General features: G+C 61.9%; 205 protein-coding genes, 1 tRNA gene, 4 pseudogenes and 1 riboswitch (1 of these 211 running past the window's edge). Of the genes and pseudogenes, 95 read left to right on the top strand and 115 right to left on the bottom strand.

Features of this window, described 5'->3' with window-relative positions; genetic code table 11:
- The 6 genes from ggt to ACIPOO_RS17560 all read right to left on the bottom strand — a co-directional run.
- A protein-coding gene (gene ggt / locus ACIPOO_RS17585) for a gamma-glutamyltransferase (protein ID WP_400608718.1) crosses the window boundary here: on the bottom strand, positions 1–436 show its start. It extends 1,307 nt beyond the left edge of the window; only the first 436 of its 1,743 coding nucleotides appear in the window; the start codon lies at positions 434–436; its stop codon lies off the left edge, out of view.
- Positions 437–515: 79 nt separating this feature from the next.
- On the bottom strand, positions 516–767 hold the full coding sequence (locus ACIPOO_RS17580; RefSeq protein WP_081565136.1) for a YfhL family 4Fe-4S dicluster ferredoxin: 252 nt from the start codon (positions 765–767) through the stop codon (positions 516–518).
- A gap of 99 nt (positions 768–866) precedes the next feature.
- The gene (coaD, locus tag ACIPOO_RS17575; RefSeq protein WP_274135204.1) at positions 867–1,346 is read right to left on the bottom strand and encodes a pantetheine-phosphate adenylyltransferase; all 480 of its coding nucleotides are present in this window, start codon (positions 1,344–1,346) and stop codon (positions 867–869) included.
- A gap of 182 nt (positions 1,347–1,528) precedes the next feature.
- Entirely contained in the window at positions 1,529–3,127 is a 1,599-nt protein-coding gene (locus ACIPOO_RS17570; RefSeq protein ID WP_400608717.1) for a GMC family oxidoreductase N-terminal domain-containing protein, read from the bottom strand.
- Between the two features lie 27 nt (positions 3,128–3,154).
- Positions 3,155–3,694, bottom strand: coding sequence for a twin-arginine translocation pathway signal protein (locus ACIPOO_RS17565; RefSeq protein ID WP_400608716.1), 540 nt, complete (start codon positions 3,692–3,694; stop codon positions 3,155–3,157).
- Positions 3,691–5,130 carry a coniferyl aldehyde dehydrogenase gene (locus tag ACIPOO_RS17560; RefSeq protein ID WP_400608715.1) on the bottom strand — a complete coding sequence of 480 codons (1,440 nt, stop codon included), beginning with the start codon at positions 5,128–5,130 and terminating at the stop codon, positions 3,691–3,693. The genes ACIPOO_RS17565 and ACIPOO_RS17560 overlap by 4 nt, the downstream gene beginning before the upstream one ends.
- A 166-nt stretch (positions 5,131–5,296) precedes the next feature.
- Between ACIPOO_RS17560 and ACIPOO_RS17555 the strand changes: the two genes are divergently transcribed.
- The 3 genes from ACIPOO_RS17555 (at position 5,297) to ACIPOO_RS17545 (ending at position 8,169) form a co-directional block, all read left to right on the top strand.
- On the top strand, positions 5,297–6,493 hold the full coding sequence (locus ACIPOO_RS17555; RefSeq protein ID WP_400608714.1) for an MFS transporter: 1,197 nt from the start codon (positions 5,297–5,299) through the stop codon (positions 6,491–6,493).
- A 73-nt stretch (positions 6,494–6,566) separates the two neighbouring features.
- Positions 6,567–7,253 (top strand): TetR/AcrR family transcriptional regulator, encoded by a 687-nt coding sequence (locus ACIPOO_RS17550; RefSeq protein WP_400608713.1) that lies wholly within the window; start codon positions 6,567–6,569, stop codon positions 7,251–7,253.
- A 61-nt stretch (positions 7,254–7,314) separates the two neighbouring features.
- Complete coding sequence (locus ACIPOO_RS17545) at positions 7,315–8,169, top strand: sulfurtransferase (protein WP_400608712.1); 855 nt, start codon at positions 7,315–7,317, stop codon at positions 8,167–8,169.
- 104 nt (positions 8,170–8,273) lie between these two features.
- On the opposite strand, the gene ACIPOO_RS17540 is transcribed toward ACIPOO_RS17545, so the two are convergent.
- The 6 genes and pseudogenes from ACIPOO_RS17540 to ACIPOO_RS17515 all read right to left on the bottom strand — a co-directional run bounded on the left by ACIPOO_RS17540 (position 8,274) and on the right by ACIPOO_RS17515 (position 13,973).
- The gene (locus tag ACIPOO_RS17540; RefSeq protein WP_400608711.1) at positions 8,274–8,597 is read right to left on the bottom strand and encodes an AzlD domain-containing protein; all 324 of its coding nucleotides are present in this window, start codon (positions 8,595–8,597) and stop codon (positions 8,274–8,276) included.
- Positions 8,594–9,316: an AzlC family ABC transporter permease gene (locus ACIPOO_RS17535; protein WP_274135219.1), complete on the bottom strand. Its 723-nt coding sequence runs from the start codon at positions 9,314–9,316 to the stop codon at positions 8,594–8,596. Before ACIPOO_RS17535 ends, ACIPOO_RS17540 begins: the two co-directional genes overlap by 4 nt.
- 176 nt (positions 9,317–9,492) lie before the next feature.
- Complete coding sequence (locus ACIPOO_RS17530) at positions 9,493–10,512, bottom strand: hydrolase (protein WP_400608710.1); 1,020 nt, start codon at positions 10,510–10,512, stop codon at positions 9,493–9,495.
- The gene (gene rsmD, locus ACIPOO_RS17525; RefSeq protein WP_274135223.1) at positions 10,496–11,116 is read right to left on the bottom strand and encodes a 16S rRNA (guanine(966)-N(2))-methyltransferase RsmD; all 621 of its coding nucleotides are present in this window, start codon (positions 11,114–11,116) and stop codon (positions 10,496–10,498) included. Before rsmD ends, ACIPOO_RS17530 begins: the two co-directional genes overlap by 17 nt.
- Positions 11,116–12,489, bottom strand: a pseudogene (locus ACIPOO_RS17520) (M16 family metallopeptidase); the annotation flags it as partial. The gene rsmD and the pseudogene ACIPOO_RS17520, both read right to left, overlap by 1 nt.
- Before the next feature lie 131 nt (positions 12,490–12,620).
- Positions 12,621–13,973: a pitrilysin family protein gene (locus ACIPOO_RS17515; RefSeq protein WP_274135226.1), complete on the bottom strand. Its 1,353-nt coding sequence runs from the start codon at positions 13,971–13,973 to the stop codon at positions 12,621–12,623.
- A 256-nt stretch (positions 13,974–14,229) separates the two neighbouring features.
- Between ACIPOO_RS17515 and ftsY the strand changes: the two genes are divergently transcribed.
- The 4 genes from ftsY (at position 14,230) to rpoH (ending at position 18,454) form a co-directional block, all read left to right on the top strand.
- Positions 14,230–15,771 (top strand): signal recognition particle-docking protein FtsY, encoded by a 1,542-nt coding sequence (gene ftsY / locus ACIPOO_RS17510; protein ID WP_400608709.1) that lies wholly within the window; start codon positions 14,230–14,232, stop codon positions 15,769–15,771.
- Positions 15,768–16,439 (top strand): cell division ATP-binding protein FtsE, encoded by a 672-nt coding sequence (gene ftsE, locus ACIPOO_RS17505; protein ID WP_274135230.1) that lies wholly within the window; start codon positions 15,768–15,770, stop codon positions 16,437–16,439. The genes ftsY and ftsE overlap by 4 nt, the downstream gene beginning before the upstream one ends.
- On the top strand, positions 16,436–17,461 hold the full coding sequence (gene ftsX / locus ACIPOO_RS17500) for a permease-like cell division protein FtsX (protein ID WP_400608708.1): 1,026 nt from the start codon (positions 16,436–16,438) through the stop codon (positions 17,459–17,461). Before ftsE ends, ftsX begins: the two co-directional genes overlap by 4 nt.
- A 138-nt stretch (positions 17,462–17,599) precedes the next feature.
- On the top strand, positions 17,600–18,454 hold the full coding sequence (gene rpoH, locus ACIPOO_RS17495; protein ID WP_274135233.1) for an RNA polymerase sigma factor RpoH: 855 nt from the start codon (positions 17,600–17,602) through the stop codon (positions 18,452–18,454).
- Between the two features lie 170 nt (positions 18,455–18,624).
- Here the strand turns inward: rpoH and mtgA are convergent, their stop codons facing one another.
- Positions 18,625–19,335, bottom strand: a complete 711-nt coding sequence (mtgA, locus tag ACIPOO_RS17490) for a monofunctional biosynthetic peptidoglycan transglycosylase (RefSeq protein WP_274135234.1) — start codon at positions 19,333–19,335, stop codon at positions 18,625–18,627.
- A 79-nt stretch (positions 19,336–19,414) separates the two neighbouring features.
- Here mtgA and ACIPOO_RS17485 point away from each other — a divergent pair, with 79 nt between their 5' ends.
- From ACIPOO_RS17485 to trmB, 4 genes are all read left to right on the top strand, one after another.
- The gene (locus ACIPOO_RS17485) at positions 19,415–19,798 is read left to right on the top strand and encodes a DUF423 domain-containing protein (protein ID WP_400608707.1); all 384 of its coding nucleotides are present in this window, start codon (positions 19,415–19,417) and stop codon (positions 19,796–19,798) included.
- Between the two features lie 185 nt (positions 19,799–19,983).
- The gene (thiS, locus tag ACIPOO_RS17480; protein WP_400608706.1) at positions 19,984–20,184 is read left to right on the top strand and encodes a sulfur carrier protein ThiS; all 201 of its coding nucleotides are present in this window, start codon (positions 19,984–19,986) and stop codon (positions 20,182–20,184) included.
- A 67-nt stretch (positions 20,185–20,251) separates the two neighbouring features.
- The gene (locus ACIPOO_RS17475) at positions 20,252–21,046 is read left to right on the top strand and encodes a thiazole synthase (RefSeq protein WP_274135237.1); all 795 of its coding nucleotides are present in this window, start codon (positions 20,252–20,254) and stop codon (positions 21,044–21,046) included.
- A 55-nt stretch (positions 21,047–21,101) separates the two neighbouring features.
- On the top strand, positions 21,102–21,815 hold the full coding sequence (gene trmB / locus ACIPOO_RS17470; protein WP_400608733.1) for a tRNA (guanosine(46)-N7)-methyltransferase TrmB: 714 nt from the start codon (positions 21,102–21,104) through the stop codon (positions 21,813–21,815).
- Positions 21,816–21,929: 114 nt separating this feature from the next.
- Here trmB and ACIPOO_RS17465 read toward each other — a convergent pair whose 3' ends face one another.
- The 9 genes from ACIPOO_RS17465 to ACIPOO_RS17425 form a co-directional block, all read right to left on the bottom strand.
- A complete protein-coding gene (locus tag ACIPOO_RS17465; RefSeq protein WP_062385487.1) occupies positions 21,930–22,253 on the bottom strand; it encodes a DUF3392 domain-containing protein in 324 nt (107 codons plus the stop codon).
- 20 nt (positions 22,254–22,273) lie between these two features.
- Positions 22,274–23,488, bottom strand: a complete 1,215-nt coding sequence (gene hemW / locus ACIPOO_RS17460) for a radical SAM family heme chaperone HemW (protein ID WP_400608705.1) — start codon at positions 23,486–23,488, stop codon at positions 22,274–22,276.
- Positions 23,485–24,093: an RdgB/HAM1 family non-canonical purine NTP pyrophosphatase gene (gene rdgB / locus ACIPOO_RS17455; RefSeq protein ID WP_274131664.1), complete on the bottom strand. Its 609-nt coding sequence runs from the start codon at positions 24,091–24,093 to the stop codon at positions 23,485–23,487. Before rdgB ends, hemW begins: the two co-directional genes overlap by 4 nt.
- Positions 24,090–24,536 carry a DUF4426 domain-containing protein gene (locus ACIPOO_RS17450; RefSeq protein ID WP_400608704.1) on the bottom strand — a complete coding sequence of 149 codons (447 nt, stop codon included), beginning with the start codon at positions 24,534–24,536 and terminating at the stop codon, positions 24,090–24,092. The genes rdgB and ACIPOO_RS17450 overlap by 4 nt, the downstream gene beginning before the upstream one ends.
- 23 nt (positions 24,537–24,559) lie before the next feature.
- Positions 24,560–25,180 carry a methionine biosynthesis protein MetW gene (gene metW / locus ACIPOO_RS17445; protein WP_400608703.1) on the bottom strand — a complete coding sequence of 207 codons (621 nt, stop codon included), beginning with the start codon at positions 25,178–25,180 and terminating at the stop codon, positions 24,560–24,562.
- A gap of 7 nt (positions 25,181–25,187) precedes the next feature.
- A complete protein-coding gene (locus tag ACIPOO_RS17440) occupies positions 25,188–26,327 on the bottom strand; it encodes a homoserine O-acetyltransferase (RefSeq protein WP_274131661.1) in 1,140 nt (379 codons plus the stop codon).
- A gap of 208 nt (positions 26,328–26,535) precedes the next feature.
- Positions 26,536–27,126 carry a YggT family protein gene (locus tag ACIPOO_RS17435; protein WP_274131659.1) on the bottom strand — a complete coding sequence of 197 codons (591 nt, stop codon included), beginning with the start codon at positions 27,124–27,126 and terminating at the stop codon, positions 26,536–26,538.
- A 10-nt stretch (positions 27,127–27,136) separates the two neighbouring features.
- Positions 27,137–27,955 (bottom strand): pyrroline-5-carboxylate reductase, encoded by an 819-nt coding sequence (gene proC, locus ACIPOO_RS17430; protein WP_400608702.1) that lies wholly within the window; start codon positions 27,953–27,955, stop codon positions 27,137–27,139.
- A gap of 24 nt (positions 27,956–27,979) precedes the next feature.
- Positions 27,980–28,666 carry a YggS family pyridoxal phosphate-dependent enzyme gene (locus tag ACIPOO_RS17425; RefSeq protein WP_400608701.1) on the bottom strand — a complete coding sequence of 229 codons (687 nt, stop codon included), beginning with the start codon at positions 28,664–28,666 and terminating at the stop codon, positions 27,980–27,982.
- Between the two features lie 54 nt (positions 28,667–28,720).
- Here ACIPOO_RS17425 and ACIPOO_RS17420 point away from each other — a divergent pair, with 54 nt between their 5' ends.
- Positions 28,721–29,755 (top strand): type IV pilus twitching motility protein PilT, encoded by a 1,035-nt coding sequence (locus tag ACIPOO_RS17420; protein ID WP_274131653.1) that lies wholly within the window; start codon positions 28,721–28,723, stop codon positions 29,753–29,755.
- 122 nt (positions 29,756–29,877) lie between these two features.
- On the opposite strand, the gene ACIPOO_RS17415 is transcribed toward ACIPOO_RS17420, so the two are convergent.
- On the bottom strand, positions 29,878–30,609 hold the full coding sequence (locus ACIPOO_RS17415; RefSeq protein ID WP_274131652.1) for a C40 family peptidase: 732 nt from the start codon (positions 30,607–30,609) through the stop codon (positions 29,878–29,880).
- 250 nt (positions 30,610–30,859) lie between these two features.
- Here ACIPOO_RS17415 and ACIPOO_RS17410 point away from each other — a divergent pair, with 250 nt between their 5' ends.
- Positions 30,860–31,279: an NINE protein gene (locus tag ACIPOO_RS17410; RefSeq protein ID WP_400608700.1), complete on the top strand. Its 420-nt coding sequence runs from the start codon at positions 30,860–30,862 to the stop codon at positions 31,277–31,279.
- A 171-nt stretch (positions 31,280–31,450) separates the two neighbouring features.
- On the opposite strand, the gene ACIPOO_RS17405 is transcribed toward ACIPOO_RS17410, so the two are convergent.
- The 7 genes from ACIPOO_RS17405 to gshB form a co-directional block, all read right to left on the bottom strand.
- Positions 31,451–32,722, bottom strand: a complete 1,272-nt coding sequence (locus ACIPOO_RS17405) for a dihydroorotase (RefSeq protein ID WP_400608699.1) — start codon at positions 32,720–32,722, stop codon at positions 31,451–31,453.
- Positions 32,719–33,723 carry an aspartate carbamoyltransferase catalytic subunit gene (locus ACIPOO_RS17400; protein WP_274131649.1) on the bottom strand — a complete coding sequence of 335 codons (1,005 nt, stop codon included), beginning with the start codon at positions 33,721–33,723 and terminating at the stop codon, positions 32,719–32,721. The genes ACIPOO_RS17405 and ACIPOO_RS17400 overlap by 4 nt, the downstream gene beginning before the upstream one ends.
- A gap of 12 nt (positions 33,724–33,735) precedes the next feature.
- Positions 33,736–34,257, bottom strand: coding sequence for a bifunctional pyr operon transcriptional regulator/uracil phosphoribosyltransferase PyrR (gene pyrR, locus ACIPOO_RS17395; protein ID WP_274131647.1), 522 nt, complete (start codon positions 34,255–34,257; stop codon positions 33,736–33,738).
- Between the two features lie 78 nt (positions 34,258–34,335).
- Entirely contained in the window at positions 34,336–34,776 is a 441-nt protein-coding gene (ruvX, locus tag ACIPOO_RS17390) for a Holliday junction resolvase RuvX (RefSeq protein ID WP_274131646.1), read from the bottom strand.
- The gene (locus tag ACIPOO_RS17385) at positions 34,776–35,345 is read right to left on the bottom strand and encodes a YqgE/AlgH family protein (RefSeq protein WP_274131644.1); all 570 of its coding nucleotides are present in this window, start codon (positions 35,343–35,345) and stop codon (positions 34,776–34,778) included. Before ACIPOO_RS17385 ends, ruvX begins: the two co-directional genes overlap by 1 nt.
- Positions 35,346–35,564: 219 nt before the next feature.
- Positions 35,565–36,467, bottom strand: coding sequence for an energy transducer TonB (locus tag ACIPOO_RS17380; protein WP_274131642.1), 903 nt, complete (start codon positions 36,465–36,467; stop codon positions 35,565–35,567).
- A 241-nt stretch (positions 36,468–36,708) separates the two neighbouring features.
- The gene (gene gshB, locus ACIPOO_RS17375) at positions 36,709–37,662 is read right to left on the bottom strand and encodes a glutathione synthase (RefSeq protein ID WP_274131640.1); all 954 of its coding nucleotides are present in this window, start codon (positions 37,660–37,662) and stop codon (positions 36,709–36,711) included.
- A gap of 243 nt (positions 37,663–37,905) precedes the next feature.
- Between gshB and pilG the strand changes: the two genes are divergently transcribed.
- From pilG to ACIPOO_RS17325, 10 genes and pseudogenes are all read left to right on the top strand, one after another.
- Entirely contained in the window at positions 37,906–38,316 is a 411-nt protein-coding gene (gene pilG, locus ACIPOO_RS17370; protein ID WP_274131639.1) for a twitching motility response regulator PilG, read from the top strand.
- Positions 38,317–38,358: 42 nt separating this feature from the next.
- Entirely contained in the window at positions 38,359–38,724 is a 366-nt protein-coding gene (pilH, locus tag ACIPOO_RS17365; RefSeq protein WP_002551739.1) for a twitching motility response regulator PilH, read from the top strand.
- A 15-nt stretch (positions 38,725–38,739) separates the two neighbouring features.
- Positions 38,740–39,279 (top strand): chemotaxis protein CheW, encoded by a 540-nt coding sequence (locus ACIPOO_RS17360; protein WP_400608698.1) that lies wholly within the window; start codon positions 38,740–38,742, stop codon positions 39,277–39,279.
- A 60-nt stretch (positions 39,280–39,339) separates the two neighbouring features.
- A complete protein-coding gene (locus tag ACIPOO_RS17355) occupies positions 39,340–41,382 on the top strand; it encodes a methyl-accepting chemotaxis protein (RefSeq protein WP_274131636.1) in 2,043 nt (680 codons plus the stop codon).
- Between the two features lie 36 nt (positions 41,383–41,418).
- A pseudogene (locus ACIPOO_RS17350) lies at positions 41,419–43,938 on the top strand (Hpt domain-containing protein); the annotation flags it as partial.
- A gap of 228 nt (positions 43,939–44,166) precedes the next feature.
- Positions 44,167–47,403, top strand: a pseudogene (locus tag ACIPOO_RS17345) (Hpt domain-containing protein); the annotation flags it as partial.
- Positions 47,396–47,887, top strand: a complete 492-nt coding sequence (locus ACIPOO_RS17340; protein WP_274131634.1) for a chemotaxis protein CheW — start codon at positions 47,396–47,398, stop codon at positions 47,885–47,887. The pseudogene ACIPOO_RS17345 and the gene ACIPOO_RS17340, both read left to right, overlap by 8 nt.
- A gap of 40 nt (positions 47,888–47,927) precedes the next feature.
- Complete coding sequence (locus ACIPOO_RS17335; RefSeq protein WP_400608697.1) at positions 47,928–48,704, top strand: AraC family transcriptional regulator; 777 nt, start codon at positions 47,928–47,930, stop codon at positions 48,702–48,704.
- A gap of 305 nt (positions 48,705–49,009) precedes the next feature.
- Positions 49,010–49,183, top strand: a complete 174-nt coding sequence (locus tag ACIPOO_RS17330) for a DUF1427 family protein (RefSeq protein WP_081564875.1) — start codon at positions 49,010–49,012, stop codon at positions 49,181–49,183.
- A 40-nt stretch (positions 49,184–49,223) separates the two neighbouring features.
- Positions 49,224–50,183: a zinc-binding alcohol dehydrogenase family protein gene (locus ACIPOO_RS17325; RefSeq protein WP_400608696.1), complete on the top strand. Its 960-nt coding sequence runs from the start codon at positions 49,224–49,226 to the stop codon at positions 50,181–50,183.
- A 146-nt stretch (positions 50,184–50,329) separates the two neighbouring features.
- Here the strand turns inward: ACIPOO_RS17325 and ACIPOO_RS17320 are convergent, their stop codons facing one another.
- On the bottom strand, positions 50,330–51,079 hold the full coding sequence (locus ACIPOO_RS17320) for a substrate-binding periplasmic protein (RefSeq protein ID WP_400608695.1): 750 nt from the start codon (positions 51,077–51,079) through the stop codon (positions 50,330–50,332).
- Between the two features lie 20 nt (positions 51,080–51,099).
- Complete coding sequence (locus ACIPOO_RS17315) at positions 51,100–51,420, bottom strand: hypothetical protein (RefSeq protein ID WP_274131630.1); 321 nt, start codon at positions 51,418–51,420, stop codon at positions 51,100–51,102.
- 264 nt (positions 51,421–51,684) lie between these two features.
- Here ACIPOO_RS17315 and ACIPOO_RS17310 point away from each other — a divergent pair, with 264 nt between their 5' ends.
- The 4 genes from ACIPOO_RS17310 (at position 51,685) to ACIPOO_RS17295 (ending at position 56,370) form a co-directional block, all read left to right on the top strand.
- On the top strand, positions 51,685–52,596 hold the full coding sequence (locus ACIPOO_RS17310; RefSeq protein ID WP_400608694.1) for a LysR family transcriptional regulator: 912 nt from the start codon (positions 51,685–51,687) through the stop codon (positions 52,594–52,596).
- Between the two features lie 104 nt (positions 52,597–52,700).
- Positions 52,701–53,894 (top strand): CaiB/BaiF CoA transferase family protein, encoded by a 1,194-nt coding sequence (locus ACIPOO_RS17305; RefSeq protein WP_400608693.1) that lies wholly within the window; start codon positions 52,701–52,703, stop codon positions 53,892–53,894.
- Positions 53,891–54,829, top strand: coding sequence for a hydroxymethylglutaryl-CoA lyase (locus ACIPOO_RS17300; protein ID WP_400608692.1), 939 nt, complete (start codon positions 53,891–53,893; stop codon positions 54,827–54,829). The genes ACIPOO_RS17305 and ACIPOO_RS17300 overlap by 4 nt, the downstream gene beginning before the upstream one ends.
- Positions 54,830–55,035: 206 nt before the next feature.
- Entirely contained in the window at positions 55,036–56,370 is a 1,335-nt protein-coding gene (locus ACIPOO_RS17295) for an MFS transporter (RefSeq protein WP_400608691.1), read from the top strand.
- Positions 56,371–56,434: 64 nt separating this feature from the next.
- On the opposite strand, the gene ACIPOO_RS17290 is transcribed toward ACIPOO_RS17295, so the two are convergent.
- Positions 56,435–57,355, bottom strand: coding sequence for a LysR substrate-binding domain-containing protein (locus tag ACIPOO_RS17290; protein WP_400608690.1), 921 nt, complete (start codon positions 57,353–57,355; stop codon positions 56,435–56,437).
- A gap of 165 nt (positions 57,356–57,520) precedes the next feature.
- Between ACIPOO_RS17290 and ACIPOO_RS17285 the strand changes: the two genes are divergently transcribed.
- Entirely contained in the window at positions 57,521–58,138 is a 618-nt protein-coding gene (locus ACIPOO_RS17285) for a hemolysin III family protein (protein WP_400608689.1), read from the top strand.
- Between the two features lie 131 nt (positions 58,139–58,269).
- On the opposite strand, the gene ACIPOO_RS17280 is transcribed toward ACIPOO_RS17285, so the two are convergent.
- Positions 58,270–58,989: a 16S rRNA (uracil(1498)-N(3))-methyltransferase gene (locus tag ACIPOO_RS17280; RefSeq protein ID WP_400608688.1), complete on the bottom strand. Its 720-nt coding sequence runs from the start codon at positions 58,987–58,989 to the stop codon at positions 58,270–58,272.
- 193 nt (positions 58,990–59,182) lie between these two features.
- A complete protein-coding gene (locus ACIPOO_RS17275) occupies positions 59,183–60,589 on the bottom strand; it encodes an adenosylmethionine--8-amino-7-oxononanoate transaminase (protein ID WP_400608687.1) in 1,407 nt (468 codons plus the stop codon).
- 234 nt (positions 60,590–60,823) lie between these two features.
- Here ACIPOO_RS17275 and ACIPOO_RS17270 point away from each other — a divergent pair, with 234 nt between their 5' ends.
- The 3 genes from ACIPOO_RS17270 (at position 60,824) to ACIPOO_RS17260 (ending at position 64,155) form a co-directional block, all read left to right on the top strand.
- Complete coding sequence (locus ACIPOO_RS17270; RefSeq protein WP_400608686.1) at positions 60,824–62,614, top strand: FAD-dependent oxidoreductase; 1,791 nt, start codon at positions 60,824–60,826, stop codon at positions 62,612–62,614.
- A gap of 360 nt (positions 62,615–62,974) precedes the next feature.
- Complete coding sequence (locus ACIPOO_RS17265) at positions 62,975–63,526, top strand: cytochrome b (protein ID WP_274131620.1); 552 nt, start codon at positions 62,975–62,977, stop codon at positions 63,524–63,526.
- A gap of 32 nt (positions 63,527–63,558) precedes the next feature.
- Positions 63,559–64,155 carry a YceI family protein gene (locus ACIPOO_RS17260; RefSeq protein ID WP_400608685.1) on the top strand — a complete coding sequence of 199 codons (597 nt, stop codon included), beginning with the start codon at positions 63,559–63,561 and terminating at the stop codon, positions 64,153–64,155.
- Between the two features lie 163 nt (positions 64,156–64,318).
- Here the strand turns inward: ACIPOO_RS17260 and ACIPOO_RS17255 are convergent, their stop codons facing one another.
- The 5 genes from ACIPOO_RS17255 to ahcY all read right to left on the bottom strand — a co-directional run bounded on the left by ACIPOO_RS17255 (position 64,319) and on the right by ahcY (position 71,005).
- Entirely contained in the window at positions 64,319–66,250 is a 1,932-nt protein-coding gene (locus ACIPOO_RS17255; protein ID WP_400608684.1) for a DEAD/DEAH box helicase, read from the bottom strand.
- Positions 66,251–66,467: 217 nt separating this feature from the next.
- Complete coding sequence (locus ACIPOO_RS17250; protein WP_274131617.1) at positions 66,468–67,283, bottom strand: ABC transporter substrate-binding protein; 816 nt, start codon at positions 67,281–67,283, stop codon at positions 66,468–66,470.
- Between the two features lie 74 nt (positions 67,284–67,357).
- The gene (locus ACIPOO_RS17245; RefSeq protein ID WP_274131616.1) at positions 67,358–68,446 is read right to left on the bottom strand and encodes a hypothetical protein; all 1,089 of its coding nucleotides are present in this window, start codon (positions 68,444–68,446) and stop codon (positions 67,358–67,360) included.
- A gap of 108 nt (positions 68,447–68,554) precedes the next feature.
- Positions 68,555–69,400 (bottom strand): methylenetetrahydrofolate reductase [NAD(P)H], encoded by an 846-nt coding sequence (metF, locus tag ACIPOO_RS17240; RefSeq protein WP_274131615.1) that lies wholly within the window; start codon positions 69,398–69,400, stop codon positions 68,555–68,557.
- Positions 69,401–69,595: 195 nt separating this feature from the next.
- Positions 69,596–71,005, bottom strand: coding sequence for an adenosylhomocysteinase (ahcY, locus tag ACIPOO_RS17235; protein WP_400608683.1), 1,410 nt, complete (start codon positions 71,003–71,005; stop codon positions 69,596–69,598).
- A gap of 20 nt (positions 71,006–71,025) precedes the next feature.
- A riboswitch (S-adenosyl-L-homocysteine riboswitch) is annotated at positions 71,026–71,138 on the bottom strand.
- A 189-nt stretch (positions 71,139–71,327) separates the two neighbouring features.
- Here ahcY and ACIPOO_RS17230 point away from each other — a divergent pair.
- A complete protein-coding gene (locus tag ACIPOO_RS17230) occupies positions 71,328–71,732 on the top strand; it encodes an acyl-CoA thioesterase (protein WP_274131613.1) in 405 nt (134 codons plus the stop codon).
- A 133-nt stretch (positions 71,733–71,865) separates the two neighbouring features.
- On the opposite strand, the gene otnI is transcribed toward ACIPOO_RS17230, so the two are convergent.
- From otnI to ACIPOO_RS17200, 6 genes are all read right to left on the bottom strand, one after another.
- The gene (otnI, locus tag ACIPOO_RS17225) at positions 71,866–72,657 is read right to left on the bottom strand and encodes a 2-oxo-tetronate isomerase (RefSeq protein ID WP_400608682.1); all 792 of its coding nucleotides are present in this window, start codon (positions 72,655–72,657) and stop codon (positions 71,866–71,868) included.
- 64 nt (positions 72,658–72,721) lie between these two features.
- Positions 72,722–74,179 carry an SLC13 family permease gene (locus tag ACIPOO_RS17220; RefSeq protein ID WP_400608681.1) on the bottom strand — a complete coding sequence of 486 codons (1,458 nt, stop codon included), beginning with the start codon at positions 74,177–74,179 and terminating at the stop codon, positions 72,722–72,724.
- Between the two features lie 92 nt (positions 74,180–74,271).
- On the bottom strand, positions 74,272–74,910 hold the full coding sequence (locus ACIPOO_RS17215; RefSeq protein ID WP_400608680.1) for an aldolase: 639 nt from the start codon (positions 74,908–74,910) through the stop codon (positions 74,272–74,274).
- A complete protein-coding gene (gene otnK / locus ACIPOO_RS17210; protein WP_400608679.1) occupies positions 74,907–76,199 on the bottom strand; it encodes a 3-oxo-tetronate kinase in 1,293 nt (430 codons plus the stop codon). The genes ACIPOO_RS17215 and otnK overlap by 4 nt, the downstream gene beginning before the upstream one ends.
- Before the next feature lie 10 nt (positions 76,200–76,209).
- Positions 76,210–77,169 (bottom strand): L-threonate dehydrogenase, encoded by a 960-nt coding sequence (gene ltnD / locus ACIPOO_RS17205; RefSeq protein WP_274131668.1) that lies wholly within the window; start codon positions 77,167–77,169, stop codon positions 76,210–76,212.
- 254 nt (positions 77,170–77,423) lie between these two features.
- Entirely contained in the window at positions 77,424–78,239 is an 816-nt protein-coding gene (locus tag ACIPOO_RS17200; RefSeq protein WP_400608678.1) for a DeoR/GlpR family DNA-binding transcription regulator, read from the bottom strand.
- Between the two features lie 156 nt (positions 78,240–78,395).
- Here ACIPOO_RS17200 and ACIPOO_RS17195 point away from each other — a divergent pair, with 156 nt between their 5' ends.
- From ACIPOO_RS17195 to ACIPOO_RS17185, 3 genes are all read left to right on the top strand, one after another.
- Positions 78,396–79,235: an EamA family transporter gene (locus ACIPOO_RS17195; RefSeq protein ID WP_400608677.1), complete on the top strand. Its 840-nt coding sequence runs from the start codon at positions 78,396–78,398 to the stop codon at positions 79,233–79,235.
- Positions 79,236–79,245: 10 nt separating this feature from the next.
- Entirely contained in the window at positions 79,246–79,644 is a 399-nt protein-coding gene (locus ACIPOO_RS17190) for an MAPEG family protein (RefSeq protein WP_400608676.1), read from the top strand.
- Positions 79,645–79,708: 64 nt separating this feature from the next.
- On the top strand, positions 79,709–80,173 hold the full coding sequence (locus tag ACIPOO_RS17185; RefSeq protein ID WP_400608675.1) for a c-type cytochrome: 465 nt from the start codon (positions 79,709–79,711) through the stop codon (positions 80,171–80,173).
- A gap of 100 nt (positions 80,174–80,273) precedes the next feature.
- Here the strand turns inward: ACIPOO_RS17185 and ACIPOO_RS17180 are convergent, their stop codons facing one another.
- Entirely contained in the window at positions 80,274–80,678 is a 405-nt protein-coding gene (locus ACIPOO_RS17180; RefSeq protein WP_274131602.1) for a DUF1090 domain-containing protein, read from the bottom strand.
- 58 nt (positions 80,679–80,736) lie between these two features.
- Entirely contained in the window at positions 80,737–82,422 is a 1,686-nt protein-coding gene (gene ligB, locus ACIPOO_RS17175; RefSeq protein WP_400608674.1) for an NAD-dependent DNA ligase LigB, read from the bottom strand.
- A gap of 199 nt (positions 82,423–82,621) precedes the next feature.
- Here ligB and ACIPOO_RS17170 point away from each other — a divergent pair, with 199 nt between their 5' ends.
- A complete protein-coding gene (locus ACIPOO_RS17170) occupies positions 82,622–83,242 on the top strand; it encodes a LysE family translocator (RefSeq protein WP_400608673.1) in 621 nt (206 codons plus the stop codon).
- Between the two features lie 69 nt (positions 83,243–83,311).
- Here ACIPOO_RS17170 and metK read toward each other — a convergent pair whose 3' ends face one another.
- A complete protein-coding gene (gene metK / locus ACIPOO_RS17165) occupies positions 83,312–84,502 on the bottom strand; it encodes a methionine adenosyltransferase (RefSeq protein WP_274131600.1) in 1,191 nt (396 codons plus the stop codon).
- Positions 84,503–84,520: 18 nt separating this feature from the next.
- Positions 84,521–85,516 (bottom strand): ArsR/SmtB family transcription factor, encoded by a 996-nt coding sequence (locus ACIPOO_RS17160; protein ID WP_400608672.1) that lies wholly within the window; start codon positions 85,514–85,516, stop codon positions 84,521–84,523.
- Between the two features lie 29 nt (positions 85,517–85,545).
- On the opposite strand from ACIPOO_RS17160, the gene ACIPOO_RS17155 reads away from it, so the two are divergent.
- The 10 genes from ACIPOO_RS17155 to ACIPOO_RS17110 all read left to right on the top strand — a co-directional run bounded on the left by ACIPOO_RS17155 (position 85,546) and on the right by ACIPOO_RS17110 (position 95,572).
- The gene (locus ACIPOO_RS17155) at positions 85,546–85,791 is read left to right on the top strand and encodes a hypothetical protein (protein WP_400608671.1); all 246 of its coding nucleotides are present in this window, start codon (positions 85,546–85,548) and stop codon (positions 85,789–85,791) included.
- Entirely contained in the window at positions 85,775–87,775 is a 2,001-nt protein-coding gene (tkt, locus tag ACIPOO_RS17150) for a transketolase (protein ID WP_274131597.1), read from the top strand. Before ACIPOO_RS17155 ends, tkt begins: the two co-directional genes overlap by 17 nt.
- Before the next feature lie 138 nt (positions 87,776–87,913).
- Entirely contained in the window at positions 87,914–88,963 is a 1,050-nt protein-coding gene (gene epd / locus ACIPOO_RS17145) for an erythrose-4-phosphate dehydrogenase (RefSeq protein WP_400608670.1), read from the top strand.
- 18 nt (positions 88,964–88,981) lie between these two features.
- On the top strand, positions 88,982–90,145 hold the full coding sequence (locus ACIPOO_RS17140) for a phosphoglycerate kinase (RefSeq protein WP_400608669.1): 1,164 nt from the start codon (positions 88,982–88,984) through the stop codon (positions 90,143–90,145).
- Positions 90,146–90,173: 28 nt separating this feature from the next.
- A complete protein-coding gene (locus tag ACIPOO_RS17135) occupies positions 90,174–90,401 on the top strand; it encodes a hypothetical protein (RefSeq protein WP_274131594.1) in 228 nt (75 codons plus the stop codon).
- A gap of 99 nt (positions 90,402–90,500) precedes the next feature.
- Entirely contained in the window at positions 90,501–90,824 is a 324-nt protein-coding gene (locus ACIPOO_RS17130) for an MliC family protein (RefSeq protein WP_274131593.1), read from the top strand.
- Positions 90,825–90,948: 124 nt separating this feature from the next.
- The gene (fba, locus tag ACIPOO_RS17125; RefSeq protein ID WP_274131592.1) at positions 90,949–92,013 is read left to right on the top strand and encodes a class II fructose-bisphosphate aldolase; all 1,065 of its coding nucleotides are present in this window, start codon (positions 90,949–90,951) and stop codon (positions 92,011–92,013) included.
- 229 nt (positions 92,014–92,242) lie between these two features.
- Positions 92,243–93,262 (top strand): PdxA family protein, encoded by a 1,020-nt coding sequence (locus ACIPOO_RS17120; RefSeq protein ID WP_274131591.1) that lies wholly within the window; start codon positions 92,243–92,245, stop codon positions 93,260–93,262.
- Positions 93,263–93,333: 71 nt separating this feature from the next.
- Positions 93,334–94,212 carry an alpha/beta fold hydrolase gene (locus ACIPOO_RS17115; protein WP_400608668.1) on the top strand — a complete coding sequence of 293 codons (879 nt, stop codon included), beginning with the start codon at positions 93,334–93,336 and terminating at the stop codon, positions 94,210–94,212.
- Between the two features lie 91 nt (positions 94,213–94,303).
- Positions 94,304–95,572, top strand: coding sequence for an MFS transporter (locus tag ACIPOO_RS17110; protein ID WP_400608667.1), 1,269 nt, complete (start codon positions 94,304–94,306; stop codon positions 95,570–95,572).
- Positions 95,573–95,640: 68 nt separating this feature from the next.
- Here the strand turns inward: ACIPOO_RS17110 and ACIPOO_RS17105 are convergent, their stop codons facing one another.
- The 3 genes from ACIPOO_RS17105 to ACIPOO_RS17095 form a co-directional block, all read right to left on the bottom strand.
- The gene (locus ACIPOO_RS17105; RefSeq protein WP_400608666.1) at positions 95,641–96,117 is read right to left on the bottom strand and encodes a thioesterase family protein; all 477 of its coding nucleotides are present in this window, start codon (positions 96,115–96,117) and stop codon (positions 95,641–95,643) included.
- Positions 96,118–96,356: 239 nt separating this feature from the next.
- Entirely contained in the window at positions 96,357–97,322 is a 966-nt protein-coding gene (locus ACIPOO_RS17100; RefSeq protein ID WP_400608665.1) for an L-carnitine dehydrogenase, read from the bottom strand.
- A 140-nt stretch (positions 97,323–97,462) separates the two neighbouring features.
- The gene (locus tag ACIPOO_RS17095; RefSeq protein WP_166595694.1) at positions 97,463–98,350 is read right to left on the bottom strand and encodes a 3-keto-5-aminohexanoate cleavage protein; all 888 of its coding nucleotides are present in this window, start codon (positions 98,348–98,350) and stop codon (positions 97,463–97,465) included.
- A gap of 299 nt (positions 98,351–98,649) precedes the next feature.
- Between ACIPOO_RS17095 and ACIPOO_RS17090 the strand changes: the two genes are divergently transcribed.
- Together ACIPOO_RS17090 and ACIPOO_RS17085 are read left to right on the top strand one after the other, a co-directional pair.
- The gene (locus ACIPOO_RS17090; protein WP_274131585.1) at positions 98,650–99,609 is read left to right on the top strand and encodes a GlxA family transcriptional regulator; all 960 of its coding nucleotides are present in this window, start codon (positions 98,650–98,652) and stop codon (positions 99,607–99,609) included.
- A gap of 67 nt (positions 99,610–99,676) precedes the next feature.
- Entirely contained in the window at positions 99,677–100,849 is a 1,173-nt protein-coding gene (locus tag ACIPOO_RS17085; RefSeq protein ID WP_400608664.1) for a hypothetical protein, read from the top strand.
- 91 nt (positions 100,850–100,940) lie between these two features.
- Here ACIPOO_RS17085 and ACIPOO_RS17080 read toward each other — a convergent pair whose 3' ends face one another.
- Positions 100,941–101,363, bottom strand: a complete 423-nt coding sequence (locus ACIPOO_RS17080; RefSeq protein WP_400608663.1) for a DUF3010 family protein — start codon at positions 101,361–101,363, stop codon at positions 100,941–100,943.
- A 37-nt stretch (positions 101,364–101,400) separates the two neighbouring features.
- On the bottom strand, positions 101,401–101,805 hold the full coding sequence (locus ACIPOO_RS17075; protein WP_274131582.1) for a lysozyme inhibitor LprI family protein: 405 nt from the start codon (positions 101,803–101,805) through the stop codon (positions 101,401–101,403).
- Between the two features lie 228 nt (positions 101,806–102,033).
- Between ACIPOO_RS17075 and ACIPOO_RS17070 the strand changes: the two genes are divergently transcribed.
- The 6 genes from ACIPOO_RS17070 to ACIPOO_RS17045 all read left to right on the top strand — a co-directional run bounded on the left by ACIPOO_RS17070 (position 102,034) and on the right by ACIPOO_RS17045 (position 109,835).
- Positions 102,034–103,011, top strand: coding sequence for a dipeptidase (locus ACIPOO_RS17070; protein ID WP_400608662.1), 978 nt, complete (start codon positions 102,034–102,036; stop codon positions 103,009–103,011).
- Between the two features lie 96 nt (positions 103,012–103,107).
- Positions 103,108–103,638 (top strand): DUF5943 domain-containing protein, encoded by a 531-nt coding sequence (locus ACIPOO_RS17065; RefSeq protein WP_274131580.1) that lies wholly within the window; start codon positions 103,108–103,110, stop codon positions 103,636–103,638.
- A gap of 15 nt (positions 103,639–103,653) precedes the next feature.
- Positions 103,654–105,714: a dimethylglycine demethylation protein DgcA gene (gene dgcA, locus ACIPOO_RS17060; RefSeq protein ID WP_400608661.1), complete on the top strand. Its 2,061-nt coding sequence runs from the start codon at positions 103,654–103,656 to the stop codon at positions 105,712–105,714.
- A gap of 161 nt (positions 105,715–105,875) precedes the next feature.
- Entirely contained in the window at positions 105,876–107,822 is a 1,947-nt protein-coding gene (gene dgcB, locus ACIPOO_RS17055; protein ID WP_400608660.1) for a dimethylglycine demethylation protein DgcB, read from the top strand.
- Positions 107,822–109,042, top strand: coding sequence for an electron transfer flavoprotein subunit alpha/FixB family protein (locus ACIPOO_RS17050; protein ID WP_400608659.1), 1,221 nt, complete (start codon positions 107,822–107,824; stop codon positions 109,040–109,042). Before dgcB ends, ACIPOO_RS17050 begins: the two co-directional genes overlap by 1 nt.
- Entirely contained in the window at positions 109,032–109,835 is an 804-nt protein-coding gene (locus tag ACIPOO_RS17045) for an electron transfer flavoprotein subunit beta (protein ID WP_400608658.1), read from the top strand. Before ACIPOO_RS17050 ends, ACIPOO_RS17045 begins: the two co-directional genes overlap by 11 nt.
- Before the next feature lie 183 nt (positions 109,836–110,018).
- On the opposite strand, the gene ACIPOO_RS17040 is transcribed toward ACIPOO_RS17045, so the two are convergent.
- The 3 genes from ACIPOO_RS17040 to gbcA all read right to left on the bottom strand — a co-directional run bounded on the left by ACIPOO_RS17040 (position 110,019) and on the right by gbcA (position 112,873).
- Complete coding sequence (locus ACIPOO_RS17040; RefSeq protein WP_400608657.1) at positions 110,019–110,537, bottom strand: hypothetical protein; 519 nt, start codon at positions 110,535–110,537, stop codon at positions 110,019–110,021.
- Entirely contained in the window at positions 110,534–110,728 is a 195-nt protein-coding gene (locus ACIPOO_RS17035) for a hypothetical protein (protein WP_274131574.1), read from the bottom strand. Before ACIPOO_RS17035 ends, ACIPOO_RS17040 begins: the two co-directional genes overlap by 4 nt.
- An 846-nt stretch (positions 110,729–111,574) precedes the next feature.
- Positions 111,575–112,873, bottom strand: a complete 1,299-nt coding sequence (gene gbcA, locus ACIPOO_RS17030; RefSeq protein ID WP_274131573.1) for a glycine-betaine demethylase subunit GbcA — start codon at positions 112,871–112,873, stop codon at positions 111,575–111,577.
- Between the two features lie 332 nt (positions 112,874–113,205).
- Between gbcA and gbcB the strand changes: the two genes are divergently transcribed.
- Complete coding sequence (gene gbcB / locus ACIPOO_RS17025) at positions 113,206–114,306, top strand: glycine-betaine demethylase subunit GbcB (protein ID WP_274131572.1); 1,101 nt, start codon at positions 113,206–113,208, stop codon at positions 114,304–114,306.
- A gap of 84 nt (positions 114,307–114,390) precedes the next feature.
- On the opposite strand, the gene ACIPOO_RS17020 is transcribed toward gbcB, so the two are convergent.
- Positions 114,391–115,374: an Abi family protein gene (locus ACIPOO_RS17020; protein ID WP_274131571.1), complete on the bottom strand. Its 984-nt coding sequence runs from the start codon at positions 115,372–115,374 to the stop codon at positions 114,391–114,393.
- A 209-nt stretch (positions 115,375–115,583) separates the two neighbouring features.
- Positions 115,584–117,209, bottom strand: coding sequence for a methyl-accepting chemotaxis protein (locus ACIPOO_RS17015; protein WP_274131570.1), 1,626 nt, complete (start codon positions 117,207–117,209; stop codon positions 115,584–115,586).
- 318 nt (positions 117,210–117,527) lie between these two features.
- On the opposite strand from ACIPOO_RS17015, the gene ACIPOO_RS17010 reads away from it, so the two are divergent.
- Together ACIPOO_RS17010 and ACIPOO_RS17005 are read left to right on the top strand one after the other, a co-directional pair.
- Positions 117,528–117,761 carry a hypothetical protein gene (locus tag ACIPOO_RS17010; protein WP_274131569.1) on the top strand — a complete coding sequence of 78 codons (234 nt, stop codon included), beginning with the start codon at positions 117,528–117,530 and terminating at the stop codon, positions 117,759–117,761.
- Entirely contained in the window at positions 117,758–118,060 is a 303-nt protein-coding gene (locus tag ACIPOO_RS17005; protein WP_274131568.1) for a cell division protein ZapA, read from the top strand. Before ACIPOO_RS17010 ends, ACIPOO_RS17005 begins: the two co-directional genes overlap by 4 nt.
- A 133-nt stretch (positions 118,061–118,193) precedes the next feature.
- Here ACIPOO_RS17005 and ACIPOO_RS17000 read toward each other — a convergent pair whose 3' ends face one another.
- The gene (locus ACIPOO_RS17000) at positions 118,194–119,234 is read right to left on the bottom strand and encodes a low specificity L-threonine aldolase (protein ID WP_274131567.1); all 1,041 of its coding nucleotides are present in this window, start codon (positions 119,232–119,234) and stop codon (positions 118,194–118,196) included.
- A gap of 97 nt (positions 119,235–119,331) precedes the next feature.
- On the opposite strand from ACIPOO_RS17000, the gene ACIPOO_RS16995 reads away from it, so the two are divergent.
- From ACIPOO_RS16995 to ACIPOO_RS16950, 10 genes are all read left to right on the top strand, one after another.
- Positions 119,332–120,075, top strand: coding sequence for a TraX family protein (locus tag ACIPOO_RS16995; protein ID WP_400608656.1), 744 nt, complete (start codon positions 119,332–119,334; stop codon positions 120,073–120,075).
- Positions 120,076–120,304: 229 nt separating this feature from the next.
- A complete protein-coding gene (gene alaC, locus ACIPOO_RS16990; RefSeq protein WP_274131565.1) occupies positions 120,305–121,522 on the top strand; it encodes an alanine transaminase in 1,218 nt (405 codons plus the stop codon).
- A gap of 329 nt (positions 121,523–121,851) precedes the next feature.
- On the top strand, positions 121,852–123,105 hold the full coding sequence (gene glyA, locus ACIPOO_RS16985; RefSeq protein WP_274131564.1) for a serine hydroxymethyltransferase: 1,254 nt from the start codon (positions 121,852–121,854) through the stop codon (positions 123,103–123,105).
- A gap of 15 nt (positions 123,106–123,120) precedes the next feature.
- Positions 123,121–124,371: a sarcosine oxidase subunit beta family protein gene (locus ACIPOO_RS16980; protein ID WP_400608655.1), complete on the top strand. Its 1,251-nt coding sequence runs from the start codon at positions 123,121–123,123 to the stop codon at positions 124,369–124,371.
- Between the two features lie 14 nt (positions 124,372–124,385).
- Positions 124,386–124,700, top strand: coding sequence for a sarcosine oxidase subunit delta (locus ACIPOO_RS16975; RefSeq protein ID WP_166595674.1), 315 nt, complete (start codon positions 124,386–124,388; stop codon positions 124,698–124,700).
- A complete protein-coding gene (locus tag ACIPOO_RS16970) occupies positions 124,697–127,717 on the top strand; it encodes a sarcosine oxidase subunit alpha (RefSeq protein ID WP_400608654.1) in 3,021 nt (1,006 codons plus the stop codon). Before ACIPOO_RS16975 ends, ACIPOO_RS16970 begins: the two co-directional genes overlap by 4 nt.
- A gap of 161 nt (positions 127,718–127,878) precedes the next feature.
- A complete protein-coding gene (locus tag ACIPOO_RS16965) occupies positions 127,879–128,511 on the top strand; it encodes a sarcosine oxidase subunit gamma (RefSeq protein ID WP_400608653.1) in 633 nt (210 codons plus the stop codon).
- A gap of 163 nt (positions 128,512–128,674) precedes the next feature.
- Complete coding sequence (purU, locus tag ACIPOO_RS16960; RefSeq protein ID WP_400608652.1) at positions 128,675–129,532, top strand: formyltetrahydrofolate deformylase; 858 nt, start codon at positions 128,675–128,677, stop codon at positions 129,530–129,532.
- A gap of 207 nt (positions 129,533–129,739) precedes the next feature.
- Positions 129,740–130,939, top strand: coding sequence for a formaldehyde dehydrogenase, glutathione-independent (gene fdhA / locus ACIPOO_RS16955; RefSeq protein WP_274131560.1), 1,200 nt, complete (start codon positions 129,740–129,742; stop codon positions 130,937–130,939).
- Between the two features lie 161 nt (positions 130,940–131,100).
- On the top strand, positions 131,101–131,652 hold the full coding sequence (locus ACIPOO_RS16950) for a DUF2780 domain-containing protein (RefSeq protein ID WP_400608651.1): 552 nt from the start codon (positions 131,101–131,103) through the stop codon (positions 131,650–131,652).
- Between the two features lie 101 nt (positions 131,653–131,753).
- Here ACIPOO_RS16950 and ACIPOO_RS16945 read toward each other — a convergent pair whose 3' ends face one another.
- A complete protein-coding gene (locus ACIPOO_RS16945; RefSeq protein WP_400608650.1) occupies positions 131,754–132,638 on the bottom strand; it encodes an acyltransferase in 885 nt (294 codons plus the stop codon).
- A gap of 195 nt (positions 132,639–132,833) precedes the next feature.
- Here ACIPOO_RS16945 and ACIPOO_RS16940 point away from each other — a divergent pair, with 195 nt between their 5' ends.
- On the top strand, positions 132,834–133,334 hold the full coding sequence (locus ACIPOO_RS16940; protein ID WP_274131556.1) for an ATP-dependent zinc protease: 501 nt from the start codon (positions 132,834–132,836) through the stop codon (positions 133,332–133,334).
- A gap of 140 nt (positions 133,335–133,474) precedes the next feature.
- On the opposite strand, the gene ACIPOO_RS16935 is transcribed toward ACIPOO_RS16940, so the two are convergent.
- The 8 genes from ACIPOO_RS16935 to ACIPOO_RS16900 all read right to left on the bottom strand — a co-directional run bounded on the left by ACIPOO_RS16935 (position 133,475) and on the right by ACIPOO_RS16900 (position 142,678).
- Positions 133,475–134,104 (bottom strand): glutathione S-transferase family protein, encoded by a 630-nt coding sequence (locus ACIPOO_RS16935; RefSeq protein ID WP_400608649.1) that lies wholly within the window; start codon positions 134,102–134,104, stop codon positions 133,475–133,477.
- Positions 134,105–134,194: 90 nt separating this feature from the next.
- Positions 134,195–134,386, bottom strand: coding sequence for a hypothetical protein (locus ACIPOO_RS16930; protein ID WP_274131554.1), 192 nt, complete (start codon positions 134,384–134,386; stop codon positions 134,195–134,197).
- On the bottom strand, positions 134,383–135,516 hold the full coding sequence (locus tag ACIPOO_RS16925; RefSeq protein WP_400608648.1) for a PepSY-associated TM helix domain-containing protein: 1,134 nt from the start codon (positions 135,514–135,516) through the stop codon (positions 134,383–134,385). Before ACIPOO_RS16925 ends, ACIPOO_RS16930 begins: the two co-directional genes overlap by 4 nt.
- An 81-nt stretch (positions 135,517–135,597) precedes the next feature.
- On the bottom strand, positions 135,598–138,054 hold the full coding sequence (locus ACIPOO_RS16920; protein ID WP_400608647.1) for a TonB-dependent siderophore receptor: 2,457 nt from the start codon (positions 138,052–138,054) through the stop codon (positions 135,598–135,600).
- A 217-nt stretch (positions 138,055–138,271) separates the two neighbouring features.
- Positions 138,272–139,261 (bottom strand): FecR family protein, encoded by a 990-nt coding sequence (locus ACIPOO_RS16915; protein ID WP_274131551.1) that lies wholly within the window; start codon positions 139,259–139,261, stop codon positions 138,272–138,274.
- The gene (locus ACIPOO_RS16910) at positions 139,258–139,776 is read right to left on the bottom strand and encodes an RNA polymerase sigma factor (RefSeq protein WP_400608646.1); all 519 of its coding nucleotides are present in this window, start codon (positions 139,774–139,776) and stop codon (positions 139,258–139,260) included. The genes ACIPOO_RS16915 and ACIPOO_RS16910 overlap by 4 nt, the downstream gene beginning before the upstream one ends.
- Positions 139,777–140,012: 236 nt before the next feature.
- Positions 140,013–140,732 (bottom strand): PolC-type DNA polymerase III, encoded by a 720-nt coding sequence (locus ACIPOO_RS16905; RefSeq protein WP_400608645.1) that lies wholly within the window; start codon positions 140,730–140,732, stop codon positions 140,013–140,015.
- Positions 140,733–140,743: 11 nt separating this feature from the next.
- Complete coding sequence (locus ACIPOO_RS16900; protein WP_400608644.1) at positions 140,744–142,678, bottom strand: putative nucleotidyltransferase substrate binding domain-containing protein; 1,935 nt, start codon at positions 142,676–142,678, stop codon at positions 140,744–140,746.
- Positions 142,679–142,889: 211 nt separating this feature from the next.
- On the opposite strand from ACIPOO_RS16900, the gene ACIPOO_RS16895 reads away from it, so the two are divergent.
- On the top strand, positions 142,890–143,336 hold the full coding sequence (locus ACIPOO_RS16895; RefSeq protein ID WP_400608643.1) for a response regulator: 447 nt from the start codon (positions 142,890–142,892) through the stop codon (positions 143,334–143,336).
- A gap of 171 nt (positions 143,337–143,507) precedes the next feature.
- Here ACIPOO_RS16895 and ACIPOO_RS16890 read toward each other — a convergent pair whose 3' ends face one another.
- Positions 143,508–145,685 (bottom strand): malate synthase G, encoded by a 2,178-nt coding sequence (locus tag ACIPOO_RS16890; RefSeq protein WP_274131546.1) that lies wholly within the window; start codon positions 145,683–145,685, stop codon positions 143,508–143,510.
- A 474-nt stretch (positions 145,686–146,159) separates the two neighbouring features.
- Here ACIPOO_RS16890 and ACIPOO_RS16885 point away from each other — a divergent pair, with 474 nt between their 5' ends.
- Entirely contained in the window at positions 146,160–146,678 is a 519-nt protein-coding gene (locus tag ACIPOO_RS16885) for a glycine cleavage system protein R (RefSeq protein ID WP_400608642.1), read from the top strand.
- A gap of 16 nt (positions 146,679–146,694) precedes the next feature.
- Here ACIPOO_RS16885 and rarD read toward each other — a convergent pair whose 3' ends face one another.
- The 5 genes from rarD to ACIPOO_RS16860 form a co-directional block, all read right to left on the bottom strand.
- Complete coding sequence (gene rarD, locus ACIPOO_RS16880; protein WP_274131542.1) at positions 146,695–147,582, bottom strand: EamA family transporter RarD; 888 nt, start codon at positions 147,580–147,582, stop codon at positions 146,695–146,697.
- Positions 147,583–147,631: 49 nt separating this feature from the next.
- Positions 147,632–148,606, bottom strand: coding sequence for a serine/threonine protein kinase (locus ACIPOO_RS16875; RefSeq protein ID WP_274131541.1), 975 nt, complete (start codon positions 148,604–148,606; stop codon positions 147,632–147,634).
- A 197-nt stretch (positions 148,607–148,803) separates the two neighbouring features.
- A complete protein-coding gene (locus ACIPOO_RS16870) occupies positions 148,804–150,732 on the bottom strand; it encodes a PhoX family protein (RefSeq protein ID WP_400608641.1) in 1,929 nt (642 codons plus the stop codon).
- Positions 150,733–150,837: 105 nt separating this feature from the next.
- Positions 150,838–151,602, bottom strand: coding sequence for a TOBE domain-containing protein (locus tag ACIPOO_RS16865; RefSeq protein ID WP_400608640.1), 765 nt, complete (start codon positions 151,600–151,602; stop codon positions 150,838–150,840).
- A gap of 167 nt (positions 151,603–151,769) precedes the next feature.
- A complete protein-coding gene (locus tag ACIPOO_RS16860) occupies positions 151,770–152,504 on the bottom strand; it encodes a ComF family protein (RefSeq protein WP_400608639.1) in 735 nt (244 codons plus the stop codon).
- A 109-nt stretch (positions 152,505–152,613) separates the two neighbouring features.
- Between ACIPOO_RS16860 and bioB the strand changes: the two genes are divergently transcribed.
- The 5 genes from bioB (at position 152,614) to bioD (ending at position 157,329) form a co-directional block, all read left to right on the top strand.
- A complete protein-coding gene (gene bioB, locus ACIPOO_RS16855; protein ID WP_400608638.1) occupies positions 152,614–153,669 on the top strand; it encodes a biotin synthase BioB in 1,056 nt (351 codons plus the stop codon).
- Between the two features lie 132 nt (positions 153,670–153,801).
- Positions 153,802–154,992, top strand: coding sequence for an 8-amino-7-oxononanoate synthase (gene bioF / locus ACIPOO_RS16850; protein ID WP_400608637.1), 1,191 nt, complete (start codon positions 153,802–153,804; stop codon positions 154,990–154,992).
- Entirely contained in the window at positions 154,985–155,716 is a 732-nt protein-coding gene (locus tag ACIPOO_RS16845; protein WP_400608636.1) for an alpha/beta fold hydrolase, read from the top strand. The genes bioF and ACIPOO_RS16845 overlap by 8 nt, the downstream gene beginning before the upstream one ends.
- Positions 155,709–156,560 (top strand): malonyl-ACP O-methyltransferase BioC, encoded by an 852-nt coding sequence (gene bioC / locus ACIPOO_RS16840; RefSeq protein WP_400608635.1) that lies wholly within the window; start codon positions 155,709–155,711, stop codon positions 156,558–156,560. Before ACIPOO_RS16845 ends, bioC begins: the two co-directional genes overlap by 8 nt.
- Positions 156,561–156,648: 88 nt before the next feature.
- Complete coding sequence (bioD, locus tag ACIPOO_RS16835) at positions 156,649–157,329, top strand: dethiobiotin synthase (protein WP_274131524.1); 681 nt, start codon at positions 156,649–156,651, stop codon at positions 157,327–157,329.
- Between the two features lie 148 nt (positions 157,330–157,477).
- Here bioD and ACIPOO_RS16830 read toward each other — a convergent pair whose 3' ends face one another.
- The 6 genes from ACIPOO_RS16830 to ACIPOO_RS16805 form a co-directional block, all read right to left on the bottom strand.
- Positions 157,478–158,950 (bottom strand): aldehyde dehydrogenase family protein, encoded by a 1,473-nt coding sequence (locus ACIPOO_RS16830; protein ID WP_400608634.1) that lies wholly within the window; start codon positions 158,948–158,950, stop codon positions 157,478–157,480.
- Positions 158,943–159,761 carry an ABC transporter permease gene (locus ACIPOO_RS16825; RefSeq protein WP_274131520.1) on the bottom strand — a complete coding sequence of 273 codons (819 nt, stop codon included), beginning with the start codon at positions 159,759–159,761 and terminating at the stop codon, positions 158,943–158,945. The genes ACIPOO_RS16830 and ACIPOO_RS16825 overlap by 8 nt, the downstream gene beginning before the upstream one ends.
- 1 nt (position 159,762) lies before the next feature.
- A complete protein-coding gene (locus tag ACIPOO_RS16820) occupies positions 159,763–160,695 on the bottom strand; it encodes an ABC transporter permease (RefSeq protein WP_400608732.1) in 933 nt (310 codons plus the stop codon).
- A 43-nt stretch (positions 160,696–160,738) separates the two neighbouring features.
- Complete coding sequence (locus ACIPOO_RS16815) at positions 160,739–161,890, bottom strand: PotD/PotF family extracellular solute-binding protein (protein WP_400608633.1); 1,152 nt, start codon at positions 161,888–161,890, stop codon at positions 160,739–160,741.
- Between the two features lie 43 nt (positions 161,891–161,933).
- Positions 161,934–163,070 carry an ABC transporter ATP-binding protein gene (locus ACIPOO_RS16810; protein WP_400608632.1) on the bottom strand — a complete coding sequence of 379 codons (1,137 nt, stop codon included), beginning with the start codon at positions 163,068–163,070 and terminating at the stop codon, positions 161,934–161,936.
- Between the two features lie 208 nt (positions 163,071–163,278).
- On the bottom strand, positions 163,279–164,088 hold the full coding sequence (locus ACIPOO_RS16805) for a LuxR family transcriptional regulator (RefSeq protein WP_274131512.1): 810 nt from the start codon (positions 164,086–164,088) through the stop codon (positions 163,279–163,281).
- A gap of 307 nt (positions 164,089–164,395) precedes the next feature.
- On the opposite strand from ACIPOO_RS16805, the gene ACIPOO_RS16800 reads away from it, so the two are divergent.
- The 4 genes from ACIPOO_RS16800 (at position 164,396) to ACIPOO_RS16785 (ending at position 170,616) form a co-directional block, all read left to right on the top strand.
- Complete coding sequence (locus ACIPOO_RS16800; protein ID WP_274131510.1) at positions 164,396–164,692, top strand: pyrroloquinoline quinone biosynthesis protein PqqE; 297 nt, start codon at positions 164,396–164,398, stop codon at positions 164,690–164,692.
- Positions 164,693–165,072: 380 nt separating this feature from the next.
- Positions 165,073–166,878, top strand: a complete 1,806-nt coding sequence (locus ACIPOO_RS16795; protein ID WP_400608631.1) for a phenylacyl-CoA dehydrogenase — start codon at positions 165,073–165,075, stop codon at positions 166,876–166,878.
- A gap of 439 nt (positions 166,879–167,317) precedes the next feature.
- The gene (locus ACIPOO_RS16790) at positions 167,318–168,613 is read left to right on the top strand and encodes a GGDEF domain-containing protein (protein ID WP_400608630.1); all 1,296 of its coding nucleotides are present in this window, start codon (positions 167,318–167,320) and stop codon (positions 168,611–168,613) included.
- Between the two features lie 224 nt (positions 168,614–168,837).
- Positions 168,838–170,616 (top strand): acyl-CoA dehydrogenase C-terminal domain-containing protein, encoded by a 1,779-nt coding sequence (locus tag ACIPOO_RS16785; protein WP_400608629.1) that lies wholly within the window; start codon positions 168,838–168,840, stop codon positions 170,614–170,616.
- Positions 170,617–170,861: 245 nt separating this feature from the next.
- Here the strand turns inward: ACIPOO_RS16785 and ACIPOO_RS16780 are convergent, their stop codons facing one another.
- The gene (locus ACIPOO_RS16780) at positions 170,862–171,770 is read right to left on the bottom strand and encodes a LysR family transcriptional regulator (protein WP_400608628.1); all 909 of its coding nucleotides are present in this window, start codon (positions 171,768–171,770) and stop codon (positions 170,862–170,864) included.
- A gap of 162 nt (positions 171,771–171,932) precedes the next feature.
- Here ACIPOO_RS16780 and ACIPOO_RS16775 point away from each other — a divergent pair, with 162 nt between their 5' ends.
- Complete coding sequence (locus tag ACIPOO_RS16775) at positions 171,933–172,589, top strand: aminotransferase class III-fold pyridoxal phosphate-dependent enzyme (RefSeq protein ID WP_400608627.1); 657 nt, start codon at positions 171,933–171,935, stop codon at positions 172,587–172,589.
- Between the two features lie 173 nt (positions 172,590–172,762).
- A complete protein-coding gene (locus ACIPOO_RS16770; protein ID WP_274131500.1) occupies positions 172,763–172,924 on the top strand; it encodes a YqaE/Pmp3 family membrane protein in 162 nt (53 codons plus the stop codon).
- 206 nt (positions 172,925–173,130) lie between these two features.
- On the opposite strand, the gene ACIPOO_RS16765 is transcribed toward ACIPOO_RS16770, so the two are convergent.
- The 10 genes from ACIPOO_RS16765 to ACIPOO_RS16720 all read right to left on the bottom strand — a co-directional run bounded on the left by ACIPOO_RS16765 (position 173,131) and on the right by ACIPOO_RS16720 (position 184,191).
- Positions 173,131–174,957, bottom strand: a complete 1,827-nt coding sequence (locus ACIPOO_RS16765) for a prolyl oligopeptidase family serine peptidase (RefSeq protein ID WP_400608626.1) — start codon at positions 174,955–174,957, stop codon at positions 173,131–173,133.
- Positions 174,923–176,125, bottom strand: a complete 1,203-nt coding sequence (gene pqqE, locus ACIPOO_RS16760) for a pyrroloquinoline quinone biosynthesis protein PqqE (protein WP_400608625.1) — start codon at positions 176,123–176,125, stop codon at positions 174,923–174,925. Before pqqE ends, ACIPOO_RS16765 begins: the two co-directional genes overlap by 35 nt.
- Positions 176,097–176,372, bottom strand: coding sequence for a pyrroloquinoline quinone biosynthesis peptide chaperone PqqD (gene pqqD, locus ACIPOO_RS16755; protein WP_400608624.1), 276 nt, complete (start codon positions 176,370–176,372; stop codon positions 176,097–176,099). The genes pqqE and pqqD overlap by 29 nt, the downstream gene beginning before the upstream one ends.
- Positions 176,369–177,124, bottom strand: coding sequence for a pyrroloquinoline-quinone synthase PqqC (gene pqqC, locus ACIPOO_RS16750; protein ID WP_400608623.1), 756 nt, complete (start codon positions 177,122–177,124; stop codon positions 176,369–176,371). Before pqqC ends, pqqD begins: the two co-directional genes overlap by 4 nt.
- A gap of 137 nt (positions 177,125–177,261) precedes the next feature.
- Positions 177,262–178,173 carry a pyrroloquinoline quinone biosynthesis protein PqqB gene (gene pqqB / locus ACIPOO_RS16745; RefSeq protein WP_400608622.1) on the bottom strand — a complete coding sequence of 304 codons (912 nt, stop codon included), beginning with the start codon at positions 178,171–178,173 and terminating at the stop codon, positions 177,262–177,264.
- Positions 178,174–178,271: 98 nt separating this feature from the next.
- Positions 178,272–178,343 (bottom strand): pyrroloquinoline quinone precursor peptide PqqA, encoded by a 72-nt coding sequence (gene pqqA, locus ACIPOO_RS16740; protein WP_008365141.1) that lies wholly within the window; start codon positions 178,341–178,343, stop codon positions 178,272–178,274.
- 174 nt (positions 178,344–178,517) lie between these two features.
- Entirely contained in the window at positions 178,518–180,923 is a 2,406-nt protein-coding gene (gene pqqF / locus ACIPOO_RS16735; RefSeq protein WP_400608621.1) for a pyrroloquinoline quinone biosynthesis protein PqqF, read from the bottom strand.
- Between the two features lie 182 nt (positions 180,924–181,105).
- Positions 181,106–181,906 carry a carbon-nitrogen hydrolase family protein gene (locus ACIPOO_RS16730; protein ID WP_400608620.1) on the bottom strand — a complete coding sequence of 267 codons (801 nt, stop codon included), beginning with the start codon at positions 181,904–181,906 and terminating at the stop codon, positions 181,106–181,108.
- Between the two features lie 10 nt (positions 181,907–181,916).
- On the bottom strand, positions 181,917–183,611 hold the full coding sequence (locus tag ACIPOO_RS16725; protein ID WP_274131488.1) for an NAD(P)/FAD-dependent oxidoreductase: 1,695 nt from the start codon (positions 183,609–183,611) through the stop codon (positions 181,917–181,919).
- A 118-nt stretch (positions 183,612–183,729) separates the two neighbouring features.
- Complete coding sequence (locus ACIPOO_RS16720; RefSeq protein ID WP_274131486.1) at positions 183,730–184,191, bottom strand: Lrp/AsnC family transcriptional regulator; 462 nt, start codon at positions 184,189–184,191, stop codon at positions 183,730–183,732.
- A gap of 263 nt (positions 184,192–184,454) precedes the next feature.
- On the opposite strand from ACIPOO_RS16720, the gene ACIPOO_RS16715 reads away from it, so the two are divergent.
- The 5 genes from ACIPOO_RS16715 to ppk2 all read left to right on the top strand — a co-directional run bounded on the left by ACIPOO_RS16715 (position 184,455) and on the right by ppk2 (position 189,630).
- The gene (locus ACIPOO_RS16715; RefSeq protein ID WP_274131484.1) at positions 184,455–185,459 is read left to right on the top strand and encodes a 2-keto-3-deoxygluconate permease; all 1,005 of its coding nucleotides are present in this window, start codon (positions 184,455–184,457) and stop codon (positions 185,457–185,459) included.
- Complete coding sequence (locus ACIPOO_RS16710) at positions 185,456–186,745, top strand: four-carbon acid sugar kinase family protein (RefSeq protein WP_274131482.1); 1,290 nt, start codon at positions 185,456–185,458, stop codon at positions 186,743–186,745. Before ACIPOO_RS16715 ends, ACIPOO_RS16710 begins: the two co-directional genes overlap by 4 nt.
- Positions 186,738–187,739, top strand: a complete 1,002-nt coding sequence (gene pdxA / locus ACIPOO_RS16705) for a 4-hydroxythreonine-4-phosphate dehydrogenase PdxA (protein WP_274131480.1) — start codon at positions 186,738–186,740, stop codon at positions 187,737–187,739. Before ACIPOO_RS16710 ends, pdxA (ACIPOO_RS16705) begins: the two co-directional genes overlap by 8 nt.
- 54 nt (positions 187,740–187,793) lie before the next feature.
- The gene (locus tag ACIPOO_RS16700) at positions 187,794–188,564 is read left to right on the top strand and encodes a DeoR/GlpR family DNA-binding transcription regulator (RefSeq protein ID WP_400608619.1); all 771 of its coding nucleotides are present in this window, start codon (positions 187,794–187,796) and stop codon (positions 188,562–188,564) included.
- A gap of 154 nt (positions 188,565–188,718) precedes the next feature.
- Entirely contained in the window at positions 188,719–189,630 is a 912-nt protein-coding gene (gene ppk2 / locus ACIPOO_RS16695; protein ID WP_274131476.1) for a polyphosphate kinase 2, read from the top strand.
- A gap of 369 nt (positions 189,631–189,999) precedes the next feature.
- Here ppk2 and ACIPOO_RS16690 read toward each other — a convergent pair whose 3' ends face one another.
- Entirely contained in the window at positions 190,000–191,046 is a 1,047-nt protein-coding gene (locus ACIPOO_RS16690; protein WP_400608618.1) for an FUSC family protein, read from the bottom strand.
- A 119-nt stretch (positions 191,047–191,165) separates the two neighbouring features.
- Here ACIPOO_RS16690 and ACIPOO_RS16685 point away from each other — a divergent pair, with 119 nt between their 5' ends.
- Complete coding sequence (locus ACIPOO_RS16685; protein ID WP_400608617.1) at positions 191,166–191,858, top strand: CatB-related O-acetyltransferase; 693 nt, start codon at positions 191,166–191,168, stop codon at positions 191,856–191,858.
- On the opposite strand, the gene ACIPOO_RS16680 is transcribed toward ACIPOO_RS16685, so the two are convergent.
- The 8 genes and pseudogenes from ACIPOO_RS16680 to rpsU all read right to left on the bottom strand — a co-directional run bounded on the left by ACIPOO_RS16680 (position 191,855) and on the right by rpsU (position 202,073).
- Positions 191,855–192,484: a hypothetical protein gene (locus ACIPOO_RS16680; RefSeq protein ID WP_400608616.1), complete on the bottom strand. Its 630-nt coding sequence runs from the start codon at positions 192,482–192,484 to the stop codon at positions 191,855–191,857. The genes ACIPOO_RS16685 and ACIPOO_RS16680 overlap by 4 nt on opposite strands.
- A gap of 59 nt (positions 192,485–192,543) precedes the next feature.
- The gene (locus ACIPOO_RS16675) at positions 192,544–193,803 is read right to left on the bottom strand and encodes a type II toxin-antitoxin system HipA family toxin (RefSeq protein WP_400608615.1); all 1,260 of its coding nucleotides are present in this window, start codon (positions 193,801–193,803) and stop codon (positions 192,544–192,546) included.
- The gene (locus ACIPOO_RS16670; RefSeq protein ID WP_400608614.1) at positions 193,796–194,110 is read right to left on the bottom strand and encodes a helix-turn-helix transcriptional regulator; all 315 of its coding nucleotides are present in this window, start codon (positions 194,108–194,110) and stop codon (positions 193,796–193,798) included. Before ACIPOO_RS16670 ends, ACIPOO_RS16675 begins: the two co-directional genes overlap by 8 nt.
- Positions 194,111–194,245: 135 nt before the next feature.
- Positions 194,246–194,322, bottom strand: a tRNA-Ile gene (locus tag ACIPOO_RS16665).
- Positions 194,323–194,338: 16 nt separating this feature from the next.
- A pseudogene (locus tag ACIPOO_RS16660) lies at positions 194,339–197,296 on the bottom strand (EAL domain-containing protein); the annotation flags it as partial.
- Between the two features lie 429 nt (positions 197,297–197,725).
- On the bottom strand, positions 197,726–199,573 hold the full coding sequence (gene rpoD, locus ACIPOO_RS16655) for an RNA polymerase sigma factor RpoD (RefSeq protein ID WP_274131466.1): 1,848 nt from the start codon (positions 199,571–199,573) through the stop codon (positions 197,726–197,728).
- A gap of 67 nt (positions 199,574–199,640) precedes the next feature.
- A complete protein-coding gene (dnaG, locus tag ACIPOO_RS16650; RefSeq protein WP_400608613.1) occupies positions 199,641–201,611 on the bottom strand; it encodes a DNA primase in 1,971 nt (656 codons plus the stop codon).
- A gap of 246 nt (positions 201,612–201,857) precedes the next feature.
- On the bottom strand, positions 201,858–202,073 hold the full coding sequence (rpsU, locus tag ACIPOO_RS16645) for a 30S ribosomal protein S21 (RefSeq protein ID WP_002551877.1): 216 nt from the start codon (positions 202,071–202,073) through the stop codon (positions 201,858–201,860).
- 196 nt (positions 202,074–202,269) lie between these two features.
- Between rpsU and tsaD the strand changes: the two genes are divergently transcribed.
- Positions 202,270–203,295: a tRNA (adenosine(37)-N6)-threonylcarbamoyltransferase complex transferase subunit TsaD gene (gene tsaD, locus ACIPOO_RS16640; protein WP_400608612.1), complete on the top strand. Its 1,026-nt coding sequence runs from the start codon at positions 202,270–202,272 to the stop codon at positions 203,293–203,295.
- 54 nt (positions 203,296–203,349) lie between these two features.
- Here the strand turns inward: tsaD and plsY are convergent, their stop codons facing one another.
- The gene (plsY, locus tag ACIPOO_RS16635; RefSeq protein ID WP_400608611.1) at positions 203,350–203,919 is read right to left on the bottom strand and encodes a glycerol-3-phosphate 1-O-acyltransferase PlsY; all 570 of its coding nucleotides are present in this window, start codon (positions 203,917–203,919) and stop codon (positions 203,350–203,352) included.
- 74 nt (positions 203,920–203,993) lie between these two features.
- Here plsY and folB point away from each other — a divergent pair, with 74 nt between their 5' ends.
- Positions 203,994–204,347 carry a dihydroneopterin aldolase gene (gene folB / locus ACIPOO_RS16630; RefSeq protein ID WP_274131462.1) on the top strand — a complete coding sequence of 118 codons (354 nt, stop codon included), beginning with the start codon at positions 203,994–203,996 and terminating at the stop codon, positions 204,345–204,347.
- The gene (folK, locus tag ACIPOO_RS16625) at positions 204,338–204,865 is read left to right on the top strand and encodes a 2-amino-4-hydroxy-6-hydroxymethyldihydropteridine diphosphokinase (RefSeq protein WP_400608610.1); all 528 of its coding nucleotides are present in this window, start codon (positions 204,338–204,340) and stop codon (positions 204,863–204,865) included. The genes folB and folK overlap by 10 nt, the downstream gene beginning before the upstream one ends.
- Before the next feature lie 196 nt (positions 204,866–205,061).
- On the opposite strand, the gene ACIPOO_RS16620 is transcribed toward folK, so the two are convergent.
- The 11 genes from ACIPOO_RS16620 to ACIPOO_RS16570 form a co-directional block, all read right to left on the bottom strand.
- Positions 205,062–206,291, bottom strand: a complete 1,230-nt coding sequence (locus ACIPOO_RS16620) for a multifunctional CCA addition/repair protein (protein ID WP_400608609.1) — start codon at positions 206,289–206,291, stop codon at positions 205,062–205,064.
- A gap of 71 nt (positions 206,292–206,362) precedes the next feature.
- The gene (locus tag ACIPOO_RS16615) at positions 206,363–207,925 is read right to left on the bottom strand and encodes a SpoVR family protein (protein ID WP_274131459.1); all 1,563 of its coding nucleotides are present in this window, start codon (positions 207,923–207,925) and stop codon (positions 206,363–206,365) included.
- The gene (locus ACIPOO_RS16610; RefSeq protein ID WP_274131458.1) at positions 207,922–209,193 is read right to left on the bottom strand and encodes a YeaH/YhbH family protein; all 1,272 of its coding nucleotides are present in this window, start codon (positions 209,191–209,193) and stop codon (positions 207,922–207,924) included. Before ACIPOO_RS16610 ends, ACIPOO_RS16615 begins: the two co-directional genes overlap by 4 nt.
- A 169-nt stretch (positions 209,194–209,362) precedes the next feature.
- Positions 209,363–211,285 carry a PrkA family serine protein kinase gene (locus ACIPOO_RS16605; protein ID WP_274131456.1) on the bottom strand — a complete coding sequence of 641 codons (1,923 nt, stop codon included), beginning with the start codon at positions 211,283–211,285 and terminating at the stop codon, positions 209,363–209,365.
- A gap of 287 nt (positions 211,286–211,572) precedes the next feature.
- The gene (glpE, locus tag ACIPOO_RS16600) at positions 211,573–211,893 is read right to left on the bottom strand and encodes a thiosulfate sulfurtransferase GlpE (RefSeq protein ID WP_400608608.1); all 321 of its coding nucleotides are present in this window, start codon (positions 211,891–211,893) and stop codon (positions 211,573–211,575) included.
- 56 nt (positions 211,894–211,949) lie between these two features.
- Positions 211,950–212,831 (bottom strand): symmetrical bis(5'-nucleosyl)-tetraphosphatase, encoded by an 882-nt coding sequence (locus ACIPOO_RS16595; protein ID WP_400608607.1) that lies wholly within the window; start codon positions 212,829–212,831, stop codon positions 211,950–211,952.
- Positions 212,831–213,211: a Co2+/Mg2+ efflux protein ApaG gene (apaG, locus tag ACIPOO_RS16590; RefSeq protein ID WP_400608606.1), complete on the bottom strand. Its 381-nt coding sequence runs from the start codon at positions 213,209–213,211 to the stop codon at positions 212,831–212,833. The genes ACIPOO_RS16595 and apaG overlap by 1 nt, the downstream gene beginning before the upstream one ends.
- Before the next feature lie 119 nt (positions 213,212–213,330).
- A complete protein-coding gene (gene rsmA, locus ACIPOO_RS16585; protein WP_400608605.1) occupies positions 213,331–214,134 on the bottom strand; it encodes a 16S rRNA (adenine(1518)-N(6)/adenine(1519)-N(6))-dimethyltransferase RsmA in 804 nt (267 codons plus the stop codon).
- Positions 214,131–215,120 (bottom strand): 4-hydroxythreonine-4-phosphate dehydrogenase PdxA, encoded by a 990-nt coding sequence (gene pdxA, locus ACIPOO_RS16580; protein ID WP_400608604.1) that lies wholly within the window; start codon positions 215,118–215,120, stop codon positions 214,131–214,133. The genes rsmA and pdxA (ACIPOO_RS16580) overlap by 4 nt, the downstream gene beginning before the upstream one ends.
- A complete protein-coding gene (locus tag ACIPOO_RS16575) occupies positions 215,117–216,439 on the bottom strand; it encodes a peptidylprolyl isomerase (protein ID WP_274131445.1) in 1,323 nt (440 codons plus the stop codon). The genes pdxA (ACIPOO_RS16580) and ACIPOO_RS16575 overlap by 4 nt, the downstream gene beginning before the upstream one ends.
- A complete protein-coding gene (locus ACIPOO_RS16570) occupies positions 216,420–219,224 on the bottom strand; it encodes an LPS-assembly protein LptD (protein WP_274131442.1) in 2,805 nt (934 codons plus the stop codon). Before ACIPOO_RS16570 ends, ACIPOO_RS16575 begins: the two co-directional genes overlap by 20 nt.
- A gap of 129 nt (positions 219,225–219,353) precedes the next feature.
- On the opposite strand from ACIPOO_RS16570, the gene ACIPOO_RS16565 reads away from it, so the two are divergent.
- The 3 genes from ACIPOO_RS16565 to ACIPOO_RS16555 are packed head-to-tail and all read left to right on the top strand — an operon-like array spanning position 219,354 to position 221,871.
- Positions 219,354–220,376, top strand: coding sequence for an aminoglycoside phosphotransferase family protein (locus ACIPOO_RS16565; protein ID WP_400608603.1), 1,023 nt, complete (start codon positions 219,354–219,356; stop codon positions 220,374–220,376).
- Positions 220,377–220,431: 55 nt separating this feature from the next.
- Complete coding sequence (murU, locus tag ACIPOO_RS16560; protein WP_274131438.1) at positions 220,432–221,100, top strand: N-acetylmuramate alpha-1-phosphate uridylyltransferase MurU; 669 nt, start codon at positions 220,432–220,434, stop codon at positions 221,098–221,100.
- Positions 221,101–221,871 carry a TerB family tellurite resistance protein gene (locus tag ACIPOO_RS16555; protein ID WP_400608602.1) on the top strand — a complete coding sequence of 257 codons (771 nt, stop codon included), beginning with the start codon at positions 221,101–221,103 and terminating at the stop codon, positions 221,869–221,871.
- Between the two features lie 228 nt (positions 221,872–222,099).
- Here ACIPOO_RS16555 and ACIPOO_RS16550 read toward each other — a convergent pair whose 3' ends face one another.
- Positions 222,100–223,071, bottom strand: a complete 972-nt coding sequence (locus tag ACIPOO_RS16550) for an alpha/beta hydrolase family protein (RefSeq protein ID WP_400608601.1) — start codon at positions 223,069–223,071, stop codon at positions 222,100–222,102.
- 194 nt (positions 223,072–223,265) lie between these two features.
- Here ACIPOO_RS16550 and ACIPOO_RS16545 point away from each other — a divergent pair, with 194 nt between their 5' ends.
- A complete protein-coding gene (locus tag ACIPOO_RS16545) occupies positions 223,266–225,281 on the top strand; it encodes a histidine kinase (RefSeq protein ID WP_400608600.1) in 2,016 nt (671 codons plus the stop codon).
- Entirely contained in the window at positions 225,278–225,907 is a 630-nt protein-coding gene (locus tag ACIPOO_RS16540; RefSeq protein WP_274136780.1) for a response regulator transcription factor, read from the top strand. The genes ACIPOO_RS16545 and ACIPOO_RS16540 overlap by 4 nt, the downstream gene beginning before the upstream one ends.
- Positions 225,908–226,009 lie beyond the last annotated feature (102 nt).

The following is a 226,009-nucleotide window of genomic DNA, read 5'->3' as shown; positions in this document are numbered from 1 at the left end:
AACGCTCGGCCAGTTCGACCAGCGCAGCAGGTAGACCGGGAATGGCTGCGGCCATCGGGCCGTTCAGGGAAAGATCGGGCTGGGCGATGCCATGGCGGTAGAACATCTTGCTCTTGGACTTGAGTGGCGCCTTTTCCCGCGCGTCCAGAAACTGATACTGCACAGGCTCCCCGGCCTGACGCAGCAGAAAGAAGCCGCCGCCGCCCATTCCCGAGCCGTAGGGCTCGACCACGGCGAGGGTCGCACTGATGGCGATGGCGGCGTCGAAGGCGTTGCCGCCGTCGACCAGAATTTCCCGACCGGCGGCGGTCGCAATGGGGTGGGGGCTGGCAATCGCCGCCTGATCCGGGTGGTCCGGACTGGCCTGGGTAGTGACGGCGCACAGAAAAAGCGCAGCGCCCACCGAGGACGGAACCCGCGAAAGCTTCGATGTCATGCGTATCTCGCTCAGGTCAACAGGCATTACAGCCAGTGTCTTCGGCGAAAGCGCGGATGCCGACAGGATATGCCTTCGGTTATGCCTTACTGGTAATCAACGTGTACTTGGCCATGAGCTCGTCCTTGCTCTCCACATGGTTTTCATCCAGCGGAATGCAATCCACAGGACACACCTGCTGGCATTGTGGTTCATCGTAGTGGCCAACGCACTCGGTGCACAGGTTCGGGTTGATTACGTAGATCTCCTCGCCTTGAGAGATCGCTTCGTTCGGGCACTCGGGTTCGCAGACGTCGCAATTGATGCAATCGTCGGTGATGATCAGGGACATGGATACTCCTGCCACGGTCGACACCGGGGCATATAAACACTAATGCGGCGAATTGTGCCGCATTAGCGCTGCATATGCACCTGGACCGTGACGTCCGGGCTAGGGTTTGAACCTTTCGCTCAGCGCCTGGGCGACCGCAGGATGTACGAATTTACTGATATCACCGCCTAACGCTGCGATTTCTCTGACCAGCGTAGATGAAATGAATGAGTAGCGTTCGGACGGGGTGAGAAAAAGACTTTCGACGTCCGGAGCCAGCTGCCGATTCATGTTGGCCAGCTGGAATTCGTATTCGAAGTCAGAGACGGCGCGCAAACCGCGCAGCAGGATGTTGGCGTTCTGCTCCTTGGCAAAATGCACCAGCAGGCTTGAAAAGCCCACGACTTCGACGTTGGGCAGGTGTTTGGTCACCTCGCGGGCCAGTTCCACCCGTTGATCGAGGGTGAACAGCGGGTTTTTCTTCGGGCTGGCCGCCACCGCGATCACGACCTGATCGAACAGGCGAGCGGCGCGCTCGACCAGATCGCCGTGGCCCCGGGTGATTGGGTCGAAGGTGCCTGGGTACAACGCTCGGTTCATCGGATCGTCCTGATGTCGCAGTGCAAAAGTGAACCGGGATGGTAGCGTAGCGGGCTCGCGGGGCCAAGTTTCGGCTATCGCCGAGCCCGTCGTAGCAGCACGGCTTGCCGGCGGGAGCGGTGTATCTGCCCCCATTCAGCGACTGACACACCGCCCCCGCCGGCAAGCCGTGCTGCTACGGATCAAGTTGGCGGGTTGAGGCGCTCGGCCAGCGCCGTCGCCAGTTGCGCGGTCAGCCCGTACACCGATAGCTGCGGGTTGGCGCCGATGCTGGTGGGGAACAGCGAGCCGTCGTGAACCGAGAGGTTCTCCAGTTGATGATGGCGCCCCAGGCTGTCGACCACAGGCTGTGCGGGGGCCTCGCCCATGGCGCAACCGCCCATCACATGGGCGCTACCCAGCCGGGTGCGGAAAATTTCCAGCTTCAGAGAGTCGATCAGTGTGCGTGCCTGGGCAGCGGTTTTCACGTAGTCCGCATCGCCATGCAGCGGCATCACGGCACGGGCGCCGCCGGCGAACTGGATCTCGGCCATGCTGTGCATAGCGCGGCGCACGCCCTCCCAGGCGTAGGGCGAAACCTGGTAATCCAGCACCGGCGTGTCGTCGCCGCGCAGGTGCACGGTGCCACCCGGGCTCTGCGGATGAAACCCGTCGCGCAGCAGCGCCAGCATCATGTGGGTGTGAGGGAGTTGCGCCATGCGCTCGGCATTGGCGGGGCCGTACCTTCCGAGCAGGGTGCTGGCCAACGCAGGTTGCAGCGGCGGCACTTCGAGCTTGTAGGCCATGGGCCCGGTGACGCCGTCGCGCCACTGGAAATGATCGGAGTAGATCGACTGCGGCGCCCCGTAAAACGGATTTATCACCTGACCGAACAGCCCGGCCGAGAACACCGTCAAGTGCAGAAAAGTGCGTTTGCCCAATCGCTCGTGCGGGTCGGGAGCCTTGGAGCGCATCAGCAATGCGGGGCTGTTGATGCCGCCCCCGGCCAGCACGGTGTGGCGCGCCTTCACGGTGATCCCGCGTCCGGTGGGCGCCACGCAGCGCGAGTCCATCGCCTGGCATTCCACGCCCGTAACCTTGCCATTCTCGATGATCAGACGCTGGGCACGGCTCAGGTACAGCAGCTCGCCGCCCTTATCCAGCATCGCCGGGATAGTAGTCACCAGCATCGATTGCTTGGCATTGGTCGGGCAGCCCATGCCGCAGTAGCCCAGATTCCAGCAGCCGCGCACGTTGCGCGGAATCACGTGCCAGCTGTAACCGAGCTTTTCGCAGCCTTGGCGGATCACGTCGTTGTTGGCGTTCGGTGGCATGATCCAGGGCGCTACGCCCAATCGCTGTTCCATCTTGTCGAACCAGGGCGCCATCTCGGCGGCGCTGTGACCCGTGACGCCATGTTCCCGCGCCCAGTGCTCCAGCGTCTGGTCCGGCGTGCGAAAGCTCGACGTCCAGTTCACCAGCGTCGTGCCACCCACGGCCCGGCCTTGCAGAATGGTGATCGCGCCGTCCTTGCTCATGCGGCCAATGCCTTCCTGATACAGGGTCGAGTAGGCCTGATCCTCCAGCAGGGTGAAGTCGGAGCTGGTTTTCAGCGGGCCTTCCTCGATGATCAGCACCTTGAGCCCGGCGCTGCTGAGGATCTCAGCGGTGGTGCCGCCGCCTGCGCCACTGCCAATGATGGCGACATCCGCCTCCAGCGTCAGATCGCTCTCAAGGCGCGAGCCATCGTGAGTTTTCCATCCGCGTGCGAGACCTTCGCGAAACGTGTCGGGAACTGGCATGGAACCTCTTCTTATTGTTGTATGGGTTCAAATCTTCGGTGGTCCGGGATAGCCGCAACCCGCCCAGGATTGCGGTTGGCTGTACCAGGCCATGAGCACCAGTTGCAGCAGAGAGCTGTGCCCCTGACGCAGCAGTTCCAGCGAACTGTTCTCCCAACGGCCGAGAAAGTGGCGAATCTGTCCGGGCTCGGCGTTTTCCCATGGGCTCCAGATCCCGGTCAGCGGCCCGCGGGTGATGGCCATCCCCAGCACGTCGAACAGTTGCCGGGTGAGCTTGAGCATTTCCGGCGACAGGTGCGAAAGGCCGCTGTCCAGGCCGTGCAGGGTGCGTTCGGTGGCGGATTGCGAGGGTATGCCCGTCAGCGCGCCATCGAGCATCACCGGGATCACGGCCAGTAAAAACGGCAGGTCGCTGGTGCGCAACGCATCGAATCCGGGCGCCGTGTCGCTGCTGGAGCAGCCGCTGAGGCTGGCTGTCACGCCCGCCGTTGCCAGAAATGCGGTGGCGCCGACGCTGAATTTGAGCAAGCCCCGTCGGGAAAGCCCATCAACGGCCTGGGCGCTCATCGCACGAACAGCCGCTGGATCAGCTTCTGGATCGCCTTGCCATAGGGCGGGTAAATCAGCCGGGCAGCGTTGAAACGTTGCTTGATGAAGACGCCTTTGGCTTTGCTGAACGTCAGAAAACCTTCGTGCCCGTGGTAGTGCCCCATGCCGGATGGCCCGACGCCGCCGAAGGGCAAGTCGTCCTGAGCGACGTGCAACAGGGTGTCGTTCAGGCACACGCCGCCAGAATGAGTCTGTTCCAGCACGCGTTTTTGCTCGGCCTTGTTGTAGCCGAAGTAGTACAGCGCCAGTGGACGAGGGCGTTGGTTGATGTAGTCGAACGCCTGCTCGATCCTTTCATAGGGGACGATCGGCAACAGCGGGCCGAAGATTTCGTCCTGCATGACCAGCATATCGTCGCGCACATCCAGCAGGAGGCTGAACGGCATGCGCCGGCCCTGGCCTTGCCCGTACAGCGAGACGACCCGCGCACCTTTGTCCGTTGCATCCTGCAGGTAGCTGTTCAGCCGCGCCAGATGTCGGGGATTGATGATCGCGGTGTAGTCCGGGTTGTCTACGAGCGTGGGATAAAACCCGGTAACCGCCTGTTTGTAGGCCTCGACGAATGCCTCGACACGATCCTTGGGCACCAGCACGTAGTCCGGCGCCACACAGGTTTGTCCGGCATTCAGCGTTTTGCCGAAGGCGATGCGTTCGGCGGCGTCTTTGAGCGGTACGTCATGAGCCACGATGGCTGGCGACTTGCCGCCCAGCTCCAGCGTGACAGGGGTGAGGTTTTCAGCTGCGGCGCGCATCACGTGGCGCCCGACGCTGGTCGCACCGGTGAACAATAAGTGATCGAACGCAAGCTTCGAAAACGCGACGCCGACCTCTGCCTCGCCCAGCACCACGGCTACCAAATCCTCAGGAAACACCCTGGCGAACAGGGTCTTGAGCAATTGACCGGTGGCGGGCGTCGATTCACTGAGCTTGAGCATTACCCGGTTGCCTGCCGCCAGGGCGCCGACCATCGGGCCAATGGCCAGATAAAGCGGGTAGTTCCACGGCACGATCACCCCGACCACGCCGAGTGGCTGATAAACGACTTTTGCCGACGCGGGCTGAAACGCCATGCCCACGCTGCGCCGGGCCGGGCGCATCCATTTTTTCACATGGCGGCGGGCGTAATGGATGTTGTGCAGGCTGGGCATAAGTTCGGCAAGCAGCGTTTCGTCGGCACTGCGGTTGCTGAAATCGGCGCTGATGGCTTCGATCAGGGCCTGACGTTCATCGCTGAGCAACTGCCGCAGGCTGTCGAGCCATTGCAGGCGCTGCCCGGCCCTTGGCATCGGGTTCGCAGCGAAGGCCTGACGCTGAAGATCGAAGAGGCGCTCAAGCTCATGATGCGAGGCGGGGTCGTCATCTGGCAGGGGCGAGCGGAGGGATTCGACAGGCATCGCTGCTGTTCCTTTTTGATTTTATAGAATGGTTTTAGAGTTATTGCTCTATAAAGTCAAATCCTGCAAATCAGCAGGCCAAACCTTGCACGTGGGCAGGCTCGGGGCCAGACTGTTTGCCGCGCTTTCCTGCGCTGCCGCTCGTGATGTCTGACATGGAGTCTCAATGCGCACGGACTATTTCGCGTTCTTCTTTTCCCTGTTTCTCTCCCGGCTTGCCGACCAGATCCTGCTGTTTCTCGTACCGCTGATCGTCTTTCAGACCACCAACAGCGCGGCCTGGGCCGGTATTGCGTTCTTCGTCGAAACGCTGCCGCGCTTCCTTGCCTTTCCGGTCTGCGGGGCGCTGTGCGACCGCTTTTCACCGATCCGCCTGCTTCACATCAGCCAGGTGTATCGCGCCGGGCTCTGTCTGCTGGCAATGGTGCTTTATGGCGTGTTCGGCGGGCTGTACTGGCTGGTGCTGCTGTCGGCGATCTGCGGCGTCCTGACGACCCAAGGCATCATGGCCCGCGAAGTGGTGATGCCCCATGTGTTCGCTGACTATCGCTACGGCAAGACGCTTTCCTACTCGCAGATCGCCGATCAGACCGGTCTGGTGCTGGGGCCTTTGCTGGCGGCGATGTCTCTGGAGTTCTGCCCATGGCCTGGGGTGGTGCTGGGTGCGGCGATGCTGTTTGGCCTGGCGGATGTTGCGATGCGCGAATGGCAGCGCAGCAGTGACTTCAAGCTCGACCCGCCCGGGCATGGCACAGCTTCCTGGATTGAGCCGCTGAAAACCGCGTGCGGGCACATCGCTCGCATCCCGGAGTTGAAGAAGATCATCTGCCTGGCGGTGGGTGTGAACCTGGTCGTCGGGGTGACGCTGGCCAGCTCGGCGGCGATGGTCATTGGCAGTCTGGAGCAGAGCAAGGATTTCTATGCCGGGCTTCAGGCGGCGGGGGCGCTGGTCACGATCGGCATTCTGTTCGTGCTGGCGCGCATCGACCTCCCGCTCAAGGTGCTGGGCGCCCTGTCCTACCTGGCCATCACCCTGGGCGGACTGTTGATGGCCACGGGCGCTGCGTCGACAATCTACGTTCTGGGCTTTCTGCTGGTGGTCGGCTTCGACAAGATGTTCAACATCTACATGCGCAGCATTCGTCAGCGTGTGATTCCGACGCGGGACTTCGGCAAGACCGTTGGCGTGATCACGCTGCTCAACAATCTCTCCCAGCCGCTGGCCGGTTTGCTGGTCGGGATGCTGGCTGCACCGCTGGGGTTGCGCGGGGTGATTCTGGTGCTGACGCTGCTGGCCGGGGTGATCGCGATTGCCGTGGTTGTGGTCGCCCGGACGAAAAGTGTGACGCCCCTCCAGTCGTGATGGCTGCCCCGGGCGTCGATCCTTGCGTTAAGATCGAGCACATCCCTGTTACATTCCAACGTTCGAGTCGAGCATGGCGCCGCGCATCAAGACACTCCGCATCAAAACCCGAGAACGCATCGTGCAGACCAGTCTGGAGCTGTTCAATCTGCAGGGCGAGCGCAGTGTCAGCACCAACCACATCGCGGCCCACATGGAAATTTCGCCGGGCAACCTGTATTACCACTTCCCCAACAAGCAGGCGATCATTGCCGAGCTGTTCACCGAATATGAAGCCCTGGTGGACAGCTTTCTGCACCTGCCCAAGGGCCGGCTTCCCGACGTTGAAGACAAGCGCCATTACCTGTTGGCGATCCTCGACGGCATGTGGCGCTATCGCTTCCTGCATCGGGATCTCGAGCATCTGCTCGACGCCGATCCTGAGCTGGCGGCGCGTTATCGGCGTTTTTCCCAGCATTGTCTGCTCAAGGCCATGGCGATTTACGGCGGCTTCGTCGAGGCGGGGATTCTGCAGATGGACGAGGTGCAGATCGAGTCGCTGACGCTCAATGCGTGGATCATCCTTACCTCGTGGGTGCGTTTTCTCTGCACCACCCGTGAGAATTCCGCTCACCTGAACGAAAACGCCATCCGTCGCGGCGTCTATCAGGTGCTGATGCTGGAACTGGCCTACGTCACCCCCGATGCGCGGGAAGCGGTCCATGGGTTGTGCCAGGAATTTTTCGTGCCGCTGACCAAGGCACTGGAAGAGGCTGGCTGAACAGCCCTTCCCACCGATTGTTTTTCGCTTTAGCCATTTTTACTGTCTGCAGGAGTCTGTCATGTCCATCGCGCAACTGATAAGCCCGCAACAACTGGCCGAACGGCAGAAGAAACCGGGGCTGGTGATCCTCGATTGTCGCTCATCCCTGGATGATCTGGACTACGGCCAGCGCAGCTATGCCGAGGGGCATATCGAGGGTTCTTCCTACGCCGATCTGCTCAATGACTTGAGCGGCCCCATTAGCAAGGGCGTCACTGGGCGTCATCCTTTGCCCAATCCTCAAGTGCTGATCGAGCGTTTGCGTTTCTGGGGTGTGGATAACGACAGCGAGATCGTGCTCTACGACGACGGTCCTGGTGCTTACGCCGCCCGTGCCTGGTGGTTGCTGGCCTGGCTGGGCAAGCGCGATGGTGTGTTCGTGCTCGATGGCGGCCTCAAGGCCTGGCACAGCGCGGGCCTGCCACTGAGCCTGGACCCGCCGGAGCATCGTGAGGGCAGCTTTCAGGGCAAGCCGGACGACGCGTTGGTGCTGAGCGCGGCGGACGTGCAGAGGAAACTCGACAAGCCGGAAGTGACCCTGATCGATGCCCGGGCCCCGGCGCGTTTTCGTGGCGAGGTGGAGCCGATCGATCCGGTGGCGGGGCACATCCCTGGCGCCCAATGCGCGGCGTTCACTGACAATCTCGGGGCGGATGGACGCTTTTTGCCCGCCGACCAGCTCAAGCAGCGTTTCGCCCAGACCTTGAACGGACGGCCTGCCGAGAAACTGGTGGCCTATTGCGGCTCGGGTGTGACGGCGTGCCACAACCTGTTCGCCCTGTGCCTGGCGGGTTACCCGTTGGGGCGGTTGTATGCGGGGTCGTGGAGTGAGTGGATCAATGATCCACAGCGCGGCGTCGCCACAGGGGAGTAAGGCCAACACCAGCCCCCGTAGCAGTCCGGCTTGCCGGCGTCAGCGAATTTGAAGGCCCCGACGCCGGCAAGCCGGACTGCTACGGGGAGGTGTTGGTGCTGTTTTTAGATCTGCCCCATCACCCAGCGCAGCAAGAAGAACACCGCCAGCCCGCCGCCGATCGTCGCCAAAAGGTTGCGGGTCAATGCGGCGATGGCGATGGCAATGATGCCGGCCAGCAGGTAGGCGTTATCCAGCGACAACTGCCAGTGCTGGCCATCCGGGAGCAGCATGCCGGGCACCACGATGGCGGTCAGCACCGCAGTGGGCACGTAATGCAGGCCCTGGCGCACCACCGGCGGGAAGCGCAGGTTCGGCCAGGCGAACAGGCTGTAGCGCATCAGGAAAGTGATCGCGGTCATGCCCAGAATCAGCCACCAGTAACTCATGAATGCACCTGCGTGCCAGACGCGGCACCCTTGATCTGCCGACGCTCCAGAATCACGCCGACGGCAATCCCGCTGAACGCCGCGGCCATCAAGCCCAGTTTGTACGGCCATGCCCAGGTCATCAGCGCCACTGCACCTGCGGCCAGCGCCGCTGCCACTTGCGGTTGATTGCGCAGCATGGGCACGACGATGCCGATGAACGTCGCCAGCATCGCAAACTCAAGCCCCCAACTCGCCATATCCGGTACTGCCTGGCCGAACAGAACCCCCACCAGCGAACTGCCCACCCAGCAGGCATACAGCGAGCAGGTCACGCCCAGCCAGTACCAGTGGGCCAGGGGCGATTTGCCGTGCACCAGGTAGTAACGCTGGACCACGGCGAAGGTTTCATCGGTCAGCCAGAATGCCAGCAACAGGCGCCAGCGTTGCGGCATGCCCTGAACCTGGGGTTGCAGCGTGGCGCTGTACAGCACGTGGCGCAGATTGACGATCAGGGTCGTGAGCAGGATCACCACGGCGCTGGCGCCCGCGCCCATCAGGCTGATGACGATGAACTGCGCCGAGCCTGCATAGACGAACAAAGACATCCCGACCGCCTGCCACAGCGACAGGCCGCCGACGCCGGCCAGAGTTCCGAAAATGATGCCGAACGGCGCGATGCCAAACAGCATGGGCACGCTGTCGCGAAGGCCGCGAACGAAGAGTGGATAGCGGGACATGGGTTTTCTCCTTATGTCCCGGATGGTAGGCCGGTGCGGGCGGTGTGTCTTGAACGATCCTGCAAGGTTTGACACCCCTGTAGGAGCGCGCTTGGTCTGGGCCGCATTCGGACGATGGCGGTGTGTCAGCCCCCATATCAGGTACAGATACACCGATGTCGCGGGCAAGCGCGCTCCTACAATGGGGAGTGCTCGCTGCCATGCACATCCACCAGCCACTGCGGAATGCGCTGCTCCAGGTAATAACTCGGTGTCCTGATCGAGCCACCGACGAAGCCCACGTGCCCGCCCTTGTTCTGCAGGTCGAACTCGGTGCTGGACGACAGTTCGCTGGCATCGGGCAGGCTGTGCCTGAACACGAACGGGTCGTCCAACGCCTGCACCAGCAGGGTCGGGGTGCGAATCGCTCCGAGAAAGTAGCGGCTGGAGGCCCGGCGGTAATAGTCGTGGGCGTCGAGAAAGCCGTTCAACGGCGCGGTGACCTTGCCGTCGAACTCCCAGAAGGTGCGCAGGTTCTCCAGCGAGCCCAGCGCCGCCAGTTCCGCCAGCCCCTCGCTCAGGCCTTCATGCTGGAAGCGCCGTTGCTTGTCGCGGATATAGCCGACCATCTCGCGCATGAAATGCCGCTGGTAGACCTTGGAAAATCCCTGGCCAATGCGGTCTGCACATTCATCCAGGCGAAACGGCACCGACACCGCTGCCGCCCCCTGCAGGTGGCTGTCCAGGCCCGATTCTCCAAGGTGCTTGAGCAGGATGTTGCCGCCCAGCGAATAGCCAACCGCATACAGCGGCGCCAGTGGCCGGGCGGTGCGGATGTGATCGATCACGGCGGCCAGGTCTTCGCTGGCGCCTGAGTGGTAACTGCGCGGCAGCAGGTTAGGTTCGCCCGAGCAGCCACGCCAGTTCAGCGCGGCGCTGGTCCAGCCCCGTTTGGCCATGGCCTGTTGCAGGCCGGCCACATATGGCGAGTTGGAAGACCCGGTCAGCCCGTGCAAGACCAGCACGACCGGCACCTTGGCGTCATGGGGGCCATGCCAGTCGATGTCGAGGAAGTCGCCGTCTTCGAGCCAGATGCGTTCGCGGCGGCGCTCCAGATGAACGGTCTTGCGCCACAGCGGCCCCCACAGGGTTTGCAGGTGAGGGTTGCCCAGGCCGGTCGCCGGAACGAACGGGCGGCTGTCAGTGAGCGGTGCCACTTCGTTCCCACAGCGCGTAGTACACCTGGCCAGCCTTCTTCTCCCGATGCAGGCGCCAGTTGCCCGGCATGCCCAGCGTCGAAGGCGCGGTTTCGCTCTCGGTGTAGATCCAGGCGTCGTCGGCGAGCCAGTTGCGTTCCTCCAGCAGGGTGCAGGCAGGGGCCAGCAGGTTCTGGTGGAACGGCGGGTCGAGGAAGATCACGTCGAACTGTTCAGCTGGCTGTGTCTCCAGGTAACGCAATGCATCGCCTGTGGACGTCTTGCCCACGGTGCAGCGCAAGGTGCCCAGGTGCTCGCGCAGGCTGGAAATGGCGGCAGAGTTGGTGTCCAGCGCCAGGCCCATGCTCGCACCGCGTGACAGCGCTTCGAGGTAGAGCGCGCCGCTGCCGGCGAACGGATCGAGCACGCGAGCGCCCTCGATATAAGGCGCCAGCCAGTTGAACAGGGTTTCACGTACCCGGTCCGGCGTCGGGCGCAGGCCCGGGCCGTCAGGGAAACTCAGACGCCGACTGCGCCATTCGCCGCCGATGATCCGCAGTTGGCCAAGGCCCGTGTGAATTTTGTGGCCTTTGTGGATACGCGGCGGCTTGGAAGTCGAGGTCATCAGTGCTCCGGAACGCCGAGGGGTTGCTCGGCAGGTCTATCAGTAGGGGGGGGCAGAGGCTTCTGCGGGACGGTGGGACCGGCGGTCACGACGACCAGCTTGTCAACGTCCAGGTGTTTGTTCATTACAGCCTTGATCTGCTCGACCGTAACGCTCTGAGACTGCGTCATGAAATCTTCGAGGTAGCTCAGGGGCAGATTATAGAAGCCAATGGCACCCAATTGGCCAACGATGGCCGAGTTGCTCGCGGTCGAGAGCGGGAAGCTGCCCGCCAGTTCGCGCTTGGCGTCGTCCAGTTCCTTCTGGGTAGGGCCGTTGGCAAGGAAGTCGCGGGTGATGTCCTTGACCAGCTTGAGGGTGTTTTCACTCAGTTCGGCGCGGGTCTGCAGGCCGATCATGAAAGGCCCCTGGGCCTGCATCGGGGTGAAGCCCGACGAAACGCCGTAGGTCAGGCCGCGCTTTTCACGCACTTCGGTCATCAGGCGGCTGCCGAAACCGCCGCCGCCGAGGATCGAGTTGCCCAGCGAGAGCGCGGCGTAATCGGGGTCGGCGCGGTCGATGCCCAGCTCGGCCAGCATTAGGTGAGTTTGCTTGGACGGGAACTCGATATGGGTATCGCCCGGCTGGGGCGCTGTCGGCGCGAGGGTTTTCGCCAGTGCCGGGCCCTTCGGCAGCGAGGCCGAGACCTGCGCCGCGACAGCTTCGGCATCGGCGCGAGACAAATCGCCCACCAGCGCGATCACCGCGTTGCCAGCGGCATAAGCCTTGGCGTGAAAGGCCTTGAGCTGCGCCAAGGTGATCGGCGTGATGCTCTTGGCCGTGCCCATGCTCGGGTGCGCGTAGGGGTGATCGCCATACAGGCGCTTGAACAGCTCGTCGCCCGCCAGCTTGCCGGGGTTCTGCTTCTGATATTCGAAGCTGGCCAGCAGCTGGTTCTTGATACGCGCCAGCGAGTCGGACGGGAAGGTCGGCTTGCCCACCACTTCCGAGAACAGCTTCAAGGCCGGATCGCGTTTGTCGGGCGCGCTCAGGCTGCGCAGCGAGGCGATGGCCATGTCGCGATAGGAGCCGTTGTTGAAGTCGGCACCCAGGCCTTCGAAACCTTCGGCGATGGCGCCGACGTTCTTGCCTTTGACGCCCTCGTTGAGCATGGCGTTGGTGATCAGTGCGATGCCCGGTGTGGCGCCATCCTGGCTGCTGCCTGCGGCGAACAGCAGGCGCATGTCGAACATGGGCAGTTCGTGGGCTTCGACGAACAGCACGCGGGCGCCTTCGGCGGTGTTCCACGACTGGATGTTCAAGGTGCGCCTGGCAGGTGCCTTGCCGTCCAGTTCCTTGAGGGTTTCAAGCCTGGAGGTCGCCTTGTCGATGGCTTTTGGTGTTTCTGCAGGTGCCTGGGTGGCCTCCTCGGCGAAGATCTGGGTGGCGCCGAACAGCCCGAGGGTGACGGCCAACAGCAGAGCAGGGGCCCGCTTCGGTGCGAAGCCTGTCTCGATGCGCCGGGTCATTGGGCTTTCTCCTCTGGCAGTACGTGCGCGACGGCCAGGCGTTCGCGGGTGAAATAAGTGCGTGCGGCTTTCTGGATGTCTTCGGGCGTGACGCTTTGCAGGTCAGTCAGCTCCCGGTCGATCAGTCGCCACGACAGACCGACGGTTTCCAGCTCGCCGATGGTGCTGGCCTGGCTGGTGATCGAGTCCCGCTCGTACACCAGGCCGGCAATGACCTGGGCTCGAACCCGCTCGAGCTCTTCCTTGGTCGGCGGCTTGTTCTTCAGCTCATCGAGCAGGCGCCAGATGCCGGCTTCGGTGTCCGCCAGGGTTTTCTTCTTCTGCATGTTCGGCGTGGCGCTGATGGTGAACAGGCTGTCGCCACGGGAGTAGGCGTCATAGCTGGACGACGCGCCGGTAACCAGCTCCTCGCCACGCTCGAGACGGGTCGGAATGCGGGCACTGTAGCCGCCGTCGAGCAGGGCGGAAATCAGGCGCAGGGCATTGACCGACTGCGGGTCGGTTGCGGTGGACAGGCTCGGCACGTTGAAGCCGTACATCAGGCTGGGCATCTGGGTGGCCACATGCACGGTAATCTGGCGCAAGCCGGGCTCGGCCAGCTCCAGCGGTTTTTTCGACGGCGGAACGTCACGGCGCGGGATCGGCCCGAAGAAGCGCTCGGCCAGGGCCTTCACTTCGTCGGGTTTCACGTCGCCGACCACGACCAGCGTGGCGTTGTTGGGCACGTACCAGGATTCGTACCAGTGGCGCAGCTCCTGGACGGTCATGCGGTCCAGGTCGGCCATCCAGCCGATGGTCGGCGTGTGGTAGCCGCTGGCCGGGTAGGCGATGGCCTTGAAGCGCTCGTAGGCCTTGGCGTTGGGCTTGTCATCGGTGCGCAGGCGGCGCTCTTCCTTGATGACTTCGATTTCCCGGGCGAATTCTTCAGGCGGCAGGCGCAGGCTGGCCATGCGGTCGGCTTCCAGCTCGAAGGCCACGCTCAGGCGGTCCCGGGCCAGCACCTGGTAATAAGCGGTGTAGTCGTCACTGGTGAAGGCGTTCTCTTCGGCGCCCAGGTCACGCAGGATCAATGAGGCTTCACCGGGGCCGGCCTTGGAGCTGCCCTTGAACATCATGTGTTCCAGTGCATGGGACAGGCCGGTCTGGCCGGGCGTCTCGTAGCTGGAGCCGACCTTGTACCAGACCTGGGACACCACGACCGGAGCGCGGTGATCTTCGCGCACGACGACCTTCAGGCCGTTTTCCAGCGTGAACTCGGAAGTGGGTTGAGGATCGGCGGCCATGGCTGCGAGGGGCAAACACAATGTGCCGAGCAGAAGGCCTGCGGCACGGCGGGCGAGAGCATTCATTCGTAATTTGAACCTTCGAGACGGCCTGCGTGAACTTAGCGTCGGCGGGCGCGGGGGTGTTAGGATAGCGACCAGTTTGCTCGCCTACCATGGCTAAGACGTAGGACTCTTCGTCTAGGGCCGCAAGGCGATGCCTAAATGGCGTGAACGGTAGGGCGTTTGCTGAACAAGCGCGCCCGATTACAGTCTGTTTCGCATACAGAATTTTTCAGAGGCGCCGGTCTGGCGCGTCGCTACCTTGAGATAGCCGTCCTCCATGTTTGGTTCCAACGACGACAAGAAGACCCCAGCCCCGGCTGGAGAGAAGAAAGGCCTGTTCGGATGGCTGCGCAAGAAGCCGCAGGAAACCGTCGCCGAGCAGCCCAAGGACTTACCCGCAGCAGCGCCTGAGCCAGTCGCCGAGTCGACGCCGCCCGTTGCTGAGCCGCAGATCGCCCCGCCAATTCCCCCAGCGCCAGCGCCTCAACCCACTGCGGCCTTCGAAGCCCCAGCGCCGGTCATCGAGCAGCCAGCGGGCGAGCCGTGGCTGAAACTGCCGGTCGCTGAAGAGCCGGTGGCGCTGACTGACGAAGCCGAGCCCCACGTCACTCCGCAGATTCCGGCGTACACCGCGTCTCACGTGCAACCAGAGTCCGTCGAGCCTGCCCCGGTGCAAGTGCCGCCGTCGGTCGAACCTACACCCGTTGCCACGCCTGACCCTGTCGCAGCTGACGACTTGCCGGTCTTGTCCCAGCCGGCGCCGCTTGCCGCACCGGTTGCTGTCGCGCCTGTCGCAGCTCCAGTTGCTCCAGTTGCTCCAGTTGCCCCGGTAACCCAGCCAGCACCTGTCGTGACCGAGGCCCAGCCTCAGCCTGTCGAGCCCAAGCAGCCGGGCTTCTTCGCCCGCCTCAAACAAGGCCTGTCCAAGACCAGCGCCAGCCTGGGTGAAGGCATGGCCAGCCTGTTCCTGGGCAAGAAGGCCATCGACGACGACATGCTCGACGAGCTGGAGACCCGGTTGCTGACCGCCGACGTCGGTGTGGAGGCAACGTCGCTGATCGTGCGTAACCTGACGCAGAAAGTGGCACGTAAACAACTGACCGACAGCGACGCGCTTTATAAATCGCTGCAGGCCGAGCTGACCGAAATGCTCAAGCCGGTCGAAGCGCCGCTGGTGATCGAACAGCAGCACAAGCCGTTCGTTATTCTGGTGGTCGGCGTCAACGGCGCCGGCAAGACCACCACCATCGGCAAACTGGCGAAGAAACTCCAGCTCGAAGGCAAGAAGGTCATGCTGGCCGCGGGCGATACGTTCCGCGCCGCCGCCGTCGAGCAATTGCAGGTCTGGGGCGAGCGCAACAAGATCCCGGTCATCGCCCAGCACACCGGCGCCGACTCCGCATCGGTCATCTTCGACGCCGTGCAGGCCGCAAAGGCCCGTGGCATCGATGTGTTGATCGCCGACACGGCCGGTCGCCTGCACACCAAAGACAACCTGATGGAAGAGCTGAAAAAGGTCCGCCGGGTCATCGGCAAGCTGGATGAAGCCGCGCCTCACGAAGTGCTGCTGGTGCTGGATGCCGGTACCGGGCAGAACGCCATTAGCCAGGCCAAGCAGTTCAACCAGACCGTGAATCTGACCGGCCTTGCCCTGACCAAGCTCGACGGCACCGCCAAGGGTGGCGTGATCTTCGCCCTGGCCAAGCAGTTCGGGCTGCCGATTCGCTACATCGGTGTCGGTGAAGGCATCGACGATTTGCGGACTTTCGAGGCCGAACCCTTTGTTCAGGCCCTATTCGCCGAGCGGGAGCGCACATGATTCGTTTCGAACAGGTCGGTAAACGCTATCCGAACGGACACGTCGGCTTGCATGAGCTGAGCTTTCGAGTACGTCGTGGCGAGTTTCTGTTTGTAACCGGCCACTCCGGTGCCGGTAAAAGTACCCTGCTGCGCCTGTTGCTGGCGATGGAGCGCCCGACTTCCGGCAAGCTGCTGCTGGCCGGGCAGGACCTGGGCCAGATCAGCAACGCGCAGATCCCATTCCTGCGTCGCCAGATCGGCGTGGTGTTCCAGAACCACCAGTTGCTGTTCGACCGCACGGTGTTCAACAACGTCGCGCTTCCTCTGCAGATTCTCGGCCTGTCCAAGGCCGAAGTGACCAAGCGCGTCGACTCGGCGCTGGAGCGCGTGGCGCTGTCCGACAAGGCCGAGCTGTACCCCGGCGACTTGTCCACAGGGCAGCAGCAGCGCGTCGGCATCGCTCGCGCCATCGTTCACCGCCCGGCCTTGCTGCTGGCGGACGAACCGACCGGTAACCTCGACCCACGGCTGGCGGCAGAAATCATGGGTGTTTTCGAAGATATCAATCGCCTGGGCACCAGCGTGCTGATCGCCAGTCACGACCTGGCTCTGATCGCACGCATGCGCCATCGCATGCTGACCCTGCAACGCGGCCGACTGATCGGTGACGGGGAGGCCAGCGCATGAGCGCCACTCGTAGCCCTAAAGTGTCCGAGCGTGTCGCACCCAAGGTGGCCGAACCTGCGCCGCCGAAGAAAAAGAAACACGATGATGACGACGGCCCCAGTTTCGGCCAGCTTTTCCACGCCTGGATCGAAGCTCACCGTTCGAGCCTGCTGGACAGCTTGCGTCGCCTGGGCAAGCAGCCGATCGGCAGCTTTTTCACCTGCCTGGTGATGGCAGTCGCCTTGAGCCTGCCGATGGGCCTGTCGTTGCTGCTGAGCAACGTCGAGCGTCTTGGCGGCTCCTGGCAGCGCGCGGCGCAAATCTCGCTTTATTTGCAACTGGATGCTTCGTCGGCAGAAGGTCAGGGTCTGGTGACCCAGATCAAGGAAATGCCCGGAGTCGCCGAAGCCGAGTACATCAGCCGCGATCAGGCGCTGAACGAGTTCCAGCAGCAGTCCGGCTTGGGGGAAGCCCTCAAGGAACTGCCGGAGAACCCGCTGCCGGGCGTGGTGCTGGTCACGCCGCAGGAAGTTGACAAGGCCGCGCTGGAGGCATTACGTACACGTCTTGCCGAGTTGCCGAAGGTGCAGCAGGCCCAGCTGGATCTGGTCTGGGTCGAGCGCCTGGCGGCGATTCTCAAGCTGGGTGACCGCTTTGTCTTCGGGCTCACGGTGCTGTTGGTCGGTGCGCTGTTGCTGGTGATTGGTAACACCATCCGTCTGCACATCGAGAACCGTCGCACGGAAATCGAGGTCATCAAACTGGTGGGCGGTACTGACAGCTACGTGCGCAGGCCCTTCCTCTATATGGGGGCGATCTATGGCCTGGGCGCCGGGATCTTTGCCTGGGGCGTACTGGCTTTTGGCCTGGACTGGTTGAACGATGCCGTCATCAAGCTGGCGGGGCTGTACGGCAGTGATTTCTCGCTGGCCGGTGTGCCGCCCGCCGACGGTCTGTCGCTCTTGCTTGGGGCTGTGTTGTTGGGGTATATCGGTGCGTGGATTGCCGTTGCACGCCATTTGAGAGAGCTGGCACCTCGTTGAGTGTTAATGTTCATATAATGTTTTCAGTGTAAATATTGTTTCATCTATTGACTTTTCAGCTAAGGGAACTTGTCTCGCGGTTCCCGGTCAATTTCGCAGTGCTGAACTGCACGAGTCATGTGTAGGAGGTTTTTTCGTATGACCAATTCTTTGCAACCTGCTTATGCCCTGGTTCCCGGTGCAAACCTGGAAGCCTATGTGCACACGGTGAACAGCATTCCGCTGCTGACTCCCGAGCAGGAGCGTGAACTGGCCGAGAGTCTCTATTACGAGCAGAATTTAGAGTCGGCCCGCCAGATGGTGCTCGCCCATCTGCGTTTCGTCGTGCACATCGCACGTAGCTATTCCGGTTACGGCCTGGCTCAGGCAGATCTGATCCAGGAAGGTAACGTCGGCCTGATGAAGGCTGTAAAACGCTTCAACCCTGAAATGGGCGTTCGTCTGGTGTCGTTCGCTGTGCACTGGATCAAGGCCGAGATTCACGAGTTCATCCTGCGCAACTGGCGCATCGTGAAAGTCGCCACCACCAAGGCTCAGCGCAAGCTGTTCTTCAACCTGCGCAGCCAGAAAAAGCGTCTGGCCTGGCTGAACAACGAAGAAGTGCACCGCGTGGCTGAAAGCCTGGGTGTGGAGCCCCGTGAAGTGCGCGAAATGGAAAGCCGCCTGACCGGTCAGGACATGGCGTTCGACCCGGCAGCCGAAGCTGACGACGACAGCGCATTCCAGTCGCCGGCCAACTACCTGGAAGACCATCGCTACGATCCGGCCCGCCAGCTGGAAGATGCCGACTGGACTGACAGCTCGACGGCCAACCTGCACGAAGCGTTGAACGTGCTGGACGACCGCAGCCGCGACATTCTCTACCAGCGCTGGCTGGCCGAGGAAAAGGCCACGCTGCACGACCTGGCCGAGAAGTACAACGTGTCTGCCGAGCGTATTCGTCAGTTGGAAAAGAGCGCGATGAACAAGCTCAAGCTGTCGATTGCCGCGTAAGCGACAAGCCGCAATGCAAAACGCCCCGAGATGATCGGGGCGTTTTTGTTTGGGAGTTCAGCGCCATACGTTGTAGGAGCGCGCTTGCCCGCGACCGCAGTGCATCAATGACCGATCTGTTCGCTGACACATTGCAGTCGCGGGCAAGCGCGCTCCTACAGGGGCAGCTGTTACCACTGCCGCCGATTGTTTATCCCCACCAGATAATCATCCCCACCCAACTGCCGCATCTGCTGGCGGATCCAGCCGGCGCGGCGTGAGACGTAGCTGCTCGGGTGGCTGGCGCTCCATTCCCGCGGGTTGGGCAGGACGGCGGCCAGGTAGCTGGCCTGCTGGGTCGATAGCTGGCTGGCGTTGACGTGGAAGTGATGCTGCGCGGCAGCCTGGGCGCCGAAGACGCCGTCGTCCCATTCCACGCTGTTGACGTACACCTCGAGAATCCGCTGCTTGGACCAGAACACCTCGATCAACCCGGTGAACCAGGCTTCCAGGCCCTTGCGCAGGTAGCTGCGGCCGGACCACAGGAACAGGTTCTTCGACACCTGCTGGCTCAGGGTGCTGGCGCCGCGAATGGAGCCGCCACGCTCGTTGTGAACCAGTGCGGCCTGGATGGCGTCGATATCGAAACCCCAGTGCTCGGCGAATTTCTGGTCTTCACCGGCGATCACCGCGACTTTCAGGTCATCGGAGATCTTCTCCCACGGCTCCCAGTCGCGCTGCAGGTCAATGGGCTGGCCGTCGAACCAGGATTCGATCTTGCGCTCGACCATCAATGCGGTAAACGGAGGAGGCACGAAACGGAAGATCAAAACCAGCACGACACTTGCCGCTGCGAACCAGAGCAGGCCTTTGGCGACACGACGAAGGAGAAAACGCAGCATAGAGATGGCTTGGCCGAACCAGTTGAGCGGGCCATTATACAGACCACGGGCCATTGAACGACTTCGCAGGGAGCTGCACATGTTACGAACCTTTCTGATGTTGGCTGCATTCTTCGGATTCACCGGCGTTGCCCTCGGCGCATTCGCAGCCCACGGCCTGAAAAACCGCCTGACGCCGGAGTACCTGGCGATCTTTCACACAGGTGTGCTCTATCAGTTGATTCACGCCCTGGCGATTTTCGGCGTGGCGATTCTGGCGACACAGATTCAAGGGCGGCTGGTGAGTTATGCCGGGATCGCCTTCGTGCTGGGCATCCTGCTGTTCTCCGGCAGCCTGTACCTGCTGACCCTGACCGGCGTCAGCAAGCTGGGCATCATCACGCCGATTGGCGGACTGTGCTTTCTGATCGGCTGGTTCATCCTGGGCTGGCTCGCGTGGCGGCTGGGGCTGGATACCCTCTGAACCACGACACAGACCCCGTAGCAGTCCGGCTTGCCGGCGTCGGCGCCCTCAAGATCGCTGACGCCGGCAAGCCGTGCTGCTACGGGGCTCTAGACCTGTGCAGGACGAATGGCGCGCCTTTGCCTTGGGAATCCTGACTGATCGGGCTAGAATGCACGCCCCCTAAAATGATGGCTGCCCTTCGCATGCGCATTCAGTTGAACGGTGAATCCTATGAACTGCCCGACGGCGAGACCGTTGCGGCATTGCTTGCCCGTCTGGACCTGGCCGGGCGCCGTATCGCGGTCGAGCTCAATCTGGATATCGTCCCGCGCAGCCAGCACGCCTCCACGGCGTTGAATGAGGGCGATCAGGTCGAAGTCGTGCACGCCATCGGCGGCGGTTGATCCGCAGCGCCGCAGCCTGCCTGATCCAGAAGAACTGCAAAAACCTCAACCGTAAAGAGGATTTTCGATGAGCAATGTTCGTAGCGACAAGCCGTTCACAGTGGCCGGTCGTACTTTCCAGTCGCGCCTGTTGGTCGGCACTGGCAAGTACAAGGATATGGAAGAAACCCGTCTGGCCATCGAAGCCTCGGGCGCCGAGATCGTCACCTTCGCTGTGCGCCGTACCAACCTCGGCCAGATCGAAGGCGAACCGAACCTGCTCCAGGTGCTGTCACCAGATCGCTACACCTTCTTGCCCAACACGGCTGGCTGCTACGATGCCATCGAAGCCGTGCGCACCTGCCGCCTGGCCCGTGAGCTGCTCGACGGCCACAACCTGGTCAAACTGGAAGTGCTGGCCGACCAGAAGACTCTGTTCCCCAACGTGATTGAAACCCTCAAGGCCGCCGAAACGCTGGTCAAGGAAGGCTTCGACGTGATGGTCTACACCAGCGATGATCCGATCATCGCCCGCCAACTGGCTGAAATCGGCTGCTGTGCGGTCATGCCGCTGGCCGGTCTGATTGGCAGCGGTCTTGGCATCTGCAACCCGTACAATCTGCAGATCATCCTCGAAGAATCGAAAGTCCCGGTGCTGGTCGATGCTGGAGTCGGTACTGCATCCGACGCCACCATCGCCATGGAACTGGGCTGCGAAGCGGTGCTGATGAACTCGGCCATCGCCCATGCGCAGCAACCGATCCTCATGGCCGAAGCCATGAAACACGCCATCCTGGCAGGCCGCATGGCTTACCTGGCTGGTCGCATGCAGAAGAAACTCTATGCCAGCGCGTCCTCGCCGCTGGATGGTCTGATCAAGTAAGAGCCTGTTGATGATTGATTCGCAAAGCAGCGACCCACTTCCGGACGACGAAGTGATGAACGACGAAGACGGTAAAGAGCAGGGCGACGACAGCCATCACCGGCGCATCAAGAGCTTTGTGATGCGCGCCGGGCGCATGACCGAAGGCCAGCAGCGCGGCCTGGATCAGGGGCGCCCGCTGTTCGTGCTGCCACTGGCCGACGCGCCGGTCGATTACGACAAGGTGTTTGGTCGCTCGGCGCCGCGCACCCTGGAAATCGGCTTCGGCATGGGCCACTCGCTGCTGGAAATGGCAGCGGCGGCACCTGAGCAGGATTTCATCGGCGTTGAAGTGCACCGTCCGGGTGTCGGTGCGCTGCTCAACGGCGTGCTGACTCAGGGCCTGACCAACGTGCGGGTCTACGATTGCGACGCGATCGAAGTGCTCAACCGCTGCGTGGCCGACAACAGCCTCGATCGCCTGATGCTGTTCTTCCCGGACCCATGGCACAAGTCGCGTCACCACAAGCGCCGTATCGTCCAGGCTGAGTTCGCCGCGCTGGTGCGCAGCAAGCTCAAGCCAGGCGGCATTCTGCACATGGCTACCGACTGGGAGCCCTATGCCGAGTACATGCTGGAAGTGATGAACGTCGCGCCGGGTTATCGCAACCTGGCCGAAGACGGCAAATGCGTCCCGCGCCCTGCAGAACGTCCAATCACCAAGTTCGAACGCCGTGGTGAGCGGTTGGGGCATGGGGTTTGGGATTTGAAGTTCGAGAAGCTGGCGTAAGTTCTCCTGACCCTCGTAGGAGCGCGCTTGCCCGCGACGGCGGCGTATCAGTAACGATTATGTCGCTGACACACCGCAGTCGCGGGCAAGCGCGCTCCTACAACGTGTCGTAGGTCACTTGCGGTCGGCGACGACGCCGATCAGCACCAGCACCACCAGCAACACCGGCGCCAGGCTGTAGTTGTTGAACTGGCTCAGGCCGCGCACCACCCAGGGTGTGGCGTAGATCAGCGCCGCGCCGCTGCCGATGGTGCACAGCAGGGCCATGACCGGTACGCGCAAGGCGCCGGCAAAGCTGCTCAGGCGGCCTTCGATCCAGCCCTTGATGTCTGCGCCGAACAGGATCAGCAGACAGCCCACCAACGCCAGGGCGATTTCCGACAGGTTGCTGCGGCTCCAGCGTGAGACGGTGGCCAGCAGGTCGAGTACGAGATCCATTCAGGGTCCTTAGTTAAGCCTTAAAGAAGAAAGTCCTGCAGCAGGTCATTGAGGAACAGTTGACCGCGGGCAGTGGCGACCAGTCGCGTTTCATCGGCTTCCAGCAGGCCCCGTTGTTCAGCCTGCCGACGGGCGCTGGCCAGCGAATCGAGGCTTAGACCGGTGCGGCGGGCAAATAATGCAGCGTCCACGCCTTTTGTCAGGCGCAAGGCGTTCATCAGGAATTCAAAGGGCATTTCGTCCAGCGGCAACAGCTTCTCGCCGGCCTGGAAGGGCTTGGCCGGGTTGAGGTAATCCTTTGGCAGGCGGGTCTTCCAGGTACGCACGATGCGCCCGTCTGGATGGCTGAGCTTGCCGTGGGCGCCCGCGCCGATGCCGATGAAGTCGCCGAAGCTCCAGTAATTGAGGTTATGCCGTGCAGTGCGGCCTGGCTGGGCGTAGGCCGAGACTTCGTACTGGGCGTAGCCGTTTTCCCGCAGCAGCGTCTGACCGGCCTCCTGGATGTCCCAGAGGATGTCATCTTCGGGCAGTGTCGGCGGCTGATTCCAGAACACCGTGTTCGGCTCCAGCGTCAGTTGATACCAGGACAGGTGCGTCGGCGCCAGCGCGATGGCCTGGCGCAGGTCGCCCAGGGCGTCATCCTGGGACTGATCCGGCAGGCCGTGCATCAAATCCAAGTTGAAGTTATCGAAGCCCGCCTGGCGCGCCATGTCTGCTGCACGCACGGCTTCGTCGCCATTGTGGATGCGGCCGAGGGCCTTGAGCTTGGCTTCCTGGAAACTCTGGATGCCGATGGACAGCCGATTGATACCCAGGCCCCGGTAGGCGCTGAACTTGACCTGCTCGAAGGTGCCGGGGTTGGCTTCCAGAGTGATCTCGATGTCCGCTGCGAAGCGAATGCGCTGCTCCACGCCCTTGAGCAGCCGCCCGAGTGCATCGGCGCTGAACAGGCTTGGCGTACCGCCACCGAAGAAGATCGTGCTCAGTTCGCGGCCGTAGACGTGCTGCAGGTCCTGATCCAGATCTGCCAGCAGCGCGTCGACGTACTCCTGTTCCGGCAGGACTGCGCTGGCGGTGTGGGAGTTGAAGTCGCAGTACGGGCATTTGCGCACGCACCACGGAATATGGATGTACAGCGACAGCGGGGGCAGCTCGGGCAACGGGCTTCTCGGCTGCTCGGAGCTGAAACCGGCCGCGCCAAGGATCAGCGGCCGGGTGGTGGAATCCTGGGTCATGTCGATGCTGCATCCAACTGCAGACGCTGACGCAGGATGGCCATGGCGCGGGCACGGTGGCTGATCTGGTTCTTGTCGGCAGGGGTCAGTTCGGCGCTGGACAGGTTGCGCTCCGGCACCCAGAACAACGGGTCGTAGCCGAAGCCGTGCTCGCCGCTGGCGGCCGTCAGGATGCGCCCGTGCCACAGGCCTTCGCAGAGGATCGGCAGCGGGTCGTCGGCATGCCGCACCAGCGCCAGGACGCAGACGAACTGCGCGCCACGCTGTTCTTCGGGCACGTCCTTGAGGGCGTCCAGCAGCTTGGCATTGTTGGCCGCATCGCCTTTACCGTCGGCGTAGCGCGCAGAATAGATGCCAGGTGCGCCGCCAAGAAAATCCACCGCCAGCCCCGAGTCGTCGGCCAGTGCCGGCAGGCCGGAGATGCGCGCCGCGTTGCGGGCCTTGAGGATGGCGTTCTCGACGAACGACAGGCCGGTTTCTTCAGGCTCGACCGTGCTGAATTCGCCGATGGAGCGCAACTGGACACTGCCGCCGAGCATGGCTTGCAGTTCCTTGAGTTTGCCGGCGTTGTGGCTGGCCAGTACGAGTTGGGGAAAATTCATCATTGATCCGTGAAAATCTGTTGGTTGAAGCTCAGCGTGTGGGTTTCGCCATCACCGGCTTTGACGTTGATCGTGAAGACATAGGTCGCCGAGGTGTCGGGCTCCACCGCGAACTGCGCGATGTAGTTGACCGAGCTGTTTTCGCTGATCGGCCTGAAGGTCAGCGGCTTTTTGCGGCCGGTCAGGTCGGCTACCGAACCATCGACACTGGCGGTAACGGTCTTGCCGTCCCTGATCGCCGTGATGTTGATGACGCCCATGCCCTTGCTGCGGGTCAGGCCGTTCTGCTGGGCGATCTGCGGTTGCAGCACTCCCGAGGCGAAGGCGTTGTAGTGAACGATCAGGTCGCCGAACTGCTGTTGCCGGTTCGGGCTTGCGCTGTCGGCGGCCATCACCTGGGTTGCCAGCGTGAGCAGCACGCCAAGCAGTAAAGTCAGACGGCGCATGATCGTTCCTCCTGATATCGGGGTTACACGGCGATCTGGTGGTCCTGCAGGCTTGGGCTGCTGACGCGATAGATGCCGATCTCACCCAACAGATTAGGCCATAGCTTGCTTGCCCAGCCATGACGATGCTGTTGATCGACCGCCAGCCGATCAATGACCTTGGCCGAACGGCCCCGGCACAGCTCTTCGAAGTCGGCGAAGGTGCAGAAGTGGATGTTTGGCGTGTTGTACCAGGTGTACGGCAGGAACTCCGATACCGGCATCCGGCCCTTGCTCGCCAGGTACCAGCGGCAGCGCCAGTGGCCGAAGTTGGGGAAGGTGATGATGCACTGGCGACCCACGCGCAGCATTTCATCGAGGATCCGGTCAGGGTAGTGCACGGCTTGCAGCGCCTGGGTCATGACCACGATGTCGAAACTGTTGCTGGCGAAGTTGCCCAGGCCCTTGTCCAGGTCCTGCTCGATGACGTTGACGCCCCGTGCCACGCAGCGGGCAATATTGTCGGCGTCGTTTTCCAGGCCGTAGCCGGTGACTTGCTTGTGTTCCTGCAGCCAGGCCAGCAATTCGCCGTCGCCGCAGCCGAGGTCGAGCACGCGGCTGCCTGCCGGTATCCAGTCTTGGATGATTTCCAGGTCGGCTCTCATGGTGTCCTCAGAGTGCAATTCGGTTCATGTAGCTGGAGAAAGCCTGCAGGTAGCGCGGGATCGGCATCAGGAAGGCGTCGTGGCCCTGTGGAGCGTCGATTTCCAGGTAGCAGACGTCTTTCTTGGCGGCCATCAGCGCGTCCACCAGCTCACGGGAGCGGGCCGGGGAGAAGCGCCAGTCGGTGGTGAACGACATCACGCAGAACTTGGCCGAGACCTTGGCGAAGGTGGCCGCCAGATCGTCGTTGAAGCTGGCAGCGGGATCGAAGTAGTCCAGTGCCTTGGTCATCAGCAGGTAGGTGTTGGCGTCGAAACGCCCGGAGAACTCTTCACCCTGGTAGCGCAGGTAGCTTTCGACCTGGAACTCGACGCTGTGGAAGTCGTAGTTGAGGTTTTCATTCTTCAGGCCACGGCCGAATTTTTCGCCCATGGAGTCATCGGACAGATAGGTGATGTGCCCGACCATGCGCGCCAGCATCAGCCCGCGCTTGGGGATCACGCCCTGTTCCTGGAACGAGCCGCCGTGGAACTCGGGGTCGGTGAGGATGGCCTGGCGGGCGACTTCGTTGAAGGCGATGTTCTGCGCCGAGAGCTTGGGCGCCGAGGCGATTGCCAGGCAATGACGCACGCGGTCCGGGTAGGTCATGGTCCATTGCAGCGCCTGCATGCCGCCCAGGCTGCCGCCGACGATCGCCGCCCATTGCATGATGCCCAGGCGGTCGGCCAGGCGGGCCTGGCTGTGCACCCAGTCTTCGACGGTCAGCACCGGGAAGTTGGCGCCGAATGGCTTGCCGGTTTCCGGGTTGATGCTGCTGGGGCCGGTAGAGCCGTTGCAGCCGCCGAGGTTGTTCAGGCTCACGACGAAGAATTTGTTGGTGTCGATCGGCTTGCCGGGGCCGATGCAGCTATCCCACCAGCCCGGCTTGCGGTCCTCGCTGCTGTGGTAGCCAGCGGCGTGGTGGTGGCCGGACAGGGCGTGACAGATCAGCACCGCGTTGCTCTTGGCAGCGTTGAGTTGACCGTAGGTTTCATAGATGAGGTCGTAGGCCGCCAGCGAGCGACCGCAGGCCAGCGCCAGAGGCTCGCTGAAATGCGCCGTTTGCGGCGTGACTAGACCGACAGAATCTTCGGGAAACACCGTGGACATCGACCCTGCTCTCATTGAAATGAGGCGTAAGTCTAAAGATCGGGCGGGGTAGCGGCAACAAAGTAAATCGTTGAGCGGGCTTTTGATTTTGCCCGCAGGGCGTAGGAGCGCGCTTGCCCGCGATGGCGTCAGATCCGGACCGAAGTATCGTCTGACCCACCGCCATCGCAGGCAAGCGCGCTCCTACAGCACTGAGCGGCGTGCGGGGTCAGATCAACCGCCACAACTCCGGGGGCATGCCGACGGACGAGGCCAACTCGGGCATCACGTACGACTGCACCACCTGGATCGCCAGGAAGGCGAAGATCGGCGAAATATCCAGGCCGCCCAGGTTGGGAATGATCCGGCGAAACGGCGCCAGCACCGGTTCGCTGATCTGCCAGGCCAGTTCCGCCGCCGGGTTGTGCGTGCCCGGCGCGATCCAGGACACGATCACCATGATGATCATCGCCACCCAGAAGATTTTCAGCAGCAGGGATACGATCCCCAGCAACGACCAGATCAGCAGGTGCGGCACGTCGCCAATGGTGCCGTAGGTCATCATCAGCACGAAGGCCATCAGCAGCGCCTGAATGACGATCGCCAGCAGTAGGGATGAGGTATCCAGGCCCAGAACGCTCGGCACGATGCGCCGGATCGGCTTGAGCAGCGGCTGAGTCGCCTTGACCGTGAACTGGCTCAGCGGGTTGTAGAAGTTGGCCTTGACCAGTTGCAGCACGAAGCGCAGCAGGACGATGGTCAGGTACAGGCTGACCAGGGTCTGGATGACGAAAATCGTGGCGCCGGTGAGTGCATTCATGAATTGCTCCTTATTTGCCCAGCAGTTCGGCCAGTTCAGCCGAACGATGAGCGGCTGCGCCAAGCGCCTTTTCAACGATCGCTTCGAAACCGTCCGCCTGGAACGATTTGATCGCCGCTTCCGTGGTGCCCGCAGGCGAGGTCACGCGACGACGCAACTCGGCCGCATCGACATCGCTGGTGGTGGCCATGCGCGCAGCACCCAGAGCCGTTTCCTGACTCAGTTGCTTGGCGACCTCGGGAGACAGACCCAGCTTGACGCCGGCGGCGGTCATGGCTTCGATCAGCAGGAAGAAGTACGCAGGGCCGCTGCCTGATACGGCAGTCACGGCGTCAATCTGCGCTTCAGTGTCCACCCACAGGGCGATGCCCACAGCCGACAGCAGGGTTTCGGCCTGCTGACGCTGAGCCGGGGTCACGTCGTCGGTGGCGTACAGCCCGCTCACGCCCTGGCGCAGCAGCGCCGGGGTGTTGGGCATGCAGCGCACCAGCGGCTGCTCGCCCAGCCAGGATTTCATGCTGGCGCAGGTGATGCCCGCAGCAATCGAGACGATCAACTGGTTAGGCTTGAGCGCAGGTTTGAGCGCTTCGCAGACGGCCTTCATCATTTGCGGCTTGACGGCCAGCAGCACAACGTCCGCGCCTTCGATGGCTTCGGCGTTGTCGGCCACCACCTTGATGCCATGCTCGCGGGCCATGCGCTCGCGGGTTTCGGCACCCGGGTCGCTGGCGCGGATCAGTTCAGCGTCGACACCCTGGGCACGCATGCCGCCAATCAGGCTGGCAGCCATGTTTCCGGCACCGATAAACGCGATACGGGTCTTGCTCATGAAGGATTTCCTGTGAGGCAAAGGTTAAGGCTGCCCATAATCGCGGGCGCCGAAGAGGGCAGTGCCGATCCGGACCCAGGTCGCGCCTTGTGCGATGGCGGCCTCCAGGTCGTGGCTCATGCCCATGGAAAGCGTGTCGAGCGGCAGGTTCAATCGATCTTGCAAAGTGCGCACGGTCGCGAAGGCCGCGTTCTGTTCGTCGCCATTTTCAGTCGGCTCGGGAATTGCCATCAATCCGCGCAATCGCAGATTAGGCAGGGCGCTGATCGCCTGGGCCAGGGCCGGAAGGTCTTCAGGGGTGCAGCCGGACTTGCTGGCCTCGCCGCTGACGTTGACCTGGATGCAGATGTTCAGCGGTGGCAGCTCGGCGGGGCGTTGTTCGGAGAGGCGTTGAGCGATTTTCAGACGATCCACGGAGTGCACCCAGGCGAAGTTCTCGGCGATTGCGCGAGTCTTGTTCGACTGGATGGGGCCGATGAAGTGCCAGATCAAGGGCAGGTCGCTCAACTCGGCCTGTTTGCCGAGGGCCTCCTGCAGGTAGTTCTCGCCAAAATCCCGCAATCCGGCGGCATGGGCTTCGCGCAGGTCACTGGCAGGTTTGGTCTTGCTCACGGCCAGCAGGCCGACGGATGCCGGATCGCGCTGTGCCGCTTGCGCCGCGTTACGAATTCGCTCTGCGAGCGTTGAAATGTTCTCTGCTATCGTGGACATTGATTTGCGCCAGCAGGGCTAAAGTCTGCGGCATTCTATGTGATGAGGAGCTGTATGGATATTACCGAGCTGCTTGCCTTCAGTGCCAAGCAAGGCGCGTCGGACTTACACCTCTCTGCCGGCCTGCCACCGATGATTCGTGTCGATGGCGATGTGAGGCGGATCAATCTGCCAGCGCTGGATCAGAAAGAAGTCCAGGCGCTGATTTACGACATCATGAACGACAAGCAGCGCAAGGATTTCGAAGAGGATCTGGAAACGGACTTCTCCTTCGAGGTGCCGGGCGTTGCGCGTTTCCGGGTCAACGCATTCAACCAGAACCGTGGCGCGGGTGCCGTGTTCCGGACCATTCCTTCGAAGGTCCTGAGCATGGAAGAGCTGGGCATGGGGGAAGTGTTTCGGAAGATTACCGACGTGCCCCGCGGGCTGGTGCTGGTGACCGGGCCGACCGGTTCCGGTAAATCGACGACCCTGGCGGCGATGGTCGATTACCTGAACGCCAACAAGCATCACCACATCCTGACCATCGAAGACCCGATCGAATTCGTTCACGAGTCCAAGAAGAGCCTGATCAACCAGCGTGAAGTGCACCGCGACACCCATGGCTTCGCCGAAGCCCTGCGTTCAGCGCTGCGTGAAGACCCGGACGTGATCCTGGTGGGCGAGCTGCGGGACCTGGAAACCATCCGCCTGGCGCTGACCGCCGCGGAAACCGGCCACCTGGTGTTCGGCACGCTGCACACCACGTCGGCGGCCAAGAGTATCGACCGGATCGTGGACGTGTTCCCGGCTCAGGAAAAATCGATGATCCGCTCGATGCTGTCCGAGTCGTTGCACGCCATCGTGTCCCAGGCGCTGCTCAAGAAGGTTGGCGGCGGTCGCGTGGCGGCCCACGAGATCATGATCGGCACCTCGGCGATCCGTAACCTGATCCGCGAGGACAAGGTGGCGCAGATGTACTCGTCGATCCAGACCGGCGGGGCGTTGGGCATGCAGACACTGGACATGTGCCTGAAGGACTTGATTGCGAAAGGGCTGATTACCCGCGAGAGCGCTCGCGAGAAGGCGAAGACGCCGGATAATTTCTGATTGCGGCGCACTTGTAGGAGCGCGCTTGCCCGCGACGGCGATCTGTCTGGCAACTTCAATGTGCCTGATACGACGCTGTCGCGGGCAAGCGCGCTCCTACAATTTGGGTTGAGCCGGAAAACTCAGCGCTGTGCGATGCGCACGGTGCCTTTGTGGTTCGGCGCCTGCTTGGGCAGCACGCGCTTGGCAACCACGTAGTGGCTGTCCCAATACGGCTTCTTCAGCGTATCGATGGTCACCGACTTGCCACGACGCGGTGCGTGGACAAAGCGGTCGTCACCCAGGTAGATGGCGACGTGATTGACCTTGCGGCTCTTGATGTTGAAGAACAGCAGGTCACCCGGTTTCAGATCCTTGCGGTCCACTTTCTGCCCGTGGCCTTCGGCCATGGCGTTGGAGGTGCGCGGCAGATCCACTTCACTGACGTCGTTGAAGGCGTATTTCACCAGACCGCTGCAATCGAACCCTTTTGTTGGGCTGGTGCCGCCCCAACGATAAGGTGTGCCAATGGCTTTTACAGCGCGATTGACGACGTTGCTGCTCTGTTTGGTCCCCATCTGCGAAGGTGCAGCAAGGGCGACAGTGTTCTGCGAAATCTTGCGGGAACCCTTGGCGTTCTTGGCCTTGGTTGCCCGGCTCTTTTTACTGGAAGTCTTGAGCGGCGTAGCCGTTTCCTCGAGTGCTTCCTGGGTGGTGGTGTTGCTGGCTACCGTGGTTTCGGTGGTTTGCGAAGGATGACTTTTCGCAGTGAAACCGGAGAAGCTTGGGGGTAGCGTTTGCTCACGATTGGTGGCGTGGGCGGCCAGTGGCATAAAGAGACAAATAGTCAGCCATGTCTTTAAAAATGGACGCATTAGGCAGGGCTCATGTTGGTCAGCGCGCAACTTTATAACAGCTTTTGCACGCTTTCCGAGGCCATTTGTCGAACAATTTACTGCCCTTGCGGTCAGTTTTGACCCGTAAACTGTCACATGCCTGTAGCCATCGCCTTGCAGAACAAGGGTTTGCGTGAAAGGTGAGAGGTTCAAGCCATACGTCGGAAGGCGGCACGAAAGTCACAAAAGTTACGCATATTTTTTTCTATCGCGGCAAATGAGGTACCCAATGAACACCTATCAGCATGACGTTCAACGCCCGGACACCCACAGCAAGATCATGGGGTATCTGCTGTGGATAGTCGGTTTCACCGGTTCCCACCGCTTCTATTACGGCAAGCCGGTGACCGGCACGATCTGGTTTTTCACCCTGGGATTGCTCGGCATCGGCTGGCTGATCGACCTGTTCCTGATCCCGTCGATGGATCGTGAGGCGGATCTGCGCTTCAACGCAGGCTCAACCGATTACAGCGTCGCCTGGATTCTGCTGACGTTTCTGGGCGTGTTTGGCGTTCACCGGATGTATCAGGGCAAGTGGATCACCGGGATCCTGTACCTGTTGACCGGCGGGTTGGCGTTTCTGGGGGTGTTGTATGACTTCTGGACGCTCAATGATCAGGTGTCCATGAAGAACGCACAAAGCCGCTGACCGACCGCATAGGCTTGAACGGCGACGCCGGCCCGAACGACGACACTGGCCTGATCGACGCCGCCGGCTTGTAGGAGCGCGCTTGCCCGCGAAGGCGGTGTATCAGTCCATTCATGCATGGCTGACACACCGCCTTCGCGGGCAAGCGCGCTCCTACAGGGTGGAAACAGATCAACCGATATAGCTGATTCGCCCATCCACAAAGGTGTACTTCACCGCGCCCGGCAGGCAGTGGCCCAGGAACGGGCAGTTTTCGCCCTTGGACAGCCACTTCTCGCCGGCCACGGTGGACGCCGCCGGGTCGAACAGCACCAGGTCCGCCGCCGCACCCGCCGCCAGTTGCCCGGTGGGCAGGCGCAGGGCGGAGGCTGGGCCGGAGCTCAAGCGCGCCAGCAATGTCGGCAGGTCCAGCAGGCCATCTTCCACCAGGGTCATGGCCAGCGGCAGCAACAGCTCCACGCTGCTGATGCCAGGCTCGGTCGCGCCGAACGGCGCCAGCTTGGCGTCACGCTCGTGGGGCTGGTGATGGCTGGAGATCGCCTGCACCACGCCCGACTTGACCGCCTCGCGCAGCGCATCGCGGTCGGCGCGGGTGCGCAGCGGCGGTTGCACGTGATAGAGGCTGGAGAAATCGATCAGCGCCTCGTCGGTCAGGATCAACTGATACAGGGCCACATCCGCTGTCACCTTCAGGCCGCGTGCCTGGGCCTGGGCGATCAGGGCCACGCCACGGGCGCTGGTCAATTGCGTGAAGTGGGCGCGCACGCCGCTTTGCTCAACCAGCAGCAGGTCCCGGGCCAGGGCCACGGTTTCGGCGGTTTCCGGGATGCCCGGCAGGCCGAGGAAGGCTGCCGTCGGGCCGTCATGGGCCAGGCCGCCGGCGGCCAGGTCAGCGTCCTGGGAGTTGAAGATCACCGTCAGGTCGAAGGTGGCGGCGTACTCCAGCGCACGGCACAGGGTGCGGTTGCTGCCGAAGTTCTGCAGACCATTGGTGAAGGCCACGCAGCCAGCATCGCGCAGGGCGATCAGTTCAGCCAGTTGCTCGCCTTCCAGGCCCTTGCTCAGGGCGCCGATCGGGAACACCTTGCTGTGGCCAGCTTCGCGGGCGCGGTCAAGGATCAGTTCGGCAACCGCCGAGGTATCCAGAACCGGCTTGGTGCGCGGCGGGCAGCACAGGCTGGTCACGCCACCGGCCGCTGCGGCGCGGGTTTCGCTGGCAATGCTGCCTTTGCGGCTGTAGCCCGGCTCGCGCAGGGACACGTTCAGGTCGACCAGCCCGGGAGCGGCGATCAGGCCCTTGCCGTCGATGGTCTGCGAAGGGGTGGAATCGGCGGGTGCCGCGCCCAGGGCGAGGATCTTGCCGGCTTCCAGATGAATGTCGAGGACCTGATCCAGACCGCTGACCGGATCGATGACGCGAGCGCCGAGGATGCTGAACTTCACTGGGCGTTCTCCTGCTCGAACTGACGTTGTGCGGTTTGGCCGCTCATGGCCATGGACAACACGGCCATGCGCACTGCGATGCCGTAGGTCACTTGATTGAGAATCACCGAGTGGGCGCCGTCGGCCACCGCTGATTCGATTTCCACGCCCCGGTTGATCGGGCCTGGGTGCATGACGATGGCGTCAGGCTTGGCGCCGGCAAGACGTGCGGTGGTCAGGCCGAACAGGCGGTAGAACTCGCCTTCGCTGGGCAGCAGGCCGCCCGACATGCGCTCGCGCTGCAGGCGCAGCATGATGACCACGTCCACGTCTTTCAGACCCTCGGCCAGATCCGTGTAAACCTTCACTCCGTATTGCTCGACGCCAATCGGCAGCAGGGTTTTCGGCGCGACCACGCGGATGTCCGGGCAACCCAGCGCCTTGAGCGCGATCATGTTCGAGCGTGCAACCCGCGAGTGCAGGATGTCGCCGACGATGGCCACCGACAGGTTCTTGAAGTCGCCCTTGTGGCGGCGAATGGTCAGCATGTCGAGCATGCCCTGGGTCGGGTGCGCGTGGCGGCCGTCACCGCCGTTGATGATCGCCACCTGCGGGCAGACATGCTCGGCAATGAAGTGCGCCGCGCCGGAGTCGCCGTGACGCACCACGAACATGTCGGCGGCCATGGCTTCCAGGTTGCGCAGGGTATCGAACAGGGTTTCGCCCTTGCTGGTCGAAGAGGTCGACACGTTCAGGGTGATGACATCCGCCGACAGCCGTTGCGCCGCCAGTTCGAAGGTGGTGCGGGTGCGCGTCGAGTTCTCGAAGAACACGTTGCACACGGTCTTGCCGCGCAGCAGCGGGACTTTCTTCACCGCCCGGGCGCCGACTTCAAGGAAGGAGTCGGCGGTGTCGAGGATTTCGGTGAGCAGTTCGCGGGGCAAACCGTCGAGCGAGAGGAAATGTTGCAGCTGACCCTGATGGTTCAGTTGCAGCGGGCGCTTGGCGTCGAGAGGCGTCATCGCAAAGGACTCTTAAAGGGCGGCGGAATCGGTGGAGAGGTCTTGCAGTTCAAGCGTCAGCGGCGTCGGGCCGGACAGCTTGACGCGCTCGTTGGGAGACAGGTCCAGCGTGGCCCCGGTCACATTTGGACGAATCGGCAGTTCGGCGGCGTCCAGGTCCAGCAGCGACACCAGGGTCACGCTGGCCGGGCGGCCATAGTCGAACAGCTCGTTGAGCGCGGCGCGAATGGTGCGGCCACTCATCAGCACGTCATCGATCAGCACCAGGTGCTGGCCTTCGATCTCGAATGGCAGTTCGGAAGGGCGCACTTGCGGATGCAGGCCGTTCTGGCTGAAGTCGTCGCGGTAGAACGATACGTCCAGCGTGCCCAGCGGCGACTGGCTGCCCAGCGCTTCAAGCAAAGCCTGTGCGACCCACACGCCACCTGTGCGAATGCCGATGAAGCGGGGTTCGCTGATGCCGCGTTTGTTCAGGTGCGCGTTCAGATCGATCGCCATCTGGCTGATCAGTTCGGCGGGGTTGGGCAGGGTCATGGTCGCTCCTTCAAGAGCCCCGCCGCGCAGGTTGCAGACGGCAGGGCTAAAACTCAGATTCGATGCAGTGTAAGGCGCTCAGGTGTCAAAAAGTGCGCCGTTGGCTTCCAGCCAGCCTTGCAGCAACAGAGCTGCGGCGATGGCGTCCACCGGGTTGTCACGGTAAGTGCCGCGCTGACCGCCACGGGCCATGCGCTCGCCCTTGGCTTCGAAGGTGGTCAGGCGCTCGTCGTGGGTGTAGACCGGCAGGTTGAAGCGGCCATTGAGCTTGCGCGAGAACTTCTCGGCCCGTGCGCTCATTTCGCTGGGCGTGCCGTCCATGTTCAGGGGCAGGCCGACCACGATGGCGTCGGGCTTCCACTCGTTGATCAGGGCCTGGACCTTGTCCCAGTCGGGCACGCCGTTCTGAGCCTTGAGGGTGCACAGCTCGCGGGCCTGGCCGGTAATCACCTGGCCGACCGCCACGCCGATCTGTTTGGTGCCGTAGTCAAAACCCAGCAGCAGACGCAGTGCGGCCATCAGGCGTGACCCGCCTGGCTTGTGAGCAGGCTCAGGTTGATCCCCAGCTTGGCGGCGGCGGCATCCAGGCGCTGCTCGCTGTCCAGTTCGAACAGGATGGCCGGGTCAAAGGCGCAGTTCAGCCAGGCATTTGCGGCAAACTCGGCCTCCAGTTGGCCCGCATCCCAGCCGGCATAGCCCAGGGTGATCAGATTTTGATCAGGGCCGTAGCCGTCGGCGATGGAAAACAGGATGTCCTGGGAGGTCGACAGCGAGATGCCGCCCAGGTCCACCGTGGCCTGAAACACCTGGCCTGTGGGGTGCAGGACGAAGCCGCGATCCGTCTGGACGGGGCCGCCGACATGGATGGGAATGTGCTGGCAGCGCGATGGCGGCGGCAATTCCGGGCGAAGCTGCTCAAGGATGTCCGCCAGGGAGAGGCTTTGCGGTCGGTTGATGACCAGGCCCATGGCGCCATTGGCATTGTGCTCGACGATGTAGGTCAAGGTCTGGGCGAAGTTCTCATCGTGCATGTGGGGCATGGCGATCAGAAACTGATGCTTGAGGTAGGTCGCGGGTACGTTTTTCATGAGCCCTAGTGTGGCGCCGTAGGGCTGTCGTGACAACTGGCAGAACCGACCCGACGGTGGATAAATCGCGACGCGGGTCAGGTTTCATGTAGCAACACACAACCTGTAGGAGCGCGCTTGCCCGCGACCGCGATCTTTCTGGCAATTCGATGTGGGTGACACGACGCCGTCGCGGGCAAGCGCGCTCCTCCGGGTGAGTGTCGCAAAGGCGCGTGTCGGTCAGTTACTGGAAAGCTTGTCCCCGCGGGCGAATTTCCAGGTGCGGATGATTTCCAGGCGGTCGATGTCCGACAAGTCGCCGGTAAACGGCGCGAAGGGCGCGGCCAGCCGGACGATTCGCTGGGCGGCCTGGTCCAGCAAGGGCTGGCCGGAAGATTCCAGCACCAGCACTTCATAGAGAGAGCCGTCGCGGTTGATCGACACCATCATCCGCAGGCTGCCGTAGATCTGCTGGCGGCGGGCTTCCTCGGGGTAGTTGAGGTTGCCGATGCGCTCGATCTTCTTGCGCCAGTCTTCTTTATACCAGGCGCCTTTGTCGCGCATGGTCGAGGCGGCGCTCAGGCGGTGGATCTTCGGGCGCTTGGCGTAGGCCTGTTGCTCATCGGCCAGTTCGGCCTCAAGGCTTGCAATCTCGCTGTTGAGCTGGGTGCTGTCGAACGCCGGTGCAGCCTTTTTCGGCTCCTCGGGTTTGACTTCGTCCCGCTTGGCGACAGTCTTCTGCGGCGCCTGGGCCTTGGTGGCGACGGCCGTCTTCGGCGCTTCCTGCTTGACCACCGGTTTGGCGGCGGGCGGAGGCGTCACCTTGTTGATCTTGGTGTCCTGGTAGGGCGCGATCTCGGTGGTCTTGGGCACCGCCTTCTTGTCGAGAGTGCCGCTGCCCTGCTGGTTTTCCTGGGCCAGGAAGTCAGCGTCCTTGGGCTTCTTGTCGCTCTTGAAGGGCGCCAGGGTGATTTCCAGTGTCTGGCTGATCTTTTCCGGCTTCACATAGGTGAAGCCCACGCCAAGGATCAATGCCAGGTGCACGAGGGCCGCGATCATCAGGGTAAAGCCCAGACGATCAGCCGGGCGCACGGAGGTACGGGTCAGGGCCATCGGGAGATCACTGTTGACCGCAGCGTTCATCGACGCTCCGGTATCGCATGAGCCAGCATTGCAAAAAACCACCCTGGGCGAAATTCAGGCCGCGCATGATAACGCAATGTTCGTAGGGACTTTCGCTTTGATGCGTGTTGGCCGATTAATGGGCAGCCAGCCGCCACAACAACTGTAGGAGCGCGCTTGCCCGCGACCGCGGTGTGTCAGCGACATAATCGTTACTGATACGCCGTCGTCGCGGGCAAGCGCGCTCCTACAGTGTCGGGGCTCAGCGCGCCTTGAGCTTCTTCTCGATCGCATCCATCAGCAACCCGCCGATATCCGTGCCGAACGCATTGTCGATCTCGCGGATGCAGGTCGGGCTTGTGACGTTGATTTCGGTCAGGTGCTCGCCGATCACGTCCAGGCCGACGAACAGCAGGCCTTTTTCCCGCAGGGTCGGGCCGATCTCGTTGGCGATCCAGCGGTCGCGTTCGCTCAAGGGGCGGGCTTCGCCACGGCCACCGGCAGCCAGGTTGCCACGGGTCTCGCCGGCAGCCGGAATACGCGCCAGGCAATACGGCACAGGCTCGCCATCGACCATCAGGATGCGTTTGTCGCCGTCCTTGATCGCTGGCAGGTAAGCCTGGGCCATGATCTGGTGGGCGCCGTTGACGGTCAGGGTTTCGAGAATCACCGACAGGTTCGGGTCTTCGGCGCGATGGCGGAAGATCGAGGTGCCGCCCATGCCGTCCAGCGGCTTGTAGATCACATCGCCATGTTCGGCGGCAAAGGCGCGCAGGATGTCGGCGCGGCGGCTCACCAGCGTCGGCGGGGTGCAGTGCGGGAACTGGGTGGCGAAGAGCTTCTCGTTGCAGTCGCGCAGGCTCTGCGGCTTGTTGACGATCAGGGTGCCGGCGCGCTCGGCCTGTTCCAGCAGGTAGGTGGTGTAGATGAAGTCCATGTCGAACGGCGGATCCTTGCGCATCAGGATCACGTCCAGGTCATCCAGGCCGTTGTCGATTTCGGCTTCGAATTCGAACCAGTGCTCAGGGTCGGCGAAGACCTTCAAAGGCTTCATGCGGGCGCGGGCCTGGCCTGCGACCTGATACAAGTCCTGCTGCTCCATGTAGAACAGCGACCAACCGCGCGCTTGCGCTGCCAGGAGCATGGCCAGCGAGCTGTCCTTTTTATAGGAGATGCGCTCGATGGGGTCCATGACAATTCCAACGCGAACGCTCATGGGCAATATCCTCTGATCGGTAATGGCCCGGCGGGCCTGAAAATACGCGTCAGGGTGGCGCTGCGCAGCCTTGGGGTCAAGGGGCAAGAGTGGCGCATATGCTTTATGGAATGCGTCACGGGAGTGTGCTAAAAAGGCTCGTCATCCAGCGCGATGCCAGTTGTCATACAGCGATCCGAACCGAACCACGCGCCAGGCCGAAGGCCAACCCGTCTGAATCGCCTGAGCGATGGTAGAGCAGATATGGAACAGCATTCAGCCCCATTGAAAGTGATGATTATCGACGATTCGCGCACGATTCGTCGCACCGCCGAGACCCTGTTGAAGAACGCAGGCTGTGAAGTGATCACCGCGGTCGATGGTTTCGACGCGTTGGCCAAGATTGCCGATAATCACCCGAGAATCATTTTTGTCGACATCATGATGCCCAGGCTGGACGGGTATCAGACGTGTGCGTTAATCAAGAACAACCGGGCATTCAAGTCTACGCCGGTGATCATGTTGTCCTCCAAGGACGGCCTGTTCGACAAGGCCAAGGGCCGTATCGTGGGGTCTGATCAGTTTTTGACCAAGCCGTTCAGCAGGGAAGAACTGCTCAGCGCAATCAAGGCGCATGTGCCGGAGTTCGTTGCGGTAGAACAACAACTATCTTGATGCCGACCTCGTACGGGGCGGCTGTTTGTATGGGGAAGCACCATGGCTCGAATTCTGATCGTCGATGATTCGCCGACCGAAATGTACAAGCTGACCGGCATGCTGGAAAAGCACGGCCATGAAGTCCTCAAGGCTGAAAACGGTGCCGATGGCGTGGCGCTGGCCCGCCAGGAAAAACCCGACGCAGTATTGATGGACATCGTCATGCCTGGCCTCAACGGCTTCCAGGCGACCCGCCAACTGACCAAGGACGCCGACACCAACATGATCCCGGTGATCATGATCACCACCAAGGATCAGGAAACCGACAAGGTCTGGGGCAAGCGCCAGGGCGCGCGGGATTACCTGACCAAGCCTGTGGACGAAGAAACCCTGATGAAAACCCTGAACGCGGTCCTGGCAGGCTAAGGCCGGCTGGCGTTCATGGCCCAGTCGCAGACTGCCTTCGCCCTGCTGCTCGACATCGACCAGCGTTGCCGCTCGCTGGCTGCCGGCCTGCCGTTGCAGGAAACCCGGCAGCAAGGCTGGAGCGGCATCGGCTTTCGCATGGGCGAGCGCCTCTATGTGGCGCCCATGGGCGAGGTCGACGAGATCCTTCACGAACCTCGTTGCGCCACTCTTCCCGGCGTCAAGCCGTGGGTCAGGGGCATCGCCAACCTGCGCGGGCGCCTGCTGCCGGTCATGGACCTGCACGCTTACTTCGGTCACGAGCTTTCAGCGGTGCGCAAGCAGCGGCGGGTGCTGGTGATCGATCATCAGGATGTATTCGCCGGGCTGCTGGTCGATGAGGTGCTGGGTATGCAGCATTTCAACGAACGCAGCCTGATGCCGGAACTTGCCGGTGACAGCGAGCCGAACATCTCGCCCTATATCCAGGGCCGCTTCCTGCGCGAACAGGCCTGGCGGGTGTTCAGCCCAAGGGCCCTGGTGCAGTCGCCGGGGTTCATGGATGTTGCCTTGTGAATCACTCCGGCACTGCGGCTCCTGCAAAACACAACCGATCTTCGGGCGGAGCCCTGAGAAATGAGTAATACCGGCAAGTCCCTTGAAGGCGCTCGCAGCCGTTCGCTGATTATCGCGCTGTTTGTCGGCCTGATCGTGTTCATCATGCTGCTGTTCGTCAACTTCGCGTACCTGAGCACCCAGTCCAACTACGACAAGCAGTACATCGGCCATGCCGGCGAGTTGCGCGTACTGTCCCAGCGTATCGCCAAGAACGCTTCGGAAGCCGCCACCGGCAAGGCTGCGGCGTTCAAGTTGCTGGCCGATTCGCGCAACGATTTCGACACCCGCTGGCAGTACCTGAAGAAGGGCGACAAGAACACCGGGTTACCCGCCGCGCCCGCTGAAGTCACCGATGAACTGAAAGCAGTGCAGAACGACTGGGAAAATCTGCGAAAAAGCACCGATGTGATTCTTTCCCGCGAGCAGACGGTGCTGTCCCTTCACCAAGTGGCGGCGACGCTGGCCGAGACCATTCCGCAACTGCAGATCGAGTCGGAGAAGGTTGTCGATATTCTCCTGCAAAACCGCGCCCCCGCCAGCCAGGTCGCGCTGGCCCAGCGTCAATCACTGCTGGCCGAGCGCATCCTGGGGGCAGTGAACACCGTGCTGTCCGGCGATGAAACTGCGGTCCAGGCTGCCGACGCCTTTGGCCGCGACGCCACCCAATTCGGGCGTGTGCTCAATGGCATGCTCGAAGGCAACGCGACCTTGAAAATCACCCAGGTCGAGGACAAGGACGCCCGCGCACGGCTGGCCGATATCGCCGAGCTGTTCCAGTTCGTGTCGGGATCGGTAGACGAAATTCTGGAAACCTCGCCGGAATTGCTGGAAGTGCGCGAGGCGTCGAGCAATATCTTCACCCTGTCGCAGACCCTGCTCGATGAAGCCTCGGTACTGGCCAACAGCTTCGAGCACCTGGCCGGAGGCCGCGCCACCAACAGCTACGGCGGCTACATCCTGGGCCTGCTGGCGCTGGCGTCGATCATTCTCATCGGCCTGGTGATGGTGCGGGAAACCAACCGCCAGTTGCGGGAAACCGCCGAGAAAAACGAACGCAACCAGACCGCGATCATGCGCCTGCTCGATGAGATCGAAGACCTGGCCGATGGCGACCTGACGGTGGCCGCTTCGGTGACCGAGGATTTCACCGGCGCCATCGCTGATTCCATCAACTACTCCATCGACCAGTTGCGCGAGCTGGTGGCGACCATCAACCTCACCGCTGAACAGGTGTTCGGCGCGGTCAAGGACACCCAGACCACTGCGACCCAGCTGGCTGCGGCGTCCGAGCACCAGGCGTTGCAGATCGCGGCGGCGTCCAACGCGGTCAACGACATGTCCCGGTCGGTGCAGCAGGTTTCGGCCAACGCGTCTGAGTCGGTGGCGGTGGCCGAACGCTCGGTGGCGATCGCCAACAAGGGCAATGAGGTGGTGCACAACACCATCAACGGCATGGACAACATTCGCGAGCAGATTCAGGACACATCGAAGCGGATCAAACGCTTGGGTGAGTCCTCTCAGGAAATTGGCGACATTGTCAGCCTGATCGACGACATTGCCGACCAGACCAATATCCTGGCCTTGAACGCCGCGATCCAGGCATCCATGGCCGGTGATGCCGGTCGCGGCTTTGCCGTGGTGGCGGACGAGGTGCAGCGGCTGGCCGAACGTTCGTCCTCGGCCACCAAGCAGATCGAAACCCTGGTGCGTGCGATTCAAAATGACACCAACGAAGCGGTAATCTCCATGGAGCAGACCACCACCGAAGTGGTGCGTGGCGCGCGATTGGCGCAGGATGCAGGGGTGGCGCTGGAGGAAATCGAAGGGGTTTCCAAAGTGCTGGCGGCGCTGGTCGAAAGCATCACCAATGCCGCCCAGCAGCAGGTGGCGCTGGGTCGGCAGATTTCCTCGACCATGACCGTCATCCAGGAGACCACCACCCAGACCACCTCCGGCACGGCCGCCACGGCAAAAAGCATGGGCAACCTTGCGAAAATGGCCAGCGAGATGCGCCGCACGGTGTCCGGTTTCACGCTGCCGGCCTCGCGGGATCAGCATTGATCGTCACGCCGTACCATTTGGGCAACTGGAGCCAGCATGGCTGACCGTCACGACTACGTGGCCCTGGAGTGGGTCAAGGGCGAAATAGCCGAAACCCTCAAGCACGCCCGGCAGGCGCTGGACGCCTTTGTCGCGCGCCCCCATGACCCGTCGAGCCTGGAAGTCTGCCTGGACTTCATCCATCAGGTGCACGGCAGCCTGCAGATCATCGAGTTCTACGGCGCGGCCCTGTTCGCCGAGGAAATCGAGCAACTGGCGCTCGCCCTGCAACAAGGCCACGTGGCCCAGGAAGCCGAGGCCGTGCAGTTGCTCAACCAGGCCATGAGCCAGTTGCCGGTGTACCTGGACCGCGTGCATTCGGCCCGCCGTGACCTGCCGCTGGTGGTGCTGCCCTTGCTCAACGACCTGCGCAGCGCCCGTGGCGAGAGCCTGCTCACCGAAACCAGCCTGTTTGCCCCGCAACTCCTGTCGATTCCGGAACTGGGCGCCGATGCCCTGGCCGAGCGCGACAGCCCCGAGTTGCCTGCCAAACTGCGAAAATTGCGACACACCCTGCAAACTGCGCTGGTCGGGCTGCTGCGCGAGCAGGATGTGCAGACCCAGCTCGGTTACATGAGTAAAGTCTTCACCCGCCTCGAAACGCTGTGCAAGGGCGCGCCGCTCGAACCGTTGTGGCGCATCGCTTCGGCACTGTCCGAGACCATGGCCGACGGCAACTTCACCAACAGTCCGGCGCTGCGAAGTCTGTTCAAGGATGCCGACAAGGAACTCAAGCGCCTGCTGGAACAGGGCATTGCCGGCATCAACCAGCCGGCGCCGGACGAACTGCTGAAAAGCCTGCTGTTTTACATCGCAAAGTCAGACAGCCAGGCCCAGAGGATGATTGATTTGAAGGACGACTACGGGCTCGCCGAAGCCTTGCCGGAAAGCGCGCTGGTCGATGAAGAGCGCGCACGCATGGCTGGGCCGGACCGCGATGCGATGCGCTCGGTCATCATCGCCCTGTGCGACGAACTGGTGCGCACCAAGGAACGGCTCGACGTCTTCGTGCGCGGCGATCGCCAGCACGTCAGCGAACTCAACAGCCTGTTGCCGCCGCTGCGACAGATCGCCGACACCCTGGCGGTGCTGGGTTTCGGCCAGCCGCGCAAGGTCATCATCGATCAACTGACCGTGGTCCAGGGCATGGCTCAAGGGCAGCGCGAGCCCAGCGATCCGACACTGATGGACGTCGCCGGGGCCTTGCTCTACGTCGAGGCCACACTGGCTGGCATGGCCGGGACGGTGGATCAGAGCAGCCCGGAAGAAAGCCGGTTGCCCACCACCGACCTGAGCCAGATTCACCAGTTGGTGATCAAGGAAGCGCGGGTCGTGTTGCAACAGGCCAAGGACGTGATCGACGATTACTTCGATGGTGGCCTTAACCGCGAGCGTCTGGCGCCGTTGTCTGCGCAACTGATTCAGGTGCGTGGCGCGCTGGCGATGATTCCCCTGGCCCGCGCCTCCAGCCTGCTGGCGGCGTGCAACGAGTACATCGTCACCCATTTGCTGGGCAGCGAGCAGAAGCCTGCGGTTTCCCAGCTGGATCATCTGGCCGATGTCATCATCGGCATCGAGTATTACCTCGAACGCATGGCCGAGGATCCGGAAGCGCCGGGCGAGCATGTGCTGGACCTGGCCCAGGAAAGCCTTGCCCGGCTGGGTTATTCGCCGGCCGCCGAAGCCGTCGAAGTGCCAGTGCTTGAACAGGTCATCAGCGACGACGAGTTGAACGAACTGCATGACCGCCAGGCGCTGGTCAGCCCGAGCAAGAGCCTCGCCGAGGTGCTGGCCAGCCCCTTGTCGAAGGTCAACCCGCCGGCCCGGCACGTGCCCGCCAGCCTGCTGCCGCCGCCCAAGGACGAGCCGCCGGTGGGCGACGAGCTGCGCGACGTCTTCCTTGAAGAAGCAGACGAGGTGCTCGAAGCGCTGCACGAATACCTGCCGCGCTGGCTGGCCGATGGCGAAAATTCCTCTGCCTTGAGTGAAATCCGCCGTGCATTCCACACCCTCAAGGGCAGTGGGCGCATGGTGCGGGCCCTGGTGCTGAGCGAGCTTTCCTGGGCGGTGGAAAACCTGCTCAACCGCGTGCTGGAACGCAGCGTCACGCCGGATGAACAGGTCCGGCAACTGCTGACAGACGTTCAAACCCTGTTGCCGGACGTGATCCGCGACTTTGCCGAAGACGTCCAGCGCCAGCGCGACGACGTTGACCTGCTGGCCGCTCGCGCTCACGCGCTGGCCCAGGGCGAACGGGTCGAGCCTGAGCCGGTGGCCACCAGGACAACTCCAGAGCCGAAAGACGAAGGCTTCGATCCGCAATTGCTGGAAATCTTCCGCCAGGAAGCCCAGACCCACCTCGACACCTTCACCCGCTATCTGGACATGAGCGAGGGCGACGAATCGCCCATTTTCAGCGACGAACTGCTGCGTGCGCTGCACACCCTCAAAGGCAGCGCCTACATGGCCGGCGTGCTGCCGATGGCAGAGCTGGCAACGCCGCTGGACACGCTGGTGCGCGAGTACAAGACCAACCAGATCGCCGTCGGCGCGCCGGAACTTGAGTTGTTGCGCCAGGCACCGCCATTGTTTTACCAAGGCCTGGCACAGCTGAGAATCGACCCGCTGATGCCGATCGAAGGGGCTTCGACGCTCATTTCTGACGCTCAAGCGTTGCTGGCGGCGCGCATGGCCGATGTCCTGAATGACGACAAGAACGGCCTGCGCAGTCGTCGCAATCCGCAATTACTGGCAAGTTTTCTGGCCGAAGGCATGGACATCCTGCTGGACGCCGAAAGCCTGCTCAAACGCTGGCGGCAACACCCCGGCGAGCGCCAGGAACTCAACGCACTGCTCGACGAGCTGACCATGCTCGGTCACGGTGCGCACATGGCCGATCTGCCTCAGGTGGACGAACTGTGCGAGGCGCTGCTGGACCTGTACGGCGCGGTGGAAGAGAGCAGCCTTGCGGTCAGCGAGCGGTTTTTCCATGAGGCGGAAAATGCCCATGAAGAACTGATCAACATGCTCGACCAGGTAGCGGCCGGGCAGCAGGTGCAGCCTTGTCCGCAGCGTGTGCAGGCGCTGCGCGATCTGCTGGAAGAAGGGCTGGACCCCGATGCCATGGGCGTCATCAAGGGCGATGGCGGCCTGGCGACTGAGGTCACCGAACTGAGTCAGGCCACCGACAGCCTCGCGAGCACGCAAGCGCCTCAGGATGGGCTGGATCAGGAAATCGTCGACATCTTCCTCGAAGAGGCCGTCGACATCCTCGAAGGCGCGGGCCAGGCCCTGCAACGCTGGCTGGCCGACCCGGACAATCCGTTGCCGCTGTCTTCCCTGCAACGCGACCTGCACACCCTCAAGGGCGGCGCGCGGATGGCGGAAATCGGGCCGGTGGCCGATCTGGGCCACGAGCTGGAATCCCTCTACGAAGCGCTGACCGACAAGCGTTGCAGCTATTCGTCCCGGTTGGCCGACCTGCTGGTGGATAGCCACGACGCGTTGGCGCTGATGCTCGAACAGTTGCAGAACCGGGCGCAACTGGCTGACCCGGAAGCGCTGATCGCGGCGATTCGCGAGTTTCGCCAGAACAACTGTTATGTGCTGCCCCAGGAAGGCGAAGCGCGCAACGTCGGGTCGATGATCCAGCCGCTGGATGAGCGCGATCCCGAGTTGCTGGAAATCTTCCTCGAAGAAGCCGACGACATCATCGAAAGCTCCAGTGCCGCGCTGGTGCGCTGGCAGGCCGACCCGCAGAACACCGTCGAAGTGGAGAACCTGCTGCGCGACCTGCACACCCTCAAGGGTGGCGCGCGGATGGTCGAGATTGCGCCCATCGGTGACCTGGCCCACGAGCTTGAGTCGCTGTACGAGGGTCTTTCGAGCGGGTCGCTGAAGAACAGTGCCTTGCTCAACGGCCTTCTGCAAAGCGGCCACGACATGCTCGCCGACATGGTCGATGCGGTGCGCGGCTACGAGCCGTTGCCCAACCCCGCGTTGCTGATCGACAGCATTTCCCACTACTCGTCCTCGGGTGCAATTCAGGAGGTTGTCAGCAAACCCGCTGAAGAGCCGCTGGCCGTGGCGCCGCCTGTTTCCGAGCCTGCAACGCCTGCGGCAGATCCCGATGCCGAGCGCCCCGGGCCTGAAATGGTCAAGGTGCCTGCCGAAGATCTGGAAGACCTGGTCAACCTGGCCGGGGAAACCTCGATCTTTCGCGGGCGCATCGAACAGCAGGTCAGCGACGCACAGGTGACCCTGGCCGAGATGGAAACCACCATCGAACGGATGCGCGACCAACTGCGGCGTCTGGACATGGAAACTCAGGGCCGGATTCTCAGCCGCGACCGGCAGGCCGAGCAGATGGGCTATGAAGAATTCGACCCGCTGGAGATGGATCGCCATTCCCAGCTCCAGCAGCTGTCCCGGGCGCTGTTCGAGTCCGCCTCGGACCTGATGGACCTCAAGGAAACCCTCGACACCCGCGCCCACGAAGCTGAAACCCTGTTGCAGCAACAGGCGCGGGTGAACACCCAGCTTCAGGAAAACCTGATGCGCACGCGCATGGTGCCGTTCGAGCGAATGGTGCCGCGCTTGCGCCGGATCGTGCGGCAGGTGTCGAACGAGCTGAACAAGAAAGTCCGCTTCGATGTGATCAACGCCGAAGGCGAGATGGATCGCAACGTGCTGGAGCGCATGGTCGCGCCGCTGGAGCACATGCTGCGCAACGCCATCGACCACGGCCTTGAAACCGGCGAAAAACGCCAGGCCAAGGGCAAGCCGGAAACCGGCCACATCACCCTGAGCCTGGCCCACGAAGGCGGTGACATCGTCATCGAGATGAGCGACGACGGCGCGGGGGTCGACTTCGAAGCCGTGCGGCGCAAGGCGATCAAGCGTGGCCTGATCAGCCCGGATGCCGAACTGAGCGAGCACGACACCTTGCAGTTCATCCTGCAGGCGGGGTTTTCCACCGCTGAAACCATCACCCAGATTTCCGGGCGTGGCGTGGGGATGGACGTGGTGCACGCCGAGGTCAAGGAACTGGGCGGCTCGATGGTCATCGATTCGAAGTCGGGGCAGGGCGCGCGTTTCCGCATTCGCCTGCCGTTCTCGGTTTCGGTCAATCGCGCATTGATGGTGCAATGCGGTGAAGAGCAGTACGCCGTGCCGCTGAACAGCATCGAAGGCATCGTGCGGGTTTTGCCCAGCGAGCTGGAGGCCTATTACCAGTCGGCGCCGCCCCGTTATCAATACGGCGAGCGCAGCTATGAATTGCGTTACCTGGGCGAACTGCTGAACAACGGCCAGCCGCCCCGACTGATCGGCCAGACCCAACCGCTGCCGGTGCTGCTGGTGCATGTGCATGACCAGTGGGTGGCGGTGCAGGTGGATGCGCTGGCGGGCTCGCGGGAAATCGTGGTGAAGAATCTCGGGGCGCAGTTCGCGACGGTGCCGGGTGTGTCCGGCGCGACGATCCTGGGTGATGGCCGGGTGGTGCTGATTCTCGACCTGTTCGCCCATATTCGCCGCTTCCATTCGCGATTGCTGGCGCTGCACGTTTCCGGGCAGACGCCGACGCCCTATGTCGAAGCTGAACAGGCGCGGCCTTTGCTGGTGATGGTGGTGGATGACTCGGTCACGGTGCGTAAGGTCACCGGGCGTTTGCTGGAGCGCAACGGCATGAACGTGGTGACCGCCAAGGACGGGGTCGATGCCATGGCCCTGCTGCAGGAACACACACCGGACGTCATGCTGCTGGACATCGAAATGCCGCGCATGGACGGTTTCGAGGTCGCCAGCAAGGTCCGCGCGGACGAATCGCTCAAGCACCTGCCGATCATCATGATCACTTCGCGCTCCGGCCAGAAGCACCGTGATCGCGCCATGGCGCTCGGCGTGAACGACTACATGAGCAAGCCTTATCAAGAGGCGGCGTTGCTTGAGAGCATCGCCCACTGGAGCCAGGTCCATGTCTGACGGCACCACCCAGGCCGCTCGCCTGACCAGTCTTACCGGCTTGCTCATTCCCTTGAGCGACCGCAGTCTGCTGCTGCCCAACGTGGCCGTGGCCGAGCTGATCGACTATCAGGACAGCATCGCCGACCCTGCCGCGCCCCAGTGGTACCTGGGGCCGATCAACTGGCGCAACCGCAGCCTGCCGCTGCTGAGCTTCGAAGCCGCGTGCGGCAGCCGCGCCCGTGTGGGTGGCCGTGCACGGATCGTCGTCCTCAATGCACTGGGCGGGCGGCCGGACCTCAAGTTCATCGCGCTGCTGACCCAGGGCATCCCGCGCTCGTGCAAGCTCGACAATCAGTTGAGTTACGTCGATGTGCCGCTCAGCGAGCTTGAACTGGCGGCGGTGCAAGTCGGGGATACCGTCGCGAAGGTGCCGGACCTGGTAGCGCTGGAGCAGCGGTTGGTGGATGCCGGGCTGGTGCAGGTGGCGGGGCTGGGGATCTAGCCGCTAACATTGCGTCTTTAGATTCGTACCGGTCACCATCATGGCCATCGCCGCCCCGCCCGATCTCACTGACACCGCCGTTCCCGTGCAACGGGTCTCGCGTACTTACCCTCGTGGCCTGTACATCGAGCCCCATGAGCATGAATGGGGGCAGGTCCTGTATGCGATGTCAGGCGTGATGTGGGTCGAGACGCCCAGTGAAGCACTGGTCGTGCCTCCCCAGCGCGCGGTGTGGTTGCCGCCGGGTGTGCCCCACGGGATCCGCGTGGTTTCGGACCTTGAGATGCGCAATATCTACCTGCGCCCGGCGCTTGCGCAGACCCTGGAGCCGACGGTTCAGGTGCTGGAGGTGGCGCGTCTGCTGCGCGAGTTGATCGTCAATCTGGTGGCTGAAGAGGACAAGGATTCTGCCTACTACGAGGCGCTGGTCAATCTGGCGCTGCTGGAGCTTAAGCGCGCCCGACGTTCACTGCTCAAGGTGCCGATGCCTGACGAGAGCGACCGGCGGCTGATGAATGTCTGTCAGGCGGTGATGATCGAGCCTTCCATCGATGTGTCGTTCGAGCAGCATGCCGAGAACGCCGGGGCCAGCGTGCGGACCTTGTCGCGGCTGTTTCAGGGCGTGCTGGGCATGGGCTTCGCCGAGTGGCGCAGGCAGGTGCAACTGGCTACTGCGGTGGCCGAGATCATTCAGGGCGTTCCGGTCAGCACCATCGCCCGCTCCATGGGCTACTCGCCCAGCAGTTTCAGCGACATGTTCCGCCGCGAGCTGGGAATGGCGCCGACGCAATACCCCGTTACCCTGGATACCCCGTAGCCGGACTGCTACGGCCTTGTAGGAGCGCGCTTGCCCGCGAAGAGGCCGGTACATCCGAAACATATCCATCACCTGCCCCGGCCAATCGCGGGCGAGCCCGCTCCCACAGGGTTGGTGGTGTGCCTGTGAATTGCATCCATCCCCCGTAGCAGTCCGGCTTGCCGGCGTCGGCGTCCTCAAGATCGCCCCGCCGGCAAGCCGGACTGCTACGGGGCGGGTCTGTCCGAAATTCAGAAGCACTTGGCCGGTACGGTGCGCTGGCTCTGCATACACTCTGGTCATCGCCTTTGGCACCGGAGTTCATCATGAGCTACATCATTTCCCTCGCAATCGGCATTGCCGTCGGCCTGCTCTACGGCGCGCTGGATTTCCGTTCACCGGCGCCGCCCCTGGTCGCGCTGGTGGGATTGCTGGGCATGCAGGCGGGCGAAAAGCTCTGGCCCATGGGCCGGCAGCTGGTTGCCAACCTGATTTCCTGACGCGAACCGCGAACCGTTTTTCTCTTCGGATGTGAACACCATGAAAGCACTGCAATTTTCCCGAACTGGCGATCTGGCTGCACTGGAAGTCGTCGATCTGCCCAAGCCGATCCCCGCCGAAGGCGAGGTCCTGGTGCAGATCAAGGCGGCGGGCCTGAACCCCAGCGACGTGAAAAACGTACTGGGGCGTTTCCCCTACACCACGCTGCCCCGCGTACCCGGCCGGGATTTCGCTGGCGTTGTGGTAGACGGCCCACAGGAACTGATCGGCAAGGAAGTCTGGGGCACGGGCAACCAGATCGGTTTCTCCCGCAACGGCTCCCATGCCGGTTACATCACCCTGTCGGCCAAGGGCGTGGCGCTCAAGCCCAAGTCCCTGAGCTTCGTGCAGGCCGCCAGCCTGGGTGTGCCTTACACCACGGCCTGGGATGCGCTGGAGCGCAGCGGCGTGAATGCCGATACGCGCCTGCTGGTCATAGGTGCCAACGGCGCGGTCGGCAGCGCGGCCATCGCCCTGGCCAAAGTGCGCGGGGCCAAGGTACTGGCGGCGGTGCGCCGTCCGGAGCAGGTCGCGGCGCTTCAAGAGCAGGGCTTCGAGGCCATTCTGCTGGGCAAGCCTGAAGAGCTGTCGGCCCAGGTCAGCGAGGTGTTCGCCGGCGGCGCAGACGTGATCTTCGACACCACCGGTTTCTGGCTGCCGCCATCGGTGCAGGCGCTGGCGCCTTTCGGCCGTATCGCGATCATCGCCGCGCCCGTGGATGGTCATGTGCAGTTGCCGGCGCTGGCGCTGTATCGCAAGGGTGGCTCGGTGGTGGGGATCAACTCGCTGCTGTACAGCGTCGAAGCCTGTGCGCGGATGCTGGAGCAGTTCGGCGCGCTGTTCGACGAGGGTTCGTTGCCGCTGCCGACAGGTTTGGTCGAGGTCTCGCTGCAGCATGGGCTGGCGAGTTATGCAGAGGTGAATCAGGGCAGCACGGACAAGGTGATTCTGCTTCCTTGATCGACATGAACGGCGCGGGCGTCCTCGTCGAATCACATACCTGTAGGAGTGAGCTTGCTCGCGATGGCGTCTGTTCTGACACCCCTGGGTGACTGGTCTGACGCTGTCGCGGGCAAGCGCGCTCCTACAGCGACCGGGTGCGCTGTTCAGCGCACCGGCAAGCCTTTCGTGTACTGCGCTTCGACCCTGTCTATCGTCCCGTCTTTCTCCAGCGTATCAATCGCGGCCCTGAGCCGGCTGACCATCTGCGGATCGCAATCCTTCGAACACGCCAGATACAGGTTGGCAGTCATCACCACGCGGCTCATGACCAGCGGGCGATCAGTCAGCTGTTGCCAGATGTAACGGCTCTCCGGCACCCCGTTGAACCACGCATCGACCCTTCCCTTGAGCAGCATCTGCGCAGGGTTCTCGCCGATTTTCAGGGGATAGATCTGCGAGTCGGCGAAGCCTTCCTCGCGCAACCGGGTTTCCTGCGCGGTGCCGATGCCCACCGCGATCAGCCTGAAAATCTTCCTGGCCTCGTCGAAGCTCTCCACCCGACGATCCAGGCTGAAAAAGGCTCGGTCCATCGTCAGAATCGGCGCGATCCAGGTGTAGTTGGCTTCCCGGCTCTGATTGCGGGTCAGCGGGGCGATCAGCAGGTCCTTGCCCTGGCTGACTTCCCGTTGCGCGCGGGGCCAGGGAGGTGAAAGCGTATTGGCCGAGTACCCTGCCGATGCCATGGCTTTAAGGGCGATATCGCCGACGATGCCATGTTGATCGCCCACGGTCAGCATGGTCAGGGGAGGGGCTTCGGGGACGTACAGGTCAACCGATGGCGCGGCACAGGTAATCGACGACCACGCCAGGAGCGCCCGAATCGCGACGCGGGTACAGCAGGAAATCCGTTTCATGGCAGCCAGGCAAAGTGGTATCAGGTCTTGTTGTGTTCATTAGTGTAGCGCCCGCTCATTTCCCAGCCGCATTCAAGCAGCATGTCGATCCAGTCCTCGTAGGAATCATCGACATCGAGCAGGTTCATGAACTGATCCTCGATATGGCAGCGGAACGTCTGTTCCTCGACGTTCCACTCCACATCGCGGATGCGCCAGGCGCGCTGGTCCGGCAACTGAATGTTCAGGCCGTGGAACGGGACGAACGGCAACTCGACCTCATACAGAAGCTTGGACCACTCTGAGGAGATCTCGGGGGTCTGGTGGGTCCAGACATATTTGATCAATCGGACGTTATGCACGGTAGGGCCTTCTCTCGTGTTGCGGGTTGCGGGTCGGATCGCCGGCTCAAGATGGCGAAACCCCGTCAGACATGCCTATACGTTACTCGATGGTGACGTGCTCGGGGAGGGGGCGTGGCCCCCAATCTGTCGGCATCGCTGCAAACACAGGCGATGCGCGCTGCCCAAGACTCAGACAAGCCTGCCTTGCAAGGTTCCCTGCGACGGTTTGCGTGTATTCTTGGCCCCGCGTTGTCAGCCAGCTTCGTCATCGAGAGTGCCTGCATGCTGCACAAAAACCTCATTCGCCGCCTCGACCTGATTACCCTGAAACTCTTCGTTGCGGTGTATGAAGAAGGCACGCTCACCCGCGCCGCAGCCCGCGAGGCCATTGCCGTGTCGGCGGCGAGCAAGCGCCTGATGGAGCTGGAAGAGGTGTTGGGCATCGGCCTGTTCCTGCGCAACGCCAAGGGCATGACCCTGACGGCTGCCGGCGAGACGCTGCTGCACCACGCCCGGCGCATGCTCTCGGACCTGGAGAAAATGGGGCTTGAGCTCGATGAGCACTTGCAAGGCATGCGCGGCTATGTGCGCATGCTGGCGAACCTGTCGGCGATCATCCAGTTTCTCCCCGAAGACCTGCACGATTTCACCACCCACCACGAACGGGTCAAGGTTGACCTCGAAGAGCGGCCCAGCACCGGCGTGGTCCAGGGCCTGATCGACGGCGTGGCCGACATCGGCATCTGTTCCGAAGACACCGACGTGCAAGGCCTGTACAGCGTGCCCTACCGCCGGGACCAACTGGTGGTGGTGATGCGGGCCGACCATGCGCTGGCGAGCCTGAAACAGGTGGCTTTCGAAGACACCCTGGGCAGCGACTACATCGGCCTGCACGCCGCCAGCTCGATCAACATGCGCACTCATACCGCCGCCCGATCCCACGGCAGGCCGTTGCGCGTGCGTATCCATGTGCCGGGGTTCGACGCCATGTGCCGGATGGTCCAGGCCAACATGGGCATCGGCGTGCTGCCCCGCAAGGCGTTCGAATTGCTGGGCGTGCCACTGGGCCTGACGGCCGTGTCCCTGAGCGACTCGTGGGCGCAGCGCACGTTGATTCTAGTGGTGCGGGACAAGGATGCGCTTTCTCCGGTCAGCACCCTGCTGTTCGAGCATCTCCAGCGCCACGCGACCTAGCGTTCGCGTTTCGCGAACGACACTTGCCAACAAACGGTTGGATTTGCCGAACGCCGGTCCTCTAGTCTTGGTTCAAATTCCAAGAAACACTTGAGGTATCCGCTATGACAGGCCCCCTGAACGGTGTGCGCGTGATTGAAATCGGCACACTGATCGCCGCGCCCTTCGCTGCACGCCTGATGGGCGAGTTCGGCGCCGAGGTGATCAAGATCGAGTCGATGGGGCAGGGCGATCCCCTTCGTAAATGGCGAAAGCTGCATGAAGGCACTTCGCTGTGGTGGTACCTGCAGTCGCGCAACAAGAAATCTCTTTCGCTGAACCTCAAGTCACCTGAAGGCATCGCCATCGTCAAACGCTTGGCCGAGAGCGCTGACGTGCTGATCGAAAACCTGCGTCCGGGCGCTCTTGAAAAGCTGGGCCTGGGCTGGGATGTCCTGCATGCCCTGAATCCAAAACTGACGCTGGTGCGTATCTCCGGCTACGGCCAGTCCGGCCCTTATCGCGACCGTCCCGGCTTTGGCGCCATCGGCGAGGCCATGGGCGGCATTCGCTACACCACCGGCACTCCCGGTTCGCCACCGGCGCGCGTGGGCGTCAGCCTGGGTGACTCGCTGGCGTCGATGCACGCCGTGATGGGCGCGCTGATGTCGCTGCTGCGGGTGAAGACCGGGCAGGGCGATGGGCAGATCGTCGATGTGTCACTGGTCGAGAGCGTGTTCAACCTGATGGAAAGCCTGGTGCCGGAGTACGACATGCTCGGCCACGTTCGCGAGCGCACCGGTGGCGCCCTGCCGGGCATCGCGCCGTCCAACACCTACCCGACCAGCGATGGTGCCTATGTGGTGATCGCCGGCAACAGCGACCCGATCTTCAAGCGCCTGATGCACGCCATCGGCCGCCCTGACCTGGCCGAAGCGCCGGAATTCGCGCAGAACGATGGCCGCGCCGCGCAGAGCGACATGCTCGATGCCGCCATCAGCGCCTGGTCGTCCAGCCTGCCGATCGATGAAGTGCTGCAGGTGCTGGAGCAGGCCGAAGTGCCGTCCGGACGTATCTATAACGTGGCCGACATCGTGGCGGACCCGCACTATCAGGCCCGCGAGATGATTCTGGATGCGCAGCTGCCGGGCGGCGCCAGCGTCAAGATGCCGGGCATCGTACCCAAACTCTCCGAGACGCCGGGCTCGGTGAACTGGCAAGGGCCCGCACTGGGCCAGCACACCGACAGCGTACTGGGCGATCTGGGGCTGACCGGCGCCGATATCGCGCAACTCAAATCCCAAGGGGTGGTGCAATGATTACCGATTTTTCCGAACGCCTGATCGTTCAGGAAGTTTCCCCCAGAGACGGCTTGCAGATCGAGCCGACCTGGGTCGAGACCGCTGACAAGATCGCGTTGATCGATGAGCTTTCTCTGGCCGGTTTCAGCCGCATCGAGGCCGGTTCTTTTGTTTCGCCCAAGGCCATCCCGGCCCTGCGCGACGGTGACGAAGTGTTTCGTGGCATCCGTCGCCATCCGGGCGTGATCTACGTGGCGCTGATTCCCAACCTGCGCGGCGCGCAGCGGGCCATCGAGGCCGCTGCAGACGAACTGAACCTGGTGATGTCGGCCAGCCAGACTCATAACCTGGCGAACATGCGCATGCGTTGCGAGCAGTCGCTGGCGGCCTTTGCCGATGTGGTGTCGTTTGCGGCGGGCTCGTCGGTCAGCCTCAACGGTTCGATTGCCACCACCTTCGGCTGCCCCTTCGAAGGCAAGATCGACGAAGACCGCGTGCTGCAGATCGTCGATGCGTATCTGGAGCTGGGTATGCAGGGCATTTCCCTGGCTGACACCACCGGCATGGCCAACCCGCGTCAGGTCCATCGCCTGGTGCAGCGCGTGCTGACGCGCATTCCGGCCTCGGCACTGACCCTGCATTTCCACAACACCCGAGGCCTTGGGCTGAGCAACGTGCTGGCCGCTTATGAGGCCGGTGCGCGGCGTTTCGATGCGTCGCTGGGCGGCCTGGGTGGCTGTCCGTTCGCGCCGGGGGCTTCGGGGAATATCTGCACCGAGGATCTGGTGAACATGTGCGAGGAGATGGGCATCGAGACCGGCATCGACCTGCCGCACCTGTTGAAGATGTCCCGGCGCCTGCCAGCGCTGCTGGGCCATGCAATGCCGGGGCAAGTGGCCAAGGCCGGGCGCAACTGCGACCTGCATCCCACCCCCGAGAATCTGCCTGCCTGACTCAGGGTGACCGTTTGATCCTGTAGAAGCGCTTGCCCGCGATGAAATTTGTCAGACGCTGCGATGTTGACTGACACGCTGCAATCGCGGGCAAGCGCGCTCCTACAAAAATGAGTTCCAACCGAACGAACGTGCCACCACAGGCGTTCGTCCAGACAACAAAAACAATCGGGCTCCCCCTGGGAAGTCCAACTGGAGTCACCGTTATGTCTATCTCTGTTCTGAACCCGAACAGCAGCCTCGCCGAGGTTGTGAGTGCCGAAAAGGCGTTGATTCGCAAAGTCGCGTGGCGCCTGATGCCGCTCATCATGGTCTGCTACCTGTTTGCGTTCTTCGATCGCATCAACATCAGCTTCGCCAAATTCCAGTTGCAGACCGACCTGAGCCTGAGCGACACCGCCTATGGACTCGGCGCGAGTCTGTTCGTGATCGGCTACGTGCTGTTCGAAGTGCCCAGCAACATCATGCTGTACAAGGTCGGTGCCCGGCGCTGGATCGCGCGCATCATGATTTCCTGGGGCGTGGCGACGGCCCTGATGGTGTTCGTCAACGCCGAATGGCAGTTCTATGCCCTGCGCTTCATCATCGGCGCGATGGAAGCCGGTTTCGCACCGGGCGTGCTGTTTTATCTGACACTCTGGTTCCCACAAACCTACCGTGGCCGTATCACCTCGATCCTGTTCCTGGCCTCGGCGTTCGCCGGCCTGCTGGGCGCGCCGATCTCCGGCCTGGTACTGGGGCACATGGATGGCGTCATGCAGATGCGCGGCTGGCACTGGCTGTTCCTGCTGGGCGGCCTGCCGTGCATCGCCCTGGGTTTCGCCGTGCTGACCATCCTCAAGGACCGCATCAGTGACGCCCACTGGCTGAGCGAATCCGAGAAGACTTACCTCGCCAGCCGCATCGCCCAGCATGAGCCCAACCAGCACGGCTCGCTGCTGACCGCGCTGAAAATGCCACGCTTCCTGATGCTCGGCCTGATCTACTTCCTGATCCAGGTGGCATCCTACGGCTTGAACTTCTGGGCTCCGCAGCTGATTCGCAGCGCCGGTGTCGAAAGCCCGGTCATGATCGGCCTGCTCACCGCCATCCCCTACATCTGCGGCGCCATCAGCATGGTTGTCATCGGCCGGCTCTCCGACGCCAGCGGCGAACGTCGCAAGTTTGTCTGCGGCCTGACGGTACTCGGCGCCATCGGCTTCTTCTGCGCCGGCATCTTCGCCCAGCACACCAGCATGCTGATCCTGTCCCTGGCCATGCTCGGTGGCGGCATCGTTGCCTCCATCCCGGCATTCTGGACCCTGCCGCCCAAACTGCTGGCCGGCGCAGGCGCGGGTGCCGCAGGCGGCATCGCCCTGATCAACACCCTGGGTCAGTTCGGCGGCATCGTCAGCCCGGTCATGGTCGGCCGCATCAAAGACATGACCGGCAGCACCACCCCGGCGCTCTACGTGATCGGCGTCACCACCGTCATCGCCGCCGCCTTGCTGCTGTGGGCCCTGCCGGAGAAGCTGCGCACGCTGGACAAGAACCAGCACTGAGTTTCGCCACAACCCACCCGCTGACGGAGCCACAGCATTCGTCGGCGGATGGGTCGTGGCGTTTCTAACCCTCCACCAGCCGATTCGAATACATCCTGCACTCCGCCAGCAACGCCAGCAGGTTCGGGTCGCGTTCGCGGGCCTTGAGGAAGACCAGGCCGATGTGTTGCTGCATGTGGTAGCGGGCTTGCAGCGGGATCAGGCGGACGCGGTTTTCGTAGACGGCGGCGATGCGGCCGGGAAGCAGGGCGTAGCCTACGCCTGAGCTGACCATGCTCAGCAGGGTGAAGATGTCGTTGACCTGCATCGCCACCTTGGGCTCGAAGCCGGCCTGCTGGAACACCCGCATGCCGTCGCGGTGGGTGGCGAAGCCTTGGGTGAGGGTGATGAAGGTGGCTTCGCGCAGGTCGCTCAGGTCCACTTCGCTTTGCTGGGCGAACGGCGAGTCGGCGGGGGTAGCGAGGAAGATGTCGTCGGAAAACAGCGGCAACTGCTCGCAATCCGGGTCGTTGACGCTCTCGTTGAGCGACACCAGGATCGCATCCACTTCCATGTTTTTCAGTTTGTAGAACAGGTCGATGTTCGAGCCCAGGATCAGGTCGATGTTGAGTTCGCTGCGGCGGATCTTCAGGCCCATGATCAGCTGCGGCACGGTCTTGACCGTCAGCGAGTAGAGCGCGCCCAGTTTGAAGCGCGCTGCGGAGAAGCCCGCCGCCTGGCGCGTCTGCTCGACGGTGGCGAGTACTTCCTGGACGATTTTCTGCGCGCGCTCTTCCAGTACATAGGCGCTTTCAAGGGGCGTCAGGTTGCGGCCTTCGTGCTTGAACAGCGGGCAGCGCAGGGCGCTCTCCAGCGAGTGGATGGCGCGGTGCACGCTGACGGTGCTGGTCGAAAGCTCCGAAGCGGCCCGGGCCAGGTTGCCGGTGCGCATGAAGGCCAGGAAGATTTCCAGCTTCTTGAGGGTCAGCTCTTCGTCGATCTGCATCGTGTCTTCCGCTGCTGATTCTTGTTGTCCATGCGCTCGATTGTGCCGAAGTCGCAGGCGTCCGGCTGCATTAAATTCTCATCTTCACTGACACATGCGTTGCACTTTGGCGTCATAAGCTTGAGCCTTGAGCTTCTGAGGCGTCACTAGAGAGGTCCGTTACAGATGTATTACGGAGAAAAATTCAATGCCTGGACCCACCTGGTCGGTGCGGTGCTGGCGTCCATCGGTGCGGTGTGGCTGCTGGTGATCGCGAGCCTTGCAGGTGATGTGTGGAAGATTGTCAGTGTGGCGGTGTATGGCGTGGCGCTGGTGCTGCTGTACAGCGCCTCGACGGTGTATCACAGCGTGCGCGGGCGGGCGAAGGTCATCATGCAAAAGGTCGATCACTTGTCGATCTATTTGCTGATTGCCGGCAGCTACACGCCGTTTTGCCTGGTCACCCTGCGCGGCCCGTGGGGCTGGACGCTGTTCGGGATTGTCTGGGGACTGGCGGTGATCGGCATGCTGCAGGAGATCAAGCCGCGTTCGGAGGCGCGGGTGATGTCGATCGTGATCTACGCAGTCATGGGCTGGATCGTGCTGGTGGCGGTCAAACCGCTGATGGCAGCGCTGGGCACCGCCGGTTTTACCTGGCTGGCGCTGGGCGGGGTGCTGTACACGGTGGGGATTATTTTCTTTGCGTATGACAAGCGCTTTCGGCACTGGCACGGGATCTGGCATTTGTTCGTGATCGCCGGGAGTCTGCTGCATTTTGTGGCGATCACGTGGTATGTGCTGTGATTCGCTCTTGATCTTCGTAGGAGCGCGCTTGCCCGCGATTGCAATATGCCTGTGCCAAATGTGCAATCTGACACAACGCAATCGTCCGGATGCGGCCCAGACCAAGCGCGCTCCTACAAGGTCGGGAAGTCCTAGAAATCCCCCCACAACTGCTGCGCGACGCTCAGGGCCACGACCGGGGCGGTTTCGGTGCGCAGCACGCGCGGGCCGAGGCGGGCGGCGTGGAAGCCGGCGTCTTGCGCCTGATCAACCTCCGCATCGTTCAAGCCGCCCTCGGGGCCGATCAGAAACGCCAGGCTCGCAGGTTTGGCATGGCTGACCAGCGGCTCGGCCACCGGATGCAGCACCAGTTTCAGGTCGGCCTGGGTATGCTTGAGCCAGTCCGCCAAGGTCACCGGCGGATTGACCACCGGCACCACCGAGCGCCCGCACTGCTCGCAGGCGCTGATCGCAATCTGCTGCCAGTGGGCCTGACGCTTTTCCGCCCGCTCATCCTTTAACCGTACTTCGCAGCGTTCGCTGATGATCGGGGTGATCTGGGTGACGCCCAGTTCGGTGGCCTTCTGGATCGCCCAGTCCATGCGCTCGCCGCGAGACAGGCCCTGGCCCAGGTGAATTTGCAAAGGCGATTCAGCCATCCCCGCAAAGCCCTCGGTCACCTGCACGCGCACTTGTTTCTTGCCGACCTCGGTGAGCGTTGCGCGAAACTCCGTCCCGGAGCCGTCGAACAGCTGCACGGCATCGCCGACGGCCATGCGCAGCACCCGGCCGATGTAATGCGCCTGGGCTTCTGGCAGTTCGTGCTCGCCGATGCTCAGGGGGGCGTCGATGAAAAAGCGGGAGAGTCTCATGGTTGTTTCTCTGAAGATGTTGAATGCAACGCGGTCATTCGTAGGAGCGCGCTTGCCCGCGATAGCGGTGTGTCAGATTGCGCATTTGGCACAGGCATATCGCAGTCGCGGGCAAGCGCGCTCCTACAGGATTAATTGATGGATCCCGCGCGGAGCGTGGGAACCATCATCGTCAGGTTTGATTCGTGGGCTGTCAGCCCGGATCACGGAAGTCCGGGTGGAAATTCTCCCGCACCGCCACGCTGACGCTGCTGCGGGTCGCGATGTCGATGCCTTCGCTGGCCACTTCGGCCAGGAAGTCGATCTGCTCCGGGGTGATCACGTAGGGCGGCAGGAAGTACACCACGCTGCCCAGCGGACGCAGCAGCGCGCCACGGGTCAGGGCGTGTTCGAAGACTTTCAGGCCGCGTCGCTCCTGCCAGGGGTAAGCCGTCTTGCTGGCCTTGTCCTGGACCATCTCGATGGCAACGGCCATCCCGGTCTGCCGCACTTCGGCGACGTTCGGGTGATCGACCAGGTGCGCCGTCGCGGTCTTCATGCGCTGGGCCAGCGCCTTGTTGTTCTCGATGACGTTGTCCTGCTCGAAGATGTCCAGCGTCGCTAGCGCCGCCGCACAGGCCAGCGGGTTGCCGGTGTAGCTGTGGGAGTGCAGGAAGGCGCGCAGGGTCGGGTATTCGTCGTAGAAGGCGTCGTAGACGTCATCGGTGGTGATGCATGCCGCAAGCGGCAGGTAGCCCCCTGTCAGCGCCTTGGACAGGCACAGGAAGTCCGGACGGATGCCGGCCTGCTCGCAGGCGAACATGGTGCCGGTGCGACCGAAGCCCACCGCGATTTCGTCGTGGATCAGGTGCACGCCATAGCGATCACAGGCCTCGCGCAGCAGCTTGAGGTAGATCGGATCGTACATGCGCATGCCGCCGGCGCCCTGGATCAGCGGCTCGATGATGACCGCGGCGATGGTGTCGTGATGCTCGGCCAGGGTCTGTTCCATCACCGCGAACATGGTGCGGGTGTGCTCTTCCCAGCTCACGCCTTCGGGGCGGTGATAGCAGTCGGGGCTCGGCACCTTGATGGTGTCCATCAGCAGCGCTTTGTAGGTCTCAGTGAACAGCGGCACATCCCCCACCGACATCGCCGCGACGGTTTCGCCGTGGTAGCTGTTGGTCAGGGTCACGAAGCGCTTCTTGGCCGGCTTGCCGCGATTGAGCCAGTAGTGAAAGCTCATTTTCAGCGCGACTTCGATGCAGGACGAACCGTTATCGGCGTAGAAACACCGCGTCAGCCCTTCCGGCGTCATCGCCACCAGGCGCTCCGACAGCTCGATCACCGGTTGATGGCTGAAACCTGCCAGAATCACGTGTTCCAGTTGGTCGACCTGATCCTTGATGCGCTGGTTGATGCGCGGGTTGGCGTGGCCGAACACGTTGACCCACCAGGAACTGACCGCGTCCAGGTAACGCTTGCCCTCGAAATCTTCGAGCCACACGCCTTCGCCGCGCTTGATCGGGATCAGCGGCAGCTTTTCATGGTCTTTCATCTGGGTGCAGGGGTGCCACAGGACTTTCAAGTCGCGTTGCATCCACTGATCGTTGAGGCCCATCTTTAATCTCCCGGTGACGACTCGCATGACGCGAGGGCAAACAATCGCGCAAGCCTATGCAATGCGCCGGACAGGGACAACCTTTAGCGTATTTTCAAACGCTTGGCTGACGCCAGAAATCGGCCCTGCGCGCAGTGCTGGCGGGCCTTTCACGGCTGGCGTATCCTTCGCGCTCTTTGAAGGCGCGAACAAGAAAATCCGCCCCTTCCCTCGTTTTATTCCGGAGTTCGCTAAATGCTTTCTGGTTGGCTGCGCGCCTGTGCGCTGGTGATGGTTGGGCTGGTCAGCGCGCACGCGCAGGCTGTGGATAAGCCGCATACGGCGATTGTGGTCGGGGGTGGCCTGGCAGGCCTGACGGCGGCTTATGAGCTGCAGAACAAGGGCTGGCAAGTCACCCTGCTGGAAGCCAAGCCCGCGGTTGGCGGTCGTTCGGGCCTTGCTGGCAGCGAGTGGATCGGCAACGCCAAGGCGCAGCCGGTGCTCAACCAGTACCTGGATCGCTTCAAGCTCAAACCCGTGCCTGCGCCAGAGTTCGTGCGCACCCCGGGTTACCTGATCGAAGGCGAGTACTTCAGCGCCGCCGATCTTGCGACCAAACAACCTGCCACCGCCGAAGCCATCAAGCGCTATGAAGCCGCGCTGGACGACATGGCCCGTTCGATCACCGATCCTGAAAACCCGGCCGCCAACAGCACCCTGTTCGCGCTGGACCAGATCAACGTCGCCAACTGGCTGGATCGCCTGAACCTGCCGCCGACTGCGCGCCAGCTCATCAACCAGCAGATTCGTACCCGTTACGACGAACCTTCGCGCCTGTCGCTGCTGTATTTCGCACAGCAGTCGCGGGTCAATCGTAATGTCGAGGATCGCGACCGTCGTGCAGCACGCCTGCCGGGCGGCAGTGCGGTGCTGGCTGAAGAATTCGTCAAACAGCTGAAAGTCATCAAGACCAACTCGCCGGTATCGGCCATCAACCAGGACAAGGACGGCGTGACCGTCAAGGTCGGTGCGGTAGGCTATGAAGCCGAGTACGTGGTGCTGGCCGTGCCATTGCGCGCGCTGAGCAAGATTCAGCTGACCCCGGCGCTGGACGCCCAGCATCAGGGCGCAATCAAGAGCACCAACTACGGCTGGCATGACCAGATCATGCTCAAGTTCAAGACGCCGGTGTGGGACAGCAAGGCGCGCATGTCTGGCGAAATCTACAGCAACACCGGCCTTGGCATGCTTTGGATCGAGCCTGCCCTGAAGGGCGGTGCCAATGCGGTCATCAACCTGTCCGGCGACAACGCCCGCATCATGCAGGCCTTTGGCGACAAGCAGATGGTGGATCAGGTGCTTATTCGTCTGCATGCGTTCTACCCGCAGGCCCGTGGCGCGTTCACCGGTTATGAAATCCGTCGCTCCAGCGTCGATCCTTCCACGGGCGGCGCCTACCTGGCGTTTGGCCCGGGGCAGATCAGCAAATACTGGCGCCTGTGGGAAAAGCCGCTGCAGCGCATTGCGTTCGCCGGTGAGCACACCGACGCCCTGTACCCAGGCACGCTGGAGGGCGCATTGCGCACCGGCCAGCGCGCTGCCGGGCAGGTTCAGGACCTGGCGGCCGGCAAGTCTTTCGAGCCTGTGAAAGTTGCGCCACCGAAAGCGCCTGACGCAGCACCGAAGGAAAGCGGCGGCGGCATTGGCGGCTTCTTCTCGAACATGTTTGGTGGTTCCAAGCCTGAAGCCAAACCGGCCGAGAAGGCACCAGAGCCTGCTCCAGCACCGGCCCCTGCGCCTGCACCAGCACCAGCACCAGTGACTCCGCCGCCTGCGCCTGCGGTCGAGCCGGCCAAGCCTGCGGTGGTTGAGCCTGCGAAAAAGGCCCCGGCCAAGAAAGAACCGGCCAAGAAGGAGGCTGTGAAAAAGGCTCCGGCCAAGCCTGCCACCACCCACAAGGCACCTGCCAAGACTGACGCCGCGAAAAAGGCGCCAGCCAAGGCTGCGACCGACAAGGCGGCTCCGGCAGCGGACAGCAAGAACTGATCGCTGAGTGCTGGCAATGAGAAAGGCGCGGTTTGAGACCGCGCCTTTTTTTTCGCCTGGCGAATAAGCCCAGCGTCTAGAGTGTTGTTTGATAGAGGATTTGGCAGTTCTCAATCCCGTAGCAGTCCGGCTTGCCGGCGTCGGCGATCTGGAGGGCGCCGACGCCGGCAAGCCGGACTGCTACGGGGGTGAGGTTGGCCGCTGCCGTAACGTTGCGTTAATCGGCCATGGAGAAAAATATGACGGGATTTTCCCATCGTATTTCCTGATATTTCAGAGCAAAATTTTGCGCTTTCTTTCGATAGGTAAACCGCTAGTCTTTCTCGCAGCTTCAAGGGCTGCTTTTACAGGATCTCTACCATGCAGTTACGCAACTCTTCTTCTCGCTATGGCTGGGTCAGCATTGTTCTGCACTGGGGCGTGGCGCTGACGGTTTTCGGGTTGTTCGCGCTGGGCTTGTGGATGGTCGGGCTCGGTTACTACGACACCTGGCGCAAGGCCGGTCCTGATCTGCACAAGAGCATCGGGATCACGCTGTTTCTGTTCATGCTGATCCGTGTGGTCTGGCGTTTCGTCAGCCCGCCACCGCCGCCTCCGGCCAACCATAGCCGGTTCGTGCGGGTCGCGGCGACACTGGGGCACGCGTTCCTGTATCTGGACCTGTTCCTGGTGATGTTTGCCGGATACCTGATTTCCACCGCAGAAGGTGTCGGTATTCCGGTGTTCGGACTGTTTGAAGTGCCTGCGCTGATCAGCGGACTGCCCGACCAGGCGGACGTTGCTGGCGAAGTGCACCTGTACCTGGCCTGGACCCTGGTGATCTTCGCTGTACTTCATGGTCTGGCCGCCCTCAAGCATCACTTCATCGACCGTGATGCGACGCTTATTCGTATGCTTGGCCGCAAGGCCTGACGCTTCTCAACTGAACCATAGGAAGACGACGTATGTTGAAAAAGACACTTGCTGCACTGGCCATCGGTTCCGCGCTGCTGTCGGCAGGCCAGGCAATGGCGGCTGACTACACCATCGATAAAGAAGGCCAGCACGCCTTCATCGACTTCACCATCAGCCACCTGGGCTACAGCTTCATCCACGGTACCTTCAAGGACTGGAGCGGTAACTTCAGCTTCGATGCTGCCAAGCCTGAAGACAGCAAGATCAGCATCGACATCAAGACCGCCAGCGTCGACACCAACCACGCCGAGCGTAACAAGCACATCAGCAGCAAGGACTTCCTGGACGTCGCTACCTACCCTGACGCCAAGTTCGTCTCCACCAAGGTCACCAACGTTGGCAAGAACGCCGATGGCAAGACCACTGCTGACGTAGAAGGCGACCTGACCCTGCACGGCGTGACCAAGCCGGTCGTGATCAAGGCCACCTTCAACGGCGAAGGCAAGGACCCATGGGGCGGCTACCGCGCTGGCTTCAACGGCACCACTTCGATCAAGCGTTCGGATTTCGGCAAGATGATGGACCTGGGTCCAGCGTCTGACGTCGTCAACTTCGAAATCTCGTTCGAAGGCGTCAAAGCCAAGTAACAACGCAGTACGGCAATTTGTAGGAGCGCGCTTGCCCGCGACGGCGTCAAGGCAGACATTTCAAAGGTGACTGACACGCCGCAATCGCGGGCAAGCGCGCTCCTACATAGCAGATACAAAAACGCCCCGAACCAGTCGGGGCGTTTTCGTTCTGCCTGAGGGCTTAGCCTTCGCGGTTGCGCGTCAGCAAGGCCGGCTTTTCACCGCGCGGGCGGCTTGGCAGTTGGTCGAGCATTTCGGCGGACGGGAAACGGTCGACCTTGGATTCTTTGTGCATGATCTTCGGACCAGGCTGGCCATCGCGAGGGCCGCGAACGGCTGGCTCCTGACGTGCAGGCTGATCGTCACGCGCCGGGCGGCGGTTGCGTGGCTGATCTTCGCGACGGCCTTGGCCTGTGCGAGAACCGCCGCGTTTTTCGCCTGAACCGGTGCTGGCGCCACCACCCGAACGAGCACCACTCGAGGTGCTGCCGTTCGAAGCGCTGCCACCACGCGGGTTGCTGCGACCCTGGCCCTGACCCCGTGGAGCAGGCGCGGTGCCGGTGGCCGGAGCGCCCGGACGACGGCCGCGACCTTGCTGGTTCTTGCCCTGGTAGGGGCTGACGTAGTCGGCGCGGTTGCCGAAGTTGTCTACTTCGTCGTCCAGGAACTCTTCCGGATCGCGATTGGCGCGTGGGGCCGGTTGTGGCTGGGCCTGACGAGCTTCGCCGGATGGCGTGCCCTGACGCGGCTTCTGCCGGCGCTGCTGGTTGCGTGCAGGACGCTCGCCTTCGGAGGCGGCTGCGGCAGCCGGTTTTTCCTTGTCCTTGCCCTTGTCTTTGCCTTTGTCCTTGCGACCGCCACCACCGCCGCCGCCGTTAGGACCGTCGCCACGCGGGCCACGACCGTTGCGCGGGTTGCGCACGTCCGGGCGTTCGCGCACTTCAGGCTTTTCCGCTTCGACCGAGTTGATGTCGAAGCCCATCAGATCGCCGTCGGCGATCTTCTGCCTGGTCATGCGCTCAATGCTCTTGAGCAGCTTCTCTTCGTCCGGCGCGACCAGCGAGATCGCCTCGCCGCTGCGGCCAGCACGGCCGGTACGGCCGATGCGGTGCACGTAGTCTTCGTCGACGTTAGGCAGTTCGAAGTTGACCACGTGAGGCAGTTGGTCGATGTCCAGGCCACGGGCGGCGATGTCGGTCGCGACCATGATGCGCACGGTGCCGGCCTTGAAATCGGCCAGGGCCTTGGTGCGGGCGTTCTGGCTCTTGTTGCCGTGGATCGCGACGGCGCTCAGGCCGTGCTTGTCCAGGTACTCGGCCAGGCGGTTGGCGCCGTGCTTGGTGCGGGTGAAGACCAGCACCTGTTCCCACGCGCCCTGGGTGATCAGGTGCGCCAGCAGCGAACGCTTGTGGTTGGCCGGCAGGCGGAAGACGCGTTGTTCGATGCGCTCGACCGTGGTGTTCGGCGGCGTGACTTCGATGCGCTCCGGGTCATGCAGCAGCTTGCCTGCAAGAGCGGTGATGTCGGCCGAGAAAGTGGCCGAGAACAGCAGGTTCTGACGCTTGGCCGGGAGGCGCGCGAGGACTTTCTTCACATCGTGAACGAAGCCCATGTCGAGCATGCGGTCGGCTTCGTCCAGGACCAGGATTTCAACGTGGGACAGATCGACGCTGCCCTGGCCTGCCAGGTCCAGCAGGCGGCCGGGGCAGGCGACCAGGACGTCGACGCCACGGGCCATGGCCTGCACCTGCGGGTTCATGCCGACGCCGCCGAAAATGCAGGCGCTGACGAACTTCAGGTTCTTGGCGTAGATCTTGAAGCTGTCGTGGACCTGGGCTGCAAGTTCACGGGTTGGGGTCAGGACCAGTACGCGCGGTTGGCGCGGGCCGTGACGCTGGGATTTGTCCGGGTGACCGTTGGGGAACAGGCGCTCCAGGATAGGGAGAGCGAAACCACCGGTTTTACCAGTACCTGTCTGTGCGGCGACCATCAGATCGCGGCCTTGCAACACGGCGGGGATAGCCCGCTGTTGCACTGGCGTAGGCTGGGAATAGCCAGCCGCCTCGATGGCGCTGACTAAAGCCTCGGAGAGACCGAGGGAAGCAAAGGACATGAGTAATCCTGTCTTAAGTTGGGGCAATGGGCCCGAATAGAAGTGAGGTGCTCGGCGCGAAAAAGAGTTCGAAGGGCGCAGTCCCGGGGTCTGTAAGTTCAACTCGGGGCAGGGCGCGGGTGAAAGAAAATGCGCTGCTGACGTGTTCGAGAAGTCTTCTGTGAGACCGAGCATCCGGGCGTGAGCCTGGCGGGATCGCGGGAGTATAACAGAGCAATCACAACTCGCTGCGTTCGTGCTGCTCAACGGTTTTATCATGCCCGTCGGCCGTTTGCGTGGTTGCCGGGGCCGGCGGCAGCTCCCCGGTGTATCGCGCCACCAGCTCGGCATAGGCCGGTTCACGCTTGAAGCGCTTGAGTTCGGCGCCGAAGCGTTGCACCAGCAGATCCATGCCGACGTTGCGCCGCACCGCCAGGTACAGGTCCTGGCGGGCAATCACGTTGGGCACTTCGCTGATCTCGTCGCGCAGCTTGAGCTTGTCGATCATCTGTTGGCCGACCAGACGCTCGGTCACCACCAGATCGACGCGGCCACGGGCCAGCTTGCCGAAGTTGGCCTCGTGGGTGGGCGCCGGCTCCCGGATGAACAGGGTCGAGGCGTCGAATTCCGGGCTGTACTGGTAGCCGGGGGATACCCCGACGGTCAACCCGGTCAGGTCCTCCATGCGCTCGAACCGGTGCGGGCGGGCCTTGGCCTGAAACAGCACCCAGTTGATCTCGGACAGCGGCTCGTTCGGGTACAGCAGCAGGTTATCGCGTTCGGGCAGCTTGAGAATGTCCAGCACGCCGTCGGCTTCACCCTGCTCAAGCATCAACAGGCAACGCTTCCAGGGCAGGAACTGCCACTGCACGTCGATCCCCAGGCGCTTGAAGACGATGGTGGTCATCTCGTAGTCCAGCCCCGACGCCTCCTGGCCATCGACCATCACATAGGGCGCCCAGGGTTCGGTGACAAGACGCAGCCTTTCGCCCAGAGCGGTGAAGCTCAGGCAGACGAGAAGGGCGGCGCATAGCAGTCGCAGGTTCAGGGGCATGGCGCGAGAGTACGATGCTCGCCCGCCAAATAGAAGGGGCGGCGCAAGAGATCGCTCGCGCCGCCTGTGGTCGATCAGGCCGAGCGCTGCACCTTGACCAGATGCTGGTAGATGGCGGTACGCCGACGGCCAAGCAGCCTGCGCACTGCCCAGTGCTCCAGCCATTGCTGGAGCTGCGCTGGCGGGATGGGGCCCTGCATCCGTCGTTCGGCGTTGCTGAAGGCCTTTTCCCACCAGACGGCGGAGCAGGCGCGATCGAATTCGTTCGGGTACTCACAGCAGCCGTACAGCACCTCACGCACGAACTGGCGCTGCGGCTGTGGCACCGCGAGGGTCGCGCTCTTGTACACCAGGCGCTGCCAGGTACCGGGCCGCGGCAACTGTGCCGAGACATTGCCGGTGTCGTGCAGGGCCTGGGCGCTGAGCGGAGCGTGGCCATGCTTGCCCAGCCAGGCGCGAACCTTGGCGCGAAACAGCTGCTTGCGGCTCCAGTAATGGTGGATCAGGTCGGTGCACTGATCGACTTTCAGCGAGCGGTAGGCGGCAACGCCCAGGCAGAATTCCTCCAGCGTGTAGGCGCCGGGGGTGATGGGGAAGAACTCGTCCATCAATGCGATGGAGCTGTCGAGCAGCGCCATGTCCTGATGTGTGAGCCCGATCACGCCGGAGTTCACCAGCGACATTTCATCATCGGCCAGGCCGCGCTGCGCCAGGGTTTCGGCCAGTGCGGTGTAGAGGATGGTGCCCTTGCAATCGGCATAGCGCAGTTGAAAGGCGTTGCACAGCAGCGTGCCTGGCTGAACCCGTTCGAACAGCGCCATGGGGCTTGCGTGGAAGAAGGTGTCGGTGTCGATCAGGATCGCTTTTTCCGACTCCTGCAGCACCATGCGCGCAACGACATGTTTGCAGCGGAAGTGATAATGGTGCGGCCCGCTCCACTGGCGGCGCATCTCGGCATCGATGGCGCGTACGCGCACCGGCAGATGACGATAGGGTTCTGGGTTGTCGCTGAAGACTTGAATGTCGAAGGGACGCTCGGTTGTATCACCGGCTTTTGCCAGGGCGCTCGCAATGCTGAAGACTGCTTCCTGGTGGTAGGTGTCGGCACCGAATACCAGGTAGACCAGCTGCGGGCGGGAAGAGATGTTATTGAATGAAGTCAACTGCTTGGATATCCGTCTCGGTCAGGCACTGGCAGGCCATGTACTATCAGCCTGCCGTGCGAACATTACCCTATAGTGACCGGCATGTTCGAGACAGATTCAAACCGTTCAGCGGGGCAGTTTGAGATTGTTCCAGATCGACAGGCTAGGTTCAGTCTGGTTCATCGTATAGAAGTGCAGGCCCGGTGCGCCGCCTTGCAACAATTGCTCGCACATTTGCGTCACGACCTGTTCGCCAAACGCCTGGATGCTCGCCGAATCATCGCCGTAGGCTTCCAGTTGCTTGCGGATCCAGCGTGGGATCTCTGCGCCGCAGGCGTCGGAGAAACGTGCCAGTTTGCTGTAGTTGGTGATGGGCATGATGCCCGGCACGATCGGGATATTCACGCCCATCTTCTGCACGCGCTCGACGAAGTAGAAGTAGCTGTCGGCGTTGAAGAAATACTGGGTGATCGCGCTGTTGGCACCGGCGTTGGCCTTACGCACGAAGTTCTTCAGGTCGTCTTCGAAGTTGCGCGCCTGTGGGTGCATTTCCGGGTAGGCGGCGACTTCGATTTCGAAATGGTTGCCGGTTTCTTCGCGGATGAACGTCACCAGATCACTGGCGTGAGGCAACTCACCGCCGGAAATGCCCATGCCCGAAGGCAGGTCGCCGCGCAGGGCGACGATGCGTTTGATGCCCGCATCCTTGTATTGCGTCAGCAGGCCGCGCAGGTCGGCCTTACTGTCACCGACGCACGACAAATGCGGCGCCGACGGGATATTCACTTCTTTTTCCAGCTGCAGCACGGTGTTGATCGTGCGCTCGCGCGTGGACCCACCGGCACCGTAGGTGCAGGAGAAGAAGTGTGGGTTGTAGCTGGCCAGCGTGCGGGCGACAGCCATCAGTTTTTCATGACCAGCGTCGGTCTTCGTCGGGAAGAACTCGAAGCTGTAGCGACGGTCTTGGGACATGGTCGTATCCTGGGGAGCTCGTAAACCTTACGCCTGCCCCCGTAGGAGCGCGCTTGCCCGCGACGGCGGTGTGTCAGATACAGACATTGCGACTGACACTCCGCGGTCGCGGGCAAGCGCGCTCCTACCAGGGCTGCGGCCGTTCATGCGTGAGCGGCTTGCCCGTAACGGCGGGCAAGCCGTGCAACACACAGATCAGTAGCGGTAAGCGTGCGGCTTGAACGGACCTTCGACGCTCACGCCGATGTAGTCGGCCTGGGTCTTGGTCAGTTTGGTGACCACGCCGCCGAAGCCGCGCACCATTTCCAGGGCCACTTCTTCGTCCAGCTTTTTCGGCAGAACTTCAACGGTCAGGCGCTCGGCTTTCTGAGCCGGGCTCAGGTCAGCGTACTTCTGGTCGAACAGGAAGATCTGGGCCAGAACCTGGTTGGCGAACGAGCCGTCCATGATGCGGCTCGGGTGACCGGTGGCGTTGCCCAGGTTCACCAGACGGCCTTCGGCCAGCAGGATCAGGTAGTCGTCGTTCTGCGGGTCGAAATCGCCTGCGCCTGTGCGGTGGATCTTGTGCACTTGTGGCTTCACTTCTTCCCATGCCCAGTTCTTGCGCATGAAAGCGGTGTCGATTTCGTTGTCGAAGTGACCGATGTTGCAGACCACAGCACGTTTTTTCAGCGCCTTGAGCATGTTCGCGTCGCAGACGTTGACGTTGCCGGTGGTGGTCACGATCAGGTCGATCTTGCCCAGCAGAGCCTTGTCGATGGTCGCTTCGGTGCCGTCGCTTTCACCGTTGATGAACGGCGAAACCAGCTCGAAACCGTCCATGCATGCCTGCATGGCGCAGATCGGGTCGACTTCGGTGACCTTCACGATCATGCCTTCCTGACGCAGGGACTGGGCCGAGCCCTTGCCCACGTCACCGTAACCGATGACCAGCGCTTGCTTGCCGGACAGCAGGTGGTCGGTGCCGCGCTTGATGGCGTCGTTCAGGCTGTGACGGCAGCCGTACTTGTTGTCGTTCTTGCTCTTGGTGACCGAGTCGTTGACGTTGATCGCAGGGATCTTCAGTTCGCCCTTGGCCAGCATGTCCAGCAGGCGGTGTACGCCAGTGGTGGTTTCTTCGGTGACGCCGTGGATCTTGTCCAGCATCGCCGGGTATTTCTTGTGCAGGATCTCGGTCAGGTCGCCGCCGTCGTCGAGGATCATGTTGGCGTCCCATGGCTGACCGTCCTTGAGGATGGTCTGCTCGATGCACCACTCGTACTCTTCTTCGGTCTCGCCTTTCCAGGCGAAGACAGGGATACCGGCAGCGGCGATGGCGGCAGCGGCCTGGTCCTGAGTCGAGAAAATGTTGCACGACGACCAGCGTACTTCGGCACCCAGGGCAACCAGGGTTTCGATCAGCACGGCAGTCTGGATGGTCATGTGGATGCAGCCGAGAATCTTCGCGCCCTTGAGCGGTTGCTCACCGGCGTATTTGCGACGCAGGCCCATCAGGGCAGGCATTTCGGACTCAGCGATGATGGTCTCGCGACGGCCCCATGCAGCCAGGGAAATGTCGGCAACCTTGAAATCGTTGAAATCGGCGGGCGTCTGTACAGCGCTCATAAGAGTCTCCATTCGTAGTGTGCGAATGGGCGCCGTTGTGCGTTTAAGGCTTGTCCGGTTCGAGACGAACCTGAACAAACAACGCCCCATCCGAGCCTGACAGGTCTGACCTGCTGCAGCGCCCCTCGGACAGGTGGCGGGAAAACGGTATCAAGTGGTGATGACCGTTTTTTGAAGCGGGGGCGATTATAACTTCTGAGCTATAAGCTGCAAGCTGCAAGCGACAAGTGAAAGCAGATCTGCTTTTACTTGCAGCTTGGGGCTTGAAGCTTGAAGCTTGGGGGCACAAACGCCACGATTTTCCAAACGCCCTGGAGCCCCTATGAACTTCCACACTCGCAAGTGGGTGAAACCCGAAGACCTCAACCCCAACGGTACCTTGTTCGGGGGCAGCCTGCTGCGCTGGATCGACGAGGAAGCGGCGATCTACGCCATCGTTCAGCTGGGTAACCAGCGGGTGGTGACCAAGTACATTTCCGAGATCAACTTCGTCAGCGCCTCGCGCCAGGGCGACATCATCGAGTTGGGTATCACCGCGACGGAGTTTGGCCGCACCTCGATCACCCTGACCTGCCAGGTGCGCAACAAGATCACTCGCAAGAGCATCCTGACGGTGGAGAAGATGGTGTTCGTGAACCTGGGCGAAGACGGTTTGCCAGCGCCCCACGGCAAGACCGAGATCACGTACGTGAAGGACCAGTTCAAGGATGAGGCGGTGAACGAGTGATCGTTGTGTGAGGATGCGCGAAATACGCGACCGCCGCTTGTAGGAGCGCGCTTGCCCGCGATGGCGGCCTGTCAGTCACCACAGAGGCCACTGGCACACCGCAATCGCGGGCAAGCGCGCTCCTGCAACGAGGTCAGGAAGGGTTCTTCGCCTTCCAGTCCCGCAGCCACTGCAAGCCTTCGCTGGTGTCGCCTTTAGGGCGGTACTCGCAACCGATCCAGCCGGTGTAGCCCAAGCGGTCGATTTCTTCGAACAGCCACGGATAATTCACTTCGCCCAGATTCGGCTCATGACGGTCCGGCACGCCCGCGATCTGGATGTGGCCCACGCCTGCGAAATCACGACGCAACTTGCTGATCACATCGCCTTCGACGATCTGGCAGTGATAGAAGTCGAACTGCACTTTCAGGTTGTCGGCACCGACTTCCTTGCACACCGCCTGGCCCTGGTCCTGGCGATTGAGGAAGAAGCCTGGCATGTCGCGGGTGTTGATCGGCTCGATCAGCACGGTCACGCCGACCCTGGCCGCTTCCTGCGCTGCATGACGCAGGTTCTCGATATACACCGCATGGTGCTTTTCGCGCAGCTCTTCGCCCGGCAGCAGGCCGGCCATCACGTGAATGCGGTCGTTGCCCAGCACGGCGGCGTACTCCAGTGCCTTCTGGATGCCTGCGCGAAACTCTTCCTCACGACCCGGCAGCGAGGCAATCCCGCGCTCGCCCTTGGCCCAGTCGCCCGGTGGTGCGTTGAACAGCGCCTGGGTCAGCTTGTTGTCGACCAGGCGCTGTTTGATCTCGGCTGCCGTGAAGTCGTACGGGAACAGGTACTCCACCGCCTCGAAACCGTCTGCCGCCGCAGCAGCGAAGCGGTCGAGGAAATCGTGTTGCGGGTACAGCATGCTGAGGTTGGCAGCGAAACGAGGCATGTCTTACTCCTGTCTTCTAAGAGACAGGCGGCGTGCAATCAGGATTCGCACACCGCCTGGGGTATCAAACGAACGGCCAGAGCACCAGGGTCATCAGGAAGCCCAGCGTGCCGAGCACGGTGACCAGGAAGGTCCAGTTGCGCAGGCCGTCGCCAACGTTCAGGCCGGCCAGCTTGGTGAACATCCAGTAACCGGCGTCGTTGATGTGCGACATCGCCAGGCCGCCACCGCCCATGGCCAGGCACAGCAGGGCCATGTGGTTGGCGGAGAGGTTCATGCTGGCGATCAGCGGGCTGAGGATGCCGGCAGTGGTCACCAGTGCCACTGTGGTCGAGCCTTGCACGGCGCGCAACAGCAGCGTCAGGATAAAGCCCAGCGCCAGAACCGGCAGGCCGGTGTTACGCAACGCTTCGGAAACGACAGCACCGATACCGGTGTCCACCAGGACCTTGCCGAACACGCCACCGGCGCCGGCAATCAGGATCACCATGGCAACGCCCGGCAGGGCCGAGCCGATCACGTCGGACACCTGGCTGCGGCTCCAGCCACGGCGCGAACCCAGGATCCAGGCACACAGCAGGGTGTCGATCAGCAGCGCAACCAGCGGCGCGCCCAGCACGGTCAGCACGCTGCGCAGGGTCGAATCCCCCGGCAGCATGGTGGTGGCCAGGGTGCCCAGCAGGATCAGGATGATCGGCAACAGAATCAGCGCAACGATAATCCCGGCGCCCGGTGCCGGAGCCTTGGGCAGTTTGGCTGCCAGGCTGCTGGCGCTTTCTTCCAGGCCCAGTGACTGGGTGTGGGTCGCTTCCTTGGTGTTGGAGTAGTCGTTGTTGGCCCACGCCACCAGGTCTTCGTTGGTGATGTGCGGACCGTAGACTTCGCTGCGGATGTCGTCGGTCATCGGGTAGGTCTTGCGGGTCATGCGACCGGCGATCACGTAACCGATCAGGCACAGCACCGCCACCATCGGGATACCGAACATCAGCACACGGCCAAGGTCAGCGCCCAGTTGCCCGGCAGCGGCGACAGCGCCCGGATGCGGCGGCAGGAACGCATGCACCGACAGCAGCGCGGCGCACATAGGCAGGGCGAAGATCAGCAGCGGCTTGCGCGCCGCGCGAGCGACGCCATAGGCCAGTGGCATCAGGATGATCACGCCGACTTCGAAGAACACCGGAATGCCGACCATGAAACCGGCGACCGTCAGGGCCAGCGGCGTGCGCTTGTTGCCGAAGCGGTTGATCAGGGTCTTGGCCAGCGCCTCGGCGCCGCCGGACAACTCGATGATTCGCCCGATCATGGCACCCAGCGCGATGATGATCGCGATGTGGCCCAGGGTCTTGCCCATGCCGCCTTCGATGGTTGCCACCAGGTCAGCCGGCTTAACGCCTGCGACCAGGGCGACGATGATGCTGACGAGCATCAGGGCCACGAACGGCTGGAATTTGTACTTGAGGACCAGCAGCAGCAACAGCGCGATGCCGGCACCTGCGATGGTCATTAGGATCAGAGGAGTCATGTTGAGTGTCGTGTCCTGTTGTTATTTTTGTCCGGCGAGCCGGGAGCCGGAGACCGCCGAAGCGGTCCCCAATCAAACGCTTTGTCAGCGGGTTACCAGTTCACACCGAACGCCTGGCGCAGATCTTCCAGCGCCGCTGCGTCCAGAGGCTCGGGTTTGGGGTTGCTCATCAGCCACAGGCGGGCGGTCTCTTCGAGCTCTTCCAGGGCAAAGGCTGCCTTGGCGACCGAGCTTTCCCAGACCACCGGCCCCAACCGCTCAAGCATCACGCCGCGCACGCTGTTCGCCAGTTTCGCCACCTGTTCGGCGACTTTCGGCGAGCCCGGGCGCTCGTAGTTGATGAGCGGGATGTGGCCGACCTTCATCACCTGATACGGCGTGATGGGCGGAAGGATGTCGTTCTGCTGCCAGACGCCGGCCAGGGTCAGCGCCACCAGGTGCGTGGAGTGGGTGTGCACCACGCCGCCAACGCTTGGGTTACGGTCGTAGACTTCGCGGTGCAGCATCAGGGTTTTCGACGGCTTGTCGCCCGACACCCATTCGCCCGCCAGGTTGACCTTGGCGATGGCGGCTGGGTCCAGGCGACCCAGGCAGGCGTCGGTCGGGGTGATCAGCCAGCCGTCATCCAGGCGTGCACTGATGTTGCCCGCGCTGCCAACGGTGTAGCCGCGGCCGAACAGCAGGCGGCCGATGTCGCAGATTTCTTCGCGCAGTTTGTTTTCGGCACTCATGCAGCACCTCCGGCCAACTGCTTGAGGGCCTTGTTGAAGAAGTCACGACCACCGAAGTTGCCGGACTTGAGCGCCAGTGCCAGCGGCTGGTCGCCACTGCTGATGGTCGCCGGAACGCCCGGATCAATCTGCGCGCCGATTTTCAGCAGGCTCACGCCCAGCGCTTGGACCACCGCGCCCGAAGTTTCCCCGCCGGCGACGACGAAGCGTTTTACGCCGGCCTTCAGCAGGCCGCTGGCGATCTTGCCCAGCGCCTCTTCAACCATCGCGCCTGCGCGCTCGACGCCCAGCTTCTGCTGCACGGCTTTGACTTCATCCGGGCTGCTGGTGGCGTAGATCAGAACCGTCTGACCGGCATCGCGGGCGAAGGCCAAGGCGTCTTCGACCACAGGCTTGCCGTCGGCCAGCGCCAGCGGATCGATCCGCAGGGCAGGGCGACCGGCTTCCAGCCAGGCAGCCACCTGGCCATTGGTGGCGACCGATGCGCTACCGGCCAGGACCACTTCGCCGCCGTCAACCTGCGCAAGTTTTGCAGCGTCGATGTCGCGCAGCTTGCCGGCGTTGCGGAAGTTGCCCGGCAGGCCCAGCGCCAGACCCGAACCGCCAGTCAGCAGCGGTAGATCGGCACAGGCTTCGCCCAGGGTGTACAGGTCGGCATCGGACAGTGCGTCGGCGATGGCCATGACCACGCCGTTGGCACGCAGTTCGGCGATGCGCGCACGCACGCCTTCAACGCCCTTGGCGATGCTGTCGTAGCGCAGCAGGCCGACCTTCTTTTCGGTTTGCGATTGCAGCACGCGGACCAGGTTCGCGTCGCTCATCGGGGTCAGCGGGTGGTTCTGCATGCCACATTCGTTGAGCAGTTGATCCTGCACGAACAGGTGGCCACGGAAGATCGTGCGACCGTTTTCCGGGAAGGCCGGGCAGGCCAGGGTGAAATCGCTGTCCAGCGCCTGCAGCAGGGCTTCGCTGACCTGGCCGATGTTGCCTTTGGCGGTCGAGTCGAAGGTGGAGCAGTACTTGAAGAAGATCTGCTCGCAGCCACGATCACGCAGCCACTGCAAGGCCTGCAGCGATTCCTCGACCGCTTCGGCAGCCGGGGTGGTGCGGGATTTCAGGGCGATGACGATGGCGTCGGCGTCCAGTTCGGCCAGGCTTTCAGCGCTTGGAATACCGATGCTTTGCACGGTGCGCATGCCGCCACGCACCAGCATGTTGGCAAGGTCGGTGGCGCCGGTGAAGTCGTCGGCAATGCAGCCCAAGAGAGGGCGCGGAGTCGTAGTGCTCATGTGCGATTCCTCAGTCGTTGGCGGCTTTGGCGCCCGGCAGGGTGATGCCCGGGAAGATCTTGATCACGGCCGAATCGTCTTCGCGACCGAAGCCTGCGGTCGAGGCCTGCATGAACATCTGGTGCGCAGTGGACGACAGCGGCAGCGGGAATTTGCTGGCGCGGGCGGTATCCAGTACCAGGCCCAGGTCCTTGACGAAGATGTCCACGGCCGATAGCGGCGTGTAGTCAGCCTTGAGGATGTGCGGCACGCGGTTTTCGAACATCCACGAATTCCCGGCGCTGTTGGTGATGACTTCGTACAGGGCGTCGGCGTCGACACCTTCGCGCAGGCCCAGGGCCATGGCTTCGGCGCTCGCGGCGATGTGCACACCGGCCAGCAGCTGGTTGATGATTTTGACTTTCGAACCCAGGCCATGGACGTCGCCCAGGCGATAGACCTTGCCAGCCATGCCGTTGAGCACCGCGTCGGCCTTGGCGTAGGAGTCGGCAGGGCCGCTGGTCATCATGGTCATCTGGCCGGCAGCGGCTTTGGCGGCGCCACCGGAGATCGGTGCATCGAGGTACAGCAGGCCTTTTTCAGTCAGGCGCTGGCCCAGCTCGATGGCGAAGGTCGGGGCGACAGTGGCGCAACCGATGACCAGGCTGCCTTGAGCCAGAGCGGCGACGGCGCCGTTCTCACCGAAGAGTACGGTTTCGGTCTGCTCGGCGTTGACCACGACAGTGATGATGACGTCGCAGGCAGCAGCCATCGCGGCTGGAGAATCACAAGCAACGCCGCCTTCGCTGGCGAACTGCTCGGTGACGGCTGCGCGCACGTCACAGGCATGCACATTGAAGCCGCTGCGCAGCAGCGAGCGGGCGATACCAAGGCCCATGGCACCCAGGCCAATGACGCCGACGTTCTTGTTATTCATGAGTCTCTCCTCGGGTCGAGTGCCTTCGCTACCGTTGGCACTTGAACGGTGTATGTTCGGATCTGTTAAAGATAGTGAACCTGTGACCGGATAATGTGAAGTAATATTTTGAATTAACAAAAGTTAACATAGATCGTTTTTTGAACAACAAAAAAGCCCCGGTATCTAGCCCGGGGCTTTGAAGGGATACGCAGTTCAGGTGTAGGAGCGCGCTCGCCCGCGACGGCGGTGTGTCAGTTACGTCAATTGCGTCTGGCACACCGCCCTCGTCCGGATGCGGCCCAGACCAAGCGCGCTCCTGCAGGTGGTTAACCGGTTATCGACGCCAACAACACATCCACCCCAAGCGCACGGATGCTGTCTGCCGCCGCGCCGCCCAGTCCGTCGTCGCTGACGATCGTGTCGAACTGCTCAAGCCCCGCGACCTTGTACATGCCGAAGGTGCCGTACTTGGAACTGGTGGTCAGCAGCACGCTGCGGGAGGCGGCCTGCATCGCCGCCTGCTTGACCTCGACCTTCAAGGCAGACGGCGTGGTGGTGCCGCGTTGCAGGTCCCACGAACTGGTCGACATGAAGGCCACGTCCGTCGCCAGTTGCCGTAAAGTCGCCGCCGCCAGACCGCCCACGCAGGAGCGGTTCGGGTGATCCAGCAGGCCGCCGGTGTGAATCACATCCACATGGGTCGCATCGGCCAGCGCATTGACCACGCCGAAATCGTTCGTCACCACGGTCATTCCCGACAGCGCGACGATATAGGGCACCAGCTCCAGCGTGCTGGTGCCGGCGTCCAGGTACACGGTCATTTCCGGGTGCAGCAAGGTTGCGGCCAGCCGCGCCATCGCCTGCTTGTGGGGAAGTTCGACCACAGCCTTGGACTGGTGGCTGGGCTCGCTGTGCACCTGGCTTGCGATGCGCACGCCGCCGGTGACCGAATATGCGCGCCCGCTCTGTTCCAGCAAGGCGATGTCGCGGCGGATGGTCATGTGCGAGCAGTCGAACATTTCCATCAGTTGGTGCACGCTGAGCACCTGGTGCTTGCGCAACTGACGCAGCATCAGCTCCCGGCGCTGGTCGGGAATCATGGGCGCTGCACCACTGATGGTGGTGTCTTCTTCGCTGGACATTCAGGCTCCTGATACAACGGTTCGGTGTACGGCCGATCTCGGCTGTGATGGCTGGCATCTTAGCCAATCGGCACGCCTGGTGTATTCCGTCATCGCCAACCTTTATGCTCGAAAAAGTGTCGCCTGGTGGTTGGTGTGGGCGAATAAGGAGAGTACGTGCTGGCGACAACCCTGGTCCTGATCGCAGCGTTGCTGCATGCCACCTGGAACACCCTCATCAAATTCAGCGGCGAGCGGTTGCTGGTCATCGCCAGCATGGACGTGGTCGCTTTTGTCCTCGCGGTGATCGCGCTGGGGTTCGTCACGCCGCCGCCGCTGCACATCTGGCCTTGGCTTGTGGCGTCGGCGTTGTTCGAGCTGGTTTATCGCGCCTTGCTGATCCGCGCCTATCAGGTGGGCGATCTGGGCCTGGTCTACCCGCTGATGCGAGGGTTGTCGCCGCTGGTGGTGCTGGCGCTGACTTTGATCTTCGCAGGCGAGCACCTGACGACCCAGCAGATCCTCGGCATTCTGCTGATCCCTGCCGGCATGGTCTGCCTGTTATGGCAGGGTGGCGGCGGGGATCGTCTGCCGTGGTCGATGCTGCCGGTTGTCGGGCTGATCGGCCTGTGCATCGGTTGTTACACCTGGATCGATGGCCAGGCGCTCAAGCGTGGCATCGCCCCGCTGGACTATCTGGTCTGGCTGACGTTCATCAGCGCCTGGCCCTTCCCGCTGCTGGCAGTGCTCAAGAAACGTCCGGCATTCACCCTGTTCTGGCGCGAGCAGTGGAGGCTGGGCCTGGCTGTCGGTTTTTGCGTTCTGGCAAGTTATGCCCTGGTGCTCTGGGCAATGCAGCTAGGCTCAGTGGCAGAGGCGGCAGCGTTGCGCGAGGTGAGTGTGGTGCTGGTGGTGTTGTTCGGCATGCGCTATCTCAAAGAACCTTTTGGCCGGCCACGGCTCTTAGCCTGTGCGCTGGTTTTACTCGGAATGCTTCTGATGAAGCTCACTTTTTAAGGATGTGAACATGACCGTTGCCTTCTGGTGCGTGTTGATCGTGATTCTGCTGCCGATTGTGTGTGCCGGGATTGCCAAGTTCGGCGGTGGTGGATTCCGCATGAGCGACAATCACGACCCCCGGGATTTCCTCGAAAGCCTCGAAGGATTCCCGCGCCGTGCCCATGCCGCGCAGCAGAACAGCTTCGAGGCGATTCCGGGGTTCGCAGCCGGTGTGGTCATTGCCCACATCGCCGGGGTCGCCCAACTGGTGACCATCGATGTGTTGGCGGTGCTGTTCGTCACCACGCGCCTGCTCTACATCATTTTCTACCTGGCGGATCTGGCCGCCCTGCGCTCGCTGGTGTGGTTCATCGGGCTGGCGCTGGTGGTCGCTTTGTTTGGCGTTTCCGTCGGCACGCCTGCCTGAACATTCACTTGGGTTTTTCAGGGCGTACGCAGATACTGGCGACCCTTTTTCGCCAGTAGTCGCCATGAATTCAAAGAGCGTCGCGTTGAGAAGTTTCGGTCTGCTGCTGGTCGCAGCCTTTGCGTTGACGGCCTGCGGGGGCGTCGATCCGGATTCCCCGCTCGGCCAGCGCAAGGCAATCTTCAAGCAGATGCTCAAGACCAGCGAAGACACCGGCGGCATGCTGCGCGGGCGGCTGCCGTTCGACGGCGCAAAGTTCGCCGAGGGTGCGGTGAAGCTCGATGGGCTGGCCCACGAACCGTGGAAACACTTCCCGCCCGTTCGTGAAGCAGAACACACCAGCGCCAGGGATGCGGTGTGGGGGCGCCAGGCGCGCTTTCAGGAACTGGCCCGGGCGCTTGAGGCCCGGACCGGGGAACTGGTCATCGCGACCAGATCCTTGCAACTGACCCCGGCCAACATGATCCCGCCGATGAACAACGTCGAAGATGCCTGTGATGCCTGTCACAAGGAGTTTCGCGACCACTAGACGCATCCGTAGCAGCACGGCTTGCCGGCAGGCGCGGTGGGTCTATGACGAATGTGCCGGCTGACACTGCGCCCCGCCGGCAAGCCGTGCTGCTACGAAATCATTCGTCGTCTTCATCGGGCTGGATCTGCTCCAGCTTCTGCTGTTCGTCCTGCAGCTCCTTGCGCGATTCGGCCAGTTTGTCCTTGCGCTTGTTGATCTTGTCGGCGTCGCCTTTCTTCATCGCCTTGTCCAGGTCCGACTGACGCTTGCCGACTTCCTGCTTGGCCTCCAGCACTTTCTTTTCCTGTGCCTTGATCAGGCTCGCGTCGGTGCAGTGCTCGGTGTTCTCGCTCAGGGCTTTTTCCAGGCCCGCCTGTTGATCGCTGTTCCCGGCGGCCTTGGCCTGCTCGATCTGCGCCTGAATGTCCGCGCGCTTGGCTTCGCACAAGGGCTCGGCCGCCATTGACGGCGCCGCCCATATCCCGCAGACGGTGACCATCAGCAGTGATGACAAGAATTTCATGAACGCTCCTTGAAAAAGATGCCCGGACAGACGACATGAAGTCCGGGATGAAAAGTGACTAAAACCCTTTGATACCCCGCTCGCGCAGCTTGCCACTCAGGGCCTGCACGTGCGGGTCTTGAAAAAATGCCTGCAACTGCACCGCACGTCCCGGGCCAATGCCGGGTTCGGCCTGCCATTGGGCGACGCTGCGGGCAGACAGCTCGGACCACGAACCGCCCAGCTGCGCGCCCGCGACCGGCGGCAAGCCGAGCGCTTTGAGCCAGATTTCGAAGCTTTGTTCGCCTGCGCCCTGAAAACTCTCCAACAGTCTAGCGCTGCTGCGCTCTCCCAGGCCGGGAATGTTAGCAAGCTGTGCACCGTCGAGGTGCATCCAGTCCAGCAGTCCGTTGATTTTTCCGGCCTCGATCAGCTTGTCCCAAGTGCCCGGTCCTACACCGGTCATGGCCAGGCCCTGCTTGCCGCCGAGCCACTTGAGTCGCTCGCGGAACTGGCTTTCACAACCAGGAACCGGCTGCCAGCAACTGAGCGCGTGATAGTCGGCGGTGTTTGGGATGGTCAACGGTGTGCGCTCAACGCTGCGGGTGACGACGCCGTCCAGGCGCGGGATCGTCAGCCCTGCAAGGCTGATGGCGACCTGATCGCCGGGGCGGATGTCCAGCGTCTCCCAGCGTTTGAACGAGCCGACGCTCACCCGGCTGACTTTTCGGTCATCCAGTATCAGCGGTTCGAGCTCCAGCACCGGCGTGATCTTTCCGCTGCGTCCGACGTTGAAATGAACGCTTCGTACCTGCGCCAGTATTTGTGCAAGCGGATATTTCCACGCCGCAATCCAGTAAGGCGCCCTGGCCCGCCAGCGCTCCGCAGGCGGGCGCTGGCCTTCTCGAATCACGACGCCATCGGAGGCAAAGGGCAGGGCGTGGGTGTACCAGAACTCACGCCAGCTTTTGGCCTGGGTGATGCCTGATACCGGTTCGCTGAAGCGCTGGCTGTCGGTAAAGCCAAGCGCGTGCAGCCCGGCCATGCGCTCGCGCATGCCCGCCGGCCCCTCCGGCCAGTCCCAGACGAACAGCCCAACCTGCGCGCCTTCTTCTTCGCTGATCGCCTTGCGCGCGAGCAGGCCGGCGACCTTGCTGCGGGCGTTGGCGCTGCCGGCTTCAGCCTGCTTGTGATCGGGCAGATTCCAGTACAGCTCGCCCTGCAGCACCAGTGTCGATTCCCACGCCAACGAGGGCGGAATCGCCTGGATGTGATGGGCGTGCCCGGTCCAGTCTTGCCCGCTGACGCCGTCACCACGGCTGATGAGCCTGGCCAGCTTGCCGTTCTCGTAGACCAGAGTGACCGCAACCCCGTCGACTTTCGGCTGAATCCACAGGTCGCTCCGCCCGCTCATCCAGGCCTGCACGGCGCGTTCGTCGGGCAGCTTGTTCAAACCTGTGTGGGGGATGGGGTGCAGTATCGGGCCTGTCGCAGTCTTGAGCGGGTTTTCGTCCTTGGGTGCCTGTTGGTCAAAACATTTGCGCAGCTTGCCCAACCGCTGCACGGCCTGGTCGTAAAGCTCATCGGCCACCAGCGAGACGCCCTCGCGATGATAGGTATCGTCCCAGCGCTCGATCTGTTGCTGCAGCGAGCGGATTTCACTCTCGGCCCGATCCCCGGGCCACTCGGGGCAGGACTGGGCATTGGCGAAGCTGACTGAAAGGGCGATCAGCCCAGCGACCATGAAGCGCAGGTAACGCAGCATCGAAGCATCCTTGCCTGAACGAGTGGGCAGTCAGGCTAAGGTTTCGGCGCCAGGCTTGCCCGGCAGTCTGGTTACAGGCTTTTTCGGCTGCCGGTACAGTTGGGGCCGTTTTCGTTGCCTGGCTGTCCCTTGAGCCGATTCGGCGAGGGTGCAGAATGAGGTCTCTTATGTGTGTCAGAAAACAACAAGGAGATTCTCCGTGAACCTGTCGACACTCCTGGTCTTTATCCCTGCCTGCTTCGCCCTGAACATGGCACCCGGTCCGAACAACCTGCTGTCGATCAGCAATGCCTCACGCTACGGATTCATGCGGGCGTGCAGCGGCGGCCTTGGGCGGCTGCTGGCATTCGCGATCATGATTGCCCTGGCGGCGGTGGGGCTGGCGGCAGTGCTGCACACCTCCGAACTGCTGTTTCACGCGATCAAGATCGTTGGCGCCGCCTACCTGTTCTATCTGGCGGTGCAACTCTGGCGCGCCAATGGGGATTCGCCTGTGGATGAGGCGGCGGGCTCGGTCGGGGTAGGGCGTCTGGCGCGGCAAGAGTTTCTGGTGGCCATCGGCAATCCCAAGGCGATCCTTCTGTTTACTGCGTTCTTGCCGCAGTTCGTCGATCGTTCCGGGGTGATCACCACACAGTTCGCACAGTTGGGTGCGATGTTCCTGGCACTGGAGTGCGTTGCCATCGCCCTGTACTGCTATATGGGCGTGTATGCCCGGCGGCTGTTCGCCAAGCCCAGCGGCAAGCGGCTGTTCAACAGGATCTGCGCAGGCTTGCTGGCCAGCGCCGCCTCGTTCCTGCTGGTGGCACGCAGGGGGTGATACCCACGAAAAAGCCCCTGACGACTCTCATCGCCAGGGGCTTTTTCTTACAACAACCGCTAACCCGTATTACAGGCCTGCAGCAGCGCGCAGGGCGGCAGCGCGGTCGGTTTTCTCCCAGGTGAACGTGGAGAAGGTGTCTTCGCCCACGGTCTTGGTTTCCGGCGTGCGGCCGAAGTGACCGTAGGCTGCGGTGTCCTGGTACATCGGGTGCAGCAGGTCGAGCATCTTGGTGATTGCGTACGGACGCAGGTCGAAGTGCTCGCGTACCAGCTGGATGATCTTGTCATCGCTGATCTTGCCGGTGCCGAAGGTGTTCAGCGAGATCGAAGTCGGTTGCGCGACGCCGATGGCGTAGGAAACCTGAATCTCGCAGCGCTCGGCCAGGCCCGCGGCAACGATGTTCTTGGCCACGTAGCGACCGGCGTAGGCAGCCGAACGGTCAACCTTGGATGGATCCTTGCCGGAGAACGCGCCGCCGCCGTGACGGGCCATGCCGCCGTAGCTGTCGACGATGATCTTGCGGCCGGTCAGGCCACAGTCGCCCACCGGGCCACCGATGATGAACTGGCCAGTCGGGTTGATGTGGAACTGGGTGTCCTTGTGCAGCAGCTCGGCTGGCAGCACGTGCTTGACGATCAGTTCCATCACGCCGTCGCGCAGGTCGTTGTAGGACACATCCGGGTTGTGCTGGGTCGACAGCACGATGGCGTCGATACCGACCACGATGCCGTTCTCATAGCGGCAGGTGACCTGGGATTTGGCGTCCGGGCGCAGCCAAGGCAGCAGGCCGGATTTACGGGCTTCAGCCTGGCGCTTGACCAACTGGTGCGAGAACGCGATCGGCGCAGGCATCAGCTCTGGAGTTTCGTTGCTGGCGTAGCCGAACATCAGGCCCTGGTCGCCAGCGCCCTGATCTTCAGGCTTGGCGCGGTCAACGCCCTGGTTGATGTCAGGGGACTGCTTGCCGATGATGTTCATCACGCTGCAGGTCGCGCCGTCGAAGCCGACGTCGGAGCTGGTGTAGCCGATGCCACTGATCACGTCGCGAACGATCTGCTCCAGGTCAACCCAGGCGCTGGTGGTGACTTCGCCTGCCACGATGGCAACGCCGGTCTTGACCAGGGTTTCCACGGCCACCCGGGCGTGTTTGTCTTGGGTAATGATGGCGTCCAGCACCGCATCGGAGATCTGGTCGGCGATTTTGTCCGGATGCCCTTCGGACACGGACTCGGAGGTGAAAAGGGAGTATTCGCTCATCTCGACAATTTTCCTGTGTTACCGATGGTGAGTGTCGCCAGCCGGTCGCTGAAAGTGGCGGACCTGGATCTGGAAACCATTACGTAAACCTATGTACAGACTTTCTCCGGGGACCAGCCCCGCAGCGATGGCCCAGCGGGCCAGGTCTTCCTGTTCGAAACCCAACCAGAGATCGCCACAGGCTTCCTTTGCCCAGCTCTGGTCGTGGCTGCACAACTCTGTCACCAAGAGGCTTGCGCCCGGTCGCAACAGGTTGGCCAGTTGTTTGAGTGCTTCGGCCGGCGCCGCAAAATGATGAAGCACCATATTCAAGACGACGCAGTCAGCCGAAACATTAGCGTCGGTCAATGCATCGGCCAGTTTCAGCTCGACATTATCCAGCGCCTTGCGCGTGCAGATGTCTCGCGCCAGATCGAGCATGGCGGGGCTGTTGTCCAGCCCTGTGACATGCCCGAAGCGCTGCGCCAGGTCCGGCAGGAAACCACCGTCACCGGGCCCGACTTCAACGGCCGTGGCGCCTGCCTCGAAACTCAGTTTGTCCAGCAGCGACAGCAGGCTGTCGCGGTATTGCGGCAGTCCTGCGATCAGGTCCTGCTGGGCACGAAATTTCTCTGCGGTCCGTGCGAAAAAGTCCTGGCTGGCGTTGGCCCGTTGGCGATGGACCAGGCCGATACGGGCCTGGACATCGTCGGGAAGCGTCAGCTCATCGACCTCTTCAAGCAGTGCCGCGTGCAGCTTGCCGCCGAATAACTCGGTGTGGGGCAGGGCGCGGCGATAGAAGATCGCGTTGCCTTCCCGGCGAGTTGCCACCAGGTCCGCCTGAGCCAGCACCTTGAGGTGATGACTCATGCCGGACTGGCCAATGGCGAAGATCTGCGCCAGTTCCAGCACGCCGAACGAATCGTTGGACAGCGCGCGCAGCACGTTCAGGCGCAACGGGTCGCCGCCGGCCTTGCACAAGGCAGCCAGTTCATCGCTTTGCTCGGGGCTGATGGCGGACGCAGGAATACTCATAGGGCTGGCAGTCTAGATACCGATCCGGGATGCTGCAAGGGCAATATCAAAAAGTTTTGATATTGGTCGATGGGTGGCGACAGGCTGACGCCGTGATTGCGCCGTTTGCGGGCGCAAGTCCCTTGCCAGTGAAGAAATATCGCCTGCAAGGCAGGAAAATCGTGCTTCGGGATGTATCTGTCATTGCCCCCAAGGCAGTGCCTGAGGGAAAATGGCCGCCTTTTTCAGATCCCACTTCTTTGCCCCAGGAGATCAGCGATGCCCAGCCGTCGTGAGCGTGCCAATGCCATTCGTGCCCTCAGCATGGATGCCGTGCAAAAGGCCAACAGCGGCCACCCAGGAGCCCCTATGGGCATGGCGGATATCGCTGAAGTCCTGTGGCGCGATTATCTGAAACACAACCCGAGCAACCCGCTGTTCGCCGACCGTGACCGGTTCATCCTGTCCAACGGCCACGGCTCGATGCTGATCTACTCGCTGCTGCACCTGACCGGCTACGACCTGTCGATCGACGACCTGAAGAACTTCCGTCAACTGCACAGCCGCACCCCGGGCCACCCTGAATACGGCTACACCCCGGGCGTTGAAACCACCACCGGCCCGCTGGGCCAGGGTTTCGCCAACGCCGTCGGTTTCGCTGCCGCCGAGAAGACGCTCGCCGCACAGTTCAACCGTCCTGGCCACAGCATCGTCGACCACCACACCTACGTGTTCATGGGTGATGGCTGCATGATGGAAGGTATTTCCCACGAAGTCGCTTCGTTGGCCGGTACCCTGCGCCTGAACAAGCTGATCGCCTTCTATGACGACAACGGCATCTCCATCGATGGCGAAGTCGAAGGCTGGTTCACCGATGACACGCCAAAGCGCTTCGAATCCTACGGCTGGCTGGTGATCCGCAACGTCGACGGCCATGACGCCGACGAGATCAAGACCGCCATCGAAACCGCTCGCAAGAGCGACAAGCCGACCCTGATCTGCTGCAAGACCACCATCGGTTTCGGCTCGCCGAACAAGCAGGGCAAGGAAGAGTGCCACGGCGCTCCGCTGGGCAACGACGAAATCGCCCTGACCCGCGCTGCGCTCAAGTGGACTCACGGCCCGTTCGAAATCCCGGCCGACATCTACAAAGAGTGGGACGCCAAGGAAAAAGGCCTGGCGGCCGAGGCCGAGTGGGACCAGCGTTTCGCTGCCTACTCCGCTGCTTTCCCTGAGCTGGCCAACGAGCTGGTCCGTCGCATGAGCGGCGAGTTGCCAGCTGACTTCGCCGAGAAATCCGCTGCCTACGTGGCTGAAGTCAACGCCAAGGGCGAAACCATCGCCAGCCGTAAAGCCAGCCAGAACGCCCTGAGCGCCTTCGGCCCGCTGCTGCCCGAGTTCCTCGGCGGCTCGGCTGACCTGGCAGGTTCGAACCTGACCATCTGGAAAGGCTGCAAGTCCATCACCGGCGAAGACGCCAGCGGCAACTACCTGCACTACGGTGTGCGTGAGTTCGGCATGGGCGCGATCATGAACGGCATCGCCCTGCATGGCGGCTTCGTGCCATACGGCGCGACCTTCCTGATCTTCATGGAATACGCCCGCAACGCGGTGCGCATGTCCTCGCTGATGAAAAAGCGTGTGATCTACGTGTTCACCCACGACTCCATCGGCCTGGGCGAAGACGGCCCGACTCACCAGCCGATCGAGCAACTGACCAGCCTGCGTTCCACGCCGAACCTGGACACCTGGCGCCCGGCCGATGCCGTGGAGTCGGCAGTGGCCTGGAAACACGCCATCGAGCGCAACGACGGTCCTTCGGCCCTGATCTTCTCCCGCCAGAACCTGCCTCACCAGGCACGCGATGCGCTGCAACTGGAGAACATCAACCGTGGTGGCTACGTGCTGCGTGACTGCAACGGCGAGCCTGACCTGATCCTGATCGCTACCGGTTCCGAAGTCGGCCTGGCCGTTCAGGCGTTCGACAAGCTGACCGCCGACGGCAAGAACGTACGTGTGGTTTCCATGCCGTGCACCAGCGTCTTCGAAAGCCAGGACGCGCTGTACAAGCAGTCGGTCCTGCCGCTGGAAGTCAGTGCGCGTATCGCCATCGAGGCTGCTCACGCCGACTACTGGTACAAGTACGTCGGTCTGGAAGGCCGCGTGATCGGCATGACCACCTTCGGCGAGTCGGCCCCTGCGCCTGCGCTGTTCGAAGAGTTCGGCTTCACGCTGGAGAACGTCATCAGCACGGCTGAAGAGCTGCTGGAAGACGAGTAACCGACGCGCGCCCCCTTGTAGGAGCGCGCTTGCCCGCGATTGCGTCGTGTCATCCACCACAGGTGTCACTGACATGTCGCAATCGCGGGCAAGCGCGCTCCTACAGGTTCTCTACCACTCAAGCTTTTGAGAACCCCCATGCCAGAGTCACGCCCTTACAAAGTTGCCCTCAATGGTTACGGTCGGATCGGCCGCTGCGTGCTGCGCGCGCTGTGCGAGCGAGGGGCGAAGGCGGGCTTTGAAGTGGTGGCGATCAACGATCTGGCCGACATGGCCAGTCTCGAATACCTGACGCGCTTTGACTCCACACACGGCCGGTTTCCCGGCGAAGTGCGGGTCGAAGGCGATTTTCTGCACATCAACGATCACGTCATCAAAGTGTTCCGCAGCGAGACGCCGGAAGGCATCGACTGGAACGAACTGGACGTCGATCTGGTGATCGAGTGCTCGGGTGTCTATCACACCCGCGCCGACGGCGAGCGCTTCCTGGCGGCTCGCGCACCCTGTGTGCTGTTCTCCCATCCGATGGCAAGCGAGGCGGATGTCGACGCCACCATCGTGTATGGCATCAATCAGCAGAAGCTGACCGGCGACGAGCTGCTGGTGTCCGCTGCGTCCTGCACCACCAACTGCAGCGTGCCGTTGCTGGACCTGCTCAACCGCGAGCTGGGCCTGGATTACATCACCATCACCACGATTCACTCGGCGATGAACGACCAGCCCGTGATTGACGCCTATCATCACGAGGATCTGCGACGCACGCGTTCGGCTTTCCAGTCTATCATCCCGGTGTCCACTGGTCTGGCGCGCGGCATCGAGCGGCTGCTCCCGGAACTTGCCGGCCGAATTCAGGCCAAAGCAGTTCGTGTGCCGACGGTGAACGTCTCGTGCCTGGACATCACGATGCAGGTCAAGCGTGATACCGACGCGGTCGAGATCAACCGGATTCTGCGCGAGGCTGCCACAAGCGGCCCGCTAAAAGGCCTGCTGGCATACACCGAATTGCCGCACGCCAGTTGTGATTTCAACCATGACCCTCATTCGGCCATCATCGATGCCAGCCAGACCCGGGTTTCCGGTCCAAGGCTGGTCAACGTGCTGGCGTGGTTCGACAACGAATGGGGTTTTGCCAATCGAATGCTGGATGTCGCCGATCACTATCTGCGCAGCATCAACAAACAACAGTAATAAACACAGGAACACCTCATGACCGTGTTGAAGATGACCGACCTCGATCTGCAAGGTAAGCGCGTACTGATCCGCGAAGACCTCAACGTTCCGGTCAAGGATGGTGTCGTCACCAGCGACGCACGCATCCTGGCATCGCTTCCGACCATCAAGCTGGCGCTGGAGAAAGGCGCGGCTGTCATGGTCTGCTCGCACCTGGGTCGCCCGACCGAAGGCGAGTTCTCCGCCGAGAACAGCCTCAAGCCTGTGGCCGATTACCTGAGCAAGGCCCTGGGTCGCGAAGTACCGCTCATCGCCGAGTATCTGGACGGCGTCGAGGTCAAGGCCGGCGACATCGTGCTGTTCGAAAACGTGCGCTTCAACAAGGGCGAGAAAAAGAACGCCGACGAGCTGGCGCAGAAGTACGCCGCTCTCTGCGACGTCTTCGTGATGGACGCCTTCGGCACCGCTCACCGCGCCGAGGGCTCGACCCACGGCGTGGCCAAATTCGCCAAGGTCGCGGCTGCAGGCCCGCTGCTGGCCGCCGAGCTGGAAGCGCTGGGCAAGGCCCTGGGCAACCCGGCCAAGCCTATGGCCGCCATCGTTGCCGGCTCCAAGGTTTCCACCAAGCTGGACGTGCTCAACAGCCTGAGCGAGAAGTGCGACCAGTTGATCGTCGGTGGCGGCATCGCCAACACCTTCCTGGCCGCTGCTGGCCACAAGGTCGGCAAGTCGCTGTACGAGCCAGACCTGCTGGACACCGCCCGCGCCATCGCCGCCAAGGTCAGCGTGCCGCTGCCGGTTGACGTCGTGGTTGCCAAGGCATTCGCCCAGGATGCAGAAGCTACTGTCAAACTGATCGCCGACGTGGCCGACGACGACATGATTCTGGACATCGGTCCGAAAACCGCCGAGCACTTCGCCGACTTGTTGAAATCTTCCAGGACTATCCTGTGGAACGGCCCGGTCGGCGTGTTCGAATTCGACCAGTTCGGCAATGGCACCAAAGTGCTGGCCCAGGCGATTGCCGACAGCTCGGCATTCTCCATCGCCGGTGGCGGCGATACTCTGGCAGCCATCGACAAATACGCTGTGGGCGAGAAAATCTCCTACATCTCCACCGGTGGCGGCGCGTTCCTCGAGTTCGTCGAGGGCAAGATATTGCCTGCCGTGGAAGTTCTGGAACAACGCGCCAAGGCCTGATTATCAGGCCGTGGTGAAGGGGAATGACATGGTCAAGCCATTACCGCTGTTAATCATGGCGGGTTTGCTGGTCGGCTGCGCAAGCAAGCCTGAAGCCCAGACGGCGCTCAACGGCGCGCCGGAACAGCTTCAGGTCAGCTGCTATCAGGCTGGCTGGCAGGCTGAAACCGTACCGATCGTTTACAAGCGTGGCGGTCCTGAAGTCTGGGAAAAGTACGATTTCATGCCCGCCGTGGGACCTGTAGCCTGTCGCTGAATCTGAACTGACGGCGCCAGGGTGCATCTGAAACAGAACGGCCCCAGACTTACCGGGCGTTGACGCGAGTCGCGTCCGGCAGGGGATCCAGGAGTGGTAATGAAAGGCTTGATTGCCCTTGCGACACTGATGCTGCTGGGCGGTTGTGCCAGCATGAAGGCTTCCGAACCGGCCGCTGCCTGGACCCACTGGGTCTGTGACAGCAAGGCCGAGGTTTACTGGCGTTACGCCGACCCTGCGAAGAAAGAGGTCGATGTACGCCTGAACCAGAGCGAGCAGGTGTTCCGCTTGCAGGCAGCGCCCGGTGCTTCCGGCGCGCTGTACAGCAACGGCGTACTGGCGTTCGACAACAAAGGCAGCGAAGGCCTGGTCTACTGGGACGCTACCAACGATTTGATCGGTCGCGGCTGCAAGGCGCCATAAGGCACCTGGCGGTTCGAACGATGCAACACCGGGCGCCGCCTTTGCCGCGCGCCCCTATAATTTGAAGAGCTGCCGTTACGGCAGGCACACGCGATTAACGACCCTACCGGGAGAGAGACAGACAATGGCACTTATCAGCATGCGCCAGATGTTGGACCACGCAGCCGAATTCGGTTATGGCGTTCCGGCATTCAACGTGAACAACCTGGAACAGATGCGCGCCATTATGGAAGCGGCCGACAAGACCGATTCCCCGGTGATCGTTCAGGCTTCGGCCGGTGCGCGTAAATACGCAGGCGCCCCGTTCCTGCGTCACCTGATCCTGGCGGCGATCGAAGAATTCCCGCACATCCCGGTGGTCATGCACCAGGACCACGGCACCAGCCCTGACATCTGCCAGCGCTCCATGCAACTGGGCTTCAGCTCGGTGATGATGGACGGCTCGCTGGGCGTCGACGGCAAGACCCCGACCACCTACGAATACAACGTCGACGTGACCCAGCGCGTAGTCGCCATGGCCCACGCCTGCGGCGTTTCGGTAGAAGGTGAGCTGGGTGTTCTGGGCTCGCTGGAAACCGGCATGGCCGGCGAAGAAGATGGCGTTGGCGCCGAAGGCGTTCTGGATCACAGCCAGATGCTGACCGACCCTGAAGAAGCCGCTGACTTCGTGAAGAAGACCAACGTTGATGCCCTGGCCATCGCCATCGGCACCAGCCACGGTGCTTACAAGTTCACCAAGCCGCCTACCGGCGACATCCTGGCGATCGAGCGCATCAAGGAAATCCACAAACGCATTCCGAACACCCACCTGGTGATGCACGGTTCTTCGTCCGTTCCTCAGGAATGGCTGAAAATCATCAACGAGTTCGGCGGCGACATCAAGGAAACCTACGGCGTGCCGGTCGAGGAAATCGTCGAAGGCATCAAGCACGGCGTGCGCAAGGTCAACATCGACACCGACCTGCGTCTGGCGTCCACCGGTGCCATCCGCGAATTCATGGCCAAGAACCCGAGCGAGTTCGACCCGCGCAAATACCTGGCCAAGACCGTTTCGGCCATGCGTGACGTCTGCATCGCCCGTTACGAAGCCTTCGGCACCGCAGGCAACGCTTCGAAGATCAAACCGATCTCCCTGGAGCGCATGTTCGAGCGTTATGCCAAAGGCGAGTTGAACGCCAAGGTCAACTGATCATTATTTGATCGGTTCATCGGCAAGAAAGAGCCCGCAGCGATGCGGGCTTTTTTGTGCCCGGGATCTGGCCATTGAATGTCTGCCCTCGCTGTTACCTGGACAAGTGGGAGTGAGCTCAAAACCACACTCCGTGAATTGCCCGGCCACGTTTTGCACGTTGTTGCGAACGGGGGCAGGACTAGGATGGGGATCACTACAAAAACAAAACCCGACCGGAGAACACCTGATGAAGCCTTTGATTGGACTTATGCTCGGTGATGTCACTGGCATCGGCCCGGAGCTGGTGGTCAAGCTGTTGTCGACACCCCAAGCGCGTGAGCGGGCTGACGTGGTGATCATCGGCGACGAGCGTGTCCTGAAACTGGGGATGCGCGATGCAGGCCTGACAATTCCCTACACCGTCATCCCGACCTTGAGCGACGCCGATCACAGCAGCGAAGCGGTCCCCCTGCTGGATCTGCACAACGTCGACCCTTCGTTGTTCGAGCGTGGTCAGGTCAACGCCGAATCTGGCCGCCTGACCGGCGAAACCCTCAAAGTGATGACTGACCTTGCACTGGCTGGCGAACTGGATGGCATCTGCTTCGCACCGCTGAACAAGGCAGGCCTGCATCGCGGCGGCTGGAATTATCACGACGAGCATCAGATGTTCGCCGCCTGGACCGATCATGTCGGCTACTTCGGCGAAGTGAACATCATCCCGCAGTTTTCCACCTTTCGTGTCACATCCCATGTTGCCTTGCGCAAAGCCGTCGATATGGTCCAGCCGGATCGCATCGAAGGCGCACTGCAACTGGCTCACGACACCTTGAAAGCGCTCGGCAATCCCACCCCGCGCATCGGCGTTGCCGCGCTCAACCCGCATAACGGCGAAAACGGCCTGTTCGGCGACGAAGAGATCACGATCATCCGCCCGACCCTGGAAAAGCTGCGCGCCAGAGGCCTGGCCAGTGAGGGCCCATTCCCCTCCGACACCGTGTTCATCAAGGCCCGCAACGGTGATTTCGACGCGGTGGTGATCATGTACCACGACCAGGGCCAGATCGCGACCAAGCTGCTCGGCTTCTCCCAGGGCGTGACCCTGACCGGCGGTTTGAAGACGGTCTACGCGACCCCCGCCCATGGCGTGGCCTACGACATCGTCGGCACCGGCAAGGCGGACGTGGGCGCGATGGCCGCAGCCTTTCGCGTGGCCACGGACAACGCCGCCGCCCGCAAGCTCAAGCGCGAGGTGGCCACCGCATAAGGACAGGGAATTCACCCGGTTGGTAAAGGACGTTCGTACTCAAGAATAAAACCGATAAAAGAGGCAGGCGTATGTTCGAGAATTTCACCAAAACAACCGTCAAAACCAGCGGCGCCGAGATCGTCACGGTTGTGGGCGGCGAAGGTCCGCCCCTGTTGCTGATGCACGGCAACCCGTTCAATCACCTGTCCTGGCACAAGATCGCACCGCGCCTGGCCAGGGATTTCACCGTCGTCTGCACCGACCTGCGCGGCTACGGCGACAGCTCCAAACCCGAAGGCGGGGGCGACCATTCCGAGTATTCGTTCCGCGCCATGGCGCAGGATCAGGTCGAGGTCATGCAGTCGCTGGGCTTCGAGCAGTTCAACGCCGCAGGCCATGACCGCGGCGCCCGCGTGTTGCATCGCATGTGCCTGGATCACCCGGAAAAGGTGCTCAAAGCAGGCTTTGTCGACATGCTGCCGCAGCATCACTTGCTCAACAACGTCACCCGGCAGTGGGGCAAGTTTTCCTGGCACTGGTTCTTCATGGCTCAGGATTACCCGACGCCTGAGCGGATGATGGACATGGACCCCGAGTTCTTCATCCTGCGCAAACTCTCCAAAACCGCGCAGGGCACCAGCTTCTTCGGTCCCGAGGCGCTGGCCGATTACATTCGCTGCATCAAGAACCCGGCCACCACTCACGCCATGTGCGAAGACTACCGGGCAACCTTCGGGATCGATCTGGACATGGACACCGCCGACTTCGACGCAGGGCGCAAGGTCCACACGCCATCGTTGATTGTGTGGGGTGAGAAGGGCGGCGTGGGTCGCAACCACAACGCCGCAGAAGTCTGGGGCCGTTACGCGACCAACATCGTGCAGACGGCCACCGTGCCCTCAGGTCATTACCTGCAGGAAGAATGCCCCGACGAGACCTACGAGGTGTTGCAGGGCTTCTTCAAGTAAGTCGCAGTCGTATGCAGTAGCGACGCGAGCGGTCTGACCCACGCCGGGAGGACCGCTCGTTCCACGATAAAGACAAGAACAGGTGGAAAAAATGTTACCGACTCATGCGCAAAAGCGCAGGGCGACACTGACCTTCGTGTTGCTTTGCGTGATGGCTTTCATCATGTACGTCGACCGCACCAACCTGGCGGTCGCCGCTCCCACCATCAGCAAGGAACTGGGCTTCAGCAACACCAACCTGGGCATGATGTTCTCGGCCTTCGCGGTGGCCTACAGCTGCTTCATGATCCCCGGCGGCTGGCTCAGCGACCGCATCGGTTCACGCAAGGCAATGCTGTTGTATGGCGTGATCTGGTCAGTGGCGACCATCGCCACAGGTCTGGTCAGTGGATTGATCGTGCTGGTCATCGCCCGATTCGTGGTGGGCGTAGGTGAAGCGCCGATCTATCCAACCGCCGCACGCATGATCGCGCGGGCCATTCCGATCACCCAGCGCGGCACTGCTCAAGGCGTGATGCATGCGTCCGGGCGGCTGGCCAACGCCTTGGCGCCGCTGATCGTGACCTTTTTGATCCTGCAGTTCTCCTGGCGCATGGCGTTCATCATCCTGGGCGTGCTGACCCTCATCTACATGTTCGCCATGTATTTCATTCTCGGCGAGTCGAAGAAGCAGGTCGAAGCGGTCGTCATGGAGCCCGTTCGCGCACCGACGCCAGTGCACTGGCCGACGATGCTGCGCAAGGTCTGGCCGGCTGCTGCGACCTGCTTCTGTCATGGCTGGGTGTTGTGGTTCTTTCTGAACTGGATACCGTCTTTCTTCACACAGCGTTACGGCATGGATCTGTCGAAAACTGCGCTGTTTTCCACATTCGTGCTGCTAGGCGGGACCGTCGGAACCGCCGTCGGCGGGATGCTTTCGGACTGGCGCTTCAAGGTGACGGGCAACAAGCTGCGCTCGCGCAGGGATCTGATCATCTTTGGCTTTCTGGCGTCGATCATCGGGCTTATCCCGCTCATGTTCACGCAAAATATCTACATTTGCGCTGCGGGCTTGAGCTTTTCGTTCTTTTGCTCGGAACTGGCGGACTCGCCGCTGTGGGTGATCGGCACCGAGGTGTCCCATGAGCATTCTGCGACATCGAGCGCCTGCACCTTTTTCGGCATGGCAGTGGCGGGGGCGGTGTCGCCGGTGGTGATCGGCTGGCTACTGGATGTGACGGGGACCAACTGGATGGCGGCGTTTTCGGCTTCGATTGTGGTGGTGTTGCTGGGGCCGGTGCTGGCGATGTTCATCAAGCTGGATGACGAGCCGGGCGTCAGTGTGGCGCCCGCTGTGCCTGGGAAGCGCGTGGCTGCGTAGCTGGTCTGTAGCAGTCCGGCTTGCCGGCGGGGCGCCCTCAGGATCGCTCCCGCCGGTAGGCCGTGCTGCTACTTTTTCGGCAAACCGATGGTGCGACCGGTGTAGGCCGGGGCTGGTTGGTCGTGCTGCGCGTCTGTCAGCACGCGCAAGGCTTCCAGCGACTGCTCGCTGAATGGGGCGGATTTAGGGCCTGCCGCCAGATCGACATGCAGCAACATTTGATCGCTCGCTGCAAGTTCCTCATCCCCACCTGCCTTGTACAGGCTGTGATAGAGCTGAACCCGTTTGAGGTCATGGGCGACGATCTGCGTACGAACCTCGACCTCTTCGCCGAGCTTCACTTCGTGCAGGTAATTGATGTGTGCTTCCAGGGTGAACAGCGAGTTTCCGCTGGCGTCCCGGTCGTCGCTGGCCAGCCCGATTCGGTCCATGAAGGCATCGGTGGCGTAGCTGAAGATCAGCAGATAGAACGCATCGCGCAGGTGGCCGTTGTAGTCGACCCAGTCCTGGAGGATCGGGGTTTTGTAGGTGGTCAGAGCGGGCATAGTCGTTACCGGATTCAGTCTGTAGTTCCTGGATGGGCCGGGCGGGCCTCGTGGGGGGGGGGGGGGGGGCGGGCCCGCGCGGGGGGGGGGGCGGGGGGGGGGGGGGGGGGGCGTTCTGCCCCCGGCCACGTGCTGCCCCCCGGCCCCCCCCCCCCCCCCCCGCGGGCGGCGGCCCCCGCCCCCCCCCCCCCCCCCCCCCCCCCCCGCGACAGCGTCGGTTCGAACAACGAGGTCAGGGATCAGTCCTCGAACGCCATCCCATGCTTCTGCTTGGTCTTCTTCACCGCCTCCAGCACCGCCAGCAGGCAGTCATCGCGATATCGCTCCAGCGCCGCGATGCTGTGGGTGCCGAGCTGTTCGCTGGTGCCCTCGACCACGTCGTCGATCAGTTTGTCTGTCAGTTCAGGCGCTGGCAGGTAGGTCCACGGCAATTGCAGCGCCGGGCCGAATTGCGCCATGAAGTGACGCATGCCCGCATCGCCGCCGGCCAGGGTGTAGGTCAGGAAGGTGCCCATGAACGACCAGCGCAGGCCTGCGCCGAAACGGATTGCATCGTCGATCTCGCCGGTGGTTGCCACGCCATCGTTGACCAGATGCAGCGCCTCGCGCCACAGCGCTTCGAGCAGACGGTCGGCGATAAAGCCGGGCACTTCCTTGCGCACGTGCAGGGCGCGCATGCCCAGGGATTCGTAAACCTTGATCGCCGCTTGAACGGCTTCCGGGGCAGTGTTCTTGCCGCCAACCACTTCCACCAGCGGCAGCAGATACACCGGGTTGAACGGGTGACCGACCACGCAGCGTTCGGGATGCGTGGCGCTTTCGTAGAATTCGGAAGGCAGCAGGCCCGAGGTACTGGAGCCGATCAAGGCGTTGGGCTTGGCCGCAGCGCTGATCTTGCTGTGCAGGTCGAGCTTGAGCTCCAGCCGCTCAGGGGCGCTTTCCTGAATGAAGTCAGCGTCACGCACGCATTCTTCGATGGTCGCCACGAAACGCAGGCGATCCTGCGAAGCGCCCGCTGCCAGGCCTTTCTGTTCCAGCGCCGGCCAGGCCTTGGCGACACGCTGACGCAGCGCGGCTTCTGCTCCCGGCGCCGGGTCCCAGGCGATCACATCCAGGCCGTTGGCCAGGGCACGGGAAACCCAGCCGCTGCCGATGACACCGCTGCCCAGCGCAGCGAAGGTTTTGATTTCGGTGATGAAGGTCATGTCGTGCACTCAAGAGAATTCGCGGAATCTTCGTAGGAGCGCGCTTGCCCGCGACTGCGGTGCGTCAGCCGACACCATCGGCACTGGCAAATGGCATTCGCGGGCAAGCGCGCTCCTACAGGGAGGTGTTAGGTTGGCAATCAGAAACGCTTCTTCAGCCCCATCTTCACGCGGCCTTCAGCCGGGGTCATGACCCGTGCGCCCATGCGGCTGAGGATTTCACTGGCGCGTTCGACCAGCGCGCCGTTGCTCGCCAGCACGCCTTTGTCCAGCCAGATGTTGTCTTCCAGGCCGACCCGCACGTTGCCGCCCAGCAGCACCGCTTGCGCGGCCATCGGCATTTGCATGCGGCCGATGCCGAAACCGGCCCAGACCACATCCGCCGGCAGGTTGTCGACCATGGCCTTCATGGTGGTGGTGTCCGCCGGCGCGCCCCACGGGATGCCCAGGCACAGCTGGAACAACGGGTTGTCCAGCAGGCCTTCTTTCATCATCTGCTTGGCGAACCACAGGTGGCCGGTGTCGAAGATCTCAAGCTCGGCCTTCACCCCCAGTTCCTGAATGCGCTTGGCACCTGCACGCAGTTGCGCCGGGGTCGATACGTAAATGGTGTCGCCGTCGCCGAAGTTCAGGGTGCCGCAGTCCAGCGTGCAGATTTCCGGCAGCAGCGCTTCGACGTGGGCCAGGCGAGCCAGCGGGCCCACCAGGTCGGTGTTCGGACCGAAGTCGGTCGGACGCTCGCCCGGGCCGATTTCAAGGTCGCCACCCATGCCTGCGGTCAGGTTGACGATGATGTCGATGTCGGCCTCGCGGATGCGGTCCATGGTTTCGCGGTACAGCTCGACGTCACGGCTGAACTTGCCGGTCTGCGGATCACGCACATGGCAATGCACCACGGTGGCGCCCGCCTTGGCGGCCTCGACGGCGGCGGCAGCGATCTGTTTCGGAGTGATCGGGACCAGATGGCTTTTCCCGGTCGTGTCGCCAGCACCGGTGAGTGCGCAGGTGATGATGACGTCGTGATTCATGTGTAAGGTTCCTTGCAGGCCAGGGCGTGTGAGAGGCGGGTTTTTGCCACCCGCTTTTGAGGTGCAAAGCTACGCAGGCCAAGGCCCCTCAAAACGCACAGCGGCGACAAGCTCTTGCACGGTAGCGACCTGTGCTGTTGCCTCGTTGTCTGAACAGGCGTATCTCATGTTCATCGAGCCCGTAGGAGCGCGCTTGCCCGCGACGGCGTCGTGTCAGACATCGATGAGTGCCTGATTGAATGCATCGCGGGCAAGCGCGCTCCTACAGGGCCAGCGGCGCTCTCAAGGATTTCTCGACGATGTCCCAGGATTTCTACTTTCTGCTCATGCCCGGCTTCTCCATGATGGGCTTCGTCTCGGCGCTGGAGCCGTTGCGTGTGGCCAATCGTTTCGGCGGCGAGCTGTATCGCTGGCATGTGCTGAGCATCGATGGCGGGCCGGTGATTGCCAGCAACGGCATGTCGGTCAACGCCGATGCGGCGCTGGAGCCGCTGAAGAAGGGCGCGACGCTGTGCGTCATGGGCAGTGTGGACCCGCTCAAGTTCTACACCTCGACCCTTGAGCACTGGCTGCGAAGGCTCGATCTTGAGGGCGTGACCCTGGGCGCCATCGACACTGGCAGCTTCGTGCTGGCCGAAGCCGGGTTGCTGGAGGGCTATCGTCTGACCCTGCACTGGGAGGCGCTGGACGCTTTCAAGGAAACCTACCCGACATTGCAGGCGACGCAGGAATTGTTCGAAATCGATCGCCGCCGCATCAGTTCGGCAGGGGGCACTGCGTCCATCGACCTGATGCTCGACCTGATCGGCCAGGCCCACGGCCCGGACCTGGCCATCAAGGTGTCCGAACAGTTCGTGCTCGGCCGCATCCGCCAGCGCAAGGACCACCAGCGCATGCAGATCGCCACGCGCTACGGCATCAACAACAAGAAGCTGGTGCAGGTGATCGGCGTGATGGAACAGCACACCGAGCCGCCCCTGAGCACGCTGGAACTGGCCGAGGGCATTCAGGTGACACGCCGTCAGTTGGAGCGCCTGTTTCGTTTGCACCTGAACGACACACCCAGCAACTTCTACCTCGGCCTGCGCCTGGAAAAAGCCCGCCAACTGCTGCGCCAGAGCGACATGAGCGTGCTGGAAGTCAGCATCGCCTGCGGTTTCGAATCGCCGTCATATTTCACCCGCAGCTACAAGGCGCGGTTTGTGGTCTGCCCCAGGGAAGATCGTGGGCGGGTGGCGCGGGAGCCGAAGGTGGTGTGATTCCCGATTATGGTCAATTATACTCGCGACTATAAATTATGGTCCTGGCAATAATTGGGTATAAATCATGGCAAAGCGCACCGGCTTTGTATTCAGACGCGACAGCCTTGCGCTCACCATCGCGCAGGGGCTGATCGGCGAAGGCTTGCACGATTACTCCTCCGGCCTGTTTCTCGCGGCGCCCCGGCGCACCGGAAAAAGCACGTTCTTGCGCGAGGACCTGGTGCCTCAATGCCTCAAGCAGGACTGGCTGCCGGTGTATGTCGACCTGTGGGCTGATCGGGAAAAAGACCCCGCAGACCTCATCAGTGCCGCGATTGCGGCGGCGCTGGTGCCTTTTGAGAAAGGCGTCCGCAAGCTCGCCAAGTCAGCGGGTATCGAAAAGCTCAATTTCCTGCGCACCTTGTCCTGGGATTTCAGTAAACCGCAGTTGCCTGTCGGCTCGACCCTGACCCAGGCGCTGGAGTTGCTGCACAGCGCTGCGCAGAAAATGATCGTGCTGATCATTGACGAGGCCCAGCATGCGCTGACCAGTGAGGCGGGCGTCAATGCGATGTTCGCCTTGAAGGCTGCACGCGATGAGCTCAATCAAGGGGTGGAGCGGGGCATTGGTGGATTGCGGCTGGTCCTTACAGGCTCCAACCGGGACAAGCTGGCGCATCTGGTATTGAACAAGAACCAGCCGTTCTACGGGTCGAGTATCACGCCGTTTCCCTTGCTGGGTAAGGACTTCACCAAGGCTTACACCGCTCATTTGAATAGCCATCTGGCGCAAGACAACCAGTTTTCTGCAGCCGATATCGATGCCGCGTTCGACCTGGTCGGGCGCCGCCCGGAAATGCTGCGCTCGATTATCGGCGATGTCGCCCTTGAACTGGGGGAGGCGGAAAACCTCGGCGAGTTGCTGCGTAACAGTGCGCAATCGCTGCGCGCAGGTGTCTGGGAGGAATTCGAGAGTGCCTACAACGCGTTGACGCCCCCACAGCGCGGGGTGCTGGAGGTCATGGCTGATCGCGCGCATGACAACCAGCCCTTTGCGCCGTTCTCCGATGCAACGGTGTTGGCGGTAGGCAAGGCGCTGGAGACGTTGGGCAGCGAGGTGGTGCCCGGGACGCAGACCATTCAGGCGGCGATCGATTCGTTGCGTGACAAAGAGCTGGTCTGGAAATCCAGTCGCGGCGCCTATGCGCTGGAAGACAAGGCATTTGGCGAGTGGCTGAGGCAGCGCAGAGGCCCGTAGCAGCACGGCTTGCCGGCGGGGGCGGTGTGTCAGTGAAATGTGTTCGGGCTGGCACACCGCCGTCGCGGGCAAGCGCGCTCCTGCAGCGGGGTTATTTTGTGGTTTTCATCAAGGCTGCGCACGCCGCCTTGTACGCATCATGCTGATACTTGTTCAGCGAGGCGGGCGGTTCTATGTTGTGCTTCTTGGCTTGGGCGGTGAGGGTCTGGGGTGACAGCAGCACTACTTCGCAGTCTTCCAGCAGTTGAAAGACCGTTTCGATCTTGAAGGTGGTCGGGCCGCCGGCGAACTCACCTTTCTTGCTGCGCTTCTTGATGGCGATGTGGGTGATGGCGTTTTCGCGCACGAAGGTCGCGATCTGCCGGGCGAACGCCTTGACGTTGTCCGCTTCGTCATCGTCTTCCAGGGCGATCTTCTTGATGGCCAAGGGCAGCGATTCAAGCGCGCCGGATGCGCGAGTGGCGACAGCGAAGATGGCTTCGCTGCCTTTGATGTCTACGCCGCAGATATTCATGTGCTGACCTTGAGCCTGTAAAAGGCGTCAGGGTATCTCATTCAGACTGCGCAATGCTTTCCAGGTACTCGGAGCGTTCGTCGCTCATGCGCGCCAGGCAGTCGTTCTGGCCGATGTTGAATTCCTTGGTGCCGGGCTTGGCCGGGAAGACTTCCACGGCGCAGTCGGCGTCGCGCAGTTTCTTCCAGGCGTCCTGGGCGGTCTTGAGCTTGCCGGCGAATTCGTCCGATTGCGCCTTGTTCGCGCCAAATTGCACGTTCACCCGCTCCAGCAGGTTCTGGAAGTTCTCGTCCAGCAGCTTGACCGCGGTGTCGCGGCTGTACACCGAACATTCCAGAGTCTGTTTGTCTTCGTCCACGCCGTCGCAAGGGGTCGCGTCCGGGTTGGCCGCTGCGTGAGCGCCTGTCGCGAATAGAGCCAGAGCCAGAAAAATCGTCTTCATTGGGGTTTCCCGATTCAGTGATGCGGGGAATTCTCGCCCATGCGCGCGGCAAAGAACAGTTATCAAACGCAGGTGGCAGACGCCCGCAGTCGTCGTTTGTCGTTTCTTGACGCTTTCGGCAATTCCCTTGTCGTTTTTGCATCCGGCTCATCCGACCCGCAGGCATATGCTGGCCCCAAAGCGCCGGCAGACGTTTCGGCGCACGAACAACCTATAGGGGACAGCCTGATGAGCCCAGCCGAATTGCACGCCGACAGCATCGTTATCGACGGTCTGATTATCGCCAAATGGAACCGTGAGCTGTTCGAAGACATGCGCAAAGGCGGCCTGACCATGGCCAACTGCACCGTGTCGGTTTGGGAAGGGTTTCAGCAGACCGTCAACAGCATCGCCTCCAGTCAGAAACTGATTCGCGAAAACAGCGACCTGGTCATGCAGGTTCGCAACACCGCCGACATCCGCAAGGCCAAGGAGCTGGGCAAGACCGGTATCCTCTTCGGCTTCCAGAACGCCCATGCCTACGAAGACCAGATCGGCTATGTCGAGATCTTCAAGCAGCTGGGCGTGGGCATCGTGCAGATGTGCTACAACACCCAGAACCTGGTCGGCACCGGTTGCTATGAGCGCGACGGCGGCCTGTCGGGCTTCGGTCGTGAAATCGTCGCGGAAATGAACCGCGTCGGCGTCATGTGCGACCTGTCCCACGTCGGTTCCAAGACATCCGAGGAAGTGATCCTCGAATCCAAGAAGCCAGTGACCTACTCGCACTGCCTGCCTTCGGGTCTCAAGGAACACCCACGCAACAAATCCGACGCTGAACTGAAATTCATCGCCGACCACGGCGGTTTCGTCGGCGTGACCATGTTCGCGCCGTTCCTGGCCAAGGGTATCGATTCGACCATCGACGACTACGCCGAAGCCATCGAATACGTGATGAACATCGTCGGCGAAGACGCCATCGGTATCGGCACCGACTTCACCCAGGGCCACGGCCAGGACTTCTTCGAGTACCTGACCCACGACAAGGGCTACGCCCGCCGCCTGACCAGCTTCGGCAAGATCATCAACCCGCTGGGCATCCGCACCGTCGGCGAATTCCCGAACCTGACCGAAACCCTGCTCAAACGCGGCCATTCGGAGCGCGTTGTACGCAAGATCATGGGCGAAAACTGGGTAAGGATTCTTGGAGAGGTGTGGGGGGAATAATCCCTTCAAGCACCGTTCAGCCAAAGCACTGAATCATCTTCCCCCTCCCGGTCCGTGGAGGGGGCATCCAACAAAATTTTCTGGAGTTAAGTTTCCATGGCCAAGATCGCCCCGCAATTGCCTATCGAAGTCGACAGCGAGACCGGTGTCTGGACTTCCGACGCCCTGCCAATGCTGTATGTGCCGCGTCATTTCTTCGTCAACAACCACATGGGCATCGAGGAAGTTCTGGGGGCTGACGCCTACGCCGAGATTCTCTACAAGGCCGGTTACAAGTCCGCCTGGCACTGGTGCGAGAAGGAAGCCGAGTGCCATGGCCTGGAAGGCGTCGCGGTGTTCGAGCACTACATGAACCGTCTGTCCCAGCGTGGCTGGGGTCTGTTCAAGATCCAGGAAATCGACCTGGATAAAGGCACCTGCAGCGTGAAGCTGGAGCACTCGGCTTTCGTTTATGTGTACGGCAAGGTCGGTCGCAAGGTCGACTACATGTTCACGGGCTGGTTCGCCGGTGCCATGGACCAGATTCTCGCTGCCAAAGGCAGCTCCGTTCGCACGGTGGCCGAGCAGGTCTACGGCGGATCGGAAGAGGGCCACGAAGATGGCCTGTTCGTCGTAAAACCGTTGTAAGCCGAGGACCGTGAGATGGCTTTCGAAGCAATGTTTCAGCCGATTCAGATCGGCAAACTGACAATCCGCAACCGCGTCCTCAGTACCGCACACGCCGAGGTCTATGCCACTGACGGTGGCATGACCACCGACCGGTATGTGAAGTATTACGAGGAGAAAGCCAAAGGCGGCATCGGCCTGGCCATTTGTGGCGGCTCCTCCAGCGTGGCCATCGACAGCCCGCAAAGCTGGTGGAAGTCGGTCAACCTGGCCACCGACAACATCATCCCGCATTTCCAGAATCTGGCCGACGCCATGCACAAGCACGGCGCCAAGATCATGATCCAGATTACCCACATGGGCCGTCGCTCCCGCTGGGACGGCGACCATTGGCCGACCCTGATGTCTCCATCGGGCATCCGCGAGCCTGTGCACCGCGCCACCTGCAAGACCATCGAGCCGGAAGAGATCTGGCGCGTGATCGGCAACTACGCCAGCGCCGCCGCCCGTGCCAAGGCCGGTGGCCTGGACGGCGTAGAACTGTCGGCCGTGCACCAGCACATGATCGACCAGTTCTGGAGCCCGCGCGTCAACAAGCGTACCGACGAATGGGGCGGCAGCTTCGAGAACCGCATGCGCTTCGGTCTGGAAGTGATCAAGGCTGTGCGCAAGGAGGTCGGTCCTGATTTCTGCGTGGGCCTGCGTATCTGCGGTGACGAATTCCACCCGGACGGTCTCAGCCATGAAGACATGAAAGAGATCGCCAAGTATTACGACCAGACCGGCATGATCGATTTCATCGGTGTGGTGGGCTCGGGTTGCGACACGCACAACACCCTGGCCAACGTTATCCCCAACATGAGTTATCCACCGGAGCCGTTCCTGCACCTGGCCGCCGGTATCAAGGAAGTGGTCAAGGCCCCGGTTCTGCACGCGCAGAACATCAAGGACCCGAACCAGGCGACCCGTATTCTGGAAGGCGGTTACGTCGACATGGTCGGCATGACCCGCGCGCACATCGCCGACCCGCACCTGATCGCCAAGATCAAGATGGGCCAGGTTGACCAGATTCGTCAGTGCGTCGGTGCCAACTACTGCATCGACCGCCAGTACCAGGGGCTGGACGTACTGTGCATCCAGAACGCCGCGACGTCCCGTGAATACATGGGCGTGCCGCACATCATCGAGAAAACCACCGGCGTCAAACGCAAAGTGGTGATCGTCGGTGCCGGCCCTGCGGGGATGGAAGCTGCCCGTGTCTCCGCTGAACGCGGCCATGACGTGACCCTGTTCGAGAAAAAAGACGCCATTGGCGGCCAGATCACCACGGCCTCGAAAGCGCCGCAGCGTGATCAGATTGCCGGTATCACCCGCTGGTATCAGTTGGAACTGGCCCGCCTGAAAGTCGATCTGCGCCTGGGCACGGCGGCTGACATCGCAACCATCAGGGACCTGCGTCCGGATGTGGTGGTGCTGGCGGTGGGCGGTCATCCGTTCATCGAGCAGAACGAGCACTGGGGCGCGGCAGAAGGCCTGGTCGTCAGCAGCTGGGATGTGCTGGACGGCAAGGTTGCACCGGCCAAGAACGTGCTGGTCTACGACACCATTTGCGAGTTCACCGGGATGTCCGTGGCCGACTTCATGGCGGACAAGGGCAGCCAAGTCGAAATCGTCACCGATGACATCAAGCCGGGCGTGGCCATGGGCGGTACGTCGTTCCCGACGTACTACCGCAGCATGTACCCGAAAGAAATCATCATGACCGGCGACATGATGCTGGAGAAGGTCTACCGCGAAGGCGACAAGCTGGTGGCGGTGCTGGAAAACGAATACACCGGCGCCAAAGAGGAGCGGGTGATCGACCAGGTGGTGATCGAGAACGGCGTGCGCCCTGACGAAGAGCTGTACTACGGCCTCAAGGACGGTTCGCGCAACAAGGGCCAGATCGACATCGACGCCCTGTTCGCGATCCAGCCTCAGCCATCGTTGAGCCAGTCCGGTGACGGCTACCTGCTGTTCCGCATCGGCGACTGCGTGGCGCAGCGTAACACCCACGCCGCGATCTACGACGCACTCAGACTGTGTAAAGACTTCTGACGGCTTGCACATAACCCTGTGGGAGCGAGCTTGCTCGCGAAGGCGGCAGGTCAGTCAACGAAGCGGTGACTGGCAGAATGCTTTCGTGAGCAAGCTCACTCCCACAGGGACCGAGTAAGGCATTTCGACCTGCAAGACCCTCTGGTCTTTGGGAGCTCCACATGCTCAACACCCTTCTTCCAATCCTGCTGTTCGCAGCCCTGGGCCTCGCGGTTCTGGGCGCTTTGCGGCGGGTCGCCATGTGGCGCAACGGGCGCGCCTCCAAGGTCGATCTGCTCGGCGGCCTGCTGGCCATGCCAAAGCGCTACATGGTCGATCTGCACCACGTGGTGGCACGTGACAAATACATCGCCAACACCCACGTGGCCACGGCCGGTGGCGCGGTGGCGTCCATCATCCTGGCGATTCTGGTGCATGGTTTCGGCCTGCATAACCGCATCCTCGGCTATGCGCTGCTGCTGATGTCGGCGGTGATGTTCGTCGGTGCGATCTTCGTTTATCTGCGTCGTCGCAACCCGCCGAGCCGCCTGTCCAAAGGCCCGTGGATGCGCCTGCCGAAAAGCCTGCTGGCGTTCTCGGCCTCGTTCTTCCTGGTGACCCTGCCGGTGGCCGGGATCCTTCCGGAAAACTTCGGCGGCTGGTTGCTGGCAGTGATCCTGGGGATCGGCGTGCTGTGGGGTGTGTCCGAGCTGTTCTTCGGCATGACCTGGGGCGGGCCGATGAAACACGCCTTCGCCGGTGCCCTGCACCTGGCCTGGCACCGCCGCGCCGAGCGTTTTGGCGGCGGCCGCTCCACCGGCCTCAAGCCGCTGGACCTGGCTGATCCGACCGCGCCGCTGGGTGTGGAAAAACCCAAGGACTTCACCTGGAACCAACTGCTGGGCTTCGACGCCTGCGTGCAGTGCGGTAAATGCGAGGCCGCGTGCCCTGCGTTCGCCGCCGGTCAGCCGCTGAACCCGAAAAAGCTGATTCAGGACATGGTCGTCGGTCTGGCCGGCGGCACCGATGCCAAGTTCGCGGGCAGCCCTTATCCGGGTAAGGCCGTGGGCGAGCACGGCGGCAATCCGCATCAACCGATCGTCAATGGTCTGGTCGATGCCGAAACCCTGTGGTCGTGCACCACCTGCCGCGCCTGCGTGGAAGAGTGCCCGATGATGATCGAGCACGTGGACGCCATCGTCGACATGCGCCGTCACCTGACCCTGGAAAAAGGCGCGACCCCGAACAAGGGCGCCGAAGTCCTGGAAAACCTCATCGCCACCGACAACCCGGGCGGCTTCGCACCGGGCGGCCGTCTGAACTGGGCGGCGGACCTGAACCTGAGCCTATTGAGCGAGAAGAAAACGGCCGACGTGCTGTTCTGGGTAGGCGATGGCGCATTCGACATGCGCAACCAGCGTACCCTGCGCGCCTTCGTCAAAGTGCTGAAGGCCGCCAAGGTGGACTTCGCCGTGCTGGGCCTGGAAGAACGTGACAGCGGCGACGTGGCCCGTCGCCTAGGTGACGAAGCGACCTTCCAGATGCTCGCCAAGCGCAATATCCAGACATTGTCCAAGTACAGCTTCAAGCGCATCGTGACCTGCGACCCGCACAGCTTCCACGTCTTGAAAAACGAGTACGGCGCCTTTGGCGGTGAATACCTGGTGCAGCATCACAGCACTTACATGGCCGAGCTGATCGGTGAGGGCGCCCTGAACCTGGGCCAGCACAAAGGCTCCAGCGTGACCTACCACGACCCTTGCTACCTGGGCCGTTACAACGGCGAATATGAAGCGCCGCGCGACGTGCTCAAGGCGCTGGGGATCGAGGTCAAGGAAATGCAGCGTTCCGGTTTCCGTTCCCGCTGCTGCGGTGGCGGTGGCGGCGCGCCGATCACCGACATTCCGGGCAAGCAACGTATCCCCGACATGCGCATGGAAGACATCCGCGAAACCGGCGCTGAGCTTGTGGCCGTGGGTTGTCCACAGTGCACCGCAATGCTCGAAGGTGTGGTCGAACCGCGCCCGATGATCAAGGACATCGCTGAACTGGTGGCCGACGCCCTGCTTGAAGAGGCAGCGCCCGCCAAGCCGGCTCCTGTCAAACGTGAACCTGCGGAGGCGCACTGATGAGCGACATTATCCGCCGCGACCCTCGTGCCGAGTGGATCGCCCGCAACCGCCTGCACCCGCTGCATGCCGCCATGCAGCCGCAACAGGCGAGCTGGATGGGGCCTAACGGCATCATTCGCAAGAACGTCCACGGCGCCGGTTTCATCGGCCCCAACGGCATCAAGCGTATCGACCGCAGTGGCGCGCAACAGGGCGGCTCGGTCAAGCGCTCCGCCTCCGTTGAAGCGCAATTGCCGCTGCATCAGGTTGCAGAGCCTGCGTTCTACATCGCCGTGGTGCCTGACATGGTCGGCGGCCGCCTGAGCAGCCACGACCGCGATCTGCTGGGCTTGGCCCATGGGTTGGCGGGCAAAGACGGTGCGGTACTGGCCGTGGTGTTCGGCGAGCACAAGGAGTCGGCGTTCGACACCGCCGGTGTTGATCGGCTGCTGGTCCTGGAGGGCAGCGAGTTCAGCGGTTACTCCCCTGAACAGCGCGTACAGGGGCTGCGGGCTGTGGATAACCAGTTCGACCCACGTCACTGGTTGCTGCCTGACAGCCGTACCGGTGGTGGGGAATTGGGCCGCCGCTTTGCCGCGAGCATGGGCGAGCGCCCGGCGACGCGCGTCTGGCAGGTCAAAGACGCACAGGCCACGGGCCGGGCAGGGGCAGGGCAGCAAGATGTGTCGCGTCCGGTTTCGCGCTTGATCCTGGCAGCCGCTGAATGTGCGGAGCCCGTGAGCGAAACTCGCCACGAAGCGTTGGCGGTGGAGTTGTCCACAGGCATCGCGCGCAGCCTGGCGCGTATTGAGGATCTGGGCGCGGTGGCGGTCGATCCGGCACTTATCCCCATGGCCGAAGCGGAGTTCATCTTCTCGGGCGGCAACGGCGTCAAGGACTGGGAACTTTTCCACCGCACAGCCGCTGCGTTGGGCGCCACTGAAGGCGCATCCCGCGTCGCTGTGGACGATGGATTCATGACCCGCGACCGCCAGGTCGGCGCATCGGGCACTTGGGTCACCGCGCGTGTCTACGTGGCTGTGGGTATCTCGGGGGCGATCCAGCACTTACAAGGCATCGGGGCCTGCGACAAAGTTGTGGCGATCAACCTGGATCCGACGTGCGACATGATCAAACGTGCTGATTTGTCGGTGATTGGCGAAAGCGCAGACGTGCTCAAGGCGCTGATCGAAGCCGTTGAAGCGTACCGGAACGAGGGAAAACGCGATGCAGCCTGACAAAAAACTGCCTGTGGATAAAGCCGCCTTGCACGTTATCAGCCTCGTGTCTGTGGGTGCGCACCCGACTTCCGGTCGTCCACGCCGTGCGGAACAGGATGCCCGCGCAGTCGAACTGGGCCTGCAACTGGCTGGGGATAACTTGCACGTGCTCCACGCTGGCAATGCCGAGGAGCCTGCACTGCGCGCCTACCTGGGCATGGGCCTGAAAGAGTTGCACGTGCTCGATCAGCCCGAAGGCGCCGATGCGCTGCCGGGGCTGGCCGATTACATTCGTGAGTCCGGCGTGCAGTTGGTGCTGGCCGGTACCCAAGCGGAAACCGGCGAAGGCTCCGGCATGCTGCCCTACCTACTGGCCGAAAAACTCGGCTGGCCGCTGGTGGTGGGCATGGCTGAAGTCGAATCCATCAGCGGTGGATCCGCCCAGGTCCTTCAGGCCCTGCCACGCGGCCAACGGCGTCGCCTCAAGGTTCGCCTACCTTTCCTCGCCACGGTGGACAACGCCGCCCCCAAACCGCGCCAGAGCGCCTACGGCCCTGCACAGCGCGGCACGCTGGATGTGGAACAGATCGAAGTCACCATCGACGAGTTATTCACAGGCGCCGAACTGACACCCGCCAAACCTCGGCCAAAACGCCTGAAGGTCATCAAGGCCAAAAGCGGTGCCGACCGGATGAAGGCAGCGACGGCCAAGGCCAGCGGTGGCGGCGGGCAAGTGCTCAAAGGGGTTAGCCCCGAGGAAGGCGCTGCAGCGATTTTGAAGCTCCTGGTGGAGGAAGGGGTGGTTCGCTAACCCCTCGCCGCGCCCTCAACGCCGCTCCCGCCGGCAAGCCGTGCTGCTACGGATCGGCGTCCGTACCCACATCAATGACAACCCCCATCCCCCGTAGCAGCATGGCTTGCCGGCGGGGGCGTTCTCGACATCGCTATCGTCGGCACGCCGTGAGGCGATGTGGGAACTGGGTGTATCTCCCGTTCAAGACTTTGGGTCATCTGTCTCCATCGCCGACCGAGTGGTGGCAGCATCGACAATCATCACGTCGAATACTTGCTCGATGACCTGACGAGGCCCTTGTTTCAAGCTCCAGGTGAAGAAGACAAGGTAGCCAAGCAGCATGATGAAGCATGCCGAGCCAATGACGCTCTGTGATACGCCAGTCCAGAAGCCAGGTCGCGCGGATCGTATCTCGTGGCTGGCTTTTGCGGCGTACATGTCTTCCATCTCCCTTGTTTCATCAGCGAGAGATGCTTTCAGAAAATCCACCGCCAGCTGCGCTGCCTGGCTCCGGTAGCTCTCAAGAACTGACACGTTGTTGCTCATATCGTGGAACGCGGCAAGGTCGGCGTCTTTCGGGAGTTCTCCGTGCTTTTCCTTGAATGCCAGGATGTATTCGATTTTCTGACGCTTGTATTGCGAATAGGCGAGCTTGCCAACGATGTCGTTATCGTCCGCGACCAACGCGTTATAGATATGGTTGTAGTTCGCTTTGGTCATGCAAACTCAGTCTCGCGCAGCCTTGCGTACGCAGTGGCAAAGGCGGTGTTGATCTCATCGATGGTTCTGGGGCGGAAGGTGACGACACCCAACAGCTCTCGTGGAAGCTTTGCAGGGCGGCCTCCGTGCTCGATCAGTTGGGCATTGGCTCTCAAGACGACGTCTCGTGAGAAGTGGGCTCTGCTTTTCATGATTGAATCCTTCCAGTCAGGAGAGTTGTGCTAGCGGGAGTTTACGGTCCTTGGATTTGCAACGATGTCAGACGCTTCCGAATCTTCTGCCCTTCAATCAATCCACATACCCACAATCGCTGTTGATCCACCTGTGGATAAACTGTTCGGCCATTGGTGCGAGCCACGTACGGCGTGGCTTACAAACGATCGATCAAAAAACAACCATCCTATCTAGCGGTTTCTAAAGGCTTTTTCTCCACAGCACCTGGTCCAGACTCAGATTTTTTGCCCACATTCTCTGTGCGCGGCTGTGTGTATAAGATGTTCGCTTTCCTCTGAGAGCAAGGTAAACCGGGGCTTTCAAAGATTTGTTCAAATTTTGATCAGTGCAACGTTTCTCTGACGAATGTGCATCGTATGAGCCTGAATTTCGGCGCGACATAAGCTTTTCCACAGATGCTCGCGTATCTTGACGAGTTGCGCACATTCTCTGTTGGCGGTTCTGTGGATAAGGTGTTTGCGCTCTTCTGCATCCCGCTATAATCGTGGCTTACAGAGCTTTGTTCAAATATTGATCAGCCATTTCCAGCCCACGCCAGGAGAAATAAGTCACGGTTTTTTCTGACTTTTTACACAGGCGAAATTCGACTTCCCCACAATTGCTGTGGGTTGTGCTGTGGATAAGTTGTTTGTGGATGCTGCAGAGGGGCGGCGGGGGTGGTGTGGAGCAGGGTTGAGCGTTTTCTGACCAATATTCGGATTTCAGCTCATGAACGCATCGCGGGCAAGCGCGCTCCTACAGTTCGATGTCTGTAGGAGCGCGCTTGCCCGCGATGACGTTAGAACAAGCGCTGCAGTTGGACCTTACTCGTGGTTAACCGCCACCCCCTTCAGATAAGGCGCAGGCTCGGCCCCCATGTTCTCCAGGAGCTTGGCGCTGTACCAGTCGATGAAGTTGACCACGCCGAACTCGTAGGTTTTCGAGTACGGGCCTGGCTGGTAGGCGACGGAGTTGATGCCGCGCTGGTTTTCTTCGGCCAGGCGACGGTCCTGGTCGTTGGTGGCGTCCCAGACTTCGCGCAGGCGGGCGACGTCGTAGTCCACGCCTTCGACAGCGTCCTTGTGCACCAGCCACTTGGTGGTGACCATGGTTTCCTGGGCGCTGATCGGCCACACGGTGAACACGATCACGTGGTCGCCCATGCAGTGGTTCCAGGAGTGCGGCAGGTGCAGGATGCGCATCGAGCCCAGGTCCGGGTTCTGGATGCGGCCCATGAGCTTCTTGCTGCCTTGCTTGCCGTCCATGGTCATGGACACGGTGCCTTTGAGCAGTGGCATGCGCACGATGCGGTTACGCAGGCCGAAGCTCTTGTGCAGGTAGGGAATCTTTTCGGCTTCCCACGCCGCGGCCGATTCGGCGACGTGATCCTTGAATTTCTGGTCGGCGCGGGGATCGTTGGTGTCGTCCCACTCCAGCAGGGTGTTCAGCAGTTCAGGGTGCGAACCGTTGCAGTGGTAGCACTCGCGGTTGTTTTCCAGCACCAGCTTCCAGTTGGCCTTTTCCATCAAGGTGGTTTGCACCGCCACCTTGGTGTTTTCCATGTCGTACGGTTCCATGTAGTGGTTCAGGGTCTGCAGGAACTCGTCGATGGCCGGCGGATTGGTCGCCAGGCTGATGAAAATGTAGCCGCCGGACACCTTGCAGTGCACAGGCTTGAGGCTGAATTCCTTCATGTCGAAGTCAGCGCCCATTTCGGTACCCGCGTACAGCAGGCGGCCGTCGAGCTCGTAGGTCCACTGGTGGTATGGGCACACCAGTTTGGCGACCTTGCCTTTTTCCTTGGTGCACAGGCGCGAACCGCGATGGCGGCAGACGTTGTGGAACGCGTTGACCGTGCCATCTGGCGAGCGTACGACCAGGATCGGGTTCTTGCCGATCTGCAGGGTCATGAAGTTGCCCTTGGCCGGAATCTCGCAGGTCATGCCCGCGATCAGCCATTCCTTTTGAAAGATTTCCTGCATGTCGATTTCAAACAGCCGCTCATCGCTGTAGAAAGGCTGCGGCAGCGAATAAGTACGCTCACGAGTCTGCAGCATTTCGGCGGTTGCCTTGCGTGCGGGTTCCAGCGGATCGCCCAGGCTCAGAGTTGCGGTGACGTCCATCTTTCAAGTCCTCAGATTGCGCTTTCAGCAATCTACGAATGTGGCCAATTACGGTTGTGTTGTGTGTCTGGCACGCGAGGCGACGGTATTTTCTGTCGCTCAGGCTTTATGAGTAAAAAATGTGTATCGATTTAGCCGCGAGTGTGGAGTGGGGCGCGACGTGAACCTTATCCATGGGCGACATGGCCGATTCCGTTGACGACTACGCAACCCCTATAGACCGGGCCTGGTCGCCATAAGTATGTGAATGTCGCTGATAGGTAAATAGGCCGTTCTCGCGTTACGCAGAATCGCCACCATAAGAGGCCGACAGTCGGCCGTGGAGAGTGAGTATGTCCCAGAGTTTCCTCAGCCCGGTCAACACGCAGACTTGGGCCAATGGCCGCCACCTTGTGCGGGTCGTAAAAGTGATCCAGGAAACCTGGGACGTGCGCACCTTTTGCTTCATGGCCGACCAGCCGATCCTGTTCTTTTTCAAGCCGGGTCAGTTCGTCACCCTGGAGCTTGAAATCGACGGCGTGCCGACCATGCGCTCCTACACCATTTCCAGCTCGCCATCGGTGCCATACAGCTTCTCGATCACCATCAAGCGTGTGCCGGGCGGCAAGGTGTCCAACTGGCTGCACGACACCCTGCACGAGGGCCAGGAGCTGGCCGTGCACGGGCCGGTGGGTTTGTTCAACGCCATCGACTTCCCGAACCCGAAGATTCTGTACCTCAGCGGCGGTGTCGGTATCACGCCAGTAATGTCCATGGCGCGCTGGTACTACGACACCAACGCCAACGTGGACATGGTGTTCGTCCACAGCTCACGTTCGCCCAAGGACATCATCTATCACCGCGAACTGGAGCAGATGGCGTCGCGCATCAACAACTTCTCGTTGCACATCGTGTGTGAGAAGCACGGCCTGGGTGAACCGTGGGCGGGTTATCGCGGTTACCTGAACCAGAAGATGCTGGAGCTGATGGCGCCGGACTTCATGGAGCGTGAGGTGTTCTGCTGCGGCCCGACGCCGTACATGAACGCGGTCAAGCGCCTGCTGGAAGCCAACGGTTTCAACATGGCGCAGTACCACGAGGAGTCTTTCGGGGCGACGCCTCCGGAGGCTCGTGCAGACGCCGTGGAGCATGCCGAGCAGGCCGCCGACGCACCGGAAATCGACGTTGCCGAGTTGCATCAGGTGGAATTCACCGACACCGGCAAGAGCATCCGCGTGGCGCCGGGCGAAACCGTTCACGCCGCTGCAGCCAAGCTTGGCCTGATGATTCCGAAAGCCTGCGGCATGGGGATCTGCGGGACCTGCAAGGTGATGAAGCTGAGCGGGGAGGTGGAGATGGAGCACAACGGCGGGATCACCGACGACGACGTGGAAGAGGGTTACATCCTGTCGTGCTGCAGCGTGCCGAAAGGGGATGTGCGGATCGAGTATTGATAAGCGTGTAGCAGCATGGCTTGCCGGCGGTGGCGATTTCGAAGGCGCTGCCGCCGGTAAGTCGGACTGTTCCATGCCACGGACCTAATTCCACTGTTCCTGGGCTGACCAACCAACCGGGAATCCCATCGGCCTCAGTTTTGAGGCGTCCTGATCTCTCAGCATCTTCAGTGCTCGGGCCTTCCACTGAGTATCCGGGCTGATCAGATCCGTCAGGTAAGCAAGCATGGTGAATACCACGTACAGCCGCTGTGATGGCTGAGGCTGGTTGTGGCAAGCCGCCAATAGCGCCCAGCTTTTGGGCAGTGACGGGCGAACGGGCAGCTCTCTGTTCCACAGGCGTGAGTGATGGGCGCAGCAGTTGCGGATGAACGTCAGCGTGTGCAACCAAGACTGCAGTACTTCAAAAGGCAGTTTGAACCGCGATGCGATGGCTTTCTTGTCGCGGCTTCTGGCGAGGGCCCTGAAAAGGGTCGAGACCGTCCCAAGGCTCATTTCCTCAAGCATTGCCCACGCAGGCGGCAGCTGCGGCGCACTATAGGTTGCGCCATAAAAGCGGAAGTAGTTATCGCGAGCGCGGTTCTCCATGTGTTGTTGAGTCGCCTGCTCAGAGAGTTCGTTGCGCCGGTTTCGGACGCGTTCGCGCTCCAGCTTTCTTGCCTCGTCGGCGAGCTTAAGCCGCAGTGGGCGCAAGAGCTCGCCATGAGCATAGGATGACTGAAACGACTTCGGGTCGGCTATCCAGCCTGAACCGAGCCTGGGACTTAAATGGTTGTTGATGGCTGCGCGCACGGCCACTTCGACTTTTTCTATTGCCTCCATGACGAGGCTGCGTAATGAAGAGTCGAAGCGATAGACCTCCACGATATCTTTCAAGCTTGAACCAGGCTTGAACGCGTGGTCAGGGCGTGTTTCCTGAAATGGACGCATGTATGGACTGAGCCGGAACAGCGTGACCACCTCCAGCAAAGACATCGCCTTTTTTTCATTCGCGATGTGCAGGCCGCGCTTCTTCAGCAGTTCCAGTTGCTGATCTACGCTGAGGGCGGGTTTATCGAATGGCCTCATGCCATTTTCTCCAGGCAAAAAAAACCCGCGCGATTTGAGCGTGCTGACCAGGTCAACCTAGGCTTGGCGGGTGTGTTGCGCTGGATTATATGGGCCTCCGTAAGGAGGTCAACTTTGAGGTTTCAGCAAATTGTAACGGTGGCTTCCTTGGTTCCAGAGGTCAGGAATGCCGCGATGAGCAGCATTCCCTTTCTGGATTTGGAACCCATTCACAAACGGAAGCGCGCCACCATCCCGTTCAAATCCACCGCCAGGCGCGACAGCTCGTTGCTCGCAGCGCTGGTCTGGTTGGCACCGGTGGCCGACTGGGTCGACAGGTCACGGATGTTGACCAGGTTGCGGTCCACTTCGCGGGCCACTTGGGCCTGTTCTTCCGCAGCGCTGGCAATGACCAGGTTGCGTTCGTTGATTTCCACCACCGCGTTGTTAATGGTATCCAGCGCAAGGCCCGCGCCTTTGGCGATGCTCAGGGTGGATTCTGCGCGTTCGGTGCTGCTGCGCATGGAGTTCACGGCTTGCTCGGTGCCACCCTGAATGCTGCCGATCATGCGCTCGATCTCGCTGGTCGACTGCTGGGTGCGGTGCGCCAAGGCGCGAACTTCGTCGGCGACCACGGCAAAGCCACGGCCGGCTTCACCCGCGCGCGCCGCTTCGATGGCAGCGTTGAGGGCCAGCAGGTTGGTCTGGTCGGCCAGGCCGCGGATCACGTCCAGCACCTTGCCGATGTCGCGGGATTCATCGGCCAGGTTGCCGATCAGGGTGGCGGTGCTTTGCACGTCGCCGCTCATGCGCTCGATGGCGCTGACGGTTTCCTGAACCAGGTCACGACCATCGCTGGCCGAGGTGGTGGCGTTCTGCGAGGCTTCGGACGTGCTCACGGCGTTGCGTGCCACTTCTTCCACGGCGCTGGTCATTTCGTTGACCGCAGTCGCTGCCTGCTCGATCTCGTTGTTCTGCTGCGACAGGCCCCGGGCGCTTTCGTCGGTCACCGCGTTCAGTTCTTCTGCGGCCGAGGCCAACTGGGTGGCGGATCCGGAAATGCGTTGCAGCGTGTCGCGCAGCTTGGACTGCATTTTCAGCATGGCGGTCAGCAGTCGGCCAGCTTCGTCGGTGCCATCGACCTGGATGGTGCGGGTCAGGTCGCCTTCGGCAATTTCTTCGGCAGCGTTCAGTGCCGCTGCAATCGGACGGGTAATGCTGTTGGTCAGCAGCCAGGCGAACAGCAGGGTCAGTGCAGTGGCAATGATGAGCAGGGTCACGACCATGGTGAAGGCGGTCGAATATTGGTCCGACGCCATCTTGTTGGTGTCGTTGAGCTGCTGGGTGTTGATCTCTACCAGCTTGCCCAGGACGGTGTTCATCTGGTCGGAGTTGGTTTGCAGGTCAGCGCCGAGCAGGGTTGCCAGTTCGTCCAGCTTGTTGGCGTTACTCAGGGACTTCATGCGGTCTTCGAGCCCGCGGTACTCGTTGAGCAGCCTGACGTACTGGTCGTACGCGGCCTGCTCCTCGGGCGCTGCGATCAGCTTGACGTAGATGGCGCGAGCTTCTTCGATCTGCCTGTTGCGCATGGCCAGCAGTTCGACGGTCTTGGCCAGGGTTTCAGGCTCGCGATTGAGCATCAGGCGGTACGACAGCACGCGCAGGCGAATGCTGCCTTCGGTCAGTTTGTCCAGCGACTTGATGCTGGGCATGCTGTTGGTGGCCATGGTTTCGGTGGCGTCGTTGATCTTGCTCATTTGCATCAGAGCGAAGACACCCAGCACCAGCATCAACAAGCCGATGATGGAAAAACCGAGGAATGCGCGGGGCGCGATGTTCATATTACGTAGGGACATGACGGTTCCAGAAAGGCCGCAATCCATGCGAGGCGAGGGGGAGAATGGTCAGAGATGCATGACTTATCGGTCGCGTCTTCCCAGACTTGAACCCGTTGGTCCATACCTGTGCGCTTGTGTCGCAGGGGGCCGATCTGACGAACAGCAGGAACAAGACGGGCAAAACGCAGTCAATCAGGTCCGTTATGCGTTTGTGCCGTTGAAGTGAACGAAGTGCTTGCAAGGTCGGTGTTGTGGCGTAAATGCCCTGATTTCACTGGTAGCCGAAGTCTCTTTTCTTTATCGTACGCGCCCTTGAAATTTGCCTGAGAAATCAAAATGTTGGAAGCATCCCTAAGCCAGTTGGAAAAGCTCGTTGCAGACCTGGTGCAGCAGAACCAGGAATTGCAGAACTCGAACGCGCAACTCACTGACGAGTTGCGAAAGGCCAGGGATGACAACGACAGCTTGCAGTTGAGCCTGCTGGAGCAGGAAGAGAAGCAAGGCGCTACCGCAGCCCGCATTCAGGCGCTGGTTGACCGTGCCACCAGCGTCAGCGCGGTCGGCGCATGATTATCGACCGCGACACCACCAAGGTCATTTCCATTCTGGGCAACGATTACACGATTAAGGCACCCGAGGGGCAGGAGCAGACCTTGATGGATGCCGTGGTCATGCTCAAGGCGGCATTGTCCGAGACCAAACGCAGCTACCCGACCCTGATCGGCGACCGCCTGCTGGTGCTGGCCGCGCTGAACCTGTGCTCGAAGCAGATCGAACTCAAACAGCAGCATGCCGCAGAGCTGAGCGTTTACGAGGAAAAGGTCAATGCGACGGTCGAGGTGATCGAGAAGGTGATTGCGCAGGGGTGAACATCCTGCCGATCACAATGGCTCTGTGGGAGCGGGCTCGCCCGCGAAGAGGTCGTAACAGCCGCAGCATATTCAGCGGCTGAAATTCCGTCTTCGCGGGCGAGCCCGCTCCCACAGTTGTTATTTGCTGTTCTCAGGCGCCCATCACTAGGCGGATATCGGCTGCCAGCTCGCGCACGCGGGCTTCTTCGGTGTCCCAGGAGCACATGAACCGTGCGCCGCCGCTGCCGATGAAGGTGTAGAACCGCCAGCCCTTGGCGGTCAGTGCCGCAATCGCCGCTTCCGACAGTTGCAGGAACACGCCGTTGGCCTGCACCGGGAACATCAGGTCGACCCCCGGAATATCCTTCACCAGTTCGGCCAGCAACTGCGCGCAGCTGTTGGCGTGGCGGGCATGTTTGAGCCAGGCGTCGTTTTCCAGCAGGCCGACCCACGGCGCCGACAGGAAGCGCATTTTCGACGCCAGTTGCCCTGCCTGCTTGCAGCGGTAGTCGAAGTCTTCGGCCAGCTTGTGGTTGAAGAACAGGATCGCTTCACCCACCGCCATGCCGTTTTTCGTGCCGCCAAAGCACAGCACATCGATGCCGGCCTTCCAGGTCAACTCCGCCGGTGTGCAACCCAGGTACGCACAGGCGTTGGCGAAGCGGGCGCCGTCCATGTGCAGGTTCAGGCCCAGTTCCTTGCAGGTGTCGCTGATGGCCTTGAGTTCTTCAGGCAGGTAGACGCTGCCCACCTCGGTCGCCTGGGTCAGGGTCACGACACGCGGTTTGGGGTAATGGATGTCGGCACGCTTGAGCGCCACTTCGCGGATCGATTCGGGCGTCAGCTTGCCGTTCTCGCTGCGTGCGGTCAGCAGCTTGGAGCCGTTTGAGAAGAACTCCGGCGCGCCGCATTCGTCGGTCTCGACGTGGGCGGTTTCGGAGCAGATGACGCTGTGGTAGCTCTGGCACAACGACGACAGGGCCAGGGAGTTGGCCGCCGTGCCGTTGAAGGCGAAGAACACTTCGCAATCGGTTTCGAACAGCTGACGGAATTGATCGGCGGCGCGTGCTGTCCACTGATCATCGCCATAGGCGCGTTGATGGCCGTGGTTCGCTTGTTCCATGGCCGCCCAGGCTTCCGGGCAGATTCCCGAATAGTTGTCGCTGGCAAACTGCTGGCTTTGGTCTGACATGGCCGGTTCCCTGTAGTCGAAGGCTGCGACTGTAACGAACATTCCATGGTTTGGTCATGCATTCTTGCGTCAGAAAATTCATCAGATGAGTGAGGACATGAGCGAGACCACGGCGAGTACCCGCCCTTTGCGTGACCGGGCACTGGACCTGCTCAAGTGGCTGGCGATGCTGAGCATGGTGCTGGACCACTTGCGTTACGTCGGTTGGTCTGCAGATTGGCTGTACGTGCCGGGGCGTCTGGCGTTCGCGTGGTTTTGCCTGGCGATCGCGGTGAACGTGCGGCGCGGCATGGATCGCGCCCCTCAGGCCGGTGTGAGCTGGAAATATCTGGCGTGGCTTGCGGTGTTTTCGCTGATTGCCGAACTGCCTTATCGCCTGTACATGGCAGGTGAGGTGACCACGCTCAACGTGCTGGCGACCCTGGTGCTGGGGTTGCTGGTGGCGCAGGGGGCGGTCGCTCGTTCGTGGTCGGTGCGAGCCATGGGCATCGTCGCGCTGGGACTGGGTGTCGCGTTTGCGCCGCATTGGATGTTCGGCGCGTTCGGGGTCCTGTTGCCGGCTGCTTTCCTGTTGGTGCTGCGCGGTTCGTTGTGGCTGGCGGTGGTGCCGGGGATCGTCTGCCTGTTGAGTAACGAGTGGTCCAGGATCATCGACGGCATGCTCTGGGGCGACCCTATCTCAATCGGCGCGCTGGTCGCTTGTCTGCTCGGGCCCTGGTTGGGACTGGCGCTGCTGCGCAGCAAGCCTGGGTTCGGGGTGTGGCCGATGCGTAAATGGGCGTACCTGATTTATCCGGTGCATTTTCTTGCCCTGTATTGCCTGCGCATGCTGATCCTGTAGGAGCGCGCTTGGTCTGGGCCGCATCCGGACGATTGCGGCGTATCAGACACACCTATGTTGGCTGACACACCGCCGTCGCGGGCAAGCGCGCTCCTACACAGTGGCCTGCGGTGTTGAAAAAAACGCTGTAGACAAACCGCCATCCCCGCCTTTATCTTCCGCACCAGGCCACCGCAGTGGCCAACGTCGCTCGGACGGTTCCGGGCGCTTACGTCTTCTAGAGGCCTCCATGGCAGACCAAGGTTCGCCGCGCCGCTTTGCGCGCATCGATCGACTCCCCCCTTACGTGTTCAACATCACTGCCGAGCTGAAAATGGCCGCTCGTCGTCGTGGTGAGGACATCATCGACCTGAGCATGGGCAACCCCGATGGGGCAACGCCGCCGCACATCGTCGAAAAACTGGTCACCGTCGCCCAACGTGAAGACACTCACGGCTACTCGACTTCGCGTGGCATCCCGCGTCTGCGTCGGGCGATCTCCAGCTGGTACAAAAAACGTTACGAGGTCGACATCGACCCCGAAACCGAAGCCATCGTCACCATCGGTTCGAAAGAGGGCCTGGCGCACCTGATGCTCGCCACCCTCGATCAGGGCGACACAGTGTTGGTGCCCAACCCCAGTTACCCGATCCACATCTACGGCGCGGTGATTGCCGGGGCGCAGGTGCGTTCGGTGCCGCTGATTCCGGGCGTGGACTTCTTCGCCGAACTGGAAAAGGCCATTCGCGGCTCGATCCCCAAGCCGAAGATGATGATCCTGGGCTTTCCGTCCAACCCGACCGCCCAGTGCGTCGAACTGGACTTCTTCGAGCGCGTCGTCGCGCTGGCCAAGCAGTACGACGTGCTGGTGGTTCACGACCTGGCCTACGCCGACATCGTCTACGACGGCTGGAAAGCCCCGTCGATCATGCAGGTGCCGGGCGCCAAGGATATCGCGGTGGAGTTCTTCACCCTGTCCAAGAGCTACAACATGGCGGGCTGGCGGATCGGCTTCATGGTCGGGAATCCCGAGCTGGTCAACGCACTGGCGCGGATCAAGAGCTACCACGACTACGGCACCTTCACCCCGCTGCAAGTCGCTGCCATTGCCGCGCTGGAAGGCGACCAGCAGTGCGTGCTCGACATCGCCGAGCAATACCGCCAGCGCCGCAACGTGCTAGTAAAAGGCCTGCATGAACTGGGCTGGATGGTCGAAAACCCCAAAGCCTCGATGTACGTCTGGGCCAAGATCCCTGAGGCGTACGCCCACCTGGGCTCGCTGGAGTTCGCCAAGAAGCTGCTGGCCGAGGCCAAGGTCTGTGTGTCACCGGGTGTCGGTTTTGGCGAATACGGCGACGATCATGTGCGTTTCGCCCTGATCGAGAACCAGGATCGTATTCGTCAGGCGGTGCGCGGGATTCGCGGGATGTTCCGGGCGGATGGGTTGTTGCCTGGCAAATCTGTCTGATTGCGACATTCGTCACTCTAAAATCCCCGGCATTGACCGGGGATTTTTGTTTCAACACATCCCTGCGTAGGAGCGCGCTTGCCCGCGATGGCGGTGTGTCAGAGGCGTAGAACCCGCCTGATACAACGTTTTCGCGGGCAAGCGCGCTCCTACAGGTGTCATGTCAAACCCGGCATTTCCCCCTCCCTGCAAAACCATGTCGTAAACGCGCCTTTGCGTGGCGTGCGTAGGCATCTAGCCTGTCTGCGTCGGCCCTACCATCGCTTTCAAAGGACAGTCCACAAGTCCTACTGACAATCAGGCGCCGCGCCGCCGCTGGGAGAACCGCGATGTTCAGCAAGCAAGACCAGATCCAGGGTTATGACGATGCACTGTTGGCAGCGATGAATGCCGAAGATCAACGTCAGGAAGATCACATCGAGCTGATCGCCTCGGAAAACTACACCAGCAAGCGCGTCATGCAGGCGCAGGGCAGCGGCCTGACCAACAAATACGCCGAAGGCTACCCGGGCAAGCGCTACTACGGTGGCTGCGAGCACGTCGACAAGGTCGAGCAACTGGCCATCGACCGCGCCAAGCAGCTGTTCGGCGCCGATTACGCCAACGTGCAGCCGCACTCCGGTTCCTCGGCCAACAGCGCCGTTTACCTGGCCCTGCTGCAAGCCGGCGACACTATCCTGGGCATGAGCCTGGCCCACGGTGGTCACCTGACCCACGGCGCCAAAGTGTCGTCCTCGGGCAAGCTCTACAACGCTGTTCAGTACGGCATCGACACCACCACCGGCCTGATCGACTACGACGAAGTCGAGCGCCTGGCTGTCGAGCACAAGCCGAAGATGATCGTTGCCGGCTTCTCGGCCTACTCCAAGACCCTGGACTTCCCACGCTTCCGCGCCATCGCTGACAAAGTCGGCGCGCTGCTGTTCGTCGACATGGCCCACGTGGCCGGTCTGGTTGCTGCGGGCCTGTACCCGAACCCGCTGCCGTACGCCGACGTGGTCACCACCACCACCCACAAGACCCTGCGCGGTCCACGTGGTGGCCTGATCCTGGCCAAGTCCAACGAAGAAATCGAAAAGAAACTGAACGCTGCCGTATTCCCCGGCGCTCAGGGCGGCCCGCTGATGCACGTCATCGCAGGCAAGGCCGTGTGCTTCAAGGAAGCGATGGAGCCAGGTTTCAAGGCTTACCAACAGCAAGTGATCGACAACGCCCAGGCCATGGCCCAGGTGTTCATCGACCGCGGCTACGACGTGGTGTCCGGCGGTACCGACAACCATTTGTTCCTGGTCAGCCTGATCCGTCAGGGCCTGACTGGTAAGGATGCCGACGCCGCTCTGGGCCGTTCGCACATCACCGTGAACAAGAACGCCGTACCGAACGACCCACAATCGCCATTCGTGACCTCGGGCCTGCGTATCGGCACCCCGGCCGTCACTACCCGCGGTTTCAAAGTCGCTCAATGCACGACGCTGGCTGGCTGGATCTGCGACATTCTCGACAACCTCGGCGATGCCGATGTCGAGGCCAATGTTGCCAGCCAGGTTGCTGCCCTTTGCGCCGATTTCCCGGTTTACCGCTGAGTCAGGAGTAGCACCATGCAACACTATTCGGGCTTCGGCCTCTTCAAACACTCCCTCAGCCACCATGAAAACTGGCAGCGCATGTGGCGCACGCCGACCCCTAAGAAGGTCTACGACGTGGTCATCGTTGGCGGTGGCGGTCACGGTCTGGCGACTGCCTACTACCTGGCCAAAGAGCACGGCATCACCAACGTGGCCGTGGTCGAGAAAGGCTGGCTGGGCGGCGGCAACACCGCCCGTAACACCACCATCGTGCGCTCCAACTACCTGTGGGACGAATCGGCCCACCTGTACGAACACGCGATGAAACTGTGGGAAGGCCTGTCCCAGGACCTGAACTACAACGTCATGTTCTCCCAGCGCGGTGTGTACAACCTGTGCCACACCCTGCAGGACATGCGTGACTCCGAGCGTCGGGTCAGCGCCAACCGCCTGAACGGCGTCGATGGCGAACTGCTCAACGGCAAGCAGGTAGCGGAAGAAATCCCGTACCTGGACTGCTCGAAGAATACCCGTTACCCGATCATCGGCGCGACCGTTCAACGTCGCGGTGGCGTTGCCCGTCACGACGCCGTGGCCTGGGGCTTTGCCCGCGCCGCCGACGCCCTGGGCGTGGACCTGATCCAACAGACCGAAGTTACGGGTTTCCGCAAGGAAAACGGCGTGTGCGTCGGTGTTGAAACCAACAAGGGCTTCATCGGCGCCAAGCGCGTCGGTGTGGTGACTGCCGGTAACTCCGGCCACATGGCCAAGCTCGCGGGCTTCCGCCTGCCGGTCGAGTCGCACCCGCTGCAAGCACTGGTATCCGAGCCGATCAAGCCAATCATCGACAGCGTCATCATGTCCAACGCCGTTCACGGCTACATCAGCCAGTCCGACAAGGGCGACCTGGTGATCGGCGCCGGTATCGATGGCTGGGTCGGCTACGGCCAGCGCGGTTCGTACCCGGTGATCGAGCACACCATCCAGGCCATCGTCGAGATGTTCCCGGTGCTGTCCCGCGTGCGCATGAACCGTCAGTGGGGCGGCATCGTCGACACCACGCCGGACGCTTGCCCGATCATCTCCAAGACGCCAGTTCCGAACATGTTCTTCAACTGCGGTTGGGGTACCGGTGGCTTCAAGGCTACTCCGGGTTCGGGCAACGTTTTCGCGGCGAGTCTGGCGAAAGGCGAAATGCATCCGCTGGCCAAACCTTTCTCAATCGACCGTTTCCACAACGGTGCGTTGATCGACGAACACGGCGCTGCGGCCGTCGCCCACTAAGAGGAGTAACACTTATGTTGCACATCTTCTGTCCTCACTGTGGCGAACTGCGCTCCGAAGAGGAATTCCACGGTTCGGGTCAGGCTCACATTCCGCGTCCACTGGACCCGGCTGCCTGCACCGACGAGCAGTGGGGCGACTACATGTTCTTCCGCGACAACCCGCGCGGCCTGCACCACGAGCTGTGGATTCACGCTGCCGGTTGCCGTCAGTACTTCAACGCCACGCGTGACACCGTGACTTACGAAATTCTCGAGACCTATCTGATTGGCACCAAACCGCAGTTCGTGAACCCGGTTCCAGCCGTCGGGAAGGGAGACAAAGCATGAGCCAGTCCAATCGTCTGCCCAATGGCGGCCGCATCGACCGCAGCAAGGTCCTGAACTTCAGCTTCAACGGCCAGACCTACCAGGGCTTTGAAGGCGACACCCTGGCCGCAGCCCTGCTGGCCAACGGCGTCGACATCATCGGCCGCAGCTTCAAATACTCGCGTCCTCGTGGCATCTTCGCGGCAGGCTCCGAAGAGCCGAATGCGGTATTGCAGATCGGCGCGACCGAAGCCACCCAGATCCCGAACGTGCGCGCCACGCAACAAGCGCTGTACTCGGGCCTGGTCGCCACCAGCACCAACGGCTGGCCGAGCGTGAACACCGACATGATGGGGATTCTCGGCAAGGTCGGCGGCAAGCTGATGCCACCGGGCTTCTACTACAAAACCTTCATGTACCCGCAATCGTTCTGGATGACCTACGAGAAGTACATTCGCAAGGCCGCAGGTCTTGGTCGCTCGCCGACCGAGAACGATCCGGACACCTACGACAACATGAACCACCACGCCGACGTGCTGGTGGTCGGCGCAGGCCCTGCGGGTCTGGCGGCGGCACTGGCAGCTGCGCGCAGCGGCGCCCGCGTGATCGTGGCTGACGAACAGGAAGAGTTCGGCGGCAGCCTGCTCGACTCCCGCGAAAGCCTGGACGGCAAGCCCGCCGCTGAGTGGGTAGCCACCGTCGTTGCTGAGCTCAAAGGCTTGAAGAACGTTGTACTGCTGCCACGCGCTACCGTGAACGGCTACCACGACCACAACTTCCTGACCATCCACGAGCGTCTGACCGATCACCTCGGCGACCGTGCACCGATCGGCCAGGTGCGTCAGCGCATGCACCGCGTCCGCGCCAAGCGCGTGGTACTGGCGACCGGTACTCACGAGCGTCCGCTGGTCTACGGCAACAACGACGTGCCGGGCAACATGCTGGCCGGTGCCGTTTCCACTTATGTTCGCCGTTACGGCGTGGCACCGGGCAAGAAGCTGGTGCTGTCCACCAACAACGACTACGCCTACCGCGTTGCGCTGGACTGGCTCGATGCCGGCCTGCAAGTGGTGGCCGTGGCCGATGCACGTCACAACCCACGTGGTGCGCTGGTTGAAGAAGCGCGCGCCAAAGGCATTCGTATCCTGACCGGCAGCGCGGTCATCGAAGCCCGTGGCAGCAAGCGCGTGACCGGTGCCCGTGTAGCGGCCATCGATGTGCGTGCTCACAAAGTCACCAGCAATGGCGAGTGGCTGGACTGCGACCTGGTTGCCAGTTCCGGCGGTTACAGCCCGATCGTTCACCTGGCGTCCCACTTGGGCGGCAAGCCGGTCTGGCGTGAAGACATCCTCGGTTTCGTACCGGGTGAAGCGCCTCAAAAGCGCGTATGTGTCGGCGGCATCAACGGTGTTTACCCACTGGGCGATGCACTGGCCGACGGTTTCGAAGGCGGTGTTCGTGCAGCGTCCGAAGCCGGCTTCCAGCCTGTGGAAGGCGTTATTCCAAAGGCCCTGAGCCGTGTGGAAGAAGCCACCCTGGCGATGTTCCAGGTGCCGCACGAGAAGGGCACTTCCCGCGCGCCGAAACAATTCGTCGACCTGCAGAACGACGTCACCGCTGCCGCCATCGAGCTGGCGACCCGCGAAGGCTTCGAGTCGGTCGAACACGTAAAACGCTACACCGCGCTGGGCTTCGGCACCGATCAGGGCAAGCTGGGCAACGTCAACGGTCTGGCTATCGCGGCCCGCTCGCTGAACGTCACCATCCCTGAGATGGGCACCACCATGTTCCGCCCGAACTACACGCCGGTGACCTTCGGCGCGGTAGCCGGTCGTCACTGCGGCCACATCTTCGAGCCTGTACGCTTCACCGCGCTGCATGCCTGGCACGTCAAGAACGGCGCCGAATTTGAAGACGTCGGTCAGTGGAAACGTCCTTGGTACTTCCCGAAAGCCGGTGAAGACATCCACGCAGCCGTGCGCCGCGAATGCAAAGCCGTGCGCGACAGCGTCGGCCTGCTGGACGCCTCGACCTTGGGCAAGATCGACATCCAGGGCCCTGATGCACGGGAGTTCCTGAACCGCATCTACACCAACGCCTGGACCAAGCTGGATGTGGGCAAGGCCCGCTACGGCCTGATGTGTAAAGAAGACGGCATGGTCTTCGACGACGGTGTAACCGCCTGCGTCGCCGACAACCACTTCATCATGACCACCACCACTGGCGGCGCTGCACGCGTGCTGCAATGGCTGGAGATCTATCAGCAGACCGAATGGCCGGACCTGAAGGTGTACTTCACCTCCGTGACCGACCACTACGCGACCCTGACCCTGTCGGGCCCGAACAGCCGCAAGCTGCTCAGCGAAGTGACCGACATTGACCTGGATCGTGAAGCCTTCCCGTTCATGACCTGGAAAGAAGGTCTGGTCGGTGGCGTTCCGGCTCGCGTGTTCCGGATTTCCTTCACCGGTGAGCTTTCCTACGAAGTGAACATCCAGGCCGACTACGCCATGGGTGTTCTGGAAAAAATCGCCGAGGCGGGCAAGAAATACAACCTGACCCCGTACGGCACCGAAACCATGCACGTACTGCGGGCCGAGAAGGGCTTCATCATCGTCGGCCAGGATACCGACGGCTCGATGACCCCGGACGACCTGAACATGGGCTGGTGTGTCGGTCGCACCAAACCGTTCTCGTGGATCGGCCAGCGTGGCATGAGCCGTGAAGACTGCGTGCGTGAAGATCGCAAGCAACTGGTCGGCCTCAAGCCGGTCGATCCGAACAAGTGGCTGCCGGAAGGTGCGCAACTGGTATTCGATCCGAAGCAGTCGATCCCGATGACCATGGTTGGTCACGTGACCTCGAGCTACGCGGCGAACTCGCTGGGTTACTCGTTCGCCATGGGCGTGGTCAAGGGTGGTCTCAAGCGCATGGGCGAACGTGTGTTCTCGCCCCAGGCGGATGGCAGCGTGATCGAGGCGGAAATCGTTTCCTCGGTGTTCTTCGATCCGAAGGGTGACCGGCAGAACGTGGAGTAAGCCTACAGGCTCGCTCCACGGTTCTGACCTGTAGGAGCGCGCTTGCCCGCGATTGCGGTGTGTCAATCGCCATTGATGTAGCTGATTCAACGCATCGCGGGCAAGCGCGCTCCTACAGTGAGGCGCTCCGGCAACACAACAGAATTCAAAACAGGTGCTCTATGACCACAGCCAACGTTTACCAACAGCGGCCAACGACCGACGCCAAAGTCGAGTCGCCTCTGTTTCACGCCGATCTGAAAAGCCTGGTCGGCAAGGGCCGCACCAATCCGGGTGTGGTGCTGCGCGAGAAAAAACTGCTGGGCCACCTGACCATTCGTGGCGATGCCCATGATCCGGCGTTTGCTGCCGGTGTTCACAAGGCGCTGGGCATGGAACTGCCTGCCGCGCTGACGCTGGTCTCCAGCGGCGACAGTTCGATCCAGTGGATGGGGCCGGACGAGTGGCTGCTGATCCTCCCGACCGGCGAAGAATTCGCCGTCGAGCAGAAGCTGCGTGAAGCGCTGGCCGGCCTGCACATCCAGGTGGTCAACGTGTCCGGCGGCCAGTCGATTCTGGAACTGACCGGCCCGAACGTGCGCGACGTGCTGATGAAATCCACCAGCTACGACGTACACCCAAGCAACTTCCCGGTGGGCAAGGCCGTCGGCACCGTGTTCGCCAAGTCGCAACTGGTGATCCGCCGTACCGGTGAAGAAACCTGGGAACTGCTGATCCGCCGCAGCTTCGCCGATTACTGGTGGTTGTGGCTGCAGGATGCCAGCGCCGAGTACGGCCTCGGGATCGCAGCCTGATTCGGGGCGAACCCGTCACACCTGTGGGAGCGAGCTTGCTCGCGAAGGCGGTATTACAGACACCAGAGATCCGGAGTTTGTATTACCGCCTTCGCGGGCAAGCCCGCTCCCACAGGGAATCTGCATTTTTCTGCAGAAATTGATTGAACAGGAGCAACACCCCATGAGCCGCGCCCCCGATACCTGGATTCTGACCGCCGACTGCCCCAGCGTGCTGGGCACGGTGGATGCGGTGACGCGGTTTCTGTTCGAGCAGGGCTGCTATGTCACCGAGCACCACTCGTTCGATGACCGGCTCTCCAGCCGCTTTTTCATTCGTGTCGAATTCCGTCAGCCCGATGGCTTCGACGAGGCCTCGTTCCGCGCAGGCCTGACCGAGCGTGCCGAAAGCTTTGGCATGAACTTCGAGCTGACAGCGCCGAACTATCGGCCAAAAGTGGTCATCATGGTCTCCAAGGCGGATCACTGCCTGAACGACCTTCTGTACCGTCAGCGCATCAACCAACTGGCCATGGACGTGGTCGCAGTGGTGTCCAACCACCCCGATCTCGAACCGCTGGCTCGCTGGCACGAAATTCCCTACTACCATTTCCCCCTCGACCCCAACGACAAGCCGGCGCAGGAAGCGAAGGTGTGGAGCGTGATCGAGGAGTCCGGTGCCGAGCTTGTGGTGCTTGCCCGTTACATGCAGGTGCTGTCGCCGGAGCTGTGCCGCAAGCTCGATGGCAAGGCGATCAACATTCATCACTCGCTGCTGCCGGGCTTCAAGGGTGCCAAGCCGTACCACCAGGCCTACAACAAGGGCGTGAAGCTGGTCGGCGCAACGGCGCATTACATCAACAACGATCTGGATGAAGGCCCGATCATCGCCCAGGGCGTCGAGGTGGTGGACCACAGTCACTACCCCGAGGACCTGATCGCCAAAGGCCGCGACATCGAAGGCCTGACGCTGGCGCGAGCGGTGGGGTATCACATTGAACGGCGGGTGTTCCTCAACGCCAACAGGACTGTCGTCCTGTGACCTGTAGGAGCGCGCTTGCCCGCGACGGCGGTGCGTCATACGACTCCGCGCCGGCTGACACACCGCTGTCGCGGGCAAGCGCGCTCCTACAGGGTGCGACTAACGTATTCGAAATCCAGAGCAACCAATGCGTTGCAGCAACACCAAGCAACGCATTTCTCCGCTACACAGCTGTATCCATAAAAACAATTCAGCGAGGTGAAAAGCATGTCTGGTAATCGTGGTGTGGTGTATCTCGGCGCAGGCAAAGTCGAAGTACAAAAGATCGACTATCCAAAAATGCAGGACCCACGCGGTCGCAAGATCGAGCATGGCGTCATCCTGCGCGTGGTATCCACCAACATCTGTGGCTCGGACCAACACATGGTGCGCGGCCGCACCACTGCCCAGGTCGGCCTGGTGCTCGGTCACGAGATCACCGGTGAAGTGATCGAAATGGGTTCCGGCGTCGAGAACCTGAAAATCGGTGACCTGGTTTCCGTTCCCTTCAACGTCGCATGCGGCCTGTGCCGTTCATGCAAAGAGCAACACACAGGCGTCTGCCTGACCGTCAACCCGGCTCGCGCTGGTGGTGCCTACGGCTACGTGGACATGGGTGACTGGGTCGGTGGCCAGGCCGAATACGTGCTGGTCCCTTACGCTGACTTCAACCTGCTCAAGCTGCCGGATCGCGACCGCGCGATGGAAAAGATCCGCGACCTGACCTGCCTCTCCGACATCCTGCCGACCGGTTACCACGGTGCCGTGACTGCAGGCGTTGGCCCGGGCAGCTCGGTGTACGTCGCAGGTGCCGGTCCTGTCGGCCTGGCGGCCGCTGCTTCGGCTCGCCTGCTGGGCGCGGCCGTGGTGATTGTGGGTGACGTCAACCCTGTGCGCCTGGCCCACGCCAAGGCTCAGGGCTTCGAAATCGCCGACCTGTCCAAGGACACTCCGCTGCACGAACAGATCGCAGCCTTGCTGGGCGAGCCCGAAGTGGACTGCGCCGTTGACGCCGTGGGCTTCGAAGCCCGTGGTCATGGCCATGCAGGCGTGAAGGCCGAAGCACCGGCTACCGTGCTCAACTCGCTGATGGGCGTGGTTCGCGTGGCAGGCAAGATCGGTATTCCTGGCCTGTACGTGACCGAAGATCCGGGCGCTGTTGACGCTGCCGCGAAAATGGGCAGCCTGAGCATTCGTTTCGGCCTGGGCTGGGCGAAATCCCACAGCTTCCACACCGGCCAAACACCTGTGATGAAGTACAACCGCCAACTGATGCAAGCCATCATGTGGGACCGCATCAATATTGCCGACGTCGTAGGCGTGGAAGTCATCAGCCTCGACGACGCGCCACGCGGTTACGGCGAGTTCGACGCAGGCGTACCGAAGAAATTCGTGATCGACCCGCACAAGACCTTCAGCGCGGCATAAATCAACACAGCGTCAAAGAAACCGGGGCCTGAGTGCCCCGGTTTTTTATGGGCGTTATCCGGGAAACACCACAGGAACTAATCTTCAAGGCACGGTCAAACAGGCGTTGACCCGGCCCTGCCGGTTTGTGCACATACAAGGTGATTGTGATGACTGTCTCGATGAAAAACACGCGCGGTGCTGTGCTGGCGACGTTGATGGCGCTGGCGGCGACGCCGGTCTTCGCGTTCAACCTGAACGATGCGGCGAACGCTGTTTCCGGCGCCACGGGCGGGCAGCAGAAGGCTACTGCGGCGCCTGAGGCTGCTGGCTTGCTCAACACGCTGGGTACGCAATTGAATGTCACGCCGCAACAGGCAGTCGGCGGTACGGGCGCGTTGCTGGGGTTGGCGAAAAACAAGCTGGCCGGTAATGACTATTCGCAGTTGAGCCAGGCGGTGCCGGGCCTGGATCAGTTGTCAGGCACCTCGGCGCTTGGCAGCCTGGGTGGTCTGGGCGGCATGCTGGGCGGTTCCGGCGGCAACAATTCGGCGATCAACAGCGCGCTGGGCAACGTCCAGAGCATGGGTGACGTGAACAAGGCGTTCAGCGCACTGGGCATGGACAGTGGCATGGTCGGGCAATTTGTGCCGGTGATCCTGCAGTACCTGGGGCAGCAGGGCGCCAGTGGTTCGGCGTTGCAGGCGCTGAGTGGCGTTTGGGGCGCGAAGTGATCTTGTAGGAGCGCGCTTGCCCGCGACGGCAGTGTGTCAGGCAACCCGTGATGGGCCGGCATGACGCTGTCGCGGGCAAGCGCGCTCCTACAGGGGCGGTGTCAGGCTTCTGCGCGCAGGGTCTGGATGCGGGCGTTCTTCTCGGCCCACAGCCGGTTGACCCAGTCCTGTACATACTCGCGAAACACCGGATCATTCTCGTAATCGCCCTGCCACAGCGCGGGGTCGAGTTCGCGGGTCTTGATGTCGATGATGACGCGCGGCACCTGGCCTGAAATCAGGTCCCAGAATCCTGGAATCCTCTGCTGCGGATACACCACGGTGACGTCGAGCACGGCATCGAGTTGTTCACCCATCGCCGCCAGTACAAAAGCCACGCCGCCGGCCTTGGGCCGCAACAGGTGGCTGTAGGGCGAATCCTGCTCGACTTTCTTGGCCTCGGTGAACCGGGTGCCTTCCAGATAATTCACCACGGTCACCGGCTGGCGCTTGAACAGCTCGCAGGCCTCTTTGGTGATTTCCAGATCCTTGCCCTTGAGTTCCGGGTTCTTGGCCAGGAACGCCTTGGTGTAGCGCTTCATGAACGGATAATCCAGCGCCCACCAGGCCAGCCCCAGAAACGGCACCCAGATCAGTTCCTTCTTGAGGAAAAACTTGAAGAACGGCGTGCGGCGGTTGAGCGTCTGCACCAGCGCCGGGATGTCCACCCAGGATTGATGATTGCTCACTACCAGATAAGACGTGTCGCCACGCAGGCCATCCGCGCCGCGGATTTCCCAGCGGGTGGGCAGGCACAGCTTGAAGATCAGCTTGTTGATCTCGCTCCAGGTCTCGGCGATCCACATCACCGCGTGGGAGCAGCGGTCACGCAGTTCGCTCTGGAACACCAGCTTGAGCAGCGCGAAGACCATCAGCGGGCCGAACAGCACCAGGGTGTTGAGCAGCAACAGTAGCGTGACGGCAATTCCGGTGAGCAGGTGACGCATATATCACTCGTGGTCATGAGAAGGGCGGGCAATGATAAGCAGGTCTTTCGTTACAACCAAATCCGACTGTCGCTGACAAATGTTTCACCCGGTTACATGTAGCCTGATGATCTGCATTAGTGACCGAACGATGCGCAAAGTTGCGGTCTAAAATCGGGCCTGTGCAACGTCCATCCATAACGAGGAACCTGTCACGTGAAATCCCTTCTGGCGCTTCTGTCTCTGCTGGCGTTGCCTGTGATGGCCGCCGAACCGACGCTGTATGGCCGCTACGAATACATTCAGGTTTCCGAGTTTGGCGAAACCTTCAAGGCCAAGATGGACACCGGCGCACTCACCGCGTCCTTGTCGGCCAAGGATATCGAGCTGTTCAAGCGTGATGGCGATGACTGGGTCCGCTTCCGTCTGGCGACCAAGGATGCCGACAGCAAGGTCTACGAGCACAAGGTGTCGCGTATCAGCCGGATCAAGGGGCGCGCCGATGGGGAAGACGAAGACGAGCCGGTAGACCCGACCAAGCGTCCGGTGGTGGATCTGGAACTGTGCCTGGGCAACGAGAAGCGCACCGTCGAGGTCAACCTGGTGGACCGCAGCCACTTCAACTATCCGCTGCTGATCGGCGCCAAGGCCCTGCGCGAGTTCGGCGCGGCGGTTAACCCTGCGCGCCGCTACACCGCCGACAAGCCCGACTGTTAAAGGATTGGGCCTACCGCGTCCCGTAGCAGCACGGCTTGCCGGCGGGAGCGGTGTATCAGGCAACTCATCTGTGACTGACACACCGCCCCCGCCGGCAAGCCGTGCTGCTACGGGTTCCGGGTGTGCCGAAGATTCGGTGTTCAGGCCGGCGGTTGCGTTTCCAGCATCGACGGACGTTCGCTGACTTCGCGATACCAGCTCGCCAGCCGTGGATAGCTGCTGCGCCAGCCCAGGTTGGGTTGGCGGAAGTCCAGATAGCCCAGGGCGCAGGCGACGCTGATCGAGGCGATGTCGAAATTGGAGCTCAATTCGGTCACCGCTTCGGCTTCGAAATAGGCCAGGGAGCGGGCAATCTTCTCGCCCTGGCTGTCCATCCACTCGCCCCAGCGCTTTTCTTCCGGGCGCAGGAAGGTCTCATAACGCATCAGCAGGGCCGCATCGAGCACCGCGTCGGCCAGCGATGCCAGGGTCAGGCGTCTCCAGCGGGCGGAGCCGTCATGGGGAATCAGCGGGTTGCCAACGTGCTGGTGATCCAGGTAGTCGAGAATGACCCGGCTGTCGTGGATCACGTTGTTGTCGGCCAGGCACAGTGCCGGAATCTTGCCGCAGGGGTTTTCGTGGCACACCGCCGCGTCGGGGGCAACCGGGGTGACGGTGACCGGCTTGAGTTCGACCCGTGCGGTCTGTCCTGTTTCGTGTAGCAGAACCAGCACCTTGCGCGCGAATGGCGAAGCGGTGTTGTAATACAGCGTCATGCTAGGGGCAGACATGGACATTCCTCTGGACGGACTGGCCCCTAGACTAGTCAGCGGCGCAATGCCCTGCAACATCGCTCGATGCAATCTGCACTGCCGCTTGCCTCAAGCCTGGCGCCGAACCATCAACCCCTTGATGCTCAGCCACGCCGGGATGCCCATGCCGATCCACGACAGCACGTCCCAGCCGTCATCGCCCAGCAACGCGGCGAACAGACCCACGGCCATCAACAGCGCAATCCAGGTCGGCTTGGCGAAGGTTTTCCAGAACCCGGAGTGCTTCTTGTGTCGGGTCATGCCGCCTCCGCCGTCTGTGCAATCTTCACGGTGGCGGCCGCCTTGCGCCGCACCACCCACAGGTAGACGCCGCTGCCCAGCACGATAATGGTCAGCACATCCAGCACGCCCCACAGGATCTTCATCGGCATGCCGCCGTAGTCACCGAAGTGCAGGGGTTGCGAGAGCAGCAGCGCATCCATGTACCACGGGCTGCTGACGATGGCGGTGACTTTCAGGTCGGTGGCGTCGATCAGCACCGGTGTCAGCAGGTGGGATGTCAGGTGGGTATCGCCTTTCATGAACACGGCGTAATGGTGTTCGCTGGAAAAGCGCGAACCGGGGAAGGCAATGAACGAGGGCTCGGCGCCCGGCACCGTGGCCTGCGCGATGTCCAGCAGGCGCGATGCGGGCGCGCGTTCGGTCAGCGGCGGAGCGTCCTTGTAGGTGGCGACCACCGCCGCCAGCGAATCATTGCGCCACTGGGCGATCACCAGGTCCGCGCAGGCGTTGAGCACGCCGGTAAGGCCGACCACGAAGGCCCAGGTCAGCGTGACGACGCCGATCAGGTTGTGCAGGTCGAGCCAGCGCACGCGGTTCGATTTGTTCGGCCGCACGGTGGCGAAATCCAGCCGGCGCATGAAGGGCGAATACAGCACCACCCCGGAAACAATCGCTAATACAAAAAGCAGCCCCATGAAGGCCAGAAGCAGCTTTCCGGGCAGGCCTGCGTACATGTCCACGTGCAGACGCAGCATGACCATCATGAAGCCGCCGTTGGCCGAGGGCGTTTCAACCGCCTCTCCGGTGCGCTGGTCAAGCATGAAGGTGTGGGTGTCGTTGGGGTCACCGCCGGCGGTCTTGCCCATGAACGCGTAGACGCCGTTGGCTTCGTCTTCATCCCAGCCAAAGTATTGCACCACCTCGCCAGGGCGATGGGCTTCGGCGGCCTTGACCAGCTGTTGAAGGTCCATGCGCGGCGTGTTTGCGGGCATTTCCTTGAGTTCCGGGGCGTCCCCGAGCATGTGCTCGATTTCGTGATGGAACACCAGCGGCAAGCCGGTGATGCACAGCATCAACAGGAACACCGTGCAGATCAGGCTGCTCCAGGTGTGGATGAACGACCAGCGGCGAATGGTTTGGCTTTTCATGGTGCGAGGTACCGGTGAGCGAAAGCAAAAAGGGCCGCTGTTGCGAGCGGCCCTTGTTTTCAGCACTGGGAGTTTAAACGATTACCATTTGTAGTTCACGCTGGCGAGCACGTTGCGGCGATCCCCGAAGTAGCAATAGAAGCCGTCGCAGGTGGACAGGTATTCCTTGTCGAACACGTTGTTGGCGTTGACCGCAACGGTGACGCCCTTGAGCGAGCTGTTCATGCGGCCCAAGTCGTAATGAACTGCTGCGTCATAGACGGTGTAGGCGGGGCTGTGTCCATCGTCCTTGTCACGCACGAAACCCAGGCTGCCAATCGCGACGTTGTCGGTCTCGCCGATGTAACGCGCGCCGAAGCCCAGGCCGAAGCCATCGAGCAGGCCGGTGTGGAAGGTGTAGTCAGCCCAGACCGAGGCTGCGTTTTCCGGCGTCAGCGGCAGCGGACGGTTTTTGTCCAGCGGGTCGGTGACCTTGGTCATCTTGCTGTTGGCGTAGGTGTACGACGCGGTGACTTTCAGCTCTTCGGTGACGTTGCCCACCGCTTCCAGCTCAAAGCCGCGAACCTTGGCTTCGCCCAACGGGCGTGAAGTGCCGAAGGTGTCACTGAGCACGATGTCGCGGCGGGTCAGCTCGTATGCGGCAGCGGAGAACAGCAGATTGGTGCCTGGCGGCTGGTATTTGATGCCTGCTTCATACTGCTTGCCGGTACCGGGCTTGAACGCGTTGCTCTGGCCGCTCTGAACGTCTGCAGCGCCGCCTTGCTCGGCCTGGAACGACTCGGCATAGGAAATGTACGGCGTGAAGCCGGAATCGAACACATAGCTCAGCGCGGCGTTGCCGGTGAAGGCGCTGTCGGTGCGCTCGTCGCGGTCGTCGGCCAGGTTGTAGAAGCGCGTCTTGGTCTTGAGCAGGTCCTGGCGGCCGCCCAGTGTCAGGCGCCATTGATCCCGCTCCATCTGGTCCTGGATGTAGGCACCGAAGTTGTCGGTCTTCTGGTTGTAGTTCTGGAACGCGAAATAGTTGACGTTGCTGAAGTCCAGACCGTACGGGTGGGTGATGATGTTGCCGTCGGGCGCCGAGCCGAACAGCCATTTGTAGTTGTGGTTGACGCGCTGATAGTCAGCACCCAGCAACAGTTTGTGCTTGATCACGCCGGTGTCGAAGTTGGCTTCGAAGTTGTTGTCGAACGCGAACTGGCTGATGTCCTCGTTGACCACGTTTGCGCCACGGGAAAGGGTCCCGTCGTCAGCAACGGCGAAGGCACTGCCGCCCGAAGTAATGGTCTGGAACGACAGGTCGCTCTTGGTGTAGCGCAGGTTCTGCCGGAACTGCCAGACATCGTTGATTCGATGCTCGAAGGCGTAGCCCAGCGAGTAATAGGTCCTGTCGTAGAATTCCCAGTCCGGATCGCCCAGGTTCTCGTGAGCACCGACCTTGCCCGCCGGCGTGGACAGGCGAGTGCCCTGCAACGGCAGGAACTGGCTCGTTGCGCCCGTATCGTCACGGGTGAACATGCTGAGGAACGTCAGCTTGGTGTCCGGATCGATGTTCCAGGTCAGGCTGGGAGCGATGTTGTAGCGCTTGTCGTCGATGTGATCGACAGTGGTGCCGCTGTCACGGACCACGCCACTGACGCGGTATTCGAAATTGTCGGCGTCATCGATCTTGCCGGTGCTGTCGAAGCTGATCTGCTTGCGGTTGTAGCTGCCCACCTGGACCTGCACTTCGTGGCTGGCTTCGGCCTGTGGACGTCGGCTGACCATGTCCACCAAGCCGCCCGGTGGCGTCTGGCCGTAAACCGAGGAAGCAGGGCCGCGCAGTACGGCGACGCGCTCCAGGTCCCAGGTTTCCATCTTCGGCATCACGTAGGCGCCTTTGGGCAGCGGCAGGCCGTCGAGGAATTGCGTTGGCTCGAAGCCGCGGATCTTCAGCCATTCGGCGCGGCTGTCGCTACCGTAGCTGCTGGCGACGACCCCGGGCATGTAACGAACGGCGTCGTCCAGGTTCTGTACTGCGCGATCCTGCATTTGCTCGCGGGTGGCCACGGAAATCGAGCGCGGTGCTTCGGCCAGCGCGGTGTCGGTCTTGGTGCCCGCTGCGGTACGACCTGCGGCATAACCCTCGGCCGGCCCCCACGCACTTTCAATGTTGTCCTGGCGCGCCTGAATGCTGGTCTCCGGCAGTGCCATCACACCTTCGGGCGCCGGAACCAGGCCGTATGTGCCTGCTGTGGTCTGGCTCAGTTGCAGCCCGGTGCCGCGCAGTGCCTGGGCCATTGCGCCCGGTGCGTCGAACTGCCCCTGAACCGGCGCCGACGTACGGCCAGCGGCCAGTGCCGGGTCCAGCGACAGCGCGATGCCAGCCTGGCTTGCGATCTGGGTCAGGGTGGTGGACAGCGGCGCCGCCGGCAGGTTGTAGGCGCGAACGCTGGAAGCCTGGGAGGCTGCCAGGACCTGCGAGCTGGCCAGCGGTGCGGCGAGTGCGACGGCGACGGCCAGCAGGCTCGGTCGCAGAAGGGTTTGAAGCGTGCGGGACATGGGCGGGCTCCTGAGTGGATAGTGTTCTCAATGCCTATGTGCCGGACGAGATTTGAAAAGTGATAGGGCCTAATCGAAAATAATTTAGATTTACAATTTAAGAATCTACCCACCATCCCGTAGCAGCACGGCTTGCCGGCGGGGGCGGTGTGTCAGGCAAAACATGTGTGGCTGATACACCGCCCCCGCCGGCAAGCCGTGCTGCTACAGAAGTGGCTTAAAGCTTGTGGGTTTGCTTCACGTCGCTGGCAATCACCGTGACCCACCAATGGGTGCGCTGCTCGATGGCCACCGGCAGCGTCGGCATCAAAGCCTTGAGGGCGAGGTCAGTATCGTTGAGCGGAAAACTGCCGGTGATGCGCAAGTCGGCAACGTCCGAAGCGACCCCAAGATAGCCGGAGCGATAACGGCCAAGCTCCGCGATCACATCCTTGAGCGCCGCGTTGTCGACCACCAGCATCCCGCGGGTCCAGGCGTCGGCGCCGGGATCGAGTGCCAGCATCGGCCCCAGGCTGTGACGCTGGATCAGCATCTGCTGGCCTTCATGCAGGATCATTTCGTTGCCGGCCGCCTGCGGGTGAGCCGCCACCGCCGATTGCAACACGCTCAACAGCGTCCCGTCGTCCCTTCGCTTGACCAGAAATTTCGTACCCAATGCGCGCATCTGTCCTTCATCGGTTTCAACGATGAAAGGGCGCGGGTCGTCGTGGCTGCCGGTTTCGACGAAGATTTCGCCTTCCTGAAGGATGATCCGACGTTGTTTGTCATCGAATCGCACATCCAGCGCGCTGTGGGTATTAAGGCGGACCAGGGTGTTGTCCGACAGGCGAATGGTGCGTTGCTCGCCAGTGGCGGTGCGTTGGTCCGCCAGCCAGTAGCTGACGGGCAGGTAGCGTTCCCCCGCGAGCAGCGTCAGGCCTAGCGCCACGGCGAAACCGGCGACGCCGCGCCCGAGCTTGCGCATCTGCCGGCCTACGCCATCGCGCGAACGCAGCAACGCCGAACGGGCGGGGCCGGTGGTGCCCACGAAACGCTGGTCGACCATGCCCAACTGCAACCAGGCGCGTGCGTGCTCTTCGCTGGCGGCGTACCATTTGGCAAACTCTTCGCGGTCAGTGTCGCTGCCTTGGCCGCAATCCAGGCACAACTGCCAGGCGATGGCGGCATCCAGTACCTGCGATGAAACCGGACGTGTGCTGATGCTCATGTCGGCTCGCCGTACAGCGCGATGTAGCACTGGCGCATGCCCTGGGCCAGGTACTGGCGCACGCGGGGCACGGACACGCCGATCTTCTCGGCGATTTCGCCGTGGCTCAGGCCGTCGAGACGGTTATAAAGGAAGGCTGCCCGTGCCTTGCTCGACAGTTTGCCGAGCATCCGGTCGATGGCCTTCAGGTCTTCGATAATGAGTTGCTGTTCTTCGAGCGAAGGTTGTTCGGCCTCCGGGATCAGCATCAATTCGTTGAGGTAGGCCTGTTCCAGTGCGGCGCGGCGGAAATAGTCGAACAACAGACCCTTGGCCACCTGAACCAGAAACGCCCGGGGTTCGCGCGGCTCGGCCAGTTGATCCCGCCCCAGCAGACGAACGAAGGTGTCCTGGCTCAAGTCCTCGGCGCGATGAGGACAGGCGACGTTGCGGCGTAGCCATGCGAGCAACCAGCTGCGATGGTCGCGATAGAGCGTTCCGACAAGCTGTTGCTGATGACTTTGAATGGACGACACGTACGCACCGAAGAGAACAAAGTAATTAACGAGAATTATTCGCGATTGTGTCAGAGCGTTCAAATGCTGGCAATTGGTCGTTACAGGAAGTTGCTGAACGGTTACTCAAGGAAATATTGGCCCCGTAGCAGCACGGCTTGCCGGCGGGGCGGTGTGTCAGTCAACCCATCATTGGCTGACACACCGCCCCCGCCGGCAAGCCGTGCTGCTACGAACAGCGGATTAATCGATGTGGCTCAGAACGAATGCGACTGCTGCCGGCGGCGCCATTTGCCCAAGGCTTGCTCCAGTTGCAGCGGGCTGTCCATGTCCTGGCGCCTGGCATGGCTGAACAGGATCAGCGCCAGTTCTGCGGTCACCAAGGCATCGGCGCTGGCGTTGTGGCGCTCGCCGGCGTGCAGGCCGAAGAATGCGGTCCAGTCATCCAGCCCCGCCTGCCGCAGGCAGGCTTGCGGGAAGAGCAGCGGGGCGATCTCGGCCACGTCGAGAAACGGGTGTTGCAGGCGATAACCCAGGCTTTCCTTCAAGGCACGCCCCAGCATGTGCTGATCGAACGGCGCATGAAACGCCAGCAGCGGGCTGTCCCCGACGAACTCCATGAAATCCAGCAAGGCCTCCACCGGCTCGCTGCCTGCGGCAATCGCGCTGGGGCCCAGGCCGTGGATCAGCACGCTGGGGCCGAGTTTGTGGTCGGGCCGTGAGAGGGTGCGTTCGAACTGCTGCCCCAGATCGATGGCGCCGTCCTCGATGACCACGGCGCCGATGGACAGCACCTGGTCGCGGTTCATGTTCAGGCCACTTGTTTCAAGGTCCAGCATCACCCAGCGTTGCTGGCGCAACGGATGCCCGCCCAAGGCGCTCGCGCGGGGCAACTGGCTCAGGCGCAGCAGTTGCTCGGCGGTGAGGTCCGCGCCCTTGGCGGGTCGGTTGGGCTTGAGCCATTGAAACAGGTTCATGATCGGGTCGCTTAAAGTTGATAACGCAGGGTCAGGCTGGTCTGCAGGCGCTGCGCCTGACGGAACGATTCACGCAGGATCCGGCGGTCCAGATGGTTGAGCACGTCCGGGTCGATACGGTTGGAGTAGGGCAGGTTCTGACGGCTCTGCTGCTGGTGCTGCTGCATGCGCGTCTGCTGGATGAAGTGATAGGCCTCCTCATAGGCTGCGCCGTCCAGCCGGTCGATGACTTCTTTGGCCACCAGTTGGCGCAACCGTTCAAGGGTGTTGTTGGCGGTCACGCCGTTGGCCAGCGCCAGCAGGCGGGCGCCATCGACAAAGGGCGTCAGGCCCTGGGTCTTGAGGTCCAGGGTGTCTTTCTCGCTGCCCTTGCGTGCCACCACGAAATCCTTGAAGCGCCCTACCGGCGGACGCTGGCGCAAGGCGTTGTCGGCCATCATGCGCTGGAACAGCCGGTTGTCGGCGACCTGCGCCAGAATGCTCTGGCGCAATTGTTCGCCACCGCTCTCGTCGCCCCAGACCACTCGCAGGTCGAAATAGATGCTCGACGACAGCAGGTTCTCCGGCGTCGCCTCACGAATGAACGCACTGAAGCGTCGCGCCCACTCCAGGCGCGACAGGCACAGTTCGGGGTTGCTGGCCATGATCCCACCCTTGCACAGGGTAAAGCCGCATTGGGCCAGGCTCTGGTTGATGCGCTCGGCGATGGGCAGCAGCTTGCCGCGAATCTCGGCGGCTTCGGCAGCATCCTTGGCTTCGAACAGGATGCCGTTGTCCTGATCGGTGTGCAGCGTCTGTTCGCGGCGGCCTTCGCTGCCGAAGCACAGCCAGCTGAACGGGATGCCGGGGTCGCCTTTCTCTTGCAGCGTCAGCTCGATCACCCGGCAAACCATGTGGTCGTTGAGCAGGGTGATGATGTGGGTGATCTGCGTCGATGAGGCGCCGTGGGCAAGCATGCGGTCCACCAGTTGCACGATGTCGCCGCGCAGGTTGCTCAGGGATTCGATGCGCGGCGCGTTGCGGATGGTCCGGGCCAGGTGCACCAGATCCACCCGTTGCAGGGAAAACAGGTCGCGCTCGGACACCACGCCGCACAGGCGCTGATCCTCCACCAGGCATACGTGAGCGATGTGCCGCTCGGTCATGGCGATCGCTGCATCGAACGCGCTGGCGTCGGGGCTCAGGTAAAACGGCGCCTGGATCATGCTGCGTTCGATGGGCTGGCCGAAGTCGGCGTTGACGTCCGCCACCACCTGGCGCAGGTCGCGCAAGGTGAAGATGCCCAGTGGCGCCTTCGCCTCGTCGACGATCACGATGCTGCCGACCTGTTGCTCGTCCATCTGCCGCACGGCCTCGCGCAGCGGTGTCTGGGGCGAGCAGGTCACGGGGTGACGCATGGCCAGTTCGCCCAGTCGCGTATTCAACGAATATTGCGTGCCGAGTGTAAGCGCAGCCTTCTGCTTGACCTGTTGGTTCACCTGTTCCAGCAGGCTGCTGACGCCGCGCAGGGCGAAATCGCGAAAGGTGCTGGAGAGGGCGAACAGCTTGATGAACGCCTGCTTGTTCAGTTGCAGGCAAAAGGTGTCTTCGGCCGCCAGATGCTCGGTGCGGGTGGCGCGTTCGCCCAGCAGTGCGGCAAGGGGGAAACACTCGCCGGTGGTGATTTCAAAGGTGGTTTCGGTGCCGCCCTTGGCCGTATGCGGGCGTTCGCCCACGACGCGGCCCTGTTTGACGATATAAAAGTGCTCTACTGGCCCATCGCCAGGCTTGATGATGCTCTCATGCGTAGCGTAGAAACGTAGCTGGCACTGTTCAACCAGATAGGCCAGATGGGCGTTCTCCATCTGATTGAATGGCGGGAATTTTTGCAGAAATTGCATCGTGCCGTGAATGTTCTGCAACACGGCTGTCTTGCCTGCCTGGGTAAAAGCGTCGGCTTTGCTCATGACCGGTACCACTTGTTTTTATAGCGCCATGGTCGACCGCTTATCGGGCAGTGCCCATTGGACGTAAGTCTTAGGTGATGGAAAGTCGTTGGAGTGCTTCGCTTAACCTCGACGAAGGCCGTCCTGGCCTGGCATGACGCCGACGTAGTGTGCAGCGCACGCATTGTGTTTGCGCTGTCGGAATGAGAGTCGACAGGAAGATGAGACGGGTATGTTCGATCACGACATTTTGAGTGATGAAGAGCGCGATGCCCTCAATGAGGTCATGCTGGCGCCGCAGTCGCAATCACCACAACGGGTGCTGATCGTCGACGATGACAAGGATGCGCGGGAAATACTGGCCGAAATCCTCAGTCTCAACGACATCAGCTGCATCACCGCAGCCGGCGGCACCAGCGCGATGCATCTGCTGGAAACCCGACCGTCAATTGCCTTGCTGATCACCGATCTGCGCATGGCGCCGTGCGACGGGCTGGACCTGATTCGCCGGGTGCGCGACTCCGATCGCGCCGCGCTGCCGATCATCATCGTTTCAGGCGACGCCCATGTGCGCGATGCCATTGATGCGATGCACCTGAGCGTGCTGGATTTCCTGCTCAAGCCGATCAATACCAAGCAGCTGGTGCGGTTGGTGAGGCGGGAATTGGGGATGAGCTGAACGCAGCACCCTGTAGGATCGCGCTTGCCCGCGACGGCTATCAACCTGTGCCGCATGGGTTGGCTGATACGACGCCGTCGCGGGCAAGCGCGCTCCTACAGTGATTGGAAAGCGCCAATAAAAAAGGCGGTGCGTCCCGAGACGCACCGCCTTTTTGTTTTCCCGGCCGGTTTACAGGCCGTTCTTCGCCTTGAACTCACGACGGCGGCGGTGCAGCACCGGCTCCGTGTAGCCGTTTGGCTGTTTGGTGCCCTCGATCACCAGTTCGACCGCCGCCTGGAAGGCGATGTTGCTGTCGAAGTCCGGCGCCAGCGGGCGATACAGCGAGTCGCTGGCGTTCTGACGATCCACCACCGGCGCCATGCGCTTGAGGCTTTCCATCACTTGCTGCTCGTTGACCACGCCGTGACGCAGCCAGTTGGCGATGTGCTGGCTGGAAATACGCAGCGTGGCGCGGTCTTCCATCAGGCCGACATCGTTGATGTCCGGCACTTTCGAGCAACCCACGCCCTGGTCGATCCAGCGCACCACGTAACCGAGGATGCCCTGGGAATTGTTGTCCAGTTCGTTCTGGATCTCTTCAGGCGTCCAGTTGGTGTTCGGCGCCAGCGGGATGGTCAGGATGTCATCGACCGAAGCCGGCGCACGCTGGGCCAATTCGGCCTGGCGGGCAAACACGTCGACCTTGTGGTAATGCAGCGCGTGCAGCGCCGCTGCGGTCGGCGACGGCACCCAGGCGGTGTTGGCACCGGCCAGCGGGTGGGCGATCTTCTGTTCCAGCATCGCGGCCATCAGGTCCGGCATGGCCCACATGCCTTTGCCGATCTGCGCACGACCCTGCAGGCCGCACTTGAGACCGATATCGACGTTGGAGTTTTCGTAGGCGCCGATCCACTTCTCGGCCTTCATCTGCGCCTTGCGCACCACGGGACCGGCTTCCATGGAGGTGTGGATTTCATCGCCGGTGCGGTCCAGAAAACCGGTGTTGATGAACACCACGCGCTCGCTGGCCGCCTTGATACAGGCCTTGAGGTTGACCGTGGTGCGGCGTTCCTCGTCCATGATCCCGACTTTCAGCGTGTTGCGCGGCAGGCTCAGCACGTCTTCGATGCGACCGAACAGCTCGTTGGTGAACGCCGCTTCTTCCGGGCCGTGCATCTTCGGCTTGACGATGTACAGCGAAGCCTTGCGGCTGTTGGCGCGCGAGGTATTGCCCTTGAGGTTGTGGATCGCCGCCAGGCTGGTCAGCAGGCCGTCGAGAATGCCTTCCGGCACTTCATTGCCCTGATTGTCGAGGATCGCGTCGATGGTCATCAGGTGACCGACGTTGCGCACGAACAGCAGCGAACGGCCGTGCAGCGTCACCGCTTCGCCTTTTGGCGAGGTGTATACGCGGTCCGGGTTCATGGTGCGGGTGAAGCTCGCGCCGCCCTTGGAGACTTCCTCGGACAGGTCGCCCTTCATCAGGCCCAGCCAGTTGCGGTAGACCACCACCTTGTCGTCGGCGTCTACGGCGGCGATGGAGTCTTCGCAGTCCATGATGGTGGTCAGCGCAGCTTCCATCAGCACGTCTTTCACACCCGCGGCGTCGGTCTGGCCGACGGGGCTTGTGGCGTCGATCTGAATCTCGAAGTGCAGGCCGTTGTGCTTGAGCAGGATGGCAGTCGGCGCCGAAGCGTCGCCCTGGAAGCCGATCAGTTGCGCGTCGTCACGCAGGCCGGTATTGCTGCCGCCTTTCAAGCCGACGATCAGCACGCCATCGACGATCTTGTAGCTGGTGGAATCGACGTGGGAGCCAGCAGCCAGTGGCGCGGCGTCGTCGAGGAAGGCGCGGGCGAAGGCGATGACCTTGTCACCGCGAACCTTGTTGTAGCCTTTGCCTTTTTCGGCGCCGCCTTCTTCGCTGATGGCATCGGTGCCGTACAGCGCGTCGTACAGCGAACCCCAGCGGGCGTTAGACGCGTTGAGGGCGAAACGGGCGTTCATCACCGGCACGACCAGTTGCGGGCCGGCCATGGTGGCGATTTCTTCATCGACGTTTTGCGTCGTCACGTGGAAGTCCGCTGCTTCTGGCAGCAGATAACCGATTTCCTGCAGGAAAGCCTTGTATGCCGAGGCGTCGTGGGCCTTGCCGGCATTGGACTGGTGCCAGGCGTCGATGCGCGCCTGCAAGTCATCACGTTTGGCGAGCAGGGCTTTGTTCTTCGGTGCCAGCTCGTGGATGAGCTTGTCGGCACCGGCCCAGAAGGCCTCGGCTTGAATGCCGGTTCCGGGAATGGCTTCGTTGTTCACGAAATCCAGCAGGACTTTGGCGACCTTAAGGCCACCGACTTGAACGTGTTCAGTCATTGCTTGCCTCACTCTGCTCAGCTATCTGCGCCTCGATCACGGGCACAATCTTGTTAAAGCCATCGACATCGCCACTCGCCCTTGCCAGAACATGCCATCGCTGGCGGCTGGGCCGGGGCTGCAATCCCTGAACACGAAGCGACGTGCACAGCAGGTTTCAATGAATGGCGATGCTGGGTCAGGCATCGTTACAACGTTTATGTAGTGAACGCGGCGGAATACTACATGATGAGTTGCGGTGTGAGAATCAGACTAAATATGTCACCAATCGACTGGATTTTCACAAATGGTCACACCGCAGTTACGGATGTTCTCAAAAAGTTCATGAATTGTTCCAGAGAATTCTGAAAATGGTACACAAAATGTTTCCGCAGGAAGCAGTCAGGCGACGTCGGGGAGCTTGCCTATACTTGCCCGACAGCCGCGCAGGCACGCCTTGCAGCCTGCGGACATGCACAAGAAGAGGATTCGACCGTGGACCATCTCATCGTCACTGTATTTGCCCCTGACAAACCGGGGCAGGTCGAACAGATCGCGGCAACCATTGCAAATCACGGTGGCAATTGGCTGGAAAGCCGCATGACTCACATGGCCGGGCAGTTCGCCGGGATTCTGCGCGTGGGCGTACCCGCCGAGGCCCATGAACAACTGCGTGATGCGCTGGAGGGGTTGTCGAAGCACGGCATTCGCGTGCAATTCGCGGAAATCGGCATCGAGACGTCGTGCAGCTGGAAGCCGATCAGCATGGAACTGGTGGGCAATGACCGGCCAGGGATCGTGCGGGATGTCACGCGGCTGTTGACCGAGCAGGGGGTGAACGTCGAGCAGTTGGTGACCAACGTCGAGCCTGCGCCGATGAGCAGCGAGCCGCTGTTCCGGGCCAATGCCACGCTGGGACTACCGCTGACGTTATCGCTGGATGTGTTGCAGAAGCGCCTGGAAACCCTGGCCGATGACTTGATGGTGGAGTTGAAGTTGCGGGCCGACGAGTGATCGCCGGCCCGGGGTTTCATGCACGGCGGCGGGTGGTCAGCCAGGCATCGACGCTGTAGATGATCAGGCCTGCCCAGATGAAACCGAAAGTCACCTTGGTTGCGGCCGGCATGTGTTCGCCGAACATCAGCACCGCCAGCGACAGCACAAGCGTCGGCGCGATGTACTGCAAGAAGCCCAGCGTCGCATAAGGCAGGTGCCGTGCAGCTGCGTTGAAACACACCAGTGGCACCAGGGTGACCGGGCCGGCAGCCGCCAGCCACAGTGCTTCGGTGGTGCTCCAGAACTCGGGCTGCGCGCTGTGGGCCATGGGATTGAACAGCAACCAGCCAATGGCCAGTGGCACCAGAATCCAGGTTTCCACCACCAGCCCCGGCAACGCCGCCACCGGCGCCTTTTTGCGGATCAGTCCGTAGAAGCCGAAGCTGAAGGCCAGTGCCAGCGAAATCCAAGGCAGGCTGCCGACCTGCCAGACCTGTTGCGCCACGCCCACCAACGCCAGTATCACCGCCGCCCATTGCAGCGGCCGCAGTCGTTCGCGCAGCAGGACCATACCCAGCATCACGTTGATCAGCGGGTTGATGAAGTAACCCAGGCTGGCCTCGACCATGTGATTATTGTTCACCGCCCAGACATAGATCAGCCAGTTGGCGGCGATCAATGAACCGCTGCCGGCCAGGATCGCCAGCCGTTGCGGGTTGTCCCGCAGCTCGCGCCACCAGCCGGGGTGTTTCCACACCAGCAGCAGAAGCGAGCCGGAAATCGCCGACCAGATGGCCCGGTTGACGATGATTTCCAGCGCCGGTACGGAAGAAAGCAGCTTGAAGTAGATCGGGAACAATCCCCAGATGATGTAGGCAGTCAGGCCCAGAATGTACCCGCGACGCGGGTTGGCAGCTTGCATGGGTGGTCCTTCGGCAAGCCGTGCTGCTACGGACCGCATCAATGCGGGGTCAAAACAGCTTCAACGGCTCCTCGTTCAGCGCGGCCAGTTGCTCGCGCAGCGCCAGTACCTGGTCGCCCCAATACCGTTCGGTGCCGAACCAGGAAAAACTGTGCGGGAACGCCGGGTCGTCCCAGCGGCGGGCCAGCCAGGCGCTGTAATGCATCAGGCGCAGCGCCCGCAGTGGCTCGATCAGCGCGAGCTCGCGCGGATTGAAATCGTGGAATTCGTTATAGCCATCCATCAATTCCGACAACTGACTCAGGCAATCCTGACGATCGCCAGCGAGCATCATCCAGATGTCCTGCACCGCCGGGCCCATGCGGCAGTCGTCCAGATCGACGATATGAAAGATCTCGTCGCGAGTCATCATGTTGCCGGGATGACAGTCGCCGTGCATGCGGATGTTCTGATGCGGCGTGTTGGCGTAGGCATCTTCCACACGCTTGAGCAGATCCTTGGCCACCGATTCGTAGGCCGGGAGCAGGCTGCGGGGAATGACGTCGTTTTCCAGCAAATAGTTGAGCGAATTGTGACCAAAGTTCTGCACGCCCAGCGCTTCGCGGTGCTCGAACGGGCGGGTGGCGCCCACGGCGTGCATCCGGCCGAGCAACTGGCCCAGGCGATACAACTGGTCGAGATTGCCGGGCTCCGGCGCTCGTCCGCCGCGACGGGGGAACAGGGTGAAGCGAAAGCCCTGGTGCTCGAAGAGGGTCTGGCCGTTGTGTTCGAGGGGCGCGACGACGGGGATTTCCACCTCGGCAAGCTCGGCGGTGAAGCTGTGTTCTTCAAGGATGGCTTCGTTGGTCCAGCGTTCGGGGCGGTAGAACTTGGCGATCAGCGGCTGGCCATCGTCGATGCCGACCTGATAGACGCGGTTCTCGTAGCTGTTGAGCGCCAGAATGCGCGCGTCGCTGATAAAACCGATGCTTTCGACAGCGTCCAGCACCAGGTCAGGGGTGAGTGTTGCAAACGGGTGGGCCATGCTTACTCCTGCGCGCAGCAGGCTGCCGCGTCGGGCCAGTCATGGTAACTCAGGCGGGGAATGGCTGACACACATCTGATGGTCAGCCTTGCAGTTGTAGGAGCGCGCTTGCCCGCGAATGCGTCGTGTCAGCCAACCCATGCGGCACAGGCTGATAGCTGTCGCGGGCAAGCGCGCTCCTACAGGGGCGGCTTACGTCAAGCGCCGATTACCCCGCCGTCCTCCCGGGTAATCACCATCACCGAAGACCTCGGCTTGCCGTCGGGCAAATGCTCGGGGAAGGTCGAGCCGCCTTTCTCGCCGGGGTGCTGGATGCCGACGAACATCGCCTTCTGATCCGGCGCGAAGCTGATGCCGGTCACCTCACAACCCACAGGACCTACCATGAAACGGCGGATTTCACCGCTGGCCGGGTCTGCGCAGAGCATCTGGTTGTTGCCCATGCCCGCGAAGTCGCCGGCGTTGGAGTAATCGCCATCGGTGAGAATCCACAACCGCCCGGCCTTGTCGAAACCAAGGCCGTCCGGGCTGTTGAACATGTTCTGTGGCGTGATATTGCTGGAACCTGCCTGGGGTTTTCCGGCGTGCGCCGTGGGGTTGCCGGCCACGACGAACAGATCCCAGGCGAAGTCCATGGACGCCGCATCCGAAGCCTTTTCCTGCCAGCGCAGAATCTGCCCGTATTGGTTCTTTTCACGCGGGTTCGGGCCGCCCACCGGTTGGCCGTCTTCACCGCGCTTGGCGTTGTTGGTCAGCGTGCAGTAGACCTGGCCATCCTTGGGGCTGACCACGATCCACTCCGGGCGATCCATGCGTGTGGCCTTGACCACACTGGCGGCCAGACGCGCATGAATCAGCACTTCAGCCTGGTTGGCAAAGCCGCTCGAGGCATCGATGCCGTTCTTGCCGTGGGTCAGCTCGATCCACTTCCCTTGCCCCTTGGGGTGATCGGGGTTGCTGTCGCCGTTATCGAACTGCGCCACGTACAGGGTGCCGTGGTCGAGAATGTCGCGGTTGGCCTTGGGATTCTTGTGGTCGACCTTGTCGCGGCTGATGAACTTGTAGATGAACTCGCCACGTTCGTCGTCGCCCATGTACACCACGACGCGGCCATCCTTGGTTTCGGTCAGCGCAGCGTTCTCGTGTTTGAAGCGGCCCAGTGCCGTGCGCTTGACCGGCGTGGATTTGGGGTCGAACGGGTCGATTTCCACCACCCAGCCGTGGCGGTTGAATTCGTTGGGGTTCTTCGCCACGTCAAAGCGTTCGTTGTGCGGGTGCCAGTTCACTTCCTTGCTGGTCGCGACCACGCCATAGCGTTTGGCGGCTGCGTCGAACTTCTGTGCAGGATCGCTGCTGCCGAAGCAGTCGGTGAAGTTCTCTTCGCACGTCAGATAAGTGCCCCAGGGCGTCTTGCCGTTGGCGCAGTTCTGGAAGGTGCCGAGAACGGTCTTGCCGGTTTTGTCGGCGGCGGTCTTTAGCCATTCATGGCCAGCAGCGGGGCCGCTCAGGTGAATCGGCGAATTGCCGTGGATGCGGCGGTTGTATTTGGAGCCTTGCAAGAACTTCCACTGGTCGCCTTCGCGCTTCACTTCGATCACCGAAACGCCTTCGCTGGCCAAGGCCTTGTGCACGTCGTCGGCGGATTGCGGATCCTTGCCGTGGTCGAACAGGTAGCGGTAGTTGGTATATTCGTTGTTGATCGCCATCAGCGCGCGGGTGGCGGTGTTGGCGTTATCGCCAGGAAAGGTGAACAGGCTCATGCCGTCGTTGTTGTCGCCGAACTGCAGCTCCTGGGCCTTGGCCGTGCCCTTGCCGCTCGGATCGAACGCCGGACCGCCCGCGTGCAGCGGCTGGCCCCAACTGATCAGAACAGAAGACTTGTAGCCCGGTGGCAGGCTGATGCTGTCGGCGGTGGCGGCAGGAATGCTGTCGAAACCCAGCAAGGCGCTGTTGCCGGCGCTCACACTGGCAGCCATTACGCTGCGGCTGAGCAGGTTGCCGCCCATGAACATCGCGGCACCGCACAGGGCCCCCGCGCTGATGAAGCCTCGGCGGGTCATGCCCACGCTGTTCTGTTGCACCAGTGTTTCGAGGTCGGTGGACTGGTTTTCTTCGAGTAGTTTCATCACGGGCTTCCTGCGGTTTTTGCCGCAAACCATATTCAGCCCGGATGACGTTATTGTGTCCGCCTCATGACGGCCATTGGCCTGCTTTCTGGCCGTTTGCCGATGCTACAGCGGCGTGCCAATGAGCACGTTGGACGGCGCGAACTGCACCTGAATATCGCTGCCCACCTTGAGTTTCAAGGCGCGGAGGTGATCGGCCTCGGCCAGCGCACAGAGCTTCTGGCCACTGGGCAGGACGATTCTGACCTCGCTTGGGCCATCGTCCGCATCGAGAATTTCATCGATTTTGCCGTTCAAACAATTGTGTCCAGTTGTTGCGGACTGCCCAGAGGCAAGCAATTCCAGCCAGCCGGCCTTGATCAGAGCGAACACGTCGGTGCCTGCTTCAAGCCCAAGACGCAGTGTGCTGTCATGGGTGATCTGGGCCTGAATCTCAAGCCCGCCGGACAGTTGCATACCGATCATGTCATTGCGCCCGAGGGCTGTGATATCCACCACCTGGCCATGCAACTGATTGCGCGCGCTGGTGCGCAACATCAAGCGACTGAGCAGCGCCAGATCGCCGGATTCCTCAGGACTTTCCAGCAACTGGGCCTGAAGCGCCTGCAAACGCTGATAAAGCTGCAACACCCGCTCACCTTCCTGGGAAAGCTTCGCACCACCGCCGCCACGGCCGCCCACACTGCGCTCGACCAGTGGCTTCTGCGCCAGGTTGTTCAGCTCATCGATGGCATCCCACGCCGCCTTGTAACTCAACCCCGCGCTCTTCGCCGCCCGGGTGATCGAACCCTGCTCGGCGATGTGCTGCAACAGCGCAATGCGATGTGGCCGGCGGACCATGTGTTGGGTGAGGGAGGGGGGTAGGGACATGTCGGGCAGATTTTTTCTGGAAGGTGTGGCGTAGGAGTTTAAGGCAAAAATGAATCTACGGTCCGCAGGTATTGTAGGAGCGCGCTTGCCCGCGACCGCGGTCCGCCTGCCACAGATAGGCCGGCTGACGTGGCGCAATCGCGGGCAAGCGCGCTCCTACTGAGCCATCAGTCACCAGGCTTTGGGGTACGCGCCAGGCAATACACGTCCACTCGCCTTGCACCCGCCTGAATCAACAACCTGGCCAATGCATCGGCGGTAGATCCGGTGGTGAGAACGTCGTCGATCAGGGCGATGTGCAGGTCTGTCACGGTCGAGGGCCCGGTCAAGGCGAACGCGCCCTGCAGATTGCGCTTGCGGGCCTTGGCGTCCAGGCCTTGCTGGGCCGGGGTTTCCTTGACGCGTTTTATCAGCCTTTCATTCACTGGAAGTTTCAGCGCCTGGCCTAGCCAGTGAGCAATCATTGCCGCCTGGTTGTAACCGCGCTGGCGCATTCTCTTGCTGGAAAGCGGCACCGGGATCAGCACGTCCGGCGGTTGCAGGCCTTCTTCAAAGCGGTGCAGCAGGTTGTGTGCGAGCAACTCGGTGAGCAATCGGCCGAGCGGCCACTTGCTCTGGTGCTTGAAGCGTGTGACCAGCGCGTCGATGGGGAAGTCGTACTGCCACGGCACGATGACTTCATTGAAGGCCGGGGGCTGGCGGGTGCATTGCGCGCAGGTCAGCCCCGACATCGGCATGGGCAGTGCGCAGCACTCGCAAGGGTCGATGAGCCAGGGAAGCTCGCTCTCGCATGGCGTGCAGATCGGGCTGATGGAATCGGTCGGTTCGTCGCACAGCAGACACGTCTGTACGTTTTTTAACCAGATGTAAACCTGATGCCCGTTGCGAGGTTGACAGCGCATGCCGCTTCCTTAAATATGCCGAACATCCGTGTTGCGCCTGTGGACTTTATGGTTTTGCCGAGTGAGCCAAACCGCCCGGGTAGTCGCCAAATACATCAAGGAGCCGCCCATGAGCGCCAGCATCAATGCCACTTTGCGTCACGACTGGACCTTAGCCGAAGTCAGGGCGCTGTTTACACAGCCCTTCAATGACCTGCTGTTTCAGGCGCAAACCGTGCATCGCGCTCACTTCGACGCCAACCGCGTTCAGGTCTCGACCCTGCTGTCGATCAAGACCGGCGCCTGCCCCGAAGACTGCAAGTACTGCCCTCAGTCCGGTCACTACAACACCGGCCTTGAGAAAGAAAAACTGATGCAGGTCCAGCAGGTGCTGGAAGAAGCCGCCCGGGCCAAGGCCATCGGTTCGACGCGTTTCTGCATGGGCGCCGCCTGGAAGCATCCGTCGGCCAAAGACATGCCGTACGTGCTGGAGATGGTCAAGGGCGTGAAAGCCATGGGCCTGGAAACCTGCATGACCCTGGGCAAGCTCGATCAGGATCAGACCAAGGCCCTGGCTGATGCCGGCCTGGACTACTACAACCACAACCTCGACACCTCGCCGGATTTCTACACCAGCATCATCACCACCCGCACCTACAGCGAGCGTCTGCAGACCCTGGCCTACGTGCGCGATGCGGGCATGAAGATCTGCTCCGGCGGCATCCTGGGCATGGGCGAGTCGCTGGACGACCGCGCCAACCTGCTGATCCAGCTGGCCAACCTGCCTGAGCATCCTGAGTCGGTGCCGATCAACATGCTGGTCAAGGTTGCCGGTACTCCGCTGGCCAACGCCGAAGACGTCGATCCGTTCGATTTCATCCGCATGCTGGCCGTGGCGCGCATCCTGATGCCGCAATCCCACGTGCGTCTGTCGGCAGGTCGCGAGGCCATGAATGACCAGATGCAGGCCCTGGCGTTCTTCGCCGGTGCCAACTCGATTTTCTACGGCGACAAGCTGCTGACCACCGCCAACCCGCAGGCCGACAAGGACATGCTGCTGTTCTCGCGTCTGGGCATCCAGCCCGAAGCCCGCGAAGAGCATTCCGATGAAGTGCACCAGGCGGCCATCGAGCAGGCGCTGATCGAACAGCAGAGCAGCGAGATGTTTTACGACGCGGCTGTCTGAAATCACACAGCCCCCTTGTAGGAGCGCGCTTGCCCGCGACGGCGGCGTGTCAGTCGCACATCCGTCACAGACACATCGCGGTCGCGGGCAAGCGCGCTCCTACAACGTACATTGGAATTTCCCGAGGCCTGCATGTCTTTCGATCTGAGCGCACGTCTCGCTGCCCGTCGTGCCGAACATCTCTACCGTCAACGCCCGCTGCTCGAGAGCCCGCAGGGCCCTGAAGTGGTGGTCGATGGCAAGCCGTTGCTGGCTTTCTGCAACAACGACTACATGGGCCTGGCCAACCACCCCGACGTCATCAAGGCCTGGCAGGCCGGCGCCGAGCGCTGGGGCGTGGGTGGCGGGGCTTCGCATCTGGTGATCGGCCACAGCACCCCGCACCACGCACTCGAAGAAGCCCTCGCCGATCTCACCGGCCGCCCCCGCGCCTTGCTGTTTTCCAATGGCTACATGGCCAACCTCGGCGCGGTCACGGCATTGGTGGGGCAGGGCGATACCGTGCTGGAAGATCGCCTCAACCACGCCTCGCTGCTGGATGCGGGCCTGCTCAGCGGCGCGCGTTTTTCCCGTTATCTGCACAACGATCCCGACAGCCTGAACACCCGGCTGGAAAAGGCCGTGGGCGATACGCTGGTGGTGACCGACGGCGTGTTCAGCATGGACGGCGACATCGCTGACCTGCCCGCACTGGCCAAGGTTGCCAAGGCAAAAAACGCCTGGCTGATGGTCGACGATGCCCACGGTTTCGGCCCGCTCGGCGCCAATGGTGCCGGGATCGTCGAGCACTTCGGTTTGAGCATGGAAGAGGTGCCGGTACTGATCGGCACGCTTGGCAAATCCTTCGGTACCGCAGGCGCGTTCGTGGCGGGGAGCGAGGAGCTGGTCGAAACCCTGATCCAGTTCGCCCGCCCCTACATCTACACCACCAGCCAGCCGCCCGCGCTGGCCTGCGCGACGCTGAAAAGCCTCGAACTGCTGCGCACCGAACACTGGCGGCGCGAGCATTTGCAGGCGCTGATCAAGCAATTCCGCGAAGGCGCACAAGCGATTGGGCTTCAGTTGATGGACAGCTTCACGCCCATCCAGCCGATTCTCATCGGCAGCAGCGACCGTGCCCTGCGCCTGTCGCAGATGCTGCGTGAGCGCGGCTTGATGGTCACCGCGATCCGCCCGCCCACCGTGCCCGCAGGCAGTGCGCGTTTGCGCGTCACCTTGTCCGCGGCCCACAGCGAAGCCCAGGTGCGGCTATTGTTGGAAGCACTGGAGCAGTGCTATCCGCTGCTGGGGGAAAGTGAATCGGTGGAGGCGCACCATGCGTGACCAATTGATCCTGCTGCCGGGCTGGGGCCTGGGCGTATCGCCCCTTGAGCCGCTGGCGGCGGCGTTGCGTGGGCTGGACGAGCATCTGCGGGTCGAGATCGAGCCGCTGCCGGACATGGACACTGACAACCTGAACGACTGGCTCGACGAGCTGGATGCCACCCTGCCGGACAACGTCTGGCTGGGCGGCTGGTCCCTGGGTGGCATGCTCGCCGCCGAGCTGGCTGCAAGGCGCGGCGAGCGCAGCTGCGGGCTGGTGACCTTTGCCAGTAACCTGTGCTTCGTCGCACGTGGGGACTGGCTGAGCGCGATGCCCCAGACCGATTTCGACGCGTTCATTGCCGGGTGCAAATCCGACCCCGACGCCACCCTCAAGCGCTTCAGCCTGCTGTGCGTTCAGGGCGCCGAAGAACCGCGCGCACTGTCGCGCCAACTCAAGGCCGGTGCGCCCCATGGCACGAGCCAGGGCCTGATCGAGGGCCTCAAACTGCTGGAGCAACTGGACACCCGTGCCGCGCTGCAGGCCTATCGCGGCCCGCAACTGCACCTGTTTGGCGGCCTCGATGCACTGGTTCCGGCAGAAGCGAGTGCCGATCTGCTCAATCTGCTGCCCGATGTCGAAGTCGGCGTGATCGAGCAGGCCAGCCACGCCTTCATCCTGGAAAACCCCCACGGCGTGGCCGCGGCGGTCCAGGCGTTTCTACATGAGTCCGGTGATGACTGATCTTTCCCACTGTGCGGTGCTCAAAGCCGTGAAACAGCAACAGGCGACAACCCAGAGCCATCTGCCAGACAAGCGTCAGGTGGCGGCGTCCTTTTCCAAGGCAGCGGCCAGTTACGACAGCGTCGCTGAATTGCAGCGAGCGGTGGGCAGCGAGTTGATGTCGCGCCTGCCGGCTGATGTCGTGCCTGAACTCTGGCTCGATCTGGGCAGCGGCACCGGGTATTTCAGCCGGGTGCTGGCGCAGAATTTCCCGAGCAGCGAAGGCATCGCGCTGGACATCGCCGAAGGCATGCTCAACCACGCCCGCCCGCTGGGAGGCGCGCAGCATTACGTGGCCGGTGACGCGGAGTATCTGCCATTGGCCGATGGCAGCGTGGAACTGATGTTCTCAAGCCTTGCGGTGCAGTGGTGCTCGGACTTCGCCGCCGTACTGAGCGAGGCCCGGCGCGTCCTCAAACCTGGTGGCGTATTCGGTTTTGCGAGCCTGTGCGTCGGCACCCTGTACGAGCTGCGCGACAGCTGGCAGGCGGTGGATGGCCTGGTTCACGTCAACCGTTTCCGCCAGTTCGACGACTACCAGCGCCTCTGCGCCGACAGCGGACTGCGGGTGCGTAGCCTGCAAGTGCTGCCCCACGTTCTGCATTACCCGGATGTGCGCAGCCTGACCCATGAACTCAAGGCACTGGGTGCGCACAATATCAATCCCGGGCGACCAGGCGGTTTGACTGGCCGGGCGCGGATTCAGGCGTTGATTGAAGCTTATGAGGCGTTTCGGCAGGAGAAAGGCCTGCCTGCGACCTATCAAGTGGTTTACGCCGTGCTGGAAAAACCGGCCGCTGTTTAAAAAATGACCCGTTTTGCGAGCGCTGTTCGTGTGGGCGCTATAGTGAGTAGGCAACAGCTTTGAAATATCTGAATGGATGGTCGCCAAGATGAGTGCTGCGTATTTCATCGCGGGAACCGATACCGATGTGGGCAAGACCACCATTGCCACGGGGCTGTTGTACGCGGCGCGCTCGGCAGGGCTGAGCACGGCGGCGGGAAAACCCGTGGCGTCGGGCTGTGACGTCAAGCCCAAGGGCCTGCGCAACCCCGATGCGGTGGCGTTGCGCGCCGAGTGTTCGATTGAATTGACCTACAACGAGGTCAACCCTGTGGCCTTCGAGCCGCCCATTGCCCCGCACTTGGCGGCGCGAGAGGCGGGCGTTGCGCTGACGGTGCAGTCGCTGCTGGGGCCGATGCGCCACATCCTCGACAAGCAGGCCGACTTCACCCTGATTGAAGGTGCGGGCGGCTGGCGCGTGCCTCTGGCGGATCAGGCGAACCTGTCGGACCTGGCGATTGCCCTGGGCTTGCCGGTGATTCTGGTGGTGGGCGTGCGCCTGGGTTGCATCAGCCATGCGCTGCTGTCGGCTGAAGCCATCGCCAACGACGGGCTGCAACTGGCGGGCTGGGTGGCCAACATCATCGACCCTAAGACTTCGCGTCTGGAAGAAAACCTCGCCACCCTCGCCGAGCGCTTGCCCGCGCCTTGCCTGGGCCGGGTGCCGCACATGAAGAAAGCCACGCCGGAAATGATCGCCGAGCATTTGCACCTGGAGTTGCTCGACTAAAGGCAGAGTGATCGTTCCCACGCTCTGCGTGGGAATGCCGTGTCCGACGCTCCGCGTCAACCCGACGGCGGACGCCGAGCGTCCAGGGCGGCGTTACCACGCGGAGCGTGGGAACGATCATCAAAGGCAACGTCGTACGGTGCGGCATTTACTTGATATACCACCCCCAAGGCTGCTCGCTGACGTACTCCGTTACCTGCTTGACCTCCAGATAGTTATCCAGCCCCCACTGCCCCAGCTCCCGGCCGATCCCGCTGTGTTTCATGCCGCCCCAGGGCGCTTCGACGAAGGTGGGCTGTGAGCAGTTGACCCAGACGATACCCGCCCTCAGCCGATTGGCCACCCGTGTCGCCCGTTGCGGGTCGGCGCTCATCACGGCGGCGGCCAGGCCGAAACGGCTGGCGTTGGCCATCTGCACAGCCTGTTCTTCGTCCTTGAAACGCTTGATGCACAGCACCGGGCCGAAGATCTCCTCGCGCCAGATGATGCTGTTGTGCCCAGGTTCGTCGAAAATCGCAGGCTCCATGAAATACCCGCGCTCAAGGTGCGCGGGCCGCTTGCCCCCGGTCAGCAGTTTCGCGCCGCTGGCCTTGCCCTGATCGACAAAACCCAGGACCTTTTCGTATTGCCCGCGACTGACCAGCGGCCCGAGCAGCACGCCAGGCTCCAGCCCCTGGCCGATGGTGACCTTGCGCGTCTCCTCGACCAGCCGTTCGATCAGCCGGGGCGCGATGCTTTCCTGCACCAACAGCCGCGAGGTGGCGCTGCACACCTGGCCCTGGTTCCAGAAAATCCCGAACAGAATCCACTCCACCGCCGCCTCGACGTCGGCGTCGTCGAACACGATGAAGGCCGATTTGCCGCCCAGTTCCAGGCTGATGTTCTTGATGTCGCTGGCCGCCGCGGACATGATTTTCGCGCCAGTGGGCACGCTGCCGGTGAAGGCCAGTTTGTCTACGCCAGGGTGCAGGGTCAGCGGGCTGCCCGCATCTGCCCCGAGCCCGGTAACGACATTGAGCACGCCCGCGGGCAGGCCGATACGATCGGCGGCGCCGGCCAGCTCCAGCGCTGTGAGAGGGGTCAGCTCCGACGGCTTGAGCACCACGCTGGCACCCGCCGCCAGCGCGGGGGCGACCTTCCAGGCCGCCATCAGCAGCGGGTAATTCCAAGGGATGATCTGTCCTGCGACGCCAATCGGCTCCAGGCGGATACGGCAGCGAAAGCGCTCGTCGGGCAACGCCAGCGGCTTGTCCTGACGACCATCCAGCTCCCGGGCAAGGCCCGCGTAGTAGCGAAAGCAGGCAATTGCGTCGCCGATGTCCCATTGCGCCTCGGGCAGCGGCTTGCCGTTGTCGCGCACTTCCAGGGTGGCGATGTCGTCCTGCGCGCCTTGCAACTCATCGGCCAGCGCTTCCAGCCATACCGCCCGTTCGGCGCCGGTGGTCTGCCCCCAGTCATTGTCGAAGGCCCGGCGCGCCGCGCGCACGGCATGGTCGATGTCCTCCTCGGTGCCGGCCGCCACCCGTTGCAGCGGCTGCTCGGTCGCCGGGTCGATCACGTCCAGGTAGCCGCCCAGGTCGGGGCTGACCCACTCGCCGTTGATGTACAACTGATCACGCATGTGAGGCTCCTGTGCGGCGATTCTGCAGATAACGGGAGGTGAACAGCAGCGCCAGCGAAGCGCAGATGATCACGGTCGAAACGGCATTGATTTCCGGTGTCACGCCGCGGCGGATCGACGAGAAGATGTAGATCGGCAGCGTCGTCTCGGGGCCTGCCACGAAGAAGGCGATGATGAAATCGTCGAAGCTGAAAGTGAACGCCAGCAGGAACCCGGCCATGATCGCGGGCGTTATCTGCGGCAGCGTCACGCGCCAGAAGGTTTCCAGCGGCGGTGCGTAGAGGTCGGCGGAGGCCTCTTGCAAGGCCTTGTCGAGGGAGTCGACGCGGCTGCGCACGATCACCATGACCAGCGCCATGGTGAACAGCGAATGCGCGGCGACCACGGTGAAAAAGCCCATGTTCAGCTTGGGCAGGCTCGGCGCCAGTTGTGCCAGCAGCGGGTTGAGGATGTCGAACAGGCTGATGAAGGCGATCAGCGTCGAGATGCCGATGACGATGCCGGGAATGATGATTGCGCAGTAGGTCAGGGCATCGAACATCAGCCGAACCTTCTTGCCCGCGCGTTGCAGGCCGAATACCGCCAGGGTGCCGAACAGGGTTGCCAGCACCGCCGAACAGGTGGCGATCAGCGCGCTGTTGCCCAAGGCTTCCATGATGAACGGGTTGCTGAACGCCCGGCCGAACCACTGCACCGAGCAGCATTCGAAGGCCAGCCCGCTGCGCCCGGCGTTGAAACTGAAGAGCATGATGAGCGCGATGGGCAGGTACAGAAACAGGTACAGCGACGTCGAGTAGGTGCGCAGCCACATGTCAGAGCGCTCCTTCGCCAGGCTTGCCGCCGTAGCGGGCCACCAGTTTGAGATAGACGCCGATGATGACCAGCATCATCGCCACCAGCGTCATTGCAAGGGCGCTGCCGAACGGCCAGTTGCGCGATTGCAGGAACAGGTCCACCAGCGCGTTGCCGACGAAGAACACCTTGCCGCCGCCGAGCACGGCGGGAATCAGGAACTCGCCCATCAACAGGATGAACACCAGCATCACCCCGGTAATGATGCCCGGCGCCGAGAGCGGCAGGGTGATCCGCCGGAAGCTCTCGAAGGCACTGGCGCCCAGGTCCGCCGAGGCTTCCAGCAGGCGTTTGTCGAGCTTTTCCAGGCTTACGTAAATGGGAAATACCATCAGCGGGAGGTAGCCGTAGACGATGCCGATCAGTACCGCATACGGGGTGTTGATCAGCCGCACGTCATCCAGTCCGACACTGGCCAGCAATGCAGGAATGCCCTTGCCGCTGAGGATGAAAATCCAGGCGTAGGTGCGAATCAGGAAGCTGGTCCAGAACGGCACGATCACCAGCGTCAGCAGCAACGAACGATTCTTGCCCGCCTTGACCGCCAGAAAGTACGCCAGCGGATAGGCCGCCACCAGGCACACCAGCGTGCCCAGCGGCGCCAGCACCAGTGTGTTGCCAAACGCTGCGGCGCGGGAGCCCAGGTTCAGGTAGTTGGCCAGCGTCAGGCCACCGGCGTAGCCGCCGACGGCACTGCGCTCACCAAAGCTAAAGACCAGGATGATCACCAGCGGCATCACCAGAAGCAGCAGGAACCACAGGGTCGACGGCAACAACATCAGCAGCGTGATGCGTCGGCCCAGGCTGCGTCGCCGGGTCTGCGCGCGCTCGCTGTCCGCATCGCTCGCGCCGGCTCCGGCGCGGCGTGCATCGGGGGTGATGACGGCATCCATGTGCGGTTCCTTATGGCTCATGTCGGTGTGTCGTGGCGTTCGATCAGGCGGACTTGAAGCGCGCCATCAGTTCGGCGCGTGCCGGGCTGGTCAGCGTTGCCGCCGCGCCGAACTCCAGCGGGCTCAGGTGCTCGGCGGCCGGGTACATGATCGGGTCGTTGAGCATCTCCTTGGGCAGCAGGGCGTCGACGCGCTTGTCGCCGCTCGGGTAGCCGTGGCTCAGGACTTCCAGCTTGTTGTGCTGCGGGTCGAGCAGGTAGTTGATGAAGGCGTAGGACGCATCCTTGTGCTCGGCGCTTTTCGGGATCGCGAAGAAGTCGCTCCACAGCTCGCCACCTTCGCTGCCCAGCGCGTAGACCATCGACGGAATGTCGCGATGCAGTTGCGAGGCATCGCCGGTCCAGGACATCGCCAGAATCGCGTCGCCGCTGCGCATCGACGGCTGGATGTCGGAGTTGATGGCGAACAGGTGCGGCTTGACCTCGATCAGCAGCTTTTCGGCGTCGGCCAGCTCTTTCGGGTCTAGCGAGTTGAAGCTGTAGCCGAAGGATTTCAGCGCGTTGCCGATGGCGGTCAGTTGGTAGTCGTGAACCATGGCGCGGCCATCGGCCTGGTCCTTGGCGACTGCCCAGAACTCTTTCCACGATGCCGGTTTGGCCTTGAGCTTGGCGCTGTCATAGGCCATGCCGGTGGTGCCCCAGTTTTTCGGCACGGCGTAGACCTTGCCATCGACCGTGCCCTGGGCCATGAATTTTTCCTGGAAGGCTGAGGCGTCGAAGTTGGGAATGCGCGACAGGTCCAGCGGTTCGATCAGGCCCAGTTTCACGTAGGTGCTGATGGTGTAGTTGGTCGGCACCAGCACGTCCCAGCCGCTGCCACCTGCCTGCAGCTTGGCGAGCATCTCCTCGTTGGAGCCGAACACGCTCATGGACACCCGCGCGCCGGTGGTCTTGGCGAAGTTATCGAGGTTGTCCTGGCTGTGATAGTTCGGCCAGGTAGCCAGGCCCAGGCGGTCGCCGATGTTCTGTTCGGCGCCGAACGCGCTGGCGCTGGAGCTGCCGGCCAGAAGGCCCGGCATGTTAGTGGCGACCACTGCTGCCGCGATGCCAAGGCCGGTGCGGCCGAGGAAGTCGCGGCGGGTGATCGAGCCGTTCTGCCAGCTGCGCATCGTCTTGATAAAGGTTTTCTGGTCCATGGCATTCTCCCCGTTTGTTAAATGGTGTGAAGCGCGTTGTCCGTTACAAGGCCATCGCCAGACCGCTGGCGTTGTTCCAGCCCACCTGCACTGCCGCGCCGTGCTCGAAACCTGTTGTGTCGAAACCGCCTTGTGCGCCTGAACCGTGCTGGCGCGGCACCCGCACGCAAACGATCCCGAAGGGCTGGGTGCGAACCCGGTATTCGGTGATGTTGCCCAGGTAAATGCGGTCCTCGACGCAACCTTCCAGCGTCACGTCGCGACCTTGCAGGCTGCCGCGGGCGGCGATGTCGATCAGCTCCGGGCGCACCGCGATGCAGCCTTCGGTGTTGGCGCTCAAGGCCACGCCGTTTGGCGTCAGCGGGCTGCTCAACTCGATGCCTTGCTCGGTGCGCAGCAAGGCCGAATTGCCCTGCACCTGGCGCACCGTGCCGTTGAACAGGTTGGATTCGCCGATGAAGTCGGCCACATAGCGGGTGGCAGGGGCTTCGTAGAGTTGTTCGGGGGAGGCGGTCTGGATGATCGAGCCGCTGTGCATCACGCTGATGCTGTCGCTCATCGACAGGGCTTCTTCCTGATCGTGGGTGACCAGCACGAAGGTGATGCCGACCTCCCGTTGCAGGCGCAGCAGCTCGGACTGCATCTCCTTGCGCAGCTTGCGATCCAGCGCTGCCAAAGGCTCGTCGAGCAGCAGCACGGTGGGCTTGTTCACCAGCGCGCGGGCCAGTGCAACTCGTTGTTGCTGGCCGCCTGACAGCTCGCTCGGCTTGCGATGGCCCAGGCCCGACAGACGCACCATTTCCAGCGCTTCGTCGGCGCGGCGCTGCTGTTCTTTCTTGTCGGGGCGCGGGGTGAGGTAGCGCAGGCCGTAGGCGATGTTCTGCGAGACGGTCATGTGCGGGAACAGCGCGTAGTGCTGGAACACCATGTTCACCGGACGCTGATAGGCCGGCACACCTGCCACGTTCTTGCCCGCCAGCCGCACTTCGCCAAGGGTCGGCTGATCGAAGCCTGCGATCATGCGCAGGGTGGTGGTCTTGCCGCAGCCCGAGCCGCCGAGAAAAGAGTGAAAGGTGCCGCGCTTGACCTGAAAACTCAGGTTGTTCACGGCCTTCAGATTGCCGTAGTGCTTCTCGACGTTGCAGAACTCGATATCGTTTTCATGGCGACTGTCGTTCATCAGAGGCTCTCGCATTCCAGTGCAGGGTTCGCTGCGATGGAGGCCAAACTAACAATCGCGGTTTCGGGCTGTATATATCCCTTGGGGGATAGAGGCGGCGTACCACTCACCTGTAGGAGCGCGCTTGCCCGCGACGGCGTAGTGTCAGACGTACCCACGGTGCCTGACACACCGCAATCGCCGGCAAGCGCGCTCCTACGTGATCGGTTCAGGCGGTGGCGGCGATATCCGGCCCGGTCAGCTCGCGAATGAACAACCCCAACAGCTCCGCCTGGCTGCCAATGCCAAGCTTGGCGTAGATGTTCTTGCGATGGATCTTCACCGTGCCTGGGCTGATCACCAGTTGCTCGGCCACCGACGCACTGGAGTGGCCGCGCAACAGCAAACGCACGATCTCCTGCTCCCGCCCGGTAAGAATGTGATCGCCAAAGTGATCGAAAGCCGCGTGAACCTTGTAGTCCAGATCCTGTGGCGAGCGAGGCTGGCGCGCCCGATGCTGCCCCCAGGCCTCGGTGATGACCTGCTCGACAATCGGCTGCGCGCATTCCATCAATTGCAGTTCGTCCCGGCTGAACGCCGAGCTGGCCGTGGCGCGCATCAGCGACAACACCGCCATGGCGTCACCGCCCAGATCGACGAAAAACGCCACTTCCTCGGCCAGCCCGGTCTGCTGGTAATACGCCAGGTAATACTCGCTGAGGTAGAAATGGTCCGGCGCGAACTGGCGCAAACGCCACAGCCCCGGTGGCTGCCTGCGGGTGCAGGCGAGGTAGAAGGGGTCAAGCAGGTAAGGGCCACACTGGTAATCGTCGACGTAGATCTTGCGCTTGTCCGGCGCAAACGTGTCGAACAGCGCCAGGGGGCGATGGTTGCCCTCGTAGATGAACAACACGAAGTGATCGACCGGAGCGATCTGTTTCAGCCAGTGGCTCAAGCCGCCCAGACGCGCAGCGCCTCCCGACAGGTCGAGAAGATGAGCGATGCCGCTGGTCCAGTGTTTCAGTTCCTTTGGGCGCATGGGGCGTTCGACGACAGATCCATGGATGAGCACTTCAACACAGGATGCAGGATGTGCGCCACTGCACAGTTCGGGGCTTGCAGTGAGGCAGAGCGGGGCCTGACCGGTTAAGGTGAGGTTTCGGACTGTGTCGGGCTGCACCGTTTTCAGGCACAAGATGTCACCGGTCGCCACGCAGTAACGTTTCACCGCCGATTCAGGGCCGGCTCTATTAGCAGGCCCGATGCCATTATTGTTTTTGACGGGCGTTTTCAAGCCTCGTCTGTTTCAATGCTGGCTGTTCGCTTTATGAACAGAGGATTTGGACATGCAGATTTCACTGAACAACACGCTGTATCCGGGCCTGAGTGCAATTCAGGTCGGGCAGAACCGTGTCGATCAGGCCGCCACCCAGTTGGCCAGCCCGGCCACGGAAGTGTCAGGTCGCAGCCAGTCTTCGGATTTCCAGCTTGAGCGCCTGCGCTCGGTGGATCGCCCGCAGCGTTCGGACATGGCGACCAACGTCGTGGAGCTGACCCAGGGCAAGATTCAGGTCCAGGCGGGCGTCAAGGTCGAGAAGGCCAGCGACGAAATGCTCGGCACCCTGATCGATACCTACGCCTGATCACCCGATTTCCCTCGCGACACCTCTGTTGCACGTGCGCTGCGGCGCACGTCATATCCTGCAACACCCTTCCTGAATAACGCCCTATCACGCGACCGAATCGCGGCCTTCCCGCGCCCGTTCCAGACGCCTCACTCAACTAGACTCAACCTGGCTGCCCGATGCTTTTTTTCGAGCTGGCGGGCATGCAGCTGGATGACGTTTTGTGCGCCCCGGATGAAAGGTTTACGACGCACCCTTGACAAGGTTTGGGCGTAAACGTATGTTTCAAACACCTGTTTGACCCTCGGACAAAATCAAATCTCGAGGGCCGGGGCGAGCCCCCCACAGTGACCGGACGGTCATCCAATTCCAGGATTCATCAGCAGAGGTTTATCGCTATGCCGGACTACAAGGCCCCCTTGCGTGATATTCGCTTCGTTCGTGACGAACTGCTCGGCTACGAAGCGCACTATCAGAGTCTGCCAGCTTGCCAGGACGCCACGCCTGACATGGTCGACGCCATTCTCGAGGAAGGCGCCAAGTTCTGTGAGCAGGTGCTGGCCCCGCTGAACCGCGTCGGTGACACCGAAGGCTGCACCTGGAGCGAGTCCGGCGTCAAAACCCCGACCGGTTTCAAGGAAGCCTACAAACAGTTCGTCGAAGGCGGCTGGCCAAGCCTGGCCCATGACGTCGCCCATGGCGGTCAGGGCCTGCCTGAATCGCTGGGTCTGGCGGTCAGCGAAATGGTCGGCGAAGCCAACTGGTCGTGGGGCATGTACCCGGGCCTGTCCCATGGCGCGATGAACACCATCTCCGAGCACGGCACCCCTGAGCAGCAAGAGGCCTACCTGACCAAACTGGTCTCGGGCGAATGGACCGGCACCATGTGCCTGACCGAACCTCACTGCGGTACTGACCTGGGCATGCTGCGCACCAAGGCCGAGCCTCAGGCTGATGGCTCGTACAAGGTTTCCGGCACCAAGATCTTCATTTCCGCTGGCGAACACGACATGGCCGATAACATCGTCCACATCGTGCTGGCCCGCCTGCCCGATGCACCTGCGGGCACCAAAGGCATCTCGCTGTTCATCGTTCCGAAATTCCTGCCGGCAGCCGATGGCAGCGCGGGCGAGCGCAACGCAGTGAGCTGCGGTTCGCTGGAACACAAGATGGGCATCCACGGCAACGCCACTTGCGTGATGAACTTCGACAGCGCCACTGGCTTCCTGATCGGCCCGCCGAACAAGGGCCTGAACTGCATGTTCACCTTCATGAACACCGCACGCCTGGGCACCGCGCTGCAAGGCCTGGCCCACGCCGAGATCGGCTTCCAGGGTGGTCTGAAATACGCTCGCGAGCGTCTGCAGATGCGCTCTCTGACTGGCCCGAAAGCGCCGGACAAAGCCGCTGACCCGATCATCGTTCACCCGGACGTGCGTCGCATGCTGCTGACCATGAAGGCCTTCGCCGAGGGTACTCGTGCGATGGTGTACTTCACCGCCAAGCAGGTCGATATCGTCAAGTACAGCGACGACGCCGAAGCCAAGAAGCAAGCCGATGGCCTGCTGGCGTTCATGACCCCGATCGCCAAGGCGTTCATGACCGAAGTCGGTTTCGAGTCCGCCAACCACGGCGTGCAGATCTATGGCGGCCACGGCTTCATCGCCGAATGGGGCATGGAGCAGAACGTTCGCGACAGCCGTATTTCGATGCTGTACGAAGGCACCACCGGCGTTCAGGCGCTGGACCTGCTGGGCCGTAAAGTGCTGATGACTCAAGGCGAAGCGCTCAAGGGCTTCACCAAGATCGTGCACAAGTTCTGCCAGGCGCAGGAAGGCAACGAAGCTGTCAGCGAGTTCGTTGCACCCTTGGCTGCACTGAACAAGGAGTGGGGCGAACTGACCATGAAGGTCGGCATGGCTGCCATGAAGGATCGTGAAGAAGTGGGTGCCGCCTCGGTGGATTACCTGATGTTCTCGGGTTACGCCTGCCTGGCTTACTTCTGGGCTGACATGGCGCGCCTGGCTGCCGAGAAACTGGCCGCCGGTACCACCGAAGAAGCCTTCTACACCGCCAAGTTGCAGACCGCGCGCTTCTACTTCCAGCGCATCCTGCCACGTACCCGCACCCACGTTGCGGCCATGCTGTCGGGCGCCAATAACCTGATGGACATGAACGAAGAGCACTTCGGCCTGGCTTACTAAGCTACCGCCGGCTTTTACCTCAAGGCCGCCAGTCCTCCGGGACCGGCGGCTTTTTTGTGCCCGCAAGATCGCCCCCGCCGGCAAGCCGTGCTGCTACGGATTCGGAGTGGTCCCGATCTTGTGAACGACCGGATTCCCCGTAGCAGCACGGCTTGCCGGCGGGTCGCCCTCGAGCCTGCCTCCGATGCCGTGATCGACACCTCCCGCTGTAGGAGCGCGCTTGCCCGCGACTGCGGTGTGCCAGCCACCACAATGTTTGATGACACACCGCAGTCGTCCGGATGCGGCCCAGACCAAGCGCGCTCCTACAGGTGAGGCTGAAACACAAAAAAACAGTGACCCAAATCACAATTTCTCCTCATCAAATCTGCCGGGCGGCCGATACAGGCACAATGCCATTTGATTTGAACTCGCTTCACACGGGTAGGAGATAGTCCTCTTGCAGCGCCCATCCGCCGCACGTCTCAGCCATTTTTTACCGTCATTGGGGTTGCTGCTCGCTGGCCTCGCGGCTGCCTACGTGAAAGACCTGAACGTGTTCTTCACCTCGCTCTTCAACGTACTGCCCACCCTGGTGCTTCTGCTCGGCGGTGCGTACTGCGGCGTGTACAAACGCCAGCGCGAACTGTTCCTGATGATTACGGTGTACGTCGCCTACTATCTGCTCGACACCCAGACCGATTTCTACCGCGACAACGGCAAGGTGCGTGAAGACGCCGCCGTGATCTTCCACCTCTGTTGCCTGTTGCTGCCGGTGATGTACGCGCTGTACGCCGCCTGGGAAGAACGCACCCATCTGTTCCAGGATCTGGTGGCCCGTCTGGCGGTATTCGTCGCCGTTGGCAGCGTGGCTCTGGGCCTTGAGCAGAGCTTCCCGGAAAGCCTGCTGGCGTGGCTCGCCGATATCCGCTGGCCAGCGCTGCATGGCGAGTGGATGAGCCTGATCCAGTTGTCCTACGCGACCTTCATGATTGCCTTCGGTGTGCTGATCTTCCAGTACGTGCGCAAGCCGCGTCCGCTGCATGCCGCGCAACTGGTCGGCTTGCTCGGCCTGTTCTGGGCATTGCCCAAGACCTTCATCCTGCCGTTCACCCTGAACATCATGTGCAGCCAGGTGATGTTGATGCTCGCTTCGGCGGTGGCTCACGAGGCCTACCAGATGGCCTTCCGCGATGAGCTGACCGGCCTGCCGGGACGCCGCGCGCTCAACGAGCGGATGCAGCGTCTGGGTCGCAACTATGTGCTGGCGATGAGCGACGTCGACCACTTCAAGAAATTCAACGACACCCACGGCCATGACGTCGGCGACCAGGTGCTGCGGCTGGTGGCCAGCAAGCTGTCGAAGATCACCAACGGCGGCGGGCGCGCCTACCGCTACGGCGGTGAGGAATTCGCCATCGTATTCGCGGGCAAGACGCTGGAAGAGTGCATGCCGCACCTGGAAGCGATTCGCGAAACCATTGCGGTGTACGCGATCCATCTGCGCAACCAGGAGAACCGCCCGCAGGATGACCAGCAAGGCCGTCAGCGCCGCGCCGGGTCCCAGGCCTCGACCGTGTCGGTCACCGTAAGCATGGGCGTGGCCGAGCGTCAGCCCGAACACCGCAACCCCGAAGAAGTGCTCAAGGCCGCCGACCAGGCGCTCTATGCCGCCAAAGGCGCAGGCCGCAACTGCGTGGTCGCCCACGGCCAGACCAACAAGCGCGGCGCCGTGCGAATGGCTGCCGCCAGCTGATTTTCCACCGCTGCTGATCCTCAGGTCTTTGCCTCAAAGTGAAGACCTGCCGGGATCTGCTTGTAGCTTGCAGCTTGTGACTTAAAACTGATTTTTGGTCATGACTTGACCCTATGTGTCGCAAATGGTGTTCCTGTACACTCGGGATCAACTGACACATTGACGTCGCAAGATGAGCGCGATGTCTTTTCCCGGGTTATCTGCTGCTGTTTGCGAGGTTTGCCATGGCTGACTACAAAGCGCCGCTGCGCGATATGCGCTTCGTCCTCAATGAAGTGTTCGACATCTCCTCCCTCTGGGCCACGCTGCCTGAATTGGCCGAGGTGGTGGATGCCGAAACCGTCGAGGCCATTCTCGAGGAAGCGGGCAAGGTCACCAGCAAGTCCGTCGCGCCCCTGAGCCGCGCCGCCGATGAAGAAGGCTGCCACTGGAAAGACACCGTGGTGACCACGCCGGCCGGTTTCGTCCAGGCCTACAAGACCTATGCTGAAGGCGGCTGGGTCGGTGTGGGCGGCAATCCCGAGTTCGGTGGCATGGGCATGCCCAAGGCCGTTTCGGCGCAGGTCGAGGAGATGGTCAACTCGTCGAGCCTGGCTTTCGGCCTGTACCCGATGCTGACCTCCGGCGCCTGCGTGTCGATCAACACCCATGCCAGCGAAGCGCTCAAAAGCAAGTTCCTGCCCAACATGTATGCCGGCATCTGGGCCGGCTCCATGTGCCTGACCGAAGCCCACGCCGGCACGGACCTGGGCATCATCCGCACCAAGGCCGAGCCCCAGACCGACGGCGCCTACAAGATCAGCGGCACCAAGATCTTCATCACCGGCGGCGAGCACGATCTAACCGAAAACATCATCCACCTGGTGCTGGCAAAACTGCCGGACGCGCCGGCGGGCCCGAAAGGTATCTCGCTGTTCCTGGTGCCGAAATTCCTGGTCAATGACGACGGCAGCCTGGGCGCGCGTAACACCGTCTCCTGCGGCTCCATCGAACACAAGATGGGCATTCAGGCTTCCGCCACCTGCGTGATGAACTTCGATCAGGCAGAAGGCTACCTGATCGGCGAGCCGAACAAGGGCCTGGCGGCGATGTTCACCATGATGAACTACGAGCGCCTGGGCGTCGGCATTCAGGGCCTGGCATCGGGCGAGCGTTCGTACCAGAACGCCATCGAATACGCCCGCGACCGTCTGCAAAGCCGTGCGCCTACCGGTGCCCAGTCCAAAGACACCATCGCCGACCCGATCATCGTGCACCCCGACGTGCGCCGTATGCTGCTGACCATGAAGGCGCTGAACGAAGGCGGCCGTGCGTTTTCGACCTACGTAGCGATGCAACTGGACACCGCCAAGTACAGCGATGACGCCGATACCCGTCAGCGCGCCGATTCGCTGGTGGCGCTGCTGACGCCGGTGGCCAAGGCGTTCTTGACCGATGTCGGGCTGGAAACCACCGTTCACGGCCAGCAGGTGTTCGGCGGCCACGGCTACATTCGTGAATGGGGCCAGGAGCAACTGGTGCGCGATGTGCGCATTACCCAGATCTACGAAGGCACCAACGGCATCCAGGCGCTGGATCTGATGGGGCGCAAGGTCGTCGCCAGCGGCGGGGCTTTCTACAGATTGTTCAGTGACGAAGTGCGTCAGTTCATCGATGCATCCGACGCGAATCTGGGTGAATTCACCAAGCCGTTGGGAACCGCTCTTACCACCCTCGATGAATTGACCGACTGGGTTCTGGACCGTGCGCGCAGCAATCCGAACGAGATCGGCGCTGCTTCTGTCGAGTATCTGCACGTGTTCGGTTATGTGGCTTACGCCTACATGTGGGCGATGTCGGCAAAAGCGGCGTTGGGCAAAGAGGCGCAGGAAGATTTCTACGCCAGCAAGATGGGCACCGCACGTTTCTACTTCGCGCGTCTTTTGCCGCGAATTCAATCGCTTGCAGCGTCGGTGAAAGCTGGCAGCGAATCCCTGTACCTGCTGGACGCAGCGCAGTTCTGAGTCCGTCGCACTCGTGTAAGCATTTGCTTACACGACGTTCTGGCATTTAGCTCTATCGCGGAATCGGATCCAAGTTTAATCTACACACATGGACGTCGCGCAGGATGCGCAAACAGACAACATGGACACGTAGGGAATACCTGCCAGGACGGCGGGACGAAAGGGAAGTCACAGGGAAACAGTCTGGAAAACCTCGCTTAGGCGGGGTTTTCTTTTATCTGCGCCCTGCAAATTCTCGCCCATGCTCACGTCCCTGCAAACGGTGGGGGGTTGGGATTCTCCACCTCATCGAGCACCGATTTGAGCAATTCCAGAGTCGCCTGCTGTCTTTGTGCATCCCGATACACCAGGCCAATCTGCAGCGGCACCCGCGGTTCGCTCAACGGCTTCCACAACAGCTCGACATCTTCCTGAATATTCTGCGCCCGCCCGGGCAACACCGTCGCAAGCTTCATGTGGGTGAGGCTGTCGAGAATGCCCGCCATGTTGTTCAGCTCGGCCTGCACATGGGGGCGGCGACCGAGGTTGGCCAGTTGGCTCTGCCAGATCTGCCGCACCTGAAACTCTTCGCCCAGCAACAGCATCGGCATCTCCGCCGCCTGGCTCATCGACACCTTCTTGAATTCACGCAGCGGATGACTGGCCGGGATGACCAGCTTGAGTTCGTCTTCGTACAGCAGCATGCCGTGCAAACCCGGCTGACGCGGCGGCAGGTAACTGATGCCGATGTCGAGCGAGCCGTTGAGCAGGCGGCGCTCGATCTCCATCGCGCTCAATTCATAGATCTGCACCACCAGATGCGGCTGGGCCTTGCGCACGTGTTCGAGCATTTGCGGCACCAGACTTGAGTGCACGGTCTGCATCACCCCGATGGCCAGGGTGCGCTGCGACTGACCCTTGAAGTTGCGCAGCGCATCCCGCGCCCGCTGCATGCCTTCGAGCAGCGGCACCGCGTGGTTGTAGAGGGTGTGCGCGGCCAGCGTCGGCAGCAGGCGTTTGCTGCTGCGTTCGAAGAGGCTGACGTCAAGGCTGTGTTCAAGCAGGCGGATCTGCTGGGAGAGTGCAGGCTGAGAGAGCGAAAGGCGCTCGGCAGCGCGTCCTACATGGCCTTCTTCATAGACCGCGACGAAATAACGCAGTTGGCGGAAATCCATAAGCAATACTTATCGAAATGGCTGGAAAATCGAAATGGTCGTTTCGGCTGATGGCCCTTAGTCTACGCGCAACTCACGAGGGTTACAGAGCGATAACACGCGATGACAAGTGCTGGTGCCAAGGGTGTTTACATAGGTAAAGCGAAAAATCCGGATCAGGGTTTGGGTCACTCGCTTCTATCGCCTCTGCAGCGCCTGCGTCTTCGCACCGGCTGTGATGAAGCCGGCCTGTTCGCCACTGAATCCGACGCTTGTGCGGCAGCGATGACGCTGGCCCGCAAATGGGGTGAGCGGCATCGGCGCGGCAAGTGTGGTGTGGTGCTCGCTAGCGGCGGACGATTCGACGGGCTGATCGAATCGATGGCCTCGGACTGTTCTAGTGTGCCGTTCAACGACTTGGCTGCGCTGGATGCGGCTGTCGATTCCGCCACTGTTGCCATTGTGCTTGAGCCGATTCAGGGGCAGAGCGTCGTGACACCTGCCTTTCAGGCTTATGTACAAGGTGTGGCCAAGCTGTGCCGCGAGCTGAACATCCTGCTGATTCTCAATGATGCCCGTGGCTCGACCGGGCAGCAGGGCGGGTTGCTGTGCGAAGAGGCCTATGGCATCAGCGCCGATATCGTGGTGCTGGGCGACCATTCCAATTGCAGCCCCCGCAGCGCGGCGTTGCTGGTCCGCGGCCATGCCTGCACGGCTGATCTCGACAGGTTGCCAGGCTTTGTGCCGGAGCCGGTTTCCCACCATGCGCCAAGGCCCGCGCCCAGATCTCAACCCAAGGCAGCGCCGTATATCCAGGCTTTGCACGGTCTGTTGGCATAACCGAATACCGTCTTGCGTTTTGTACGCCTCGCCCCGCACCGGATCTCTGGGAGCGGGGCGCTTTTTTTCCGGGGTGATGGCTTGATGACATGCGATGTTGAACCCCGCCAACGCGCCAGGGTCGATTAGCTGTGTGGGCCATACAGGCCTCTTATCGATCAGGAGCTTCACCCATGGACATCATTCGCATCATCGTCGCCATCCTGCTGCCACCCCTGGGCGTGTTCCTGCAAGTCGGATTCGGCGGCGCGTTCTGGCTGAATATCCTGCTGACGTTGCTGGGTTATTTCCCGGGGATCATTCACGCGGTCTACATCATTGCCAGCCGTAAGTAACAGCCGCGCTTAGATCTTCCCGTCTTCATCCGGCTTGCGGGCGATCGCGATCATGAGGCCGCCCCCGCCGGCAAGCCGTGCTGCTACGGGATGAGAGGTGACCATTCAGAGATTTTCGGCGAACGCTTCGTAGCAGCACGGCTTGCCGGCGGGAGCGATCTTGAATCCGCCACGCCGGCAAGCCGGACTGCTACGGTCCGGGTTTCTCAGCCGTCGATCACCTTGCGATAAAACGCCCATTCGCTTTCCAGCGCATGGGCAAGGTTCTCGGCCTTGCGGAAACCGTGGCGTTCTTCAGGGTAAAAGTGGCCTTCTGCCGGAATGCCCCGTTCCCTCAGCGCGTCGAGCATGTCGCGGGTCTGGGCGGGGACCACCACCGCGTCCAGCTCGCCCTGAAAGAAGATCACCGGCACCTTGATTCTGTCAGCATGTAACAGCGGCGTGCGTTCTTTGTAGCGCGCCATGTCGATGTCCGGATCGCCGATCAGCCAGTCCAGATAATCCGCCTCGAACTTGTGGGTCGCTTCGGCCAGGGCCAGCGGATCGCTCACGCCATACAGGCTGGCACCTGCACGAAACACATCCTTGAACGCCAGCGCACAGAGCGTCGTGTATCCACCCGCGCTGCTGCCACGGATAAAGGCCTTGTTCGGGTCGATCAGCCCGCGTTCGGCTAGATGCCCGACCACGGCGCAGGCGTCTTCGACGTCCACCGCGCCCCACTCCAGAAACAGCGCCTGCCGATACGCCCGGCCGTAACCGGTGCTGCCGCGATAGTTGAGGTCGGCCACGGCAAACCCGCGCTGGGTCCAGAACTGGATGCGCGGGTCCAGCACCGGGTAGCAGGCTGAGGTCGGCCCGCCATGGACGAACACCACCAGTGGCGGTTTCGCGTCGCCGTTCATGACCGGATAGAAGTAGCCGTGTGCCTCGCCCGAGCCGCTTGGATAGCGCAAGGTCTGCGGGCGGCTGATGCGCTCGGCGGGCAGGGGCGTGACACCGCCTGCCAGCAACTGGACGGTTTTGTCCTGTCGATCGATGGCGATCACGGCCGCAAGGCTGACTGCCGACGCAGCGATGCAGTAGATGTACTGATCATCCATCGCCAGGCTACGAAAACGGCTGTAATCGCCGCTGAAATCGTCCACCGAGCCGTCAGTCCTGTGCAGGCCAAGCACACCAACGCCATTCTCCGACCAGGTGGCCAGGTAGCCATTATTACCAGTCGGCAGCCAGCTCGAAGCGCCCATTTGCCAAGGCGCGCCCGCGTGATCGGCCTTGGCGGCGGGCAGGGCCATGAAGCCGTCCAGTGTCTCGACCCAGGGCTGCCAGAACCCGCCCCGGTCGGTAATGCAATACAGCGTGCCTTGCTCGTCGAAACGCGGTTGCTGCAACGCTTCGAGCCCCAGCCCGCCCGCCAGGCAGTGCGCGCGTCCCCACGTACCATCAGCCAGACGCTCGACACTCAACAGCCGCGTCGAAGTCCAGGGCTGGTGCGGGCGCCACCACTCGATCCACACCAGCCGCTCGCCATCGGGGCTCAGGGTGGGCGCCGCATAAAAGTCCGCGCCCTCTGCCAGCACTTCACGCCTGCCATCTGCCAGGTCAATGCTCACCAGACGGTGCGTGTCCTGATCCTCTTCCACGGCGAACACCTGGCCGCGGGCAACGCTCAGGTCGGCAAAGCGCCTGTCACCCTGGGTCAGTGGCTGCGGGGTGATGGAGTCAAACGCCTGGAGGTAGAGCTGCTGGTCGGCCTCGTTGACGAACACCAGTGCGTCGTCAGTCAGGCTGAACGACCCGCCGCCGTACTCGTAGACACGGGTGCGGACGCTGAAACCTTCGGGCGTCAGGCAGGAGGTGAGGCCGTTGTGCCAGCGCCAGATGCGCGAGGCGGCATCCTGCGGGCGAAATTCGATCCAGAAAAGGCCGGCGGCGCTGACGCTCAGCTCGGAGAAATCAACGCCTGCCGCCACAGCCTGGGCGGCAGAGAACAGATCAGGATTTGGCGATGAGCCGTGAGTTTCGTTCATTGCGAAAAGCCAGTTGCTCGATGGTCTGGCTAGCATACTCGGCTTCGTCGCGGGCTTGGGTGATCAGCCCGTGGTGCTGTGATTTGCTGCACACAGGGTCTGCGTTGCTGGCATCGCCCGTCAGCATGAAGGCCTGGCAACGGCAGCCGCCGAAATCCTTTTCCTTTTCATCGCAGGAGCGGCACGGCTCGGGCATCCATTCGTAACCGCGAAAGCGATTGAAGCCGAAAGACTCATACCAGATGTGTTGCATGCTGTGATCGCGCACATTGGGAAACTGGATCGGCATCTGCCGCGCGCCGTGGCAGGGCAGGGCGGTGCCATCCGGCGTGACGGTCAGGAACAGGTTGCCCCAGCCGTTCATGCAGGCTTTCGGGCGCTCTTCGTAATAGTCGGGTGTGACGAAAATCAGCTTCACCGGGTGATTCTCGGCGGCAAGCTTCTCCCGGTATTCGTTGGTGATGCGTTCAGCGCGCACCAGTTGATCCTTGGTCGGCAGCAGGCCGACGCGGTTCAGGTGCGCCCAGCCGTAGAACTGGCAGGTGGCCAATTCGACGAAGTCCGCCTCCAGCGCCACACACAGCTCGATGATCTTGTCGATGCGGTCGATGTTGTGCCGGTGGGTCACAAAGTTGAGCACCATCGGATAGCCGTGTTTTTTCACTGCACGGGCCATTTCCAGCTTCTGGGCGAAGGCTTTTTTCGAGCCTGCGAGCATGTTGTTCACTTGCTCGTCGCTGGCCTGGAAGCTGATCTGGATGTGGTCCAGGCCGGCTTCCTTGAAATCGATGATTTTCTGCTCGGTCAGGCCAATGCCGGAGGTAATGAGGTTGGTGTAGAACCCCAGCCGCCGCGCTTCGGCGATCAATAGCGAGAGATCCTGGCGCACCAGCGGCTCACCGCCGGAAAAGCCGATTTGCGCCGCGCCCATTTGCCGGGCTTCGGCCATGACCTTGAACCACTGTTCGGTCGTCAGCTCCTGCCCTTGCCTGGCGAAGTCCAACGGGTTGGAGCAGTACGGACATTGCAGCGGGCAGCGGTAGGTCAATTCCGCGAGCAGCCACAGCGGCAGCCCGACCGGTGGCGTAGGCGGGATGTGCACCTTGGATTCGCCTGACACGGGGGCTTGGGTTGCAGCGTCAGGCAAGCTCGATCCAGTGTTCTGCACGCGCGACCTCCATGAATTGCTCGACATCGCTGCCAAGCTCGGGAACGCCGGGGAATTTTTCGTCCAGCAGGGCAATGATCGCACCGACGCTGCGTTTGCCGTCGATCAGCCCGCCAATTTCAGCAGCGCTCTCGTTGAGCTTGATCATGCCTTCCGGGTACAGCAGCACATGGCCATTCTGCGCCGGTTCGAACTGGAACCGATAGCCACGGCGCCAGGCGGGGACGTGTTCGCGATTGAAGCTCATAGCTCGATACCTTTGTGCCAGACACGCTGGTCAGTGACGCTGTGATAGGGCGGGCGGTGCAGCTCGTACGCCATGCTCATGGCATCGAGCATGCTCCACAAAATGTCGAGTTTGAACTGCAGAATTTCCAGCATGCGCTGCTGGCCTTCCCAGGTCGTGTAGTGTTGCAGCGTGATCGCCAGACCATGCTCCACGTCGCGTCGAGCCTGGCCCAGGCGGGTGCGGAAATATTCGTAGCCGGCCGGGTCGATCCACGGGTAATGCTGCGGCCAGCTGTCGAGGCGGGACTGGTGGATCTGCGGGGCGAACAGTTCGGTCAGGGAGCTGCTGGCCGCTTCCTGCCAATTGGCGCGGCGAGCGAAATTCACATAGGCATCGACGGCGAATCTTACGCCTGGCAGTACCAGTTCCTGCGAGCGCAGTTGGTCAGGGGCCAGACCGACCGCCTGGCCCAGGCGCAACCAGGCTTCGATGCCGCCGTCTTCCCCGGGGGCGCCGTCGTGGTCGAGCAGGCGCTGAATCCACTCGCGACGAATCTCGCGATCCGGACAGTTGGCCAGAATTGCCGCATCTTTCAGGGGAATGTTCACCTGGTAATAGAAGCGATTGGCGACCCAGCCCTGAATCTGCTCGCGGGTGGCGCGGCCCTCATACATCGCCACGTGATACGGGTGATAGATGTGGTAATACGCGCCCTTGGCACGCAGGGCCTGTTCGAATTCGGCGGGGGACAGCGGCGTGTTTTCGCTCATGTCGTCACTCTTCCTGAAGAATTTCCGCAGATCCTGTGGGAGTGAGCTTGCTCACGAATGCGATCTGCCTGCGCCAAATGGGCTGGCTGACCTGACGCCTTCGTGAGCAAGCTCACTCCCACAGTTTATTCGCGTCGTTAAAGCTCGATACTCATGCCATCGAAGGCCACTTCGACTTCGCGGCGGGCCAGTTCCGCGCGCTCGGGCGAGTCTTCGTCGAGGATCGGGTTGGTGTTGTTGATGTGGATCAGCACCTTGCGCTGGCGTGGCAGTTTTTCCAGCACTTCGAGCATTCCGCCTGGGCCATTCTGCGCCAGGTGGCCCATTTCGGTCCCGGTGCGCGTGCCGACGCCGCGCCGCTTCATCTCGTCGTCGTCCCACATCGTGCCGTCCACCAGCAGGCAGTCGGCGCCGCTCATCTTTTCCATGAGGGCATCATCGACCTTGCCCAGGCCCGGTGCGTAGAACAGCTTGCCGCCGGTCCTGAGGTCTTCGACCATCAGCCCGATGTTATCGCCCGGGTGTGGGTCGAATCGGTGCGGCGAGTAGGGTGGCGCCGCGCTGCGCAGAGGAAACGGCGTAAAGCGCAAGTTCGGGCAAGCCGGAATCACGAAGCTGCCTTGCAGTTCGATGCGGTTCCACACAAGGCCACCGTTCCAGTGCTTGAGCATGTTGAACAGCGGAAAACCGGTGGTCAGGTCTTCATGGACCATGTCGGTACACCACACCTGATGCGGGCAACCCTCGCGCAGGCTCAAGAGGCCTGTGGTGTGGTCTATCTGGCTGTCCATCAGGATGATTGCGCTGATGCCGGTGTCACGCAGGCCGCGATTGGGCTGCATGGGGGCAAAGCCTTGCAGTTGCGCGCGGATGTCGGGGGAGGCATTGCACAGCACCCAATTCACGCCGTCATCTGACAGGGCAATGGATGACTGAGTGCGAGCGTGAGCCCGCAGGCTGCCGTCACGAAAGCCTGCGCAATTGACGCAGTTGCAGTTCCATTGGGGGAAACCGCCACCTGCAGCGGAGCCGAGAATCTGGATGTGCATGGGTACTCCGTGCCGATTGGCCGCCTGCCGGGCCAGAAAAATCTTGAGTGCTGGAACAAAAAAGCCCCGGCGAACCGAGGCTTATCACCGCGCAAACATTAACGGCTTGCGAAGTACATGGTTACTTCAAAGCCGATGCGCAGATCAGTGTAAGCAGGTTTAGTCCACATAAAAGACTCCTTCTGGGTTAATGCAACGGTGGGTGGGTACATCTTTAGTACACCTACGAGAGGAGACGTTCAAATGCTTAGGCAGCTATGTTACTAAAATTTACTCCGGCTCAATGATGAAATATCCGATAAAGATTTTTACAGATCAGGCAACGATGGGTTCGCTGCAGCCAGCTAGACGTGTGGGTTAGGGCGGTTTGCCAGGCAAAGGCGGGCCGTCTGAGGTAGCGCTATCCGACTGGCGGCATCCCGCAGCATCGCTGGGGTCAAATGTGCAAACGAATGTTGCAGCCGCTTGAGGTAATCCTGGGGGTGCCCGCACAGGTGCGCCTGCCAGAGAAGCTCGGCCGCTGCGGGGATTTCCATGGCGCCAGGGTCCGTCTGGCCGGCCAGCGTTGCGAGCTCCGCAGGCAGGTCTGCTTGCGCGACCAGCTCAGGCAAGGTTTGCAGGAATGTCTCGATGTGTCCGACCAGTTGTTCAACGTCGGCGCTGGGAGATTGCACGCCAAATAGCAGCCCGCCTTGCCCGGCAATCTGTCGGAAACCGCTGAAAACTGCGTAGCCCAGTTGCATTTCCACCCGAAGACGTTGGTAGAACGGCGCCTGAACCAGGTGGGCGAATAGCCGCCAGACGGCCTCATCCTCAATGCTGTTCGAAGGCGTCGGATAAAAAAGCAGCACAGCATTTTCAGAAGAGTCCGACGGCTCGCTGCGCCAGCGCTGGCCTGGGATCTGGGCAGCCGGTTCTATCGGCGCGTTATCCGGCTTGCCGGGCACCTGTTGCAGGGTGTGATTCAGCGCCGTGCCGACCCCTGTGGCAAAACCGCCCCAGCGCGAGCTGGCCCAGACGCTCTGCAAGTCGTTGGTTTCCGTGGTAAGCGTACTGTTCAAAAAGTGATCAGCAAGGGTGGCGAGCAACTGACGGATTGGAATGGGGGCGGGTTCTGTCAGCGGCTGACCGTATCTCGCCAGGGTTTGCTCATCGGGACGGGAGAGCAATTGCAGGGCTTTTTCCAGCACGGCCGGCACAGGTTCGGCCAAGCCACTCAATTTAAGTTGCCAATAGTTGCCGTAGGCCGTGAATGCCAGCGTGACGCCTGCCTGCTGGGCGTCTGCGGTCAGGGCCTTGAGGCTGTCGTTGAGCATTCGATGCAGCATCGGCTGCGGCGCGGGGAGGGTCCAGCGCAGGTAGAGGGCGGCCTCGCCGGTCATCGGCAGGGCGTCGCTGAATGTCATGGCAGGCAGCGTAGTGGCCGTGCTGATCGGCGTGGATGGCGCGCGCAGGAACGGGTTGGCCTCAGGCAAGCGCCAGTTGATCTCGCCCAAGGCCATGGATGGCAAATTGACCGGAGCTGTGAGTTGGTCGAGAAGGGCGTCGATCGCGTTATCGTTCAAGTCCGTTGGCTGGGCGCTGTAGTGTCGGGCCAGGGGCAGGGCGGTGCTGACGGCGAGGCGACGTTGTTCCAGCCGCGTGTGCTCGCCGAGCAGGTTGCGGTGGTGGGTTTTGAAGAATGTCAGCCAACTGCGGATCAGGCTATGGATCTGTGTTGCCTGGTCTGGCGTTGTCGCGGGCAAGCGCGCTCCTACAGGGTGTGCGCGATCTTCTGTAGGAGCGCGCTTGCCCGCGACGGCGTCAGAAAGCGCGATCTCAATCTCCAGCAACACCTGCCCGCCAAACGCATACACCACCTGAGCCTTCAACGAGTCGACCAACCCCCGCTCCCGCAATTGCGCGACCAGCCCGCCCGGTTGCGTATTGTTCATCCAGGTGCAGAGGAAGGCCGCAGCCTGTTCGTGCCCCTCGGGCAGCCCTTCGCACGGGAACATCAGATGAATCTGACGCTGATCGGTATCGGTCGGGTATTCGCGCTGGTCATCCATCAGCGCTGGGGGCAGTTGTTGCTTAACCCGACTGCCCTTTGTGAAATACCCGCCATGGGCCCGCGCCAGAGCCTCCAACTCATCTAGCGGCTGCGGCCCGGCGAGGCTGAGGGTCATCTGTCCGCCCTGGTAGAAGGTACGATAAAAATCCTGCAGCGCCTGCTGAAATGCCTGACGCGGGACCGGCAAGCTGAAGCGATTACCAGCGTGGAATCCGCGCAAGGGGTGCAGAGGCGACAACGGCTGCAAGCGCCTGAGTTGTTCCCGTGATGCGGCATCCCGCGACCAGGCGATGAATTCTGCGTGCAACACTTCCCTTTCCCGCAACTGATCGTCCAGCGTCATACGAGGATGCGCGAGCATTTCGCACAGCCGCGCAAGCCCTCCGGCGAATGCAGCAGGCGCCAGCTCAAAGAAAAAGTCGGTGGTGCGTTCGCGAGTGCTGGCGTTGAGTTGCCCGCCATGACGCTGAACGTAGGCCATCAGCTTCTGATCGGCAGGAAATCGCTCCGTGCCGAGAAAGAACAGGTGCTCAAGAAAGTGCGCCAGCCCTGGCCATTGCGGCGCCACATCATGGCTGCCCGCCGCCACCCGCAGTGCCGCTGCAGAACGCTTCAGGCGCGGCGCACAGCACAGCTCCACCCGCAGGCCGTTGGGCAGGGTCAGGGAGCGGTGGGTGGTTGCGTCGGGTGCAGGCATGACGATTTCCGCAGTCGCGTAGGAAAGTGAAGGGTCATGCTAGCGGATTACAGAACAGGCGGCATGTATACAGCGGTCCGTAGCAGCACGGCTTGCCGGCGGGGGCGGTGTATCAGTACTTAATGCAGTGACTGACACACCGCTCCCGCCGGCAAGCCGTGCTGCTACGGGTGAGGTGTTACTCAGGGTTTGCTCAGCCCTGAATAGAAACCGGGGCGTCGGTCCTTGAAGTAGGTGTTGATCGCCTGGGATTCGCTCATGGCCTGCCGATCCAGATCCGCCACCACCAGGGCTTCCTCGTGCCCCGCCAGCCCAACCTGCTTGCCGTCCGGCGCGCAGATGCTGCTCAGTCCGCAGTAATGAATCGGGCCTTCGCTGCCGCAGTAGTTGGCGTACACCAGATAGCACTGGTTTTCGAACGCGCGCGCACGCACGGTGACTTCGGCGACGAAATCGTACGGCTCCATGTTGGCGGTCGGTACCAGAATCAGGTTTACGCCTTCCAGCGCCAGCCGCCGGGTGTTCTCGGGAAATTCCACGTCATAGCAGATCAGGAAACCCAGCTTCCAGCCGTCGAATTCCACAACCGGAAAATGCTCCTCTCCTGCACTGAACATCGACTTGTCCAGCTCACCGTAGAGATGTGTCTTACGGTAATTGCAGAGGCGTGCACCTTTGGCGTCGATCAACTGCACCGAGTTGAAGACCTGATCGTTCTCGCCCAGCTCCGGATAGCCATACAGAATCGCCACGCCAGTCGCCTGGGTGATGGTGGCGATGGCTTGTGCTGCCGGGCCGTCGCTACGCTGGGCCAGTGAGCGTGCGGCCTGCGCGCCGATGTTGTAGCCACTGAGAAACATCTCCGGGCAGACCAGCAGCGCAGCGCCTTGGGCCGCCGCTTCGATCGCCTGGGTATTCAGGCGCTGCAGGTTGCCGCTGATGTCCAGCGGCAGGGGTGGGCATTGGTACAAAGCGACGCGCATGGAGAGCCTCTTATTCCGGCAACACGACCGGGCCGATTTCGTGGAAAACGTCACCCGGCCCCGGGTTCTCGGCGTGGGTCTTGCCGCCGAAGTGGGTCATGATGCCCCACACCGCGTTGAGCGAGGTCTGCACCGCGCCCTCGACCCAGGCGGGCGTCCATGACACGTCGTCGCCGGCGATGAAAATGCCGCGCTGATCGTCAGGCATGTCCTTCTGCATGAAGTGCGCATACATCCGCTGGTTGTAGCGGTAGTGCCCCGGCAGTGCACCCTTGAAGGCGCCAAGGAAATGCGGGTCGGCTTCCCACGACACCGTGATCGGATCTCCGATGATGCGGGCGGCGATATCCACCTTCGGGTAGATCTTTTTCAGCGCGCCCAAGGCCAGGCTGACGCGCTTTTCCACTGGGTGCGGCAGCATTTTCAGCGCATCGCTCATCCATGAGTACGACAGACAAATCACGCCCGGCTTCTCGGTGCCATTGGCGTAGGTGCCGTTGTCGAACAGGTAGGTGCCGCGGGTCAGGCGGTCGGTCAGGGTCATGCTCATCAGGTCGCGGCCGGTTTCCGGGTCCTTGTCCTTCCAGAACGGGCGATCAACCATGACAAAGGTTTTCGACGACTGCATGTAGCGGGTGCGGTCCAGGGCCATCCACATTTTCTGCGAGAACAGCGACTCTTCGCATTCGATCTGGGTGGTCAGCAGCCAGCTTTGGCAGGTGGCGAGCACAGCGTCGTAATGCCGGGTGTCACCCCAGTTATCGGTGACGGCAAACTGGCCGTCGGCCGAGCGGGCAATGCGCTTGACCCCGGTACGCGGCGCGCCGTGGTGCAGGGTCGAGAGGCTGGTGCCTTCCGGCCAGTGAGCGCAACGTTCCGGCGCGTGACGCCAGATACCCAGCGGCACTTGCTCGACGCCGCCGACGATGAGGTGCTGGTGATCGTCGCAGTTGGTCATCACCACGCGAAAGATTTCCAGCATCGAGTTGGGGAAGTCCGAGTCCCAGCCGCCGGTGCCGAAACCGACCTGACCGAAGACTTCACGGTGATAGAACGACAGCTTGGCAAAGGCTTTGGACGTGGCGACGAAATCGTAGAAAGTGCGGTCGTCCCACAGCGGCACCAGCTTGTCCCACAGTTCCTTGAGGCGTGGCACGTCGCGGTCGCGGATGGCTTGCTGAATGTCGGCGAACTGCGCGCCATCTTCCAGCGCATCGGCCCAGGCGTCAGCCACTTCCTGAAACAGCGCAGGCAAGTCCGACAGTTTCTGTGCGTAGTGGGTAGCGCCTTCCAGGTCGATGACAGTGCTGCCAGAGGCTGCGGTCAGCGGGTTGGGGAAGGGTTTTGATTCAAGACCCAGTTTGTCGACGTAGTGGTAGAACGCCGTGGAGGACACCGGGAAGCGCATGCCGCCCAGCTCGGCAATGATGCCTTCGGCGCCTTCGAATTGCTGCGAGCGCAGGCGGCCGCCCATTTTCGAGGCTTCGTAGACGACCGGCTTGAGGCCCAGTTTCATCAACTCATAAGCCGCGACCAGCCCCGCGATGCCAGCACCGACGATGGCCACTTCCTTGCCGTGATTTTCCTGGGGAATGCTGCCCAGGCCGGCCGGGTGTTCGATCCAGTCGTCAAAGGCGAACGGAAAGTCCGGACCGAAAATCGTGATCGGTTTTTTGCCGTCGGCGGGGTGGCGATTGTTCTTCATGACTGACCTTGTTCGACTGTGGCGCGAAAGGGAAAGTCTAGATAACAGTTGAGACGTTAATAAGACGCAGAGTGTCGTCGTTGTGTAGATAAATCAGTCAAAATGACGAACTTTTTGGTCAGACCGGCTGCCCGCGATCGATCTTGCTGCTGAGGATGATCGAGGTGGTGGTCTTTTCCACGCCGTCGACGCTGCCGATCAGGTCCAGCAACTGGTCCAGCTGTTCGGGTGAATCGGTGCGCAGCCAGGCCACGTAGTCGAATTCGCCACTGACCGCGCACAACTGCTGAACCTGCGCCAGCGCGCTCAAACGCCGCAACACTTCCTTGCCCGAACGAGGCTGCACGGTGATCCCGACATACGCCTGCAGGCCGCCATCGACGACCCGCTGGCTCAGGCGCACGCCGTAGCCGGTGATGATCCGGGTTTTCTCAAGGCGCGCCAGGCGAGAGGTGACAGTAGTACGTGCGATCCCCAACTGCCGGGCCAGATTGGCGACCGGCTCGCGGGCGTTGATCTGCAGGGCCGCGATCAACTGGCGATCGATTTCGTCGAGAGCGGGAGGGCGGGTGTCGGACAAGAGAATCTCCATCAGCAAGCGGGCAATATTACCCGCTACCGGGATTTGTGTCCGACCTGCGCCGCGTGGCGCGCAGCTGCGGGCTTGTTTCTCCGCTCGTCTGCGCGAAATGAACATTTTATTGATCGAATTGCGCATTTATTTTGATTGGCATAAGCTCGTCTGAGCAAATCGATCACAAAGATGATCATTTCGCGCAGATTTGAGTGTTTAGCGCCTGCACCACACCCATTGCTGCAACCATAAAAATAAGGAGTATTCCCGTGGCCCAGATTCCAATTAAACGCACCATCGAACGTGTACCCGGCGGCATGATGATCGTGCCGTTGCTCATCGGCTCGCTGATCGCGACGTTTCTGCCTGACATGCCGAAGTTCTTCGGCTCCTTCACCAATGCGCTGTTCACCGGTTCGCTGCCGATCCTGGCGGTGTTCTATGTGTGCATGGGCGCGAGCATCGACGTCAAGGCCACGCCTTACCTGCTGAAAAAAGGCGGGGTGCTGTTTGGCACCAAGGTCGGCACTGCCATGGTGATTGGCGTGGTCATGGGTCACTTCCTGGGCGAGCAGCCGATCAGTTCCGGGGTGTTCGCCGGGCTGTCGACGCTGGCTGTCGTGGCGGCGATGAACGACACCAACGGTGGTCTGTACATGGCGCTGATGGGCCAGTACGGGCGTTCCGAAGACGTGGGCGCCTACTCGGTCATGTCGCTGGAGTCCGGCCCGTTCCTGACCATGGTCACCCTCGGCGTTGCGGGCCTGGCGGCATTCCCCTGGCCGACGCTGGTGGGGGCGATCCTGCCACTGATGCTGGGCATGTTGCTGGGTAACCTGGACCGCGAAATGCGCGACTTCCTGGCCAAGGCCGTGCCGGTGATGATTCCCTTCTTCGCCCTGGCGCTGGGTGCCAGCCTGGACCTGCACAAGGTCTGGCAGGCCGGCCTGCTGGGCATCGGCCTGGGCCTGGCCGTGGTGGTGCTGACGGGTATTCCGCTGTACTTCGCCGACCGTGCCACGGGCGGCACAGGTGTTGCCGGGATGGCGGCCGCCAACACGGCGGGTAACGCTGCGGCAGTGCCGGCGCTGGTGGCCGCGGCTAACCCTGTCTATACGGAGGCCGCGAATTCCGCGACTCTGCTGGTGGCGGCTTGTGTGGTGGTCACGGCTGTTCTGTCGCCGATTCTTACGGCGTCCGTCGCCAAGCGTCACAAAGAGCGTCACGCTGCAAAACAGGTGAAGGTCAATGCGCAGCAGGAGGCGGTGAGATGACATTGCTGATCATTGCCGATGATCTGTCGGGCGCGGCGGACTGCGCAATTGCCTTCGCCGGCGCCGGGCTGAGCACGGTGGTGACCCTCGATGCGTCCCATGACACCGGCGATGCCAGCGTGGTCGCCATCGACACCGACACCCGCCGCCTGTCTGCCGATGCAGCAGGTCAGCGCACGCTGTCGGCCTGGCAGGTGCTGCGCCGGCCCCGGCAGCACCTGTACAAGAAAATCGATTCGACCTTGCGCGGCAACTGGGCGGCTGAAGTCGCTGCCCTGCAACCCCAGGCGGGCCTTGCGATTGTCGCGCCGGCATTTCCTGCCACCGGGCGCACCACTCTTGAGGGCCGGGTGCTGGTCAATGGTCAGCCGCTGGAAACCACTGACACCTGGAAGCTGGAACATGCCGAGCGTTCGGCAGACATCGCCTCGATGCTCGAGGGTGAGGGCCTGCGCACTGCGAAGCTGAACCTTGAACTGCTGCGAGGCGATTCCATTGCATTGGTCAGGCACATTGCCGAAATCGCCGGCAGTGGCGTCGAAGCCTTGATCGTCGATGCGCAGACCACCGCCGATCTGCACGTTCTGGCCAGCGTTACCCTGCAGATGACTGAGGCGCTGGCGCTGTTCTGGGTCGGGTCCGGCGGGCTGGCGCGGGAAATCGCTGCGCTGTCTGAGCAGGTGGCTGTTCCTGCACAAGCCCCTGAGAAGTTCGCGCCGACGCTGGTTCTGGTCGGCAGCCTGTCCAGCGTTTCCGAACGCCAGTGCGCGCTGCTCAAGGAGCGCTCCGGCATCGGTGAACTGATTGTCCCGCCTGCCGTGTTGCGTCACGGCATGGCCCATGCGGACTGGGCCGGTTGGGAAATGCGCATCGGCCAATGTTTGCGTCGCGGCGAAGATCTGCTGCTGCGCATCGGCCGTGACGACGCATTCGATCCGGCCGAAGGTGCGCGCCTTTCGACGCTGCTGGCCGCGCTGGTCCGGCCGCACTTCGCCCATGTCGGCGGGCTGGTGGCCACCGGTGGCGAAACCGCCCGCGCCATGCTCGGCGCGGTGGGGATCGGCAGCCTGCAATTGCTCTGTGAAATCGAAGCGGGTGTTGCCTTTGGCCGCCCGATCGCAAGCCGGGACGGTCATCGTCCGGGCGTGGTGACCAAGGCCGGGGCGTTCGGCACCGATCACGCGCTCTACGCCGCCTGGCTGCATATGAACAACGCTGTAGCGCCTGTGGAATCGTCCGCAGGTCTTGTAACGAATCCTGCTCTACAAGGTAAGAATCATGAGTAATTATTTGCCAGTCATCGGTATCACCATGGGCGACGCGACTGGCGTCGGTCCTGAGTGCATCGTCAAGAGCCTCGCCCACGACGTGGTGTATCAGCAGTGCCGACCGCTGGTGATTGGCGATGCCGGGCGTCTGGAGCTGGCCAATGAAATCGTCAAGGGCAGCCTGAAGATCCGCCGTATCGACGACGCCTCCCAGGCCCTGTACGAAAAGGGCGTGGTGGATTGCATCGACCTGAACCTGATCCCGGCCGACCTGCCTTTTGGCGAGTTGTCACCCATTGCTGGCGACGGCGCCTACCAGTACATCGCCCGTGCGGTGAAGCTGGCCGAAGCCGGCGAGATCGACGCGATCTGCACCGCGCCGCTGAACAAGGAAGCACTGCATGCCGGTGGCCACAAATACCCCGGCCACACCGAGATGCTGGCCCACCTGACGAATGTCGACGAAGTGTCGATGATGCTGGTGGCGCCGCAACTGCGGGTCATTCACGTGACCACTCACATCGGCATCATCGATGCGATCCGCAAGATCGAGCCGGGCCTGGTCCAGCGCACCATCGAACGCGGCAACGCCACGCTCATCAAGTCCGGCATTGCCCGGCCACGCATCGGCGTATGCGGCATCAACCCGCATGCGGGCGAGAACGGCCTGTTCGGTTATGGCGAGGAAGAAGAGAAGATCATTCCGGCGGTCAAACTGTTGCAGGAGCAAGGTCTGGACGTGACCGGCCCGCTGCCGGCAGACACCCTGTTCTTCCGCGCTGGCCGGGGCGATTTCGACCTGGTGGTAGCGATGTACCACGACCAGGGTCATGGCCCGGTCAAGGTGCTGGGCCTGGAAGCGGGCGTCAATGTCACGGTGGGCCTGGAAGTGATTCGTACCTCGGTCGACCACGGCACCGCGTTCGACATCGCCGGTAAAGGCATCGCGGACGAGCGCAGCCTGCTCGAAGCCCTGCGCCAGGGCGCCGAGCTGGCGACGCGGCGGGGGTGAGGAGGTGTGGCCCGGTCGTGTAAGATCAGCGGCCTTCCCCCCACGAGGCCGCCCATGAAAGCCACCGACCGTCACCGCGCCATTCTCGAACTGGTTCGCGCCCGCGACACCAACGTCGAGCAATTGAGCGCTGCCCTGGGTGTGTCGGAGGCGACGGTGCGGCGCGACCTGACCATGCTCGCCAAGCAGCGCCACCTGGTGCGCACCCATGGTGGTGCCACTGCGCTGATCGGCGTGCATGAGCCGGAAGCCTCGCTGGAGGAACGCAAGTCCGCCCAGCGCGACCAGAAAGACGCCATCGCCAAGGCGGCGGCGATGCATGTCGAAGAGGGTGACACCGTGCTGCTCGATGGCGGCACCACCTGCGCGGCGCTGGCCTTGCACCTGTGCTCGCGGCAGAACGTACACGTGGTGACCAATAACCTGCTGGCAGTGATGACCCTGGCCAACGCACCGGGAATTCGTCTGACGTTGATCGGCGGTGACCTGCGCGGTTCGAGCATGAGCACCCTGGGCCCGCTGGCCGAGCTGACCCTCAGCCGCTTGAGCGTGGACAAGGCGTTCCTGGGCGCGGACGGCGTGGTGGCGGAGTTCGGGCTCTGCGAAGCCAGTGATCAGCAGGCCTATCTCAAGGAGTGCATCATCAAGCGCGCCGCCCAGGTGTTCGTGCTGGCGGATGTAGACAAGCTGGGTCGCGCCCGCCAGCAACACTGGACCCCCATCGAGCGCGAGTGGACGCTGATCACCTCCGGTGAGGCGGATGAGTCGTTGCTGGCGCCGTTCAAGGCGATGCAGCAGATCTCGGTGGAAACTGCAGACGCCTGAGCGCCAAAGGACCTGCGTTTACTGGCGTTCGTAGGCTGTTTCCTCAATATTTGTAGGACTTTTCCCTGCTGTCACCGCTTTGTCATTCAGCTGTCACTCCCGGCATGTCTAAATCGGCTCCCTGACCCTCTGAATCCACGCTGGGAGCCCTCTCATGAGTCTGGATATTTCCGAAACCGCCCGCTACATCCAAGCCGACATCCTCGACAGCTTCGACGAAGAACTGGAGATGGAGTACGACGACGCACGTCTTGACGGTCTGCTTGCGGACCTGGGTGAGGAAGTCCCTAAAGGCATCGACCGTCGCGTGTATTTCCGCGAACTGCTGCGCCTGCAAGGCGAGCTGGTCAAGCTGCAGGATTGGGTGGTCAGCCAGAAGCTCAAGGTGGTCGTGCTGTTCGAAGGCCGTGACGCGGCGGGCAAGGGCGGCGCGATCAAGCGCATCACCCAGCGCCTCAATCCTCGGGTCTGCCGAGTCGCCGCGCTGACCGCGCCGAGCGAGCGCGAGCGCACCCAGTGGTACTTCCAGCGCTACGTTTCGCACCTTCCGGCGGCGGGCGAAATGGTGCTGTTCGACCGTAGCTGGTACAACCGCGCGGGCGTCGAGCGGGTCATGGGGTTCTGCGATAACGAAGAATACGAAGAGTTTTTTCGCACCGTTCCCGAGTTCGAAAAGATGCTGGTGCGCTCGGGCATCATTCTCATCAAATACTGGTTCTCGATCACCGATGACGAGCAGTATCGCCGCTTCCTGATGCGCATCCACGATCCGCTGAAACAGTGGAAGCTCTCGCCGATGGACCTGGAATCGCGCCGTCGCTGGGAAGACTACACCCGCGCCAAGGAAGAAATGCTCACCCGCTCGCACACCGACGTGGCGCCGTGGTGGATCGTGGAGGCCGACGACAAGAAACGCGCGCGGCTCAACTGCATCCATCATTTGCTGGAGCAGATCCCGCGTGGTGAAGTCGAGGCACCGCAGGTGATCCTGCCTGAGCGCGAATACAACGCCAACTACCTGCGCGCCCCCGTGCCGCGCAACATGGTGGTGCCTTCGGTTTACTGAGGACCCTGCCTGCTGGCGGAGGTGCCCTCAAGATCGCTCCCGCGGGCAAGCCCGGCTGCTACGGGGCTTTGGGTGCCGCGTAGATTTGCGCCTCCCCCCGATCCCGTAGCAGCACGGCTTGCCGGCGGGGAGGCCCTCAAGATCAGCGCACATCTGTAGGAGCGCGCTTGCCCGCGATTGGGTCTATCAGGCGATGCAGAAGTGTTTGAATTTCCCTGCCTCATCGCGGGCAAGCGCGCTCCTACAGCTTCGGTCAGAGACACGTTTGGTGCTTCACCTCAACCCCGTAGCAGTCCGGCTTGCCGGCGTCGACGTTTTGAAGGTCGCCATCACCTCATAGGCGAACGGCTAGAGGCGGCGAGCTCGGAATCAGATCTTCCACTTCCTCGCCGTCTTCGCCAGACGCTGTTGCAGCCCTTCGAGGTTCAAGGCCAACTGCCGGTTCATCAACTGATAACCCAGCATTTCAGCCGAGGCTGCAGGCGCTTCCGGACCCACCGACAAGGATTCGGTCGGTCGCTTGAGGCGCTCTGTCGCGCCGCTTTGCAACGCGCGAGCCATGCCGATCAGCATGCGCCGGATACGCCGTTGTTCGGCGTCCAGGCCGGTCGCCCCCATGTCCGCCGGGCGAATATTGGAAAGAATTTCCAGGGTGCTCAGACACATCCGGAAATGCCCCTGAATCGCGTCCAGCTCCACCGCCGAGATCCTCACTTCCTTGGACACCGATGGCATCAGCGACCTTAACTGCAGCATCGTTGCGTTGAGCTTGGCGGTCAGTTTCAGATGCTCGTCAGCCGTGATCGACTGCCCGCTGCAAATGCGCTCGTACACCTTGGCGCAATTGCGCAAACCCTTGGCCAGGTTGTAGCGCCACGAGTACACCGCGTACAGCGGCAGGGCGAAAGAGAATGCCAGGGCCAGCACAATGCCGATCAGGATATCCACGGTGCGCCACAGCCCATCGGTAATCGGGTTGTCGCCATGGCCCGCAACGATGAACAGCGTAATGGCCGAGAGCAGCGCCGTGTAACCGCCCTTGCCGATGGCGTGATAGGCGAAGAACCCGCAGATCAGCGCCATGATGCAGTAGGTCAGCAGCGGCATGCCCAGGTACATCTGCTGCGCCACGACCATCAGCCCCAGCGCCGCGCCGATCAAGGTGCCATAGGCCCGCTCCACCGACTTCTTGCCGATATTGCCGTGATGCTGCAATCCGCCGATCACGATCAGCATCGTGACCGATGCCCATTCGCCGTGGGGCAGGTGAATGCCGGTGGTCAGCAGGATCGACACGATCAGCCCGACGACGATGCGGCCGGCGTGAATGTAGCGCGCGTACAGATAGCGGCGGTAAGGGTCCAGCAAAGGACGCAGCAGCGGGCGCAGAAAGGCGGGCAGGGAGAGGATATTCATGGGGTAACAGACCCTGAAAGTGGCGAATGTATCCGGATAACTAGCAAACGCCTGGCCCAGAGCTTCTGGTAGGCTGGCGACATGACAGGTCCGCTGGCCGGGCGACGAGGAATAACCAATTGCAATACCTGAAAGATCTGTACTGGAAACGCTGGATCAGAAAACGCGGCGCCAAGCTGGCCGGTGGTTTGCCGTCGTTGAGCAAGCGCTGTGAGCTGGTCATCGAGGATCACGTCGAACTGGGACATTTAGAGTTGCGCACAGGTCACGTCGAAATCGGGGCCCACACCTACATTCGCAGCGGAACGCACCTGTCACTGGTGTCGTCCATCGGACGTTTCTGTTCTATCGCCTCGGATGTCTATATCGGCCAGGAGAAATACACCCATCCCAGCGACTGGACCAGTTCGCACCCCTTCCAGTACACCGACTCGCCACTGACCTACACCGCGCCAACTGAACTGGCTGTCATTGGTCATGACGTCTGGATCGGCCACAGCGCCATGATCATGGAAGGCGTCACTGTGGGGACTGGCGCCATTATCGCAACTCGCGCCGTGGTCACTCAGGATGTGCCGCCGTACGCCATCGTCGCGGGCTTTCCGGCGAAGGTCATCCGCTATCGCCATGCGTCGGACATCATCGAACGCCTGCTGGCCAGCCAGTGGTGGGAGCGTGATGTGAGTGAGTTGAGAACCTTACCCATGGACCAGCCCGAGCTGTTCTTGCAAGCGCTGGAGGCCGGCCGCGCCAGCACCCTGGCTCGTTACCGCAAGCTCAGTATAAGCCGCGACGGATGCCGGGAGATTTAAGCGCCAACTGTGGCTGAACGGTGCACAACCAGATCGGCTGACAATCCTGCGCGGAACAGCTGTACCACGTGTTCCGGTGTCAGCACGACGACCTGTTCGTCCGGCGACATCTTTTCGCGAAGGGGCTCGTACCCTTCAAACGACCAGCGCCACTGCTTGCCCCGCCACAGCAGAACGGCCTGGCCGTCAGCCTCGATCATCGTCCCGTCCGGCAAACTTCCCAACCTTGCCCGCCAGGTCCGCTGGCTGCCGTCAGCGTTCAACCGCTCCCCATGCAGGACCCGGTCAATGCCGACGGCGGATCGATCCGCCTCGGGAAACACCTCTGCCCAAAGCGTCTGAAAATGTTTGTAGGATGCACGGCGGCAATAGCTGCACGGCCGATGCCCGGCCGCGTAGCTCGTGGCCTCATCAAGAAAGAACAACTCGGTATAACGCCCCGGCGACATCACCTGACGCCGCACACCCTTGTAGTCCAGCACGCAGGTAATCCACCGCTCCAGCGCCCAGTGGCGAGTGATCTGCCGATGCTCGTTGTGCAGCAGGCCACGATTGCCCATGAAGGTGCCGCGGCTGGTGTTGGCGCAGAGTTGTGAGGTTGGGGTGACGCGGTTTTGTAGAGGCATGGGGTGGTCCTCAACCGGGTATCGGGGCGAGAAAACTGAGTGTCAGGCCGTTGCAGCGATCACCTGAGGCGAAGGATGTTTTCCTCGATCTGGCTGTGAACTTCGCGCAGCGTTGGCAGCGTGATTTGCCCTGGAAACCGGTCTCGGGCGACTGCTTCAAACGTGCTGGCGATCTCGCAAACCCTATCAATGACTTCATTGGTCTTATCGGTCGAGAGCTCTGCCTCTGCTCCGAGAAGTATCAGGCTTTTGCGATGGATCTCCAGGGCCTCGCCCATCACATCCATTTGGTGATACCCACCCGGCCCGTCACAGTAGGTCACGTCGTAAGCCGGTGCGAGCGTCCACTCGCCTGTCTGAGACATCAGGTAAGCAAAGTTCTTGGGATGATCGTCGCGGTTGTTGAAAATCACGTTGAAGACCGTCCGCTCGAACGCGAGCGCTTTCTGCCTCACATCGTTAGTACACATGTGCGTTGCGCGCAGGAAATTAACGTAGTCCAGCGCTCCTGGATTCTGATAGTCCGCGCCCGTGAAGGCAGCAAGACTCTGCATGGGTAGCCGCATACCGTCTTTGCGATCAAAGCGCCGGGTCGCGAACGCAGCCTGTCCGTGAGGAAGCTCGAAGTATCGGGTTGTCGGCGTCTCGATTCCGCAAAGCTTCAGGCACTCGGAGTACACCGCTTCAATGGCGCACACTTCCGGGTGCTCCTGTCGGGCAGGAAACTTGATCAGCCATGCGTCCAGACCTGAGGCCGCAGAAGTAGTGAAAACACCGCTTTCCGGATCGCCATACAGCAACGCCTTGGGTCTGGCGCCTTGTGGAGAACCGCCGACCTGCAACAGTTTCTGCAAGAACTCCGCCCCCTCGCCATTGAGCACCTCATGCACTTCAGCAGCCAGTTGAGGCAATGGAATGTCTTCGTCCACCGCTTCCACGTCTGCCGCAACAGGCTCGAATGACATGGCGCCCATCGCATTGCGCCCGATATAGGCGAGCCTCTCCAACGGCCCGATGCGAGCAGGGTTGAGCCCTCGGCGTTTGAACAGCCGGTCCATCAACAACATGCCCCAGCCGTCAGGCAGCGAATCGTAAACCGGCCCCGGCAGCGCAAGTTGATGGGATGGGAAATCGCGACGCAGTTTCGGTCCCTTCAACGGCAGTTTGAAGGATGAAAGCTCAAGACCTCTGTTGACGGCCTCGTCGCTGTATTCGAAAGCGATGGTCGAACGCCCATTGGTAGCGGTGGTGGATACCAGCGATCCCCATCGCCAGTGCTCGCCCCAGCCGTCGTAAAACACATCGACTTGTTTAGGCATCGTTGCGCTTTCCTCTCGCTCGATGACGCTGTGAGCTGCTCTCGTATCGCAGGATATCGTCCAGACTCTCCAGCTTGGGCTGGAACAGTTGCTCCAGATCATGGTGGCGACCCAAGACCATGGCAATTCTCACCACGCTTTCGAACGACACATTTCTGCCTGCTTCCAGGTTGGAAACGGTATTGACGCCCACACCCGCACGGCCAGCGACCTCGGCTTGGGTCATGTGGCGGGTGAGCCGTTCCTTGCGTAGACGTTCGCACAGCAGACGGACGATTTCGCTGGGTTTGCTGAGGCTTAAATCCATTTTGTTGTGGATAAACGAGGCTTATTCGAGATAACTCACAGCATAGCAGAAATAATTAGAACGCTTTGAAAGCCTAGTCAAGCGATGGCGAGAAAGCCAGAAACGCAAAAGCCGCGCATGCGCGGCTTTCAAAGGTGGTGGGCCCACACGGACTCGAACCGTGGACCAAAGGATTATGAGTCCTCTGCTCTAACCAACTGAGCTATAGGCCCTCAGTCTGGCCGCGGATTATAACGATGGTTTGCGTGCCGGGCTATCCGAAAAGTCTGAAAGTGTCATACGAAGAAACGTCGCGCAAAATTCATCGGGGCGCAGGGGCAGGCTGACGATGTAGCCCTGTATCTGTTCGCAGCCTTCGTCGGCGAGGAATTGCTGCTGTTCGACGTTTTCCACGCCCTCGGCGATGACGGTCAGTTGCATGCTGCGGCCCAGGGCGATGATGGCTCGCACGATGGCGGCATCGTGTGGGTCGTCGGGAAGGCCGCGGACGAAGGACTGGTCGATTTTCAGGATGTCCAGCGGCAGGCGCTTGAGGTAGCTGAGCGAGGAGTAGCCGGTGCCGAAGTCGTCGATGGCCAGTTGCACGCCGAGTTTTTTCAGACGGTGCAGCACGGACAAGGCTTCTTCGGTCTGGGACATGATGAAGTTTTCGGTAATCTCCAGTTGCAGGCAGCCGGGTTGCAACTGGTATTGGTTGAGCAGTTGTTCGATGCGGTTGACCAGGTTCGGCTGGCGCAACTGGGCACCTGCCAGGTTCACCGAGAGCGGGCCGAAGATGTCGTAGGTCTGGTTCCAGCGGTGCAGTTGCTGGCAGGCCTGTTCCAGCACCCACTCGCCGATCTGCAGGATCATGCCGTTCTCTTCGGCCAGGGGAATGAAGCGCTCGGGTGGGACTTCTCCGAAAGTGGGGTGGCTCCAGCGAATCAGTGCCTCGGCTCCGACCAGTCTTTGTGTCAGAAGGCTGACCTTGGGCTGGTAGGAAAGTGTGAATTCGTTGCGTTCGATGGCGCGGCGCAGTTCGTGTTCCAGGGCCACGCGCTCGCTGGCCTGGGCGGTCAGGTCGCGGGTGTAGCTTTCGACGCGGTTGCGGCCCTTGGCTTTGGAGCGGTACATCGCGGCGTCGGCGTTCTTGATGATGGTGGCGACGTCCGAGCCGTCGGTCGGGAACAGCGCGGTGCCGATGCTGGTGCTGATGAAGAACTCGTGCTCGCCCGCCTGGAAGGGCGCCGAAAAGCTGTGCAGCAGTTTGGTGGCGATGGTTTCTGCATCGTGGGCGGTTTGCAGCCCAGGCAGCAGGATGATGAATTCATCGCCGCCCAGGCGCGCCACGGTGTCGATGTCCCGCAGGTTCTCTTTGAGGCGATGGGCGATGCCTTTGAGCAGCAGGTCGCCCACCGGATGGCCGAGGCTGTCGTTGATGTGCTTGAAGCGGTCCAGGTCGAGAAACAGCACCGCGCCCAGGCTATGGGCATCCCGGCTGTGGTTCAGGGCGGCATGCAACCGGCTCTCGAACAGGGTGCGGTTGGGCAGGCCGGTCAACGGGTCATGGTGGGCCTGGTAGTCCAGTCGGGCCTGGGCCTGCTTGAGGCTGGAAATGTCTGCGAATACTGCGACGAAGTGGGTGATGAACTTGTCGCGGTTGCGCACGGCGCTGATGGTCAGCCAGGCAGGGTAGATCTCGCCGTTTTTGCGCCGGTTGCTGATTTCCCCCTGCCAGTGCCCTTCGGCCGTCAGTTGGTACCACATGGCTGCGTAGAAGGCGCTGTCGTGCAGGCCGGAGGCGAGCAGGCGAGGAGTCTGGCCAATGGTCTCGCCTTCGCTGTAGCCGGTGATTTCGCTGAAGGCGCGGTTGACGGCGTTGATGCGCTGTCGGGTGTCGGTGATCAGAACGCCCTCTGCCGTGCTCTCGAACACGGTCGCGGCCAGTTGCAGTTTTTCCTGCATCTGGTGACGTTCGGTGATATCCCGGGCGATGGTCAGCATGCAGTCTTCACCGCCGATGGGCAGTGGCCGCGACGAAATTTCACACAGCCTGACCTGACCGTCCCTGCGACGAATGTGGCTGGGGAAGTCCTTCACAAACCCGTCGCGATGGAGCTGCTCCAGCAGTTGCTGGCGCTCGTTCAGATCGACCCAGATGCCCAGGTCCAGCGTTGAGCGGTCAAGGGACAGCGAGCTGTGGTAGCCGGTGATGCGGCTGAAGCCATCGTTGATTTCCACCAGCAGGCCATCGCTTTGGCGGGTGATGAGCATGCCATCGGGTGAGGAGTGGAAGGCCTTGGCGAACTTCTCTTCGGACAGCTGCAACTGTTGCTGCGCCTCCTTGAGCGGGGTGATGTCACGCACCACAAGGACGACGGCGGGGGTGGAGTCCAGATCGAACGGCTCGGCAGACAGCAGGCCGGTGAAGGTGCGGCCATTGCTGCGGCGGAAGGGCATTTCCAGGTTGCGGATGCTGCCTTTTTGCAGGCGCTGCAGCAGGCTGCTGCCGATGTCCGGGATGCCCCAGATGTCCAGCTCGCTCGGGGTCTTGCCAATCACCTGGTCGGGCGCCAGGCCGATCTGTTCGACGAAGGCTTGGTTGGCCTCCAGGAAGCGGCCGTCCGACAGCCGGGCGATCACCAGAATGTCCGGACACTGGGCGAATACCGACGCGAACTTGCCTTCGGAGCGGCGCAGGGCCTCTTCGGTCTGCTTGGCTTCGCTGATGTCGATCATCAGGCCGCGCATGACAGGCTCATGGCCATAGCTGATGAGGCTGACGATGTCGCGTACCCAGACCACCCGGCCATCGGCGGCGATGACGCGGTAATCGAGGCTGTGGTCGTTGCCCTGGGCGATCTCCTGATGGCAGAAGCCTTCTGCGCGGTCCACGTCGGCGGGGTGGACGATGCCGCGCCAGAAGCCGTGCCGGCGCCACTGGTGAAGCGGATAGCCCAGCAGGTTCTCGGCGTGTGGCGAGACGTAGCTGTAGGAGAAATCGTGGGTGTTGGCTTCCCAGGCAATGGCCGATAGGCTCTCGATCATGCCGCGGTAGTGGTATTCGCTGCTGCGAAGCTCTTGTTCCAGGGCCACGCGCCGGGAGATTTCCGAGCTGAGCCGGCGGTTGATGCGCACCATGACCGCCAGTACGGTGGACAGCAGAAGCAGGCCCGGAAGGCCATAGAGCACGAAGTCGCGCCAGAACCTGCCGGGCTCTCCAGCGGAAGGCGAGGGGCTATCGGGGTACGGCGCTTCATTTGCGGCCAGCGCCGTGTGCAGCGCGTCGTCCATGTTCGAAAGACCCGCGCCCACGTCATCGCGCTGCGAGGTGGGAGCTCGTTCGATGTCGGGCAGTGCAGCTTCCTTACTCTGCATTGAGTCCCCGTGCACGCCCTGCCAGGTTTCCCCTTGAGGGAGCACCTGCGCGTCGACTGTCGTCGACCCCATCAAGCACAAGAAAACAATGGCCGGCATCCGAAACATGGCAGGCCTCAAAAGGTTTCAGCGTTGAGAATGAGTCGAGTGTAGCCTCGCTGATAGCCACTGGCATACTGCCAAAAATCCGATTCCCTGAAATGCAAAAACCCCGGCATGGGCCGGGGTTCTTGTAATGCAGCGTGACGCAGCGTTTGCTTACTCGTCCAGGAACGAACGCAGGTGTTCGCTTCTGGTCGGGTGACGCAATTTGCGCAGGGCCTTGGCCTCGATCTGACGAATACGCTCACGGGTTACATCGAACTGCTTACCGACTTCCTCCAGGGTGTGGTCGGTATTCATGTCGATGCCGAAGCGCATGCGCAGCACCTTGGCTTCACGGGCGGTCAGGCCCGAGAGGACTTCGCGAGTCGCTTCCTTGAGGCTCTCGACGGTTGCCACATCGATTGGCGACTGCATGGTCGAGTCTTCGATGAAGTCACCCAGATGCGAATCTTCGTCGTCACCGATCGGGGTTTCCATGGAGATCGGCTCTTTGGCGATCTTCAGAACCTTGCGGATCTTGTCCTCAGGCATCTCCATGCGCTCACCCAGCTCTTCCGGGGTCGGTTCGCGACCCATTTCCTGCAACATCTGGCGGGAAATGCGGTTGAGCTTGTTGATCGTCTCGATCATGTGCACCGGAATACGGATGGTGCGTGCCTGGTCGGCGATCGAGCGAGTGATCGCCTGACGGATCCACCAGGTGGCATAGGTCGAGAACTTGTAACCACGACGGTATTCGAACTTGTCCACCGCCTTCATCAGGCCGATGTTGCCTTCCTGGATCAGGTCCAGGAACTGCAGGCCGCGGTTGGTGTACTTCTTGGCGATCGAGATCACCAGACGCAGGTTCGCCTCAACCATCTCTTTCTTCGCGCGACGGGCCTTGGCCTCGCCGATCGACATGCGACGGTTGATGTCCTTGATTTCCAGGACGGTCAGGCCGGTTTCTTCTTCCAGTGCGGTCAGCTTCTGCTGGCAACGCTGGATGTCGGCTTGCAGGCGACCAATGGCTTCGGCGTATTTGCTCTTGCCTTTGGCCAGTGCGTCGGTCCAGCTCTGGTCGACTTCGTTGCCAGGGAACTGGCGCAGGAAGTCGGCGCGCGGCATGCGGGCATCACGAACGCACAGTTGCATGATGGCGCGTTCCTGGGCGCGCAGACGCTCCAGGGCACTGCGAACGGTCTCGACCAGGTTTTCAAACTGCTTGGGTACCAGTTTGATCGGCATGAACAGCTCGGCCAGAGCCAGCAGCTCGTCGTTGGCCTGCTTGCTGCCACGACCGTGCTTTTTCAGGGCCTTGAGGGTGATCGCCATCTGATCGGAGACTGCACCGAAGCGCTGTGCGGCGATGACTGGATCCGGGCCGCTTTCGGCCTCTTCCTCGTCATCTCCGTCGGCGGATTCTTCGTCGTCATCGTCGGAATCGTCAGCCTTGGCGGCTTTCTGATCGACAGGGATCGGCGCTTCGGCAGGCGGCGCGATGCCGTCGTCCGGATCGATGTAACCGCTCAGGACGTCGGACAGCCGACCGCCTTCGCTGGTAACGCGATCATACTCGGAGAGAATGTGCTCGACCGTGCCAGGGAAGTGCGCGATGGCGCCCATCACTTCACGGATGCCTTCCTCGATACGCTTGGCGATTTCGATTTCGCCTTCGCGTGTCAGAAGCTCGACCGTACCCATTTCGCGCATGTACATGCGCACCGGGTCGGTTGTGCGACCGATGTCGGTTTCGACGGCCGCCAACGCTGCGGCTGCTTCTTCAGCGGCTGCCTCGTCGGTGTCGGCTTCAGCCAACAGAAGGGCGTCCGCATCCGGAGCGCTCTCGAATACGTTGATCCCCATGTCGTTAATCATGCGGATGATGTCTTCCACCTGTTCCGGATCTGAAATATCCTCCGGCAGGTGGTCGTTGACCTCCGCGTAAGTCAGGTAACCCTGCTCACGACCACGGCTGATCAACTCTTTGAGGCGAGACTGCTGTTGCGCTTTTCCGGACATAACACCCTATCCACTGAAGGTCTTGGCGGGCAAAAAACAAGCCGAGGATTATACCCGAGCTAGGACCTCACGCGCCAGTTGAGGTCGGGGTTTGTGCAGGAACTTTGCGATTTAACAGGTTGAGTAGCTGAACTTTTTCGTCCGCGCTCAACCCTGACTGCCGTTCCTTCCTGATTAACTGATCCAGGCTTCGCTCGCGTTGGCGGGCAGACAAGCTAGTTATAGTGTCGAAAAACTGTTGTTCAAGGTTATCGGCCGAGATCAGCCATTCCTTTTCCGCCAGTTGTCGTAATAATCGTCCCTGATCGGTCCCGTGCCAGCGTGCGATCAGTTGCAGCGATCGCAGCTTCGGGTTTTTCTGCAAGGCTTCCAGCAACGCCACCAGCAATTGCGAGTAAACGTTGTCTTCGGCTGCGAAATGGCTGGTATCTTCCACTTTCTGCGACAGGTCAGGATGGTGCAGCAAGGTCCTGAGTGCCGTCAGTGTCGGTGGCTCGACCGTGGCCGGGGTACGCGGGGCGCGAGGTTCAAAATCCGGCCGCTTGCCGTTCTTGTCCCACTTCTTGCCCTTTTCCCACGGCTTGTTTTCCCATTTCTTCTTCTGGCCACCCGGTGCCTGCGGTGTCCATTCCTGCTGCGGCTCGTAGGCGTCATGCGGCTGGTAATCGCCGTAATCGGGCACCGAGTCGTAGTCGAAGCCTGGGTCGTATGCCGGCGGAGCCTCAGGTGGTGCGTTCTGCACCAGTTGATTGACCGCTGCGGTATCCAGCCCGGTAATTTCTTTAAGGCGCCGACGCATCAGTTCGCGCAGGTTGGCGCCGGGTACTTTCTCGATCAGCGGTGCGGCCAGGGTGACCATGTGCGCCTTGCCTTCCAGCGAGCGCGGGTCCGCTTCCTTGGTCAACTGCTCGAAGAAGTAATCGGCCAGCGGCTGTGCGTGCTGGTTGATCCTTGCCTTGAACGCATCGGTGCCTTCGGCGCGCACCAGGGTGTCCGGGTCTTCGCCCTCGGGCAAAAACAGGAACCGCGCGCGACGACCATCCTGCAAGCTTGAAAGTGTAGCTTCCAGCGCTCGCCAGGCCGCGTTTCGCCCTGCCTGGTCACCGTCGAAACAGAACAGCACGTTGGGCACTACGCGGTACAGGCGCTTCAAATGCTCTTCGCTGGTCGCGGTGCCCAGTGTCGCGACGGCATTGCGCAGGCCTTGTTGAGCCAGTGCGATGACGTCCATGTAACCTTCGACAACGATGATCTCGTCGAGGTTGCGATTGTGTTTGCGTGCTTCGAACAGCCCGTATAGTTCCTGACCCTTGTGAAACACCGGTGTTTCCGGCGAGTTCAGGTATTTGGGCTTGTCGTCGCCCAGTACGCGGCCGCCAAAGGCGATCACCCGGCCGCGCGAGTCGCGAATGGGAAACATCACCCGGTCGCGGAAGCGGTCGTAGCGTTTGCCGGTTTCGGCATTTTCGATCAGCAGGCCGGCATCGATCATGGCCTTCTGCTGAAGGGTGTCGCTGCTCAGGTGCTTGTAGAGGTTGTCCCAGCCCGGCGGGGCGAACCCCAGGCCGAAGTCGCGGGCAATCTCCCCCGAAAGGCCACGGCCTTTGAGGTAATCCACTGCGGATTTTCGTGTCGGATGGCTTTTCAGCGCGGCACGGTAGAAATCGGCGGCGGCGGTCAATAACGGGTAAAGCGGCGAATCAACGGGTTGCCGGGGCTTTTGGCCGCGTACGCCCTGTTCGCGGGGCACTTCCATGCCGGCGGCTTTGGCAAGATCTTCGACGGCCTGGGGGAAATCCAGGTTGTCGTGGTCCATGATGAAGCCGAGGGCGTTGCCACCTGCGCCACAGCCAAAGCAGTAATAGAACTGTTTGTCGGGGCTGACACTGAACGACGGTGTCTTTTCCTTGTGGAAAGGACAGCAGGCGCTGAAATTCTTGCCGGTTTTCTTTAATTGAACGCGTGAGCTGACAACATCGACGATGTCGGTGCGGTTCAGGAGGTCGTCAATAAAACCTTGAGGGATCAGTCCGGCCATGGCGTTCTCATCATCAGGCGCCCCGCCAGAACGATCGTGGCGAATCCAAAGCGTAACGACGGTTGCTCGGTCAGTGTAGACCGGCCAGCGATGCCTGAAGCAGGCAGGAAGAGTTCGACGGAGTGTGTCTAGGTCGCATCTGCGGCGTCGACAGCCTCGGTCTGTGTAGCGTGAGGCTAAAACTGCAACTGCCGGCAGCCCGGCTTGTGGGCCGGGCGAGGCAGAAGCTTGCGACGAACGTCTGTATTAGTACAGACGAACGGCGCGGCGCTGTTCGCGCTGTACTTTCTTGGCGTGACGTTTGACAGCAGCAGCTGCCTTGCGCTTACGCTCAGAAGTCGGCTTCTCGTAAAATTCGCGGCTACGAACTTCAGCCAGAACACCGGCTTTTTCGCAGGAGCGCTTGAAACGACGCAGAGCTACGTCGAAGGGTTCGTTCTCTTTAACTTTGACGGCTGGCATCCAGAGCTACCTTCATTCATTACCGGGGTCAACGCCTCGTGCAACGCTTGCACTAAGTACGTCGGTTTTTAAGGGTTGCGGATGTTAACCCCTTGTCGCGAGGAATGCAAAGCCTCTGATCGAAAACCGCTGGTCGCAGGCATGAGCGGCGACTATTATGCGCGCCTTCGAATTTGGCCTCAACAAGGCGTATCCCATGTTAGTACTGGGTCTGGAAACCTCTTGCGACGAGACCGGCGTTGCGCTGTACGACAGCGAACGTGGCCTGCTCGCCGATGCATTGTTCAGTCAGATCGACCTGCACCGTGTCTACGGCGGGGTGGTGCCCGAGCTTGCCTCGCGCGATCACGTCAAACGCATGCTGCCGCTGATCCGGCAGGTGCTGGCCGAAGCCGACTGCGCGGCCACCGAGATCGACGCCATCGCCTACACCGCAGGCCCGGGCCTGGTCGGCGCGCTGCTGGTGGGGGCTTCCTGCGCCCAGGCGCTGGCCTTCGCCTGGGACATTCCGGCGCTGGGTGTACACCACATGGAAGGGCATCTTCTGGCGCCGATGCTGGAGGAAACACCGCCAGAGTTTCCGTTCGTCGCTTTGTTGGTTTCCGGTGGCCATACCCAGCTGGTTCGTGTCGATGGCATCGGCCATTACGAGCTGTTGGGCGAGACCCTGGATGACGCCGCCGGCGAAGCTTTCGACAAGACCGCAAAAATGATGGGCCTGAACTATCCGGGTGGCCCGGAAATCTCCCGTCTGGCGCTCAAGGGCGTCGAGGGGCGTTTCACCTTTCCGCGGCCAATGACCGACCGTCCAGGCCTGACTTTCAGCTTCAGCGGCCTGAAAACCTCCGCCCTGAACACCTGGCAGCAGTGCCAGAGTGCTGGAGACGACAGCGAGCAGACCCGTTGCGACATCGCGCTGGCCTTCCAGCAGGCGGTGGTGGAGACTCTCACCATCAAGTGCAAGCGCGCCCTGAAGCAGACTGGCCTCAAGCGTCTGGTGATTGCTGGCGGTGTGAGTGCCAACCGTGCGTTGCGCGCTTCGCTGGAGCAGATGCTCGACGGTCTGGGCGGCAATGTGTACTACGCACGGCCCGAATTCTGCACCGATAACGGCGCGATGATCGCGTTCGCCGGTTGCCAGCGTTTGCAGGCGGGCCAGAAGGAAGACCTGAGCATTACCGTCCAGGCCCGTTGGCCGATGGAGCAATTGCCGGGCCTGTAATGCAGGGGCTGGTCGACGAAAAAGGCTCGAATGAGCCTTTTTCAGCTTATGGGATTAAAAATGCCGTTCGCGCCCGGCGAACAGGTCGCGTAAATTGCCGCGATGTCGCCAGACGATCAGCAAGGTCAGCACGCTCATCGGCACCAGTGCGTGGGGTTGTTGCCAGGCCAGTAGCGGCAGGGTCAGTGGCGTTGCGATCAGCGATGCCAGGGAGCTAGTGCGGGTCAGGTAGAACGTCAGCAGCCAGGCGGCGATGGCCAGCAAGGCGGCGGGGAAGTAGAGCCCCAGCAGCATGCCGGCAGCGGTGGCAACACCCTTGCCGCCACGGAAGCGGAAGTACAGCGGAAACAGGTGCCCCAGAACGGCGCAAACGCCGATCCAGGCCTGTTGACGAGGATCCAGTCCGATCCAGCTGGCGAGCAGCACGGGCAAAAGCCCTTTGCAGACGTCGCCGATCAGGGTCAGGATCGCGAGCTTCTTGCCCGCCAGGCGCAGCATGTTGGTAGCGCCGGCGTTGCCTGAACCGCTGGCGCGCGGGTCCGGACTGCCGGTGATGCGGCTGAGCAGGATGGCGAAGGACAGTGAGCCGAGCAGGTAGGCGACGATCGCCAGTGACCAAAACATGCTAACCATTCCGGGCGAGGATGGCTTGATTCTAACGGCGCATCGCGCCCTTGTCGTGCAACGGAGAGAAAGGCTTGGACAGAGTTTTCATTGAGGGTCTGGAAGTCGACACGGTGATCGGCGCCTACGACTGGGAGCGCAGCATTCGCCAGTGCCTGCGTCTGGACCTGAGTTTTGCCTGGGACAACCGCCCTGCGGCAGCCGGTGACGACCTGAGCAAGGCGCTCGACTACGCCAGCGTTTCTGCCCGTATTCAGGCGTTTGCCGAAGTTTCGAAATTCGAACTGGTCGAGACCTTCGCCGAGCGCCTGTGCGAGGTGCTGATGAGCGAGTTCAACATTCCCTGGATGCACCTCAAGCTGACCAAGCCGGGCGCCGTTCCAGCCGCCAAGGGCGTGGGTGTGGAGATCGAGCGCGGATGTCGCTGACACGGATTTTCCTGGGCCTGGGCAGCAATATCGACCGCGAGCAGCACCTGTGCGCCGGGCTCGATGCACTGGCCGGCTTTCTCACTGACATGAGCTGCTCGCCGGTGTTCGAGAGCCATCCGGTGGGAATCAAGAGCGGGCCGTTCTTCAATCTGGTGGTGTCGGCGCTCACGGACTTGCCGCTGATCGAACTGGACCGCCGCTTGAAGTTCATCGAGGCCGATAACGGCCGGTATGCGCCGGATCGCAAAGGCTTGCCGCTGGATATCGATGTGCTGCTGTTCGACGAACATGTCGGCAATTTCGACGGACTGGTGCTCCCGCGGGCCGAGATTCTGAAGAATGCGTTCGTGTTGTGGCCGCTGTCGCTGATTGCGCCGGAGCGTTTGCACCCGGGGGTGGGTGTGCCGTTTGCGCGGTTGTGGGCTGAAACGCAGATCGATCAGCAGTTGTGGCCGGTGGCGTTTGAATGGCGCGGTGATCAACTGACGCCGAGCGCGCTTTTGAATACCCCCTGACCCGGCCGGACTGCTACGGGATGTGGGATAACGACGATCGTCGATCAATGGGGGGGTTGTGGGAGCGGGCTTGCCCGCGAAGGCAGCGGTTCAGCCACCCTCGATGCGTCAGGTCTGACGCATTCGCGGGCAAGCCCGCTCCCACAGAGTTGTCCTGACGCATCGGCTGCAGCTAGCAGGGTATCTACAGTATCTGTCAGGGTTGGTATGAGGCCTTGTAGGCCGTCAGGGTATCCAGCCTTTCGCGCTTGAGCGCTTCACCCAATTCCTGTCCTTGAAAACCCTTGTCCAGCAACGGCTGCACCGCGACTTGCCGGGCGGCTTCGGCGGCGCCGCGCAGGTAATGGGCCTGTGGATAACTGCGGTCTTCGAACCCCTTGCGCCCCCGGGCGTCCATCTCGCAGCAAACGATGAACTCTTCGAAGCGCTGTGGCCGGCGATAGACGTCGAAGCTCTGCAGCAGGTCGAGTAGCGTCGAGGGCTTGAGTTCCAGGGCGCGATGGCCATGGGTGTGGTACTGGCCGACCAGCAGCGCCAGTTCCTGGCAATCCCTCGGCACCTTGAAGCGCAGGTTGACCGCTTTGATCGCCTTGAGCCCTTTGTGCTCATGGGCGATATGCCGAGGCCACTCTTCCTCTGGCGTCAGGCCCTTGCCAAGGTCATGGAGCAAGCAGGCCCAGCGCACGCTCAGGGGGTGTTCATGCAGCGCCGCCTGATGCAGAACGCTCAGTACATGCAGGCCGGTATCGATTTCAGGGTGATGGGCTTCAGGCTGGGGGATGCCGAACAGGGTGTCGATCTCCGGCATCAGCACCTTGAGCGCCCCGCAGTCACGCAGGACCTGGATGAACACCTGAGGCTCTTTTTCCATCAAGGCGCGGGAAATTTCCTTCCAGCTGCGCTCGGGCGTCAGGGCCTGCAGTTCGCCCGAGCCGCTGAGCCTGCGCATCAGGTCCAGGGTCTCAGGCGCGATGGTGAAACCGTCAGGGGCATAGCGGGCAGCGAAGCGCGCAACCCGCAAGACGCGAAGGGGATCTTCTTCGAACGCCGGCGATACGTGACGCAAAATGCGCAGTTCAAGATCACGCTGGCCATGGAAAGGATCGGTCAGGTGGCCGTCCTTGTCTTCTGCAATGGCATTGATGGTCAGGTCGCGGCGGATCAGATCCTCTTCGAGCGTGACTTCAGGGTCTGCGTGAAACACGAATCCGCCATAGCCCGGAGCAGTCTTGCGCTCGGTGCGGGCCAGGGCATATTCCTCACCGGTCAGCGGGTGCAGAAATACCGGGAAGTCTGTTCCGACCGGCCGATAGCCCTTGATGAGCATCTCGTCGGTTGTCGCACCGACGACCACCCAGTCAGTGTCAGCCACAGGTTTGCCCAGCAGGCGATCACGCACGGCGCCGCCAACTTTATAGATCTGCATAAAAAAGCCTCCGTAAGCGCGACAGGATAAACCTAATGTCACGCGTGCGGAGGCGGCAATTGCGTTATCCCCTAAAGGTGAACGACCGCGAGGTCGAGCCGGGGATATTCACTGTCAGCGTGTTCGCTTCTCGGTGGCACGTGGTGGACTTTCATGATCTGGTCGCCCTGGAGCGTTTCCAGATGGATATCGAAACCCCACAGGCGATGCAGGTGTTTGAGCACCTCGTCGGTGGAGTCGCCCAGCGGTTTGCGGTCATGCTGCTGGTGGCGCAGGGTCAGGGAGCGGTCGCCGCGACGGTCGATGCTGTAGATCTGAACGTTGGGTTCACGATTGCCCAGATTGTACTGGGCGGCCAGAGTCTCTCTAATGGTCCTGTAGCCGGTTTCGTCATGGATGGCAGGCACCAGCAGATCGTCTTTCTGGTCGTCATCCAGGATGCTGAACAGCTTCAGGTCACGAATGACCTTGGGTGACAGGTACTGCAGGATGAAGCTCTCGTCCTTGAAGCTGCTCATGGCGAACTTCACGGCAGTGAGCCAGTCTGTGCCGGCAAGTTCGGGGAACCAGCGGCGATCCTCTTCGGTTGGGTGTTCGCACATGCGGCGGATGTCCTGGTACATCGCAAAGCCCAGGGTGTATGGGTTGATGCCGCTGTAGTACGGGCTGTCGAAGCCGGGCTGGAACACCACGCTGGTGTGGGACTGCAGGAATTCGAGCATGAATCCGTCAGTGACCAGGCCTTCGTCGTACAGGTCGTTCATCAAGGTGTAGTGCCAGAACGTCGCCCAGCCTTCGTTCATCACCTGGGTCTGGCGCTGTGGATAAAAATACTGCGCGATCTTGCGCACGATGCGCACCACTTCACGCTGCCATGGCTCCAGCAAGGGCGCGTGCTTTTCAATGAAATAGAGGATGTTTTCCTGCGGTTCTGCGGGGAAGCGCGAGTAATCCTCCTTGTCGTTCTTGTTGGCGTTTTTCGGGATGGTGCGCCACAGATCGTTGATCTGCTTCTGCAAGTGCTCTTCCCGATCCTTCTGCCGGCGGCGTTCTTCTTCGGCCGAGATAGGGTAGGGCCGCTTGTAGCGGTCAACACCGTAGTTCATCAGCGCATGGCAGGAGTCGAGCAGGTCCTCGACCGCGTCGATGCCGTGGCGCTCCTCGCACTGCATGATGTACTGCTTGGCGAACACCAGGTAATCGATGATCGAGCTGGCGTCGGTCCAGGTGCGGAACAGGTAATTGCCCTTGAAGAAGCTGTTGTGGCCATAGCAGGCATGGGCCACCACCAGAGCCTGCATGCAGATGGTGTTTTCTTCCATCAGATAAGCGATGCACGGATCGGAGTTGATGACGATCTCGTACGCCAGACCCATCTGTCCGCGTGAGTAGGATTTTTCGGTGCTCAGGAAATGCTTGCCGTAGGACCAATGGTGATAGCCCAGCGGCATGCCGACCGACGCATAGGCGTCCATCATCTGCTCGGCGGTGATCACCTCGATCTGGTTGGGGTAGGTGTCCAGGGCATAACGCTCGGCGATGCGGCTGATCTCCCGGTCATAGGCCTGGATCAGTTCGAACGTCCACTCTGAACCCGTGGAAAGGGGTTGGCGTTTCTGCTCTCTACCGGTCATGTCACTAACCTGCGCTGGAAGAGTTCACGGAATACCGGATAGATGTCACCGGCAGAGACCAGCTGCTGCTGGGCGAACGTGTCGGCGAAGGCCTCGCCGATGCGCTCGTATTCGAACCACAGCGCCTGATGCTCGCGTGGGGTGATTTCGACGTAAGTGTAGTACTGCACGAACGGCATGATCTGGTTGATCAGAATGTCGCGGCAGATGGGTGAGTCGTCGTTCCAGTTGTCGCCGTCCGAGGCCTGGGCTGCGTAGATGTTCCACTCGTTGGTGGGGTAGCGCTCGGCCATGATCTCCTGCATCAGTTTCAGGGCACTGGAGACGATGGTGCCGCCGGTTTCCCGGGAATAGAAAAACTCCTCTTCGTCCACTTCCCGCGCACTGGTGTGATGGCGGATGAACACCACTTCGATCTTGTCGTAATTCCGCTTCAGGAACAGGTACAACAGGATGAAGAAGCGCTTGGCGATGTCCTTGGTCGCCTGGGTCATGGAGCCCGAGACGTCCATAAGGCAGAACATGACGGCCTTGGAGCTGGGGTTGGGCTGCTTGACCAGCAGGTTGTACTTGAGGTCGAAAGTATCCAGGTACGGTACGCGCTTGATCCGTGCCTGCAGACGCTCGGCTTCGATTTCCAGCTCCTGGATGTCGCCGAAGTTGTCAGGCTCCTCGCGTTTCAGGCGCTCGAGTTCGGCGAGTACTTCCTTGAGTTTGGCCCGGCTGCTGCCGGACAGCGCGATGCGGCGGGCGTGTGCCGAACGCAGCGTGCGAATGATATTGATGCGTGACGGGTTGCCTTCGTTGCTGATGCCCGCGCGCACGGTCTTGAAGGTGTCGGTGCCGCTGAGGTTGCGTTTGACCAGGTTGGGCAGTTCGAGGTCTTCGAACATGAATTCGAGGAATTCTTCCTGGGTGATCTGGAACACGAACTCGTCCATGCCTTCGCCGGAGTTGCTCGCCTTGCCAGGCCCTTTGCCACCGCCGCCACCTTGCGGGCGGGCGATGTGTTCACCGGTGGTGAATTCTTTGTTGCCGGGGTGCACGACGGTCTGTTTGCCGCCGCGCCCGTGGTGAAGCACCGGTTCGTCGATGTCGCGACCGGGAATGCTGATCTGTTCGCCGTGCTCCATATCGGTAATGGAGCGGCGGCTGACGGCTTCTTCCACTGCTTTCTTGATGTGGTCACGGTAGCGGCGCAGGAAACGCTGCCGGTTCACCGTGCTCTTGTTCTTGCCATTGAGACGTCGGTCGATCACGTAGCTCATAGGGGGCCCCTTCGGGGAGCTGCAAGCTTTAAGCCGCAAGCTGCAAGTTTGATTGCAAATTACCCGCCCCAAGCGGCAGGCCTCAAGTATGCCGGTGCCTTATCCAGCGCACCGGATTGCTCTTGGCTTGCAGCTTGAAGCTTGCAACTTGTCGCTGCTTCGTTGCTGCTTATTGGGATTTCCTGACCCGCAGGTACCACTCGGAGAGCAAGCGAACCTGTTTGTCGGTGTAGCCCCTTTCGACCATTCGGGTAACGAAGTCGTTGTGCTTCTGTTGATCCTCTTTGCTGGCTTTTGCGTTGAAGCTGATGACCGGCAGCAGATCCTCGGTGTTGGAGAACATTTTCTTCTCGATCACCACGCGCAGCTTCTCGTAGCTGAGCCAGGTCGGGTTCTTGCCGTTGTTGTTGGCACGGGCACGCAGCACGAAGTTGACGATCTCGTTGCGGAAATCCTTCGGATTGCTGATGCCAGCGGGTTTCTCGATCTTCTCCAGTTCTTCGTTCAGGGCCACGCGGTTGAGGATTTCCCCGGTTTCCGGATCGCGGTATTCCTGATCCTGAATCCAGAAGTCCGCGTAGAGCACATAGCGGTCGAAGATGTTCTGGCCGTACTCGCTGTAGGACTCCAGGTACGCCGTCTGGATTTCCTTGCCGATGAACTCGATGTATCGCGGCGCCAGGTATTCCTTGATGAAGCGCAGGTAGCGCTCGCGGGTTTCGGCCTGGAACTGTTCCTGCTCGATCTGCTGCTCCAGCACGTACAGCAGGTGAACCGGGTTGGCGGCCACTTCGTGCGGATCGAAGTTGAAGACTTTCGACAGAATCTTGAACGCGAAGCGGGTGGACAGGCCATTCATGCCTTCATCCACGCCGGCGCTGTCGCGATATTCCTGGATCGACTTGGCCTTGGGATCGGTGTCCTTGAGGTTCTCGCCGTCGTAGACCCGCATCTTGGAGTAGATGTTCGAGTTTTCAGGCTCCTTGAGGCGCGACAACACAGTGAACTGAGCGAGCATTTTCAGTGTGTCGGGCGCGCAATGGGCCTTGGCCAGCGAGCTGTTGAACAGAAGCTTGTCGTAGATCTTGATCTCGTCGCTGACGCGCAGGCAGTACGGCACCTTGACGATGTAGATCCGGTCGATGAAGGCTTCGTTGTTCTTGTTGTTGCGGAAGGTGTGCCACTCCGATTCGTTGGAGTGGGCCAGCAGGATACCGGTGAACGGGATCGCGCCCAGGCCTTCGGTACTGTTGTAGTTACCTTCCTGGGTGGCGGTGAGCAGTGGGTGCAGGACCTTGATCGGCGCCTTGAACATCTCCACGAATTCCATCAGGCCCTGGTTGGCCCGGCACAGCGCGCCCGAGTAGCTGTAGGCATCGGCGTCGTTCTGTGGGTATTCCTCGAGCTTGCGGATGTCGACCTTGCCGACGAGCGCCGAGATGTCCTGGTTGTTTTCATCACCAGGTTCGGTCTTGGCCACGGCGATCTGGTTGAGGATCGACGGATAGAGTTTGACCACCTTGAACTGGCTGATGTCGCCCCCGAACTCGGCCAGTCGTTTGGTCGCCCATGGCGACATGATGGTGTTGAGGTAGCGGCGCGGGATGCCGTAGTCCTCTTCGAGGATCGTCCCGTCTTCGGTGGGTTTGAACAGGCCCAAGGGCGATTCGAAAACCGGCGAGCCCTTGATGGCGTAGAAAGGTATTTTTTCGACCAGCTGTTTGAGTTTTTCAGCCAGGGACGACTTGCCGCCGCCTACAGGGCCGAGCAGGTAAAGGATCTGTTTCTTCTCTTCCAGGCCCTGGGCCGCATGGCGGAAGTACGAGACGATTTGCTCGATGCAGTCCTCCATGCCGTGGAAATCCTCGAACGCCGGATAGCGCCGGATGACCTTGTTGGAGAAGATGCGTGATAGCCGGGAGTTGGTCGAGGTGTCGAACAACTCAGGCTCGCCAATGGCCATCAGAAGACGCTCTGCGGCTGAGGCGTATGCGCTGCGATCGGTTTTGCAAAGCTCCAGGTACTCCTGTAGCGAGAGCTCTTCCTGGCGTGTCGATTCAAAGCGTTGTTGGAAGTGGCTAAAAATACTCATGACGTCACCTCGCTCGATACGTGGAGCCGGCGGCGGATCGTCAGTCGATGTTGGATGGACGCCGATCACTCGACAACCATTTACCCCCCAAACACCATAAAAGTAGCTACCGATGACCCGCGCGCCGGTGTACCGGCTCTCCCCTGATTCGGATGGCCTGAGGTAAGGATAGATCGGAATCGCGCATACAAAGAAGGAATGCGCGTGAAGGCAGGCTTACCGTTCGTCAGTTGAGGGCGCGAGCCCGCGTAGAACGCGGGATCGGGCGTCAAAAAAATATTTTCGAATCAGCCTTGTGCGGTTTCTGCGGGGAAAGTGGTTTTCCACAGTTCGAAACCGCCATCCATGCTGTAGACCTCGGAGAAGCCCTGACCTACAAGATAGGCTGCGGCGCTCTGGCTGGAGTTGCCGTGGTAGCAGACGACGACGAGCGGTTTGTCGAGATCGGCATTGCGGATGAAATCGGCAATGGAATGATTGTCCAGATGATGCGAGTCGGGGATGTGGCTGCTGGCGAACGTCTGTGCGTCGCGAACATCGACCAGCACCGCGCCTTGCTCACGCAGGGCCTGGGCCTGCTCCGGCGGAATGCGTTTGAAGTCGGTCATGGCGTGGGCTCCTGGGCCGTTGGGTTCTCGACGATTCGAGAACGGAAAAGGGAATTCTAACGCTGGGCTGCGATGGAGTCGCCAGTGCCAGGGTTGCTGGATGTTGAAGGGGCAAGGTTGCCGCGCTCGTCGCAGTCGCAGTGGATCAACTGCCGGGTATCGACGTCGAGCATGCGCATCCTGCCGCCCCACACGCAGCCGGTGTCCAGGGCGTAGACGCCAGGCTCGTCGCATCGCCCTTCAAGAGCAGCCCAATGGCCGAAGATGATGTTCAGGCCGCGGGTCTTGCGATCCTTGTGGCTGAACCATGGCAGGTAGCCATCTGGAGCGCTGTCCAGGCCTTCCTTGCTCTTGAGGTCCAGCTTGCCGTCAGCGGTGCAGAAGCGCATGCGCGTGAAGTAATTGGTGATGACCCGCAGCCGCGTGACGCCGTGCAGGTCCTTGTCCCACTTGGCCGGCTCGTTGCCGTACATGCCATCCAGAAACGGCTCGAACAGGTTGTCGTCGCGCAGGGCCTCTTCGACTTCTTCGGCGCAGCGCAGGGCCTTCTTCAAGGTCCACTGCGGCGGGATCCCTGCGTGCACCAGGGCGATGTCACGCTCGGCGTCGTAGTGCAGCAGCTTCTGCTGGCGCAGCCAGTCGAGCAGGTCCCTGGCATCGGGCGCTTCGAGGATTTCGCGCAGGGTGTCGCCCTTTTTCAGGCGTTCGATGTTGCGCCCGGCAGCCAGCAGGTGCAGGTCGTGATTGCCCAGCACGCAGACGACAGAGTCGCGCATGGCGTAGAGGTAACGCAGGGTTTCCAGCGACTGGGGACCGCGATTGACCAGGTCGCCCACCAGCCAGAGCGTGTCTTTGCCGCGTTCGAACGAAACGCGCTCCAGCAGGCATTTCAGAGGTTCAAGGCAACCTTGCAGATCGCCGACCGCGTAAACCGTCATCAGTGAAGCGCCCCCGGTACCGCCAGCCGGAACGGTGCGATAACCGCGTCAAAGCGTTTGCCGTCTTCGGCGAGCATCTGGTAAGTACCCTGCATGTTGCCGACCTTGGTCGTCATCACGGTGCCGCTGCTGTAGGTGTGGCTTTCTCCGGCCTGGATCAGCGGCTGCTGGCCCACGACGCCCTCGCCGCGAACTTCTTCGACATGGCCGTCGCCGTCGGTGATCACCCAGTGACGCGACAGCAGCTTGGCAGGCAGTTCACCGTTGTTGTGCACGGTGATGGTGTACGCGAACGCAAAGCGGTTCTGCTCTGGCTGAGACTGTTCGGCGAGGAAGCGGGTAACGACGCTGACGTCGACCTGATAACGAGGATCGGACATGCGAGAGGCCTTAAAGCGGGAGCGGAAAAAGCCGGAAAAGCCCGGAAAGGGTTCAGTCTAGGACATGTCACGGGTAAAAAAACCAATGGCGGCTTGGCCCGGACATGTCCTTGCAGGTATCAGACGACAGGCTTGTCGCTGAGTTTGTCAGCCAGGCGCACGAACGCAGCCAGATCCAGCTGCTCGGGGCGCAGGCTGCCGTCTACGCCAGCTTCGGAAATTTCCTCGCTGGTGAGCAGCGCCTTGAGCGTGTTGCGCAGGGTCTTGCGGCGCTGGTTGAACGCTTCGCGCACGACGCGCTCAAGCACGCGGTGATCCTTGGCCGGGTGCGGCAGGGTTTCGTGCGGCACCAGGCGCACGATGGCCGAGTCGACTTTCGGCGGCGGATTGAACGCGCCTGGGCCCACGTTGAACAGATGCTCCACGCGGCAGTGGTACTGGACCATGATCGACAGACGGCCCCAATCACCACCGCCAGGCCCTGCGGCCAGACGCTCGACCACTTCCTTCTGCAGCATGAAATGCATGTCGCGGATCAGGTGGGCGTTCTGCAGCAGATGGAAAATCAGCGGCGTGGAAATGTTGTACGGCAGGTTACCGACCACGCGGAGGCTGCTGGGGGCCGCGTTCAGGCTGGTGAAGTCGAACTTCAGCGCATCGCCCTGGTGCAGGTTGAAGTTGGTCAGGTGGCTGAACTGCTGCATCAGGATCGGCACCAGATCCTTGTCCAGCTCGACGACGTCCAGTTGCGCGCCGCTGCTCAGCAGACCTTCAGTCAGGGCGCCTTGGCCCGGGCCGATTTCCAGCATGCGGTCATCGGCCTTGGCGCGGATCGAGCGCAGGATCTTGTCGATAACGCCTGCGTCGTGCAGGAAGTTCTGGCCGAAGCGCTTGCGCGCCTTGTGTTGGTATTGCTCGGTCATTTACGGGTCTCGGCCATCTGATAGGCGGTTTGCAACGCGACCTTGAGGCTGCCGGTGTCGATCTTGCCGCTGCCTGCCAGGTCCAGCGCCGTGCCGTGGTCCACGGATGTGCGGATGATCGGCAGGCCAAGGGTGACGTTGACGGCGGCCCCGAAGCCTTTGTACTTGAGCACGGGCAGGCCTTGGTCGTGGTACATCGCCAGCACTGCGTCGCAGTGCTCCAGATATTTGGGGGTAAACAGAGTGTCGGCGGGCAGCGGGCCGCGCAAATCCAGGCCATCGCTGCGCAGACGCTCCAGGGTTGGTTCGATGATGTCGATTTCTTCGCGGCCCAGATGGCCGCCTTCGCCCGCGTGCGGATTCAGGCCACAGACCAGAATGCGCGGATGGGCGATGCCGAACTTGTTGACCAGGTCAGCGTGGAGAATGCGCGTGACGCGCTCCAGCCGGTCCGGGGTGATCGCATCGGCGATGTCACGCAGGGGCAGGTGAGTGGTCACCAGTGCCACCCGCAGATCGCCAGTGGCGAGCATCATCACCACCTGTTCGGTGTGGGTCAGTTCGGCCAGGAATTCGGTATGCCCGGAGAACGGGATGCCGCTTTCGTTGATGACGCCCTTGTGCACCGGTGCGGTAATCATCCCGGCGAACTGGCCGTCGATGCACCCTTGCCCGGCGCGGGTCAGGGTTTCAAGTACGAAACTGCCGTTGGCCTTGTCCAGTTGCCCGGTGATGACAGGCGCACCCAGCGGGGTGTCCCACACATACAGGCTGCCGGCAGGGGCGGGCAGGTTGGGAAAGGCATCCGGCGTGACGGGAATCAGGCTGACGGCCACGCCCAGTTGCGCGGCCCGCTCGTTGAGCAGGTCGCAACTGGTGATGGCAATCAGGGGATGAGGCTGGGACTGCGCGGCGAGCAGCAGGCAGAGGTCAGGACCAATGCCGGCGGGCTCGCCGGGTGTCAGGGCGAAACGCTGGGGTTTCACTTGGCAGCCTGGTCGGCGCCAGGGAGCTTGATTTCTACATAGGCTTCGTCGCGGATCTGACGCAGCCAGGTTTGCAGCTCTTCGTCGTACTTGCGGTTACGCAGTACGGTCATCGCCTGTTGCTCGCGAGCCTGGTTGGTGCTGTCGGTTGCACGACGGCCCAACACTTCCAGAACGTGCCAGCCGAATTGAGTCTGGAACGGCTTGGAAACGACACCTTGCGGGGTCTCGTTCATCACATCGCGGAATTCCGGCACCAGCGTGCGCGGATCAACCCAGTTCATGTCGCCGCCGTTGAGCGCCGAACCCGGGTCTTCGGAGAAGTTCTTCGCAAGTTCTGCAAAGTCTTCGCCGTTCTGGATACGGTCGTAGATGCGCTGCGCGAGCATCTTGGTTTCAGCTTCGCTGCGGATTTCGCTTGGCTTGATCAGGATGTGACGAACATGGACTTCGTCGCGCATCTGGGTCTGATTCTCGCCGCCGCGTTTTGCCAGCAACTTGAGGATGATGAAACCGCCTGGGGTACGGGCAGGAGGTGTCACTTCGCCCGGGCTCATCGAGTTGAGCATGTCGCCGAATGGCGGTGGCAGTTGAGCGGCTTTGCGCCAGCCCATGTCGCCGCCGTCCAGGGCGCTTTCGCTGGCCGAGGAAGAGATCGCCAGTTGCTCGAAGTTCGCGCCTTGCTGCAACTTGCCGTAGATGTCCTTGGCCTTGACCGCGGCTGCCTGGATCTGGTCCGAAGAGGCGCTGTCAGGGGTAGGAATCAGGATGTTGGCCAGGTGGAACTCTTCGGAGAACTGCGCCTTGCCCAGGTCCGAAGCCAGGAAGTTCTTCACTTCCTGTTCTGACACCTGGATACGCTCGGCGACCCGGCGCTGACGCACCCGGCTGATGACCATTTCACGGCGGATCTGCTCACGGGCGGTGTTGTACGACAGGCCGTCGTGGGCCAGCGCCGCCTTGAACTGCTCGATGCTCATGTTGTTGCGTTGAGCGATGGTGCCGACCGCCTGGTTCAGTTCTTCGTCGGTGATTCGAATGCCGGAGCGCTCGCCGATCTGCAACTGCAGGTTTTCCAGGATCAGACGATCCAGGACCTGGGATTCCAGCGCGCTGGCCGGGGGGACGCCCTGGCCGCGCTTGGCGATGGTTTGCTGAACTTCACGGGTGCGTTGGTCGAGCTGGCTTTGCATGACCACGTCGTTGTCGACGATGGCTACAACCTTGTCGATGGAGCGCACTTCAGCGTGCGCTACGGTACCGATGAGCAGCGCGCCCAGCATCAGCGGGCGCAGACAATCAGAAAGCTTGGTCTTCACGTTCACGATAACCTTGGATGCCTTTGTCGAGGAAGCTTTCAACTTTTTGGCCAACAACGCCGCCAAGTCCCTTCAACACGATTTGTAGGAAGATGCCGCGGTCGCCTTTCTCGTTGCTCGCAACTTCTTGAGTGGATTCGTCGTAGTCAACCCAGTAGCGGTTGATCAGACGCAGCTTCCAGCAGCAGTTGTCGTATTCGAAACCACCGAAGGCTTCGAGGGTACGGTTGCGGTTGTAGTCGAACTGCCAACGAGCAATGGCGCTCCACTGCGGCACGACTGGCCAGATGACCGAGAAGTCGTGCTGCTGGATCTTGTAGTAGTCCTTGATGACCGAGCCGTCTGGCAGAACCGCGTCGCCGCCGCCCACGGTCCAGCGACCGGTGGTCTGGTCGTAGCGGATCTGGTCGTTACGGTACCGGTAACCGGCGTTGATGATCTTGCCCGGCTCGTCTTCAGGCTGGTAATGAACCATGGCGCTGCCGGAGCGGGTGCTGCGGCTGTCCGGGTCCCAGTTGAAGTCCGACGTGGCACGCCAGTCGCGGTTGAAGCGGTATTCGTATTCCAGTGCATACGGGGATACGTCGGATTGCGAGTCCTTGCGGGTGTCTGCATCGATACCCGGCAATTGAACCTTGCGATCCTTGAAGTACAGCGCCTGGCCGATACTGAAACGCTGACGTTCGAAGCCGTTTTCCTCGATCCAGCGGTTGGTCACGCCCAGGGACAGCTTGTTCTCGTCACCGATGCGGTCGGAGCCGACAAAGCGGTTGTCGCGGAACAGCGAACCGTAGTTGAACGTGGTTTCACCCGTGTCGAAGATCGGGATGTCTTTCTGATCCTTCTCCGGAACGTAGAGGTAGTACAGACGCGGTTCCAGGGTCTGGCGGTAGTTCTTGCCGAACCAGTTGGTGTTGCGGTCGAAGTACAGGCCGCTGTCCACGCTGAAGATCGGCACGGCGCGGTCTACGCCACTGTCGAAGTTTTCCTGGTAGCCGGCGCCCTGGTTGCGGGCCGTCAGCAGGTCAGCCTTGCCCTGCCCATCCAGGTCCAGATCGTACTTGGTGTAAACGTATTTCAGCTTCGGCAATACGTAACCATAGCTCGCCGACATCGGCAGGCTGATGGATGGCGCCAGGTTCAGGCGGGTGCCGTTGGCGCGTTCGATGCCGAACACGGAGCGGTCCAGTCGGTTCGACAGGATTCCGTCTTCGTCACTGTACTGGCCAGTGCGCAGGTCACGATCGAACCGGACCAGCTCGGATTCATACCCGAATCGCAGTCCGCCAGGGTTGTACGGCAGCGTACCGTTGAGGGTCAGTTGCGGCAGACGGCCATAAGGCGTGGTCTGGGTCACTGTGGTCAACTGGTACTGCTGGACGTTGAGCCCGGCGGTGTAGGTGTCGCCACGGTAGACCAGAGCCCCTTGCTGGTTCAGGTAGTCATGGGTGCTGACCCCTTCCTGACCGCTTTTCAGATCCTTGAAGTAGTAAGGATCGCTGACCCTGGTGTAGTCGACCTTGGCAGTGAGGCGCTCATCCAGGCCGCTGCGGTTCTGCCAGTTGATCATCCAGCGTGTGTCCTTGTAATCGGACTGCAGCTTGCGATCATCGTTGTCGTCGTTCAGGTAAGCGGCACCGAACTGACCTTCACTGCTCTTGGTCAGGTAGCGGAACTCGCCTTCGAGCAACAGGCCGCGCTTGGCCATGTAGGTCGGGTACAACGTGGCGTCGTAGTTAGGCGCCAGGTTGAAGTAGTACGGGGTGAGCAACGAGAAGCCGGTGTCGCTGTTGGCACCGATGGTCGGTGGCAGGAAGCCGGACTGGCGACGGTCGTCGATCGGGAAATAGATGTACGGCGTGTAGAGGATCGGAATGTCCTTCACGCGCAGCGTTGCGTTGGTCGCGGTACCGAAGCCGGTGGCCGGGTTCAGGGTGATGTTGTTGCCCTTGACCGTCCAGGCGTTGCTGTTCGGTTCGCACGTGGTGTACGTACCGTCCTTGAGGCGGATGATCGCGTTCTCTGCACGACGGGCGTACAGCGCGTTACCACGCACGTTGGATTTGTGCAGCACGTACTCGGCGTTGTCGACTTTCGCCTCGCCGGTGTCCAGCTGGATTTCAGCATGGTCACCCACGATCAGGGCGCCGTTGTCGCGCAGACGGACATCGCCGTTCAGCTCGCCACGGTTCTCGGCCTGGTGCAGGCTGGCTTCGTCGGACTCGACCTGCATCGAACCCTGGCGCATGACGACGTCACCGGCCAGCGTTGCGATCTGTTCTTCCTGCTGGTAGCGCGAGGCCTTGGCACCGATGAAGGTCGGCGCGTCGCTCTTGGCGGTCTTGTCGTCCATGCCAGGGCGAATCGGCTCGATGTAGGCACCGGAGCAGTAAGGACCGGTCTCTGCCAGTTGGGCAGCGGTCAACTTCTCGCGTGGCACCCAGTCCAGATGGCTGTAGTCTGCGCTGCGCGATTTCAGGCCACGGCCCTTGGCCTCGGTGACCAGCATCGTCTTGGGCACGACTTCACCGCTTTCGGTGGTCGTTGTGCTCTCAGTCGCCGTGCTGCTGTTGGACGACACGCTGTTGGCGTCGTGCACAGGCCGCGGAGGCAACTGGGCTGCGTTGGATTTTGGAGCGCAATCCCAGGAACCTGTTGCCGACACCGAGCAGTCATACTGTTCAGCTGCAACCACGTACTGGGTGGCCAGGGGTTGCATCGCCAGCAAACTGCCGGTTACCAGCAACGGAAATTTTTTACGAAACGCGGGGGATTTCAATGCCATCTTATTAGTCCGGGCTTCCTGCGCGCCATCTGCCCGCGGGGGGGCCGCACGCCTCTCGATGGGCTGAAAAAGATGTCGGATAATAAAGCATGACCCGCTTGACGGCTAGCGCCGTCGGAGACCCTTGCAATGCCAGATCAAGATGTACGCCTGCAACACCTGAAAGTTTGGCTCGATGAGCAGCTGCCAAAATTGTTTTCTGCACAGGGCTGGGGCGCCGTACCCCCGGCCACGTTGACTGCGGCCAGCAGTGACGCCAGTTTTCGTCGTTACTTCCGCTGGGAAGGCGAGGGTCGCACTTTTATCGTGATGGATGCGCCGCCCCCTCAGGAAAACTGCAAACCGTTCGTGGATATCGCTCATTTATTGAGCGAATCGGGAATTAATGTTCCGATAATTTATGCCGAAGACCTGAATCAAGGCTTTTTGCTACTCAATGATCTGGGGCGAAAAACCTATCTGGATGTGATCGATGAGCAAAATGCCGATCAACTGTTCGCCGATGCCATCGACGCGCTGGTTGCCTATCAGCAATTGCCGATGCAGGCACCGCTGCCCAGTTACGACGTTGCCTTGTTGCGCCGCGAGCTCGAGCTTTTTCCCGAGTGGTACGTGAAGCGTCATCTGGGTGTGGAATTCGACCCATCGCAGCAGGCCAGTTGGCAGCGGGTCAGTGAACTGTTGATCGAGAGCGCCCTGGCGCAGCCCAAAGTGCTGGTTCACCGCGACTACATGCCGCGCAACCTGATGCTCAGCGAGCCCAACCCCGGCGTGCTGGATTTCCAGGATGCGGTGTACGGCCCGGTGACCTACGACATCACCTGCCTGTTCAAGGATGCGTTCCTGAGCTGGCCCGAAGAGCGTGTGGCGGGTTGGCTCAAGCTGTATTGGGACAAGGCCGTGGCACTGGGCATTCCCGTGCAGGATGATTTCCAGGAGTTTCGCCGCGCCAGTGATTTGATGGGGGTTCAGCGTCACTTGAAGGTGATCGGCATCTTTGCCCGCATATGCCATCGTGATGGCAAGCCGCGGTACGTCGCCGATGTCCCGCGTTTCTTCTCTTATATAGAAGCCGTGCTGGCTCGCCGGCCGGAGCTGGTGGAACTGAACAACCTGCTGACCAGCCTGGGCCAGCCAAAACAAGAAGCCTGAGCATCAATTGCTGCTTTGAAGGTACGGATGTGAAGACTGTTTCCAAGAGGAACCCATGAAAGCGATGATTCTGGCCGCCGGCAAAGGCGAGCGCCTGCGTCCCTTGACCCTGCACACGCCCAAGCCGCTGGTGCGCGCCGGTGGCGTGCCGCTGATCGAGTACCACCTGCGCGCACTCAAGCGCGCAGGCTTCACCGATGTGGTCATCAACCATGCCTGGCTCGGGCAGCAGATCGAAGATTACCTGGGGGATGGTGAGCAGTTGGGCCTGAGCATCCGCTATTCGCCCGAAGGCGAACCGCTGGAGACCGGTGGCGGCATCTTCCGTGCGCTGCCACTGCTGGGCGATGAGCCGTTCCTGGTGGTCAACGGCGACATCTGGACCGAGTGTGATTTCGCCGGGTTGAACCGTCCCATTCAGGGCCTGGCGCATCTGGTGCTGGTGGATAATCCTGCGCATCACCCGGCTGGCGATTTCGCGCTGGTCGATGGCAAGGTGCTGGACGACGCCAGTTTGCCGCGCCTGACCTACAGCGGCATTGCCATCCTGCATCCGCAGCTGTTTGCCGAATGCAGCGAGGGCGCTTTCAAGCTTGCGCCGTTGTTGCGTGACGCCATGGCCAAGGGGCAGGTGAGCGGTGAGCATCTGAGCGGGCGTTGGGTGGATGTCGGCACCCACGAGCGGTTGGCGGAAGTCGAGCAGATCCTTGCGGTGAAGTCCTAAATGCTTTGGCCATTCACGGTGATCGGCGGCGGTACCGGGTATGCGATAGCCAGCATTCCGGGCGCCATGCTGGGCGCGTTGCTCGGCCAGGCGCTGGACCGGCGCCTGCATGTGCAGAGCCTGGCCGAACTCTGGGAGCGCGCCCGAGGGCGTAGCGTTCCGCAGGATGAAGAGCTGCTGTTCATCCTGTTGGGGCGCGTGGCCAAGAGTGATGGCCGGGTGGTTGACGGTCACATTCAGCAGGCCCGGGTGGAAATGCGCCGCCTGGACCTGAGCGAGGCGGCGACGCGGCGTGCGATTGCGGCTTTCAACCGTGGCAAGGATGGGCGCGACAACCTGCAGGTGCATCTGCATCGCCTGAAAACCCAGCCCCATGCTGCCGAAGGTTTACTGCGCGCCAGTTGGCGCATGGCGTGGGCAGACGGCAGGGCTTCACGGGCCGAGCGCAGTCTGATCGTGCTGTGGGGCAAGTGGCTGGGCTGGACGCCAGAGCGGGTCGAAGCGTTGTCGGCTACCGAGGATGAACAACGGCCCCGTGCGCCTGCCAGCAGTGGCGGGGAGTACCAGGAGGCGTTGCGCCTGCTGGGTGTGCGCTCGGATTCGGAGCCGGCGCAGATCAAGCGCGCGTATCGGCGTTTGCTCAGTCGCCATCATCCCGACAAGATCGCAGGGTCCGGCGCCAGTCAGACCCAGGTGCGCGACGCCACCGAAAAAACCCGCGAACTGCACAACGCCTACGCCGTGATTCGCGACCGCCGCGGGTTCCGCTGATCCCTGATTGTAGGAGCGCGCTTGCCCGCGATGGGGGTTTTGCCTGCACCTCATCAGCGGGCTGACACACCGCCGTCGCGGGCAAGCGCGCTCCTACAGCCTGATGTGCCGAAAATTTGTGAGCGACCCCACTCCCCGTAGCAGTCCGGCTTGCCGGCGAGGCGCCCCTCAAAATCGCCCCCGCCGGCAAGCCGGACTACTACGGTGCGAGATTCACCGGCGTTGCGCTTATTCGCTCTCCAGCCACCCGCGAACCCGGCGGAACAACTGGTCCTGCTCGCCTGCGGTATTGCCGGGGATGGCGTTGAGCGCGACCTGGGTGAAACGGGCGTTCTTGATGCGTTTGCTCACGTCCAGGCGATCCTTGGCTTGTTGCCGAGGCACGGCCAGTTCGCGGTTGACGAAGTCCGCCGTCGGCACTTTAAGGGTGGGCAGCAATTGCAGCAGCGTTGGCGTCTGCTGATTGGTCTGCACTGCCGTCACCATGACCAGTTTCTGCACCGCCGGCGCAGGTCGCTCGCTCATGTAGCGTGCTGCCCAATAGGCCCCCGTTCCGTGTCCCAGCAGCACCACGCTATGGGCCTTGTTCTGTTGAGCGAAGGTCACGGCGCTGTCGATGCGGGCGAAGATCTTCTCGGCAATCGCCTTGTCCCGCTCCACCTGGGCTGCAGCCTGTGCGGCGGCCGCAGCAGCATCGGCTTCTGCGCTGGCCCCAGGGTCCGGCGCTTTGGCCTTGTCCTTGTCAGCGGCGGCCTTGTCGTCGGTGGCAGGCGCTTCGGCGGCCCGGGCGAAAACGCCGTCTTCGTAAGCATCCGGAAGGGTCAGGCTCAAGCTGGCCCAGCCCACGTCCGGCAGTTTGTTGCGCAGTGGGCCGACCGCGTTGGGCCAGTCCGCCGACTCTCCCGCGCCAGGAACGATCACCACCGCGCCCTTGGGCTCGTCGACGTTGGCAGGCTTCCACAACGCCAGAAAACTTTCATCGCCGGCCTGCAACTGCTGCTGTTCGATCTGAGGAATCCGCCGCTCCAGCGCCAGTGAGTCCTCCTGGCTGCGTGATGGCAGCACGGCACGTTCCGGCGCCTTTTCTTCAGGCTTCGCGCCGCTGGCCGGGGCTGTATCTGCCGCCAGTGTCATCTGCGAGCAAGGTAAGATCAGTGTCAGGCAAATCGCGGGAAACATTGCGCGAATGGTGTAGGACATCGAATATTCCAAAGGCCAGAAACAATTCTGGCAGCCTAAAGGGTTGATGACGGTTTGTCAGGCCGGGTAGCGCCGCCCGCTTTCAGGCGCCATGCACACCAGATGATTGATCGAGGATTCAGGGAAGTGGGGATGACAGATTGAGAATCCGCGTGCTGTGCCTTCGGGTTATCGGCTGTCCGGGAGCGCTCTTGATGGGCGTGCTGCTGATTGCCATGTCCTGCCTGGCGCAGGCTGGCGTGGCGCCCGCGCCGCCGGATCCGCTCAATGCCGCCCAGCGTGACTGGCTCAACCAGCATGGACAACTGCGCGTCGGCCTGGTGTTGCAGGCGCCCTATGCCCAGTTCGACCGCAGGGCGCAGGTGTTGTCGGGGGCCAACGTGGATCTGGTCAACCTGATGGCCAGGACCCTGCAGGTCGAACTGCTGTGGCGCAACTTCTCCGATCAGGCCGAGCTTGAGAAAGCCCTCGCCGAGGGACAGATCGATTTCGCCCCTGGCCTGACCCAGACCCCGGCCGGCCTGCGCATGTGGCTGTTTTCCGACCCTTACATGCGCGTGCCGCAGCTGATCGTGGGCGAGCGGGACGGTGCGGGCGCCGTGGATCTTGAAAAGCTCGGCGAGCAGGTGCGCATCGCCGTGCGCATGCCCAGCGCGACTGCTGACTACCTGCGTTCCAACTACACCCATCTGAATCTGCAAGGCGTGCCACTGGATCGCCAGGCCCTGCAACTGCTGCTCAGCCAGCAGGCACGCTACGCCGTGGTCGATGAGGCCCAGCTCAGCCGCCTGTCCCGGGAAAACGAGTTCGCCGACCTGGCGGTGGTGGGGGATATCGGCTTCCCGCAGTTGCTGCGCGTGGCCTCGCGACGCGATGCGCCGGAACTGGCCGACATCATCAGCCAGGCGCTGAACGCGATTGCTCCCAAGGATCTGGATCAATTGCATGCCCAGTGGCTGCAGCCCAAGTACGCGCGGGTCAGCGAGTCGCCGGGGCTGTGGAAAAACCTCGCGCTGCTGTTCCTGGTGCTGTTCCTGGCCAGCGCGGCGATTGTCTACTGGCAGCGCAAACAGCAGCAGACCCTCGAACGTGAGTTGCTGGCCGCCCGCGAAGACATCACCAGGCGGCTGGCCGGCGAAGAGGCGCTGCGTCTGGCGCAGTTCTCCATCGACCAGAGCACCGTGGGCATTCTCTGGGTCAACTGGGACAGCCACGTGCGCTACGCCAATCATGCGGCCGAAAGCATGCTGGGCTACGGGCGCGGCGGGGTGGTGGACCGGCCGCTGATCGACTTCGAGCCGGGCCTGAACATGGATCGCTGGCTCAACCTGTGGAAGAACGCCCGGGCCAGCGACGACGCGCCGCAGAACTTCGAAAGCAATTGTGTACGCGCCGATGGCAGCATTCTCCCGGCTGACGTCTCCCTGAGTTTCCTGCGCTTTCGCTCCGCTGAATACCTGGTGGTGTTCATCACCGACGTCACCGAGCGCCGCCGTTCCCTGGCGGCATTGCAGGAAAGCGAGGCGCGCTTGCAGGTGCTGGCCGAGCAGTTGCGCGAGTTGTCGGCCCACCTGGAAACGGTACGGGAAGAGGAAAAGGCCCGCATCGCCCGGGAAGTTCACGACGAGCTGGGTCAGATGTTGACCGTGCTCAAGCTGGAAACCTCCATGTGCGAACTGGCCTACGCGGATCTTGATCCCGGATTGCGCGAGCGGCTCAACAGCATGAAGCGCCTGATCGCCCAACTGTTCCAACTGGTGCGGGACGTGGCCACGGCGTTGCGTCCGCCGATCCTGGACGCGGGCATCGCGTCCGCCATCGAGTGGCAGGCCCGGCGCTTCGAGGCGCGCACGCAGATTCCGTGTCTGGTGCAGGTGCCGGACAACCTGCCAAGGCTTGCCGATGCGACGGCCATCGGCCTGTTTCGCATTCTTCAGGAGGCGCTGACCAACGTCATGCGCCACGCCGAGGCTCATTCGGTCGAGCTGAACCTGAGCCTCAAGGCGGGTGTGCTGTGCATGAGCGTGGCAGACGATGGCAAGGGCTTCGATCAGGCGGCGGAGCGCCCGGCGTCGTTTGGTCTGGTGGGCATGCGCGAGCGGGTGCTGATCATGGGCGGACGATTGCATCTGGACAGCACGCTGGGAGAAGGCACAACCTTGCGTATCCAGATTCCGCTGGAACAGGTCGCGCAGGAGCAAGTGCAGTGATTCGTGTATTGGTCGCCGAAGATCACACCATCGTCCGTGAGGGCATCAAGCAGTTGATCGGCCTGGCCAAGGATCTTCAGGTGGCGGGGGAGGCCGCGAATGGCGAACAGCTTCTGGAGGCCCTGCGCCATATCGAATGCGAAGTGGTGCTGCTGGATATCTCCATGCCCGGCGTCAACGGCCTGGAAGCGATTCCCCGGATTCGCGCGCTGAACAATCCGCCAGCGATTCTTGTGCTGTCGATGCACGATGAGGCGCAGATGGCGGCGCGGGCCCTGAAGATCGGCGCAGCCGGTTACGCGACCAAGGACAGCGACCCCGCGCTGCTGCTGACGGCGATCCGACGGGTGGCGTCGGGCGGGCGCTACATCGACCCTGATCTGGCCGACCGCATGGTGTTCGAGGTGGGCCTGACCGACAGCCGGCCTCTGCACTCGTTGTTGTCCGAGCGTGAGTTTTCGGTATTCGAACGCCTCGCCCAAGGGGCCAACGTCAACGACATCGCCCAGCAGCTGGCGCTGAGCAGCAAGACCATCAGCACCCACAAGGCGCGGTTGATGCAGAAGCTCAATATCACGTCGCTGGCTGAATTGGTGAAGTACGCGATGGAGCACAAGCTGGTCTGATCGCGTACCTAAAAACGACCCTTGCGGTGTGAATGGAATCGCTGTCGCGGGCAAGCGCGCTCCTACAAAACCACGCGATCCCCTGTAGGAGCGCGCTTGCCC

Source organism: Pseudomonas sp. NPDC090201, assembly GCF_044746825.1.
GTDB lineage: Bacteria > Pseudomonadota > Gammaproteobacteria > Pseudomonadales > Pseudomonadaceae > Aquipseudomonas > Aquipseudomonas putida_AD.
Note: the sequence above shows the minus strand (reverse complement) of the source record. Positions and strands in the feature narration are given on the sequence as shown.

Bases quoted from the DNA above. Each gene is read 5' to 3' on its own strand.
- ACIPOO_RS17580 (WP_081565136.1), bottom strand. From the start codon at position 767: ATGTCCCTGATCATCACCGACGATTGCATCAATTGCGACGTCTGCGAA.
- coaD (WP_274135204.1), bottom strand. From the start codon at position 1,346: ATGAACCGAGCGTTGTACCCAGGCACCTTCGACCCAATCACCCGGGGC.
- ACIPOO_RS17570 (WP_400608717.1), bottom strand. From the start codon at position 3,127: ATGCCAGTTCCCGACACGTTTCGCGAAGGTCTCGCACGCGGATGGAAA.
- ACIPOO_RS17565 (WP_400608716.1), bottom strand. From the start codon at position 3,694: ATGAGCGCCCAGGCCGTTGATGGGCTTTCCCGACGGGGCTTGCTCAAA.
- ACIPOO_RS17560 (WP_400608715.1), bottom strand. From the start codon at position 5,130: ATGCCTGTCGAATCCCTCCGCTCGCCCCTGCCAGATGACGACCCCGCC.
- ACIPOO_RS17555 (WP_400608714.1), top strand. From the start codon at position 5,297: ATGCGCACGGACTATTTCGCGTTCTTCTTTTCCCTGTTTCTCTCCCGG.
- ACIPOO_RS17550 (WP_400608713.1), top strand. From the start codon at position 6,567: ATGGCGCCGCGCATCAAGACACTCCGCATCAAAACCCGAGAACGCATC.
- ACIPOO_RS17545 (WP_400608712.1), top strand. From the start codon at position 7,315: ATGTCCATCGCGCAACTGATAAGCCCGCAACAACTGGCCGAACGGCAG.
- ACIPOO_RS17540 (WP_400608711.1), bottom strand. From the start codon at position 8,597: ATGAGTTACTGGTGGCTGATTCTGGGCATGACCGCGATCACTTTCCTG.
- ACIPOO_RS17535 (WP_274135219.1), bottom strand. From the start codon at position 9,316: ATGTCCCGCTATCCACTCTTCGTTCGCGGCCTTCGCGACAGCGTGCCC.
- rsmD (WP_274135223.1), bottom strand. From the start codon at position 11,116: ATGACCTCGACTTCCAAGCCGCCGCGTATCCACAAAGGCCACAAAATT.
- ACIPOO_RS17515 (WP_274135226.1), bottom strand. From the start codon at position 13,973: ATGAATGCTCTCGCCCGCCGTGCCGCAGGCCTTCTGCTCGGCACATTG.
- ftsY (WP_400608709.1), top strand. From the start codon at position 14,230: ATGTTTGGTTCCAACGACGACAAGAAGACCCCAGCCCCGGCTGGAGAG.
- ftsE (WP_274135230.1), top strand. From the start codon at position 15,768: ATGATTCGTTTCGAACAGGTCGGTAAACGCTATCCGAACGGACACGTC.
- ftsX (WP_400608708.1), top strand. From the start codon at position 16,436: ATGAGCGCCACTCGTAGCCCTAAAGTGTCCGAGCGTGTCGCACCCAAG.
- rpoH (WP_274135233.1), top strand. From the start codon at position 17,600: ATGACCAATTCTTTGCAACCTGCTTATGCCCTGGTTCCCGGTGCAAAC.
- mtgA (WP_274135234.1), bottom strand. From the start codon at position 19,335: ATGCTGCGTTTTCTCCTTCGTCGTGTCGCCAAAGGCCTGCTCTGGTTC.
- ACIPOO_RS17485 (WP_400608707.1), top strand. From the start codon at position 19,415: ATGTTACGAACCTTTCTGATGTTGGCTGCATTCTTCGGATTCACCGGC.
- thiS (WP_400608706.1), top strand. From the start codon at position 19,984: ATGCGCATTCAGTTGAACGGTGAATCCTATGAACTGCCCGACGGCGAG.
- ACIPOO_RS17475 (WP_274135237.1), top strand. From the start codon at position 20,252: ATGAGCAATGTTCGTAGCGACAAGCCGTTCACAGTGGCCGGTCGTACT.
- trmB (WP_400608733.1), top strand. From the start codon at position 21,102: ATGAACGACGAAGACGGTAAAGAGCAGGGCGACGACAGCCATCACCGG.
- ACIPOO_RS17465 (WP_062385487.1), bottom strand. From the start codon at position 22,253: ATGGATCTCGTACTCGACCTGCTGGCCACCGTCTCACGCTGGAGCCGC.
- hemW (WP_400608705.1), bottom strand. From the start codon at position 23,488: ATGACCCAGGATTCCACCACCCGGCCGCTGATCCTTGGCGCGGCCGGT.
- rdgB (WP_274131664.1), bottom strand. From the start codon at position 24,093: ATGATGAATTTTCCCCAACTCGTACTGGCCAGCCACAACGCCGGCAAA.
- ACIPOO_RS17450 (WP_400608704.1), bottom strand. From the start codon at position 24,536: ATGCGCCGTCTGACTTTACTGCTTGGCGTGCTGCTCACGCTGGCAACC.
- metW (WP_400608703.1), bottom strand. From the start codon at position 25,180: ATGAGAGCCGACCTGGAAATCATCCAAGACTGGATACCGGCAGGCAGC.
- ACIPOO_RS17440 (WP_274131661.1), bottom strand. From the start codon at position 26,327: ATGTCCACGGTGTTTCCCGAAGATTCTGTCGGTCTAGTCACGCCGCAA.
- ACIPOO_RS17435 (WP_274131659.1), bottom strand. From the start codon at position 27,126: ATGAATGCACTCACCGGCGCCACGATTTTCGTCATCCAGACCCTGGTC.
- proC (WP_400608702.1), bottom strand. From the start codon at position 27,955: ATGAGCAAGACCCGTATCGCGTTTATCGGTGCCGGAAACATGGCTGCC.
- ACIPOO_RS17425 (WP_400608701.1), bottom strand. From the start codon at position 28,666: ATGTCCACGATAGCAGAGAACATTTCAACGCTCGCAGAGCGAATTCGT.
- ACIPOO_RS17420 (WP_274131653.1), top strand. From the start codon at position 28,721: ATGGATATTACCGAGCTGCTTGCCTTCAGTGCCAAGCAAGGCGCGTCG.
- ACIPOO_RS17415 (WP_274131652.1), bottom strand. From the start codon at position 30,609: ATGCGTCCATTTTTAAAGACATGGCTGACTATTTGTCTCTTTATGCCA.
- ACIPOO_RS17410 (WP_400608700.1), top strand. From the start codon at position 30,860: ATGAACACCTATCAGCATGACGTTCAACGCCCGGACACCCACAGCAAG.
- ACIPOO_RS17400 (WP_274131649.1), bottom strand. From the start codon at position 33,723: ATGACGCCTCTCGACGCCAAGCGCCCGCTGCAACTGAACCATCAGGGT.
- pyrR (WP_274131647.1), bottom strand. From the start codon at position 34,257: ATGACCCTGCCCAACCCCGCCGAACTGATCAGCCAGATGGCGATCGAT.
- ruvX (WP_274131646.1), bottom strand. From the start codon at position 34,776: ATGGCCGCACTGCGTCTGCTGCTGGGTTTTGACTACGGCACCAAACAG.
- ACIPOO_RS17385 (WP_274131644.1), bottom strand. From the start codon at position 35,345: ATGAAAAACGTACCCGCGACCTACCTCAAGCATCAGTTTCTGATCGCC.
- ACIPOO_RS17380 (WP_274131642.1), bottom strand. From the start codon at position 36,467: ATGAACGCTGCGGTCAACAGTGATCTCCCGATGGCCCTGACCCGTACC.
- gshB (WP_274131640.1), bottom strand. From the start codon at position 37,662: ATGAGCGTTCGCGTTGGAATTGTCATGGACCCCATCGAGCGCATCTCC.
- pilG (WP_274131639.1), top strand. From the start codon at position 37,906: ATGGAACAGCATTCAGCCCCATTGAAAGTGATGATTATCGACGATTCG.
- pilH (WP_002551739.1), top strand. From the start codon at position 38,359: ATGGCTCGAATTCTGATCGTCGATGATTCGCCGACCGAAATGTACAAG.
- ACIPOO_RS17360 (WP_400608698.1), top strand. From the start codon at position 38,740: ATGGCCCAGTCGCAGACTGCCTTCGCCCTGCTGCTCGACATCGACCAG.
- ACIPOO_RS17355 (WP_274131636.1), top strand. From the start codon at position 39,340: ATGAGTAATACCGGCAAGTCCCTTGAAGGCGCTCGCAGCCGTTCGCTG.
- ACIPOO_RS17340 (WP_274131634.1), top strand. From the start codon at position 47,396: ATGTCTGACGGCACCACCCAGGCCGCTCGCCTGACCAGTCTTACCGGC.
- ACIPOO_RS17335 (WP_400608697.1), top strand. From the start codon at position 47,928: ATGGCCATCGCCGCCCCGCCCGATCTCACTGACACCGCCGTTCCCGTG.
- ACIPOO_RS17330 (WP_081564875.1), top strand. From the start codon at position 49,010: ATGAGCTACATCATTTCCCTCGCAATCGGCATTGCCGTCGGCCTGCTC.
- ACIPOO_RS17325 (WP_400608696.1), top strand. From the start codon at position 49,224: ATGAAAGCACTGCAATTTTCCCGAACTGGCGATCTGGCTGCACTGGAA.
- ACIPOO_RS17320 (WP_400608695.1), bottom strand. From the start codon at position 51,079: ATGAAACGGATTTCCTGCTGTACCCGCGTCGCGATTCGGGCGCTCCTG.
- ACIPOO_RS17310 (WP_400608694.1), top strand. From the start codon at position 51,685: ATGCTGCACAAAAACCTCATTCGCCGCCTCGACCTGATTACCCTGAAA.
- ACIPOO_RS17305 (WP_400608693.1), top strand. From the start codon at position 52,701: ATGACAGGCCCCCTGAACGGTGTGCGCGTGATTGAAATCGGCACACTG.
- ACIPOO_RS17300 (WP_400608692.1), top strand. From the start codon at position 53,891: ATGATTACCGATTTTTCCGAACGCCTGATCGTTCAGGAAGTTTCCCCC.
- ACIPOO_RS17295 (WP_400608691.1), top strand. From the start codon at position 55,036: ATGTCTATCTCTGTTCTGAACCCGAACAGCAGCCTCGCCGAGGTTGTG.
- ACIPOO_RS17290 (WP_400608690.1), bottom strand. From the start codon at position 57,355: ATGCAGATCGACGAAGAGCTGACCCTCAAGAAGCTGGAAATCTTCCTG.
- ACIPOO_RS17285 (WP_400608689.1), top strand. From the start codon at position 57,521: ATGTATTACGGAGAAAAATTCAATGCCTGGACCCACCTGGTCGGTGCG.
- ACIPOO_RS17280 (WP_400608688.1), bottom strand. From the start codon at position 58,989: ATGAGACTCTCCCGCTTTTTCATCGACGCCCCCCTGAGCATCGGCGAG.
- ACIPOO_RS17275 (WP_400608687.1), bottom strand. From the start codon at position 60,589: ATGGGCCTCAACGATCAGTGGATGCAACGCGACTTGAAAGTCCTGTGG.
- ACIPOO_RS17270 (WP_400608686.1), top strand. From the start codon at position 60,824: ATGCTTTCTGGTTGGCTGCGCGCCTGTGCGCTGGTGATGGTTGGGCTG.
- ACIPOO_RS17265 (WP_274131620.1), top strand. From the start codon at position 62,975: ATGCAGTTACGCAACTCTTCTTCTCGCTATGGCTGGGTCAGCATTGTT.
- ACIPOO_RS17260 (WP_400608685.1), top strand. From the start codon at position 63,559: ATGTTGAAAAAGACACTTGCTGCACTGGCCATCGGTTCCGCGCTGCTG.
- ACIPOO_RS17255 (WP_400608684.1), bottom strand. From the start codon at position 66,250: ATGTCCTTTGCTTCCCTCGGTCTCTCCGAGGCTTTAGTCAGCGCCATC.
- ACIPOO_RS17250 (WP_274131617.1), bottom strand. From the start codon at position 67,283: ATGCCCCTGAACCTGCGACTGCTATGCGCCGCCCTTCTCGTCTGCCTG.
- metF (WP_274131615.1), bottom strand. From the start codon at position 69,400: ATGTCCCAAGACCGTCGCTACAGCTTCGAGTTCTTCCCGACGAAGACC.
- ahcY (WP_400608683.1), bottom strand. From the start codon at position 71,005: ATGAGCGCTGTACAGACGCCCGCCGATTTCAACGATTTCAAGGTTGCC.
- ACIPOO_RS17230 (WP_274131613.1), top strand. From the start codon at position 71,328: ATGAACTTCCACACTCGCAAGTGGGTGAAACCCGAAGACCTCAACCCC.
- otnI (WP_400608682.1), bottom strand. From the start codon at position 72,657: ATGCCTCGTTTCGCTGCCAACCTCAGCATGCTGTACCCGCAACACGAT.
- ACIPOO_RS17220 (WP_400608681.1), bottom strand. From the start codon at position 74,179: ATGACTCCTCTGATCCTAATGACCATCGCAGGTGCCGGCATCGCGCTG.
- ACIPOO_RS17215 (WP_400608680.1), bottom strand. From the start codon at position 74,910: ATGAGTGCCGAAAACAAACTGCGCGAAGAAATCTGCGACATCGGCCGC.
- otnK (WP_400608679.1), bottom strand. From the start codon at position 76,199: ATGAGCACTACGACTCCGCGCCCTCTCTTGGGCTGCATTGCCGACGAC.
- ACIPOO_RS17200 (WP_400608678.1), bottom strand. From the start codon at position 78,239: ATGTCCAGCGAAGAAGACACCACCATCAGTGGTGCAGCGCCCATGATT.
- ACIPOO_RS17190 (WP_400608676.1), top strand. From the start codon at position 79,246: ATGACCGTTGCCTTCTGGTGCGTGTTGATCGTGATTCTGCTGCCGATT.
- ACIPOO_RS17185 (WP_400608675.1), top strand. From the start codon at position 79,709: ATGAATTCAAAGAGCGTCGCGTTGAGAAGTTTCGGTCTGCTGCTGGTC.
- ACIPOO_RS17180 (WP_274131602.1), bottom strand. From the start codon at position 80,678: ATGAAATTCTTGTCATCACTGCTGATGGTCACCGTCTGCGGGATATGG.
- ligB (WP_400608674.1), bottom strand. From the start codon at position 82,422: ATGCTGCGTTACCTGCGCTTCATGGTCGCTGGGCTGATCGCCCTTTCA.
- metK (WP_274131600.1), bottom strand. From the start codon at position 84,502: ATGAGCGAATACTCCCTTTTCACCTCCGAGTCCGTGTCCGAAGGGCAT.
- ACIPOO_RS17160 (WP_400608672.1), bottom strand. From the start codon at position 85,516: ATGAGTATTCCTGCGTCCGCCATCAGCCCCGAGCAAAGCGATGAACTG.
- ACIPOO_RS17155 (WP_400608671.1), top strand. From the start codon at position 85,546: ATGCTGCAAGGGCAATATCAAAAAGTTTTGATATTGGTCGATGGGTGG.
- tkt (WP_274131597.1), top strand. From the start codon at position 85,775: ATGCCCAGCCGTCGTGAGCGTGCCAATGCCATTCGTGCCCTCAGCATG.
- epd (WP_400608670.1), top strand. From the start codon at position 87,914: ATGCCAGAGTCACGCCCTTACAAAGTTGCCCTCAATGGTTACGGTCGG.
- ACIPOO_RS17140 (WP_400608669.1), top strand. From the start codon at position 88,982: ATGACCGTGTTGAAGATGACCGACCTCGATCTGCAAGGTAAGCGCGTA.
- ACIPOO_RS17135 (WP_274131594.1), top strand. From the start codon at position 90,174: ATGGTCAAGCCATTACCGCTGTTAATCATGGCGGGTTTGCTGGTCGGC.
- ACIPOO_RS17130 (WP_274131593.1), top strand. From the start codon at position 90,501: ATGAAAGGCTTGATTGCCCTTGCGACACTGATGCTGCTGGGCGGTTGT.
- fba (WP_274131592.1), top strand. From the start codon at position 90,949: ATGGCACTTATCAGCATGCGCCAGATGTTGGACCACGCAGCCGAATTC.
- ACIPOO_RS17120 (WP_274131591.1), top strand. From the start codon at position 92,243: ATGAAGCCTTTGATTGGACTTATGCTCGGTGATGTCACTGGCATCGGC.
- ACIPOO_RS17115 (WP_400608668.1), top strand. From the start codon at position 93,334: ATGTTCGAGAATTTCACCAAAACAACCGTCAAAACCAGCGGCGCCGAG.
- ACIPOO_RS17110 (WP_400608667.1), top strand. From the start codon at position 94,304: ATGTTACCGACTCATGCGCAAAAGCGCAGGGCGACACTGACCTTCGTG.
- ACIPOO_RS17105 (WP_400608666.1), bottom strand. From the start codon at position 96,117: ATGCCCGCTCTGACCACCTACAAAACCCCGATCCTCCAGGACTGGGTC.
- ACIPOO_RS17100 (WP_400608665.1), bottom strand. From the start codon at position 97,322: ATGACCTTCATCACCGAAATCAAAACCTTCGCTGCGCTGGGCAGCGGT.
- ACIPOO_RS17095 (WP_166595694.1), bottom strand. From the start codon at position 98,350: ATGAATCACGACGTCATCATCACCTGCGCACTCACCGGTGCTGGCGAC.
- ACIPOO_RS17090 (WP_274131585.1), top strand. From the start codon at position 98,650: ATGTCCCAGGATTTCTACTTTCTGCTCATGCCCGGCTTCTCCATGATG.
- ACIPOO_RS17085 (WP_400608664.1), top strand. From the start codon at position 99,677: ATGGCAAAGCGCACCGGCTTTGTATTCAGACGCGACAGCCTTGCGCTC.
- ACIPOO_RS17080 (WP_400608663.1), bottom strand. From the start codon at position 101,363: ATGAATATCTGCGGCGTAGACATCAAAGGCAGCGAAGCCATCTTCGCT.
- ACIPOO_RS17075 (WP_274131582.1), bottom strand. From the start codon at position 101,805: ATGAAGACGATTTTTCTGGCTCTGGCTCTATTCGCGACAGGCGCTCAC.
- ACIPOO_RS17070 (WP_400608662.1), top strand. From the start codon at position 102,034: ATGAGCCCAGCCGAATTGCACGCCGACAGCATCGTTATCGACGGTCTG.
- ACIPOO_RS17065 (WP_274131580.1), top strand. From the start codon at position 103,108: ATGGCCAAGATCGCCCCGCAATTGCCTATCGAAGTCGACAGCGAGACC.
- dgcA (WP_400608661.1), top strand. From the start codon at position 103,654: ATGGCTTTCGAAGCAATGTTTCAGCCGATTCAGATCGGCAAACTGACA.
- dgcB (WP_400608660.1), top strand. From the start codon at position 105,876: ATGCTCAACACCCTTCTTCCAATCCTGCTGTTCGCAGCCCTGGGCCTC.
- ACIPOO_RS17050 (WP_400608659.1), top strand. From the start codon at position 107,822: ATGAGCGACATTATCCGCCGCGACCCTCGTGCCGAGTGGATCGCCCGC.
- ACIPOO_RS17045 (WP_400608658.1), top strand. From the start codon at position 109,032: ATGCAGCCTGACAAAAAACTGCCTGTGGATAAAGCCGCCTTGCACGTT.
- ACIPOO_RS17040 (WP_400608657.1), bottom strand. From the start codon at position 110,537: ATGACCAAAGCGAACTACAACCATATCTATAACGCGTTGGTCGCGGAC.
- ACIPOO_RS17035 (WP_274131574.1), bottom strand. From the start codon at position 110,728: ATGAAAAGCAGAGCCCACTTCTCACGAGACGTCGTCTTGAGAGCCAAT.
- gbcA (WP_274131573.1), bottom strand. From the start codon at position 112,873: ATGGACGTCACCGCAACTCTGAGCCTGGGCGATCCGCTGGAACCCGCA.
- gbcB (WP_274131572.1), top strand. From the start codon at position 113,206: ATGTCCCAGAGTTTCCTCAGCCCGGTCAACACGCAGACTTGGGCCAAT.
- ACIPOO_RS17020 (WP_274131571.1), bottom strand. From the start codon at position 115,374: ATGAGGCCATTCGATAAACCCGCCCTCAGCGTAGATCAGCAACTGGAA.
- ACIPOO_RS17015 (WP_274131570.1), bottom strand. From the start codon at position 117,209: ATGTCCCTACGTAATATGAACATCGCGCCCCGCGCATTCCTCGGTTTT.
- ACIPOO_RS17010 (WP_274131569.1), top strand. From the start codon at position 117,528: ATGTTGGAAGCATCCCTAAGCCAGTTGGAAAAGCTCGTTGCAGACCTG.
- ACIPOO_RS17005 (WP_274131568.1), top strand. From the start codon at position 117,758: ATGATTATCGACCGCGACACCACCAAGGTCATTTCCATTCTGGGCAAC.
- ACIPOO_RS17000 (WP_274131567.1), bottom strand. From the start codon at position 119,234: ATGTCAGACCAAAGCCAGCAGTTTGCCAGCGACAACTATTCGGGAATC.
- ACIPOO_RS16995 (WP_400608656.1), top strand. From the start codon at position 119,332: ATGAGCGAGACCACGGCGAGTACCCGCCCTTTGCGTGACCGGGCACTG.
- alaC (WP_274131565.1), top strand. From the start codon at position 120,305: ATGGCAGACCAAGGTTCGCCGCGCCGCTTTGCGCGCATCGATCGACTC.
- glyA (WP_274131564.1), top strand. From the start codon at position 121,852: ATGTTCAGCAAGCAAGACCAGATCCAGGGTTATGACGATGCACTGTTG.
- ACIPOO_RS16980 (WP_400608655.1), top strand. From the start codon at position 123,121: ATGCAACACTATTCGGGCTTCGGCCTCTTCAAACACTCCCTCAGCCAC.
- ACIPOO_RS16975 (WP_166595674.1), top strand. From the start codon at position 124,386: ATGTTGCACATCTTCTGTCCTCACTGTGGCGAACTGCGCTCCGAAGAG.
- ACIPOO_RS16970 (WP_400608654.1), top strand. From the start codon at position 124,697: ATGAGCCAGTCCAATCGTCTGCCCAATGGCGGCCGCATCGACCGCAGC.
- ACIPOO_RS16965 (WP_400608653.1), top strand. From the start codon at position 127,879: ATGACCACAGCCAACGTTTACCAACAGCGGCCAACGACCGACGCCAAA.
- purU (WP_400608652.1), top strand. From the start codon at position 128,675: ATGAGCCGCGCCCCCGATACCTGGATTCTGACCGCCGACTGCCCCAGC.
- fdhA (WP_274131560.1), top strand. From the start codon at position 129,740: ATGTCTGGTAATCGTGGTGTGGTGTATCTCGGCGCAGGCAAAGTCGAA.
- ACIPOO_RS16950 (WP_400608651.1), top strand. From the start codon at position 131,101: ATGAAAAACACGCGCGGTGCTGTGCTGGCGACGTTGATGGCGCTGGCG.
- ACIPOO_RS16945 (WP_400608650.1), bottom strand. From the start codon at position 132,638: ATGCGTCACCTGCTCACCGGAATTGCCGTCACGCTACTGTTGCTGCTC.
- ACIPOO_RS16935 (WP_400608649.1), bottom strand. From the start codon at position 134,104: ATGTCTGCCCCTAGCATGACGCTGTATTACAACACCGCTTCGCCATTC.
- ACIPOO_RS16930 (WP_274131554.1), bottom strand. From the start codon at position 134,386: ATGACCCGACACAAGAAGCACTCCGGGTTCTGGAAAACCTTCGCCAAG.
- ACIPOO_RS16925 (WP_400608648.1), bottom strand. From the start codon at position 135,516: ATGAAAAGCCAAACCATTCGCCGCTGGTCGTTCATCCACACCTGGAGC.
- ACIPOO_RS16920 (WP_400608647.1), bottom strand. From the start codon at position 138,054: ATGTCCCGCACGCTTCAAACCCTTCTGCGACCGAGCCTGCTGGCCGTC.
- ACIPOO_RS16915 (WP_274131551.1), bottom strand. From the start codon at position 139,261: ATGAGCATCAGCACACGTCCGGTTTCATCGCAGGTACTGGATGCCGCC.
- ACIPOO_RS16905 (WP_400608645.1), bottom strand. From the start codon at position 140,732: ATGAACCTGTTTCAATGGCTCAAGCCCAACCGACCCGCCAAGGGCGCG.
- ACIPOO_RS16900 (WP_400608644.1), bottom strand. From the start codon at position 142,678: ATGAGCAAAGCCGACGCTTTTACCCAGGCAGGCAAGACAGCCGTGTTG.
- ACIPOO_RS16895 (WP_400608643.1), top strand. From the start codon at position 142,890: ATGTTCGATCACGACATTTTGAGTGATGAAGAGCGCGATGCCCTCAAT.
- ACIPOO_RS16890 (WP_274131546.1), bottom strand. From the start codon at position 145,685: ATGACTGAACACGTTCAAGTCGGTGGCCTTAAGGTCGCCAAAGTCCTG.
- rarD (WP_274131542.1), bottom strand. From the start codon at position 147,582: ATGCAAGCTGCCAACCCGCGTCGCGGGTACATTCTGGGCCTGACTGCC.
- ACIPOO_RS16875 (WP_274131541.1), bottom strand. From the start codon at position 148,606: ATGGCCCACCCGTTTGCAACACTCACCCCTGACCTGGTGCTGGACGCT.
- ACIPOO_RS16870 (WP_400608641.1), bottom strand. From the start codon at position 150,732: ATGAAACTACTCGAAGAAAACCAGTCCACCGACCTCGAAACACTGGTG.
- ACIPOO_RS16865 (WP_400608640.1), bottom strand. From the start codon at position 151,602: ATGTCCCTACCCCCCTCCCTCACCCAACACATGGTCCGCCGGCCACAT.
- ACIPOO_RS16860 (WP_400608639.1), bottom strand. From the start codon at position 152,504: ATGCGCTGTCAACCTCGCAACGGGCATCAGGTTTACATCTGGTTAAAA.
- bioB (WP_400608638.1), top strand. From the start codon at position 152,614: ATGAGCGCCAGCATCAATGCCACTTTGCGTCACGACTGGACCTTAGCC.
- bioF (WP_400608637.1), top strand. From the start codon at position 153,802: ATGTCTTTCGATCTGAGCGCACGTCTCGCTGCCCGTCGTGCCGAACAT.
- ACIPOO_RS16845 (WP_400608636.1), top strand. From the start codon at position 154,985: ATGCGTGACCAATTGATCCTGCTGCCGGGCTGGGGCCTGGGCGTATCG.
- bioC (WP_400608635.1), top strand. From the start codon at position 155,709: ATGACTGATCTTTCCCACTGTGCGGTGCTCAAAGCCGTGAAACAGCAA.
- bioD (WP_274131524.1), top strand. From the start codon at position 156,649: ATGAGTGCTGCGTATTTCATCGCGGGAACCGATACCGATGTGGGCAAG.
- ACIPOO_RS16830 (WP_400608634.1), bottom strand. From the start codon at position 158,950: ATGCGTGATCAGTTGTACATCAACGGCGAGTGGGTCAGCCCCGACCTG.
- ACIPOO_RS16825 (WP_274131520.1), bottom strand. From the start codon at position 159,761: ATGTGGCTGCGCACCTACTCGACGTCGCTGTACCTGTTTCTGTACCTG.
- ACIPOO_RS16820 (WP_400608732.1), bottom strand. From the start codon at position 160,695: ATGGATGCCGTCATCACCCCCGATGCACGCCGCGCCGGAGCCGGCGCG.
- ACIPOO_RS16815 (WP_400608633.1), bottom strand. From the start codon at position 161,890: ATGGACCAGAAAACCTTTATCAAGACGATGCGCAGCTGGCAGAACGGC.
- ACIPOO_RS16810 (WP_400608632.1), bottom strand. From the start codon at position 163,070: ATGAACGACAGTCGCCATGAAAACGATATCGAGTTCTGCAACGTCGAG.
- ACIPOO_RS16805 (WP_274131512.1), bottom strand. From the start codon at position 164,088: ATGCGCCCAAAGGAACTGAAACACTGGACCAGCGGCATCGCTCATCTT.
- ACIPOO_RS16800 (WP_274131510.1), top strand. From the start codon at position 164,396: ATGCAGATTTCACTGAACAACACGCTGTATCCGGGCCTGAGTGCAATT.
- ACIPOO_RS16795 (WP_400608631.1), top strand. From the start codon at position 165,073: ATGCCGGACTACAAGGCCCCCTTGCGTGATATTCGCTTCGTTCGTGAC.
- ACIPOO_RS16785 (WP_400608629.1), top strand. From the start codon at position 168,838: ATGGCTGACTACAAAGCGCCGCTGCGCGATATGCGCTTCGTCCTCAAT.
- ACIPOO_RS16780 (WP_400608628.1), bottom strand. From the start codon at position 171,770: ATGGATTTCCGCCAACTGCGTTATTTCGTCGCGGTCTATGAAGAAGGC.
- ACIPOO_RS16770 (WP_274131500.1), top strand. From the start codon at position 172,763: ATGGACATCATTCGCATCATCGTCGCCATCCTGCTGCCACCCCTGGGC.
- ACIPOO_RS16765 (WP_400608626.1), bottom strand. From the start codon at position 174,957: ATGAACGAAACTCACGGCTCATCGCCAAATCCTGATCTGTTCTCTGCC.
- pqqD (WP_400608624.1), bottom strand. From the start codon at position 176,372: ATGAGCTTCAATCGCGAACACGTCCCCGCCTGGCGCCGTGGCTATCGG.
- pqqC (WP_400608623.1), bottom strand. From the start codon at position 177,124: ATGAGCGAAAACACGCCGCTGTCCCCCGCCGAATTCGAACAGGCCCTG.
- pqqB (WP_400608622.1), bottom strand. From the start codon at position 178,173: ATGCACATCCAGATTCTCGGCTCCGCTGCAGGTGGCGGTTTCCCCCAA.
- pqqF (WP_400608621.1), bottom strand. From the start codon at position 180,923: ATGCCTGCACCCGACGCAACCACCCACCGCTCCCTGACCCTGCCCAAC.
- ACIPOO_RS16730 (WP_400608620.1), bottom strand. From the start codon at position 181,906: ATGCGCGTCGCTTTGTACCAATGCCCACCCCTGCCGCTGGACATCAGC.
- ACIPOO_RS16725 (WP_274131488.1), bottom strand. From the start codon at position 183,611: ATGAAGAACAATCGCCACCCCGCCGACGGCAAAAAACCGATCACGATT.
- ACIPOO_RS16710 (WP_274131482.1), top strand. From the start codon at position 185,456: ATGACATTGCTGATCATTGCCGATGATCTGTCGGGCGCGGCGGACTGC.
- pdxA (WP_274131480.1), top strand. From the start codon at position 186,738: ATGAGTAATTATTTGCCAGTCATCGGTATCACCATGGGCGACGCGACT.
- ACIPOO_RS16700 (WP_400608619.1), top strand. From the start codon at position 187,794: ATGAAAGCCACCGACCGTCACCGCGCCATTCTCGAACTGGTTCGCGCC.
- ppk2 (WP_274131476.1), top strand. From the start codon at position 188,719: ATGAGTCTGGATATTTCCGAAACCGCCCGCTACATCCAAGCCGACATC.
- ACIPOO_RS16690 (WP_400608618.1), bottom strand. From the start codon at position 191,046: ATGAATATCCTCTCCCTGCCCGCCTTTCTGCGCCCGCTGCTGCGTCCT.
- ACIPOO_RS16680 (WP_400608616.1), bottom strand. From the start codon at position 192,484: ATGCCTCTACAAAACCGCGTCACCCCAACCTCACAACTCTGCGCCAAC.
- ACIPOO_RS16675 (WP_400608615.1), bottom strand. From the start codon at position 193,803: ATGCCTAAACAAGTCGATGTGTTTTACGACGGCTGGGGCGAGCACTGG.
- ACIPOO_RS16670 (WP_400608614.1), bottom strand. From the start codon at position 194,110: ATGGATTTAAGCCTCAGCAAACCCAGCGAAATCGTCCGTCTGCTGTGC.
- rpoD (WP_274131466.1), bottom strand. From the start codon at position 199,573: ATGTCCGGAAAAGCGCAACAGCAGTCTCGCCTCAAAGAGTTGATCAGC.
- dnaG (WP_400608613.1), bottom strand. From the start codon at position 201,611: ATGGCCGGACTGATCCCTCAAGGTTTTATTGACGACCTCCTGAACCGC.
- rpsU (WP_002551877.1), bottom strand. From the start codon at position 202,073: ATGCCAGCCGTCAAAGTTAAAGAGAACGAACCCTTCGACGTAGCTCTG.
- tsaD (WP_400608612.1), top strand. From the start codon at position 202,270: ATGTTAGTACTGGGTCTGGAAACCTCTTGCGACGAGACCGGCGTTGCG.
- plsY (WP_400608611.1), bottom strand. From the start codon at position 203,919: ATGTTTTGGTCACTGGCGATCGTCGCCTACCTGCTCGGCTCACTGTCC.
- folK (WP_400608610.1), top strand. From the start codon at position 204,338: ATGTCGCTGACACGGATTTTCCTGGGCCTGGGCAGCAATATCGACCGC.
- ACIPOO_RS16620 (WP_400608609.1), bottom strand. From the start codon at position 206,291: ATGCAGATCTATAAAGTTGGCGGCGCCGTGCGTGATCGCCTGCTGGGC.
- ACIPOO_RS16615 (WP_274131459.1), bottom strand. From the start codon at position 207,925: ATGACCGGTAGAGAGCAGAAACGCCAACCCCTTTCCACGGGTTCAGAG.
- ACIPOO_RS16610 (WP_274131458.1), bottom strand. From the start codon at position 209,193: ATGAGCTACGTGATCGACCGACGTCTCAATGGCAAGAACAAGAGCACG.
- ACIPOO_RS16605 (WP_274131456.1), bottom strand. From the start codon at position 211,285: ATGAGTATTTTTAGCCACTTCCAACAACGCTTTGAATCGACACGCCAG.
- glpE (WP_400608608.1), bottom strand. From the start codon at position 211,893: ATGACCGACTTCAAACGCATTCCGCCGGAGCAGGCCCAGGCCCTGCGT.
- ACIPOO_RS16595 (WP_400608607.1), bottom strand. From the start codon at position 212,831: ATGACGGTTTACGCGGTCGGCGATCTGCAAGGTTGCCTTGAACCTCTG.
- apaG (WP_400608606.1), bottom strand. From the start codon at position 213,211: ATGTCCGATCCTCGTTATCAGGTCGACGTCAGCGTCGTTACCCGCTTC.
- rsmA (WP_400608605.1), bottom strand. From the start codon at position 214,134: ATGACCGAGCAATACCAACACAAGGCGCGCAAGCGCTTCGGCCAGAAC.
- ACIPOO_RS16570 (WP_274131442.1), bottom strand. From the start codon at position 219,224: ATGGCATTGAAATCCCCCGCGTTTCGTAAAAAATTTCCGTTGCTGGTA.
- ACIPOO_RS16565 (WP_400608603.1), top strand. From the start codon at position 219,354: ATGCCAGATCAAGATGTACGCCTGCAACACCTGAAAGTTTGGCTCGAT.
- murU (WP_274131438.1), top strand. From the start codon at position 220,432: ATGAAAGCGATGATTCTGGCCGCCGGCAAAGGCGAGCGCCTGCGTCCC.
- ACIPOO_RS16555 (WP_400608602.1), top strand. From the start codon at position 221,101: ATGCTTTGGCCATTCACGGTGATCGGCGGCGGTACCGGGTATGCGATA.
- ACIPOO_RS16550 (WP_400608601.1), bottom strand. From the start codon at position 223,071: ATGTCCTACACCATTCGCGCAATGTTTCCCGCGATTTGCCTGACACTG.
- ACIPOO_RS16545 (WP_400608600.1), top strand. From the start codon at position 223,266: ATGGGCGTGCTGCTGATTGCCATGTCCTGCCTGGCGCAGGCTGGCGTG.